Source organism: Aliiruegeria haliotis, from assembly GCF_003003255.1.
In the GTDB taxonomy this organism is placed as follows: domain Bacteria; phylum Pseudomonadota; class Alphaproteobacteria; order Rhodobacterales; family Rhodobacteraceae; genus Tropicimonas; species Tropicimonas haliotis.
This window is the reverse complement of sequence record NZ_PVTD01000006.1, coordinates 1-228,276: the sequence shown is the minus strand read 5'-3', so window position 1 is coordinate 228,276 and position 228,276 is coordinate 1. Positions and strand designations below refer to the sequence as shown.

Sequence of the window (228,276 nt, the reverse complement as noted above, 5' to 3'; positions counted from 1 at the left end):
TGGATGCGGCTCTTCCGGCGGCGTCCCCCGGATCGGGAATATCTGGGGCGCCTGTGACCCCGGGAACCCTCGCAACACCCGTCAACGGTGCTCGCTCCTGATCGAGCGTCTCGATGGCGAGGCGGCCACACGGGTCCTTGTCGACACCACGCCGGATCTGCGCCGGCAGCTCCTTTCCGCAGGTGTGGGGATGCTGGATGCCGTGGTCTATACCCACGGCCACGCCGACCATACCCACGGGATCGACGACCTGCGCATGGTCGTCTTCAACCGTCGCGCCCGCCTGCCGGTCTGGGCCGACGCGGAGACGCAGAACGGATTGATCGCCCGTTTCGGATATGCCTTCGTGCAGCCGGAAGGGTCGAACTACCCGCCGATCCTCGACATGCACATGATCCGGGGGGATGTGACCATTGACGGCGCGGCCGGCCCGATCACGCTGACCCCGATCGAGGTCCGGCACGGCAATATCCACGCCCTTGGCTTTCGCATCGGCGACCTGGCCTACATGCCGGACGTGAACGAAATCCCGAAACAGGCCTGGCAGTGTCTGGAAGGACTTGACTGCTGGATCGTGGATGCGCTTCGCTACACCCCACACCCGAGCCACGCACATGTCGCGCAAACCCTCGCCTGGATCGAGCGTGCGGCGCCCCAACGCGCCGTGCTTACCAACATGCATATCGACATCGACTACCAGACGCTGGCCGATGAAACGCCCGAACACATAGAGCCAGCCCATGACGGACTGACGATAACCTACAAGGTCTGAAGCCATGGGCGACCTCCTCGCTGTTATCCTGCCCGTCTTTGTGGTCATTGCTTTTGGCTATGTTGCCGTCTGGCAGAGGGTCTTCAGCGACGCCGGCGTGGATGGGCTGATGAAGTTCAGCCAGTCCTTCGCCATCCCGGCATTGTTGTTCCGCGCGATATCGACGCTCGACCTGAACCAGCACTTCAACGTCCCACTGCTTTTTTCCTTCTATGCCGGTGCCCTGAGCGGCTTCATCGTCGGGTTGCTCGGTGCGCGATACCTTTTCAACCGGCCCTGGCAGGACAGCGTCGCCATCGGGTTCTGCGGCCTGTTCTCGAACTCGCTGTTGCTTGGCCTGCCAATCACCGAACGGGCCTATGGGCCCGATGCGCTCGAGGCGAACTTCGCCATCATCGCAATGCACTCGCCGTTCTGCTACGGCATCGGCATCACGCTTATGGAGATCGTCCGGGCACGCACCAACGGGACGCCGGCACGGAACCTGCCCGGGACCGTGCTCCGCGCGATGTTCAGCAATGCCCTCATACTCGGGATTACGGCGGGGCTGATCGTCAACCTGACAGCGCTGCCGCTGCCCGGCTTCTTCACCGATGCGCTCGACCTCGTGGCACGCGCCGCCCTGCCCGCCGCACTCTTCGGCCTCGGCGGGGTGCTCTATCACTACCGGCCAGAGGGCGACTTGCGCACCATCGCCTTCATCGTCTCGGTCGGTCTGATCCTGCACCCGACCATCACGTGGATCCTCGGGAGCGCGTTCGACTTGCCGGTGCCTGCCTTCCGGTCGGCAATCATCACGGCGGCAATGGCCCCGGGCATCAACGCCTATATCTTTGCCAACATGTACGGGGTTGCGAAGCGGGTGGCGGCCTCCGCCGTGCTGCTTGGCACCGCGCTGTCGTTGTTCACAACCTGGGGCTGGCTCGCGATTCTGCCCTGATCGGCCTGCTCTCCCACCGCGTGGGATGCTCGGCCCCGCGGATCCCCGTTTCCGTGGCGCCCCCCCTCAGCAAGCCGACCGCCGGCTATCCCGGCGGCGAAATCCCACAGCCGCGTCCCAATACGCGAAAGGGCCCGCCCGTTTTGGAACAGCCCCTGAAGACACCGGCCTTTGCGAATGGTCGGGGCCCGGTGCAGCCCCGGCCGACGGGTCATCCCGGTGACATGCCCCGCAACCTTTCGGAGCGCCGCCGCAGCAGTTCCACCGTCGTCAGCAAAGCTATGGAGATGATCACGAGGATCGTTGCGACTGACAGGATTGCGGGCGAGATCTGCTCGCGGATACCGTTCCACATCTGGCGCGGAATGGTCTGCTGGTCATGGGCAGCCACGAACAGGACCACGACCACCTCGTCAAAGGAGGTCACAAAGGCGAACAGCGCGCCCGAGATCACGCCGGGCAGGATCAGCGGCATGGTGATCTTGAAGAAGGTCGTCGTCGGGTTCGCCCCAAGCGAGGCCGAGGCCTGTGTCAGCGTCTGGTCGAACCCCACGAGCGTAGCCGTGACCGTGATGATCACGAAAGGAATGCCCAGGGTGGCATGCGCCATGATCACGCCGACGTAGGAATTGGCGAGCCCGGTGGCGGAGTAGAAGAAGAACAACCCCGTCGCGGTAATGATGATCGGTACAATCATTGGCGAAATCAGGATCGCCATGATCGCGCGGCGGAACGGCATCTCCGGACGTGACAGGCCGAGCGCGGCCAAGGTGCCGAGGAACGTCGCCAGGATGGTGGAAAAGAAGCCGATGATCACCGAGTTCTTTGCCGCGTTCACCCAGGCGGCGTTCTCCCAGACATCCGCCCACCAGGACCCGTCGCGCGCGACATCAGGGTTCTCCATCCCGAAGGTGAGCAGCAGATCATACCAACGGGTCGAGTAGCCGGTCGGGTCGAGCGCCAGCATTTTCTCGGTGAAGGTGAAATAGGGCTCTGCGTTGAAGCTGAGCGGGATCACGATCAGGATCGGTGCGATCAGGAACAGGAAGATCAGGGCGCAGATCACGCGGTAGGTGTAATACCAGATCTTTTCCAGCGGGCTGGCGTATGTCGGAAGGGCCATGTCGCGTTATCCCAGCTTGAGGTTGTCGATGCCGATCAACCGGTCGTAGAGCCAATAGAGCAGCAGCACACCGAACAGCAGAAGCGATGCAAGCGCGGCCGCGAGGGACCAGTTGAGCGACTTCTGCATGTGGAAGGCGATCAGGTTCGAGATCAGCTGCCCGGTGGAGCCGCCGACAAGCGCCGGGGTGATGTAGTACCCCACGGCCAGAATGAACACGAGCAGCCCGCCCGCACCGATCCCCGGAACTGTCTGCGGCATGTAGACCCGGCGGAAAGCCGTCCAGGATGTTGCACCCAGAGACCGGGCGGCCCGGACATAGGACGGATCTATCGGACGCATCACCGAATAGAGCGGCAATACCATGAACGGCAGCAGGATATGCGTCATGGCAATGATCGTGCCGGTCTGGTTGTAGATCATCTGCAGCCGGTTCTCGTCGTCGAGGATGCCAAGCGAGACCCAGATGTCATTGACGACTCCCTGGCTTTGCAAGAGCACGATCCATGAGGTCGTTCGCACCAGCAGCGATGTCCAGAACGGCAGCAGGACGAAGATCATCAGCAGGTTCGACTTGGCCAGAGGCAGGGTCGCCAGCAGGTGGGCGATGGGAAAACCCAGCAGGAAGGTCATGAACGTGATCAGGGCCGACAGCAGCAGCGTGCGCTTGAACAGCAGGATGTAGACGGCGCGTTCCTCGTCGACCTTGACGATGTTCCCCTCCGCATCCCGTGTTCGGTCGAGCGCTGCGAGGTAGAAGTCGATGGTCACCGGCTTGGAGGCATTGCGCATCGCGCCCCAGAGTTTCGGATCGGCCCAGTCCTCGTCGATGTCGAGAAGCGCCTCCTTGTAGGGCGGTTCCAGCTTGGCGGCCCTGCGCGCCGACTTCGTGAACATGGAGCGGCTGCCGGACACCTCGTAGTTGATCCGGGTTCCGATCTGGCCGATGGACTTGGTTTCGCGGGCATGGGCAAGGCCGTCAACCAACGCGGCATAGGCGGCCTCGTCCGGCTCGGTGCCGGCGGCGGTCTCGTCGAACCAGCCACGTAGTTCCACCATCAGCGGCACCGTGCCACCGGTGTCGCGATCCTTCCAAGAATAGAAGCCGGAATTGTTGACCGACATCGTCAGCAACTGCCCGATGGGGATCAGGAAGGTGATGACCACGAACAGCAGCAGCGGCAGCACGAGGAAGAAGGCGCGGCGCTTGCGGTGTGCCTGGGCATGCGCCAGCGCGGCCTTCAGCGGCTTTCCGTCGGCGGTGGTCAGCTGACCCTGTGGAGTATCGGCAACGTCGGACATGTGGGGATCCCGGAGGGGGCGCCGGCCAGGATGGCCGGCGCGGGTTCCTGGTACCCGCCCCGGCCGAAACCGGGGCAGGCATGGCAGATCAGTTGGCGAGCCAGGCGTTGAAACGCTCGGACAGCTCGACGTCGCGGTCAGCCCAGAACTCGAAGTCGTTGACGATCGCGTTCGTCAGGTTGGCCTCTGCGGTCGGCATGTGCGGCGCCATTTCGGTTTCGCCATCCTGGTAGAGTCCGACGAGCGCGCCGGAGGACTTCCGGGCCGGACCGTAGGAGATCCACTTGGCCTGGTCGGCCAGACGCTGGGTGTCGGTGGAGAACTTGATGTACTCCATCGCGGTCTCCAGGTTCGGAGCGCCCTTGGGGATCACGAAGAGATCGAAGTCGAGGATCTGGCCGTCCCAGACGATCTCGAAGGGCTGGTCCTCGCCCACGGCGGCGTTGAAGATACGGCCGTTGTAGGCGGTGGACATCACGACCTCGCCGTCAGCCAGAAGCTGCGGCGGCTGGGCGCCGGCTTCCCACCAGACGATGCTGTCCTTGATCGTGTCCAGCTTGGCAAAAGCTCGGTCGACACCTTCTTCGGTTTCGAGCAGGTCATAGACCTCGCCGGCCGGAACGCCATCAGCCACAAGCGCCATTTCCAGGTTGGCCTTTGCAGCCTTGCGCAGGCCACGCTTGCCCGGGAACTTCTCAAGGTCGAAGAAATCGGCCATGGTCATCGGCTCGCCATCCACGCTTTCCGTGTTGTAGGCGTAGACGGTGGACCACACGATGTTCGCCACGGCGCAGTCTGTCAGGGCGCCCTCGATGAAGTCTTCGGCTGCCGGGGTTCCATCGGGTGCGTCGGGCAGCATGGACGTGTCGATTTCCTCAAGCAGGCCCTCGTCGCACAGGCGAACGGCGTCGGAATACTCGACGTCGGCGACGTCGATCGTCACGTTGCCGGCCTCGACCTGGGCCTTGATCGGCGTTGCCGGGTTGTCGGCATCCACCATGGTGACCTTGGCGCCGGTCTGCTCGGCGAACGGCTTGTTGTAGGCTTCGACCTGCGATTTGCCGTAAGCGCCGCCCCAGCTCATGATGGTCACTTCAGCCGCATTCGCGGTGAAGGCGAAGCCGGTGAGGGCGGTCGTCAGGATCAGTGTCTTCTTCATTTGCGTCTCCCTGTCAGGTTGATTGTGCCGCACGTTCATCGCGCGACGGTTGGCTATTCGTTTCTATTGGGCGCGGCCCGGTCTCCCGGATCGCGCCATGTCTTCGGGCTCGCCGCAGCACCCAGGCGGTGCATTGGTGCTCTTGTTCGCATCGCCGCCGATGCCGGCCCGGCTCCACGCGTCCCGTATCCGGCGACCGCACCGCAGGATCTGCTGGCGGGAACCACGATATGGATGAGGGAAGCTGTCATGGCTGGGGTCCTGTCCGACACTGACTGGGCGTATGCTGGGCAATCGTGGTCACTCAGATTGCACTGTCGTCTTCCAGCGCCCTGGCGTCCTGCATGTGCCAGCTGATCGGGATCTTCTCCCCCGGGGACAGGCGGCGTTGCCCCAGCATGTTGCGGCACTTCATGACAAAATCGTCCTGTCCAGCGACCCGCAGCCGGGTGCGGAAGGTGTCGCCCATGTAGATGAACTCCAGCACCTCCGCTTCGATCGTATGCGCACCCGGGTCGAACTGGTCGGGCTTGAACTCGACCCTTTCGGGACGGATCGACACCAGCGTGTCCTGGCCGGGCTTGCTGACATTCACCGGGGTGGCGTCAATCAGCTCTCCTGTCTTGAGCCGCACCAGGGCCTTGTTATCGTGGATCTCCTCGATCCGGCCCTCCAGCTTGTTGTTCTCGCCGATGAACCCGGCGACGAAGGCGTTCTGGGGCCGCTCGTAGAGCTCGTCGGGCGGCGCAAGCTGCTGGATCCTGCCGTCGTTGAACACCGCGACACGGTCGGACATGGTCAGGGCTTCCGACTGGTCGTGGGTCACGTAAACGACGGTGATGCCGAGGTTTTCGTGCAGGTGCTTGATCTCGAACTGCATGTGCTCGCGCAGTTGCTTGTCAAGCGCTCCAAGCGGCTCGTCCATGAGAACAAGTTCGGGTTCGAACACAAGCGCGCGGGCCAGTGCGATCCGTTGCTTCTGGCCACCTGAAAGCTGCGCCGGGCGGCGCGCGCCGAATGCGCCCATCTGCACCATGTCGAGGGCGCGCATGACCTTTGCTTCACGCTCCGACTTTCCCATGCCCCGCACTTCCAGAGGGAAGGCGAGGTTCTCGGCCACGGTCATGTGCGGGAACAGGGCATAGTTCTGGAACACCATGCCGATGCCCCGCTTGTGCGGCGGGATGTTGTTGATCGGGTGATGATCAAGCAGGATCTCGCCGTGGGTGGCGGTCTCGAAGCCGGCCAGCATCATCAGGCAGGTGGTCTTGCCGGAACCGGAGGGTCCGAGCATCGTCAGGAACTCGCCCTTCGGCATTTTCAGGTTGAGGTCCTTCACGACGAGCGTTTCGCCGTCATAGCTCTTCTGTACGCCACGAAACTCCACGAATGGGCTGGCGCTTCCATCTGCTGTCTCGGTCAAGGCAGCTCCTGTTGGTCTGGTGATGCGTTGTTTTCCGGCATCTTCACCGCGAACTAAAACAACAGGTCTGGCCGGTGGCAATGCCCTTGCCACAATCGGGTGCCGTCAAAAACGCCGAACGCCCGCAGTTTCAGCGCAAACCGCGGGTCATCTGCCAGAATTTTCAGCAGAAAAATCCGCTGGTTACCCTGAAATTCCGGTCCCCGGCGCAATAGTGAAAATAATTGTCACCTGGCCGGGATATCCCCTGGCCACTCCGCCCGGCACTCTGGCCCCGGCCCGTCAGCGGCAGGCCAGCAGCCCGCTTGCGATTCCACGCAGCAGGTCGGGATAAAGCGTCGGACCGTCCTCCAGCCCCAGGCCAGCCGGGTCAAGGACAGTCGTTGTGACGCCCGCGCCCTCGGCGACGGCGTTGATGAGGTCCGGGTTGAACTGGGGTTCGGCGGCAACACAGGTCACATCGAGCGACACGATCGCGTCGCGGACCTCGGTGAGCCGGGCGGCACTGGGATCAGAAGCATCCCCCAGCGTGATCGCCCCGGCCGCGTTGAGGCCGAACCGACGCTCGAAATACTGGAATGCATCGTGGAACACGACGAAGGACAGATTCCGGATCGGGGAAAGCTCCTCGGCAAGCTCGGCCTGCAGAGCGGTCAGCCCGTCAATTCCTGCCTGTGCGTTCGCCGCATAGGTGTCCGCATTCTCCGGATCGGCTTCGGACAACGTATCGGCAATGGCCGCGAGCCACCGCCGGCCGTTCTCCGGGTCGAGCCACGCATGGGGGTCATGTGCATGCCCATCATGGGCATGGTGGGCCTCGGCAGCGTGGTCGTCATCACCGGTGTGCCTGTCGTGATCGGCATGGTCGTCGTGGTCGGCACCCTCGTCGTGATCGGAATGATCGTCGTGGCCGCGGTCGTCGTGATCTGTTTCCGATCCCTCATGCTCATGGTCGTGGGCGTCGAACGTTGCGCCGGTCCGGAACTCTCGCAGAACCGTCCCCTCCACTTCGAGCAACTCGACCTTGTGCGCATCGGGCGCGAGGGTCTCAAGCGCGCGATCCATCCAGGGCGTCAGATCCTCGCCGACCCAGAACACGATATCGGCCCTCGACAAGACCCTTGCCTCAGAGGGACGCATCGCGTGGGAATGGGGCGAGGCGCCCGGCGGCAGGATCACGTTCGGGTCTGCCAGATCGCCCATGACTTGCGCGACGAGCGATTGAACCGGGGCGAAATCCGCCACCACGTTCGGAACCTCCGCCCAGGCGGGGGCGGAAATCGAAAGAGCCAGGGCGGATATTCCGCTGGAAAGTCGTATCATGGGACAGCCTCATGTTCTCGGTGGCGGCGTCCTAAATGATACGTTATAACAATTCAACAGGATTCGGAGGAAACATGCCAGACGCTCCCCTCGAACCGCTGGGGTTCGAGCGCCATGATCACAAGCATTGCGTATCCGACGCGATGGCGACGGCAGAGGCCCGGTGCGCCGATGCCGGACTTCGATTCACGCCGGTGCGACGGCGGGTGCTGGAAATCCTGCTGGAGGAGCATCAGGCGATGGGCGCCTACGACGTCCTCAGCCGCCTTCAGGCAGAAGGGCTCGGGGCGCAACCTCCCGCGGCCTACCGGGCGCTGGACTTTCTCGTGGCGAACGGGCTGGCACATCGGGTGGAACGCCTGAACGCCTTTGTCGCCTGCGCGCATCCGGGCGAAGACCACATTCCCGCCTTCCTGATCTGCCGCGATTGCAACCGGGTCGCCGAGACCGTGACCCTGCCCAGCCGCGATGTGCTGATCGAGGCAGCCCGGGCCTGCGATTTCGAGATCGACAAGGTGCTCGTGGAGGCCGAAGGCCGCTGCGGCCCCTGCCGCGACGCGCCCGCCGGTTCCGGGGCCTGATCCAGACATGACCGATCCATATCTCCTGTCCGCGCGGGGGCTGGCAGTCCACAGGGGCGCCACCTGTGTCCTCCACGGCGTGGACCTGCAAATCCAGAGGGGCGAGATCGTCACCATCGTCGGCCCGAACGGCTCCGGCAAATCGACGTTGCTGCGAGCGCTGATCGGCGCGGCCAGGGCAACCGAAGGTGAGGTTCACCGTGCCGAAGGGCTCCGCATCGGCTATGTCCCGCAGAAACTGCATATCGACCCGACGCTGCCGCTGACGGTCGCGCGTTTCATCAGCCTGCCGACGCGGCGTGGCGATGCGGAAATCGCGGACGCGCTTCACCATGCCGGGTTGCCCGACCTCGCCGGACGACCGATGTCCGGCCTGTCCGGAGGTCAGTTTCAGCGGGTCCTTCTCGCCCGTGCCCTGCTGGAGCGGCCCGACGTGCTGATGCTCGATGAACCGACACAGGGGCTGGACCAACAGGGGTCCGCGGCCTTCTATCAACGGATCGAGGCCGTCCGGCAGGAGTTGAACTGCGCCGTGGTCATGGTCAGCCACGAGTTGCACGTGGTGATGAGTGCCTCCGACCGTGTGATCTGCCTCAATGGCCATGTCTGTTGCGTGGGAACTCCCGAAGTTGTCGCCAGTGCCCCGGAATATCGTGCGCTCTTCGGGACCGGCACCAAGGGCGCGCTGGCGCTCTATCGCCACACCCATGACCATGGGCACGACCACGACCATCCGCATGCGGATGTCCACCACGAGGACCACGCCATCTGATGCTCGACGATTTCATGATACGCGCGGCCCTTGCCGGTGTGGGCACCGCGCTTGCCGCCGCGCCGCTGGGCTGTTTCGTCGTCTGGCGCCGGATGGCCTATTTCGGTGATGCCACCGCCCATGCCGCCATCCTTGGCGTGGCGCTCGCACTGGCCCTTGAGGTCCCGATCTACGGCACGGTCATTGCCGCGGCGCTCGTCATGGGGATAGCCGTGTCGACCCTGTCTGGGCGCGGCTTTGCAACCGACACACTCCTCGGGGTTCTGGCCCATTCAGCGCTGGCCTTCGGCCTCGTGGCCGTTTCCTTCCAGAGCGGTGTCCGGGTGGATCTCATGAGCTACCTTTTCGGGGACATCCTGGCTGTCTCAACCACGGATCTCGCGGTGATCTGGGGGGGGGCGGCATGCGTTGCCGGCCTGGTTGCCTGGCGTTGGTCGTCGCTTCTGCTGTCGACCGTGGGCGAGGATCTGGCAATCGCCAGCGGTGTAGATCCCCGACGGGAACAGATGATCCTCACGCTGGCGCTGGCCGTGACGGTGGCCGTGGCGCTGAAGGTCATCGGGGCGATCCTGATCTCCGCCCTGCTGGTCATTCCCGCCGCCGCCGCACGAAGCCTCGCACGCACGCCGGAGGCCATGGCGCTCTGGGCGGGCGCCCTGGGAATCCTCTCCGCCCTCGGCGGGCTCGGCGCCTCGTTCCGCTTTGACACGCCCACCGGTCCGACGATTGTCTGTGTCGCGGCAGTCATTTTCCTGCTGTCGATGCCGCTGGGACGCCGGAAGGGCTAACGCTGCCGACCACGACCGAATTCTGCCCGGCGCTGGAAACCTGCCCTGCCCCGGTGTCACCCGGTCTCCAGCACCATGAACAGCCGACGGAACGGAAAAATCACCGTTCCGTCCGGCCGAAGCGGATAGGACACAGCCAGAGCTTCATCATAGGCGGCAAGGAAACGGCCGGTCTCCTCCTCGTTCAGCCTTTCAAGGATCGGACGCGCCACCGTGGCGCGTGTGAAGGCCCGGACCGGGTGCCCATCGGCAGCCGGTTGCAGGTGTTGCTGGTAGATCGTTTCCCAGATCGTCACGGCACCGAACGGGCTCAGCAGATCGAAATAGGCCGCGGGTTCAAGCACCGCAGGTTTGGGCGCCGCGTCGGCGAACCGCTCGGGGAACAGGGCCGCCGCGACCTGCCGGAGCAGGACATGGGACGGTCCATCTGTTTGCCGTGGCATCTGCACCGCGAGCACACCGCCTGACGCAAGCTGTCCTACCAACCGGGGAAACAGTGTTTCGTGATCGCCCAGCCATTGCAGCGCCGCATTGGAGAAGAGGAGCGCGGGTGGCGCCTCGCTTTGCCATTCGGCGGCATCGACCTGCGCGAGATGGTCATAGATCCCCATGGCCTCCGCCTGCGCTAGCATCGCCGGAGACAGGTCCACGCCGATCACTTTCCGCCCCGCGAACCGCTCCCGCAGGACCGGACCGACCACCCCGGTGCCGCAGCCCAGGTCGACAACAGCGCCCCTGCCCGGCAAATGCCCGACGCGGCCGATCAGATCCAGCGCCGGCTGCAAACGCAAACCCCGAAACCTGAGGTAGGTTTCGGGGTTCCAGTCGTTAGACAGCGTTTCGCTCATGCGGTCGGATCGGGCTCCATGCCCGGGTCCGGATCCGCCTTGGGCGGCTTCGGCTTTGTCTTGGGGATCGCGGTCACCGACGGAGAGTTGCCGCTGTCCACACCCTCGTCATCGTCGTCGCCGCGATTGAGCGGCTCGCCGTTGATCACCTTCTGGATCTCCGGACCGGTCAGGGTCTCGTATTCCAGCAAGCCCTGCGCGAGGTTTTCCAGATCCTGCGCACGTTCGGTGAGGATCCGCTTGGCGGTCTCGTACCCTTCGTCCACGAGCCGGCGCACCTCTTCGTCGATCCGCTCCTGCGTCTCCGGAGAGGCATTGGCCGCCGCCTGGTAATTGCCCAGGTAGGACTGCTGCTCGTTGGCATAGTCGATGTTGCCAAGCTCGTCGGACATGCCAAACTGCGTCACCATCGCCCGCGCGATCTTCGTCACCTGCTGGATATCTGAAGCGGCACCGGAGGTGACGTTTTCCTTTCCGAAGATCAGTTCCTCGGCAACCTTGCCGCCCATCGCCATGGCGATCTTCGAGCGGTACTTGGTGTAGGTCACCGAAAGCTGATCCCGTTCCGGCAGTGAAAGAACCAGACCGAGTGCGCGTCCGCGCGGGATGATCGTCGCCTTGTGGATCGGGTCGTGCTGCGGAACATTCAGGCCGACAATGGCGTGACCGGCTTCGTGATAGGCGGTCAGCTTCTTCTCGTCCTCGGTCATGACCATGGAGCGGCGCTCCGCCCCCATCATGACCTTGTCCTTGGCGTTCTCGAAATCCTCCATCGTGACGAAGCGGCGACCGACACGGGCGGCCATCAGCGCGGATTCGTTCACGAGGTTCGCCAGATCGGCACCCGAGAAACCGGGCGTGCCGCGCGCAATGATGCGCAGATCCACATCCGGTCCCAGCGGGACTTTGCGGGCATGCACACCAAGGATCTTCTCACGACCCTTGATATCGGGGTTCGGCACCTGCACCTGCCGGTCGAAACGACCCGGGCGCAACAGGGCGGGGTCGAGCACGTCGGGGCGGTTGGTGGCCGCGACGATAATGATGCCTTCGTTGGCCTCGAAACCGTCCATCTCCACCAGAAGCTGGTTCAGCGTCTGCTCGCGCTCGTCGTTGCCGCCACCGTAGCCGACGCCACGGGACCGGCCCACGGCGTCAATCTCGTCGATGAAGACGATGCAGGGCGCGTTCTTCTTGGCCTGTTCGAACATGTCGCGGACACGGGATGCGCCGACGCCGACGAACATTTCAACGAAGTCGGAACCGGAGATGGTGAAGAAAGGCACGCCCGCCTCACCCGCAATGGCTCGTGCCAACAGCGTCTTACCGGTGCCCGGTGGGCCAACAAGCAGCGCACCCTTGGGGATCTTGCCGCCAAGGCGGGAGAACTTCTGCGGATTGCGCAGGAACTCGACGATCTCCTCCAGTTCTTCCTTGGCCTCGTCAATGCCGGCGACATCGTCAAAGGTCACGCGGCCGGATTTCTCGGTCAGCAGCTTGGCCTTGGATTTTCCGAAACCCATCGCACCGCCGCGTCCGCCGCCCTGCATCCGGTTCATCAGGAAGATCCAGATGCCGATCAGGATGATGAACGGCAGGAGCGTGCCGACATAGGCCAGAAGGCCGTTTTGCTGCTGGGGCTCTGCGGTGACCTCCACGCCATGATCGATCAGGCGTTCTGTCACGTCGACGCCTTCCGGCAGGACAGTCGAGTACATGTTGCCGTCCGTGCCGCGAATCCGGATCCGCTCTCCGTCAATCGTGACGGAGGATACGGCGCCGTCATCGACCTGCTGGACGAATTCGGAATAGCTGAGTGTGCGCGCTGCCATCGTGCTCTGGCCGCCGCTGAACAAATTGAACAGCGCCAGGATCAACAGGAACAACACAACCCAGAAGGCAATATTTCTGGCATTTCCCACGGGGGTAGAACTCCTCACTTGGCCGGCGCGGCGCGCCAGCCGGTCACCACTAAGATAGTCGATCGTGCGTGAGGTTCAACGCGATAAGGTATCGTGCGGGATTTCGGATCGATCCCGCTCATTCGCGTGGCCTTCAAACCCGGCGGCGCTTGCCGCGAAGGCCAGCCCCCGCAGTCCTCACCCAATCGTGACCGTGTCGAGGGGGCTCGCCTCGTGCCCGCAGTGCCAAGTAGACCGTTTGGCAGCCGGCACGATCGGGAGGGTGTCCGACATCGCGTCAACTGGCAGGCACATTGGGCGGTCCAACCGGTGCCGTTCCGCCATCGCGATCAGGCCCTTTCGAGCCAGGTGAGAAAGCCGCCGCCGGGTGGGCTCACCTCAGCGGCATATGGCGTTTCGTCCAGGCCGGGCGCGGCGACAAGACGCCCAGAGACATAGAGCGCAGGGCGGGCGCGAAGCGAGTGGAACGGCGCCCCGTCGCGTCCCTTGGCATCGTCGCCAAGTGCCTGAACGGTTGCAGCGGGCAACTCGGGCCCGGTGATCCGCCAGCGGCCGTCCCAACGCACATCACCGGTGAACGGGGTGCGAAGGCCAGCCACGGCCTTCCATTCCCGGCACAACCGCACGTCCCGCGGTCCAACGTTCAGGTGGCAGCCGTGGAGGGTCGACGACCGTCCCTCCCGCAGGTCGGCGATGGCCGATTCGAGCGCCGAGGCGCGCGGACGGTACTCGGCGCCGGAGATCCACCGAAGAGCACCAGCAAGTAGGCCCGACAGGGTCTCCCCCTCCAGCGACAGAAGGGCCTCGCGCCGTAGGATCACATCGCCTTGCTCGACCCGAAGGGTGTCGCTCGCCGCCGCCACCATCCGACGGGTCAGCGCCTCTCGCGCGCGGCGCATCCGGGTGGCGGTCGCTGCAAGCCCCTCTACCGTGAGCCCAAGCGCGTTGCCCTCCGCCAGTGCCTTGCGGACCCGTACCCGGTCAAACCGGTCGTCCTCGTTGGACGGGTCGTCGCTCCATGCGATATCCCGCGCCGTGAGCCAATCTCGCAACGTCTGGCGCCGGATCCCAAGCAAGGGCCGCACCAGATTTGGCCCGAGGACACTGCGTCCGTCTCCCGTGCGCTCCAGGCCAGAGACCTCTATTTGCAGGTCCGGCGGAGCAGGCAGCAGGCTGCACTCCGCGATCCCCGACAACCCAGCCACGCCCGATCCGCGTGAAAGGTGGCGCAGCACGGTCTCCGCCTGATCGTCCATGGTGTGGCCAAGGAGAACATTGTCGAGGCCGCGCGCCCATTGCCACAACAGCCGACGACGGGCCCGTCGGGCTGCGTCCTGAAGGTTGCCGGTTCCGTCCCACCCTTCCCAGCGCAGGATCGCGTGCTCAACCCCGAGACCACGGGCCTGTGCGCGGACAAGCTCGATTTCCTGTGCGGCTTCGGGGCGAAGGCCATGATCCACGGAAGCCGCTCGCAGGGCGATGCCGCGTTCGGCGGCCCAGTCGGCTGTCAGGTGGAGGAGCGCCGTCGAATCGCTGCCCCCGGACACGGCGATTCCGATCCTCTCGGGGCGATGCGTGGACAGCAATCGGTCAAGGGTGTCGGCAAAGCGGGCTGCGAGCCAGCCCTCCGCAGGCATATGGCCCGCGCCTCAGCTGCAACCGAGGCTGGTGCGGGATGCCTCCGCCTCGGATGCGGCCTCGCTGCCGGGGAACCGCACGCCGACTTCGCCAAGGGTCACGCAGGCCTCGTTCGCCTGACCGAGCCGTCCGAGGCTCTGGCCAAGGCGCAGCAGCGCAAGCGGCGCCTGCCCTCCTTCCGGGTCCACAGAAAAGGCGTTCAGGTAGGCCCGTGCCGCCGGTGCCGTCTCACCGAGTTCCTTCAGCGCGTCACCGGCGAAGAAATGCGCCGCGGCGGTCAACGGGCCGGCCGGATAGGTCTCGGTGAAGGACGCAAAGAGGTCCGCGGCGGACCGAAAGGAACCCTGGTCCAGCTCGCCCTTGGCGCGATCGAAATCTGCCTGCTCCCCCACGGCAAGTTCGGCACCGTTGTCGGGAGCGGGTTCCTGCGGGGCCGGTTTCGTGACGACGCCACCGCCGAGGGTGGGCGTATCGCCCAGGCTCGCGATGTCGCAGGCAGGTTCCAGTTCGCACAAGCGAAACTCCAGGTCGCCGACCCTGTTGGTGCCATCGGAAACAACCCGGTCGATCCGGAACTCCAGTTCCTCGGACTTCGCGGTCAGGCGCTGCAACTCGGATTCGATCACATTGACCCGGTCCAGAACCGATGCCGATGGCGCAAGTGTCGCCGCCCCGCCGGTCGTGGACAGTTCCCGCTTGAGTTGCTGCAACTCGACATAGAGGACCGACAGTTCCTGACGAATGTCGGCCAGGGTCTGGTCCTGGGATTGTGCCCACGCTGACTCTGGCGCCTGCCCCGCAAGGCCGACTGCCACCACGCTCGCCAAAAGTGTCAGGCGCATTTGAATTTCCTCAGTCTCAGCTTCCCAGCGCTGGCTGCAACACGGTAACGGCGCGCCGGTTCTTGGCATAGCAGGCCTCTTCGGAGCAGACCTCCAATGGCCGTTCCTTGCCGAAGGACACGGTGCTGACCCGGGCTCCGGCGATGCCGCGGGAGATCAGGTATTCCTGCACGGCGTTTGCGCGTCGGGCACCGAGCGCAAGGTTGTATTCCCGGGTGCCCTGCTCGTCGGCATGGCCTTCGATGCGGGCATTGTAGCCGCCGTTGTTGGCCAGCCAAGCGGCCTGTCCATCCAGGGTGGCGCGCGCCTCGACCGTCAGGCTCGACTGATCCACGGGGAAGAGAACCCGGTCACCAACGGCGGCCTGGAAATAGGCCGGGGAGGTCGGATCCTGTGCCGACCCCGGTGCCGCACCCCCAGCGCCGGCGCCATAGGCACCGCCATCAAGGGGCGACTGGTCGCCGCCGCGGCCGAAATGCCCGCCGTTGCTACAGGCAGAAAGCCCCATTGCCCCGACGAGAAGAATTGCAGTGAATGCGCGATGGGCCATTTTCTTGTGCTCCGTGGCTACCTGCCGCCTCGTTTCAACAACTCCTAGCACCGTGATCACAATATGCAAACGTTCCACCCGTTGCGCCGTCGCGATGGGCGGGGATTTCCGCCAAGTGTGGGACGGGTGCACTCCCCGGTCCCGGAACCGCGCCGGATCGCTGTGGCGGAGGCCGCCGCAATCAGGGCAGCAACGGGGACCAGGCCGGGTCGGACGCCGCCCCCGGGGTCGGGATACGCTTGAGGTTGCGCCCGGTGATATCCACCGAAAACAGCGCCGGTTGTCCGCCAGCTCCCGCGCTTTGCCGCGCGAACATGATCACCCGGCCGTTCGGCGCCCAAGTCGGCCCCTCGTCGAGAAACGACGCGGTCAGCAGGCGCTCCTCTGATCCGTCGGTGCGCATCACGCCGATGTGGAACCGGCCCTGGTTCTGCTTGGTGAAGGCGATCAGGTCCCCGCGCGGCGACCAGACCGGCGTGCCATAGCGCCCTTGCCCGAAGGATATCCGCCGCGCCTCGCCTCCGCGGGCCGACATGACATAGAGCTGCTGCGTGCCGGAGCGATCGCTTTCAAAGACGATCTGGGAGCCATCCGGCGAATAGCTCGGCGCGGTCTCGATCGACGGGGTATTGGTCAGTTGCGAAGGGGCGCCACCGATCCGTTTGGTGAAGATATCCGTGTTGCCGCCGCGGCTCTCCGAGTAGACGATCGTGTTGCCGTCCGGACCGAAGCGCGGGGCAAAGGTCATGACGGCCTGGCCATCGGTCAGCTTCTGTGGCCGGACATCGCCGACACGCATCATGTAGATTTCCGGCATGCCCGTCGCATAGGAGGTGTAGAGTACGCGGTCGCCGGTGGGCGAGAACCGCGGCGCCAGAACGATGGAGGAACTGTCGGTCAGGTACTGCACATTGGCACCGTCCTGATCCATGATCGCCAGCCGTTTCTGACGGTTGTTCTTGGGACCTTCCTCGGCCACGAAAACCACGCGACTGTCGAAATAGCCCCCCTCCCCGGTGATGCGGGAATAGACCTGGTCGGCCACCTTGTGCGCAAGCCGCCGCCAGCTGCCGGTGGACCCACCGAGCCGCAGCCCCTCGCCCAGTTCGCCGCCGGCATAGACGTCGTAGAGGCGGAACTTCACCGTCGCCCGGCCATCCGCCGAGACGGAAACCGCCCCCGTGATCAGTGCCTGAGCATTGATCGCCTTCCAGTCAGGATAGGCCACCGGCGCGTCGAAGCTGCTCACCCGGCTGATATGCGCCTCCGCCGGGATTTCGCGGAACAGGCCGGTGCCCTGAAGGTCGGCAGCGATCACACGGCTGATGTCGCGGGCAAAGTCGGCCGCCTGCGGGGTTTCCGCGACGAACTGGGGGATCGCGAAAGGCAAGGGTTCGATCACACCTTCGGTGATCTCGATCCTGAGCGGGCCCTGCGCCAATGCGGCGTGGAACGGCGCCAGGCAGGCCAGGGCAATGGCAATGGCAATGGCTCGCAGGAACATCATTTGATCCTCATTTTTTCGGGATTGAATACCATCTCGATCTCGCGCCAGTGAGAGTATTTTTCGGCCGGCAGGTCAAAGCCGCGCGATCCGCAGCGAATAACTGCCCGCCGTGCCGCCTCGTAGGCTTGCCGGGTGGCAATGTCGTCGCTGTTGTCGGTGTCGATCATGCGGATGGTACCGGTGTCGGGCGTGCCGTTCTCGTTCATCTGGACATAGACGGTGACCGTTGTGCGCAATGCCTCGGACGACAACGAGCCCACGTTCCAGCACTGCTGAACGCCGATCCGAAGCGCGTCCTTTTCTCCGGAAGTCAGCGGCGGGCCGGTCGGCGCCGTACCAGCACCACCGCTCGCGGACTGGGTTTCGGAGGCGACGGCCTCCGCCACGGCGGCGGCGATGGGATCGACCGGCGCGTCCGGCTCCGTCTGCCCGGGCGCTTCAGGCTCGGGGTCAGGTGCCGTCTCGGCAGGCTGCGCTGCGGGTTGGGGTTCGGGCCGTTCGGGGCGTCGGATCGGGCGGGGCGTGCCTGTCGGCGCCAACGCGACGGCCGTGCCGCCCGGAGGCTCGGTTGCCTCGGTCACGATCTCGGTCGTGGCTTCCTCGGGCGCGGTCGCCTGTTCGGGCTCCACCGGGGTCGCGTCGACGGCAGGCGCCTCGTCCGGACGGGTCGCCTCACGGACCTCTTCGGCGACGGCGGCATCGGGTTCGGGGCGTTCGGCTGGTTGCGGCGCGACGCGAGGTGCGGCCCGTGGCGCAGGGGCGTTTTCCGGGGCGAAGACCATGCTGGCGCCATCCGGGGTGTCAGGCTGGCTCGGGGCCTGCGGGGCGACCGGCTGCACTTCGGCCTGCGGTGTCTCGAAGGTTTCGTCCACCGAAGGCGCGGCCTCCGCGGTCACAGGCTCCGTCTCCTCGGGCTGCGGAACCTGCCCGGGCTGGGTGTCCGGTTCGGGCACTTCGGGGGCCTCGGCATCTTCTGGCGAAAGGGGGCTTGCGATGCTGTCGGTGACGGCGGGCGCCTCCCGTCCCGCGGCCATCATGGCCGCGAATTCCTCGCCGGATACGACGGTGACCTCGGAGAACTCCAACGGGTCGTCCCGGTCAAAGGAAAACAGGCCGCCGACAGTCATCCACAGCAGGAGCGCCGCATGCGCCGCGCCAGAGATCTTGACCCCGGTGTCCATATCCGAGCCTCAGCCGTCCTCGCCGTCGAGCGTCGGCCCGCCGGTGTCGGTCACAAGTCCGATATTGGAGAATCCACCGGAGTTGAGCGCGCCCATGACCTGCATCACGCGCTCGTAAGGGATCGCACCATCGGCACGCAGGAACACCTTGTCATCGGCACGTTCCGCCGCAACAGCACGCAGACGGCTGACCAGTTCGGCCTCCGGCGTCTCCGTCGTCATGATGACCACACGGCCATCCGCCGTCAGCGACACGACCAGCGGTTCTTCCTGTTCCGTCGGCAAAGCCTGCGCCGCGGTCTTGGGCAGTTCCACCGGCACACCAACTGTGAGCAGCGGCGCCGCGACCATGAAGATTATCAGCAGCACCAGCATGACGTCCACGAAAGGTGTGACGTTGATTTCCGACATTGCGGCCGGGTGGCGGCGCGACCGCCTGCGCCGTCGCGTTCCGCCCCCGCTTCCACCGTCCGACTTGATGACACCCGCGCCCATGGCTCAGGAATCCAGCTGGCGGGACAGGATCGTAGCGAACTCGTCGGCAAAGCTCTCGTAGCCACCGACGATACGGTCGCTGTCGGCGCTGAGCTTGTTGTAGAAGATCACCGCCGGAATGGCCGCCAGCAGGCCGAGCCCGGTGGCCACCAGTGCCTCCGAAATGCCCGGCGCGACCACAGCCAGGTTGGTGTTCTGGGCGATCGCGATCTCTTCGAAGGCGTTCTTGATGCCCCAGACCGTCCCGAACAGGCCGACGAACGGCGCCGTTGACCCGGTCGTGGCAAGGAACCCGAGGCCCCTGTTCAGACCCTCCGCCTCCTTGGCTATGGCCACATCCATCGACCGGTCGATCCGCGCCTGCGCCCCGGCGATCAGCCCGCCGTCGTCCCGGTGCGAGCGCCGCCACTCGATCATGCCGGCGGCGAAGATCCGCTCCGAGGCGCCCGATGGATCGGGTCCGATCTGGTCGAAAAGCTCATCCAGCGGCTCCCCGGACCAGAAGCGTTCGTCGAACGCTTCGCTCTCGCGTCGGACGAGTCGGTAGGTGATGTGTTTCTGGATGATGATCGCCCAGCCCCAGAAAGAGGCTGCAATCAGCATCAGCATAACGATTTTCACAGTGATAGTGGCGCGCGCGAAAAGCGCCCACAGGGAGAAATCCATCTCCTGCGCCATATGGAGGGTCGAGGGGTCCATGCTGCCTGCTCGTGTTGTTACCGCTCTGTCGGCGGCCTTCATTGCCTGAGAACTTACAGGCTTTGAAGGGAAAAGGCCAACACGAAGCTGCGAGCCGGGTGCCAGACCTGCCTGCGAAGGCAATCTGAGCGGATCTCCGCCACGCAACGCGGCTCCTGACGGCGTCGGGCCGCGGGGCTGCCACGCGTGCCGACGGGCATTGCCGGCGTCATGATCGGCAGGCCCTGCCGCCGGATGGACCGAAACTGCCACCCATCGGCGTCGGAGCATCCACTGGTGCGTCCACGGACCGCGGATGGAGTCCGGATCCGGCTTTTTCCAACGCGTCCCATCGCGCGATGCCTACTTCGCGAATGCATCGCAAACCAGGTCGGGAAGGCGCACCGGCCGGCCGGCGAGGGTCATGCAGACCGCCTGAACCTGTGCCTTGAACAACAACCGGTCGGCACGCAGCACGCGCTGTTCGACCGTGAAGCTCGACGCTTTCATCGCCACCAGCTCGGTCTCCACCGTCAAAACATCCTCGTAGCGGGCCGGCGCGAGGAAATCGATTTCCATGTGGCGGACGACAAACACCTTGCCTTCCTCCTCCCGCAACCTGTTCTGATCGATGCCGATTTCCCGAACCCACGTGGATCGGCCACGCTCGATGAACTTGAGATAGTTCGCGTGGTAGACGATTCCGGCCATGTCGGTGTCTTCGTAGTAGACCCTCAAGTCGAACGTATGTGCCATGAAACAAGGGCTCCGGGGTGGCACGGCTCCAGCTTGCGGCATGGAGCCATGGCAGGGATGGGCTGACCGCAACCACCCAGATACACAGGGAAGCACCGCAGCGCAAAGGCAAGTCACTTTGAGTTACAGGATACCCGAACTGAACCAATAGCAGGACGGCGAAGCCCACACGCAGGGCGCGGCAAGCTATCGCGCGTCGTTTCGGTTCCGGATGCGCCCTGAGAAATGGCAAGCCGGTGAGGTATCCAATCCCGGCCGAGCAGATCGACAAGATGAGCGACGAACCAATCGTCGTAGGTCGAGAAATCTACAGCACCAAAGTGGCGCGCGGACCCTACCCGTTCGGTAGGGCGGAAACACCTGTCGATTCTACGTGCCCCGCAACTACGAAAGCGACCATCCAAAAAAGCTTGAAGTACTTCCGCTTTGTCCGCACCCCAGTCATTCCGCATGCTGAATTCGCTGCGGTGGGAACGAACGGCCGATTTACTTTCTGCAGTGCTGTTGACGAAACCCGCCGATCGCATTTCTGCATCTACGAGCGCAAGTAGAACAACTCTTCCGGTTGCGGCTCACTGCCGTCATCTGCCGGATTTTTTTTGCCGGACAAACGGTGTTCCATGCTGAGCAGACAATGGTGTGGCCAGTTCCATTCATTGTGGCGTCCTGATTCAACGCCGACAGGACTGTACATGTCGCATCTCTATTGGCTGCACGCAGCACACTTGAAACGCTCACAACATCTGTTTCCTAACCCCTCCAGCAGCATCGATCGTTTCGCCGATGTGACGTTGACCTTGCCGTCCTTGGTTGCAGGCCAGAGTGACCTGAGAGCCTCGCCCCAGTAGGGCGACGAAAGCCTGATGGACGCGGCCTTTTTCCAAGGGCTCCGAGAACAAGCACGCCCTTGGGTGTCCGACCCTTTGCCCTGCAGGGCATGCTTGCATGTCCAAAAGGCGGATGTCTTTCACCACGCCGCCCCTGCGGCCACAAAAAACGAACAGATCACCGGAATGCGGATCTACCGCCAGCACCTTCTTGGCTTGAGCCGTCAGGTAGTTGAACCCCTTGCGCATGTCCGTGACCCCGGCGGCAATCCACACCTTGGTATTTGACGGGACCCGGATCATACGGCTTCGAGCGCCCTGACAAGATCGGCGATTGTAGACGGGACTTCGCTGTGGACACCACCAACCAATGCCCGCTCCGGGTGGTGATCTCGACCCTGGCGACGATGGGCCTGATGTGGTGCCGTCATCAACCCAGCCAACAACCTCGACCGGCAACAGAACCGCCGGATCGGGCGCAGGCCGGAAACGGTCGTCGTTGCACCATTGAACACGATGTTGGCTTTCAGGTCATGACGATGCGAAACACCGACAACCGTCCGGCTCGCGACCAGCGTCTCCACCACAACCCGCCGTTTTGAAATCGTGAGGGTAGTTTCCCCGGCCTCGCTGCCTACTCATCAAATAGCGTCCACCACTCTTTTGCGGACACCATCCGGCAAAGCTCAATACAGGCAGGTCGGGTCAACCGGACGCTTGCGATGGAGACAGCAACGTCAGGGAAGACTCTCGATATCCTCAAGCTTGTGTCGCAAGGCGCTCAACTTCAGTACCTCAAGCGGCCAGCGCGTCGCGCCGCTCGGCACGGGAGATCGCTCTCAGAGTGGCGGTACTTCGATCAACCCAAGCCCAACTGCTTAGATCTGCACCGCGCGAAGTCTGGAAGTGGCCCGAGTGGCCAGCATTGGCACAATGTCGTGCAACTTCTGCAAGAGGTCATCAAGCTCCCTTCGTTCCAGAGTTTCAACGCGGCGGTCCCAGACAGGCGTCCATACGGGCCTCAAGGTGGCGGCGTTCTGCGGTCGCTTGTGATTGGAGAGAATCTCCTCCTCCAACCAATGCTCCCAGACGTTCGGGACCAGGGTCGGCGTCTGGAAGGCGGCGCCTGCGGCAACACTGGCGTCGGCGAGGGAGACGTGTGGGAACCGGCTAAACTGGAAGGACTTGCTACCGGCGCGAGCAACCCACGACTTGAGACCCGATGGGACGAGGCGGACATTCAGGGCACCGCCCACGGCAACATGTCGTCCATTTGAGAGCTTGGATACGGAGGTCGGAAAGCGCGGCTCGGTCGGTTCCTTTCGGTTGCATGGCTCCAATTCGCCCGTGGAGCCATGCCGCGACACGGAGCCAAAGCGCGAGACGGTCAAGATAGCGATGGCCCAAAAGTCTCAAAAAGGCGCCCATAGTGGTTGCCAAGGGCAGTCTGGCACGATGTCGGTGTCTCCATCGTGGACCCGAAGCTCGAAAATGTGCGGTGACGGCATGGCTCTGGCTCTCCAGATGTTCGCCATAGCGCTACGCCCGATCACATGCCCCGGCAAGTGGGCGGGCCGCGGCGATCGCGCCCTGTTGTCAGGCCTGGCGCCCGATACTGGCGGCGATCCTCGCGAAAAGGCGCAACGCATGGCTTGGGTCCTCGGCCGCGCCCGGCATCACACGGTCATAGGCTGCGCTGATCACCTCCGAGATATCCGGCCGCAGGATCGTGTGCCCTTCGGGCGTCACCGCAAGCGGCGATCGGGTGGAAAATGCGCTGTCCGACCAGAGGAGAATGACCTGCGCCATTTCGGCAAGCGCCAGATCCTCCGCTGGGACATCTTTCAGCGGGCTCTCCATACACAGGAAAACGAACGCCGCGCGAATGGCCCCGTTTTTCTCGAAACGGAAGGCTCGGTACTGGCTGGCGCCCGCCTCCTGAAGCCGCGCGACAAGCTCCGACAGATTCGGAAACAGCCCGTCGAGATCGGGCACTTCGAGCAATTCGCTCCATTCCCGAAAGAAGAAGACCATGAGATTGGCCCCCAGTTCGGGATCGGTCTCGGCCATCTTGTGCCCGGCCAACGTGACGACCGCCTCGCAGGCGCCTTTCACGACGCCCAGCGTGCGTTCGTCGACGCCGAAGACAATCGGCACGATGGGCCGCTCCCACCGTGCGCATAGGTAGCTGCCGTCGCCGCGCGTGAACAAGGCCTCGATATCGTTCGCGTCCATGAAACCCTCCGGTGCGTTCGGCAGCCATGCGCAGCCGGGGACGGATTGTCAAATCCTCTTCCGCCAGGCTGTGCCGTGGCAGACCGGTGGATTGGCTCCCTGTCGATCTAGTCACTCGAACAGGGCGCTTTGCCCCGGCGGTTGGGGCACGGCGAGGCCGAGGTGATCCCACGCCTTCCGTGCCAGCATCCTTCCGCGCGGGGTCCGCTGGATCAGGCCCTGTTGCAACAGATAGGGCTCGATCACTTCTTCCAGCGCGTCACGGCTTTCCGACAAGGCGGCGGACATCGTTTCCACCCCGACGGGACCGCCACCGTAGTTCTCCGCGATCAGGGAAAGATACCTGCGGTCAGCGGAATCAAGACCGAGCCTGTCGACCCCGAGACGCGTCAGCGCCGAATCCGCCAACTCCCGGGTCAGACGCCCGTCGCCCTCCACCAGCGCGAAATCGACCACGCGGCGCAGCAGGCGCCCCGCGATGCGCGGCGTGCCACGGGCCCGGGCCGCGATCTCGCGCGCGCCGTCGGGTTCGGCAGGCACACCGAGAAGCCGCGCGTTGCGGGTGACGATCTCGTGCAACTCGTCGATCGTATAGAACTGCAAGCGGGTCGGAATGCCGAAACGGTCCCGGAGCGGGGTCGTCAGCAGCCCCAGCCGCGTGGTCGCGCCGACGAGGGTAAAGGGCTGAAGTTCGATGCGAACCGTTCGGGCCGCCGGTCCCTCCCCGATCACGAGGTCGAGCTCGAAATCCTCCAGCGCGGGATAGAGCACCTCCTCGACCACCGGGTTCAGGCGGTGAATCTCGTCGATGAAAAGGACGTCCCGCGACTCCAGGTTGGTCAGGATCGCAGCAAGGTCCCCGGCCTTGGCCAGCACCGGCCCGGAGGTCATGCGGAAGTTGACGCCAAGCTCGCGTGCCACGATCTGCGCCAACGTCGTCTTTCCCAGCCCGGGTGGTCCGTGGAACAGCGTGTGGTCCATTGCCTCGCCACGCCGCCGCGCACTCTCGACAAAGACAGCGAGGTTGGCGCGTGCCTCGGCCTGGCCGATGAACTCGGTCAGCGCCTGCGGACGGAGCGCCCTGTCCTCTCCGCTGTCTTCGGGTGTCGGTGTGGGGCGGAGGAGCGGATCAGGGTCCGTCATCAGGAATGGCCTTCGTCAATGGGAGAGCAGAACGTCATGGTGCGAACGGTTCCGTGCCCCGGTCGGTGCGCCCCTACCCGTGCGGCGATGTCGATGGTCTGACGGCATCCGGCCAGGATCATCGCTTATCCCTTCGGTGCGAGCAGTTTGAGTGCATTGCGGATCACGGTCGCGGTATCGGCATCCGGATCCTCGCCAAGCGCCTGGGCAACGGCGGCGGCCGCCTCGCCCTGCTGGTAACCAAGGTTTCCGAGCGCCGAAAGCGCGTCGGCCTGAGTGGTCGCGACGGCTGTCGATGCGGGCGCGCGCGCAGGCGCATTTGCAGACGTGGCGGTAGCCTCGGGGGCTTGCGTGGGTTCGACGACGCCGCCCATCGCGCCCGACATCGCCATTACCGCCGGCGCCTTGTCCTTCAGCTCATTGACAACGCGTTGCGCCAGCTTCGGGCCAACGCCGGGGGCCGCCTTCACGGCGGACCAGTCGCCCAACGCCAGCGCACGACTGACGCCATCGGGGCCGAGCACGCCAAGGATTGCCATGCTCGCCTTTGCACCTATCCCCTGAACGGACGTCAGCAACCGGTGCCACTCCTTCTCCTGCAACGACAGGAATCCATAGAGTTGCAGGAGGTCTTCGCGCACCACGAGATCGGTATACAAGACAGCGAACTCCCCTGCTGCGGGGAGGCTCATCAACGTCCGGTCGGACACGAAGATGATGTAGCCGACGCCGCCCACATCCAGCAACACGTGATCGGTCCCGCGATAGTCCACCCGCCCCGCAAGACGCCCGATCATGACGCCCTCGCGATGGCGGCCTGAAGGCGATCGCCGGATTGCAGGTGATGGGCGTGGGTCACGGCAATGGCCAGCGCATCGGCGGCATCCGCGCCAGCGAGTTTGACGCCCGGGAAATGGACGCCGATCATGTGGGCGATCTGGTGCTTCTCGGCGTGTCCGACGCCGACGATCGCCTTCTTGACGGCGTTCGGCGCATATTCGCCCACGCTCAGCCCCGCCTGCGCGGGCACCAGCATCGCGATTCCGCGCGCCTGCCCCAGCTTGAGCGTCCCGGCGCCGTCACGGTTGACGAAAGTCTGCTCCACGGCAGCCGCCGCCGGTTCGTAGGTTCGGAAGACCTCGGTCAGTTGCTCATGCAGCGACAACAGCCGCGCGCCGAGATCCTTCCCCGCCGAACAGCACAGGCCATTTTCGACATGAGTGAGTCGCGAGCCATGCATCTCGATCACCCCCCAACCGAGGGTCCGCAGCCCCGGATCGATCCCGATCACACGCATCTGTTGCCGTCCTGCCTCTGGAGTATCATTTCGGTTTTTTTGATGGACTAGCACGAAAAGCGAACATCGACCAGACGGAAGCGCTCGTCGCGCAGGCGGCCGGTGTCCGAAAACGACGGCACGGGAGGGGATATCGACGCTGGTACCCCGTTTTCGACATGCTGAAACGTCGCAATCGGACCGTGGTTGATCGTGGCCAGAGAGGGGGCTGGAAGCCATGCATCTGGCGAAGAAGTGCAATGCGCTTCCTGCCACTTGCCAGTCGATGGGGCCAAGTTTAGCTGGGGTTCGAGGACGTCGAGTAGCCGTCCCGTTTCCAGCAACGACCAACCGGAGTAGACCATGGCATTCCATGACACGACCCGTCCCGTCCCTGCCACCGGCCTGCGCCGTGCGGTCGGGACCGTGTTTTCCGAGTTTCTCGCCTGGCGCGATGCGCGCAACACGCGTGAGGCCCTGTCGAAACTGACTGACCGCGAGCTTTGCGACATCGGCCTGAAGCGCGAAGACATCGACCAGATGAGTGACGCCCAGCTACGCAACAGCTGAGGAGCGGGCGACCGCGTGCCCTCGGACGACAGCAAAAACCCGCGCCTTCAACAGCGCGGGATTTTCATATCGTTTGCAAGTTGGACCGGCTCAGCCGACGATTGGCTTGACCCAGGTCGCAACAGCGCGGGTCAGCGGGTCGATTGCCATCACGAAACTGCCGGCCTTCTGAACGGCGGTCCCTTCCTGCAGGGCCTCCAGCTTCGCGGTGTAGGCCGTCTCGCCGTTGGCTGCGAGCAGGAAGCCCTTGAAGGTCACCATGACCATCAGCACCACGATGGTGGACCGCAGGAGCGGGCGGCGTTGCGTGCGTTTGCGTGCACGGGTGTAGAAGGACTGACCGAGGGTCCCGACGGCTTCGAAGCCACCGCCACGGCGGTTGATCTTCTCGATGCGCTTGATGCGCCCCTCGAACTCCTTCATCTGGGTATCGCTCATGACAGACTCCAAATACCTATCTCGCCCCGCATCCCCTCAGACTAAGGCCGAAATGTGGCGCAAATTGGGACTCTTGGTCAGCTTTTCCGAAGACAAAGCGTTGTCCAGTCACCGATTTCCTCAGAGCCGTGGACAATGAGGCCCTGATCGGCATAGGCGGCGACAACATCCGCGGCCTGTTCGTTCAGCAGACCGGAAAGGATCGCGAATCCCCCGGGCTTCAGGGCCGCCGCCATGTCGGGCGCCAGTGCAACGAGCGGCGCCTTAAGGATATTGGCGAGGATCAGGCCGAAAGGCGCGGCCTCGGCCAGACGCGGATGATCGAAACCGGTAGCCTCGATGCAGTCGATACGATCGGACAGACCGTTTGCCGCTGCATTGGTCGCCGCGACCTCCACCGCTACCGGATCAATGTCGGAGGCGAGCACCTTGCCCGACCAGACACGCGCCGCAGCCATGCCAAGCACGGCCGTGCCACAGCCGATGTCAGCCACCGGCAGCGGCTTTTCGCCAGCCGCGACCAGCCGGTCCAGCGCCTTCAGACAGCCCAGCGTCGTTCCATGATGTCCGGTTCCGAAGGCCATGGCGGCCTCGATCAACAGCGGCTCGACGTCGTCGGGGACCGTATCGGCATCATGGCTGCCATAGAGGTAGAACCGTCCGGCGCGCACCGGCGCGAGTTCGCGTTTCACCTTGGCGACCCAATCGGTCTCCGGAAGCTCCGACACCGCGAAGTCCTTTGCACCGAATGCCGCGGCAAGCACCGCGAGGGCCGCCACGTCGGGCGCTTCGACGAAGTAGCCGCCGATTTCCCAAAGGCCGGAGCCGTCTTCCAGTTCGAAGACGCCAACCCCAATTGGCTCGGGAACCAGGTTCTCCAGGGCGGCGCCAAGGGCTTCGGCCTGCTCCCTGCCTGGAAGCGTGGTCAGGGCGGTGAAGGTCGGCATTGGCAGGTTCCTGATCTGGTCCGGTGCCCGCGGCGTCCGGATATGTCGGTTTCTCCCGGGCGACCGGGTGGGACTGCGCTAGGCGAGCCCGCTGATCTGGTCAAGGGTCGCGAGCACATCGTCGACAAGCCGAGCCACCGGCCCGGTCGAGTCGAGCGTCATCACAGGGCAGCCGAGCGTATCGGCCCAGGCGAGGTGGCGGGCGCGGTTTCGGCCCGGCAACAGGCCGTCCTCGTAGGCGGCGGCCCAATCGAGAAAGGCCTCCATTTCCGGCCGTTCGGCCGGATCCTGAAGGCGCCACCCCTCCCGAAGGCGCAGGCGTCGCAGGCGGGTCTCGGTGTCCAGAACAAGGAAGATCGCGAGGGTGAAGCGATGATCGATCCCCTCGCTCCAGCTGTCGATGGAGCCCGAAAGGACCCAGTCGCGGCGCGGCAGAAACAGGTCTTCCATCAGCCGCAGCCGCACCTCTGGGGAGCGTTTCTGGCGAAAGGGCGGGTCGGTCGGCACCCAATAGAAGTCATCGGTGTCGAAATGCTGCGTTTCCAGCGCAGTGGCAAGCGCCCGGCCGAGCGTTGTCGTCCCTGCTCCACTGGCCCCGAATACATGAATGCGATGTCCCGCCATCGCGCCCCTTGCGTCAACTCTGGGACGTGACACCCGTCCCCAGCGGGCAAGTGACCCCGGTTCCGCCGATTCCGCAATAGCCCGACGGGTTCTTTGCGAGATACTGTTGGTGGTAGTCCTCAGCGAAGTAGAACGCGTCAGCCGGGGCGATTTCCGTGGTAATCGCGCCGCGGCCCGCGGCTGAAAGGGCCGACTGGTAGCTGGCCTGTGTCTCCCGTGCCAGAGCAAGTTGCTCGGCCGTGGTGGTGTAGATCGCGGAGCGGTACTGTGTGCCAACGTCATTGCCCTGACGCATGCCCTGGGTCGGGTCGTGGTTCTCCCAGAACACCTTCAGAAGCGTCTCGAACGGCAGCTCTGCCGGGTCGAAGACAACGCCCACAACCTCCGCATGGCCGGTCTTGGCCGTGCATGTCTCCTCGTAGGTCGGATTGGGCGTGGTGCCGCCCGCATAGCCGACCATCGTGACGTGGACGCCCGGCAGCTGCCAGAATATGCGTTCCGCCCCCCAGAAACAGCCCATGCCGAACAGGACGGCCTCCATCCCGGCGGGGGGCTCGATCGTCAGCGGTCGACCAGTGACGAAATGGGTGCTGGCGGTGGCGATGGGCGTGTCGCGCCCGGGCAGTGCCTCGTCCGGGCTGACCATCTCCATCTTGGTGCGGTTGAACAGGAACATGTGGCGTCTCCTTTGAGCGTTGCCCCCAATATGGTGACACGACCCGAACAGGTCCACCGCCCCCCGCGAGAACGTGACCACGCCATTCGCAGAGGTCACTCCGCCGGGGCCGAGGTCGCCGGGTGGTACCTGGCAAAGATGGTCTCGTTCCCCGGGGCCGGATGGCGCGGGATCAGCAACGACAGGCCGAGCGACGCAACGGCCAGGAAGGCCGCCAGCAGAAAGACGGCACTTGGCGAGGCCAGCCAGAGATAGCCAAGGGACACCGGCAGGAACACGGCTGCGATGTGGTTGATGGTGAAGGCCACGGCGGCGGTGGGTGCCATGTCGGCAGGATCGCCGATCTTCTGGATATAGGTCTTCAGCGCCAGCGCCAGTCCGAAGAAGATGTGATCCATCACGTAGAGGGTCGCGGCCACCAGAACGCCCCAGCCGAACCAATAGATACCGCCATAGGCGAGGAAGATGATCGCGAGGCCCGCGTATTCGAAGATCAGCGCCCGACGCTCGCCGAAACGGCTCACAGCCCACCCGAAGAGCGGCGCCGCCGCCATGTTGGTCACGAGCGTGATCAGGAAGAGGCTGGTGATTTCATGCACCTCGAAGCCGAAGCGCTCCACCATCATGAAGCTGGCAAACACGACAAAGATCTGCCGCCGGGCGCCGGCCATGAACTGCAGCGCGTAGTAGAGCCAGTAGCGCTGACGCAGGACGAATTTCTTGACCTGAACGGTCGGCGAGTCGAACTGCGGATAGGCCAGCAGGCAGAAGACCGCGACAATGGCGGTGATGAGCCCGGCCGTCATGTAGACGGTATTGTAGTCCAGATCGAAGGCCCTCCACGTGCCGACGATCAGCCCGTAGGCGACAAGCGTCGATGCCGAGCCCGTGGCCAGCATCCATCCCAGTACCCGAGGGGCGCGTACCTTGTCGATCCACTGGAGTTGCAGCGACTGGTTCACGGTTTCGTAGTAGTGAAAGCCGATCGAACTGAGCATGGTGATCGTCAGGATGCCCCCCATCGTGGGGAACCAGGCTGTGACCGCAGTGGCCACACCGAGCAGCAGCAGGGAAATGACCCCCAGCACCTGCTCCCGCATCAGCCGGATCAGGGCGATCACGGCAATGGCAAGAAAGCCGGGGATCTCCCGCACGGTATGGAGAAAGCCGATGTCGGATCCGTCGAAGCGGGCGACTTCGATGACGAAATTGTTCAGCAACGCAGACCACGTGGCAAATGCGATCGGCATGGCGGCTGACATGACGAAAAGCAGCGTGACGGGCCGGCGCCAGAATGGCAGGGCCCGCGCTTCGGAGAGCGTGAGTTTGCGCATGGAAGCGCCTTAGCGCCGAAAGCGCCTCAAGGGAAGGCCCGGGAACCTGCGCCGGCGCAGGTCCGCCACGCGGACCGCCGGTGCGCGCCAAACTGGCAAACCTGCCCATCCTTGAAGCGTTTCGTACGCAGCTACCAGAAGCTCTGCGGATCGATATCGACCGACAGGCGCAGCCCGTTCGGCGGGCGGACCTGTGCCAGCCACCGCGCCAGTGCCGCCTGCAACGGCGCCCCCTTCGCGGCCTTGACCAACAGGCGAACACGGTGACGGCCGCGGACGCGGGCAATCGGGGCCGGCGCGGGACCATACACAATCGCACCAATCTCGCGCAGGGGACCGTCCTTTCGGGTCAGGTCATTTCCAAAATCGAACACTTGCTGCACATCCTCCGAGGACAGGATGATCCCGGCCATCCGTCCGTAGGGCGGCACGCCCGCGGCGCGGCGTTCGGCGGCTTCGGCGCTCCAGAACCCTTCCTCGTCGCCGGACAGGATCGCCCGGATCACGGGGTGTTCGGGCTGATAGCTTTGCAGAAGGGCCACACCCTTGCGCTCGGCCGTGCGCCCGGCGCGCCCGGCCACCTGCCGCACGAGTTGAAAGGTCCGCTCCGCTGCCCGCAGGTCTGAGCCTTGCAGGCCAAGGTCCGCATCAATCACGCCCACAAGCGTCAGGAGCGGAAAGTTGTGCCCTTTCGCAACGAGTTGCGTGCCGATGATGATGTCGGCGGCGCCTTCCGCGATCTCTGCGATCTTTGCTTTGAGCGCCCGGGCCGTTCCGAACAGATCGGAGGACAGAACCGCGACCCGTGCATCGGGGAACAGGTCCACGACCTCCTCCGCCAACCGTTCCACCCCGGGTCCGACGGGCGCCAGACGCCCCTCCACCTCGCAGGACGGGCAGGCCTCCGGCATGGGCCTGGTCTCGCCGCATTGGTGGCAGACGAGACGTTTCAGAAACCGGTGTTCGACCATCCGCGCATCGCACTGGGCGCAGGCGATCTGATGGCCACAGGCCCGGCAGATCGTGACCGGCGCATAGCCGCGCCGATTGAGAAAAAGCAGGGATTGCTCGCCTTCCTCGATCCGCGCCGCCACGGCTTGTTGCAATCGGGGCGAGATCCAGCGGGTCGCGGGCAGCTTGTCTTCGCGCATGTCGATGGCCCGCATCTCGGGCATCTCGGCAGCGCCGAAACGCGCGCCAAGCTCCACCCGGCCATATTTCCCCGCTTCGACATTGGCCCAGCTCTCCAGCGATGGGGTGGCAGAGGCCAGCACGACGTGACCGTCGCAAATGGAGGCCCGCAGGACCGCCATGTCACGTGCATTGTAGAAAACCCCGTCCTCCTGTTTGTAGGACGTGTCATGTTCCTCATCGACGACGATGAGGCCAAGGTCTCGGAACGGCAGGAACAATGCGGACCGTGCCCCGACGACCACGTCGACGCCCCCAGCCCCGACCATCTTCCACGCCCGGCGCCGCTCCGTCATCGTCACCCCGGAGTGCCATTCCGTCGGTCGCGCACCGAAACGTTCCTCGATCCGGGCCAGGAACTCGCCCGTCAGCGCGATCTCCGGCAGCAACACGAGCGCCTGCCGCCCCTGGGAAAGGCACTCCGCGACCGCCTCGAGGTAGACTTCGGTCTTTCCCGAGCCCGTGACCCCTTTCAGCAGGGTGGTGCCGTAGACACCGCGTTTCACGGAAGCGCGCAGCACCGCTGCTGCCGCTGCCTGAGCCTCGCTCAGCGGCACCCCCGCCCGACCCGCGTCGAGCTTTGGATAGGGCAGATCCCTCGGCGCCTCTTCCTCCCGCACCACGCCTTGCTTCACCAGCCCCTTGATGACGGAATTGGTCACCCCGGCATGGGCCGACAACTCGGACAGGGTGAAGGCCAGCCCACCGTACTCGTCGAGCGCCTCCAGCACCTTGCGGCGGGCATCGGTCATCCTGTCGGGCTCTCCTTCGCCGCGCCGGTAAACCTTCCGCATCGATGGTGGATCGCTCAGCCCCGGTGCCCGAGTCGCCAGCCGCAGCATCGACGGCATCGGCGTCAGCGTGTAGTCGGCCGCCTTTCCCAGAAATTCCCGCAATGTGCCGGTCATCGGCGCCACGTCCAGCACCCGGTTCACCGACCGCACGCGACTGCGGTCGAAATCTCCCGCGCCCGGACCCCAGACGACGCCCAGAACCTTGCGCGGCCCAAGCGGCACTTCCACGAACGCGCCGAGCGAACATCCCCCCTCCGGCGCCTTGTAGTCCAACAGCCGATCCAGCGGTTGCGTCGTCAGGACGGCCACCAGATCGCCCTTGGCAAACCAATCGTTATGCGTCATGCCCTGCCCCGACGGGACTTCCCCGTTCCCAAAGATGACGGGCCCCGCTCCCGCGTGCCGGCCCAAGCGCCCCACAGGAGGAAACCGATGAAATTCTTTGTTGATACCGCCGAAGTCGATGCAATCGCCGAGCTCAACGACCTCGGCATGGTCGACGGCGTTACCACCAACCCTTCGCTGATCATGAAATCCGGCCGTGACATCAAGGAAGTCACGAAGGAGATCTGCGACATGGTCGACGGCCCCGTGTCCGCCGAAACCGTGGCGCTCGATGCCGACGGCATGATCGCCGAGGGACGCGAACTGGCGAAGATCGCCGACAACATCGCCATCAAGGTGCCGCTGACCTGGGCCGGGCTCAAGGCCTGCAAGGTGCTCACCGACGAAGGCCGCATGGTCAATGTCACTCTCTGCTTCTCCGCCAACCAGGCCCTGCTCGCCGCAAAGGCCGGCGCCACCTTCATCTCGCCCTTCATCGGGCGGCTCGACGATCTCAACATCGACGGCATGGAACTGATCGCCGAAATCCGCGCCGTCTACGACAATTACGATTTCGGGACCGAGATCCTCGCCGCCTCGATCCGCTCCGTCAACCACATGAAGGAAGCCGCCCTGATCGGCGCCGATGTGGCAACTGCGCCACCCGCGGTCATCAAATCCATGGCAAATCACGTCATGACAGACAAGGGACTGGACGCCTTCATGAAGGATTGGGCAAAAACAGGTCAGAAAATTCTCTGACCTGGTGTAGGGTTGCCAGGCGACATTGAAGTGGGATGGGCATGAGCGACGTGGCGGTTGATCTGGAAGAGCTTCGGGAAAAGATTCTGACGGAACCGGATGTCATCCTCGACGACCGCGACATCATGCGCGTGCTCATCTCCGCCAACGAGAAATCTCTCGGTGGCAACATTGTCGATCTGCGCGGCATTGCGATGGAACGGTTGGAGAGCCGTCTCGACCGTCTCGAAGACACGCACCGTTCCGTCATCGCCGCCGCCTACGACAATCTTGCAGGCACCAATCAGATCCACCGCGCAGTGCTGACGATGATGGACCCGGTCGATTTTGAAGGGTTCCTGAAGGGCATCGGCACGGATGTTGCGGCCATCCTGCGGGTCGACAGCCTGCGGCTGGTGCTGGAATCGGAAGCCAACTCGGAAGGCGAAATTGCCGTCCGGCGCCTCGGTGAGGTTCTGACCGTGGTGAAGCCCGGCTTCATCGCCGACTACCTGACACAGGGGCGCGACGGCGTACCGCTCCGTCAGGTGACGCTGCGCCAGCTACGACCCGACGCCGAAGTTCTCTATGGCGATGCCACCCAGTGGATCAATTCCGAGGCGCTGCTGAAGCTCGACTTCGGCGAGGGCCGCCTGCCCGGCATGCTGGTGCTCGGTTCGGAGGATCCGCACCAGTTCCGGCCCAATCAGGCGACCGACCTGTTGGCCTTCCTTGCGGGGGTCTTTGAACGGCAGATGCGGCGGTGGCTGAGCTGACCTGCCTCTCCGACGGGATGCGCGATGCGCTGGCCCGTTGGCAGGACACGCTGCGCGCGGTGGACGGTCGGGCGGAAAACACGATCACCGCTTATCGGAGCGATGTTCAGGGGTTCCTGTCCTTTCTCGCGGTCCATTTCGGCGACAGCCTCGGCCCGGCCGCGCTCGGGCGGGTCAAGGTCGCGGACATGCGCGCCTGGATGGCGCAAGAACGCGCTGCCGGACTGTCCGCCCGCTCCCTCGCGCGCGCGCTGTCCGCCGTGAAGACATTTGCCGGCTGGCTGGCCGAACGGGAGGGCTACGACGTGACCGCGATTCTCGCCACCCGTTCTCCGAAGTTTCGCCGCAAGCTGCCGCGCCCCCTGGCTGAGGACGCGGCCCGTGCGATGCTGGACACGGTAGAGATCCAGTCCGGGGAGCCGTGGGTCGCGGCGCGGGACGTTGCGGTGGTCACCTTGCTCTATGGTTGTGGCCTCCGGATTTCGGAGGCGATCGGGCTGCGTGGCGCGGATTGGCCTTTTGGCGAGGCGCTGAGAATCCGGGGCAAGGGCAACAAGGAACGGATCGTACCGGTGCTCGCGGCCGCCTCCGATGCCGTTGCCGAGTACGTCGCGCTTTGTCCCCACGATCTCGCCCCCGAAGAAGCGCTGTTTCGCGGCAAAAAGGGCGGCGCGCTGAACCCGCGACTGATCGCAAAGGTGATGGAACGCAGCCGCCTGCAACTCGGGCTGCCGGCCTCCGCCACGCCGCACGCCATGCGCCACAGCTTCGCCACCCACCTGCTGAACGCCGGAGGCGACCTCAGGTCCATTCAGGAGCTCCTCGGACATGCGTCGCTCTCGACGACCCAGGCCTATACGGCTGTGGACACCGCCCGGCTGATGGAGGTCTATCGGTCAGCCCATCCCAAGGCCTAGCGGACAGCCCCCGAAACCGCCGCGCAATGGCGTTCATCGCGCCCTCACCGGCACGCCATGCCCATTTCCGGTGTTCGGGCAACGCAGCTATCGAAGCCAAGGACCGCAATTGCAGCCCCTACGTCGATTCGGCACGGAAGGCACCTTCCACCCCGCCGATCGGCAATGGCGACTTTTCAACAACGCTGGCCTCCAATCGTGCCTACCACCAGATCGGACGCCACAACGGTTTGCATCCCACGCCCGTTTTCTGCATCAACGTCGCATGAAGACGCCGCACCGCGCATACTCCGTCCACCTCCTCACCGCCACCGGGGCCGTTCTGGCCATGCTCGCCCTCCTTGAGGCGGTCGACTACGACTGGCCGATGATGTTCCTCTGGCTGGTCGTTGCCTTCATGGTCGACGGGATCGACGGCCCGCTGGCACGGAAATTCGATGTCTGGACCCATGCACCGCAGGTCGATGGTGCCTTGCTGGACCTGATCATAGACTACCTCACCTACGTGTTCATCCCGGCATTCGCCCTGTATGCCTCGGGGCTTCTGGGGGGCTGGATGGGGTGGTTCGGTCTCTTTGCGATAACCTTCGCCAGTGCGCTCTACTTCGCCGACACCAGGATGAAGACCGAGGACAAGAGCTTTTCCGGGTTTCCCGGCTGCTGGAACATGGTCGTCATCGTCCTGTTCGCCATTCGTCCGCCGGACTGGGTCTCGCTGCTAGTCATTCTTCTGCTGACGGTCGCGATGTTCTCCGACATTCGCTTCATCCACCCGGTCCGCACAGCCCGCTGGCGCGCCGTGTCGCTTCCGGTGGCAATCGCCTGGACCTTCTGTGCGGCCTGGGCTGCCTGGACCAGCTTCGATCCGCAGGGCTGGGCACAGGTCGGACTGCTGATCACCTCCGCCTATCTTCTGCTGGCGGGTCTTGCGCAGCAGATCCTCGCCAGACGGGCTCCGGAAGGCGCCTAACCTGCGGCGTGCAAGGCCAGATTTCCGCCGGACAAGACACGATCAATGGGCAGGTGCAAAGAACGGCCGATGCGCCGTGTGTTTCGCCTCGGCACCAGAGAAAGGGCGGCCCGAAGGCCGCCCAATAGCATTAGCCAAGCGCGTCGTTGCAACGCTTGCAGGTGCCCGGGTGGGCATGGTCGCCCACGTCCGGCAGGATCTTCCAGCACCGCTGGCACTTCTCACCCTCCGCGCGGGCGAAAACGACGCCGACACCCTCCACGTCATCGAGCCTGAAGGCCCCGTCCGGCGCCGCCGAGTTGGTGATCGTGATCTGCGAAGCAATGCAGATATCGGCGAAGTTTGCCGCCCGGAGCAAGGTGACAAGAGTTTCGTCCTCGACGTACACTTCCGGCGCCGCCTCCAGGCTGGACCCGATCACTTTCTCGCGGCGCTGCACTTCCAGCGCGGCGGTTACAACGCGGCGGACCTTGCGCACGCGCTCCACGAGGCTCGCGATTTCCAGGCTGCGCCACTCGGCCGGGGTTTGCGGAATGTCCTGAAGGTGAAGCGAGCTGTCGTCGCCCGGGTAGCGATCCAGCCAGACCTCTTCCATCGTGAACACCAGCACCGGCGCAAGCCAGGTGGTGAGCCGGTGGAACAGCAGGTCCAGCACCGTCAGCGCAGCGCGTCGGAACCGGCTGTCATCGGCATCGCAATACAGCGCGTCCTTGCGGATGTCGAAGTAGAAAGCCGACAGGTCCACGGTCGCGAAGTTGAAGACATTCTGGAACACGCCCTGGAAATCGTAGGCCGCGTAGCCCTTGCGTACCTCCTCGTCGAGTTCCGACAGTCGGTGCAGCACCCAGCGTTCCAACGGCGGCATGTCCGCCGGAGCCAAGGGCTCGATCTTCTCGAACTCACCGAGGCTCCCCAACAGGAAGCGCATCGTGTTGCGCAGCCTGCGATAGCTGTCGGCGACGTTCTTGAGGATCTCCGGGCCGATCCGCAGGTCAGCGGTGTAGTCGGACTGCGCCACCCAAAGGCGCAGGATATCCGCCCCGTATTGCTTGATGACCTGCTCTGGCGCGACCGTGTTGCCGAGCGACTTGGACATCTTGTTGCCCTTCTCGTCCAGCGTGAAACCGTGCGTCAGCACACCGCGATAAGGTGCGCGGCCATTGGTGCCACAGCTTTGCAGCATCGAGGAGTGGAACCAGCCGCGATGCTGGTCGGTGCCTTCAAGGTAGAGATCGGCAATGCCATCCTCGGAACCATCCGCGCGGTCGCGCAGGACGAACGCATGGGTCGAGCCGGAATCGAACCACACGTCCAGGATGTCGAACACCTGTTCATATGCATCGGCATCGTAGTCGTTGCCCAGGAACCGGGCCTTGGCGCCCTCCTTGTACCAGGCATCGGCGCCCTCGGCCTCAAACGCCGCGACAATACGCTGGTTCACGGCCTCGTCGCGCAGAAGGTAGTCGTCGTCATGCGGCGAGGCACCCTTCTTAACGAAGCAGGTCAGCGGCACGCCCCAGGCACGCTGGCGCGACAGCACCCAGTCCGGCCGCGCCTCGATCATCGAGTAGAGCCGGTTCCGTCCGGCCGGCGGCGTCCACGTGACCATTTCGTCGATACACTTGAGCGCCCGGCTGCGGATCGTCTTGCCATAATCGTCCTGACCGTCGCCGACCTCGCGGTCGATGGCGGCAAACCACTGCGAGGTGTTGCGGAAGATCAGCGGCGCCTTGGACCGCCAGGAATGCGGGTAGGAGTGCTTGATCCGGCCACGCGCGATCAGGGCATCGGCCCCGACCATGGCGTCGATCACCCGCTTGTTGGCATCCTTCTCCTTGCCCTTGTGGTCAAAGATCACGGCGCCCCCGAACAGCGGCAGGCTGGGCCGGAAAGACCCGTCTTCCATGACGTTGTGGGTCATCTTCAGACCGTGCTTGACGCCAATGATGAAGTCGTCGGCACCGTGGCTCGGCGCGGTATGCACGAACCCCGTTCCGGCCTCGTCGGTCACGTGGTCCCCCGGCAGGAGCGGCACTTCGTAGTCCCACTCGCCCTCGCCCCCTTCGATACCGGCAAAGGGGTGCGCGCAGACCATCAGGTCAAGCTGCTCGGCGGTCACGGCCTCCTTGCGCTCGTAGGCGTCGACGCGGGCAGCCTTCATGACCTCCGCTGCGAGGTTGTCGGCCAGCAGGTATTCGTCGCCCACCCTGGCCCAGTTGTCGTCGGGCGCCTCGGTGACCTTGTAGAGCCCGTAGGACAGCTCCGGGTTGAATGCCACGGCGCGGTTGGACGGGATCGTCCACGGCGTGGTCGTCCAGATGATCACATTGACCCCGCGCTGCGACTGTCGCGCGCCGTGTTTGTCCAGCGCGCGCACGACCGGGAACTTCACCCAGATCGTGTGCGACGTGTGATCGTGGTATTCGACCTCGGCCTCGGCCAGAGCCGTTTTCTCGACAACGGACCACATGACCGGCTTGGACCCCTGGTAGAGCGTGCCGTTCATCAGGAACTTCATGAACTCCTCGGCGATCACGGCCTCGGCGTGGTAGTTCATCGTCAGGTAGGGATCGTCCCAGTTACCCGTCACACCCAGACGCTTGAACTCCTCGCGCTGGATGTCGATCCAGGTGTCGGCGAAGGCGCGGCATTCCTGCCGAAGCTCCAGCACCGGAACCTCGTCCTTGTTCTTGCCCTTCTGGCGGTACTGCTCCTCGATCTTCCACTCGATGGGAAGGCCGTGGCAGTCCCAGCCCGGGATATAGCGGGCATCCTTGCCCATCATCTGCTGGGAGCGGACCACCATGTCCTTGAGGATCTTGTTCAGCGCGTGCCCGATATGCAGGTTGCCGTTGGCATAGGGAGGGCCATCGTGCAGCGTGAACGGCGGACGGGTCTGCGCCTCGGCCTTCTCGCGCAGCTTTTCATAGACCCCGATCTGCGCCCAGCGATCGAGCCAGCCGGGCTCGCGCTTGGGCAGGCCCGCACGCATCGGGAAATCGGTGCGGGGCAGGTTCAGGGTGGACTTGTAGTCGGGCGTCGTCGGGTCGGTGGTCTCGGCGCACATGGGGTTCGCGTCCTTCGGATCTCGAATGTCTGGGATGTGGGGCGGCGCGGTCTTCCAAACGCCTTGTCCCGGCGGCTCGTCTGATCAGAGCGCCGGGCTGCTAATTCGAATGATGATCGACCGTATCAGCATCTTGGGTGCCGCTATAGACTGCCCGCCCCGAAGGGTCCAGAGCGTCGGCATGTCGCTGCGGTGCACGGCGGCGCTCACGATGCGCGTTGCACCGCTACCCCGCAAAGGGGGTCTCATGTGTCTTGCATCGCCGCCGAGCTGGGGCCGTGTGCAACGGGCCTTTGCAATCCCGGTGTCCACAGGTCAGGCGGACAGGCCCTACGGATCGTCCGGCGCTCTCCACGCCTTCGGCGCTTCGCGCGTGTAGCCATCGAACAGGAATCCGCCATCCGGCGTCAGGACCTCTTCCGACACGTGGATGACCCCCGCGATGTCGCCGTCCGAGAACGCTGCTGCAAAGGCCTGCGTGAAACGTTCGCAGAATTCCGGATCGAGACGCCGGAGCCTCCGCGGAATGCTCTTGCCCTTTGCCGCCCACAAGCTCCGCGATCGGCAGTAGTGGTTGGCGATTGCCGGATACAGGCTTGCCAGGACCGGCAGCCGTTCCTCCGGGCTGTGCGCCCCGCGAATGTCCTGGACCATGTCGGTAATGGCATAGCGTGAGTTGTCCCGGTCGAGACGCCCCCAAGGGATCGGTCCGGCCTCCAGGACCTCGTTGGCCATGGCCTTGATCCGTTCGCCAGGTTCTGTCCTGCCGGCGATCTCGATGCCCTCGCTGACCATGTTGGGCAACGAGGGCACCCCGGAGGGGCGGTCCACTTCCCGGAAGAAATACGACAGCGTGCAGGGATCATGGAGGAAGGCCTCAACCGGCCAGCCGGAAAAGGTGAAGGATTGCCGCCGGGCCTGCGCGACACGGTCGAACACGACCACGAGGTCAAGATCCGACGTGGGAGTCGCTTCGCCGCGGACAACGGACCCGGCGAGCAGCACGACATTTGCGGATGGGAACATCTGGGCTCGGATCTCCCCGGCCGCTGCAATCGCCTCCGACAGATCCCGGATCAATGCGCATCCTCCCGTTTCAAAGCCGTGCCAACCGTCAGTCGGCGCCAAACAGCCCCGACAGCGCCCGCTTCACCAAGGAGGTGACCGACGGCCGTTTCAGACGCGCGAAGGGCAACGGCCGACAAACCTCGATCGCGGCCACGCCGACGCGCGCGGTCAACGCCCCGTTGACGATTCCCTCGCCGAACCGGCGTGAAACCTTGCTGAGCACGCCGCCGCCCGCGACCGAGCCGATCAGGTCGTCCCCGACCGCCACGGCCCCGGTCGCCACCAGATGGGTCAGAACGGAGCGCGTCAGGCGCAGGCTTCCCAGCGTGCCGGCCCGTGCGCCGTAGATCTCCCCGACTCGCCGGATCATCCGCACCGTGGAAACAAGCGCTGTCGCCACATCAGCAAGCGCAAGTGGGACGATGGCGGTCACGGTGGCCACCTGCCGCGCGGCTGCCTCCACCTCGCGGCGCGCCGCGGCATCGAGGGGCGCCATGAGCTCCGCCTCCGCAAGCCCGAGCAATGCCTCCGCGTCGAATTGCTCGTCCGCCCGCTCCTTCAGTCGTTCAAGGCTCCAGTCCAGATCCTTGCGCGGGGCGTAGAGCGTCTCCAGCCGAGCCACGACCTTCCGGGCCAGTTCCAGGTCCTCGCCCGCCATGGCCGCCTCGGCGTCGCGATGCACGCCATCGAGACGGGCCAGCCGGAAGAACCCGGCAAGTTCGCGCAGGGCGAGGCCAAGGCAGGCCACCAGGAACACAATTGCCAGCACAAGCGCGATGCCGCCAAGAAGCTGGTTGCGTGCCAGCAACCCGGTCACGAAATCCCAGGCCGCGACCGAGGCGCCGAAACCGACCAGCCCGACAAACCCGCCCCAGAACATCCGCCCGAGTGGGGATGGTTTGCGCGCGCCTATGACCGCGACCGTCTGCATGGCCCGCCCCGTGGGCAGGTCCGGCGTGACGTCCGGCACCGGCGGTGCCTCAGCGGGGCCTGGCTGCGGCTCCACGGCGTCCTCAAACTCGATGATGACCGGTCCCTTGGGAGAGTCACTCATGTCCGGCTCCATTCCAGCCGCACGTCCGGCAGCTTTTCCTCGTTGCCCGCGCCATCGGTCGCCTCGACCTCCAGAAACCCATGCCTGGCATAGAACCGGCGCGCGCGGCTGTTGGCCTGAAAGGTCCAGAGACACAGCCGGGTGCGCCTTGCCTGCGCTTCTACGATCAGCGCGGATCCCACACCGCGGCTCCGGGCGCTCTCCGCAACGTAGAGCGCCGGGATCTCGGCGCCTTCAAGGCACAGGAACCCATCGACCTCGCTCCCGCAGGCCACCTCGGCCTCCGTGGTCTCCAGGAGCCGTGCCACGAACCGCTTCGTTCCCTCCAGCCTGTGCAGGTCGGGCATCCAGGGGGTCTGGTCGAGCCAGGTCTGAAGGATTGCCGCCATCTCCGGCACGTCCCCGATGGTCGCGGTGCGCAGGCGGATCATCGCAGGCGATCCCCGACCAGAAACTCCGCAGCGCGGTCCAGACGGATATGCGGCGGCCCTTCGCCCGGCTTCAGCGTCCCCGAGGCGGGCGCGAAATGCATCACGGCGTAGTCGTCGTCGAGCCATTCCGACGCGCCATCGCGGGCCGGCACGAGGAGTTGCGAAGGGTCCTCCGGCAGGGTGCCGGGATAGAGCGCCGCCTCCCGGCCGGTCTCCAGTAATCGACCCCGTACCATCCCGAGGGTCTCTCCCTTGACCTCCCGGGTTTCCTCGACCGTTGCCCGCAAGGCCGCGATGGCCATGGCCCGGGTCTTCGCCCCGGCAAAGTCGGCTCGATCCCGTGCCTGGCGCAGCATGGCCTCCATGATCGCGGTCATACGATTGTGCTGGGTATGGTGGATGTGATCGGCCTTTGTCGCCGCAAAGAGAATGCGGTCGACCCGCTTCATCCCAAGCAACCGTGCCAGCCATGCAGTACGTCCGGGCCGGAAAGCGCCGAGAATACGGTTCATCGACCGCGACAGGTCGTCCATTGCGCGGGGTCCGGAGTGGATTGCCCCCAGCAGGTCCACAAGGACCACCTGCCGGTCGATCCGGGCGAAATGGTCGCGGAAGAAGGGGCGAACGACCTTTGATTTGTAGGCCTCGTAGCGCCGTTCCATCTCGCGGCGGAGCGATCCCTTCGGAGCCCGCCCCGCGCCCGGTGGCAGGGGGGCGAAGGTCAAGGCCGGCGACCCCTCCATGTCTCCCGGCATCAGGAAGCGCCCGGGGGTGCAATCGGAATAGCCCGCACGCCGCGCCGCTCGCAGGTAGGCGGTATAGGCACGCGCGATATCCCTCGCCGACCGCTCTTCTAACCCGGCATCGGCATCGAGCCCTTCGAGCGCCGCAAGAAACCCGCCGGCCTCCTCTCGTGCGCTGGCAATCTCCAGGATCTCGGTCGACCATTCGGCGTAGTCCATTTCCATCAGACCGAGGTCCAGAAGCCATTCGCCCGGGTAGTCGATGATGTCGAGATGCAATGTTCGCGGCCCGGAGAGCGCCCCTATCATGCCTTGAGGCTGCACCTTCAGTGAAAGGCGAAGCTCCGAAACCGAGCTTGTAGGCTCCGGCCATTGTGGCGAGGGGCCGGTCAGGTCATCCAGATGCGCCTCGAAATCGAAGCGCGGCACGGTGTCGTCGGGCTGCGGCTGCAACCATGCCGAGCGGATGGAACCATCGGCGACCGCCTGCAGCCCCGGCATGCGCCCCCGGTCCATGAGATTGGCCACCAGCGAAGTGATGAACACCGTCTTGCCCGCCCGTGCGAGCCCGGTCACCCCGATACGCAGGGTCGGCTCAAGGAAAGCCTCCGAAAAGGCCGCTCCCGCGCCTTCGACACCCTGAACGAGCCCGTCCGCGATCCGCCCGATTACCACTGATGCCTCCTGCAGCCACGGTGACCTACATATGGGCCCGTTGGCGGGCTGCCTAGGGGGAATGGCGTCCTGTGGTCCCGGGTTCGACGTGCCGATGCGCCTGAACCCTGCACCGCAGGCCGAGCGCCAGGCGTCACCGCGGGCCAGCCTCACCTGCCGCGATGCCGTGACAAGCGAGTGGGGCAGGTCCCCTCCGCCGTCGATGCCACTGGCATCTCGAGCCGTTTGGGGCCGGGCGCCCCTACGGGGCGGGGCGGCTGGACAGGCCGCCCTGTTTTGGCTAAGCGCCGCCCATGCCCCGCTATGCCCTGAAGATAGAATATGACGGCGCGCCGTTTTCCGGCTGGCAGCGCCAAAAGGACCACCCGAGCGTGCAAGGCGCGGTCGAAGCCGCGCTGCGGCGGCTGGAGGCCGATTGCCCGCCGATCGCTGCGGCCGGCCGGACAGATGCAGGCGTGCATGCGCTTGGACAGGTGGCCCATGCCGACATGGCCAAGCACTGGGATCCGTTCCGCCTGTCGGAGGCGCTGAACCACCACCTGAAGCCGCATCCGGTTGTGATCGTCGATGTTGCCGAAGTGGAGGACAGCTGGCACGCGCGCTTCTCCGCCCATGAACGGCGCTACCTGTTCCGGCTTCTGAACCGCAGGGCGCCGGCCGGGCTGCGTGCGGGCAAGGTCTGGCAGGTCGCCACGCCACTCGACGTGGGTCCGATGCGGCAGGCCGCGTACTCGCTTCTGGGCCGGCACGACTTTACGACATTCCGCGCCTCGGAATGCCAGGCCGACAGCCCGGTCCGGACCCTCGACCGGCTGGATATCGAACAGGTCTCCACGCCGCTGGGGCCGGAGATCCACTTCCATGTCGAAGCCCGATCTTTCCTCCACAACCAGGTCCGCAGCTTCGTGGGAACATTGGAGCGGGTCGGAGCCGGGGCCTGGGCGCCGGAGGACGTCAAGGCAGCGCTCGATGCGCGGGATCGGGCGGCCTGCGGGCCTGTGTGTCCGCCTCAGGGCCTCTACCTCGCCGGCGTCGGCTATCCGCAAGATCCCTTCGCGGCACTATAAGAACAGGCTCCTCAAAGCGGCCTGGCCAATCCCCCTCGCGTCGAGTTGGTCCATGGATGCGACGGGCGAATTCGACCAACTCGCCGTAGGAGCAACCGCAGCAAGGGGCGGCGGCTTCGAACGGTGCTATGGGCAGCCCCTTGGAGCGGCACTATCCGGATACAGTCCCACTTGCCCCAGACCTTCCGGGGTCACGCGCGTCCTGATGCCTCAGTGCGCTCCGACTTCCACCGCATTGAGATCCTTCAGGAGCCGCCCATGCTTGCGCACGGCCGCGACCACCTCCCCGAAGGTGCGGTAGCCCTGCCCTTCCAACATCGGGATCATCATCTCCAGTGCTGCCGCCGTCGCGATCGTGTCGCCCATGGCGGTGTGGCGCGCCTCCGGTGGGATCACGATCCCCAGCCGCTCGGTCAGGGCATCCAGGGTATGGGTCTCCGACTGCCCGAAGACCACGGCGGACAGCAGAACGGTGTCCAGCACCGGGTTTTCGAACCGTTTTCCGATCCCCGCCTCGTGGCGGCGCAGGAACTCCATGTCGAAAGGCGCGTTGTGGGCCACCAGCACAGCGCCTTGCGCGAAGCCGTGGAAGCGCCGTCCGACCACGTCGATTGTCGGCGCATTCGCCACCATCTCGTTGGTGACATGGTGAACCTCGGTTGCAGAGGCCGGAATCGGGCGCTGCGGGTTCACGAGGCTTTCGAAGGTCTCGCCGGGGATCCGCTTGCCGCCAAGCAGCCGCAACGCGGCGATCTGTACGATCTCGTCGCCCGAGGATGGCAGCAGGCCGGTCGTCTCCGTGTCGAACACCACACAGGTCAACTCCCGCAACGGGGTTTCGGCCAGTTCGCCTGTGGGATCCCGGTCCATCAGATCGAAATCGTAGACCGCGGAACGACGCGGCGCAGGCGCTGGCGCGCCCACTGGCCAGGCCTCGCGGAGCGGCAATCGCAACAGACGCCGCCCGGCCGCACCGGGCTCCGGCCAGCTCTCGGTGGCATGTGCGTCGAGGATTGTGCGCCCGGTCACATTCGCCAACCCGACCTCCAGGCGCACATCCAGCCAACCCTCCAGCAATCCGACCTGAAGGACATCGCCGGCCCATCCGATGGTGATCATCGCGCCGCCTTCCTCGTCATCGGCAATCCGCAGCGACAGCGCGCGCGCGCCAATGACAGTCACAAGGCGTTCGCACAGATGGGTCAGCAGGGCCACCATGTGGAAGGCGTCCACCCGCAGCATGACCCGTTCGGCCTCGGCGATCAGATTGACGCCCTCGTGCGCAACCCGTGCCACGACGGAATCCACCAGTTCCGATCCCCGGATCTCCTCCATCGGCCACCACCCGCCACGAGCGGAATCGTAGCGATGCGCCAGATCGGTGATTGCATGGGCCAGTGCCGAGACCTCGCCCATGAGCGCTTGCCGCCCGTCGCCGTTTTCCAGCACACCGGCATCGAGCACGGTTTGCAGGTTTGCCGCCGGGCGGCGCACCTGGTCGAACACATCCTCCAGGAGGCCTTCCCGCACGGAGTGCAACGCCATGTCCGCGGTGATGTCCCGAAGGGTCAGCACGTAGCCTGGCGATTCCGAGGTGCGCTGCGGGAGTTTCACCAGCCGCATGCGACCGGCAAGCACTTCCAGAGAGTGGGTTGCAGTGCACAGGACATCACAGGCGGCGTCGTCGTCCTCGGCCGACACCAGCCGTTGGTAGGCATTCCGGATTGGAGACGGGCTGAGGTAGTCCAGAACCGAGCGATCGAGGCCCGGCGCGACCTCCCCGGTCAGGATCTGCTGCGCCCGGCCATTGTAGAAGACGATCTGGTGATCGGACGAGCAGAGCAGCACCCCTTCCGGCACATCGCCAAGCAACGCCTGCAACCGCGCGTTTTCCACCGCCAGCCGGGTTGTTTCACGCTCCACGGCCTCGGCGAGTGCGTTCTTCGTCTCGCTCAGCGAGCCGGTGATTGCCTGCGCCGCGGGAGCAAGATCGCCGAGGTAGCGGGCCGGCTCATGGTCGAGATCGCCATCGATATCCGCGTGTGCCCGGGCGCGCAGCCCGCCGGCGAGTTTCTGGATCGCCTTGGCGACATTCTCGTCGAACAGGAACCAGACCCAGACCACGAGGCCCAGGATCCCGAACCCCGCAATCAACCCGGCAAAGGTGAACCCCGAGGCAACGCCATGTTCGTCCACCCGCCGATATCCGGACCAGAGCCCGAGCGCGACCGCCGCAAGCCCGCCAAGCGCCACGAGGGCAAAGAAGAGGAAGACACGAAGCCTGAGGCTGAGTTTCCGCGCTAGCCATTCATGCATCATTTGCCTCCGCCTGCCCGGACAGCAAGTCCCGGGCCTGCTCCAGAAGGTGAGACAAGTCGAAGGGTTTGGCAATGAACCCGTCGGCCCCGAGGGCAAGCCCCTTGCGGCGTTCCATTGCATTGCCTCGCGCGGTCATCATCAGGATGCGCACATCCGACAGGTCGTCTTCGAGCCGCACCGCCTGGCAGACCTCGTAGCCGGAGATCCCCGGCAGCATCACATCGAGAAGCACGAGGTCGGGGCGCTCCGCACGGATCGCGGGCAAGGCGGAATCGCCATCGGCGACACGGCTCACCGCCCAACCCTCCCGACCCAGGACATGGGTGAGTGCCAGCGCGATGTTGTCCTCGTCTTCCACGATCAGGATACGGGCGGGACGATCGGTTCCGGTCATGGTCGGATCTCCTTGCACACGGTGGTGAGGGTCGGGTCGTCGGCAGGCAGCATCGCCCAATCGGCCTCGGCCACGGCGCCGCTATCGTCAAAGGTGATAGTGTCGTTGAGAGGTGCGATGCGGTTGTCGGTGCAGTCAAACACCATCTGCACCTCACGCGGGGCCTTCCAGCGTGCGAAGAAGAACATTTTGGCCATCGCCTGATCCGGCACGGTATCGTTGGTCCGGACGGAAGCCAGATCGACCGCCGTGAACCCGTCGGTCATCGGCCAGACATAGGTCCACGGCCGCCAGAACGCAGAGCTTTCGCGCGTGCTGGTGATCTCGACGCCTTCGGGGAAATCCGCCGTATTGGTCTCGAACCAAGCGTATTCCATCCGGATCGCAAGGGCGATCATGCAGGCGCCGGCGGCCACCGGCATGCTCCACCGCGGTAGACGACCACCGCTCAACCAGTTTGCGGCCATTGCGGCACCCGCGCCGAAAAAACCGGCCGCAACAGCGGCTATCAGTTCCAGAAACATGGCCCCTCCCTGGTCCATGGCCGCCTAGGCGGCGCGCCCGAGCCGTGTCAGCTCAGCATTCCCTTGCCCTGCCCGATCGCCGATTGCATGGTCCGCACCACGACGAAGGCGTCGCGCAGATGGCTGCGCTCCAGATCGCTCAGATCCGACGGCGGCATGAAGTTGTCGGGCTTGCGTCCGGCCCGGATCTCGTCGGCCTGACGCTTCAGTCGGGTTTCGGCGATCAGGTCATAGGCATCAAGCAGATCATGCGCACCAGATTGCGAGATCGTACCATTGGCCTCGGCCGCTTCCAGGCGGGCCCGGGTGTTCACCTCGGTCAATGTGCCCTGCAACGCGTAGACCCGGCCAAGATCGACAACCGGCACCACGCCGTTCATCTTCATGTCGAGTTCGTTCTTGTGCTCACCCGAGCGCACCGTGGCAAACCCGCGGAACAACCCCAGCGGCGGCGTGTGCTTGAGCGAGTTGACGATCATGTGGCCAACGAAGATCGTGTTCTTGCGCGCGGCCTCCAGCGTTTCCATTTGCAGGTTCGCAAACAGCGACTGCGTGCCACCGATAGGGCGCAGGTCGAACATGACCGAGGCCAGCATCTGTGCCTCCGGGTCCGGTTTGTCGATCCATCCCTGGAAGTACCGTTTCCAGACCTTCACCGGCTGGCACCAACGCTCGTTGGTCGCCATCATGTCGCCGGGACAATAGAAATATCCGCAGGTGTTCAGCCCGTCGCACACGAACTTCGCCAGCTTTCGGTAGTAACCCATGTCGGCCTCGGTCACCGCGTCATCAATGATGATGCAATTGTCCTGATCGGACACACCGGTCTGCTCCTGACGCCCCTGGCTGCCGCAGGCGAGCCACAGGTAGGGCACGGGCGGTGGTCCGAACTCGCCCTCAGCAAGCGCCAGCAGGCGGCGTGTCACGGCATCGGCGATATCGGTGATCAGCCGGGTGACGACCTCGTGACGGTTGCCGGCGCCCACCAGTTGCATCAGCAGCTTGGGCAGGCGGGCAGTGACCTTGGCCATCGCTTCGGCGGAGTAGGCGTCGGCGATCTCCTGCACCATCGATGCGGAGCTGATCGCCTGGAAGCGGGTCAGGTCCGTCTGTGTCAGGATGCCGACGATCCGCTTGCCCTCGGTCACGGTGACGTGGCCGACCTTTCGCTCCAGCATCACATGGAGCAGGTCGGACCCGAGAGCGGAAGGCGGCAGGCTCGCGGGGTCTGCCGTCATGATCCGGCTGACCGGTGTGTCGCCCGACAGGCCGGACGCCACGGCCTTGGTCGCCATGTCCCTGAGCGTCACGATCCCGACAAGCTGGTTTTCGCCTTCCGTCACCGCAAGGCAGGAGACCCGGGTGTCGCGCATCATCGTGGCGGCCGTCTGGATCGGCGTTGTGGGCGCCACCGCAATCGGGTTGCGGGCCATCAGGTCGCCCACCCGCTGCGTCGTCAGATCACCGCCCCGTTCCTTCGCAGGGCTCCGCCCACGATCGAAGAAACGGGCGAAGCTTTTGGAACTTTCGAGCAATTCGTGGAACTGGTCTGCGGGCAGGAGGAGTAGCCGTGTGTCCTCCGTGGCCTTCGCGTTTGTGACCGCGACGCCATCGCGGGTCAGACCACGCTCTCCGAAGGAGTTGCGGCCATGAAGGATGGACACCGGCGCACCGTTGCGATCGGTGATCTCAACCGTGCCGTGTTCGATCAGGTATAGCCCTTCGAGCTGCGTGCCGGCGGCGTAGATCATGCTCCCGGCTTCCGCGCTGCGATCGAGAAAGGCCTTGGAAATGCGGATCAGCGTCTCGCGCTTCATGCTGTCGTAGGGGTGGACGTGTTCGAGAAAGCGCAGAATGCGGGTGTCTCGATCGAGGGCGGAATCTGGCATCATCTCACCGTGAACAGGGGTCCTGGAAGGCATGCGGCGCGCCCCTTCGGGCAAAGGGACGCGCCGGTTGTTGTCGCTGTCGGCCAGCCGGGTCATTGGGAAACCCGGCCGGCCTCTGGCGGGATCAGTGATCCGCCGCGGCGGCACCGGCGCCACGCGGCACGCGGACGCTTTCGACCAGCTCGACGATCTCTGCCGGCGGCTCCTCGGTCGCGTTGGAAACGACGTAGGCCGTGGCAAAGTTGAGCATCGCACCGACCGCACCGAAGGAGGTGGACTTGATGGTCAGCAGAAGCGGGTCAGCATCGGTGAAGCTGTTGGTGCCCGGGATGAAGAACCAGCCCTTGTGCAGGAAGATGTACACGAGGGTGACAACCAGACCCACCAGCATGCCGGCCACGGCACCCTTGTTGTTGATGCGCTTCGAGAAGATGCCCATCATCAGTGCAGGGAAGATCGAGGCGGCGGCCAGACCGAAGGCGAGAGCAACCGTCTGGGCGGCGAAGCCCGGCGGGTTGAGGCCCAGGTAGGTCGCGACGGCGATCGCACCGGCCATGGCAAGACGTGCCGACAGCAGTTCGTTGGCTTCCGACATGTTCGGGGTCAGCTGACCCTTCAGCAGGTCGTGAGACACCGCCGAGGAGATTGCCAGTAGCAGGCCGGCCGCGGTCGACAGCGCGGCGGCGAGACCACCGGCGGCGACGAGCGCGATGACCCAGCTCGGAAGGTTGGCGATTTCCGGGTTGGCCAGAACGAGGATGTCGCGGTTGAAGTTGGTCAACTCGTTCTCGGCGCCCCAACCAGCGGCTTCCATCTCGGCAACCTTGTCGGCGTCCTTGTCGTTGAAGTAGGCAATCTTGCCGTCGCCGTTCTTGTCTTCCCAGCCGAGAAGACCGGTCTTCTGCCAGGTCGCCATCCAGGCGTACTTCTCGTCGGCTTCCATCATCTCGGTGGAAACAGGCTCACCATCGGTGCCACCCGGCCACATCAGCTCGGAGATGTTCAGGCGGGCCATCGCACCAACGGCCGGGGCCGTGAGGTACAGAAGCGCGATGAACACCAGCGCCCATCCGGCGGACCAGCGCGCGGAGGCAACGGTCGGCACGGTGAAGAAGCGCATGATGACGTGCGGCAGACCAGCGGTACCGATCATCAGCGACAGGGTGAACAGAACCATGTTCAGCGTGTCGGCGTGATGGGTCGTGTACTCGTTGAAGCCCAGCTCGGCGACAACGGCGTCGAGTTTGGCCAGCAGCGGCTCACCGGAGGCAACGTGATCCCCGAAGAGGCCGAGTGCCGGGATCGGATTGCCGGTCAGCTGCATGGAGATGAAGATTGCCGGGATGGTGTAGGCGGTGATGAGCACCACGTACTGGGCAACCTGGGTGTAGGTCACGCCCTTCATGCCGCCGAACACTGCATAGGCGAAGACGACCGCAGCACCGATCAGCAGGCCGGTGGTGTTGTCCACCTCAAGGAAACGGCCGAAGGCCACGCCGACGCCGGTCATCTGGCCGATCACGTAGGTGATCGAGGCGACGATCAGGCAGATCACGGCCACAAGGCGCGCGGTCGGGCTGTAGAAACGGTCGCCGATGAACTCGGACACGGTGAACTTGCCGAACTTGCGCAAGTAGGGCGCGAGCATCAGCGCGAGCAGCACGTAGCCGCCGGTCCAGCCCATGAGGAAGGTCGAGTTGTCGTAGCCGGTAAAGGCGATCAGGCCGGCCATCGAGATGAAGGAGGCGGCCGACATCCAGTCAGCGCCGGTGGCCATGCCGTTGACGACGGGGTGAACCCCCCGGCCGGCGGCATAGAATTCAGACGTGGAGCCCGCGCGGGCCCAGACCGCAATACCGATGTAGAGCACGAAGCTCGCACCGATAAAGATCCAGTTGAGTACAAACTGATCCATGATTCCCTGTCCCTATTCTTACTGCTCGTCCACGCCGTGTTCGGCGTCGAGCTTGTTCATCCGCCAGGCGTAGAAGAAGATGATCCCGAGGAAGACGAGGATCGAACCTTGCTGGGCGAACCAGAAGCCCAGGTCCGAGCCGCCGACGGCGATCCCCGAGAGCAGCGGCCGCAGCAGAATGCCGAAGCCGAAGGACACGAGTGCCCAGATGACGAGGCACCAGGTGACGATCTTGATGTTCGTCGCCCAATACGCATTGTTTTCAGGTTTGTCCGACATTTCGGTCCTCCCGATTGGTTGGCTGTTCTCCCGCCCTGCACCTCCCGTGCAAGGCAGCGTTTTTCTCCCGGACAGTCGGGTCCGGTCGTCGGCGGGCATGAGGCTGCCCGCCCTGTCGGTCAGGCGCGGGCCTGCGCGACAATTTCGTTGAGCTTGCCGGCGATCTCCTCGATCGCGCCCATGGCGGCGACCTCCTTCAGAACGCCCCGGCCCTGGTAGAAGTCGATCAGGGGCGCGGTCTGCGCGTGATAGGCTTCCAGCCGCGAGCGCACGGTTTCGGCATTGTCGTCCGAGCGACGCTTGAACTCCGTACCGCCGCATTTGTCGCAAATGCCGTCCACGGCCGGCGTCTTGAAGCTGTCGTGATAGCCCTCGCCGCAATTGCCGCAGGTGTAGCGACCGGAAATCCGCTCCACCATCGCGTCGTCCTCGACTTCAAGGCTGATCGCGGCGTTGATCTTCTGACCGGAGGAGGCAAGCAGGCCGTCCAGCGCTTCGGCCTGGGCCGTGGTGCGCGGGAAACCGTCAAGGATGACACCCTTCGCGGTGTCGTCATCGCCGAGGCGATCCTTGAGCACGGCGATGACGATTTCGTCGCTCACCAGTTCACCGGCCTCCATGACGGCCTTCGCCGCGAGGCCAGCCTCGGTGCCCGAGGCCACGGCGCCGCGCAGCAGGTCCCCGGTGGAGAGCTGCACGAGGCCGAAGGCGTCCTCCAGCATCCGTGCCTGGGTGCCCTTGCCGGCCCCCGGAGGGCCCAGCAGGATCAGCACGGGTGGGGTGGGTGCTTCACTCATCGGATCACTTCCGGTTCTGACGGTTTTCGATCAGGTCATCGACCACCGACGGATCGGCGAGCGTCGAGGTGTCGCCAAGCGAACCGTAGTCGTTCTCGGCGATCTTGCGCAGGATGCGGCGCATGATCTTGCCGGAGCGGGTCTTCGGCAGGCCGGGCGCCCACTGGACAACATCGGGCGTCGCGATCGGGCCAATCTCGTGGCGAACCCAGGTGCGCAGTTCCTTCAGCAACTCGTCGGAAGGCTCGACATCGTTCATCAGCGTCACGTAGCAGTAGATGCCCTGGCCCTTGACGTCGTGCGGGTAGCCCACCACGGCGGCCTCGGCGACCTTGGCATGTGCAACCAGCGCGCTCTCGACTTCCGCGGTGCCCATCCGGTGGCCGGACACGTTGATGACGTCATCCACACGGCCGGTGATCCAGTAGTACCCGTCGGCGTCGCGACGACAGCCGTCACCCGCAAAGTAGTAGTTCTTGTAGTCCGCAAAATAGGTCTTCTCGAAGCGACCGTGGTCGTCCCAGACACCGCGCATCTGGCCGGGCCAGCTGTCCTTGAAGCAGATCACGCCCTCCGCCTCGGTTGCATGGATCTCCTCACCCGATTGCGGATCAAGGACAACCGGCTGCACGCCGAAGAACGGGAAGGAGGCCGCGCCCGGCTTGGTACCATGCGCCCCCGGCAGCGGCGTGATCAGGTGACCGCCGGTTTCCGTCTGCCAGTAGGTGTCGACGATGGGACATCTCCCCTTGCCGACCTTCTCGTTGTACCAGTTCCAGGCTTCCGGGTTGATCGGCTCACCGACCGACCCCAGAAGGCGCAGGCTCGACAGGTCATACTTTTCGACCCACTCGTCGCCCTTGCCCATCAGCGCGCGGATGGCCGTCGGCGCGGTGTAGAACTGGTTGACCTTGTGCTTGTCGCACACTTCCCAGAAACGCCCGGCATCCGGATAGGTCGGCACGCCTTCGAACATCACCGTGGTCGCGCCGTTGGCCAGCGGGCCATAGACGATATAGCTGTGGCCAGTGACCCAGCCAACGTCGGCGGTGCACCAGAACACGTCACCTTCATGGTAGTCGAAGGTGTATTCATGGGTCATCGCCGCATAGACGAGGTAGCCGCCAGAGGTGTGCACGACCCCCTTGGGGTGACCGGTCGAGCCGGATGTATACAGGATGAAGAGCGGGTCCTCTGCGCCAACCTCGGTCGGAGCATTGTAGTCGTTGGCCTCCAGCATCATCTCGCCGTAGTCGAAGTCACGGCCATCGACCCATGTGGTCTGCTCGCCGGTGCGGCGCACGACAAGGACGCTTGGGTCGTGGATGCAGTGCAGCAGGGCGGCGTCGGTGTTGGACTTCAGCGGCGTCTTGCGGCCACCGCGCGGCGCATAGTCGGCGGTGATCACCAGCTTCGCGTCGCACCCGTTGACGCGGGCGGCCAGCGCATCGGGGGAGAAGCCTGCGAAGACGATGGAATGGATGGCGCCGATGCGGGCACAGGCCAGCATCGCGTAGGCGGCCTCCGGGATCATTGGCAGGTAGATGACAACGCGATCGCCCTTGCGGATACCCAGCTCCTCCAGAACGTTGGAGAACTTGCAGACCTGCGTGTGAAGCTGCTTGTAAGTGATGTACTGCGCCGGCTCGTCGACATTGTCGGGCTCGAAGATGATCGCGGTCTGATGCGCGCGCTTTTCGAGATGGCGATCAACGCAGTTGGCGGCGACGTTCAGCGTACCGTCTTCGAACCACTTGATGTCGACATTGCCCGGCGCGAACGAGGTGTTCTTCACCTTCGTGTAGGGCTTGATCCAGTCGAGCCGCTTGCCGTGCTCTCCCCAAAACTTCTCCGGATCAGCCACGGAGGCCGCGTACATCTCCTCGTATTTCGCGGCTGTGATGTGGGCATTCTTGGCGAAGTCTTTTGGGATGGCTCCGGTGGCCTTGGCTTTTGCAGTCATGGGCTTTCCTCCCTAGCGTACGCGATGTGACAGCTCGAGGAGGTTCGACAACAGACACACGGTCTGAATCGACGCCCCTCCCCTTGCGCGATTTACGTAGACCATACGCGATCCGTCAAAAAACGGGTAACTCTTTTTTTCAAAACGATTTTTCTGTGAATTTCTTGACGACCGAAAGAACGATATTGTAAAAATCTTTTCCCACGTTTGCGCAAAACGTCCACAGAACAATACGTTAAATACCACCTGACGGCTGTCTACGTTTGACCAGCAACACGTGTTCCTCGGCACGAATCAACACGGCAGGCTGCTTGACGCTGCGACAAATGCGCCGAACGACGCGTTCGGCGCAACAATCTTGCCCCTCGCGGCGCGAATCTAGTGGAATGCGACTCGGTTACCGTGGAACCCGCGAAAACGTTTCAGCGCTGCCAGCGACCTTCGAAGTCCTCAGGAATCAGAAGAACGTCCCGATCCAGATCCCCGACATGCCGGCGGCCGCAGAGTGCCATCGACACGTCGAGCTCGCGGTGGATGACTTCAAGCGCCCTGGTCACGCCCGCCTCGCCCATCGCGCCCAGCCCATAGACGAAGGCGCGGCCGATCATGGTGCCCTTGGCCCCCATCGCCACGGCCTTCAGCACGTCTTGTCCCGAGCGGATCCCGCTGTCGAGATGCACTTCGATCCGATCGCCGACCGCGTCGATGATCGGACGCAGCATGCGGATGGAACTCATTGCCCCGTCGAGTTGCCGTCCCCCGTGATTCGATACGACAATCGCGTCCGCGCCAACCTCCGCGGCCCGAACCGCGTCCTCGACGTCGAGAATCCCCTTGAGGATCACCTTGCCGCCCCACATGTCCATCAGCTTGCGGACCTTGTCCCAATCGAGCGACGGGTCGAATTTCTCGGCCGTCCACGAGGAGAGTGACGACGGGTCGGAAACACCTTCGACATGGCCGACGATATTGCCGAACTCGCGCCGCTTCGTCTGCAGCATCCCAAGGCCCCAGGCCCATTTCGTCGAAAGATCGAGCCAGTTCGCCAACGTCGGCTTCGGCGGGGCGGACAGGCCGTTCTTGAGATCCTTGTGCCGTTGGCCAAGCACCTGCAGATCCACCGTGATCACAAGCGCTGAACAACCGGCCGCCTTGGCGCGGTTGATGATATTGCGGTTAAACTCGTCATCGTTGAGCGTGTAGATCTGGAACCAGAAGGGCGCAGACGTGTTCTCCGCGACGTCCTCTATCGAACAGATCGACATCGTGGAGAGCGTGAAGGGGACCCCGAATTTCTCCGCCGCCCGAGCGGCGAGGATCTCGCCGTCGGCATGCTGCATTCCGCACAGCCCGACAGGGGCCAACGCCACCGGCATGGCCACGTCTTGCCCGATCATCTGCGTCGCGGTCGAGCGGCCCGACATATCCACCGCAACCCGCTGGCGCAGGCGGATCTGTTCGAAATCGGACGTGTTTTCGCGGAAGGTTTGCTCGGTCCAGCTTCCGGACTCCGCATAATCATAGAACATCTTCGGCGCTCGACGACGGTAGATGCGCTTGAGATCCTCGATATTGGTGATGACGGGCATGTCCCCGAGCCTCCCCTCGATATTGGTTAGGATCCCTTACCAATTCAACCCATTCAGGGCAACAGGCACAGGTCAGTCGTCGAATTCATAGCCCAGGACGTCAATATCGCGGGCATAGTAGGCTTCCACTATTGCTCGTGTCCTCGGGGTGAAGAACTCGCGCCAGTCGGAGTGGTCTTCGAGAGCCGCCCCCGTCTCCGCGGTATGTTTGACCGCATTTTTGAACCGTGCGCCGACCTTCAACGCCTCACCGGAGGAATTGACGTGGCCAAGTTGTGACGACAGGTCAAACCGCGAGATCAGCCCTGCAGCGCCATCTTTCAGGTTTTCAAGCCGGATCACCTGGTCGCAGACACTCTCGCCATTGCGATAGTAGAAGTCCGTTTGCGGTCTCAAAAACCACGCGAACCGTCCTCCGTCACGAATCCGATCATCAACGAATTCCTCAAAGCGCGCATGGCTGGTAATGTAACGGAAAGCGGAGACGACACGGCTCCACGGGTTCCGCACCGTCGCGAAGCAGAAATACTCGCCGAGCATACGTTCAGGAATATACCGAAAGGCGATGATTTCATCGGCGGTCATGTGTGCCAGCCGGGGCGGGCCGACTTTCCGGTTCTCGTTGGCCCCCAGAAGCAACGGCGCCCGTTGCTCCCATGAAAGGCCAAGATCGTCCAGAAACAGGCGCTCTATGCTTTGGCCGCCGGTTTTGGGTACGTGAAAATAGATGCAACGGTGGTGATGAGAAATCACGGGTGCCTCCAGTACCTTCGCCCCAGCCAGACGTCGCGCTTCACGCGCGGTGCGCGCCATCCGCGAGCGTTTTCACGAAGGCCAGCACCTCGTCCGTCGCCTGTCCCTCGCCGATTCTCTTGACGATCGCGGAACCGACCACTGCGCCATTTGCCACGGAGGCGATCGCTTCCGATTTCTCGGGCGAGTTGATGCCGAAGCCGACGATCACCGGCAAGTCCGTCGCAGCCTTGATCCGCGCGACTTCCGGTCCGACGTCACCGGCCTCTGCTTCCGCCGAGCCGGTGATTCCGGTGATCGACACGTAGTAGACAAAGCCGGACGTGTTCTGGAGCACCTTGGGAAGACGCTTGTCATCAGTGGTCGGTGTGGCCAGACGGATGAAGTTCAGGCCCGCATCCTGTGCGGGAATGCAAAGCTCCGAGTCCTCCTCCGGTGGCAGGTCCACCACGATCAGCCCGTCGATTCCCGCCGCCCTGGCATCCCGCAGGAACGTCTCCACGCCGCGATTGTAGATCGGGTTGTAGTAGCCCATCAGCACGATGGGCGTGGTGTCATCCCCCTTGCGGAACTCTGTCGCCAGCTCCAACGTCCGCTGCAGGGTCATGCCCGCTTCCAGCGCGCGCTGACCGGCAAGCTGGATGGTCGGGCCGTCTGCCATCGGATCGGTGAATGGCAGGCCCAGTTCGATAATGTCGACACCGGCTCCCGGAAGGCCCTTCACCAGTTCCAGAGAAGTCGCATAGTCCGGATCCCCGGCCATCACATAGGCAACAAAGGCCTTTTTCCCTTCGGAACTCAGCCGGGCAAAAGTGTCGTCGATCCGGGTCATCTGCTGTCCTCAAACGTGGTCCGGACCCTCGTGCAGAATGCGGCGGGGAAAATCAAGGCCCCGTGCGACCGAACACTTACCCTCACGACCACGGCAAATTCCTTTTCGCGCCGCCGCGCGATCCCCACATTTGGTTTACCAGCCGCACCACGCTGGCTTGGAGGCGGACGCCGCCCGTGCTTCTCCGCCCCAGCGATCCTGTCACGCTGAACGGAAAGGAGAGCACCATGTTCAAGCGTATCGCCACCCTCGCCACGATCTTCGGCATGCTGGCCACCGCGCCGCCTGCCCCGGCCCAATCCCTGCGTTGCGCCCCGCGCGACCATGTCGTGGAGCGCCTGCAGACGACGTTCAAGGAAACGCAGCTTGGCCTCGGGCTGCAAACGAACACCCGGCTGGTCGAAATCTGGTCTTCCGACGCCACCGGCACCTGGACCATCCTCCTGACCGAGCCGAACGGCATGTCGTGCATCATGGCGTCAGGCGGCAACTGGCACGGCGGTATAGCGCGCCCCGACCTCGCCGATCTCGGGATCCCCAGTTGACGATCAGCTCGCCTCGACGGGCGCCGTGCAGGATATCATCCAGTTGATCCCGAACCGGTCCCTGACCGTGCCAAAACCCGGGCTGAAGAAGGTCTCCTGAAAGGGTGTGGAGATCGCGCCGCCTTCCGCGAGTGCCTCGAAGATCTCCCGCCCACGCGCGACCGTCTCCACCGCCATCATGATGGAACTGCCGGTCATCGGGTCGAACCCTCCCATCACGTCGTCGCAGCCCATCAGCAGACCCTGGTCGAACTCGACCGCCGCGTGCATGAGCCAGCCGTCCTTCTCAGGCGGCAGCTCCATCGGCCCTTCGGACGCCGGGATCATGGCCTCGATTTCGCCGCCGAACACATCGGCGTAAAAACCCATCGCCTCCCGGCACTGGCCGTTCTCGAACATGACATAGGGTGTCGGGTTCATCTCGCGTCCTCCTGGTCCTGTCCCGGTGTATGCGCAAGTCTAGCACGGCTTGCCCCACCCGCCGCTTGCAATTAGAAGGCGGCGAGTTTTTCCGAAGGATCATCCAATGGGCTTCAAGACCGGCATCGTGGGCCTGCCGAACGTCGGCAAATCCACGCTCTTCAACGCGCTGACCCGCACCGCCGCGGCCCAGGCCGCGAATTTCCCCTTCTGCACCATCGAGCCGAATGTCGGCGAAGTGGCTGTTCCCGATCCGCGCCTCGACAAGCTGGCCGCAATCGCGGGGTCCAAGCAGATCATCCCGTCGCGGATGACTTTCGTGGATATTGCCGGGCTGGTGAAGGGCGCGTCGAAGGGCGAAGGTCTGGGCAACCAGTTCCTGGCCAACATTCGTGAATGCGACGCCATCGCCCATGTCCTACGATGCTTCGAAGACGGGGACGTGACCCATGTCGATGGCCGCGTGAACCCCGTCGAGGATGCGGAGACCATCGAAACCGAGCTGATGCTCGCCGACATGGAGAGTATCGAGAAGCGCATGGCCAACCTCGTCCGCAAGATCAAGGGCGGCGACAAGGAGGCGCTGCAACAGGAACGCCTGCTCAAGGCGGCCATGGCCGCGCTGGAGGATGGCAAACCCGCCCGCAGTGTCGACGTGGACGAAGAGGATCGGAAGGCCTGGGACATGCTCCAGCTTCTGACGACGAAGAAGATCCTCTATGTCTGCAACGTCGCGGAAGACGAGGCCGCCGAGGGCAACGCGCATTCCGAAGCGGTTGCGAAGATGGCAGCGGAACAGGGGGCCGCGACGGTGGTGATTTCCGCCCGGATCGAGGAGGAGATCGCGCAGCTCGATCCCGAGGAGGCGGAAATGTTCCTCTCCGAACTCGGCCTTGAGGAAGCCGGTCTCGATCGGCTGATCCGCGTCGGGCACGACCTGCTTGGCCTTCAGACCTACTTCACGGTCGGCCCCAAGGAGGCGCGCGCCTGGACGATCCACAAGGGCGATCCCGCACCGAAGGCCGCGGGTGTCATCCATGGCGATTTCGAGCGCGGGTTCATTCGCGCCGAGACCATCGCCTATGACGACTTCATTGCCTGCAACGGCGAGCAAGGCGCCAAGGAAGCCGGCAAGATGCGCGTCGAGGGCAAGGCCTACGAGGTCAAGGACGGCGACGTCCTCCACTTCCTATTCAACGCCTGATCACTCGACCTGCAAGAATGGAATCACAGCCTCAGGACCCGCCGGCATGTGTGGCCAGTGGGCTCTGGCTGGCAACCTTGCGCCCGGAGCAGCAAAGACGTTGAGGGCTTGTCCCATCGACAGCCTTGATCGAGCCGTGCGCGGCATCCCCTACCCATAGCTCAAAGAGATAAGTTTTCTTCGATCCAGCACACGGATCTGCCCGCGACCTGTCTCGACCGCGCCCGCATCGCCAAGCCCCCGCAGGACGCGCTCAACCGTCGGCAGCGACACCGCCACCAGATTGGCCAGATCTTCCTGGGTCAAGCGTATCGGCGCACCACATTTCCCTGCAATTTCATCGTAATAGACGAGCCTTTGGGCAATGCGGCTGGTCGAGTTGGCAATTGTCAGATTGGCGAGCAGCTTCAGCGCAGTGGCGAGGTTACGATGCGACAAAGCATAGAAATCCTGGATTATGTCCGGATGACTTTCCAATAGTTCGATCACAGAGGCACGTGGCACGTGGAGCCCGACCGTGGGGCGCGTGGCCACGACAGAAACGAGGCGCGTGCTGTCGGAGAAGAACGCGGATTCTCCGACCCAGAAACCGGGCTCGGACAGATGGATCGGCACGATCTCCTGGTTGTCGCGCGGCAGCATGATCTGCAAGCCACCGTCCACGAAACCGTAGACACCATCGCTTCGGTCCCCCATCCGGTAGACAGGCTCGTCCTCGGCAAAGCGGACGAGACGCGCGCTTCCAAAAATCAGGTCGCGGGAAGACCTCGGACATTCCGCGAGCCATCCGACACGGCCAAGGAACGCGCAAACTTCATCGAAGTCGTTGTATTTTTTTACCTTTTGCATCTGGCGAACAGTTAAACCTTTTTTTTAGAGCGCCAACAGATTCTTTACGACGAAACCCATCACTTGATGGTGAATGCAGCGTTGTGCCCGGTATACTGGCAGCGGGCAAACGGTGTCGGTCGAAAGCGCGTAGGGACTCTTTTGTTGGTTCCAGACCTGCACCGTCGGTCTGCTTCTGGCTGTTTATCGCGTGTTTCCCGGTTTCGGGACACTGGAACAGCCGCAAAATTGGATTTCGACCCGGGAGTTCCCAGATGCACCAATCATCTCCAAACCCAACCGGATGGTATCGCCGCCTTGCGATTGCCACGACGGCCCTGACAATCGCAGGGTCAGCCTGGGCACAGGACGCTGAAAAGCCCAATATTCTTGTCATCTGGGGCGACGATGTCGGCCAGTCCAACATCTCGGCCTACACGATGGGCCTGATGGGGTACCGGACGCCCAATATCGACCGGATCGCCGAAGAGGGCATGATCTTCACGGATTATTATGGTGAGCAGTCCTGCACCGCCGGACGCTCGTCGTTTATCATGGGGCAGTCGGTGTTCCGCACCGGCCTGTCCAAGGTGGGCCTGCCGGGCGCCGAAGAGGGCATGCAGGTCGAGGATCCGACCATTGCCGGGCTGCTGAAGGCCCAGGGCTATGCCACCGGCCAGTTCGGCAAGAACCACCTCGGCGACCGGGACGAGCATCTGCCGACCAACCACGGCTTCGACGAGTTTTTCGGCAATCTCTATCACCTGAATGCCGAGGAAGAGCCGGAGAACGAGGATTACCCGGGCGACCTGGTGCTGCCCGGCGGAAATACATTCCGTGAGCAGTGGGGCCCACGCGGCGTGATCAAGTCGTCGGCCGACGGTGAAATCGAAGATACCGGCCCGCTGACCAAGAAGCGCATGGAAACTGTCGACGAAGAGACGGTTGCCGCAGCAATCGACTTCATCGAGCGTCAGGAAGAGGCCGGCACGCCGTGGTTTGTCTGGTGGTCGGGCACCCGGATGCACTTCCGCACCCATGTGAAACCCGAGATGCGCGATCAGGCCAACGAGATCGTCGGCAAGTCGGTGGATGAATACACCGCCGGCATGATCGAGCACGACCTGCATATCGGCATATTCCTCGACAAACTGGACGAGATGGGCATCGCCGACAACACCATCGTGTTCTACTCCACCGACAACGGCCCGCACATGAACACTTGGCCCGATGCCGCGATGACGCCGTTCTGGGGTGAGAAGAACACACAGTGGGAAGGCGGCTGGCGCGTGCCGGCGATGGTCCGCTGGCCCGGCAAGATTGCGGAAGGCGAAGTTGTCAACGAGATCGTGCATCACATGGACTGGTTGCCGACCTTCCTTGCCGCCGCGGGTAACGAAACGGTGAAAGAGGATCTGCTTGAAGGGATAACCGTGGCCGAGGTCGGTGGCGGTCGTGACTACAAGGTCCATCTCGACGGCTACAACATCATGCCACTGCTGACCGGCGAGACCGACGAAAGCCCGCGTGAAGAGATTTTCTATTTCACCGATGATGGCGACCTTGCCGCGCTGCGCTACCGTGACTGGAAGATCACTTTCCTGGAGCAGAAGGCCTGGGGTACACTGCGGGCCTGGATGGAGCCGCTGACGCCTCTGCGCATCCCATTGATCTTCAACCTGCGTCGTGACCCCTATGAACGCGCATACCGGACGTCGAACACCTACTACGACTGGATGCTCGACCGTGCCTACATGCTGGTGCCGGCGCAGGCCTACGTGGCTCAGTTCCTTGAGACCTTCCAGGAATTCCCGCCGCGGCAGGAAGCGGCTTCCTTCAGCCTCGACAAGGTCATGGAGAAGCTTTCGACCCCGGCCGGAAGCCCGTAAGCCTCCGGCCCGCACGGGACAGTCCGGAACGTGAAACATGGAAGCCGCCCCCTCCCGGGGCGGTTTCTTTCTTTTTTCAGGGCACCGCCTACACCAGATTGCAGCACTCCGGGGGGCCTCTCGACCTCGATTTCCCCGAGGCAGGAGCCACGCTGTCCCGCGGCGAAATCGCTTTGGCCGTTGGGGGGGGCCGGTCATCATCGCTCACTGACAGACCCTGAAATCCGGGGACGGCACAGGTTTTTCGACGCTTGAGAACCAAACCGAGCAAGGCGTTGCACATTGGCACGGCGCAGGTCCCACTCCGCGATTCCGGCTGCCGTTTCTACTTGCCGTTGGCGACCGGAACTCGGACATGTTCCCGCTGCCGTACCGCAACCGCCCGGTCGGTACGGGATTGGCCATCACTCCGGCGCTGGCGCCGCCGGATCAAGGGGGATCGCGCCAGCGGCGTCGGTCAGAAGGCGGCGTTCAATGCCTTCAGCACGCGCCCGTCGCGTTCGTAGGGATCCTCTCGGAAATGCACCACGTCATCCTCGACCCACGCGGTCCAGTAGGTCAGCAGGACCGGCATCGGTCGGGGAAGATCAACCCGCGTTGTCTTCCCGCTGGCCAGTATTTCGTCCATCCGCCCCTGCGTCCAGGAAGGATCTTCCTGCATCAGCAGGCCCGCAAAGACGAAAGGATTCTCGATGCGCACACATCCGGAGCTGAGGTTCCGCGTATCGCGGTCAAAGAGGCTCCGATCATTCGTGTCATGCAGGTACACCGCGTGCTTGTTGGGGAACATGAACTTCACCAGCCCCAGCGCGTTGTTCGGCCCCGGTTGCTGAACGAGCGCCACGCCCGGATTGGACGCGCCCCAGTTGACCGATGAGGCCGACACGATCTTTCCGGAGGCGCGGTCCCGCACGATGTAATTGTTGCGCTCCAGGTAACCGGAATCCTTGCGGATCCGTTCGAGCTTGTCCTTCACGAAGATCGAGTTCGGCACCGTCCAGGTCGGGTTGAACTCCATGTATGTGATGTCGTCGCGAAACACTGGCGTCTGGCGATAGGCCGAACCGGTGATCGACCGGGTTGTCCAGGCAAGCTGCCCGTCCAGCACCAAGAATGTCCGGGCCCCCGCGATGTTGACCAGCACGAAATCGTCCTCAAGCCCGCGCACGAACCACCGAAACCGCTCAAGGCTCAGGCGCAGCTTGTCGATCCGATCCGTCACCGGCGCATTGAGCGACGCCAGGGTCCGCGGCCCGACGACCCCGTCCGCCTCCAGCCCGTGCCGGCGCTGGTATCGTACCACGGCCAATTGAACGGCGGTGGAATAAGTGGTGTCTTCCGTCTCGATCCCCTCGAAATCGCCCTCGACCGCCAGCCGCTCCAACAGGGTTGGCACGCGCGGATCGTCCATCCCGACCTTCAGGGGAGCGCCTTCGGGCACCTGTGGCCAGCCCCCGGCGGCCTCGATCTCGCGATAGGTTCGCAGGGCTTCGACCAGCAGGAGATATTGCTCGTCCCGGATCGCCAACTCGCCCATCAATTCGGAGAAACCGCCCGCCTCAAGTGCTTTGTTCACCACGGCCACGGGATCCGCCTCGATCACCGGGCGCTCGAAGTTCCAGGCGGCATCCATCGCTGCCGGGTCGACCTTGCCGAAAACCATGAAATGAATCAGACGCGCCGCCGCGTCGGTTGCAACGATCTCGAAGGTCGCGACCTCCGCCGGGCCGCCGTTGATCGCAGCCTCGTGCAGGTCGAACAGCCGTGGCAGATGGAAGTCAGGCGGCAGGAACCCTTGGGTCAGGGCCTGTGTCATCTCCGTAAGCAGAGAATCCGCCGCTGGCGTGTCGAACCAGGCAACCCTGCCGTCGCGCAAAGCGTAGAAATCACGTATAAAATCGGTGGCTACGATCCGCACTCCGCCGACCTCTGCCACGCCGCTCGGCAATGCCTCCAAAGCCGCCGTGATCTGCGCCGCCTCGGTCTGTGCCGACGCCGGGGACAGTCCCCCGGCAGCCGCTGCAGTGACACTTGTTGCCAGGAGACACGCCCTGATCCACCGCATGGCCTACTCCATGATTGCCTGACAGTCGCGCACAGCATCGCCGGTGGCACGGCGGTGTCAATCACGGGCCGTTCACAAGGGTGACGTTTCTGAGGTCCCGTCGCAACGCGGTTGCGTCCTGCCCGAATGCCCTGCCCCGACTGTGCGCGACACGGGCACAGAATGCAGGAAACAGGCGCAGAGGACGTGCCGCGACCAAGCGGGAAGCGGTGCAGGGCCGGTCAGTCGATCTTCGCGGCGACCGCGCGGGCAATCACGCGTTCTTCATCGGTGGCGATCACCATGACCTTCACCGGTCCCGTGCTGATAACCTGTGCACTTGCGGAGTTGGCGGCTTCGTCAATGGCAATGCCCAGGAACCCGAGGTTGGCGCAAACGCCCCTGCGGACGATCTGCGAGTGTTCGCCGACCCCGCCGGTGAAGATCAGCGCATCGATCCCGGCATTTGCCGCAGCCAGTGCGCCCACTTCCCGGGTAACTCGCGCGATGTAGTATTCCAACGCGGCCTTCGCATCCGGCAGGTCGGAGTCCTGAATGGTGCGCATGTCGTGCGTCAGGCCGGAAAGGCCTTTCATTCCCGATTCCTTGTAGAGAAGGTCGGAGATTTCCTGTGCGCTCATGCCCTTGTCGAGCAGATAGAGGATGATACCCGGATCGAGTTGGCCGCACCGCGTCCCCATCGGCACGCCGTCCATTGCCGAGAAGCCCAGCGTCGACGACACCGCCTTGCGACCGCGAACAGCGGTCATGGAGGCGCCATTGCCCAGATGCGCGATGACGATCCTGGCGTCCGCAAGTTCCGGCATCGTTTCGGCGACATGGCCGGTGATATAGTCGTAGCTGAGGCCGTGGAACCCGTAGCGGCGAACGCCCTCTTCGTAGTATGCCTTCGGCAGCGCGTAGACGTCGTTCACCCAATCGTGGCTGCGGTGGAATGCGGTGTCGAAGCACCCAACCTGAACTGCACCGGGAAAGGCCACCATTGCGGCGCGGATCGCGGCGATGTTGTGCGGCTGGTGCAGCGGTGCCAGCTTGGCGAGCCCGGCAAGGTTTTCGAGGATCTCTTCATCGATTGCGACCGGTTCGGAGTAGTCGGGGCCACCATGAACGATCCGGTGGCCGACCCCCGCAACCTCGGTTTCGCCGAGGATCGGCTTCAGCGCTTCCAGCACCGCCTTGAGCCCGGTCGTATGGTCCGCCTGCCCGAGCGCGGTCTCCGTCGTCTCGCCCTTGTATTTCAGGATCAGTTTGGCGTCGGGACCTATTCCATCGATCTGGCCGGATGCAATCTCTTCTGGCTCGCCATTGCCCGTAAGGTAGACGGAGTACTTGATGGAACTGGACCCGGCATTCAGGGTCAGAATGGCGGACATGGGCCCACTCCTCTGTTCTTGCACAACAATGATCGTTCAGCACCGACAATGGCGCCGGTCCCCCGGCTCCGATGTAGGCAACACGTCAGGAACGAGCAACCGGATCGCCCGGGCCAACTCTGCGCCTCTTTGGCACATTTGCGCCTTTGCTCACGCAGCATTGCGCCCGCAGCATACATGTGCCCGGCCTGTACCGCGTGCCTATTCGGCCATCGGATGCCGCAAAAGGACGTTCAGGAACTTGCTCTCCCCGGTCAAAGGCCGCGACCAGAGACCGGCGAAGGTATCCCGCAAGTCGGCGCCTTCATGCAGGATATCATGCACGGCACGGCTGACCGGCATGTCGATACCGATCCGGTCCGCGAGGTCGATCACCGAGATCGCGTTCACCTCGCCCTCCACCACGACGCGGGTGCCGTCAAAGACATTCTCCCGCGAGATGCCGGAGCCCAGCTGGACACCGAAATGCATGTTCCGGGAGGTGGTAGAGGAGCAGGTCAGGGTCAGGTCGCCCACGCCAGAGAGCCCCGCCACCGTTTCCCGGCGACCTCCCAGCGCCTCCGCCAGCGCCTTCATCTCGTCGATGCCCCATGTGATCAGCGCGGCGCGTGTGTTCTCGGCATAGCCCGCGCCGGTCATCATCCCGCAGGCAATCGCCACCACGTTCTTCACCGCTCCGGCCACTTCAACGCCGACCAGATCGTCACTGATGTAGGGCCGGAAGCTATCCGAGCCCAGGGAAAGCGCCAGCCGGGATGCGGGGGCTGCCTGCGGGTCGCGGCGATGCGCCTGCGCGAATGGAAAGGCCAAGGTGACAGCCGTCGGATAGTTGAGCGCGGTTTCCCGCGCGAAGGTCGGCCCCGACAACGCCCCCATCGGGTGCCCGGGAAGCTCCTCGCTGGCAACCTCGCTCAGCAACTTGCCGGATCCGGTTTCGATCCCCTTGGCGCAGAGCACCACGGGCGCACCCGCCGCGATATGCGGGGCAACCTGCCGACAGATCTCGCGCAATGTCACCGAGGGCGTCACGAGCAGCACGCAATCGGCCCCCTCCACCGCTTCCGCCATGTCTGCGGTCGCATCCAGCCCTTCGGGCAGGTGAATGCCGGGCAGGTAGCGCATGTTCTCGCCGGTCTTGCGGATCGTCGCGAGGTCCTCGGGGTTGCGCCCCCAGAGCCGAACCCGCCGTCCCGCCTGTGCCGCCTTCAGCGCAAGTGCCGTCCCCCATGCGCCTGAGCCGATAACCGCGATAGACTGGTAGGGGCCGTGGTCGGGGTGGATGCCGGGTGCGGGGGTGGACATGAAACCTCTCCGAAGGTCGAATGCGGGCGAAATGCCTGTCGGGCGTGGAAAATGACCCATTCGGGCAGCAACTGCAACTGCCACCCGCCACGTCTGCGCTTCGCTCGCCGCAGCCCCTTTGCCCGACGGTGATGCCTGCTATGTTGACCGGAAAACCGAGACCCATTGACCGAGGCCCCGATGCGTCCAATGTTTCCCCGGCTCCGAAAAGCCCTTGCTTTCCTTGGTGCGCTCAGCACCGGGATCAGTCGTCGCCACCTGCCACTGATCGCCGCCGGCGTCGCCTTCTACGGGTTGCTGGCGATCTTCCCGGCCATCACATCCGTGGTCACGCTCTGGGGGTTCTTCGCCGATCCGGATATCGTTGAGCAGCAATTGTTGACCTACCAGTCGGTGATCCCGGAAGAAGCTTTCTCAATCATCGACGCGCAGGTCCGCGCTATTGCCAACGGCCCCAAGGAGGTCCTGGGTTGGGCTTCGGTCCTGTCGATCGGCACCGCGCTCTGGGCCTCCCGCGCCGGGGTGGCGGCCATGATAAACGGGCTGAATGCCGTCTATCGCACCCCGCCGCGCGGTGGGCTGAAAAGCATGTTCATGGCACTGTTCCTGACGCTGGTGCTTGTTGCCGTGGCGCTGGTGTCGATGGCGACGGTCGTCGTGACGCCGGTTGCCCTCGCCTTCCTGCCACTCGGCCCCTACACCGGGCTCGCGCTGCAAATCCTGCGCTGGCTGGTGGGCGTCGGGGTCGTGCTTCTGGGGATCGGGTTGCTCTATCGGCTCGGTCCCAACCGGGATGGCGCGCGCAGCCCGCTGCTCTCTCCCGGCTCGATCCTGGCCATGTTCCTCTGGGCACTCGTCTCCTGGGGGTTCTCCACCTACCTGGAGAATTTCGCCAATTACAACGAGGTCTACGGCTCCCTCGGCGCGGTGATCGCGATGTTGATGTGGTTTTATCTCTCGGCCTTCGTGGTTCTGCTGGGCGGGTTGGTGAATGCCGAACTTGAGCACATGGAGGACGCCACTCCCACAACCGAAAAGGCCGAACCGGAAGAGGACTCACTTGGGGGACCTACAGCGTCGGACGAACCGGATGCGTTCACCGCGCCCCAACCAGAGCAAAAGCCGGCTTGAGCGCTCCCTTATTCGGTCGGGACACGGAGACCCGTCCCGATCTGACACGGTGAATGGGCAGAGTGTCCTGACACGCGCGTTTCGTCTGTAGAACCGGGGTCACAGTCAGTCCCGTCCCGCCCTGCCTAAGACCCCCAAGCCCGGGCTTCCAGCCTGCCCCGAGGATGGTAGACCGCTCGGGGCAACATGACACCGGCCTGAGGCAGAACAGGCAGCGGGCGACAACCGCCTGCCAAGTGAACACGGCAGCCAAAAAGGCGTCGCCGCCGCCCTCCCTTGCTCCCCCCAACCGCAGCGCGTACTGCTTTCCTGCCCGTGCATGGGAGACCGCATGTTCCTGTATCGCCTGTTGCTGACCCTGCTTGCTCCGCTGATTGCCGGATGGTTCGCGCTGCGAATCCTGCAACGCAAGGAAACATGGGCCGACCTTCGCGAACGTCTGGGGCACGGCGCTGTGCCGACCGAAGCGGGCCGGACATTCTGGGTGCACGGTGCCTCCAATGGCGAACTGACCTCCGCCCGCAGGTTGATCGAAACGCTTCTGGAACGCGACGCCGATCTGCGGATCGTTGTGACGGCGAACTCCCTTACTGGGCGCGCGCTTGCGACGGGCTGGGGGCATCCCCGGCTCACCGCGCGGCTCGCGCCGCTCGATTTCCGTTTCTGCCTGATGCGGTTCCTGTCCCAATGCCGCCCGGAGTTGCTGATCTTGCTGGAGGGAGACCTCTGGCCCAACCGACTTGTGCTGACGGCAGCCCGAGGCGCCTCGGTGGCCATGATCTCTGCCCGCATTTCCGAGAAATCGGCACGACACTGGTCCCGCAGACCGCGCCTCTGCCGTGCGATTTTCGGCGCGGTTTCGCTGCTTTCGGCGCAGGACGCCGCTTCCGAGACCCGCTTCCTTTCTCTCGGATTGCAGCCAGAAGCTCTCGCGCCGCGCCTGACACTGAAGGCAACCGTCACTCTGCCCCAACCCGACCCTGCGTTGCGTGCCCGCTATGCCCGCCATTTCGACCGCGACGCCACCTGGCTCGCCGCCTCCACCCACGAGGGAGAAGAGCAACAGGTGATCGCGGCCCACCTTGCCGCCCGCGCTGCGCGACCCGGCCTGCGGTTGATCCTCGCCCCGCGTCATCCGCGCCGCGGCCCGGAGGTCGCGGCATTGCTCGACAGCGCAGGACTCGACTTCGCCACCCGCTCCAAGGGCGAAGACCCCGGTGATGCGGAGGTTTACCTGGCGGATACGCTGGGCGAGATGCCGCTTTGGTACGCGCTCTCGGGGGCGTGTTTCGTGGGCGCCTCGCTGGTGCCAAAGGGGGGGCACACGCCCTATGAACCTGCCCAGTTCGGCTGCGCGATCCTGCACGGAACCGACCTGACGAACTTCGCGGAGCAATACGCCCGCCTTGAAGAGACCCACGCCGCGATACAGGTCACCGACGGCGCAAGCCTCGGTGCGGCGCTTGGCGCACTCACTCCGGATCGGTGCCGGTCACTTGCCGCTGCGGCGCATGACGCATTGGGACTCGACGCAGGTCCGGAACTGCCGACCTTGTGTGACCGGTTGCTGTCACTTTCCTCGGCTCATGCAAGTGGTGTGGACGACAGTCGGACACAGCCTGTTCACTGAACCCGCACGCGTGAAACAACGGGAAGGCCGGATGGCGAATGTGTCGTCGCCGCACTCCGAGCGCGCGCAATATCAGGCAAAGCCAGATTGGTACGGGCGGCCGGACTTGAACCGGCACGGGCTCATCGCCCCAGGGAGTTTAAGTCCCATGCGTCTACCATTCCGCCACGCCCGCGACGGCTTCACGGGATAGGCCCAATGACCGGCCACCACAAGGGTCGCATTGGTGAAACCTGCATCCGAAGACGCGGCGGGAAGCTGCCCTCCCGCCGCGCAGGCCCGTGAGGTGCGATCAGCGCAGACGCATCTCCGTCTCGCCGTCGAAGAGGTAGACCTTGTCGATGGGATAGCTCACGCCGACCTTTGCGCCTTTCTCGGTCCGGTAGTCGCCGCGTTCCTCGACGATCAGCCGTTCGCCGGTCGGCGCCACGAGGTAGGCATAGGACACCCCCCCGAGCGCCTCGGTCAATTCCACCACGTGTGTGTCACCTGCGGCATCCAGTTCGATGTGCTCTGGGCGGACACCCACTTCGACCTTGCGACCGTCCTGGGGCAGGTTCACCGACAGGTCCAACTCCGCCGCCAACCCGGGGACCGTTACTTTCCCGCCGGTTGCCTCGCCCTTCACGAAGTTCATCGACGGCGATCCGATGAAGCCCGCAACGAACTTGTTGTCCGGGTCACGATAAAGATCCATCGGTTTGCCGACCTGCTCGATCCGACCGTCGCGCAGCACAACGATCTTGTCGGCCAGGGTCATCGCCTCGGTCTGATCGTGGGTGACATAGATCATGGTTGCGCCGATTTCCTCGTGAAGGCGCGCGATCTCAACCCGCATTTCGACACGAAGCTCCGCGTCGAGGTTCGACAATGGCTCGTCGAACAGGAACACATCGGGCCCCCGCACGATGGCACGACCGATGGCGACACGCTGGCGCTGCCCCCCCGAGAGTGCCTTGGGACGGCGGTCAAGATACGGGTCCAGTTTCAGGATCCGCGACGCCTCGCCGACCTTGGAATCGATCACTTCCTTCGGATGACCGGTCATTTTCAGACCAAATCCCATATTCTGGGCCACGGTCATGTGCGGATAGAGCGCGTAGGTCTGGAACACCATGGCGACCCCCCGTTCGGACGGATCCATGTCCGTCACATCCCGGTCGCCGATATGGATCTTGCCTTCCGTGGTCTCTTCAAGTCCCGCCACCATCCGAAGCAAGGTGGACTTGCCACAGCCGGAGGGGCCGACGAACACGCAGAACTCTCCATCCTCGATCTCCAGATCGACCCCGTGGATCACCTGAACGTCGCCGAAACGCTTTACTACATTGTTCAGAACGACGCCTGTCATCCCAATCTCCCTTCTGTCTTGCCCTCTCCCTCAACGGGGTAGGACCAATGAACCGCCTCACCGGCGATATCTTCTACACATTGATGGAGGCGCGGCAGTTGCCCCTCCAGTTGCCTGAAATCCACCTGCAACGTCGAACCGGTCAGGCCGACGGCCCCCAGAACGCGCGCGCCATCGATCAGGATTGGCGCGGCGACGCAGATCATGCCGGGCTCGTGTTCTTCCCGGTCCCGGGCGTAGCCGCGCGACCGCGCCCGTTCCAGGGCGGCGCGAAGAACGACCTCGTTGGTCAAGGTTGTCGGCGTAAATCTATGAAAACTTTGACGTTTTATGACTCCCGCCAGTTCACCTTCCGGCATGAACGCCATCATCGCCTTGCCAACGGCGGTGCAATAGGCGGGCGCCACTTTTCCGGTTTCCTGCGACATCCGAATGGCGCCGGTTGCGGTCCGCTTGTCGACATAGAGCACATGTCCGTGGTCCATCTGGGCGAGGTGCACGGTCAGCCCGGTGTCGTGGCACAGAATATCCACGTGCCTTCGCGCAATGGGCGCCAGCGATGCCTGACGCCAGGCCGCATGTGCCAAACGCACCAATCGCACGCCCAACGTATAGGTCCCGGCCGAGGGATCCTGCACCAGCATGCCCTGGTTCACCAGCGTCTGCGCCAGCCTGTAGAGCGTTGCCTTGGGCAGCGGCGACATCCGCTGAAGGTCCGCGAACCGAACCGGCTTTTCCTGGGCCGCGACCAGGTCCAGCACGTCCAGCGCCTTTCCGACGGTCCCGTCTCCCGTTGATGCCATTCGCCTCGCCCTCCCAGCCGGTGCGGCGTCCTGTTGCCCGGGACCGCCTTGTCGGCTGTTGACAACCATAGGCGATTCGCAGTTATGATTTCAATATTCAAAACGTCGTTCCACATAGTGAAACTTTCGCTGCGGAGCGGCGTCGAAGCAAAACGCACGAGGGAGGAAAACCATGCGTTCCATGCTCACCCTGTCGGCCTCGGTCATTGCCGTCGCCGCAGCGTCTGCCGTTTCCGCGGGTACCGTCAAATACTACGGTGACTTCGATCCGGCTCCGCTCGCCGCAATGCAGGAAGTCATCGCTGACTTCGAAGCCGCGAATCCCGACATCAAGGTCGAGTTCCAGAACTTCGACCACGAAGGGTACAAGACCTCAATCCGCAACTTCCTCTCTGCAGATGCACCGGACCTGGCCAACTGGTACGCCGGCAACCGCATGGCACCCTTTGTCAATTCGGGCCAGTTCATGGATGTCTCGGATGTCTGGGAAGAGCACGGGCTGAAGGACAGCCTCGCCTCCGCACTGCCCTCGATGACCATCGACGGCAAGCAGTGGGGTGTGCCCTACACCTACTACCAGTGGGGCATCTACTTCAACAAGACAGCCTACGAGCAGGTCGGCGCGGAAGTGCCTGAAACCTGGGAAGAGTTCATCGCCAACTGCGCCAAGTTCAAGGAAGCCGGCATCGACTGCGTGACCACCGGCACCAAGGCGCTGTGGCCGGGCGCCGGTATCTTCGACTATCTGAACATGCGCACCAACGGGTACGAATTCCACATGGACCTGGCCAACGGCAAGGTCGAGTGGACAGACGACCGTGTGAAGGCGACCTTCGACGAGTGGGCCAAGCTGGTGGAGCCGGGCTACATCACCCAGAACCACGCCGCGCTTGACTGGCAGGACGCCGCAGCGCTCCTGGTTCAGGGCAAGGCCGCCAACTACGTCATGGGCAACTTCGCCGTCGCCGTCTTCAAGGAAGGTGGCCTGACCGACGAGACCCTCGGCTTCATGCCGTTCCCGACGATCAACCCGGACGTGCCGCGCGCCGAGGAAGCACCGACCGACACCGTGCACATCCCGTCGGGCGCCTCCAACGTCGAAGACGCCAAGAAGTTCCTGGCCTATCTGGCCACACCCGAGGCCCAGACCAAGATCAACGCGGCCATGGGCCAGCTGCCGATCAACAAGGATGCCTCCGTCAACGAGGACGATCCGTTCATCAAGGCCGGCTTCGAGCTCCTCTCCACCACCCCGGGCGGCATCGCGCAGTTCTTCGACCGCGACGCACCGGCCGAGATGGCCAAGATGGGAATGGAAGGCTTCCAGGAGTTCATGGTCAAGCCAGAGCGCCGCGACCAGATCCTGGAGCGCCTCGAGAAGGCCCGCACACGGATCTACAAGTAACGCCAACCTTCGCGTGGCCGGTCCGTCCGGCCACGCGGTCCTGATGGCCCGGCGCCGATCCGGCCCGCGGCTCCAACCCCCAGCACAAATCAATCGGAAGGGATGCGCGCATGAGCCACGCAAGCACGGAATCCCACACCCGGTCCTGGTGGCGGGAAAACCAGCAGAAGCTGACCCCGTACATCTTTCTGGTTCCGGGCGTGATCTTCTTCCTCGTCTACGTCATCATTCCGATCTTCGAGAGCTTCTGGTTGTCGGCCTATTCCTGGGACGGGCTGGGCGAGAAAGAGTTCATCGGCATGGCCAACTACCATGAACTCTTCGACGACGAGGCCTTCTATACCTCGCTGAAGAACAACGTCATCTGGCTGGTCCTCTACCTGCTGGCCATTCCAGCGGGTCTCGGGATTGCGATCTTCCTCAACCAGAAGATCCGCGGGATGCGCGCCTACAAGTCGCTCTTCTTCTTTCCGTTCGTGATTTCCCAGGTCGTGGTCGGCCTGATCTTCGCCTGGTTCTACGCGCCGGGTTTCGGACTCTTCTCGCTGATCATCGAAAAGATCACAGGCTCCGAGATCGCCATCCTGGCAGATGAGCGTTTTGCGACCTACGGGATCATCTTTGCCGGCCTCTGGCCCCAGATCGCGTATTGCATGATCCTCTACCTGACCGGCCTGAACGCCGTGGACCCCGAGCAAATCGAGGCGGCCCGGCTGGACGCTGCCAAGGGGTTCAAGATGCTGTGGTACATCATCCTGCCGCAACTCAGGCCCGCCACCTTCCTGGCGATGGTCGTGACAATCATCGGCGCGCTCCGCTCCTTCGACCTCGTCTCGATCATGACGGACGGCGGCCCCTACGGATCCACTCGCGTGCTTTCGTTCTACATGTACGAACAGGCACTCTCCGAATACGGCTACCGCATGGGCTATGGCGCCTCTGTCGCCGTCATCCTGTTCCTCATCATGATGGTCTTCATCACCGGCTTCATCTGGAAGATGGTCGGCGACGAACGGAAAGGGCTCTGACATGTTCCCCCGTCCTATCGAACACCAATCCAGAGCCGTCCAGATCTCCTACCAGGTGCTGGTGCCCGTGGCTCTCATCATCTGGCTGCTGCCGTTGATCGGCGTGGCAATCACCTCGGTGAAACCGGCATCGGACCTTGCCGCGGGCAATTACTTCGGCTTGCCGTCCTCCTTTGCCATCAGCAACTACGCCGACGTGTTCACCAACTCCCCCATCGGCCAGTACATCTGGAACTCTTTCAAGGTCACGATCCCCACCGTGCTGGGCACACTGGTACTCAGTTGCCTGACCGGCTTCGCGCTCGGCATCTACAAGTTCAAAGGCAACATCTGGATCTTCTTCATGTTCGTCGCGGGGAACTTCGTGCCCTTCCAGATCCTCATGGTCCCGGTCCGCGACATGACCGTGAACCTTGGCCTCTACAACACCACCACCGGCCTTGTTCTGTTCCACGTGGCGTTCCAGACCGGTTTCTGCACGCTCTTCATGCGCAACTTCATCCGCGCGCTCCCGCGCGAGCTGATCGAGGCAGCGCGCGTCGAGGGCGTGAGCGAGTTCCGGATTTTCTGGTACGTGGTGCTGCCACTGATGAAGCCGGCCATCGCCGCGCTTGCGGTGCTGATCTTCACCTTCATCTGGAACGACTATTTCTGGGCAACCGTTCTGACGACCTCCAAGGAAACGCAGCCCGTGACCGCCGGTCTCTACTCGTTGAACGGCCAGTGGATCGCCCAGTGGCAACTCGTCTCCGCAGGCGCGATCATTGCCGCCCTGCCGCCGGTTGCGATGTTCTTCCTCATGCAGAAGCACTTCATTGCCGGCCTGACTCTGGGTGCCGTGAAATGATCCGGACCTGGCGGATCGACGGCCCCCGCCAGACCCTTGCCTTCGGTTCCCGCAAGGATCGCCTCGCCCGGGTGATCTACTGGGGGCCGAGGCTTCCGGATGGCGAGGATCTCGACGCGATCTACGGTGCACACAAGATCGACGTGACCGGCGGCATGCTCGACCACAACCCCGAACTTACAATCTGCCCCGAGAGCACCCGCACCTTCCCCGGTCAGCCAGGGCTGGTGCTGAACGACACCGACGGCACGCCGATGTACTCCCGCTTCCGCTACGAAAGCGAGGTCGCCGGCTACGATCACCTGACCCTGACCTACTCCGACGAAGGTCTGGGCATCACCTACACCGCGCATTTCCGTATCGACCCGCAGACCGACATCCTGGAAGCCCGCGCCGTGGTGGAGGCCGATCGTCCCGTCCGCCTGCACTGGCTCGCCGCGCCGGTCCTGCCGGCCCCGCATCATTCGGACGAGTTGATCGACTTCACCGGTCGCTGGTGTGGCGAGTTCCAGACCGCCACGACGCATTGGTCCGCTGGCGGGCGCTACCGTAACAACCGCACCGGCCGCACCGGGCACGAGGCCTTCCCGGGGCTGATCATTCCGTGCCGGGGGGCCACCAATACGCAAGGAGAAGCCTACGCCTTTCACTACGGCTGGTCCGGCGGCCATCGCATGGTCGCCGAGGAGCTTCCCGACGGCCGCCGCCAGGTCCAGTTCGGCAATGCCAACGGGACAGAGACCGACAAGGGCACACGGTTCGAAACCGCGACCCTTTATGCCGCCTGCTCCGGCGAGGGACTGAATGGCTGCGCCGTCGCATTCCAGCGTCACCTGCGGGACCGGATCGTCACTTGGCCCGCCCCCGAGCGCCCGCGTCCGGTCCACTACAATTGCTGGGAAGCGGTCTATTTCGACCACCACATTCCGACCCTGAAGGACATCGCCAGCCGGGCCGCAGCGCTTGGGGCGGAACGCTTCGTGCTGGATGACGGATGGTTCGGAACCCGGGACGACGACACCCGGGCGCTGGCCGACTGGCAGGTAGACCCGCGCAAGTACCCTGACGGCCTCGCCCCTCTGATCGAACACGTGAAGGCAGAGGGCATGTCCTTCGGCATCTGGCTGGAGCCGGAGATGATCAACCCGGATTCCGAGACCTACCGTGCCCATCCCGACTGGGCGCTTGGCTACCCCGACCAGATCCTCGGGCGCCAGCAGATGTGCCTCGACATGGCCAATCCTGAGGTGCGGGAATACCTCTACGCCCAGATCGCCGACCTGCTTTCCGCGAATGACATCGACTACATCAAGTGGGACCACAACCGTGTGCTGCCGATGCCGGATGCCGACCAGCCACGCGGCACCTACGCCCTGCTCGATCGCCTGCGCGCCGACTTCCCGAATGTGGAGATCGAAAGCTGCGCCTCGGGCGGCGGCCGGATCGACTTCGGCATCCTCGCCCGCACGCAGCGGGTCTGGCTCTCCGACAGCAACGATGCGTTGGAACGCCTGCGGATCCAGCACAACGCGGCGCTGTTCCTGCCGCTTGCGATCACCGGATCCCATGTCGGGCCGCGCGACTGCCACACCTCGGGGCGCACACTCGATATCCGCTTCCGCGCCTGGGTGGCCGCCCAACGCCACATGGGGTTCGAGATGGATCCCCGGGAGTTGAGCGACGACGAGGTCGCCACGCTGAAGCAGGTCACGGCATGGTGGAAAGCCAACCGTAGCTGGATGACGGCGGCAGATATCCTGCGGCTCGACAGCACAGACCCCGCCGTGATCGCGGAACAGCAGATGGCCCCGGATGGCAGCCGCTTCGTCGCCTTCATCGGCAAGGCCGACACGTCCAGCCAGGTCGCTCCGCGGCCGCTGCGACTGACACGCCTGGATCCCGAGGCGCGCTACAGGATCGAACTGGTCAACCGCCAGGACGTGCATGCGCTCTCCCGCGGGACGCCGACACTGAAAGACGCCCCGATGGAGGTCTCCGGTCGCTTCCTGATGAGCCAGGGTCTGTCGGTTCCGTGGAGCTTCCCCGAACGCATGTGGGTGATCGAAGGCACCCGCCTCAAGGACGGGCCGGGCCGCTCGGAGTGACCGCATGCGGCATCGCGCCCAGCCAGGGCCCGGTGCCCTTCGGCGACGGCTGGACCGACACCAGCCCGCCCATCCCATTCTTCCGGCCCGCCAAGGACTTGCGTTCAAGTGCAACATGGCAGAAAACGCACCCCGTGAGTTCATGCTGCTGACGCCCTGCGCCCGATCTGCACACAGACCGCATGTACATCGACAATCCCTGGGCGTAGGCGGTTGGTGCAAGGTTACGTGCATCCCCCGGAGGCCCAATTGACCGACCATCCAATCTATCCCGACCTCGCCGGCGCCTCGGTATTCATTACCGGTGGCGGCTCCGGCATCGGCGCCGCCCTGACCGAGGGCTTTCTGCAACAGGGCGCCCGTGCGGCCTTTGTGCAGCGCTCCGACGCAAGTGCCTTCTGCGACCAGATGAAAGAAAAGACGGGCACCGCACCGCTGTTCCTTCCCACCGATATCACCGACCTCGACGCCCTGCGTGCCGCCCTCGACGCCGCGGCCGAAGCGCATGGCCCGGTACGGGTGCTGGTCAACAACGCTGCCGACGATTCACGCCACGACACACTCGGCATCGACGAGGCCTTCTGGGACGCCTCAATGGCGATCAACCTCAAGCCCTATTTCTTCGCGGCACAGAAGGTAATCCCCGGCATGCAGGCCGCGGGCGGCGGCGCGATCGTCAACATGTCCTCGATCAGCTACATGATGGCGACCCACGGCTACGCGCCCTACATCACCGCCAACGCCGCCATCACCGGCCTCACCCGGACGCTGGCACGGGAGTTCGGCCCCGACGGCATCCGCGTCAACGCGCTCCTTCCCGGCATGGTCGTCACCCAGCGCCAGCTCGACAAGTGGCTGACGCCAGAGGGAATGGAGCAACATCTCGAACGGCAATGCCTGAAGCGGACCCTCGGGCCCGAAGACATGGTCGGCGGCACCCTCTTTCTCGCCTCGAACGCGTCTGCCGCCATGACGGCGCAGGCGCTGGTGCTCGATGGCGGGGTGGTAACAACAGGATGACTGGAATGGACTGGATCGCTGTAGACTGGGGCACATCGACCCTGCGGGCCTGGGGGATGAGTGCGGACGGCACCGTGCTCTGGTCCGAAGATTCCGACACCGGGATGGGCGGGCTTGCGCCGGAGCAGTTCGAACCGGCACTGCTCGACCTGATCGGGCCGCATACCAGTGCGGACACCGCGATCGACGTCATCGCCTGCGGCATGGTCGGAGCACGCCAGGGCTGGGTCGAGGCGGCCTATACACCCGTGCCCTGCGAACCGCTCGGCGCCGGGCTGACCCTTGCGCCGACCCGCGACCCGCGTCTGACCTTTCGCATCATCGGAGGTCTTAGCCAGGCCGAGCCGGCTGATGTCATGCGCGGAGAGGAGACCCAGATCGCCGGTTTCCAGGCGCTCAACCCACAGTTCGACGGCGTCGTCTGCCTTCCGGGCACGCATACCAAGTGGTGCCATGTGTCCGCCGGTGAAGTCGTCTCTTTCCAGACCTGCATGACCGGCGACATCTTTGCCGCGCTTTCGGCCAACACGATCCTGCGCCATTCCGTGACAGGCGAGGGCTGGGATGACGACGCCTTCGCCGCAGCCGTCGGCGACGCCGTGTCCCGCCCGGAAAAACTCGCGGCGCGGCTGTTTTCCCTGCGCGCGCAAGGGTTGCTCGACGGGTTGGAACCCGGCACGGCCCGCGCCAGCCTTTCTGGCCAGCTCATCGGGTCCGAACTTGCCGCAACCCGTCCCTACTGGCTCGGCCAGGCCATCGCCATCGTCGGCGCCGGCAAGCTCTGCCAACTCTATGCCACCGCGCTCGAAACCCTCGGCGCCTCCGCCACCATCGCCGATGGCGACGGCATGTCCCTCAAGGGGCTCGCCGCCGCCCGGACCAAACTTGCAAAGGCCACCTCATGAGCCGTCCCATCATCGCCATCCTCCGAGGCATTGCCCCGTCGCAGGCCGCCGCCGCCGCCACGGCACTCGTAGACGCCGGCATCGACCGGATCGAAGTGCCCCTGAACTCTCCCGATCCGCTGACCTCTATCGGCGAGATGGTCAAGGCCGTGGGCGAACGCGCCCTGATCGGCGCGGGCACCGTGCTTGGCGTCGAGGACGTTCGCGCGGTATACGATGCCGGCGGCAAGCTCATTGTCTCTCCAAATTGCGTTCCGGACGTCATCCGCGCCACCCGCGCGCTCGACATGCAGTCCTGGCCCGGCATCTTCACCCCGACCGAGGCTTTCGCCGCGCTCGACGCAGGCGCCACCGGGCTGAAGCTCTTTCCGGGTGACATGGCCGGCCCCGCGGGCCTCAAAGCGCTGCGCGCCGTGCTGCCGAAGGACACCGAGGTCTATGCCGTGGGCGGCGCCGGACCGGACAACTTCCGCGACTGGATTGCCGCCGGGGCCGACGGTTTCGGCATCGGCTCTGCCCTGTTCAAACCCGGCATGGACACAGATGCGATTTCCGAACGCGCCCGCGACCTCGTTTCCGCCTACGATACGGCCGTCCAATGACCACGATCTTTGACCCGACGATCTGCACGCTTGGCGAGGGGCCGCTTTGGCACCCCTCCCGCAACCAGCTGTTCTGGTTCGACATCATCCAGAAGAAATTGCTGACCCGCGAGGACGACAAGACCCGCGGCTGGGACTTCAAGGAGCACGTCTCGGCCGCCGGCTGGATCAGCGACACGCAGCTTCTTGTCGCCTCCGAATCTGCACTCTTTTCCTTCGACCTCGACAGCGGGGCGCAGGACCATGTCGCTCCCCTTGAGGCCGACAACCCTGTCACGCGATCCAACGATGGCCGCGCAGATCCATGGGGCGGGTTCTGGATCGGCACCATGGGCTTCAACGCCGAACCCGGCGCCGGCGCGATCTATCGCTACTACCGTGGCGAGGTCCGCAAGATCATCCCCGACATCTCCATCACCAACGCGATTTGCTTCGACCCCGAAGGCGGCTTTGCCTGCTATTGCGACACCGCCGAGCATGTGGTCCGCAAGATCCGCCTGTCCGAGGCGGACGGATGGCCCGTGGGCGAGTCCGAGATCTTTCTGGATTTCCGCTCGGAAAGCTGGGGTCCGGATGGCGCTGTGATGGGGGCCGATGGCACGTTCTGGAACGCCCAGTGGGGCGCGTCCCGCGTGGCGGCCTACGATCGCTCCGGCGCCCTGGTGCAGACCGTTGAGGTTCCGGCGCAACAGGCCTCCTGCCCCGCGTTTGGCGGGCCCGATCTAACCACGCTCTTCGTGACCTCTGCCATGATCGACCTTCCTGCCGAAACGCTCGCAGACCAACCAGAGAACGGCATGACCTTCGCGATCCCCGATGTCGCCAAGGGCCAGCGCGAACACAAGGTGATATTGTGAAACCGGCGCTCGGTGTCTGCTACTATCCGGAGCACTGGCCAGAAGAGGTCTGGGCCGAAGATGCCCGTCGCATGGCCGAAACCGGCCTGACCTGGGTGCGGATCGGCGAGTTTGCCTGGTCCAGGCTTGAGGCCGAGCCCGGAAAACTGACGTTCGACTGGCTCGACCGCGCCATCGACGTGCTTGGCAACGCCGGGCTCAAGGTTGTGCTGGGGACACCGACAGCCACGCCGCCGCGCTGGATGATCGACAAGCATCCCGACATGCTCGCCGTCGACGCCCAGGGCAATCCACGCCGGTTCGGCTCCCGTCGTCACTACGATTTCTCGCACGCGGGATACCGCGCGGAATGCGTCCGCATCGCGCGCCTTCTGGGAGAACGCTACGGTCGCAATCCGCATGTTCAGGCCTGGCAGATCGACAACGAATATGCCTGCCACGAGACCACCGTGTCCTTCTCCCGGACCGCGGTCGAAGGGTTCCGCAACTGGCTGGCGCAGAAATACCAGTCGCCGGAGGCGCTGAACCGCGCCTGGGGCAACATCTTCTGGTCGATGGACTACGCGGAATTCGCAGAGATCGACGCGCCGAACCTGACGGTGACCGAACCCAATCCCGCCCATGTGATGGACTGGCGACGCTACCATTCCGACATGGTCGTGGCCTTCAACAAGGCGCAGGCGGATGTGCTGCACCGGCTCACGGGTGCGCCACTGATCCACAACTACATGGGCCGCATTCTGGAGTTCGACCATTTCGACGTCGGCGCGGATCTGGAGATTGCCTCGTGGGACAGCTACCCGATTGGCTTCCTTTCGGACCGGGTTGACGAGACCTCCGAGCACAAGCACCGGTTCCTGCGCCAGGGCGATCCGGACATGCAGGCGCTGCACCACGACCTCTATCGCGCTGTCGGCCGTGGCCGCTGGTGGGTGATGGAGCAGCAGCCCGGTCCGGTGAACTGGGCGCCTTACAACCCTGCTCCCATGCCCGGCATGGCCCGCCTTTGGGCGTGGGAGGCCATCGCCCATGGGGCCGAGGCCGTCTGCTACTTCCGCTGGCGTCAGGCCCCGTTCGCGCAGGAACAGATGCACGCCGGGTTGCTGCGGCCCGACAGCGCCCCGGCCCCCGCGCTTGCCGAAGCGGCGAAGCTGGCTGAGGAGCTTGCCGCCATGGGCGATATCACGCCCGTTCAGGCACGGGTCGCGATCCTGTTCGATTACCCCTCCGCATGGGCCTGGGAGATCCAGCCGCAAGGCGCCGATTTCGACTATTTCGCGCTGGTGTTCGATTTCTATCGCGGACTACGGCGCCTTGGCCTTTCAGTCGACATTCTGCCGACGGATACTCCCGACCTGTCTGCCTACAAGCTGGTTCTGGCGCCGGGGCTCTTCACGATGCCCGCTCCGCTGCGCGAACGCCTCGCCGCGCTTGAGGGCATCGCCATTGTCGGCCCGCGCAGCAACACGCGCACCGAGGACTTCGCCATCCCGGTGCCGCTTCCGCCCGCCTTGCCGGATCTCGATGCCACGATTGCTCTGACCGAAAGCCTGCCCCCTTCGGTCGCGGAACCGCTGGCGCAGGGCGGGCACGTGATCCGCTGGCTGGAACGCCTCGAAGGGCACGCCGACGTGGTGGTGGAAACCACCTCCGGTCAGCCGGTCCTGGTGCGGCGCGGCCCGTTGCATTACCTCGCTGGCTGGCCGGACGCGGAAGCTCTCTCCCGCATTCTCCAGACTGCCTGTAAGGAACTGGGCATTGCGACCACCCTACTGCCCGACGGGCTGCGCGTGCGGGATACCGCGACACGGCGGTTCTACATCAACTATTCGCCCGAACCCGTCACCCATGACGGCATGACCATTGCCGCCGCCGATGTCACATGGAAGGATCTGCCATGACCCGCGAGCCCTTCGGCACCACCGCATTCGGAACGGAGGTCGAGCGGATCACGCTCGCCAACGCCGACCTGCAAGCCTCCATCCTGACCTATGGCGCCACACTGCAGGACGTTCGCCTGACCGGGCTCGACCGACCGTTGACGCTCGGCTCCGACCGGCTTGCGGAGTATGAGCCGGGCGGCGCGTTGCAGTTCTTCGGCCCCATTGCCGGCCCGGTCGCCAACCGCATCAGGAACGCCCGCGCCGAACTCGATGGCCGGGAACTGGCCTTCGACGCCAACGGCGCAGGTGGCCACTGCCTGCACGGGGGATCGGCCGCGTTGCACATCAAGGTATGGGATGTCGCAGAGGTCACCGAAACCCGTTTGCACCTCACCACCCATTCGCCCGACGGCGAGGGCGGCTTTCCCGGCAATCGCCGCTGGGACGCTCATTTCACGCTTGATGGCTCGACACTTACACTGACCTTCCGCGTGGAGACCGACGCGCCCAGCCTCGTGAACCTCGCCAATCATTCCTACTGGAATCTTGGCCCCGCCGCGACGTTCGACGGCCACATCCTGCAAATCGACGCCGACCACTACCTGCCTGCTGACGAGAACGACCTTGCCACTGGCGAGATGATCGCCGTGGACGGCACCCGCTACGACTTCCGTACGCCGCGCGCGCTCGGCCCTTCGGATGTGCTCGACAACAACTTCTGCCTTGCCGAGGCCCGCCGGGCCATCCGCCCTGTCGGACGCCTCACCGGCCCCGATGGTGTCGCCATGGGGATCGAAACGACCGAACCCGGCCTGCAGATCTATGACGCCAAGGGCATGTCCTCCCCCGGTGCCAGTGGCCACGATCATCGCCGCTACGGTCCGCGGTGTGGCCTCGCGGTGGAGGCACAGTTCTGGCCGGACGCCCCGAACAACCCGGCCTTCCCCTCGATCCGGGTCGCGCCGGGCGATGCCTGGGAGCAGGTCACCCGCTTCACATTCTCCAGAAGCTGACTTCACGGACAAACGCGCGGGCACGCCGCATCTGCCGTGCCGGTGGCCGCGCCGCAGGATCCGCGCCTAGACCTGCCCATCCGGCGCCGGCGGGCTGCTGCGCGCCTTCAGCCGTGCCTCCCGCCAGGCGATGAAGGACACCGCGCCAAGAATGAGCACGCCGCCAACAAGCACCCAGCCATCCACCGGTTCGGCAAACACCAGCGCCCCGAGCAGACTTGCCCAGAGCAATTGCAAGAACGTCACCGGCTGGGTGACCGCCATCGGACCGGCCTGGAACGCCAGCGTCATCGTGAAATGCCCGGCCGTCGCGAAGCCGGCCACGACGAACAGCCAGCCCAGGTCGGCAAGGCTGGGCGTGATCCAGACTGCCGCCGCGAATGGTGCAAGCCCGAGTGTGACGGTGATCGACAGCATCGCCACCACCACCGCCGGGGACACTTCTGCTGTCATGCGTTTTGCAATCAGGTAAGACGCGGCAAAGAACACGGCCGTGAACAGCATCGCGAAGTGGCCCGTATCGAGGTCCCGGAAGCCGGGCCTCAGGATGATCAGCGCGCCCACCATTGCCGCGCCCACCGCCAGCATGCGCGGCAGGGCCAGACGCTCCCCGAGGAGCACCGCCGCGCCAAGGGTCACGTAGACCGGCACCAGGTAGTTCATCGCCGTTACCTCCGCGATGGTAATCCGCGTCATGGCGTAGAACCACAGGATTACCCCGAGCGTGTGCACGCCACCGCGAAGCCAGAACAGACGCCGGGCGGGCCGCGTAAGCCGGGCACGGCGCAGCGAAGGCCACATCGGCACAAGGAAAACCAGCCCCAGCAGGTAGCGCAGGAATGCCGCCTCCGCTGCCGGCACCCGTCCGCCCAGATGCTTTACCGTTGCGGTCACCCCAACGAAACAGAGCCCCGTGATGACCATCCAGAAGACAGCAACCAGCGGGCGTTGCGCGGACACGGAAGGGGCGGTCTCAGCCATGCGCGGGACAAGACATCACCAGCCTCGGCGAGACAAGGCCGGAAACGCGAAGCCAGCGCGTATCGGGACTGCAGTCCGAAGCGACCATCAACGGCGCGCGCGTCCCCGATCACAGGACCTCATCCCAGAAGCAGCCCGAGCGCGATCGACCACATCACGAAGCCGATGATGACATCAAGAACGCGCCAGCTTGCCGGACGCGCGAAGAGCGGCTGGAGCATGCGCGCACCAAAGCCAAGCGAGAAGAAAAAGACGAAACTCGCGGTGATAGCTCCCACCGCAAAGGCCGGTCGCGCCTCCGGAAACCCTGCGGAAATCGATCCGATCAGCCCCACAGTGTCGAGGTAGACGTGCGGATTGAGCCAGGTCAGCGCCAGGCAGGTCGCCAGCACCGGGCCCAACCGTCGCACCTCCGCGCCGCTCGCGGCCAGTGCCTCGCCCCCGCGCCAGGCGTTGCGAAACGCCATGGCACCGTATACCGCGAGGAAAGCCGCGCCCCCCCAGCGCATCGCGGGCACCAGACCCGGCAAAAGCTCGGAGATCGCGGCAAAGGCAAAGACGCCGACCGATATCAGCACCGCGTCCGAAACCGCACAGGCCAGAACCACCGGTAGCACGTGTTCGCGCCGCAAACCCTGCCGCAACACGAAGGCATTCTGCGCGCCGATTGCCAGTATCAGGCTGAAACTCAGGAAAAACCCCTGTGTTGCGGCTTCGGTCATCATGCACTCCGTTGTCGTTCCCCTTGCAGGTACCGCCCCAAGGGGGATAAGACAAACTAATCTGTCTAATGTCAGATCAGTTTTACTAAACCTATTGGGGCATGATGCTCTCCATCGACACGGCCCAGCTTGCCGCCCTTGCCGAAGTCATCCGAACCGGCAGCTTCGACCGCGCGGCCGGGGCGCTGCATGTGACGCCTTCGGCCATCTCGCAACGGATCAAGTCCTTGGAGGAGCGGCTGGGCACCGTGCTGGTGCGGCGGGGACAACCTTGCATTGGCACCGAAGCGGGTCTCCGCCTCTATCGCCATGCGGAGGAGGTCGCCTTGCTTGAACAGGCGCTTTCCGTCGACATTGGCCCGATCGCGGGAACAGCCGGGCACCATGCCGTGCGTATCGCGTCCAACGCAGACAGCCTTGCCACCTGGCTGCCGCCCGCGCTGGCCGCCGCCGCAGGAGACGCGCCCGGCCTGCTTTTCGACCTCACGCTGGACGATCAGGACCATTCCGCCGACTGGCTGCGCCGGGGAGAGGTCGTGGCCGCCGTCACCGCGCACGCCGCCCCGGTTCAAGGCTGCGACAGCACCGCGCTCGGGGCGCTTCGCTATATCGCCACCGCAAGCCCCGCCTACATGCGGACCCATTTCCCCGACGGCGTCACCCCGGAGGCGCTGGCAGAGGCGCCGGTCATGACCTTCGACCGGAAGGATCAGCTCCAGGCACGCTGGTTGCAGATGAAGGGCGGGCGAAAGCTCTCCCCACCCAGTCACTTCCTTCCCTCCACGCAGGCGTTCGTCGACGCCGCGCTGGCCGGGCTCGGATGGGGGATGAATCCTGAACCGCTGGTCCAAGGCCATATCGCGGCGGGACGCCTTGTACCTCTCGACCCGACGCTACCGCTCGACACGCCACTCCATTGGCAGGTCAGCCGGATTGCGGCCCCGGCGCTCGCACCACTGACCGGGGCGATCCGTCAGGCCGCCCGCACCGTTCTCTGGCCCACCTGACATCCACGACATGCGGAGCGCGGTTCCCAGCGCTACGACATTGCGGCCGGCCTGCGGCAGGACCAACCGGGTAGCCATTGCGATACCGGGCCCACATAAATGCAAAACCCCCGAATCCGCGCGGGGTCCGGGGGCTGATACGTAGAGACTATAGAGCGGGCCGGGTCAGTCTAGGGGGCCGTCCAAAGATCGCGTCAGAGCTGTGCCGCGACCTCGTCGGAGATCTCCATGTTGGCCGTGACGCGCTGAACATCGTCATCGTCTTCCAGAACGTCGATCAGACGCATCAGCTTCTGCGCCCCTTCAAGGTCGAGATCGGTCGTCGTCGTCGGCTTCCAGATCAGCTTGGTGTGCTCCGCCTCGCCAAGCGCCTCTTCCAGCGCAGTGGAGACATCGTTCAGATCGGTGTCGGCGGTGTAGATGATGTGCAACTCATCATCGGATTCAACATCCTCGGCACCGGCCTCGATCGCGGCTTCCATGACGGAATCCTCGTCGCCGACGGAAGCGGGATAGGTGATCTCGCCCTTGCGTTCGAACATGAACCCGACCGAGCCGGTTTCTCCGAGGTTGCCGCCATGCTTGGAGAAGGTCGACCGAACAGTCGATGCTGTCCGGTTCCGGTTGTCCGTCATCGCCTCGACAATGACCGCAACCCCACCCGGGCCATACCCCTCGTAGCGGATTTCCTCGTAGTCGTCGCCTTCACCGGCGACGGATTTCTTGATCGCGCGGTCAATCACGTCCTTGGGAACGGAATTCGACTTGGCTTCCTTTACGGCGAGGCGAAGGCGCGGGTTCTTTTCCGGATCAGGGTCGCCCATCTTGGCAGCGACGGTGATTTCCTTGGATAGCTTCGAAAAAAGCTTCGATCGGGCTGCATCCTGGCGCCCCTTGCGGTGCTGGATATTCGCCCATTTTGAATGGCCGGCCATGGGTCTTCTCCGTTCGGATCGTGGCTGTCTTTCAGATTTGAGCCGTTCCTTATCGCAAAGCACGGGTGCGGGGCAATCCCGCAGCCGGATGATAGCTGAAGCGAAGGTGCACCGGCAGCGTCGATACACGCGCAGAAGGGCGCGCGGGCAGCCGCCGCCGGTTTTTCCCAACGGCAGCCATCGCCCGGTTCAGCCCCTGCTGGGCGACGGTGTCGGCACCTCGTCGCCTCTGATCTTCGGACGCGGCGATGTCAGGTTTTCACCCGCCATGATCACGAAATCCTTGCCAGAGCGCCTGTCCGGCGTGGACGGCAGATCGGACACGATGAGGGTCATCCCCGGATGCATGCGCGCCTGCATCTGCGCCGTGAAGGCCTTGGGCGCCCGAATGCGGTCAAGAAGCCGGGTTTCCTGCGCCAGCGGCGCTGCCGGGTCGGGGTGATGGGTCAGCCCGTGCCAGACCAACGCGTCATCCCCCGCGCCCGGGTGCTGCAGGAGGAAGACATGCTCGCCAAGGGTTGCAGGCCCCTCGATGGTCAGTTCCCCATCGGCGAGTTCCTCACCATTCTCGATCAGCACCACGCGGCGATCCGCAGATGTCACGAGAACCGTGGTGACGGGCTGGGCCTCAGCCTCTGTCCAGTCGGAGGGATGCTTCTTTGCTGCCAGCGCGTCCACGGCGACCGAAAGATCCGCCTCTGCCGATCCGTCAAGCAGCAAACCGGGATGCACCAGTTCCCAGGGATCGTTCCTGGCGCCCGCAATGATCACCGGTGTGCCGTAGTGGGTGACCGTCCAGAGCCGTTCGGAGAACGCAAAGGGAAGGCGCACACAGCCGTGGCTGGCCGGATAGCCCGGCAGGTGCCCCGCATGCAGCGCGATCCCGTCCCAGGTGAGACGGTTCATGTTGGGCATTGGCGCGCTGTTGTAGGTCGAGGAACGATGGTCCTTGTCCTTCTGCAGCACGGTGAAGACGCCGGTGGGTGTGCGGTGGCCCTTCTTTCCGGTCGAGCAGGTCGAGACAGCGATGCGCACACCATTGCGGTACACATGCACCAACTGTTCCGGCAAGGAGACGATCACCGCGACCGCACCCGTCGGTGACCGTTCCGGATGCCAGGTAAACTCCCCGGGAAGCAGATTGTCGGCGTTGAAGATGAGTTCTTCCTCGCCCTGGTTCGCACGCAGGGGAAGGGCTGTGGCGAGGCCCAGACCAAGCGCGCCGGTCAGGGCGCTGCGACGGCTCAGGCGGGACTTTGCGGTCATGTTGTCCTCATTGATCTGCTCGAACGTGACCGACAGGAAAACACTGTTGGGCCGGGCGACGCAACAGGCTCGATCAAGGGACATGCTCAGCAGTCGGCAATTGGTGGTTTTTCGCCGTGTATGTCCATCGGAACGGCGCCGCCGATCAGCCAGGCTGGAGCGGCCAGAAGAACGGGATCAGGATAGAGGAGAGCACCCCGATGGAGAGGTTCAGCGGAATGCCGACCTTCAGGAAGTCGGAGAACCTGTAGCCGCCGGGTCCGTAGACCATCATGTTCGTCTGGTAGCCAATGGGCGTGGCGAAGCTCGCAGAGGCCGCGATCATGACCGCGACCACCAGCGGCCGTGGATCGTAGCCAAGGGCGGCGGCCAGCCCGATGGCGATGGGGGTGACAACAACGGCGACCGCGTTGTTGGAGACCAGTTCCGTCAGGACAGACGTCAGCAGGTAGAGCGCCCAGATCACGAGGAAGGACGGCAGGACCGTCAGGCCCGGCGCCACGGCCTTCACGATGAGTTCGACCGCACCGGAGGCATCCAGCGCCGCACCAACGGCAAGCATGGAGAAGATCAGCGCCAGCAGGCGGGCCTCGACGAAGGAGAACGCCTCGTCCGCATCTATGCAGCGGGTGATGAGCACCACGGCAACGGCGAGGAACGACAGCAGAAGGATCGGGGCAACCCCGACGGCCGCGAGCCCGACGATAGCGAGCAGGGCGGCAATGGCGATCGGGGCCTTTTCCCGGCGGAAGGCACGGGCGGAGGGTTTGGCGATGTCGACCAGCCCCATGTCGAGGGCAAGGCGCTGGATATCCTCCGGCGCGCCTTCGAGCAGCAGCGTATCGCCGACGCGGACCACGAGATCGTCGAGCTGGCGCCCGATGTTCTGGTTCCGCCGGTGGACCGCCAACGGGTAGACACCGTAGCGACGGCGCAAGCGCAGCGCACCCAGCGTGCGGCCAACCATACGAGCGCCCGGAGAAATCAGCACTTCCACGGTCTCGGTTCGCACGGAGCTCAGCTTGTCGACAGCGCGCAGGTTCTTGTTTTCCTGCAACGACAGAAGCTCCTCCATCTTGGTGCGCAGGACCACGCGGTCGCCGGGTTCCAGCACCACGCCCTTCATGTCCCGCCGCAGCGAGGCATCGCCGCGCAGCACGTCGATGACCCGAATTCCGTCCCGCTTGAAGAGGTCGACGCCCAGAACCTCCTGGCCTATCAATCCACTGTCCTCGGGGATCGCGACCTCGGTGAAGAACTTCATCCGCCCCTTGCCCCCGAGCACGTTGGCCATGCTCTGCCGGTCCGGCAGAAGACGCGGCGCCACGAACCGCAGGTAGAGCATGCCCCAACCGACGATGAAGATTGCCAGCGGCGTCACTTCGAGGATGCCGAACGGCTTCAGGCCATTGGCGCGGGCCACACCATCCACCAGCAGGTTGGTCGAGGTGCCGATGAGCGTCAGCGTGCCGCCCATGATCGCCGCGTAGGACAGTGGGATCAGCATCTTGGAGGCCGGTTGATCGAGCGTGCGCGCGATTTGTACCACCACCGGGATCATCACCACCACGACCGGCGTGTTGGAGACGATGGCCGAGGCCAGCACGACAAATGCCATGAGTGTACCGACGGCGAGCCTGGGGTTCGTCTCGGCCTGCCTCTGGGCGATCTGGGTGAACCAGTCGAGCGCGCCGGTGCGCACCAGCGCCCCCATGACGATAAACATCATTGCGATGGTCCAGGGCGCCGGATTGGACAGCACCATTAACGCGGTGTCATAGGGCAGGATGCCGGTTGCGAGCATGATTGCCGCGCCGAGAATAGCAACGACCTCCGCCGGAAAAGCCTCCCGGGCAAACAGGCCGAACATGGCCACCACGACGACAAGCGCCAGGACGGGCTGCACCGTCGGACCGAGGCTGAGGAATTCCATTGACTGCCCTGCGCTAGTTCCGGAGGCCATCCTTAGCGTAGCCTCCCCAACGTGCAAGGGACTTTGGCGTCCCCCGCGTCGTGGTGGCCCCCAATCCGGGCAGTGCTGCGTGGCTTGTCGATCATAGAGGCCGGGCCGCGATCCCGACAATGCCCTGACACCGCCACACCGAGTCTGAAACCGCGCGAGGCCCGTTAGTTGCGATGCCGCCCGGATGGATTCGCTTTGTTGCATTCGATGGGGAGGCAACTCGCAGAAGCGGTTGCTCTCGCAGCCCTTCCGGCAACAACGATTACAGAATTTCAGCAGTATAGAGACGGCCACTGCTGCGCATTCAAGTAGTGAACGGGTTTCGCTTCGGCGACACCCAGAACCGCAAGACCGGACCTCCCCATCCCTGCCAGCAACCCGTGGGGACCGGCAGAACCCTGCATACCGACACCAGATCACGGCCAACCCGGCGACGTCTATACCATCGCGACATTGCAAGCAGAGGGCACACCTCGCGGGCCGAGGCCGATCGCGGGGAGAGCGATGTCGCGGGTGCGCCTCAACTGACCATCCGGGACACGCAGCGACGACGGACCGGCGCGGCAAACCGGGTCGCGCAAGCGCCTTGCCCTGTCCACCTGCGCGGAGGGTGAGCCGGCACCATTCGGGCGGCCGCCATTGGCCTGCCCGAAGCCATTTCTAGAGTGGCGCCGGTCCGGAAGGCGCCAGCCGACCGCCCTGACGGACCATCTCCACCCGTGTCGCGGCGCCGGTGCGCGGGTCGGTCTCCACGTATAGCCCGGAGACCGTCGCCTCGCCCAAAGCAGGCGTGAAGCGCCCCTTTGGCATTCCCGTCACAAACCGACGCATGGGCTCGGCCTTTTCCATACCGATGACGCTGTTGTAGTCGCCGCACATGCCGGCATCGGTCTGGAACGCCGTCCCACCGGGCAGGATCTGCGCATCGCCGGTGGGAATATGGGTATGTGTGCCGACCACGACGCTGGCACGCCCGTCGCAGAAATGGCCCATCCCCATCTTCTCGCTGGTGGCCTCGCAGTGCACGTCGATCAGGCTGGCCGCGACCATGCCACCGCGCGGATGGGCCCGCAGCACCTGGTCGATGGCCGAGAACGGATCGGAAAACGGCCGCTTCATGAAGACCTGTCCCAGCACCTGCGCCACCAGCACCTTCTTGCCATTGGCCGCTGTGAAGATCGCGGCGCCCCGACCCGGGGCGTCCTTGGCGAAGTTCAGCGGACGAAGGATACGCGGCTCCTTCTCCACGACCTGCAGCATGTCCTTCTGGTCAAAGGCGTGATCGCCCAGGGTGATGCAATCCGCCCCCGCCTCCAGCAGTGCCTTGGCATGGGCACCCGAGAGCCCCATGCCGGAGGTTGCGTTCTCGCCGTTCACCACCACGAAATCCAGCCGCCATTCCTGCCGCATCCGAGGCAGGCACTCTGCCACCGCCGCGCGCCCGGCGCGGCCCATAACATCACCGAGAAAGAGTATTTTCATGGCCCTGCCCTAGTCCTCCCGTGGCGTCGAGGCAAGTCCCCCGGCATCCGGCAGCACCGGCAAGGCGCATCCGGCAACTTGCGCTACCGCTGGCCGTCACTTCACGGCGATCGCCGCCGGCCACACACTGCCCGGCGGCGCCTGTATTCCCGGGCACATGCGGTCGTCGTCCAGTTGTTACTTCGCGAACTTCGGCATCTGCCCGATCAGCGTCTGGGTGTAGCTGTGCTGGGGATACTCGAAGAGAGCCTCGGTATCGGCCACCTCCACGAGATCGCCATGCCGCATGACCCCGACACGGTCACACATCTGTCGGATCACCGGCAGATCGTGGCTGATGAACAAGAGCGTCAACCTCAACTGCTCCTGCAAATCCTTCAGGAGGTTCAGGATCTGCGCCTGGATCGAGACATCGAGCGCGGACGTCGGTTCGTCGCAAATCAGGAAACGCGGCCGCGTTGCCAATGCCCGCGCGATGGAGATCCGCTGCCTTTGACCGCCGGAAAACTCATGCGGGTATTTCTTCGCCGCATCCTTGCCCAGCCCGACGAGCTCCAGAAGGTCGGTGACAATCTGGTGACGCTCCTCCGCCGTGTCGGTCAACTTGTTCACGATCATCGGTTCCGCGACGATGGAGGAGATCTTCATCCGTCCATTGAGCGAGGAATACGGGTCCTGGAAGATCATCTGGATGTTCTGACGTCCCGCCCGGGCATCGTCCTTTCCGGATGCTCCGGTCAGGTCGTGGCCGGCAAAGCGCATGGAGCCGCCGTCGTCGGGATAGATCCCAGTGATGACCCGTGCGACCGTGGACTTGCCCGAGCCGCTCTCGCCGACCAGTCCGAATGTCTCCCCCGACCTGACGTCGAAATCGATCCCCTTGATCGCGTCCATGTAGACGCGATTGCGGGGCAGGATCGAGGACTTGACGATGAAGCGCTTCTGAAGGTCGCGCACTTCCAGGAGGTTCTCGACAGTGGTGTCGAAGGCGTCGCCACGACCCAGCCAGTGCCCCTTTAGGTCGAAGTTCTGGAGCGCATTGCCGTCGCTCTCCTCGATCGCGACCTTGGGGAAGCGATTGATCTTCTTGTTGGAGGGAGGCACCGCAGCGATCAGCGACCGGGTGTAGGGTTGCTGCGGCGCGTTGATCACCTGATCGGTTTCGCCCATCTCGATCAGGCGCCCCCGGTACATCACCGCCACACGGTCCGTCGTCTCGGCAATCACGCCCATGTCGTGGGTGACGAGGATCACGCCCAGCTTGCGACTCTTGCAGAGGTCCTTGATCAATTCGAGGATCTGCGCCTGGATCGTCACGTCGAGCGCGGTCGTCGGTTCATCGGCGATGATCAGTTCCGGTTCGACACAGAGCGCAAGCGCAATCACCACTCGCTGCCGCATCCCGCCGGAAAACTGGTGCGGGTACTGCTTGATCCGGTTGGCAGGATCGGGAATGCCGACCTGGTCCAGCAGATCGACGGCGCGGCGCCGGGCCTCCGAGGTGCCGACGTCGAGGTGGGTCTGTATTGTCTCGACCAACTGGTATTCGATGGTCTCGATCGGGTTGAGCGACGTCATCGGGTCCTGGAAGATCATGCCAATCCGCTTGCCCCGGATAGAGCGCATGTCGGACGGCGAGAGCTGGTCGATCCGCTCGCCGTGCAACCAGATCTCGCCAGAGGGCATGTGACCCGGCGATTGCAGCAACCCCATGACGGCATTGCCAACAGTCGATTTCCCGGCCCCGGATTCTCCCACCAATCCGACGATCTCGCCTTCGGCGACGGTCAGGCTGACATCGTCGACAGCGGTGAAAACACCGTGGCGGCTCGGGAACTCGACCACCATGTTGTTGATTTCGAGCAATTCCATGTCAGTCACCGAGTTTCGGGTTGAGCGCGTCGCGCAGCCAGTCGCCGAGCAGGTTCACCGAAAGCGCCAGCAACAGCAGTGTGAGCGACGGGAACAGCAGGATCCACCACTCGCCGGAGAACAGATACCCCTGCCCGATCCGGATCAGTGTACCGAGCGACGGCCTGGTTGGCGGCGCTCCGACACCGAGGAAGCTGAGCGTGGCTTCGGCGATGATGGCCAATGCCAGCGAGATCGTAGCGATGACGAGCACAGGCGACAGCACATTGGGTAGGATATGCCGGAAGATGATGGCGATCGGACCACGGCCGATGAGAATGGCCGCTTCGACGTATTCCTTGCTCTTCTCCACCAGCGCCGCGCCGCGAACCACGCGGGCGAACTGCACCCAATCGGACAGACCGATGGAGATGATCAGCACCCAGATCGCCATCTGGTCACGCAGGTGAACCGGCGTGAAGCCCTTGGCGATGCCGAAGATCAGCATGGCGACGAGGATCGAGGGGAAGGTCAGCTGCACGTCGGCGATGCGCATGATGATCGCGTCCACCCGGCCACCGGCATAGGCGGCGACGAGGCCGGCCACCACGCCGATGATCATCGCGAAGACCACTGCGGCAAAGCCGACAAAGAGCGATATCCGCATGCCGTAGAGGATCGTGGAGAGCACATCGCGGCCCTGGTCGTCAGTGCCCAGCAGGAAACTGTCCCCGGTAAAGGCATTCGGCTCCATCGGCCTCGAAAAGCCGTTCATCAGGTTGAGCGATGCCGGGTCGAACGGGTTGTAGGGCGCGATCAGCGGCGCGCAGACGGCTGCGAGGATCAGCAGCAGCGCAACGGTCGCGGAGAGGATTGCGACCGGCGAGTGGCGGAAGGACCACGCCAGGTCGCTGTCGAACGCACGTTTCACGGAATCCATCAGTTGCCTCCCTTGCCGCCACGCAGGCGGGGGTCGATTGCCAGGTAGGCCATGTCGACGATGAAGTTGATGCCCACGAACATGACCGAGATCATCATCAGGTAGCTGGCCATGACGGGGATATCGACGAACTGGACGGAGTCGATGAACAGGAGCCCGACGCCGGGCCACTGGAACACCGTTTCGGTGATGATCGAGAAGGCGATGATCGAGCCGATTTGCAGGCCCGCCACCGTGATCACGGGGATCAGCGTGTTCTTCACCGCGTGACGGAAGTTGATCGCACGCTCTTTCAGGCCGCGGGCGCGGGCGAAACGGATGTAGTCCTGACGCAGGACCTCCGACATCTCCGATCGGACCAGGCGCATGATCAGCGTCATCTGGTAGAGCCCCAGCGTGATCGCGGGCAGGATGAGCGACTTCAATCCGGACGCCGTCAACAGACCCGTCGTCCACCAGTCACCGACAGGAACGACATCGCCCCGCCCGAAGCTCGGCAGCCACTTCAGTTCGACTGCAAACAAGTAGATCAGCAGGATGCCAATCAGGAAGGTCGGCAGTGAAACCCCGATAAGGGAGGTTGTCAGGATGAAATTGGTGATCGGACCCTTGCGGTTGATCGCCGTGTAGATGCCGAGGAAGATGCCGACGACCATCGCGAAGGTGGCCGAGACCATGGCCAGTTCCAGCGTCGCGGGCAGACGATCGAGAATGATATCGAGCGCAGGCCGACCTTGCCGGAAGCTGACGCCCATGTCGCCCTGCAACGCTCCCTTCAGGAAGTTCCAGTACTGGACAAGGAACGGGTCGTTCAGGCCGAGGATCTCGCGCAGGCGCTCGATATCGGCGTCCGTGCGCTCCTGGCCAAGCATGTTGTCGATCGGGTCGCCGATGAAGCGGAACATGCCGAAGGCGACGAAGCCCACCGCCAGCAGCACGAGCACCGACTGCAGGGCGCGTTTCACGATGTAGGAGATCATTTTCCGTCCTCGGAAGGGGGACGCCGCCTCCGCGAGGGGAGGCGGCGCACTTGGATCAGTTCAGAGTGAAATACTTGAACTTCGGCACATCTTCGGGGTCGACGACGGTCTCGACCTTGTTCGACATGCCCCAGTTGAGCACCTGGTGGTGGATCGGCAGGTACAGGATCTCGTCCTGCACGGCGGCCCAGATCTCGGCGATGGTGGCGTCACGCTTGGCAAGATCGGTTTCCGAGGCCAGCGACACGATCTTCGCGTCGATATCCGGGTTGGAGTAGCGAGTGCCATTCCAGGAACCGCGGTTCTCGGTCTTGGTGTGCACCAGGAAGTTGAAGATGTACTCCGAATCGTAGGTCGGGACACCCCAGCCGAGCATGTAGAAGTCGGTTTCCAGGTTGTTGATCTGCGGGAAGTGCTGCGCCTTGGGCTTGGCATCCAGGTTCACCGTGATGCCGATCTGCGCCATCATTCCGACGGCGGCCTGACAGATCGCCTCGTCGTTGATGTAGCGGTCGTTCGGGCAGTGCAGGGTCACGGTGAAGCCGTCACCGTAGCCGGCCTCGGCCACCAGTGCCTTCGCGGCCTCGATGTCGTTGGACGGGATGGTGTCCAGCGCCTCGGTCCAGCCGTTCACGAAAGGCGGCATGGCGACACCGGCCGGGATCGACTGGTCGCGCATGACGACCTTCATGATCGCTTCGCGGTTGATCGCCATGTTCATGGCCTGACGCACGCGTTTGTCGGCGAAGGGGTTGGCGCCCTCGACATCGTCGGTCGTCAGATCGTCGTCGCCCAGGTTGAGGCCGAAGAAGATCACCCGGTTCTGCGGCGCCTTGATCACCTTGAGGTTTTCATCGGCATCCACGCGTCCGAGGTCCTGCACCGGAACGTCCTGGATGAAGTCCACCTCGCCCGACAGGAGTGCGGCGACGCGGGTCGCGGCGTTCTTGATCGGGGTATACTTGATCTTGGTGATCTCGAGCGGGAACTCGCCCTTGCCCCAGTATCCGTCGAAAGCTTCCAGCTCCGTCAGGCTGTCGGGAGCACGGGACGTCAGCTTGTAGGGGCCTGTGCCGTTGGCATTGCGCGAGGCAAACGTCTCTTCACCGCCCTCGAAGTCCTGCACCTTGACCACGTCGTTGGCCTCTGCCCAGCCCTTGTCCATGATGAACAGGTTGGTCAGGTTGTTGGCCAGGATCGGGTTCGGACCATCGGTCTCGATCTCGATCGTGGAGGCATCGGGGGCGCGGACCTCCTTGATCGAGTTGAGCAACTCTTTCATGTCGCTGTCCTCGGACTGCGCGCGCTCCAGCGAGAACAGCACGTCCTCGGAGTCAAACGCAGCGCCGTCGTGATAGGTCACGCCTTCCCGCAGCTTGAACGTCCAGACATTCGGATCGTCGGCATTCGGGCCCCATTCGGTGGCCAGTGCCGGCACCATCTGGCCGGTCATGTCGCGGATCAGCAGCGGCTCGTAGATCTGGTGGGCCAGAGCGTGGGTCGGACCCTCGTTCTGGGCATGCGGATCGAGCGTCAGGCTGTCGCCGGCGCGTGCCCAGTTCAGCGTCTCCGCCGAAACGAGGCCCGTGGACGCCAGAAGCGCGGCCTGGGCAGCAATGGTTACTTTTCTGATCAAGGATCAATCTCCCGTGATGGTTCGCCTTTTTTAGGCGTGTTGCTTGGGTCGGCAGTGACAGGACCTGAAATCCGACAGGGACACCCCGCTCGTTTCACATCTCCGCCACGAATACCTCCCGAGTTGCGATGCCCACGATCCTCTTGGATGCTGACCCCTTGCGCGGTTCGCGGGCATGACCCTCACGTTATGCCGGGGCAATTCCGGCAGCCAGCGAAAAATGCGCCATGTGGCGGCGCCTTCGTTGCGTCATCGGAGCAAACACAGGGAACTTGCAATGGCCAGGCGCCCTCCCCCGCACTCCGTGACCGCTCCCGATTCGCCACCCTCCGGGAACGCCGACGGCCCACGGCGAGCTTTACCCCCGGGAGCACGGATGTGTGGCTGCGCCCCGGGGATCACAGGCCGGCCGGGTGACGTCACCCCAACCACTCCTGAACCGGGCGACTTCCCGATTGCGTCGCCAACGCCTGCTGTTAGTCTGCGTCGATCGCAGCATTTTTTCGGAAGGCCGGATGCGTTTACTCAAAGAGCCCCTGTTTCATTTCCTGCTCCTGGGCCTTGCTATCTTCGGATGGTACGCATGGCTGAATCCGCCCGATCCGGAAGCGGACACGGACGGCCAAATCGTGATCGATGCGCAGGATGTCGAACGGCTCGAAGCACAGTTCCAGGGGACCTGGCGACGGCCGCCGACCGAGGACGAACTGGCCGCGCTCGTGGAGTCCATGGTGCGCGAAGAAGTGCTCGTACGCGAGGCAAAGGCGCTTGGCCTCGATCAGGGCGACGGAGTCATCCGAAACCGTCTGTCGCAAAAGATGTCTTTCCTGACGACATCGGTCGCGCAATCCATGGTTCCGGGGGACGATGACCTAGCGGCGCATCTGGAGCGCCACCCCGACCGTTTCGTGCGCTCCGCGACGCTGGAGTTCGAACAGATGCAACTGCCGGAAGGGACCGATCCGACAGCTACCTTGGCAGCCTTGAAGGGCGGCGCGGACCCCGGGACGCTCTCTGGCCGGTCACTACTGCCTCCGGCGATGCAGGCGGCAGGCGAACGGACGGTGGATGCAACCTTCGGGCGGGGTTTCTTCGCGCAGTTGGTGCAGCAACCCGTCGGCGAATGGGCCGGCCCGGTCACTTCCGGCTACGGTCCGCATCTGGTGCGGGTTCTGGAGGCCAGGCCGGCCGAGGTACCCACGCTCGATCAAGTTCGCGACAGCGTCCTGCTGGACTGGCGCAGGGAGACCTCGGAGACATTGACCGAAGCCCAGATCGAAGGGCTGAAAGCGCAATACGAGATCGTTTTGCCCGAAAGCGTTGCGCAACCCGGCGAGGCCAACCGGTGAACCTGGGGCGGAAAATCGTTCTGGCGTGGCTCCTGGTGCTGGCCTCGGCGGCAGGCGCGATGTCGCACGCGCTTGAGCCGGGCTACCTCGACCTGCGCCAGCTCACACCGGAAACCTGGCAGGTGTTCTGGCGTCGTCCGGACGTGCAGGGTGCCCCCATGGACATCGATGCGGACCTGCCAGAGACCTGCACCCCGCGGCGGGGCGACGCCCCCAAGTCCGACGGCTATGCATGGATCACCGGCTGGGTGGCCAGCTGCCCCGACGGGATCGGCGGCGGCATCGTCTCGATCCCCGGGCTGGACGCCCAGCGAACAGATGTGCTGCTGCGGGTCCAGCCGCTTGACGAACCCGTTTCGACCATACGGCTGACACCCGGTGAACCGGCCTACCGGCTGCCCGAAACCCTGTCGACCGGCAGCGTTTTCCTCAGCTACATCGGTTTGGGCTTCGACCATATCCTCGAAGGCTGGGACCACCTGCTTTTCGTGTTCGCCCTTCTAGTGTTGATCCGGGACCCATGGCGGTTGGTCGGCGCGATCACGGCCTTCACATTGGCGCATTCGATCACGCTGGCCCTCGCCGCTCTCGGGCATGTCACCGTGCCGGGTCCACCAGTCGAGGCCTGCATCGCGCTCTCCATCGTGTTCCTCGCGGTGGAGATCCTGAAGCATGAGGACGGCGCCTATCGGCTTTCCGAACGCGCACCGTGGCTGGTCTCCTTCTCGTTCGGCCTGCTGCACGGGCTCGGATTTGCCGGTGCGCTGACCGAAATCGGCCTGCCGCAGGGCGATATTCCGGTTGCGTTGCTGGCCTTCAACGTCGGAGTCGAGCTGGGTCAACTGACCTTCGTCGCCGCCGTTCTCGTGGCAATAGGGATGATCCGGCGGATCGTTCCCGGGATGGTCCGCTCGATGAGAGAAGCCCATTCGCCGGGCACCGCGATGATGGGCTATGCCATCGGCAGTGTGGCCACCTTCTGGCTCGTCGACAGGGTCATGGGGTTCTGAAACGCGGGACTCACGGCGACCAACTCGCCGCGCGTCGGTGATCGCACTGCTTTTTTGGTAACAGGGATCGCCTGCCCTTTCGCCCGACATCGGCAATCCGATTGCGGCGCCATCCTCCGTCAGTTCCGGTGCGGCCGTATCTCCACAAACCACTACCGGAAACGCCCCGCCCGATCCGCTTGCCTCCTTCCGAACCATGCGACGGCAATGCCGCGCCGATTCGCATTTCTGAAAGAGCCAATCCCGCTTCAGAGCCACGTCACCCCGAAAACCTCCTTGATGCCGGACAGCAGCAATGTCGGCAGCGAGGCCAGGAAGAATGTGCCTACAAGGTGCGGAAGCGGAAGAGACGCGGTGCCAAGGACCACGTGCCCGGCACCGGTATAGGTCGCCAGCAGCGACAGCAGGATTGACGCCGCCACGGCGCCCAGCAGCGTCCGATTGCCCAGCGGCGACTTGCGAAAGAGCGTCGTGGTCGTCCTTGCATCAAAGACATGCCAGATCTGCGCGAAGATAAGCGTCATGAATGCCGCTGTGCGGGCATGGTCAAGCGTCGCGCCCTGTTCCAGAAACACCCGGAAGACATAGAAAGTCAGCAAACCCACGAGCGTCCCACGGATCAGGATCCGCTCCTTCATTCCGGCCGCGAAAAAGTCCTCGTTGCGGGGGCGGGGTGGACGGGACATCAGGTCGGGCTCTGCCGCCTCGAACCCCAGCGTAAGCGCCGGAAGGCCGTCCGAGACGAGATTGACCCAGAGGATCATCAGCGGCGTGACCGGCAGCAACGGATTCGCGCCCATCAACAGAAACGCAAAGAGGATCGTCGTCACCTCCGCCACGTTGGCTGTCAGTTCCTGCCGGATGAACTTGAGCAAGTTGTCGTAGATCCGCCGCCCCTCTCGCACGGCCGTGACGATTGTCGCGAAATTGTCGTCCAGCAGCACCAGCGCCGCGCTGTCCTTGCCCACCTGCGTACCAGAAAGGCCCATCGCAACGCCGATATCCGCGGCTCTGAGTGCCGGCGCGTCGTTGACGCCGTCGCCGGTCATCGCCGTGACCTCGCCGTTTCGCTGCAATGCGCGAACGATGCGAAGCTTGTGCTCGGGCGTGACCCGGGCGAAGACCGCAGCGTGGCGCACGACCGACGTCAGGTTCTCGTCACTCATCAGGTCCAGTTCCACGCCCTTGTGCACTGTCTGAGCCGTGCCGGTCCTGATACCGATTTGCCCGGCAATTGCCCTGGCCGTCACGGCGTGGTCACCGGTGATCATGACGGTGCGGATGCCAGCGCGACGGGCCTCGGCAACGGCACCGGGCACTTCGGCACGCGGCGGGTCCATGATCCCGTAGATCCCCAGCAAGACCAGCTTCTTCTCGGGGTTTCCCTGGTCCGGTTCCTTCGCCGAGAGATCCCGGATGGCGACCGCAAGTGTCCGCAGCCCCTCGCTCGCAAAGCTCGCGATCACGGCTTCGACAGCATCGCGATGGGCCGGCGCCATTTCCAGCGTCTCGCCGGCGATGCGCAGATGGCTTGACCGCGAAAGGAGGACGTCCGGTGCGCCCTTGATGCCAAGGACCGTTCGGCCGTCCGGAAACCGCATCACCACCGACATCATTTTCCGTGTCGCGTCGAACGGGAAGCGTCGCAGGATCTGCACCTTCGCTTCGAGCATCTTCTGCCGGGAAATGCCGACCTTTGCCGCCGCGACGACCAGCGCCCCTTCGGTCGGATTGCCCAGGATCGCCGGCCGCCCGTCTGCCTCGACCAGCTGCGCGTCATTGCAAAGTGCGGAGACGGACAGCATTTCTCGCAGGTCCGGTTCGGTGTCGATCTCGGCCGCGGTCCCGGCGGCGTCCACGAAGGCGCCCTCGGGATAGAACCCCTCGCCCGTGACGTCCCAGCGCTTGCCGGCCACCCAGCACCGCATCACCTGCATCTGGTTCTGGGTCAGCGTGCCGGTCTTGTCCGTGCAGATCACCGACGTGCTTCCCAGCGTCTCGACCGAGGACAGGCGCCGCGCCAGCGCATTGCTTGCTGCCATGTTCCGCGCGCCGAGCGTGAGCACGATGGTCACCACTGTCGGCAAGCCCTCCGGAATCGCGGCCACAGAAAGCGAGATCGCCGTGTTCAGCATCTCGGAGGTCCCCATGCCGTTGATCACACCAACGCCGATCACGATTGCCACGACGATCAGCGCGGCGACCACCAACACCCTCGAAAGGACGCCGATCTTGAGCTGCAAAGGGGTCTTGGGCTCTTTGGCCGCGGTCATCAGATCGGCGATGCGGCCGACCTCGGTGTCCATCCCCGTGCCGACCACGATCCCCTCGCCACTGCCGCCGGTGACCTGCGTGCTCATGAGGCCCATGTTCGACCGGTCCGCCAATGCAACGTCTTCGCCGGGGATCGGATCGGCCTGCTTGTCCACAGGCTCGGATTCTCCGGTCAGCGTGGATTCGTTTACCTGCACGCGACTGGCCACCAGGAAACGGATGTCCGCCGCGAGAATATCGCCGGCCTTCACGATCAGGATATCGCCCGGAACGATATCTGCGGCAGGAATCTCGACCGGTCGCCCGCCTCGGCGAACGCAGGCCCACGGGGCCGACATCCTGCGAAGGGCCGCAAGAGATTGCGCGGCCTTGTGTTCCTGCCAGTGGGTGACGAAAGCGTTGAAGATCGCGATGGCCAGGATCGCGACGGCATCGACCCGGTGCCCGGTCAAGGCCGAGACCATCGATCCGGCGATCAGGATGATCAGCAGCGGACTGGCAAACTGCCTCAGGAACATAACCCAGGACGGCAGGGGTTTTGCCTCCGCAAGGCGGTTGGGACCGGTCTCCGCGCGCCGCCGGGCAGCTTCGGAGGGGTCCAGCCCCGTCGATGGCGTGACCGAAAAGTCGGAAGCCACCTCCGCACCGTCCCGGGACCACGCCGGCAGCCGATCCGGTTGGGGCGATCCGAAGGTCCGTGCGACGCTCGACATGATCGACTCCATCGACTTCGCTGTCGTCCCGTCGCCACGTCTCGGCCCTCGGGGCGCACTCCCAGTCTACCGGCACGTTCGCGGCAGATCAAAGGTCGCGGCCGCGGGTTGGCGGCTGTGCAGTCGTGCCACTAGCTGGGGGCTGGATCGCGGCTTCAATGCAGACAGGGCGCAGCCCGGCGGCGGTATTCGTGTCTGGAATGGCCTTGCACATCAAAACGTCGCCAGTCCGTTCATCGACAATCCAGAGCGCCCCATCGGCGGTCGCGAATGCCTGAAAGGCCACAGCCTGCTGCGAGCGTCCCTTGCCCTGACCGCCCTGTTGGCCGTGGCCCTGGGCGCCACCCTGCCCACGCTCCATGCGCTGTCGTTGATCCGGGGCCATGCCTTGATGCCGGTTTCCGCCTTGCGTGCGCCCGTTCCCGGACGCTGCGTCCCGCCCTTTCTGAGCATATGGGGTGTCCGGCATCTGCGCATGGCGTCCCATCCCCTGACCTTGGCCTTGACCCTGACCTTTGCCTTTGCCTTTGCCTTTGCCTTGGCCTTGACCTTGACCGGCCCCACGCTCATGTCCCTGACCCCGTCCAGAGCCGACACCCTGACGGCCGCCGGCACCAAAGTCGTCCACGGTCAGAACGTCATCGCCATTCCGGTCCATGACACCGATCCAGACGGCGGATGCGGCCAGGAACTCCTCCAGCGACACGCTGCCATTCCCGTCGGTGTCCGACGCAGACAGACCGAGCACCTGCTCCGCCCGGCCCGGACCATTTCCACGGTCCTCGGGACGCTGCATGGAGTCCCGGCGTGTCCGGTCGTAGACCCCGAACTCCTCGGCGCTCAACGCGCCGTCCTCGTTTTCGTCAAAGGCGGAGAAGATATCGGCGCGGCGCGTGATCAGCTCGTCGAGGGCAATGGTTCCATCGCCGTCGGCGTCCCAGTTGGTCAGGAAATTCACCCCCGGCGCGGCGGATGCATCGTCCTGCGCAAGAACTGGGTTGGCAGCCAGCGCCGAAGCCGTGATCGCGGCGAGGAAAATCGGTTTCATGGGAGACGGCCCTTCTCATCTGATTGCTATATTCTGAATACGCAATAGAGAAAGGATTCCGTCGCGCGACGCGAGAAAACCTCGCCCGCAGGTCTGCTGCGCGCGCAAGCGTCGACAACTGAACGACGCGTGGGAGACGTGGAGATGTGCCTGCCAACGGTTCGGCCAGGGAGCGCCACTGGGCGGTTCCTCATCGTCGGGAAGGACGCCGGAGTATTCGCCGCAGGCCTTTCAGGGGCCGGAACCGACTGGGTGCCGACAGGCGAGAACCGCCTCTGATGTCCTACCTCTAAGCTGGCCGGGGCGCCGACTACGGCGCCGTCGCCTTGCGTGCCTGATAGATCTCGAAACTCGCAGCCACCCCGCAGCCACCGCAACTGCCGGTCCCGCACCCCGAACAGGACGGCGCGAAGTCCTGCCGCGTCACGGAGCCCTTGCGGATCCAGTGCTCCAGCATCCCGCGCATCGCGTCCGGCGCGACGCGGAAGTGGTTGGAGAGGTCGACGATGTTGGCCGATCCATGCCGCTCAAGATATGCCCTGATGTCCATCAGCATGTCACGACCCCGGGTCGGCAACCGGGGCGAGCGACACGCTGGCCCGGTCGCGCCGTCCGATTTCCCGCAGCGCGAGCACGAACAGGCCGAAGACCGCCAACACACCGCCGATCCACAGCGACGAGGTTGCCGGATGGGCACCGAATGTCGCCACCTGATAGAACAGGACGGCGGACCCATAGCCCAGTCCCATCGTCCAGCCGCTCGCGAACAGGGTCCAGCCTGCGGTCGTTTCCCGCCAGACGGCGCCGATGGTTGCCGCGCAAGGCATGTAGAGCAGCACCATCAACAGGTAGGCGAAGGCCCCGACCTTGCCGTCAAACAGCGCGGCCATAGTGCCGAAGGTTCCCACGGCGACGTCCTGTTCCTCGGCGGCAACGGATTGGTCATCCACGGTCCCCACGTCCAGACCCAGCGGGTCCGACGCCATTCCGAAGGCATCGCGCAGATTGGGGCCGATCGTGCCGAAGGCCTCTGCGACACCACCTGTGAAGGAGAAGGCCTCTTCTTCGCCTTGTCCATCCTCGGACAGCCCCTCGTAGAGCGTGTTGAGCGTTCCGACCACGGCTTCCTTGGCCAGGATGCCCGTGAAGACGCCAACGGTGGCCGGCCAGTTGTCCTCGGAGATCCCCATCGGGCTGAAGACGGGCGTCAGCGTCCGGCCAATTTCCGACAAGACCGAGGCGTCGGTATCCTCGTTGCCGAAACTGCCATCGGTGCCCCAGGAGTTGAGGAAGGCCAGCACCAGCACCATGGCGACGATGACTTGTCCGGCGTCGACGATGAACGTTCTGAGCCGATCCCAGGTCCGCAGCATGAGTCCCTTCAACGTCGGCAGGTGGTAGGGCGGCAGTTCCATCACGAACGGAGCGGCCTCCCCCTGAAGCAAGGTTTTCTTGAGCACCAGCCCCGTGCCGACGGCGGCGGCCAGACCGATCAGGTAGAGCGCGAACACCAGGTTCTGACCGCCGGTGGGAAAGAATGCCGCCGCAAACAGGGCATAGACCGGAAGCCGCGCCCCACAGGACATGAACGGCGCCATCATGATTGTCATCGTCCGGTCTCGCTGGTTCTCCAGCGTCCGTGTCGCCATGATGGCAGGGACGTTGCAGCCGAAGCCGACGATCAGTGGCACGAAGCTCTTGCCCGGAAGCCCGAGGAACCGCATGAACCGGTCCATCACGAAAGCCGCCCGCGCCATGTAGCCGGAATCCTCCAGCGCCGAGAGGAACAGAAACAGGAAGCCGACAATCGGAATGAACGTGGCCACTGTCTGGATACCGCCGCCGATCCCCGTGGTCAGAAGCGTGTTCAGCCAGTCCGGAACCCCGATAGCGGAGAACAGGGCCGCGGGCGCGTCCACGAAGAGCGTTCCGGCCAGAATATCAAAGAAATCAATGAAGGCACCGCCGATGTTGATGGTGAACATGAACATCAGGTACATGACGAGCAGGAAGAGCGGGATCCCCAGCGGCCGATAGAGCACGACCCGGTCCACCCGGTCGGAAATCGTCCGGTTCAACTCTGTCGTACGGCGCATGCTGTCGCGGGCAATGCGGGTGACAAAATCGTAGCGGCCACAGGCGATCGCGGTGTCCGCCTCCATTCCAAGCGTCGCCTCAAGCGCCTCGCGTTCCGCCTGCACAGCGCCGTGAAGTGCCGGGTCAGTCATGCCAGGGCAAAGCTCGTCGCCTTCCAGATGCTTGATCGCGAGCCAGCGCGGATCGGCATTTTCGATGGACGCGCCGATCTCTTTCGACAGCCGGTCGATACTCGCTTCGAGGATCTCGCCGAACGCCACGTCCCCTCGCACGTCGCGTCTCCCTCTGGCCGTGGCGAGCGCAGTGTCCTGCAATGCCTCGATGCCGATCCCGGTGGAGGCCACGACCGGGATCACGGGACATCCGAGATGCGCCGCCAGTTGATCGGCATCGACTTCGATGGACCGCCCGCGCGCCACGTCCATCATGTTGAGCGCCACGATCATGGGCGCGCCCATTTCGAGCAATTGCGCCGTCAGGTAAAGGTTGCGTTCAAGGTTCGACGCGTCGAGCACGTTGATCACGAGGTCCGGTTTCTCCGAAACCAGGTAGTCCCGCGCCAGCCGTTCATCGAGCGATGTCGCCCCGCCGGCCACGCTGAGCGAATAGACACCAGGCAAATCCACGAGGTCGATGGAGACACCCTTGTGAGAAAACGCGCCCACTTTCTTTTCGACCGTGACCCCCGGCCAGTTGCCGACATACTGGTTCGCGCCGGTCAGCGCGTTGAAAAGTGTCGTCTTGCCGCAATTCGGATTGCCGGCAATTGCCATGGTGAATTCGGTCATCAGGAGACCTTCCGAACGTCGAACGCGTCCGCCTCGCCCTTCCTCAGGCTCAGCGCGAACCCCCGCACCGTGATCTCGACCGGATCGCCAAGCGGCGCAACGCGAACGACGTCGAACTCCGCGCCCGGGATGAGCCCCATCGACTGTAGCTTCTGTCGATACGCCTTTCGTCCTTCAACGAAACCAGCCACGACGGCACGATCTCCGACGGCAAGGTCCTTTAGCTTCACATCCATTTCGCGCGTATCCTTGTTTCCTTGACGGCGTCACCAGAATTTTCTGGGCCATCCCCTGTCCCAGGGCGAACCTTGCATCGCCCACGGCAACAACCATCTGGCCGCCGCTGCCTTTCTGAACAACTTCCAGGGTCTGCCCGACGGCCACGCCGAGATCGCCAAGCCGCCTCTGCATCGCCCGTCCACCGGCGACCGCGGTCACTTCGAGCAGGTCGCCGAGGGAGGTCAGCGCAAGCGGCATTCCGTACAGGCTCATTCCCGGACTCCGAAAGTCGTTGTTTCACAGCGCATTCGCCGTCGGCACATTTGCTTCCCGACAAAAACACTGCGCTTCTGTATCTATCCGACAAAAACACTTCCTTGACCTCGGTCAAATTCGCATGTCGCACATGCAAATTGCGTCGCCTTGTCTGTCGGCGCGGCAATGGCTGTCCCTGCGAAAGGCCGCCAAACAGGTCTCCGGGGCGGTTGGGCGACCATGCCTCGGGTCGGCGGGACACATTGCGGGTGACTGCCGGCATCGGGACCAAGCAGTGTCGCCCCCCTGAAGACGACGATCAACCCGAGGCGGTTTTCTACGGTTGGCACAGGGTGGTGCCGACACCCCGAGGCCCGCGAAAAGCGCGGCGCGGATCATTTGTCCCGACCGGCCATCCGGTCAGCGGCGATCACCTCGCGCATGCACGCATCCCGTATGCCCGGCTGCATCGTCCTGTCTTGCGCGAACGGTCAGGCCAGCACCTTGATCCGGGTCATCATTCCGGAAGCTGCATGGCTCAGCATGTGGCAGTGGAACACCCAGTCACCGGGATTATGCGCAACAAAGGCGATCTCCCGGCGCTCGTCGGCAAACATCAACAGCGTGTCCCGCATCGGCCCCAGGCTGCCATCGGCGAGCACCTCGCGGAAGTGGTGCCCGTGCAGGTGCATCCCGTGCGGGAAGGCCGTGTCGTTTTGCATCGCGACCCGAACGGTTTGTCCACGGTCGGCCGTCAGCAAGGGCGCATCGGGCATGCCGACAACACCGTTCAGCGCCCAGAAGTTCATGGCCTGCGCGGCCTCGCGGAAGCCCACCTCCCGACCGTCCATGCGGGCCGATTGGAACCCTCGCATCGCCCCGCCTTCCATGCGGAGCGTGCTCTGGAGCGCATCGTGCAGTCCGGTGATGGCCATGTCGGGGTTGGGCGGCAAGGCGGCGGGCGCGGGTCGTGTGGCCGTTGATGCCCTGCCCTTCACGTCGAACAGGACCTGGCTGAAGGCCTCCTCCCGGTCGAAGCGGACAAGATGCGCCTCCCCCCCGTCTTCGGCGGTCACATCGACAATCAGATCGGCACGCTGGGCAGGTGCCAGAAGCAGCCTGTCCGGAACCGGCTGTGGCCTTTCCAGCGGCATCCCGTCCAGCGCGACAATCCAGCCGGTCAGCCCCTGCAACCGCAGATCGAAAATCCGCGCATTCGCCGAATTGATCAGGCGCAACCGCAGGCGTTCGTTCTGCTTCACGGCAAGCGTCTTGTTGAAGACTCCGTTGGTCACCGCGATATTGCCGATGCGACCGCCATGGCTGAAGTCATGCATGTTGGCGAAGCCTACGATTCCACCCGTCTCCGGGTCGAGCCGGAAGTCGTCGAGCACCAGAACCTCCTCACGGTCGACATCCGGCCCATCGGCCTCTTCGATGATCAGAGGGCCCTGAAGACCGCGCGCAACCTGTTCGTAGGACTGGTTGTGCGAATGGTACCAATAGGTGCCGGCGTCGGGCAGGTCGAAGTCGCAGAGGAACGTGCCACCCGGTGGCACGGCTTTCTGCGTCACGCCCGGCACGCCATCCATCGCATTGTCGATGCGGATACCATGCCAATGCACCGAGGTCGGTTCAGACAGTGAGTTGACCAGCCGACGACGCAGGCGATCCCCCTGCCGCGCCCGGATCTCTGCACCGGGCACCGTGCCGCCGTAGCTCCAGACCTCCGTTTGCGGATAGCCCTCCGGGGCGATCTGGACCCTGGCCGGGGCGGCTACGAGCGCCTCCACCGGCGCATCGCTCGACATGGCGCGGTGCGACACCAGCGGGGCGGTCAGGAGCGCCGCAGTGCCGCTCAGCATGGATCTGCGTGAAATCATTGTCCTGTGTCCTCCTTGCACTCCGCGGTCCGGCTTCGATCCGCAGGATGTATCAGTCCGCATCAAGAAGATAGGTCGCCATCGCGATCAGGTCTCGCTGTTCGAGAAACCCGGTCCCGCCCTGAATAACCTCGCCCATCGCGCCCCCGAAGGCATCGCAATCGGGCATCACGCCAGTGCGCAGCGCGAAGACGAGGTTCATGTCCCGTGTCCTGCTCCATGTCCTGTCTTCGCTGCTTCCCTTGGCCGGCCGTTGCACCCGGCCGCCCTCCAGAATGTTGCCCGAGGGGGGTTAGGCGGTTGAGCCACCCATCCGGCCCCATCCGCCCGGTGTCTTGGCGCTTGTGCTGCCTGTTCCGCATCCGCCGGTGAGGAGCTCCGAATTGACGAAGCGGATTGTGCGGCGCAATTGGTGCGCGCCTGTCCCGTAGCTGCCGAATGCGGGCACCGCAGCACCCACACTCGGCAAACCGGCGTTCACTCCGAGGCTCTGCCCGGCGCAACGCCATCGCCCGGGATTGCTGGCACCCAGGACGCGCAGTCGGGGCGGCGCCTACTCATTGGAGTAGACGGCGATTCCGTCCGGCCCGTAGGAAAAGACCTTGAGCGTTCCGTATTCCTCGCTCGCCATACCGGGTGAGTTCTCCGGCATACCCGGAAGGATCACGCCGGTTATGGCTGGCCGCTCCGCGAGCAGCCGGGCGATCACCTTCTCCGGAACGTGGCCATGAACCTCGTAGCCGCCGATCTCGGAATGGTGGCAGGAGAGGCCACGCTCAGGCACGCCGGCGGCCATCGCACGCTCCGCGACATTCGTGTCGTCAATGACCGTAACGTCATAGCCGTGGTCTTTCATGTAGTCCGCCCATTCGCCACAACAGCCGCAACTCGGATCGCGATAGATCGTGACCGGTTCGGCGGCGAATGCGGGCGTGGCGACCAGCGCGAGAACCGCAAGTGTTAGTTTTTGCATCAGGTGTTTCCTTCAGAAGATCGCGACAGCGGCACGGTGTGCGTGGTTGCAATGCAGCGGTGTCGTCGGAATCGGGCGGAAGTCAGGGTCGGACAACGCAGGCCAATACCCCGGCATTTCCGCAAGGGTCACCGGTACCGGCGGTTGACCGAGTGTCATGCGGTTGGGCGCTACAGCGGCGGCGATCAGGTCATCCACCCCCAAAGCGTCTCGCTCACCATCTCCACTGCACCTTGCTAGGCTGGCACCGTCTACGGTGGAGGCACGGCTGCCGGGTCTGGCGGACCACTTGTCCGACGATCCTGTGGCGGGCGGGCGCCCGGGTGTTGCATGGTAACAGCCGCCGGATGCACCACATGGGATGCTGGGCTGGTCGAGCCGTCGTTCTGTCATTTCTGTCATGTTCCATTGTCCAATGGGGGTGAGGTTCCGGCGCATCCCTTTTGGCCTCGCCTCGAACCTCGTCACGTGCGCCGCAGCCCGGCGCGGTGAATCACATCAGGACAGGGATCGAGGTGGCGTTTCGGCTGGGAGGTCGACCCGGGTTCGAAACCGCGCCTCCGGCAAGGCAACCTTGCCGGTTCTTCTGATCGAGGGGACGCACAGATCCACCGGCAGGGAGGCCATCTGCACGGAAACGCAGGCCCCACCACACTCCGAGGCCCCATCCCGGGTGTCGTGATCGCAATCGGCGCAGGACATGGTCTCCATCTGCGCATGTGCTGCGCCCGGCATATCCATGGTCACCATCATCCCGGCAGCCGCAACCTGGTACACCGTCCCCAGAAGGAAGGCGGCAAGCAGGCAAACGGAGAGGAATCTGGCCGGGAACGTCATCGGCGCTAGTATTGTCGCCCGCAGTGGAATTGTCGACACGCGATCACCCCGGGTTCGGACGGCCGCAATCCACGAACATCGGCGGCATGCCTCGCCGCCCTACGCTGTTACCGCCCCTCGACGCTCTAGCGGCAGAACCGGCGTGCAGACGGCACCCTGTCGGGTTTCCCGCATGAGCGGAAGCGGGCTGCGTACGAGAACGTGCTTGCCGGGCGACAACCGACAGCGCGGCGCCCGTGTCCGCGCCGGACAGCCCTGCCCCGCACGCCGCGACCCCGCCGCCCGTGCCAAGACAACGCCAGAAGGCCTCCGCCACATTTGGAGCGGTTCGGCGCACTCGATCAGTCCGAGCCGCGCTGCAGACACCCGCTGCCCCGGCCGCTGACGAGAACGCCCCGGTGTGATACCCTGTCACCCGCGCATTTGGTTCATCGCGGCACCGGTATTGGTGCCCACATTTCTGCTCCCGAACCGCTGGAGGTAACATGACGCATTTCGATCTGGGCACGTATTCCCGTGCAGTCACGACGTCCTCGCCCGACGCTCAGGCAGCTTTCAACCGCGGGCTGGTCTGGCTCTATGGCTACAATCACGAGGAAGCCGCAGCGTGTTTCGAAAGCGCGCTGGAGGCGGATCCCGGTTGCGGAATGGCCCATTGGGGCGTCGCCTATGCCATCGGCCCCAACTACAACAAGCCCTGGGAGTTCTTTGACGCCGCGGAGCGGGTCGCCACGCTGGAGCGTGCCCACAAGGCGATTGCTGATGCCAGATCCCTCCGCGACACGCTCTCGCCAGTTGAAATTGCACTGATCGACGCGCTCGCGGAGCGTTTCCCGACCGATCCGGAGATAGAGGACTACGGCCCGTGGAACGACGATTTCTCGGAAGCGATGGAGAGCGTGTACAGCGCCTTTCCCGACGATCTCGACGTCGTCACCATCTATGCCGAGGCCCACATGAACCGGACCCCGTGGCTGCTCTGGGATCTCGCGACCGGGACCCCCGCGGAAGGCGCGACGACGGTGCGCGCGCAGGCGGCACTGGAAAAGGCCTTCGGCGACACTGCCGCGGCGTGGGACCATCCTGGCCTGTTGCACATGTATATCCACCTGATGGAAATGTCCCCGACCCCGGAGGCTGCGTTGCGCCACGGCGACCGGCTCGTCGATCTTGTGCCGGACAGCGGCCATCTGGTTCACATGGCAACCCATATCGATGTGCTTTGCGGCGACTATCAGAACGTGGTCGACAGGAACCGCCGGGCCGCGAAAGTCGACCGCAGCTACCTGGCTCATGCCGGCGCGCAGAATTTCTATACCGTCTACCGGGTTCACAACGTTCATTTCGAAGCCTACGGCGCGATGTTCCTCGGACAGCCCGAGGTCGCACTCGCCGCGTCGGAAGAGCTGATGCGCATGCTGCCCGACGAGGTCGTCCGGTTCATGCCGGAACTATTCGAGAGTTTCTACGGCAAGAAAATCCACGTCATGATCCGCTTCGGCCAATGGCAGGCGATCCTCGATGAGCCTTTCCCGGAGGACAGGACGCTCTATTGCTACACCACCGCCGCCATGCACCAGGCGCGCGCGATCGCCTGTGCCAACCTGGGCCGGCATGATGATGCTGCCCGGGACCGTGAAGCCGCGGTCGCCGCCCGGAAGTCCGTGCCGGAAGACTGGTACGTGTTCAACAACACTGCCGACGATGTGTTGCTGATCGGCGAGGCGATGATGGATGGCGAGGTGGCCTACAAGGCCGGCCGGACCGACGAAGGGCTCGCGCATCTTCGCCGATCGGTGGAGTTGGACGACAGCCTGATCTACGACGAGCCGTGGGGCTGGATGCAACCAACCCGCCATGCGCTCGGCGCCTTGCTGATGGACGCCGGGCACCACGAGGAGGCCGAGGCCGTGTACCGAGCCGATCTCGGCCTCGACGCCACGTTGCCACGCGCCTGCCAGCATCCGCGCAATGTCTGGAGTCTCCATGGACTGCATGAGTGCCTCGTGCGCCGGGGCGAGCGGGTCGAGGCCGCCCATGTCCGACAGCAACTCGATCAGGCGGCCGCGCGCGCAACGGTTCCGATCCGCGCGTCCTGCTATTGCAGAAAGGCGGCTGCGGCCTGACGACCAGCGCCGGCGGCGGCTTCACCAAATGGATCTGCCGGATCCGTAGAATGCACACCGGCAGATCCTCCAAGCTTTCCGGACTCTGCCGAGCGGGGCGGCTTGGTGCATATCAGCAGAGCAACTGGATACGACGCCTGTCAGGATCACCGAACGCAGACCACCGTTGCCGGACCGGATCCAAACGCTGCCGCACCGGTGATCGGGGCAGGCAACTCGCACCCGGTAGTTCGGCGCCCGTCGATGGGATCATGTATGGGGCCAGAGCGACGCGGCAATGACAAGGCAGCCCCAGATAACGAGCACGGCACCAGCGTAGCGGGACAGGCGGGGCCCGACCGGGCTCAGCCTCTCCAGTGCCACGAAGGCTGCAAGGCCGACGATCCAGAACAGGTTCATGATGCCACCGACGAAAAGCAGCGCCATAAGACCCCAGCAACAGGTTACGCAAAAGCTGCCGTGTTCCACGCCCATCCGGAACGCACCGCCCGCGCCCGCACGCCCCCGCTCGGTCAGGAACCTGACAGGGGATCGGCAATGCTCAAGGCAGGTCTCCTTGAGCGATGTGAACTGGAAGATCCCCGCCGCGATCAGGACCACGCCCCCCGGGACGCTCTCGATCAGTGTCATCATGGATGGCGATACCATCCCGCCCCACTCCATCGCCCATTGTGCGATGGTCGCCGCCAGCGCGAAGCCGCCCCAGCCCGCGAGATACCCGCACAGGAACATCAAAGACGTTGCGGCCGTTGACTGCCCGCGACCGCAACGGCGCGCCAATGCGGAATGCAGAAGGACCATTGGCGCGATGCTTGGCAGCATCATCGCAATCATCATGACCCACCACATCAGGAAGACGAGCCCGGCATAGGCCAAGCTCCAATCGCCCGGAGTTCGCGGACCCGCCATGTCCCGCATACCGCGCATCGCCGTCATCTCCAGAGCCGACATGTTCATGCCGACTCCGACGATCGTGTATATCCCCGCAAGCACGAACAGGAGGCCGATCAGAAGACCAAGCAGCATCCTGTCGCGCTTCAGGAAGCGTTCGACCACGCTGACCTGTTGCATGTCCCGATCCCGCTGTGATCAGGCCGCTTCGAGAACACCTGCATTGGACAGGTGGATGTCAACGATGTGGACATGGCTGTCACGGACCTGCGAAAGGCTGATTGCGCCGCTGGTCCTGGTGGACCCCTTTGCGATTTCGGCCACGCGGTATTCGAAGCCGTGCGGAAGGTTGATGCGTGCCCGGTGCGGGTCGCCTGTCACCGGGTTACGGAGCGGTTCGGCCTCAGTTTCGAAAACACCAGGAACAACGCACTTTCCGGTGCGGCCTTCCATGTCGATCTGCAGGTCGATCGGCCGGTACAACGTCTTGAGCTTGTTCGGGGACATGGCCGCGAATACCCACCACATGGTCGCCATGTCGTTCGTGTCCTCGCCGGTCATGATCCTGTAGAGCGCGTCGCGCTGCGCCTCGCTCGCACTCTCGTCAATGATGATCTGCATGGTGCCGTCTCCTTCATGGATAGGGCCGGGCCAACTGAGCACCATCGCGGCCTTCGTGCCGCCCAGGTCGACATCTCCATGGCGCCCGGAGTCGAACCTGAAAGCTGCGGCCGCCTGGCAATTGCCCTGCGTCGGCAACGACATGAACTGGCAGGGGCACCCGCCATCACAATTGCAATTGGCCAACTCCTGTCCGTGGATTTCCCAAGGGGTCATGGATCTTCTCCCTATGTCAGCGAAGGGGCAAGTGTACCACGAAAGACCCCGGGCCTCACGCCGCACTGCCAAATGCCGCGCCGCAACACAGGCGCCGGGGCGGCACCGTAGCGCCGCGTCTCCTTCCCTTGAAGCCCATTATCCCGGCCTTGCTGCCATCAGTGGAGCGCTCGCAACTCCGACCGCCGTGGTTCGCAATACCTCCCTTTCCAAGCCCGGCCTTTTGCCCGTCGCCCGGGCTACTCGGGGCCGTTGCGGCACCGTCATGGGATCTGCGAAGGGCGCCCCTCCACCGCTTGGTATCGGCCACAAGGGAGCCGCAGCGTGAACCGCAGGTGTCGCGTAGCGGGCGCAAGGTGGCCATCAGCCAGACCAGACCCAATCAGGGCTGTCGGACCAGCCCGACAAGCATGTCGATACAGCGGTCGAGCTGCGCAATCTCCAGGAACTCATCGGGTTGGTGTGCCTGGGTGATCGATCCCGGGCCGCAGACGACAACCGACATGTCCAACGCCTGAAACAGCCCAGCCTCCGTGCCGAACGCAACGAGATCGGCCGCGTTCTCACCCGTCAGCCGCGCCACGAGGTCGCGCGCCGCGTTCTCCGCCATTGGCACGAGACCGGCAATCTCGCCGATGACCTCGGTCTCGATCCGGGCGTCCGGCGCGATCCGGCGCATTTCCGGCAGCAGGACGTTGGTGCAGAAATCCTCCATGGCCTCGCTGACAAACGCGGCATCCGCCGCCGCCACGGGCCGGGTCTCCCACTCGACTTCCGCCTCCCCGGCAAGAACGTTGCGCGCCGTACCACCATGGATCTGCCCCACATTCAACGTGCTCCAGGGCGGCTCGAACCGACTGTCCGCTGGAGCCCGTTCGCGCAAATCCTCCCGCGTGGTCAGCAGGTGCTGCACGAAGCGCGCCGCGAATTCCGCTGCGTTCACCCCGCTCTCCGGCGCCGAGCCATGCCCTTCCGTACCGATGAAACGGGTCGTGTATTCGTTGCAGCCCTTGTGCCCCTCGATGATGCGCATCTCGGTCGGCTCACCGATGATGGCCATGGCTGGCGCGATCTTCCGGTGCCGCAACTCATCCACAAGCTGCCGCGCCCCGAGGCAGCCGACCTCCTCATCGTAGGTGAAGGCGAAATGCAGCGGTCGGCGCAGGTCCGCCGCGGCGAAGTCCGGCAGGCAGGCCAGGGTGGCCGCGATGAACCCCTTCATGTCGCAACTGCCGCGACCATAGAGACGCCCATCCTGATTGCACATGCGGAACGGGTCTGCACTCCAGCCATGCCCTTCAGCGGGGACGACATCGGTATGACCCGACAGCACGATCCCGCCCGGCCCCTCCGGGCCAAGCGTGGCAAAGAGATTGGCCTTGAGGCCGGAGCGGTCGTGGAACAGGTCCACATGAGCGCCGGCTTCCGACAGAAGCGTGGCAAGGTGGACGATCATCTCGAGGTTCGTCTCCGAAGAGACGGTCGGGTAGGCGATCAGGTCGTCGAGAATCGCGATGGCGTGGGAAAGCCGGTCCATGCTCATGCCTTCACAAGGCCGCTTGCGGGCCTGCGCGCACAAGGCCCCGGGAGGGTCCCGATCCTCTCCAAACCCTCATGGGCCGACGCCGCCATCCATGGCCCCTGCCCGGCTTGGCATGCCCTGCACGGCGCACGGCCGATCAGGGGCCCGCCCCAGAGGAAATTCGTCTTTGCGGTCATGCGTGCTCCTCCATGCGATGCCGACTGGCGCGGGGGTCCGGCCCCGGAGCGGAGCCTTTTCAATCTGTTGCGGAGAACCGCCCCACCCGGTCGCGTTGACAGGCGAACGTGTGGCGTGATCTGGTGAACACCATAGCGGGAGGCGCGCTCCCGGTGTCAAGTCCAAGCCAGCCACGGGGGCGCCATGCGGCCGGAAATGTCGGATATCCTTGCCGCGCGTGCCGTTTTGCGCGGCAGGGCGGACGCGACCCCCATGGTGCCATCTCCCCTGCTCTCCGGTCTGTTGGGGACGGAAGCCTTTCTGAAGCTTGAGATCGCGCAGCCCATCGGCGCCTTCAAGCTGCGGGGTGCCATGAACGCGATCATGGCCCTGCCGGATGACGTCGCCGGGGTGACCTGCTGTTCCACCGGAAATCACGGGCGTGGCGTGGCCTATGCGGCTCGGGAACACGGGTTGAGGGCGGTCATCTGCATGTCCACGCTGGTGCCCGACGCAAAGGTCGCGGGCATTCGCGCGCTCGGGGCGGAGGTGCGGATCGAGGGGCAAAGCCAGGATGACGCGCAGCGGGCCTGCACGCGGCTCTGCCAGACCGAGGGGTTGGCCGAAATCCCGCCCTTCGACGACCCCAAGGTCATCGCCGGACAGGGCACGATCGGGCTGGAGATCCTGGAAGCACGGCCGGACCTCGAGATGCTGCTGGTGCCACTCTCGGGTGGCGGGCTGGCCGCCGGCGTGGCCCTCGCCGCCAAGACGCTGAGCCCGCGCCTTCGTGTCATCGGGATCACCATGGATCGTGGTGCGGCGATGCACCTGTCCCTTCAGGCCGGCCACCCGGTCGAGGTGGACGAGGTCCCGAGCCTCGCCGACAGCCTCGGCGGTGGGATCGGCGCGTCCAACCGGTTCACTCTCGGGATGTGTCGCGACCTGCTCGACGGATCCGTTCTGGTCACCGAAGAAGACATCTACCGCGCCATGCAGGCGCTCTATTTCGAAGATCGGATCGTGGCCGAGGGTGGCAGCGTCGTGGGAATCGCTGCGGCGATGGCGGGCAAACTGCCGGCACCCGCTGGCCCGGTCGCCACGATACTCACCGGACGCAACCTCGACATGGACCTGTTCACGAAGATCATCAACGGAGAGGCTGTCGTTCTTGGAGACCGGAGAATCGAAGGACACCGCCATGACCCGTGACGTGACCATCCTGACCGAAGCCGACCTTCGCAAGGCCGTACCACTTGACCTTGCAGCGGTGGATTGCATCGAACGCGCATTCCGCGAATTGGGCGGCGGTAAGGTCGTCATGCCGCCCGTGCTGTCCATGGAACTGCCCGCGGCAAACGGGGAGGTGGACGTCAAGACGGCCTATATCCCCGGTTTTGACAGCTTCGCCATCAAGGTCAGTCCCGGTTTCTTCGACAACCCTCTGATCGGCCTGCCCAGCCTCAACGGGCTGATGATCCTGTTCTCCGCCCGCACCGGGTTGGTCGAGGCACTGCTGTTGGACAATGGCTATCTGACCGACATCCGCACCGCCGCTGCTGGCGCCGTCGCCGCCCGCCACCTCGCGCCGAGCGAGGTAGAGACCGCCGGCGTACTTGGCACCGGCGTGCAGGCGCGGTTGCAGATGCAGGCGGCGCATTTGGTGCGCCCCTTTCGCCGGGCGTTGGTCTGGGGGCGCGACCGCAACAAGGCGGAGGCCTGCGCGCGGGACATCGCCTCGTTGCTGGGGATCGAGGCCGCAATTTCCGAAAGCCCGGCGGCGCTTGCCGCGCAGGCCCAGCTTGTGATCACGACCACACCGGCACGCGCGCCCTTGCTGCAAACCGGCGCCTTGCGCGCGGGTATGCACATCACCGCGATGGGGTCCGATCAGGCCGGCAAGAACGAGATCGCCCCCGCGATCCTCGCCGCCGCCGACCTCTATGTCTGCGATCGCATCAGCCAATGCGAAACCATGGGGGAATTGTCCTCCGCATGCGCTGCCAGCCTTCAGGCGCAGGTCTCACCGGTCGAACTGGGATCGCTTTTGTACGGGACAGCACACGGGCGACAGAGCGACTCCGACAGGACGATATGCGACCTGACCGGAACCGGCGTGCAGGATACGGCCATAGCGACGCTCGCGCGCGACGCCGCGATGCGGCTCGGCCTCGGAGCCACCATCGGCGTGTGACCCAATTGCCGACAGGCCACGCACCGATCCCACCCGACCCCGCCTCCGAAGCGACCGCGCCGACCATCAAGCGGCGGCGCAGGGAGATCATGTATACTCGCGATTGAGAGGCGCCGCCTTGCTCCCCGAGCGAAAACCGGGAACCGACGGCGGCGGCGCTTTGCAACGCGTCGCTTCCGGACGAATGGCACCACGCCAATGCCCCGACCCTGAAGCGAGACTGGACAGGAGGCACGGATGATTCTCTACCCGACGATCGAACTGCTCGATGGCCGCTGCGTGAGCCTTTTCAGAGGCAATATCGACGAGCCCCAGATCTGGCATGTCGACCCACTGGAACGTGCGATCAGCTTTGCACAGGCGGGCGCCGAATGGATTCACATCACCGATTTCGATGGTGTCGGCGGCAGCGACCGGAACACCGAATTGCTCCGCGAGATCATTGGTCAGTGCGGCACATCCGTCCAACTCGGCGGCGGCTTCCGCTCGCTTCAATCCATCGCGGACTGGATCGAGGCCGGCGCCGGGCGAATTGTCGTCGGCACGCTGGCCGTGCTCGCCCCCGATATCGTAAAAGAGGCCGCCAAGCTTTTTCCGGACCAGATCGTGCTGGCCATCGATGTCTACAAGGGCAAGGTCGTCAGCAACGGTTGGCGGGAGACCAGCAGCTTTGAGCCGGAAGACCTTCTGAGGGTGTACGAGAGTGATCCGCTCGCGGCGATCATCGTGACCGACATCGACGCCGATCTCGACGAAGCGGAGGACTCGCTGGCGTTGATCACACGCATGGCCGAGATCGCCCGGGCGCCGGTCATCGCAAGCGGGCTTTCCCGCTCCATCGACGACCTTGCACGGTTGAAATACGTGCCGCATATCTCGGGGGCAATCATCGGGCGTGCGCTGTTCAACCGGAGCGTCGCCTTGGAAGACGCGCTTGCCCTGGTCGCGGAACCCACCGGACCGACAGCGAAGTTTCAGTGACGGTCCAGCCGGTGCGATGCGCGCTGTCGGGTCGGCGTGACCTCGAACCGGGACCGGTAGACACGGGAGAAATGCCCCGTCGACCCGAATCCGCAGGCATGGGCGATCTCGGTGACTGACAATTCGGTTTGCAGGAGCAGGTTTCGGGCCCGGTCCAGTCGCAAGTCGGTGGCGAATTTCTTTGGACTGCATTTCATGTAGCGGCCGAACAGTCGCTCCAGTTGCCGTGCCGAGATCCCCAGCTCCGCCGCGATCTCGGAGGGCGACATCGGGTCCTCCATCCGGTCGGTCATCAGGCGAACCGCGTCGGCGATATGGGTGTTTCGCAACCCGTAGCGCGATTGCAGGGAGTACCGCTGAGCGGCATCGGCGTTGCGGGCGGCGTTGTAGAGCATCTGGTCGGCCACGGCGATGGCAAGCTCTTCGCCATGCGCGCGACCGATGAGGTGCAGCATCAGATCCGCCGTGGCCGTACCGCCGGACGCCGTCGGGTACTTGGCATCGGGCACATAGACGCTTCGGATCAGGCGGACTTCCGGGAACAGTTCCTCGAAGCTGTCATGAAACTGCCAGTGGATCGTGGCGCGGCGTCCATCCAGCAGCCCCGCCTTCGCCAGCACGTATGCCCCGGAGCAGAGCGCTCCGATTCTCGTGCCGCGCGCCCTCTCGCGTCGGATGTAGGCAAGCAGCTTCGGGGTGATCTGCCGCTCCACGTTGATCCCGGAGAGGATCAGCAGGATGTCCCCCGCCGGCACAGGCTCAAGACCGCAATCGACAATCGTCCGCGTTCCGTTCGAACAGGTGGCCTCGGTCCCGGTCTCCGACACCAGCCGCCAGCTATAGAGCGGGCTGCCATTGATCAGGTTTGCAATGCGAAGCGGCTCGATCGCACAGGAGAAGGCAAGATGTGTGAAATCCTCGACAAGAAGGATGGTAAAGCCCTGGATGTCGGTTTCTGCCGCTGACCCGTCCATTTGTGCCGTGTGCTGTTCGCGTTTCTTCTGTTCTACATTGGGTAAGTGCAAATACAAATTGTATACAGAATATATGCCGATCAGAACCGGAATTCATGACCGAACCTGCCCCCACACCGAAAGCCATCGCCTGCGCGGATCTGCGCCGCGCCATCCTCCTGCTGGAGATCGCGCCCGGTACACCGCTGGACGAAGCCGGGCTCTGTACGCGCTACGGTATGTCCCGGACGCCCCTGCGCGAGGTGATGCAGCAACTCGCGGGCGAGGGCTACATCGCCCAGCGCCAGAACCGCGGCGCGCAGGTGTCCGATATGTCCCACAAGACACTGCGCGATTTCTTCCTTGCCGCCCCGATGATCTACGGCGCGGTGCTGCAACTGGCCGCAACAAACGCGACCCCTCAACAGCTCCGCGATCTCAAGGCGGCGCAGCGGGACTTCCGTGCTGCGCTTGCCGCGGAGGATGTTGCAGATCGCACACTGGCCAATGACCGGTTTCACCGGGTGACGGGAGAGATGGCCGATAACCTTTACCTTCTGCCCAGTTTCCACCGCCTTTTGATCGATCACGCACGGATCGGCATGACTTTCTTCCGCGCCCATTCGGAGACACGCGCCGAGACATTGTCGGAAGCCGCACGCCAGCATGACGCGATGATCGCGGCAATCGAGACCCGCGACCCGACGGCGGCCGCCACGCTGGCGCAGGCGCATTGGGCGTTGTCGCGCGACGAGATCGAACGTTTCGTGATGCCACAAGGACTCGACGCGCCGCTCGGCACCGTGCCCCGAACCGCTGCCCAGTGAGCACGCGATGACACCCAGGATGACCTTTTCCGGGATCTACACTCCCATTGTGACGCCCTACGATGCCGATGGCACCGTTCGGCTCGACGCGCTGGAAACGGTGATCGAGCATCTCGTGGCTTCGGGCGTCCACGGGGTGATCTCCGGCGGCTCCACCGGGGAGAACTATGCCCAGACCGTCGACGAGCGTGTGAGTCTCGCACGTTTCACACGGGACCGGCTCGACGGAAGGTTACCACTGATTGTGGGAACAGGTGCCATGCGCACCGCTGACAGCATTGCGCTTGCCGAAGCGGCGCGGGAGATGGGGGCCGATGCGATCCTCGTCGCCTCGCCCCCCTATGCCGTCCCGACGGAGCAGGAAAACGCGCTCAACGTGCTGGCCATCGATCGCGCCGCGGATCTGCCGATCATGCTCTACAACTACCCCGGCCGCACCGGCACGTTCATGGGCGACGTTTTCCTCGACCGGGTGGGCCGCTCGCACAATATCTGCGCGATCAAGGAAAGCTCCGGAGATATCAATCGGGTGCACACGCTGGCGCGCGACTACCCGCATATCCAGATGCTCTGCGGCATGGACGACCAGGCGTTGGAGTTCTTTGCCTGGGGTGCGCCGGGTTGGGTCTGCGCCGGATCGAACTTCCTGCCAGGCGAACACATCGCGCTATGGCGAGCCTGCGCAGTGCAAGGCGACTTCGCCAAGGGCCGGAGGATCATGTCGGCGATGATGCCGCTGATGCGCGTTCTGGAACAGGGTGGCAAGTTCATTCAATGCGTGAAGCACGGGGTGGAGATGGCCGGGTTCATGGCCGGCCCGCCCCGCCCGCCGCTCAAGGCGCTCAACAAGGACGACAAGCGGCAACTGGAACAGGTTGTGCGGGTCCTCAAGCGGACCATCGCGGACATCGAGGCGGAGGGCTGACCATGGAGAACCTGCTGACCCACGAGGAATACAAGTCCATCGCGCGCGGGTTGCTCCTGCCGACCACGGCCTTTGTCGATGGCGTCTACCGTCCGGCCGCGTCCGGGGCGACCTTCGAGACGATCAACCCCGCCACCGGAGAGGTACTTGCCGAGATTGCCGCCTGCGGCGCCGAAGATGTTGACTTCGCCGTGGGAAAGGCGCGGGAGGCGTTCGAGGATGGTCGCTGGTCGAAACGCGCGCCACCCGAGCGCAAGGACGTGTTGATCCGGCTGGCGAAGCTGATCAACCGCAACGCGCGGGAACTGGCGGTGCTGGAGAGCCTGGAGTCCGGCAAGACGATCCTTGATTGCGAGACGGTCGACCTCCCCGAGACCATCCATTGCCTGAAATGGCACGCGGAGGCCATCGACAAGATCTACGACCAGGTCTCGCCCCCCTCCGACAACCATATTGCGATGATCGTGCGGGAGCCGGTGGGCGTGGTCGGGCTGGTGTTGCCGTGGAACTTCCCGCTGCTGATGCTCGCCTGGAAGATCGGCCCGGCGCTGGCAGCCGGCTGTTCCGTGGTTGTGAAGCCGGCGGAGGAAACCTCGATGACCGCGCTGCGCGTGGCCGAACTGGCCGTCGAGGCGGGCCTCCCGAAGGGCGTTTTCAACGTGGTGCCCGGGACCGGCCCAGAGGTCGGCGAGCCTCTGGGACGACACATGGACGTGGACATGGTGTCTTTCACCGGCTCCACCGAAACCGGGCGCCGGTTCCTGCGCTATGCCGCGGACAGCAACATCAAGGAAGTGGTTCTGGAGATGGGCGGCAAAAATCCCTGCATCGTGCTGGAGGATGCCGGAAACCTTGACCGCGTTGCGGCTCACGTGGTCAACGGCGCTTTCTGGAACATGGGTGAAAACTGTTCCGCCACCTCGCGGCTGATCGTGCATGCCGACGTGAAGGACGCACTGCTTGCCCGCATCCTTGCCCATGCCCGCGAATGGTCCGTGGGCGACCCGCTGGACCCGGGCACACGCGTAGGTGCGCTGGTGTCACGGGCGCATTTCGAAAAGGTCGCCGCCTATCTCGATGCCGGGACACGGACCCATCTTGGTGGCGCGACAGAAGGTGGCGCCTGGGTCCATCCGACGATCATGGACGTCGAACCCCTGTCGGCTGCCGCGCGGGAGGAGATTTTCGGCCCCGTGCTTGCGGTCCAGACAGTGCAGGGCCTGGACGAGGCCATCGCTCTGGCAAACGAGACGGAGTACGGCCTCGCGGCGTCCATCTTCACCACCGATATTAAGCGGGCCCTGCGCGGGGCGCGGGCATTGCGGGCGGGCACGGTCACTGTGAACAGCTTTGGCGAGGGGGATATTTCCACTCCCTTTGGCGGCTACAAGACCTCGGGTTTCGGCGGCCGCGACAATGGCCTGCACGCTCATGATCAGTACACCCAGTTCAAGACGATCTGGGTGGACCTGGCCGACGATGACGACGAGGCGGTGGGATGACACGCTACACCGCGCGCAGGCTGCCGAAACAGCCCGGGTCAGCGGGGTGGAACCGGTTGCTGCCACCGCCCCCGCCCGCGCGGATTCTGGACGGGGACGCAACTGCGGACATAGCAATCATCGGAGCGGGCTTTGCCGGCCTGTCCGCCGCCCGGCGCCTGATCCAGATCGATCCCGGGCTGAAGGTAGCGGTTCTCGAGGCAGGCCGGGTCGGGGACGGCCCGGCGGGACGCAACTCCGGCTTCATGATCGACCTGCCACACGATCTGGCCTCCGAGAGCTACGCCGGCACCGAAGACAGGGACGCCGAGCAGACCCGGCTCACCCGGGCCGCCATTGCCTTCGCGGCGGCGGCGGCGGACGACTATGGGCTGGGGCGCGATGCATTCGACCCCTGTGGCAAGATCAACGCCGCTGCCACGCCCGCCGGTGACGGGCACAACCGGGACTACGCTGCGCACCTTGCAAAGATGGGAGAGGATCACCGGCTGCTGGATGCCGCAGAAATGGCGGCCCTGACAGGCACCGAATACTACAGTTCCGGGCTCTTCACGCCCGGCACCGTGATGTTGCAACCGGCGGCCTATATCCGCGGTCTCGCTGCCGGGTTGACCCCGGCGATCGCGCTCCACGAGGACAGCCCGGTAACCGGGATCCTGCGAGACGGCGAGGGCTGGCGGCTGGAGACCTCGCGCGCCAGTCTACGCGCGCAAAAGGTCATCCTAGCCAACAACGGCCACGCTGAAAGCTTCGGCTTCTTTGCCCGGCGATTGCTGCATTTTTTTACGTATGCCTCGATGACCGAACCGCTCCCCGACGGCGCTTTGGGTGGCGCGCGACGCTGGGGCGCGACACCGGCTGATCCGATGGGAACCACCGTGCGGCGTATTGATGGCGAGGGAGGCGGACGCATTGTCATACGGAGCCGTTTCACCTGCGATCCCTCGATGGAGGTCTCCAACAGCGCCATCGCTGCGGCGGGACGCCTGCATGACCGCAAGTTCATCGAACGGTTTCCAATGCTTGCCGAAACGGGCATACAGTACCGCTGGGCCGGGCATCTCTGTCTGAGCTGGAACGGGGTGCCGGCACATGGCGAGGTGGCGACCGGCGTTTTTTCCGCCATCTGCCAGAACGGGCTCGGCACGTCGAAAGGGACGCTGGCGGGCATGTCCGCCGCTGAAATGGCCTTGGGAGAAGTGAGCGAGATCACCCGCGCATTCGCCGCGATGGAGGCGCCGAAGCGCCTGCCACCCGAACCCCTTGCCACCATTGGCGCCAACGCCACGCTTCGGTGGAAGGAATGGCGCGCCGGCCGCGAGTGACGGCGCGCCAGTTGAGCCGTCAGTCGGCCAGCGACCAACGCTCCATCCAGCGCTCGCCGTCCTGGTCGAAATTCGACGCCATGTCGCCGTGAACGACACGCTTGCCGGTGGCAAAGACGAAGTTGGCGAACATCGGCAACACCGTGCCGCCATCGGTCGAGACGAGTTGCTGCATTTCCGCGTACATCGCGCGCCGCTTGTCCTCGTCCAGCTCCGCCCGGGCCATGACCAGCAGTTCATCGAAACGACCATTGGCCCAGTAGCTGTCGTTCCATGCGGCCCCGCCGGCATAGGCGGTGGTGAAGATCTGGTCTTCGGTCGGACGACCGCCCCAATACACCGCGCAGAACGGTGCCTTCAGCCAGACATCGGACCAGTAGCCATCGTTCGGCACCCGCTTGACGTCGATTGTGATGCCCGCCGCGGCAGCCGAGTTCTGGTAGAGCACGGCGGCATCCACGGCGCCGGGGAAGGCCGCGTCGGCCGCCGAAAGCTGCACGTTCAGACCGTCGAGCCCGGCTTCCTTGAGGTAGAACTTCGCCTTGTCGGGATCGTAGGGCGTCTGGGCCAGATCGGGGTCGTGGAAGCGATAGCTGGGGCCGATCGGCTGGTCCTTTCCGACGGTTCCGTGCCCGAAGAGGATCTTGTCGACCAGTTCCTGCCTGTCAATCGCGTGCTTCAACGCAAGACGGACATTCGCATTGTCCAGCGGCGACGTGTCTGCCCGCGCGGCAAAGCTGTAGTATTGAGGCCCGGCAATGGAATGGATCGAGATCCCGGGGTTGCGTCCGAGCAGGGCCACTGTCTTCAGGTCCAGCTTGTCGATGGCATCGACATCACCGGAGACCAGCGCCGTGGTCCGCGCGTTCAGGTCCACGATGGACAGCATCTCAACCTTGTCGATGTAGCCGCGATCCTGGTTCCAGTCGTCTTCGAAACGCTCGAAACGGGCGACCACGCCGGGGTCGAACTCCACGAGCTTGTAGGGGCCGCAGCCGTCGCCGGAACGCCAGTCGATGCTGTCGCCATCGGCCGGACAGATCGCCATGTGATAGTCGGTGAAGACAAAGGGGAAGTCGGCGCTGCCGGTTTCCAGTTCGAAGACAACCGTGTCCTCGCCTTCCTTGGCAATGTTGACGATCGGCGCGACCAGCGGCTTGGCAACCGATGTCGAATCCTCGCCGCGGTGGTAGTTGACCGAAGCGATGACGTCGTCGAGCGTCACGGGCTTGCCGGAGTGGAAGGTCATGCCGGAGCGGATCTTGAACCGCCATGTCTTTGCATCCGGGGTCGCCTCCCAGCTTTCGGCGACGTCCGGCTCCAGAGACCCGTCAACGCCGACCTTGGTCAGGAAACCGTTCATCCCGTAGGTCAGGGCCACGGTGAAGCCGTTGGTCCAGGTTGCAGGATCGAGCGTGTCGCCGGTGTTGCCGTGGCCCTTGGCGACCCGGATCGTGCCACCGCGTTTGGGCTGCGCGAATGCCGCGCGAGTCCCCAGAAGCGTTCCCGCCGACGCGAGTCCGGCAGCAGCAGCCGTGGTGCCGAGAAAGGCCCGACGCGTCGGGCGCGCGAATGTCGAATTTTTCCTGTTGTGGCTCATGCTTCCCTGTCTTTCGTTTAGCCGGGGCGTGTGGTGCCCCGATCATTGTCAATTTCCGACATCAGATGTCGGTTTGGAGCATAGTCCCCTCGAGGTCGGAATGGAAAGCCTATCGCTCCCTCACATTGCGGCGATCAACTCAGCAAGGCCTCCTCGAAGGGAAATTGCGATAGCAACTCGGTGCCGGTCTCTGTGATCAGCACCTGCTGCTCCAGCTTCACCCCTTCGTCGCCCCTTTCTTCGCCAATGAAGCTTTCCACGCAGATCGTCATCCCCGGAAGGATTTCGCCATCGTAACCGGCATCCGGGAAATCGCCGTGATGATAGAGATACGGGTATTCGCCGCTCATCCCGCATCCATGGGCGGAGAGGTAGTAGCGGTTGGCATAGTACTTCTCCGGGATATCCCAGGCCGCGTTGGCATAGTCGCGGAAAGACATGCCTGGGCGCAGGATCGACATGTTGTGGCTCACCTGTTCGAACGCTGTCTGGTAGAGTTCCCTCTGGGTGACGGATGGTGCGCCGGGACCGGCATGGAAGGTGCGGGAGAAGTCCGAGTAGTAGCCGTGGCAGCCGACCACATCCGTGTCCAGCGCGATGAGTTCATTCTCTCCGATCACGTTCGGTCCGGTCTCCTGAAACCAGGGGTTTGTGCGCTGGCCTGCGTTGAGCAGGCGGGTCTCGATATAGTCGCCGTTCTGGGCGATGATCGAACGGTGCAGCACCGACCAGAGCTGCGCCTCGGTCAGGCCCGGCCGGATGGCGGCGCGCAAGGCGGCGACCCCACGCTCGGTCGCCCGTAGCGAGGCGCGCACGCATTTCATTTCCTCGTCGGATTTGACGGCGCGCGCCATCTCGACCGGTTCTTGCGCGTCGACGATCCTCAGCCCGCAATCGGCAAGCGCGAGCGCGACGCCTGCGTTCATCCGCTCCAGCCCGACCGTGGCCGCGCCCTGTCCCAGCAACTCCGCCAGCAGGTCCGCCATTTCCCGCGCCCAGCCACGCTCGCGTTCGGCGATTTGGGGACCGGCGGCGACAAAGCTCGCGGTCCGGGCGGCGCGCACCTCGTCCACTGTTTCGTAGCCTTCGGCAAGATGAAGGGCGCCGGTGAACTCGAAAAGGATGGAGCGGTTCGCGGTCAGCACCAGATAGCGCGATGGCGCGTTTCGCGCGGTGAAGACCTGCATGTTCCGCGTTCCGGTGGCATAGCGGATGTTGATTGCGTCGGAGAGGATGAGCGCGTCGATGCCGCGTGAGGTCATCTCTGCGCGCACACGCCCCTGCCGGTAGAGCCGCACCGCGGGAAGGTCGATTCCCTCGCTCTCTGGCGCCCGGTCGAGCAGTGCGAGATCGTGCAGGTCGGATCTATCCGCGTGCCAGTCCAGTGTCGTCATCGGTGCCTCCGGGCGTTGTCGCACATTCAATCTGCCGACTTACCCAGGCGAAGGATGGCCCGTTTGCGACGCCCTGTGGCGTCCACGCGGTTGTCAGAACTCCTGGTTGAGTGCCTCCACCGCTGGGATCTCGGCCTCGCGGCGCACGATGTAGTCCCGCAGTTCTTCGTCCTTCGCCTCGTCGAGGGCCGGCTCGATATAGACATCAAGCAACTTGCGCGCCTGACGCAGAGCGCGTCCCGTGATCTCGACCGCCCCTTCGGCCTGCCATTGCTCGATGGAGTTGTTGTCGAACAACTCCGGCAGAAAGAACGCCCGCTGGAAATTGTCCTGCGTATGCGGGTGGCCAAGGTAGTGCCCGCCTGGCCCGATGTCCCGCACAGCCTCCAGCCCGGCATCGAAATCGTCCCACCGGATTCCCTCGGCCATGCGATAGGCCATGGCGCATTGCTCCGCATCAACGATGAACTTGGCCACGGAGCAATGCATGCCCGCCTCGTTCCAGCCCGCCGAATGCCAGATGTAGTTGGCACCGGCATGGATGACCGCCGAGAGTGTCGTGGCGCTCTCATAACCTGCCTGCGCATCGAAGGTCTTGGCGCCACCCAGCGTGTTGGACGTCCGCCAGGGCACATCGTAGTGCCGTGCCATCTGGCCGATCATGAAGTTCATCAGGCTGATTTCCGGTGTGCCGGCCATCGGCGCGCCGGACTTCATGGAAACTGTCGAGAGATAGTGGCCATAGATTGCCGGGCATCCGCGCCGGATGACCTGAGTATAGGCCAGCGCCGAAAGCGCCTCGGCGTTGAGCTGCGCCACCGTCGGTGCGACTGAGGCGGGCGTGTTGGCGCCGCCCAGCACGAAGGGCGAGCAAAGCACCGGCTGGTTGCGGCGGCAGAAGGCGCGCATGGCTCCCAACATCGTCTCGTCCCAGACGAGGGGTGAGTTGCCGTTGCAGTTCCCGGTAGTGACCGGATGGCTCTCCATGAACTCGGCACCAAAGAGAATCGCACACATCTCCATGACGTCCTCGGCGTTCTTCGGGCTGGTCGTCATGCCCATGAAGGTCTTGTCCGAGTGTTTCATCGAGGAATAGGTAATATGCAGGTGCCTGTGGCTCACGGGCAGGTCGCAGGGTTCCACGATGTGATGCGCGCTCGAATGCAGCGCCGGCGACATCTGGGCCAGCTTGTGGAACATGGCGAGGTCATCAAGGGTCGGACTCCGCCGCCGGTCGTCGAGATCGCGCAGGAAGGGCGCGCCCGTCATCGGGACGAAGATCGAATCGCGCCCACCGAGCCGCAAGCTGTTCGCCGGGTTCCGGGCGGTGTAGGTGAAATCCGACGGTATTGTCGCGATCAAGTTCCGGACCAGCCCGCGATCCAGATGTACACGCTCGCCGCGCACATCCGCCCCGGCGTTCCGCCAATCCCCAAGCGCGATCTCGTCACGAAAGACGACACCGACGTCTTCGAGGATGTCCATGGATGCCGCGTCGATCCGGGCGACCTCGTCGGGGGTCATCGGCTCGCAGCGCGGAAGGCGGTTGTGCAAGCCCGGAAGCATCCGCAGGTCGGGTCTGGCGCGCCGGGCGCGCCGGGCTGCGGGGCCGCCGGCACGGCTCCCGGAGGGGATCGTTTCTGTGGTCATGTCGGGTCACTCGAAGCTGCTTTCGCACAGCATGCCGGAGGCGATGCAACCGGCACGTTGCAAAAAACGAACCGATCCAACCGATTCCGACTTCCTCTGCCCACGGGTTAAATCGAGTTTCTCGCCTGTCGGGGTAGAACTCGCGTCCTGTTCGTGTTTGGTTAAGAGCATGTCGTATTTGAGCAATCCCTCCCCGCCTGCGCAGGAAACGCTCGAATACCAACGGCGCAGCAACGACGCCGACTGACACGAAATCCAACGGGAGACCAGAATGTCGAAGAAAGACCAAGTCCTGATCAATCGAATTGCGGATGCGGCGCGTACCGGTCGCATTTCTCGTCGCGACTTCATCAACACGTCCATCGCCGCCGGCCTGACGGCGACCACGGCCACCGGGCTGTGGACGACGAAGGCCGCGGCGCAGCCCAAGTCCGGCGGCACGTTCCGCTGGGGTCTGCACGACGGCAACACCTCGGATACACACGATCCGGGCTCCTACGTGACCCGGCAGATGATCTATCTGGCCCATACCCATCGGTCCTACCTGACGATGATCAACGGCGACGGGTCGCTTGGCCCGGACCTTGCCGATAGTTGGGAAGCCTCCGCAGACGCCTCCGAGTGGACGTTCAAGATCAACGAGAACGCATCCTTCCACAGCGGCAAGAAATGCACCGCCGATGACGTGATTGCGTCGCTGAACCACCACCGCGGCGACGACACGACCTCTGCCGCCAAGGCACTCCTGAGCGACGTTGTCGAGATCACCAAGGATGGCGACTACACCGTCAAGATCACCCTGACCGGCGGCAATGCCGACCTGCCGTGGCTGATGACCGACTACCACTTCGCCATCTGCCCGGCCAATGACGACGGCACCATCGAGTGGAAATCCGGCGACGGCACGGGCCCCTACAAGATCGACGGCGGCGAGTTCGGTGTGAACTGGCAGCTGTCGCGCCATGACGGCTGGCACCGCGAAGGCGCGTATTTCGACAAGGTCGAGATCCTCGTTCTGAACGATCCCAACGCGCGCCAGACCGCGCTGGTCACCGGCGACGTGGATGCGGTCTCGCTGATCGAGCTGAAGACGATGGCGCTCTTGCAGCGGGATCCGAACATCACCATCCACAATATCCCCTCGGCCGGTGCGATCACCATGCCGATGCATTGCAACAAGGCGCCCTTCGACAATCCGGATGTGCGCAACGCGATGAAGCTGGCGATGAACCGCGACGAGATCATCGAGAAGATCGCCTTCGGCGCCGCCACCAAGGGCAACGACTTCCACCACTCGCCGGCCCAACCGTACTGGCCCGAGGACATCCCGCAGCGCGAGTATGATCCCGATCAGGCGAAGTCACTGCTGAAGAAAGCCGGTGCCGAAGGGCTCACGGTGAGCCTCAGCACGGCCGACAGTGTCTATGCCGGCGCGGTCGACATGGCGGTTCTCTATGCCGAGCAGGCCAAGGCCGCCGGGATCAACGTCAACGTCGTGCGTGAACCCAATGACGGGTATTACTCCGACGTATGGCTGGTGAAGCCCTTCACCCTCGTGTCCTGGGGTGCGCGCCCGACACCGGACGTCATGTACACGCTGGCCTACAAGGCCGACGCGGCCTGGAACGAGAGCTACTGGGTCAATGACCGGTTCAACGAACTGCTGTTGATGGGCAAGGCCGAACTCGACGATGCTAAGCGCGGCGAGATCTACCGCGAGATGGCGATGCTGGCCCGCGACGACGGCGGCACCATCATCCCGTTCTTCAACAACTTCGTCTATGCCAACCGCTCGAATGTCGGCACCCCAGACGCGTTGGCGGCGAGTTGGGAATGCGACGGCGCCCGTGCGGCGAGCCGTTGGTGGTTCACAGGCTGATCCGATCACTCACTGCCCCGGCGCTGTCTAGCGCCGGGGCTTTCTGCTCCGATGGCACTGTGCGACCGAGCTGACGGCCAGGCCACGGAAGGCGCTCCCCACACGCGACGCAGGGGCGGCGCCGTTTTCACAACAAGAAACACGCCTCGGGCGGCTGGTCGCCGGGCGGAGCTTCGGAGGGACAAATGGGCGACCTCACCAGGCTGGTCTTCAAACGACTGGGTCTCGGTCTCGGCACCATTCTCGTGGTATCGGTACTGATCTTCTTCGCGGTGGAGCTCCTGCCGGGCGATATCGCGGAAGCGGTGCTCGGACAGGGCGCAACCGAGGAAACCGTGACGGCAATGCGGGAGCAACTGGGCCTCGACCGGCCTGCGTTCGTTCGCTACTTCGAGTGGCTCGGCGGCGCGGTGACGGGCGATTTCGGTGTGTCGCTGGTGTCCGGCGAACGGGTGAGCGACGCTATCTCGGATCGTTTCGTCAACACGCTGTTCCTCGCCTCCTACGCCGCGGTGATTGCCGTGCCGATTTCCATCCTGCTGGGTGTCTTCACCGCGCTCTACCGCAACACGATCTTCGATCGGGTCGCCAACGTCATGACGCTGACGACGATCTCCTCACCGGAGTTCTTCCTCGGCTACGTCCTCATCCTCTTCCTCGCTGTCCGGGCAACAATGTTCCCGGCCATTTCAAGCCTCAGCGGTGACATGGGCCTGTTGGAGCTCCTCCACAGGGCCTTCCTGCCAATGCTGACGCTGGTGCTCGTGGTGACCGCGCACATGATGCGGATGACGCGCGCCGCGATCATCAACCTCCTGGCCTCTCCCTATATCGAAATGGCACGGCTCAAGGGCACCCCGCCCTGGAAGGTGATCGTGAAGCACGCCCTGCCCAATGCATGGGCGCCGATCATCAACGTGGTGGCGCTGAACCTCGCCTATCTCATCACCGGCGTGGTGCTCGTCGAGGTCGTTTTCGTCTATCCGGGCATCGGCCAGTTGCTGGTCGACGCGGTCGCCAAGCGCGACTTCCCGGTGGTGCAGGCCTGCTGCCTGATCTTCGCAGCGACCTTCATCCTTCTCAATCTCGCGGCCGACGTCGGGGCAATCCTGACCAACCCGCGCCTGCGGCATCCGAAGTGAGGGCGGAATCATGAGCAGTTTCGTCATCATCTATTACACGGCCCTGATCGCAGCCTCCTGCCTTGCGGCCTATTACAAGCAGCGCAATGTCTTCATGCTGCTGTTTTCACTGACGCTGGTCTCCTTCGTGCTGGGGATCATCGGCGGGGCCGGCGCCCTGCGCTTCGTCGCCACCGCGTCCTTCATTCTCGCGCTGGCGGCAGGCACATCCTATGCCTTCCGGGAGTTCCTGATCCTGATCTCGAAGCCCGGGCTCGCAAAAGAGCTGCGCACGGCGCCGCTCACGGCCGCCTTCGGCATGTTCGTGATCTTCACCTATGCCATCGCCGGTATCTTCGCGCCCTGGATCGCACCACACGGCGAGGCCGAGATCATCGGCCAGGCATTCGCTCCACCGGACGAGAACATGTTGCTGGGGGCCGACCAGCTTGGCCGTGACATGTTCAGCCGGATCATCTACGGCGCGCGCAACTCGGTCGGACTGGCGCTTGTCGCAACGCTCCTCGCCTTCTTCATGGGCGCCCTCGCGGGGCTTCTGGCCGCTGTGAAAGGGGGGTGGTTCGACCAGCTCATGGGACGCGTGGCGGACGTGATCATGTCCATTCCCTCGCTGATCTTCGCGCTGCTGATGCTGTCGATCTTTGGAACCGGCCTGCATGTGATCGTGGTCGTTGTGGCCATCATCTACTCGCCACGGGTATTCCGTCTGACCCGCGCGGTGGCTGGAAATATCGTCGTCATGGACTACATCGAAGCGGCGAAACTGCGCGGGGAGAAGGACTGGTACCTGATCCGTCGGGAGATCCTGCCCAATGCCACGGCACCGCTGATCGCCGAGTTTGGCCTGGAGTTCTGCTTCGTGTTCCTGCTGATCGCGGGGCTCAGCTTCCTTGGCCTTGGCATCCAGCCGCCCACGGCCGACTGGGGATCGATGGTGCGTGAAAACGCGACACTCATCTCTTTCGGAGACATCACCCCGCTGATCCCGGCAGCGGCCATCGCGCTGCTGACCGTGGCGGTCAATTTCGTCGTCGACTGGATGCTGTTCCGGACTTCCGGCCTGAAGGAGCAATAACATGCACGACAAGTTCAAGGATGCGGACGTCCTGCTCGAGATCAAGGATCTCAAGATCGAGGGCTATTCCGACGAGACCTGGGTGCCGATCATCAAGGGCGTGGATCTCACCCTGCACCGCGGCGAGGTCATGGGCCTCATCGGCGAAAGTGGTGCGGGCAAGTCCACCATCGGTGCCGCCGCAATGGGCTATGCCCGCGACGGCACGCGTATCTCCGATGGCTCGATCGAGTTCGACGGGATGGAACTGACGACAGCCTCGGAAGCCGAGCGGCGTGCCCTGCGCGGCTCGCGCATCGCCTATGTCGCGCAATCGGCGGCGGCCTCGTTCAACCCGTCCCACAAGATCATCGACCAGCACACGGAGGCGCCGGTTCACTACCGGATCAAGAAACGGCTGGAAGCACAGGAAGATGCGATGGAGCTTTATGAGCGCCTGCGCCTTCCCAACCCCGGAGAGATCGGTTTCCGCTACCCCCACCAGGTGTCTGGCGGGCAGTTGCAGCGGGCAATGACGGCCATGGCCATGTCGTGCCGGCCGGATCTGATCATCTTCGACGAGCCGACCACGGCGCTCGACGTGACCACCCAGATCGAGGTTCTCGCCGCGATCCGCGACATCGTGGACCAGTTCGACACGGCCGCGATCTACATCACCCACGACCTGGCCGTGGTGGCGCAGATGGCCGACACGATCAAGGTTCTGCTCAAGGGCGAGGAGGTCGAACAGGCCCCCACGCAGGTGATGCTCGACAGTCCGCAGGAGGATTATACCAAGAGCCTCTGGGCGGTCCGAAGCTTCAACTCGCCGCAACGCCACCGCCCGACAGACGGCTCGCAGCCCCTGATCTCGGTCCAGAACGTGGATGCGGCCTACACAGGTGGCGTCAAGGTTCTGGATGACGTCTCCTTCGACATCTACCCGGGCATGACAGTGGCCGTCGTGGGCGAATCCGGTTCCGGCAAGTCAACGACGGCGCGCTGCATCACCGGTCTGCTGCCGCCGATGAGCGGCCAGATCATGTGCAAGGGCGAGCCGCTGCCACCGCGCTACAAGGACCGCACCCGCGACCAGTTGCGACAGGCGCAGATGATCTACCAGATGGCGGACACGGCGCTGAACCCGAAGGTCCGGATCAGCGACATCATCGGCCGGCCGGCGCAGTTTTACGGCGGGCTGCATGGCTCGGCGCTGAAGCAGCGTGTCGACGAGCTTCTGGACCTGATCGAACTCGACCCGGCCAAGTTCTACAGCCGCTATCCGCCAGAGCTTTCAGGTGGACAGAAGCAACGGATCGGGATCGCACGCGCCTTGGCCGCCGAGCCGGAGTTCATCATCTGCGACGAAGTCACCAGCGCGCTCGACCAGCTCGTGGCGGAGGGTATCCTGAAGCTGCTGGACAGGCTTCAGGACGAGCTTGGCCTTGCTTACATGTTCATCACCCACGATCTGGCGACGGTGCGTTCCATTGCCGACGAGGTGGTCGTGATGCAACACGGCAAGGTGGTCGAACAGGGCCCCAAGGACGAGATGTTCACCCCGCCGCACCATCCCTACACCGATCTGCTGCTGTCCTCCGTGCCGGAAATGGACCCGGAGTGGCTTTCCACGGTGCTCGAAGAACGCGGTGTCGACAATATCGGCGAGGCTGCAGACCCGTGATTGTCACCCCGACCCGAACGGCTCGTCGCTGCCGGCACATCCTGCCGCCCAGCGGCGAAGCGCCCGGTGTCTGGTGAAGATGATGAAACGCCAAAACACGGGCGCACCCTCGGGGTGCGTCCGGCAAAGCCACGGCTCTGATTGAGTGTTCTGCGCCTGTCGCCTGCCTACAGAATGGCGTTTGCCGACAGCGCCAGCGTGCTGACAAGAACACCATAGACCAGCAGCAGCGCGGGAAATGTCCCGGCGCGCGAACGGTATTCGCGGATCATGTCGTCGCGTGTCAGCATCGCAACCTCCAACAATAGGGAAGAACCCCGCCTCTCACCGGGCTCAATTCCCACGTAGGCTTTCAGATTGAGCCTATCAAGGAAAATTCCATGAAATCGTGAACGCGACGGACAACCCGATTCAGTGGCGTCGCAAAGAGGATAACTCCTGTCGTTTTCGTGTTTCCGACGCGTCCTGCTATTGCACGAAAGTCACATCCCCAGCTGCGCCACAGCCCCCTCCCGCGCCAAAGGCGAATCACCGCGCAACCGTCCGCGCCGGATCAAGGACCGGTCTTGCCCACCCTCGCGGAGACCAGCGGCGGGCGATGGGACCAAACGGCTTCGACTCAAAATGAACGGGATCCGTTAACACAGGCGCCCGTAGCTTCGTGGTACGATTGTCCACAACGTTTTTTGGATGGAGATTTCAGCATGCGTTTCACCACAGGGGTCGCGATTGCCGCGGCCAGTTTCCTCGTGTTGCCCCAGACGGCACCGGCAAGCCCGACCACGCAGGAACAGATGATGTATTTTCGAGCCTACGTGCAGGATGACCCGGCCTGTCTGCCGACCGCAGCCGCAGGCGTGGTGGACTGGAACGGGATCGCCACACCGGCAGCGACCTGCCCGGACGCATTCGCCTGGGTGAGCCTTCTGACGTCGATCCGGAACGAGTTCTGGAACGACGCACGCGACGAAACGGTTTGGCCGGCCTCTCCGCTGCCGCTCTGTGCAACGCCCGGCGATTCCGATTGCTGCGATCCGAGTGTTCTCGATCAGTCCACGCCGATAGCCGGAGCCCCACCTGCCGGATGCCCCTATGCGCCCGGCGACTGGACGGATCCCCCGACGCTGAAGATCACCCCCACCAACCGGCATGCGCCCGCCTTCGTCGACGAGCTCGACCCGGGCCGCGCGCTTCGCGACGAGGAAGGAGAGCAGGTCTATCGCAATGCGCCGATGCTCCGCTACATCTTCGAGCACAACCTTTATACGAAGGAAGGTCTGGGGGCTCGTTTCGTCGCGATGAATGAGGCACTTAGCAAGGATGTGCCTTTCCACCGGACCGATCTCAGCGTCCGGTTCCCCGAAGACGCGGTCATGGTCAAGGTCGACTGGGTGCACCAGCGCTTCATGATCGATGCCAAGCTCATCGATCCGGATCTCGACCCGCCCCAGAACCCGGACACGCCCTACATCACGGTGGAAATGGAAGGGGCAGACCCGGTCGACAGCGGCTTGTATTACCTCGTCGCAATGACCAACGCGTCCAAGGTTCTGCCGGGGTGGCACTGGTACGCGATCGAACACGTTGCCAACGCAGGCCGATGCGATTTCATCGGCTGCAATGACAGCTTCGGCTATGCGGCAAGGGGGATCGAGGTCGATGGCGCGCTCCATGGGACGAACTACGTGCCGCCGTTTCCGCTGTCAGAACCGGAGAACGGCGCCGCCACGGATATCCCGTCGGGCTACGGCAAGGTATATTCGGCGGATCTCACGGGGGAAACGCTGACGGATGCCCTGGCGGGGCTCTACGATGGCCTTGGCATCGGAACGGCTGCGACGGATGCCGACCCTGCGGTGCTGGATCCGGCAGACCCCGCGTGGCGCAACTATCGGCTGAAGGGGACGCAAACGAGTTTCACCACCAACGACGGCGTAACGACACTCATGGGAGCGTCGGTGACGGAGGGTGGTTTCGTGAACTCCGCCTCCTGCATGACGTGCCACTCACAGGCCAGTGTCAACGCGGCCGGCAACCCGGGCGTCGCCGGTGTCGGTTCGATCTCGCGGCTGAACATATTCGGGTACCAACAAAGCGCGTCAGGCGCTCCGGACGAGGCGTGGTTCTACTCGCACGGCGGCGCGGTCTATGACGCCTTTCCCGTCGATTTTGTCTGGGGGATTCTCAATGCCAAGTGCAGCGCCCCCGCCGATGACACCGGCGAGTTGTGCAAGAGCTACGACGGGATCGTGTTGACCTTCGGCGCAGACTGATACCGAGCCGGTGCGGGTGGCCGCAAGCCGATGGGCTTGCGGCCACCCGCAGAGAGCCACACACCGAAGGCACATTGCGGTGTTGCCCGATCAGATCTCACCAATGCGGCGAGTTGGGTACGTACGCCGACCTTGAAGTACAATGACCGGCCTATGGGCCAGAAAGGCAGCACCGAGCTTCGAGGCAGTGAACCTCGGATCAAGCGAAGGCGTCGCTGCCGCCACCGTCACATCCATGGCCGCGACAGTGGCGCACCCTGCGTGGCGCAGTTCCCTGCAACCCAACGCGGGTTCCGGTCGATGCCACCGGGTCAAACGAAATCAACGGCAACGCCCGCTAGCCTCCGTAGCCCCCACGCACCCCGCCGGTCTTGCCGAAGCCGCCGCGCGATGCGGCCGTAGCCTTTGTCATGGGGGGCTTGCCAACCGTCGCGGCCGGCTTGGTGAATTGATTGGAGCCCAGCTTCGCTTTGCCGGAATTGCCGGAATAGACACTGGAACCGGATGCATTCGTGAACTTTCCGTCGGCCGTGCGATATAGCGGTTGAGACCTTGCATAGCCACCGCGCCCACTGAGCATGTTGCCGATCAGGTACCCGGTGAGCAGCGGCATGAAGATACTGCCGGACCCACCGCTTGCGGCCTGCGCCTCTGACCCGCAGGCCCCTTGGCCGTGCTGCTCCTCGCAAACGGCCAGGCTGTCGTACCTCGGGGCGGATTCGACATGCAGTTGCTGCGCCTCGGAGATCGCGGCTTCGCAATCGTCCGCCGTCAGGATCCCATTCCCGGCAGCCGCCGCTTCCTTGCAGCTTTGAAGATCGGGATAGGCCTGGGCATCGACCTGTTCCTCCCGACAGCCCGACAGCGCAAAGGCCGTCGCGCCAACAATGCTGAGGGCCACGGTTCTCGAACGCTTTCTCATGGCGTGCCTTCTCCTGCTCAGTTCTCGATGAAATGCGGCTTGAACCGCGACAGGTCCTGGGTGATCCGCGAACGATCCTCGCGCAGTCCCATTCCCACACATTCCTGCCCGACGATCCAGGCACCAATCACCGGCCGGAACCCGCCAAAGACCGGAAGCGGGACGTAGGCCTGCACGATCCGGGGATGCGCAGCATATTCGGTGTTCGTCGAGGCTTCAGTTTCGCGCCCCGCCTCCACGATTGCAAGCGATGCGCCTTCGCGGGAAAACAGGGGCTTGATCACATGGCCCGCGCCGAGCGATTCCGCCGCGCGGTCGAAGGCGGCGGCATTCTCCCCTGTGGCGCCCCCCCGCCCGGCCAGCGCATCGGAGATATCTGCCTCGAAAAAGGCAGGCAACAGGTTCGGGTGCCCCTCGAACATCGACCATAGTACCGGCAGCAGACCCTTGTTCGACAGCAGCGCTTTCCACGCCGGTTCCAGCATTTGGCAACCTGCGTCGCGCAGGTGGTCGGCATAGGCATCCCGCAGCAGATCCTCCCAAGGGTAGAGCTTGAAAAGCGTGCCGATCACACGATCCTCGTCGTCGATGAATTGCCCGTCGGTGCTGATCCCGATCTTGTCCAGGTCGCAGTAATGCGCCCCAAGACCCGCTTCCCGGGCGGCCCAGCCAATACATTCAACGGTGGCATAGTCCTCGGGCGCATTCGCGACCGCGGTGAAATGCAGATCCGTCCCTTCCTCGAACAACGATCGGAACCGTTCCACAAGGGCTTCGTGGATTCCATTGAACTGATCGCTGTCGGGGGGAAGCACCTGTTCGGCGATCTGGCCCTCAAGCCAAGACCACTGAAACGACGCGGATTCGTAGAGCGACGTGGGCGTATCTGCGTTATATTCCAAGAGCTTGGCCGGACCTGCCCCGTCATAGGCCAAGTCGAACCGCCCGTAGATCTCCGGATCGCCGCGCCGCCAGCTTTCGGCGACCAGATCGCGGTGCGGTTCGGGAATGCCGAGTTTCTCCATCAGCTCTTCGCTGGCGACAATCGCCGCAGCCGCTTCGCGGCACAACGCGTGTAACTCGGTCGACGGATCCTCGATGTCATCCTCGATCTGACGCAGGGAAAACTGGTAGGCGCTGGTTTCGTCCCAATAGGGCTCGCCGTGCATGTCCGCGAATGTAAAGCCGAGTTCCTTCGCCTGATCGCGCCAGCCGGGTCGCTCGGGGAGGTCGATTTTCTGCATGTCCGAACGCCTTGCGCCCCCTTCCATCGAGATGTCCCGTCATAAGCACCTTGCCGGGTGCCGACGCAAGCCGGCGTTGTGCCACGACCGGAAAAAACCGGTTCGGTGGGTGCAGCGCGCGGTTGGCAGCGCAGACGCAACGGGCCTTACGTGTGATCCAGCGGCCGGTCCCCTGCGTATAATTCCAAAAGCAGGGAGAGAGAGAATGCTTCGTATCTTGACGCTGACGTTCCTGATTGTGCTCGGACACCAGGTGAACGCCGAAACCGTGTCGGGCGAGTTCACCTCGATCGACGGGGGTGTCATTTCGCTGGAAGACTGGCGTGGTGGCCCGGTTCTGGTGGTCAACACAGCGTCCCGGTGCGGGTTCACCAGACAGTACGACGACCTGCAGGCGCTCCATGATCGATACCAGGCGCGCGGGCTGCGCGTACTCGCGGTGCCGTCCAACGACTTCCGCCAGGAGCTCGCGACCGCCGAGCAGGTCAAGGATTTTTGCGCTGTCAACTTCGACCTCGATCTGCCGATGACGGATATCACCCATGTCCGGGGCAAGCGGGCACATACTTTCTACAAAGATGTTCGCGCGGCGACCGGGTTTGCGCCGCGCTGGAACTTCAACAAGGTTCTTGTCGGCCCGGATGGCACGGTGGTGAAAACCTGGCCAGCGCGGACCAACCCGCAATCCCGCGAAATCACGCAGGAAATCGAAGCTCTCCTGAACTGATGATGATGCAAGGACGAAACCGGGTTCCGCGTTGCTTGTAGACGCAATGGAATGGGCATCGCTCCGCCCGTTCATCCCACACGGAATGCGAGCGCATCCGGAAGATAGTCCAACCCCCGCATGACCCACGAGAACGGCGCCGGAAAGTCGGTGCGAAACCGCGATGACCTCATCGCGCGTGCCACTTTGTCGGCAGCCTGTTCCGGGGTCTGCATCATCGGCATCTTGAAGTCGTTCTTGTCCGTCAGCCGGGTCTTGATGAAGCCGGGGTTGACCAGCCGGACCGTGACGCCGCTGCCCTTCAGGTCATAGCGCATCGTCTCCGCGAGGCTGACAAGAGCCGCCTTGCTTGCAGCATAGCCCACCGCCGCCGGAAGACCGCGATAGCCTGCGAGCGACCCGACCAGCGTGATATCCCCGGACTTGCGGTCGAGGAAGCCGGGCAGCACCTCGCCCAGGACACGCAGCGCCCCGAGGTAGTTCACCTCCGTCATCGCCAGTGCGGCCTCGGTGTTCCACTCGGTTGCGCGCATCGGCTCATAGGCTCCTGCGTTGTAGATCACGCCATCGATTGGCCCGATCGTTGCGGCCGCTTCGGAAACGGAGCGCGCATCTGTCACGTCGAGCGCCACCGCGCGGGCGCCGGAAATCTCCGCCGCGAGTTCCTCCAGTCGCGCTTCATTGCGGGCAGAGAGGACGAGGGACGCGCCCTGTCCTGCCAACTCTGTCGCCAGCGCCCGACCGAGCCCCTCGCTCGCGCCGACCAGCCAGTATGTCTTGCCCTGCGGGTTCATGACCGAACCTCTGCGGTGGGGTGACCGTCCGACACCAGGGCTTCCGGCGGAGCCTGCCGTTTCAGGAAGGGCGCACGCTTGAGGTAGAGGACAAGCGCTTGCCAATGGATCAACGCCAGCACGCGGGCGGCACCAAGCGGGCGCCGGATAGCGGCACGTGCAAGGGTTGCGTTGGTGGCCGGGCGGCGTTCACCGCTCAGAGTAGCAATCACGCCTTCGCCTCCGTTCTCGTAGGCGATGCGGATATCCACCTTCGTCTCGGTGAGTCCGAAGTTGAAATGATATGATCCGGCCACTTCCTGAAACGGTGAGACATGCATCAGCTTGCGGGCGGTGAGCCTGTCCGTGCGCTCGATAGGGCGGAAGTCGTCATGGGCGCACACATAGCAATGCCGCTGCCCGAAGGTGCTGTTGACCTCGGCCACGAAGGCGCACGGCGCCCCGTCGCGCAGAGCGATCCAGAAGCTGACCGGGTTGAAATCAAACCACAGGAAGCTCGGCTGGGTGAGCAACACCAGCCGTGCGTCGTCCAGCGGGAACCCACGGGCGGCAAGGATCTCACGGAACCAGGCAACGCCACGTCCATCTCCGCGGGGCCCACCATGATGGCGGTCCGACAGATGCCAGAGGTTGAAGCGGTTGCCCGACAGCAGGCGTGGAGCGTTCTCAAGCGGCAAATCCACGAGCACGAAATCCACGCCGTAGCGAAACGCGTGTTTCAGATGTCCACGTCGAGCGTGGAATGTATGTCCGGCGATGTGATCGATCATAGCCTTTCTACGTAACACCCCGACGACCGGATCGATCCTGACACCGAAAAAGCCACGAATCTCGCAAGCGTCGGAAAATGCCGCATCGTCAACTGCGTGCGGCAGTACTTTATCTGATCCGCCACGTCCGGCCCGCCGTATTGTTTGCAATCATTCCACTGAGGTTCACATGTTCTATAGCCAAACGGCCCCACGCAAAAGGATCGCGATTGTCGGCGCCGGGATCTCCGGTCTTTCGGCGGCGTATTACCTCGCACCGACCCATGACGTGACCCTGTTCGAGGCCGGCGGGCGCCTGGGTGGACATGCGCGCACTGTCATGGCCGGCCTGCGCGGAGACCAGCCCGTCGATACGGGGTTCATCGTCTTCAACTACGCGACCTATCCCAACCTGACGCGGCTGTTCTCCGATCTCGATGTTCCCGTGACCCGAAGCGATATGAGCTTCGGCGCCAGCATTGATGGCGGTCGCATCGAATACAGCCTGGGCAACCTGAGCGGGTTGCTGGCGCAGAAACGAAACCTGGTGCGCCCGCAATTCTACGGCATGGTCGCGGACATCCTGCGGTTTGGAAAACACGCCGAAGCTGCGGCCCAGGACGATTCGAAGACGATTGGCGAGTTGGTGCAGGAACTGGAACTCGGTGGTTGGTTCCGGAACAACTACCTGATGCCGATGTGTGGAGCGATCTGGTCCACACCGGTCGACGACGTGGACCGTTTCCCCGCGCGATCCCTGGTTCGCTTTTTCCGCAACCATGCCCTTCTTGCAGGATCGGGAAAGCACCAGTGGTGGACAGTGAAGGGGGGCAGCGTCGAGTATATCAATCGCCTTCAGGCCTCATTGCTCGCACGGGGGGTCACCATTCGCCTCAATGCCCCCGCCGTGAGCCTCGCGCGCGACGAGAAGGGCGCGAAGTTGCAGGTTCGTGGCGGCCATGAGGAGACCTTTGACGAGGTCGTACTTGCCTGCCATTCCGATCAGGCTCTCGCGATCCTTGGCGGCTCTGCCACGCCGCAGGAACGTGCCAGCCTTGGCGCGATCCGCTACCAGCCCAACACCGCGGTTCTTCACCGCGACCCCGGCCAGATGCCGCTTCGGCGGGCTTGCTGGTCAAGCTGGGCGTATCGCTCCCAGGATGGCGCGATCGGCCTGACCTACTGGATGAACCGCCTGCAGGCGATCCCGGAGAACGACCCGCTCTTCGTGACGCTCAACCCGTCTGCGGAAATTCCCGACGATCTGGTCTATGATCGAAAGGAATTCGCCCACCCGATTTTCGATGGCGCGGCGCTACAGGCGCAACGTAGCCTTCAAGCCATCCAGGGTGAAAACCGGACATGGTTTGCCGGCGCCTACAACCGCCACGGCTTCCACGAAGACGGCATCGCCAGCTCTTTGCGCATCGTGCGCCAACTCAACCAGACGCAGATGGAGGGACCCCGCAATGAACATGACATCGAAAGCCCTGAAAACAGAATTCCTGTCCAGCTGTGAGCGACTGCGGGACGGTCAACTGACCCTCCGCACACCTGATGGCGAGACCTACCGCTTCGGCAGCCACGGCGCCGAGGCCGAGATGGAAATCCGCGACTGGTCGGCCGTGTCGGCAATTGCCGCGCATGGGCAGGTCGGCCTTGGCGAGACCTACGTCCAGGGTCTGTGGGATACGCCGTCGGTGGAGAGTCTGGTGACGCTGGCCATGCGCAACCGCGAGGAACTTGGCGCCTACGATCACGCCGGCGCCCTGAACAGGTTCAAGTTCCGCATGGTCGATCGCATCCTGCGGGCGAATTCCCGACGTGGCGCACGCCGCAACATTCGCGCGCACTACGACGTCGGCAACGAGTTCTACCAACTCTGGCTCGACGAGGGCATGACCTATTCCTCGGCCCTGTTCGACACCGGCGCGAGCAGCCTTGCCGATGGGCAGGTCCGCAAGAACGAACGCGCCCTGTCGCGTCTGACGGACGGCGAGCGTGTGCTTGAGATCGGTTGTGGCTGGGGTGGGTTTGCCGAGCAGGCGGCCGAGTCCGGACGCGATGTCTCAGCCATCACGATTTCCCGCAACCAGCAGTGCTATGCCGAGGCCCGCCTGGACGGTCGCGCGGACATCCAGCTTCGCGACTACCGCGACATCAAGGGCCGCTACGACAACATCGTCTCGATCGAGATGATCGAGGCCGTCGGAGAGCGTTACTGGCCGAGTTATTTCGGGACCATCCAGCGGAGCCTCTCCGAGGGCGGGCGGGCATTGGTCCAAGCCATCACCGTGCCGGACAGTTTCTTCGAGACCTATCGCAACTCGTCCGATTTCATCCGGCAATACGTCTTTCCGGGAGGCATGTTGTTGTCCGACCGGATCATTGCCGATCAGGCGCGCTCGGCTGGGCTCGCCGTTCGGAACAGCTTTGCTTTCGGGCAGGACTATGCCCGAACCTGCCGGATCTGGGCAGAACGGCTGGCCCGGCAGAAACGTCGGATCGAATCCCTCGGTCATGGCGAGCCATTTTTCCGCAACTGGCAGTACTACCTCGAAATCTGCGCCGCCTCCTTTGCGGTCGGTCACACCAACGTCGTCCAGGTCGAGTTGTCCCATGCATAGGCGCATTCTTCCCGCACTGCTGCTCGCAGCGTCGCTTCTTGCGACGCCATCCCCGTCATTGGCTGCCATCTCCGGTGCCAGCGAACGCGGTTCGGCCGTCTACCGCCATTTCGGGCTGCCGATCTACGAGGCGCGGCTCTACACGAAGGGCGGCGCACCGCTCGACTGGAACGAGGACTTTGCGTTGGAACTTCGCTATCTGCGCAACTTCACCGCCTTCGACCTCGTTGAAAGCACGATGCGCGAACTCGATCGCACCGGTGGCGCGCTGCCCGTGCGCGGCCAGCTTGAGACATGCTTCACCGACGTGCGCAAAGGCGACCGGTTCCTTGCGGTGACGAACGGGCCGGATCGCATCTCCTTCCGGCTCAATGGCAGGCAGACCTGTACGCTTTCGCATTCCGGGATCACCTACCGGTTCATGTCGATCTTCCTCGGTGACAACAGCCGCTCGCAGCGGTTCACACGAAAGCTGCGCGGGCAATGACCGTCGCGGCCGAGGCAGAGACAGCGCAAGCCGGACACCGCTATCCGCGTGTGAGCCTCTATGCGCTTATGCTCGCCTCAGCGGGCATACCTCTGTACATCCACCTGCCGCGGTTCGCGTCCGTGCACCTGGAAGTCGGGTTGGCCACCATAGGCACGTTGCTTCTGGCCATTCGGTTGGTGGACCTGGTGCAGGATCCTGCCCTGGGCTGGGCCATCGACCGATGGCCGCAGGCGCAACCCCTGTTTGCCATGATCGCGGCGGCCGGCCTCGCGGCGGGGTTCCCGCTGCTCTTCCTGCTTGAGCCCGGCGGGGCGGTCTTGTGGCAATTGCTCGCCGTTCTGGTGCTGCTTTTCTCTGCCTACAGCCTCGGAATGATTCTGCTTTACGGGCGCAGCGCCACTCTGGCGCGCAGTTCCGACCCGCGCGACCTCGTCACGCTCGCCGCATGGCGCGAGGCCGGGATGCTGGGCGGCGTGGTTCTGGCTGCGATGGCCCCTGCCCTTCTCGCGAGCGAGGGCGACGGGACCTCCGGCTATGGCGCCTACGGTGTTCTACTGGGGAGCGTGGCTTGCCTTGTCGCCATCCTGACACTGCCGATGTGGCGCCGTCCGGTTCTGCCTGGAGCGGCGCTCTCGCTGGCGGGTCTCCGGAAAGCTGGCGCCATGCGGCTGCTTGCCCTGGCGCTGGTCAACAGCCTGCCGGTCGCGATCACCTCGACCCTGTTCCTGTTCTTCGTGGAAGACCGCCTGATGCTGCCCGGCCTGGCCGGCCCCTTCCTCGTGCTCTTCTTCGTCTGCGCCGGACTGAGCGTGCCGGCATGGGCCTGGCTGGTCAACCGAATCGGCGCCCGCACCGTTCTGCTTGTCGCTATGCCACTGGCGATACTCGGATTTGTCGGCGCGGGTTTTCTCGGCCCCGGCAACAGCGTCGCCTTCGCCGTCATCTGCGTGATTTCCGGGGCCGCGCTCGGTGCCGACATGGTTGTTCTGCCAGCCATGTTCTCGATCGCGCTGACCCGTGCGGGACTGAACGCCTCGGCCGCGTTCGGCATCTGGTCTTTCGCCGGAAAGCTCGGACTTGCCCTTGCAGCCTTTCTTGTGCTGCCCGCTCTTCAAGCGAGCGGCTTCGCGCCCGGAGAAGACAACACACCTGACGCCATCGGGGCCCTGACGATCGCCTACGCCTTCGTCCCCTGCATCCTGAAACTCCTCGCCATGGGCTTCGTCCTGGCGCTTCCAACCGAGGATACGACCCAATGAAGATGACCGCCCTGCTGATCATTCTTCTTCTCGCAATCACCGTCCTGACGGCACGGTCGCTGCTGCTCAGCTTCCGCGCCCAGCGGCCTGCGGACTATGCAGCCACCTCGCCGGAGTTCGACATCCGGCAGGTCTTGTCCGGCCCGATCATCTCGGAAGGCCTGATCTACGGCCCGTCCGGCCGGATGACCAACAGCTTCGTCGCCCGCATGCATGGCGAGTGGCGCGGCGACAGTGGCACGCTGTCCGAGGATTTTACCTATTCCAACGGCAACAGCATGCAGCGGAAGTGGTTCCTTACCATGGGGCCGGACAACACGTTCACTGCCACCGCCGACGACATCGAAGGCGAAGGTTACGGAGTAATCTCTGGCGCAACGGTGATGATGCGGTACCGCATCCGGCTGCCGGAGGCCGCCGGCGGCCATGTTCTGAACGTGACCGACTGGCTCTACCTGATGGAAGACGGCACGATCATGAACCGCTCCGAGATGCGCAAGTTCGGCATCAAGGTCGCGGAACTGATCGCAACGATGCGCCCCGAGCCGGCAGAAGCCCAGCAATCGATCGCTGCACAATAGGCTGAATGGAAGGAGCAAACAGAGATGCGTATTCTTCTCGCGCTACTACTGGTTCTGGGTGTTGCGGCATGCTCCGGCAAGCCCGGGCCGGATGATGAGGTGCTTTCGGACCGGATCCTCAACATGGAGGAGTTCTTCGAGGGCCGGACGATTGCCCATGGCCAGTTTCAGGACCGCTTCGGCACCGTGCAACGCAGGTTCACGGTGGAGATCGACGGGACCTGGGATGGCCGCAACCTGCGGCTGGTCGAAGATTTCACTTATGATGATGGCGCGACAGAGCAGCGTATCTGGACCCTGACCAAGACCGGCGAGGACAGCTGGGTCGGGTCGGCGCCTGGCGTGATCGGACAGGCTTCCGGTGTAGAACGTGGCGACAGCTTCAACTGGGTATACCGGATCGATCTTCCTGTCCGCAAAGGCACCATGCGCGTCGATTTCGACGACTGGATGTGGTTGATGGCGGATGGCCGCGTGTTGAACCGCGCCTATGTCTCGCGCTTCGGGGTCGAGCTTGGCGAGGCGATCATCATGTTCGAAAAACCCTGATTGCCGACCGCGATGTTTGCTTCGATACCTCTCCAGGCGGGCGTCCCCTTTCCGGGGTCGAACCAACGCCCGCTATTGCCGCACACGGCCCTGTCACCCGTTCGGATTTTTTTTCGCGGTATCTTTGATCCGGTCGGCATGATGCACCGTAATGCAGTCATGTTCACGCAGACGCTTGATTTCGCAAACGCAACCGCTCTTAACTCCGAAGGGAGTAATGGGAGCGTTGAACGGGTGACCCAACCGGCCGTGGATATATCCGCCGAGACTGCATGGATGATTGCCGTGCGGGACGATCGTTGCCGAGAGTCCTTTGGTGCGTTGTTCGACCACTTCGCACCGCGCCTCAAGGGCTTCGTCATGCGATCCGGCACCTCGGCCGAGCACGCCGAAGAAATCGTGCAGGATGTGATGCTGACGGTCTGGCGCAAAGCGTCGTATTTCGACCCGCACCGCGCACAGGTTTCGGCCTGGATCTACCAGATCGCCCGAAACCGTCACATCGACATCCTGCGGAAGGAGAAGCGCCCGATCCCGGAGGCGCTCAAGGAAGAGCCGGACGCGGAGCCGGACGCGGGCCAGATACTGGCCCTGGAACAGGAAACACAGGAATTGAAACTGGCTATCTCGCGCCTCAACGACGACCAGCGGACGCTGATCGAAAAGGCGTATCTCGGGGAGCTGTCCCACCAGGAAATCCAGAAGCAGACCGGTCTGCCGCTGGGAACCGTGAAATCCCGGATCCGTCTCGGTCTGGAGCGGCTGCGGCATGAACTGCGGGAGCTTCGCTGAGATGTCACAGATCCAGCATCATATCCCCGAACACGTGCTTGCGGCCTATGCCTCTGGCAATCTTCCTTTCGAGTTTTCGCTCGTCGTGGCGGCGCATGTTTCCATGTGCCTGGAATGCCGCGCGTCGCTGGAAGCCCATCAGGCAATCGGCGGGCAGCTTCTGGAAAGCATCCCGGACATGGGTATCTCCGACGGGCTGAAATCCGATGTCATGGCGCTTCTGGATGCGCCGGAGAAGGCTGCGCCTGTCTACAGCCGGTCCGGCATTTACCCTGGCCCCATCATGGAAGCTCTCAAAGGAGCGCAACCTAAATGGAAGGCGCTCGGTGGCGGCGTTCGGCAGAGCATCCTGTCGCACGAGCCAACAGGGTCGGTGCGGTTGCTGCACATCCCGCCCGGCATGGCAGTGCCGGACCATGGCCACAACGGGTTGGAACTGACACTCGTGCTGCAGGGCAGCTTCAGCGACGAGGCTGGGAGCTTCGGGCCTGGGGATGTCGAGGTCGCCGATGACGATGTCGAACACACGCCCATCGCCGGGGACGGTCTACCCTGCATTTGCCTTGCGGCGACCGATGCACCGCTGCGGTTCCGTTCATTCCTGCCACGGATGCTGCAACCACTCTTCCGCATTTGACGAGGTGCACATGGCGTGACCTGCTCAGGGTCGCGCCATGGTTTGCGAGCGTTGTCACATTGAAGGCAGACCCGTGGCTTGGAGTGGACTTCGCCGATGGGCTACCACGCATGGGCTGGGCCCGGCATGCCATGTGCGACCAGATGGTCCGCGACAGAGCCGGGTGTGGACCTACTCGAACGTTCGAAACAGGCGCGTTGCCGAGAACATTGAATCCAACTCCTCGATCCGCTTGCGGCTCTCGTCCCATCCCGAGCGCTGGACTTCCGCAATCAGCGCCTCCAGCACCAGCATGATCGCAATCGTGGAATCCCAACTCGACGGGACCTCCACAAGGGCGTGGAACACGTAATGCGCCACCTTGGTGACCGGCGAACCCCATTGATCGGTGAAAAGGACGATCCTGCACCCCCGCTCCCGGGCCAATGTGGCAAGGCGGAGGATGCTGCTCTCGTAGCGTCGGATATCGAACAGGATAAGGATCGAACGCTCGTCCATGTCCAGCAGGTACTGCGGCCAGACATTCACGAAACTGCCAAGCTGGGTGACGTTCGGGCGAATGATCTGCAGGTGATTGAACAGGTAATCCGCGTTCGACCGGGTGATCCGCCCACCGGCCACGTAGATCCGGCGCTCCGGATCCGCCAGCAGCCCGGCAACGGCGTCGAACTGGTCCCTGTCCAGACGCTCCAACGTGTAGTGAATGTTCTCCGCCACGGTAGCGGCAAAGCGGTTCAGCGGATGGCTGTCCGCAGTCTGGGTCTGCCAATCCTCATGCTTTGAAATCGGCTTCTTGATCTGCGCCGCAACTTCGTCCCGCAGGGCGTCCTGCAGGTGCGGAAACCCGTCGAAACCCAGCTTGCGCGCCATCCGGATCACCGTCGGTGTCGAGACCCCGGCTGCAGAGGCGAACTTTGTCACCGATTTCAGGCCGGCCATCGGGTAGTCCTGCAGCAGGACATTCGCCAATTGCTGTTCGGAGCGTGTCAAATCCCCCAGGTTATCCTGGATGATCTGTTTGACGGTCTTTTTTCCGGCGATCGGGGGCATACTTGCCAACTTTTCTAACGGTTTGTACAGAATATTTCCTAACTGTAGTGATGTCTACAGAATTTCTGTTGACAGACCCGCCCTCCGTTGAGCCAAATACCCCCATGAGCGATACCGACGCACCCTCAGTGCTGACCGCGGCCGAAGGGCCGGCTGTCCAAGTTGAAAACCCCGACGGGCGGGGGCAATACGTCGTGGTCTGCGAACACGCCTCGCGGTTCATCCCCGCCGCGCTCAACGGGCTCGGCCTGGACGACGAGGCGGCGCAATCTCATGCGGCCTGGGATATCGGCGCATTGGACGTGGCCCGGCAGGTCGCGATGTCGCTGGACGCACCGCTGGTCGCGTCGCGCGTTTCCCGGCTTGTGTACGATTGCAACCGCCCTCCCGAGGCAGGTGACGCCATCACCGAGAAAAGCGAGCGTTTCGAAGTCCCCGGGAACCATGGCCTGACCGATGCGGACCGCGATGCCCGTGTCCGCGAGATCTACCTTCCGTTTCGCGACGCTCTGGCGCGGACGCTCGATGCGCGAAGCGGCCCGGTGACGCTCATCACCATCCACAGCTTCACGCCCGTCTACATGGGCAAGCCGCGCGACGTCGAACTGGGCCTGCTGCACGATGCAGACAGCCGTGTCGCCGAGGCGATGATGCGGATCGCGCGGGAGCACACGTCGATGCGAACCGAGCTGAATGCACCCTACGCGGCGGCCGATGGCGTGACCCATACGTTGCGCGCACACGCGGTTCCGGCCGGCCTTCCCAACGTGATGATCGAGATCCGGAGCGACCTCATCGACTCGCCCGAGGGCGCGAAACAGGTGGCAACCGAATTGGTCGCGATGTTGAACGCGGCAATGGACGGGCTTTCCGGCGTTGGCGGACAGCCAACCCGAGGCGATCAGAACAGGGCGGAGTAACGGACCGGGAATGGAATTCGCAAGGCGCTACATACGTATCGTGGACAGCATGAACCGCGTCATCGGCAGAATTGTCATGTATGGCATCTTCGTGATGATGGGCATCCTGCTCTGGTCCTCGATCTCCAAGACATTCTTCCTGCCGTCGCTCTGGACGTTGGAAATGGCCCAGTTCGCGATGGTGGCCTACTACATGCTCGGCGGACCCTATTCGATCCAGATGGGTTCCAACGTGAGGATGGACCTGCTCTATGGCGAATGGTCCGACCGCCGGAAGAGCCAGATCGACGCGATCACGGTCCTCTTCCTAATCACCTACCTTGGCTTCCTGCTCTGGGGCGGGATCGACAGCACGCTCTACTCGTTCAAGTACGGAGGCGAGCGCAGCCCGACGGCCTGGCGCCCCTACCTCTGGCCGATCAAGGTGATCATGGTCACAGGAATTTTCCTGATGCTGCTTCAGGCGATTTCGGAAATGTTCAAGGACATCCTGCGCCTCAAGGGCGAACGCTACCCCCGCGAGGAACTCAACTGATGTCCTACGACACGATCGCCATCCTCATGTTCTCCTCGATGATGCTGATGCTTCTGACAGGGCAGCGGGTCTTCGGCGCCATCGGCTTTGTTGCCGTCGTCTCGGCCTACTTCCTCTGGGGAGACCGCGGCGGCTACGACCTGGGCTTCTCCGCAGCGATGAAGCTGATGAAATGGTATCCGCTTCTGACCCTGCCGATGTTCATCTTCATGGGCTACATCCTGTCCAATAGCCGGATCGCGGACGACCTCTACAAGATGTTCCACGTCTGGATGGGCGGGCTGCGCGGCGGGCTGGCCATCGGCACGATCGGCCTGATGGTGCTGATCTCCGCGATGAACGGCCTCAGCGTTGCCGGCATGGCCATCGGCGCCACGATCGCGCTGCCGGAGTTGCTCAAGCGGGGCTACGACAAGCAGATGGTCACGGGCGTGATCCAGGCCGGATCATCACTGGGCATCCTCGTCCCCCCCTCGGTGGTTCTGGTGCTTTACGCGATGATTGCACGGCAACCGGTCGGGCAACTCTGGCTCGCCGGGGTCATCCCCGGACTGATGATGGCCGCCATGTTCGTGATCTACATCGCGGTGCGATGCCGGTTTCAACCGTCTCTGGGCCCGGTCCTCCCGAAGGAAGATCGCGACATCCCGATGTCCGAAAAACTGGCGCTGCTGCGTGCGGGCCTGCTTCCGCTCTTCATCTTTGCCGCGATGATGGTCCCCTTCGTCAACGGCTGGACGTCGCTGGTGGAAAGCTCGGCCATCGGCGCCATAGCCGCCTTCCTCGCCGCCGTCCTCAAGGGCCGGATGACACGGGATGTGTTCTACCATTCGGTCCGCTCGACGCTCGGCATCTCCTGCATGTTCATGTGGATCATCCTCGCAGCGCTGGCCTTCGGCGCGGTCTTCGACGGTCTGGGCGCGGTGAAGGCCATCGAGGATGTCTTCACCGAGAAACTCGGGCTCTCCCCCTGGATGATCCTGATCCTGATGCAGCTGAGCTTCATCCTGATGGGCACCTTCCTCGATGACACCGCCATGCTGGTCATCGTCGCGCCGCTCTACGTGCCGCTGGTCAAGGCGCTCGGCTTCGACCTGATCTGGTATGGCGTGCTCTACACGATCACCACCCAGATCGCCTACATGACCCCGCCCTTCGGCTACAATCTCTTCCTCATGCGGGCGATGGCTCCACCTGAGATCGGCCTCAAGGATATCTATGTTTCGATCATCCCGTTCGTTTTCGTCATGGTTCTCGCGCTGAGCCTTGTGATGGTCTTCCCTGACATCGCGCTCTGGCTGCCGGAAACCGTGTACAACAAATAACCACCAGACCCTGCGAACAGGGCATCACACAAAGGAAACCACAGGAGGTTTGACATGACGACACGACGCACATTTCTGAAGGGCTCCGCCGCCCTTGCCCCCGCTGCGGCGCTGGCCACACCGGCGATCGCACAATCCACCATCAAATGGCGGATGCAGACCTATGCCGGACCGGCACTGGCGGAACACGTGATCGATCCCGCTGTCGAGATGTTCAACAAGATCGCTGGCGACAAGATGCAGATCGAGTTGTTCTATGCCGACCAGCTTGTGCCCACGGGCGAGCTGTTTCAAGCGCTTCAGCGCGGCACGATCGACGCCGTGCAGTCGGATGACGATTCCATGGCCTCGCCGACGGAAGTCACTGTCTTCGGCGGCTACTTCCCCTTCGGCTCGCGCTATTCGCTCGACGTGCCGGTGCTCTTCAACCAGTACGGCCTCAACGAGATCTGGGATGCCGAGTATTCCAAGGTCGGCGTCAAGCACGTCTCCGCCGGTGCCTGGGATCCCTGCCACTTCGCGACGAAGGACCCGATCCGCAGCCTTGCGGACCTCAAGGGCAAGCGCGTCTTCACCTTCCCGACCGCCGGCCGCTTCCTCGCGCAGTTCGGTGTCGTGCCGGTCACCCTGCCGTGGGAAGACATCGAGGTCGCGGTTCAGACCGGCGAGCTCGACGGCATCGCATGGTCCGGTATCACCGAGGACTACACCGTCGGCTGGGCCGATGTGACCAACTACTTCCTCACCAACAACATCTCCGGCGCCTGGGCAGGGTCCTTCTTTGCCAACATGGAGCGCTGGAACGAGTTGCCCGAGGATCTGCAAACCCTGTTCCGCGTCTGCTGCGACCAGTCGCATTACTACCGCCAGTGGTGGTACTGGGGCGGCGAAGCAAACCTGCGCGTCAACGGCACCAAGATGGAGCTTACCTCCATCCCCGACGAGGAATGGGCCACCGTCGAAGAGGCCGCGGTCAAGTTCTGGGACGAGATCGCCGCGGAGTCGGAGACCAAGGCGAAGGTCGTGGAGATCTTCAAGAAGTACAACGCCGACATGCAAAAGGCCGGTCGCCCGTACCGCTACGGCTGATCGGATGCTTCGGTTTCTAACTGCACCCGGTGCGTGATCGGACCGAGGTATCGACAGACGACACCCGGAGGGAGCGGCCCGCGAGGGCCGGCCCGACACAAAGGAATTGACCGGCCCCTCAGGGCCGGTCGCCGCCTGACAAGAGGATCGACATGCCCGCCCCCCTCACCTTCGACGCTCTGAAAGCCGCCGCGAGCGACGGCTCCATCGACACGGTTCTCGTCTGTCTCGTTGACATGCAGGGCCGCCTCATGGGCAAGCGCTTCCACGTCCAAAACTTCATCGACCACGGCTGGGAAGAGACGCATTGCTGCAATTACCTCCTTGCGACCGACCTGGAGATGGCAACGCCGGACGGATACCGCTCGACGTCCTGGGCTTCGGGCTACGGTGACTACGTGATGAAGCCGGATCTCGACACCCTGCGCCCCGTGCCATGGCTCGAAGGTACGGCCATGGTGCTCTGCGATATCCTCGACCACCACAGCCACGAACCGGTCCCCCATTCGCCGCGACAGGTGCTCAGGGCGCAGATCGCGCGGCTGGAAGCGTTGGGCTTCACGCCAATGATGGCTACGGAACTGGAGTTCTTCCTGTTCGAGAAAAGCTTCGACGAGATCCGCAAGGGGGGCTTCCGCGACCTGACCCCGATCTCGGGCTACAACGAGGATTACCACATCCTCCAGACCACCAAGGAAGAGGCGGTGATGCGCCCGCTGCGCAACCATCTCTTTGCTGCCGGAATCCCGGTGGAGAATACCAAGGGCGAGGCAGAGACCGGCCAGGAAGAGCTGAACATCCGCTATGCGGACGCGCTTTCCTGTGCGGACAACCACACCATTGCCAAACACGCCACCAAGGAGATCGCATGGGCCCATGGCCACGCCGCAAGCTTCCTGCCCAAGTGGCACCACGACAAGGTGGGCAGCGCCAGCCACGTGCACATGTCGCTCTGGCAAGGCAGCACGCCGGCCTTTTTCGACGGTGATGCACCGCATGGCATGTCGGAGCTGATGCGCCATTTCTGCGCCGGAATGATCGCCTATGCGCCTGACTACACGGTCTTCCTCGCGCCCTATGTCAACAGCTACAAGCGGTTCCTGAAGGGCACGTTCGCGCCGACAAAGGCCGTCTGGTCCGTGGACAACCGCACCGCCGGTTTCCGGCTCTGCGGCGAGGGCACCAAGGGCGTGCGTATGGAATGCCGGATCGGCGGCTCCGACATCAACCCCTATCTCGCGCAGGCCGCCTTCCTTGCGGCGGGCATCAAGGGGATCGAGGAGCAGCTCGAACTGGCGCCGGCCACCAGCGGCGATGTCTACGAGGACGAGGCCGCCCGCGAGATCCCCGCAACCCTCCGCGACGCCACCGAGACGTTCCGCAACTCCGCCATGCTGCGGGCCGCGATGGGCGACGACGTGATCGACCACTACACCCGGTGCGCTGAGGTGGAGCAGGAAGAATTCGACCGCATCGTGACCGACTGGGAAGTGGCGCGCGGGTTCGAACGGGCCTGACCGCCCAGCGGTGCCATCTCGTCTGGTGCCGGCGGGCAAATGGAAACTGAGGGGTCGCGGTATGATCGAAGGAATTGATCATGTTGTGCTGGCAGTGCGGGATCTGGACCGGGCAACGGCAATCTACGCCCGTGTTCTGAATATGCAGGTCGAGACATTCGCCAAGACGCGCAAGGCCCTGATGGCCGGAGACCAGAAGATCAACCTGCAGGTCATCGGGCAGGAAAACCGCAACCATGCCTGCATCGGCTCGGGCGACATCTGTCTGCTGACCCGACATTCCCCGGCGGAGGTTCGTGATCGGCTGGAGGCAGAAGGCGTTGCAATCCTCGAAGGCCCGTTTGAAAAGACCGGCGCGCTCGGGCCCATAACATCGGTTTACTTCAATGACCCCGACGGCAACCTCGTCGAGGTCAGCAGCTACGCAAAGACGATATCATGACACAAACAGTGAAGTGCATCTCGCCGATCGACGGATCGGTCTATGCGGAACGTCCGCTCCTCGAAGAGCAGGCGGCCTTTGACGCCGCGGCCCGCGCGCGCGCCGCGCAGCCTGGCTGGGCAGCCCGCCCGTTGGAAGAACGGGTTGCGCTGGTTCGTGCTGCGGTGGCCGAGGTCGGCAAGACAACGGATCGCATGGCCGTTGAACTTGCCCACCAGATGGGCCGCCCAGTCCGCTATGGCGGCGAGTTCGGCGGTTTCGAGGAACGTGCGAGCTACATGGCCGACATCGCGGCTGACGCGCTCGCGCCGATCGTGATCGAAGACAGCGATGCCTTCCTGCGCAAGATCGAACGCGAGCCGCATGGTGTCGTCTTCGTCGTCGCCCCCTGGAACTATCCCTACATGACCGCGATCAACACGATTGCCCCTGCGCTGATCGCCGGCAACACGGTCGTTCTCAAACATGCCGCGCAAACGATCCTCGTGGGCGAGCGCATGGCCGAAGCCTTCCACGCCGCCGGTATTCCCGCGGACGTGTTTCAGAACGTCTTTCTCAGCCACGACACGACCTCGGCGCTTATCGCGGGCCGCGCCTTCGATTTCGTGAACTTCACCGGCTCCGTCGGCGGCGGACAGGCCATGGAACGGGCCGCAGCCGGAACCTTCACGGCGGTCTCCACCGAGCTTGGCGGCAAGGACCCGGGCTATGTCCGCGCCGATGCCGACCTTCAGGCCGCAGCCGATACCCTGATTGACGGAGCAATGTTCAACTCCGGCCAGTGCTGCTGCGGGATCGAGCGGATTTATGTTCACGAAAGCGTCTATGACGACTTCCTTGTCAGATGCGTGGACATCGTGAAGGGCTACAAGCTCGGCAATCCACTTGAGACGGAGACAACGATCGGCCCCATGGCGAACATTCGTTTTGCGAAAGAGGTCCGCGCCCAGATCGCCGAAGCACTGGACGGTGGCGCGGTCGGCCATATCGAGACCTTTGCCGAGGACGACGGCGGCACCTACCTTTCGCCGCAGATCCTGACTGACGTCACCCACGACATGCGGGTCATGCACGACGAGAGCTTCGGCCCGGTCGTCGGCATCATGAAGGTGACGGGCGACGAGGACGCCATCGCCCTGATGAACGACAGCGCCTTCGGCCTGACCTGCTCGATCTGGACGCGTGACCCCGATGCGGCCGACGCCATCGGCAAGCGCTTGCAGACCGGCACCGTGTTCATGAACCGCTGCGACTACCTCGACCCCGCGCTCTGCTGGACCGGATGCAAGGACACCGGCCGTGGCGCAGGCCTCTCGGTGCTCGGCTTCCACGCGCTGACCCGCCCGAAATCCTACCATCTGAAGAAAGCCTGACGATCATGAACCTCGTTGGAAACTGGAACTACCCCACGCCGGTGCGGTTCGGCGCCGGTCGCATCGCCGAGATTGCCGACGCCTGTGCCACCGCCGGGATCTCGAAACCGCTGCTGGTCACGGACCGGGGCCTTGCGACGATGGAGATCACCACGCGGACGCTCGACCTTCTGGAGGCCGCGGGCCTTGGCAGGGCAATGTTCGCGGATGTTGACCCGAATCCCTCCGACAAGAATGTCGAAGAGGGCCTGAAGGTCTATCGCGCGGGCGGCTACGACGGGGTCGTGGCCTTTGGCGGCGGCTCGGGCCTCGACCTGGCCAAGACGCTGGCCTTCATGGCCGGTCAGACGCGCCCGCTGTGGGATTTCGAGGATATCGGCGATTGGTGGACCCGCGCAGACCCCGCCGGCATCCATCCCATCGTGGCGGTTCCGACCACGGCCGGTACCGGATCCGAAGTTGGCCGGGCGGGGATCATCACCAATTCGGAAACCCAGGAAAAGAAGATCATCTTCCATCCGAAGATGCTCCCCGAGGTCGTCATCTGCGACCCGGAACTGACCGTCGGGATGCCGAAGTTCATCACTGCGGGCACCGGGCTGGATGCCTTTGCGCATTGCGTGGAGGCCTTCTGCTCTCCGCATTACCACCCGATGAGCCAGGGGATTGCGCTGGAAGGGATGCGCCTGGTCAAGGACTACCTGCCGCGCGCCTATGCCGACGGGACTGACCTCGAAGCGCGGGCACACATGATGTCGGCCGCCGCGATGGGGGCCACCGCCTTCCAGAAGGGACTGGGTGCCATTCACGCGCTCAGCCATCCGATCGGTGCGGTGCATCACACCCACCACGGGACCACCAACGCGGTTTGCATGCCCGCTGTCCTGCAATTCAACAAGGCGCCGTGCGAGGGCATTCTGGGGCAGGCTGCGGCCTATCTGGGCATCGACGGCGGCTTCGACGGGTTCTGCGCATTCGTGGACAATCTGAATGCCTCCATGGGGATTCCAAAAACACTGACCGACCTCGGGGTCACCGATCCGGATCTGGACGCGTTGACGAAATCGGCGCTGAACGACCCGAGCACCGGCGGTAACCCGGTGGAGATGACCTATGACAACACTCGGGCCCTTTTCGAAGAGCTTTTGTAGGCTCCACCTTTCGACAGGCCGGTTGCCCGGACACCATCATCGGCACCGTCCCGGGCTTCCCGGGGCGGCGTCGGCCGCAGGAATTTCCGGGACAGGTGTCACGAGCCAGGGGCGTTGCCCTTCCCGATCCGTTGCGGGCCGATTCAGGCGCGACCACACGGAATGACCTTCGGGGGCCGGAACGGCGACGACATCGCGCGGATAGCCTGCCATGGCATCGCCCGAGCCTGCCCCGTTCCTCCGGGCACATCCGCGATCCGATGTCGGCAAGACCTGCGCCAGATAACGTCGCCACCGCCATGCAGACCAGAGACCGGTTGTGGGGCAGTTGCCCGTCGCGGCCTCGAAAAAAAGCCTGGTTCGTTAGTCCGGCCCGGGTCTTGAAATCGAACTAAGCCCTCCCAACCTTTCTAGTGGAATGCCCATTTGGGGTTCTACTGCATACGACGGCTCCGACCTGTAGGTGGACTGTCGCGGGCTTGCCGAAACCGGGAGCCCTGACCAGTTATTGTCGACGATCCCGGCGGGTCGTCGCCTCGTGTCGGACATCGAATTGCAACCTCCGCGTGGGCCTTCCACGGAGCGTGTTTTGGGAACACGCACCGTCATCTGGTCAATGAATGGAGGGCAACATGCTGACACCCGCATCATCGTATTTCCGGCATGATCCGTTTGCGGAATGGGGTCGCTTGGCGCGCGGTATGAGCCGCGCAATCCCGCAAGCCGCCACGGGCACCCGGACATTTCCCGCTGTGAATGTCTGGCGCGACGGGGACATGACTGTCCTGACGACAGAACTTCCCGGCGTTGAACCCGACGATATCGAAATCACCGTCAAGGACACGCTTTTCACGCTTTCAGGCGAACGAAAGACGCCACAAGCACCGGAAGGTGCACATTGGCACTTGCGCGAACGCAGCTACGGCAAGTTCAGCCGCGCCTTGCAGCTCCCTTACCCGGTTGACCCCGACAAGGTCGAAGCACGGTTCAGCGACGGTATCCTGCAGGTCGCCCTGCACCGTCCGGAGGAAGACAAGCCGCGGCGGATCGAAATCAAGGCCGCGTGACAGGAGGAAAACCAATGAGCAACCAGGTTACCAGCACCGGAAACAGCAAGCGCGACGCCGGCGCCGAACGGACGGGCATGACGCGAACCTATCGCCCGCTCACCGACATCATCGAGACAGAACAGGGCGTGTCCCTGATGCTCGAAATGCCCGGGGCCTCCCCGGAGGCGATCGACATATCGCTGGAACGGCGGATTCTGTCGATCCGCGCCAACGTGCCCACGACCCGGCATGATGGCGCCGAGCTTGCGCATGCGGAATACGGAGAAGGCGACTTCGAGCGCGCCTTCACCTTGTCGGAGGACTTCGACCCCGAGCGGATCGAGGCCGAGATGCGCAATGGGGTCCTGACGATCACCCTGCCCCGCGCGGAGGAAACCCAGCCGAGGAAAATCGCCGTCAAGGCAGCGTGAAACCTGTTTGGAAAGGAGAGTGACGATGCAAATCAAGGATCTGATCCCCTGGGCCAACAAGGACAGGGAGACGGAGGCCACCGCCGGCACCGACAACCCGGTTGCCTCCCTGCAACGGGAAATGAACCGCGTGTTCGAAGACTTCTGGGGGCAGTTCGACCGCCCCAACGGCCCGCTCGACCTGGCCGGGACAGGCGCCCGGTGCGACGTGGTCGAAACCGACGATGCCGTTGAATTGTCGGTCGAGCTTCCCGGCATGGACATGAAGGACATCGACCTGACCGTCAGTGACGACCTTCTGACCCTGAAGGGCGAGAAAAAGGTCGAGCGCAAGGAGAAGAAGAAGGGATATTACCTCTCCGAGCGCAGCTATGGCTCGATCTACCGCACGGTCCCGCTACCGCCGGGGGTCGACAGTGACAAGGCGAATGCCTCGTTCCGGAATGGCGTGCTGACAGTCACGGTTCCCAAGACCGAAGAAGCGCAGGCCCGGCTGAAACGTATCGAGGTGAAGTCGGCCTGACACCGGCCGGGAAGGTGCCCGCCTTCCCGGCCCATCACCCACAGCAACCGCAACACATCGACGGAGACAGGGAGATGCTGAAACGTCTCTTTGTGGCAATCCTCGTGTTGATTGCCATTGCGCCGGTCCCATCCCGGGCCCAGGCGCCCGATTTCGACCCGGAACGGGGTCTTCCCACCATTGCACCGCTCATTGCCAAAGTGTCGGAGGCGGTCGTCAACATTTCGGTCGTCTCCGAAACCCCGACCCAACTGACACCGCTGTTCCGGGATCCGTTCTTCGCCCCGTTCCAGTTTCCGCAGGATCCGCGGCCCAATCAACGGCAAGTGAGTGCCGGCTCGGGCGTGATCGTGGAGGCCGACCGCGGCTATGTCCTGACCAACAACCACGTGATCGAGAATGCCACCGAAATCCGCGTGACGCTCACCGACCAGCGGTCCTTCGAGGCAGAAGTCGTCGGCTCCGATCCCGCAACCGACATCGCCTTGCTGAAAATCGATGCGGACGATCTGACGGCGGTGCCCTTTGGCGACCCCGACACGCTGATGGTCGGCGACTACGTGGTCGCAATCGGAAACCCCTTCGGGCTCGGCCAGACGGTGACCTCCGGCATCATCAGCGCATTGGGCCGGTCCGGCATCAACCCCGAAGGATACGAGGACTTCATCCAGACAGATGCTTCGATCAACCCGGGAAATTCCGGCGGCGCCCTCATCACGTTCGACGGCAGGCTGGTCGGGATCAACACGGCCATCATCTCTCCCGGTGGTGGCAATGTCGGAATCGGCTTTGCCGTGCCGGTCGACATGGCCCGCGCGGTCATGGACCAACTGATCCGGTTCGGCGAGGTCCGGCGCGGACGGCTTGGCGTGACGATACAGGACCTGACACCCGATCTGGCCGAGGCGCTCGGTGTCGATGCGCGCTCCGGTGCAATCGTTGCCTCCGTCGAGGACAAGTCGGCGGCGGATCGCGCCGGTCTCGAACCCGGAGATGTCATCACTGCCGTAAATGGCGATCCTGTGACCGGCTCTTCCGAGTTGCGGCAAGCCATCGGCATGCTCCGGCCGGACACGGAGGTTGAGATAGAAGCCCTGCGACAGGGACAACGGCTGGCCCTGACAACGAAGCTCGGCGATGGCAGCCCTGCCCGCACCGCACGGGCCGGAACGCCGGACTTGCTCGCCGGAGTTCAGTTGGCACCGCTTGGGGCCGCTCAGCGCCGGGAGGGAATCGACACCGGTGTCGTCGTGACCGATATCCAGCCGGGAACCCGTGCAGCGCGGGCCGGGCTTCGTCCGGGCGACGTCATTCTGTCGATCAACAACACTCCCGTGGACAACACAGGTGACGTCGACCGGGTGCTCGGAGCGACCCCCAGCGCCCTTGCTCTTTCGGTGTGGCGGGAGGGCGAACGCCTCTTGATCCTCCTGCGATCCTGACACGCGCAACAGGGCACAGCACCCATGCTCCGTCGATGGACCCGTCGGCGGAGCATTCGGCGCTGCCGTCCGGTATCCACCTGCTTTCGTTGAATATAATCTCACGTTTAGCAATCACGAACTTGTTACCCAAGGGTCTTGAAATCCGCTGCGGCTTTTCCAAATTAGTTCGCCGTTGGCACTCTGTCAGCGAGAGTGCCAAGTGCATGAAACGCAAATGGAGGAACGTTCGATATGGCATTCACCCCTCTTCACGACAGGGTTCTCGTGCGCCGTATTGAAAGCGACGAGAAAACCGCGGGCGGATTGATCATTCCCGATACTGCCAAGGAAAAACCCGCCGAGGGACTGGTTGTTGCCGTGGGCGCCGGTGCCCGTGACGACGATGGCAAGCGGATCCCGATGGACATCAGGGAAGGTGACCGGATCCTGTTCGGCAAATGGCCCGGCACCGAGATCAAGATTGATGGCGAGGAACTGCTGATCATGAAGGAAAGCGACATCCTCGGCATTCTCGGCGAGGCAAAGGTCGCCAAGGCCGCCTGATCCGGAAACGACATTACAGGAGGAACGAGCCAAATGGCTGCAAAGGACGTGAAGTTTGAATCCGACGCCCGCCACAAGATGCTGCACGGCGTCAACATCCTCGCCGATGCGGTGAAGGTGACCCTCGGCCCGAAAGGCCGTAACGTCGTCATCGAAAAATCCTTCGGTGCCCCGCGCATCACCAAGGACGGTGTCTCGGTCGCCAAGGAGATCGAGCTGGAGGACAAGTTCGAGAACATGGGCGCCCAAATGGTGCGCGAGGTTGCATCCCGCACCAACGAAGAGGCGGGCGACGGCACCACTACTGCCACCGTGCTTGCCCAGGCGATCGTGCGGGAAGGGTTGAAATCCGTGTCCGCCGGAATGAACCCGATGGACATCAAGCGCGGGATCGATCTGGCCGTGTCAACGGTGATCGAGGACATCAAGAAAGCGGCGCGGGATGTGAAGGGCAGCGACGAGATTGCCCAGGTCGGCACCGTTTCGGCCAATGGCGAGGCCGAGATCGGCCAGCAGATCGCCGATGCGATGCAGAAGGTCGGCAACGAGGGTGTCATCACCGTCGAGGAGAACAAGGGCCTGGAGACCGAGACCGAGGTCGTCGAAGGCATGCAGTTCGATCGCGGTTACCTGAGCCCATATTTCGTCACCAACCCGGACAAGATGACCACCGAGTTGGAGGAAGCGTATGTCCTTCTGCACGAGAAGAAACTCTCTTCGCTGCAATCCATGGTGCCGCTGCTCGAAACCGTCATCCAGTCCGGCAAGCCGTTGCTGATCGTTGCCGAGGACGTCGAAGGCGAGGCCTTGGCCACGCTCGTCGTCAACAAGCTGCGCGGCGGTCTGAAGATCGCTGCCGTCAAGGCTCCGGGCTTCGGCGATCGCCGCAAGGCCATGCTGCAGGACATCGCGATCCTGACCGGCGGCCAGGTGATCTCCGAGGATCTCGGCATGAAGCTGGAGAATGTCACGCTGGACATGCTGGGCACGGCAAAGCGGATCGCCATCACCAAGGACGAGACAACCATTGTCGAAGGCCATGGAGCGAAGGCGGAGATCGAGGCCCGCTGCAAGCAGATCAAGCAGCAGATCGAAGAGACCGCTTCGGACTACGACCGCGAGAAGTTGCAGGAACGTCTGGCGAAGCTGGCTGGCGGCGTTGCCGTCATCCGCGTCGGTGGCATGACCGAGGTCGAGGTGAAGGAGCGCAAGGATCGTGTGGACGACGCGCTGAACGCCACCCGGGCCGCGGTTCAGGAAGGTATCGTCGTCGGCGGCGGCGTGGCGCTTGTTCAGGCATCCAAGGCGCTGAACGAGCTCACCGGCGCCAACCCGGACCAGAACGCCGGTATCGCCATCGTCCGCAAGGCTCTCGAAGCCCCGCTGCGCCAGATCGCGGAGAACGCCGGTGTCGACGGTTCGGTTGTGGCCGGCAAGATCCGGGAAAGCGACGACGCGAGTTTCGGCTTCAACGCGCAGACCGAAGAATATGGCGACCTGTTCAAGTTCGGCGTCATCGACCCCGCCAAGGTTGTCCGGACGGCGCTGGAGGATGCCGCCTCCATTGCCGGGCTTCTGATCACCACCGAAGCCATGGTCGCCGAGAAGCCGGAGCCCAAGTCCGCAGCCGGCGCGGGTGCCCGGATGCCGGACATGGGCGGCATGATGTAGGGCACACGCCCGGTGGAAAGGGGGCACCGCTCCCTTTCCGCATTCGCGTTCCGGGCGATCCAGCGGTACGCAGCCGAATTCCATTCCGCTTCGGCAACGCCTGCTTCTGGCCTTCGCCCGGAACCCGATCCCCCGCCAACCGTTCGCGGTCGGTGGCTGCGGTGCCTGCCACAGCACCGCCCCGGACGGTTCCCAGAACAGATCGCCGGCGTGCCCCCGCTGGACGGCATGTCGGCCCGAATGGAGGTAAAGACACGACCATGTCGCTTGTCTCAGCTCAGAAGCTTTCGAAGCGCTTCGGCGAGATGATCGCAGTCGACAACGTTTCGCTCGATGTTGCACGGGGCGAAGTTGTCGGGTTCCTCGGACCGAATGGCGCTGGAAAATCCACAACGATGAAGATGATCTCCGGGTTTCTCGAACCCGATCGCGGTGCGGCGGAGATCTGTGGTGTCGACGTCTGGTCGCACCCCGAAGAGGCCAAGTCCCGGCTTGGATACCTGCCTGAGGGCGCGCCGGCCTACGGCGACATGCCGGTGGCCGATTTCCTGCGGTTTTGCGGAAGGATGCGGGGGCTGAAGGGCGCCGGCCTGCGGAACCGGCTGGCCGAGATGGCCGATAGGGTTCGGCTGACCGAGGTCTGGTCGCGGCCCATCGAGACACTGTCGAAAGGGTACCGCCGCAGGGTCGGAATCGCACAGGCCCTGATCCACGATCCCGACGTGCTCATCCTGGACGAGCCGACAGACGGGCTCGACCCGAACCAGAAACACGAGATGCGCACCCTGATCCGGACCATCGCGCCGGAGAAATCCATCATCGTTTCGACCCATATTCTTGAGGAGGTCGAGGCGATCTGCTCCCGCGCGGTCATCATTGCCCGGGGGCAGGTCGTTGCAGATTCCACGCCGCAAGACCTGCTGGAACGCGCCGCCAACGGCCGCGCCATCCGGGTCACAATAGGCTCGCCGGAGGAAAAGGCTGTCGTGGAGAAGGTCAAACCCTGCAGCGACGGCGCCGATCTGGAGGTGATGGAACGCCGCAACGGCTCCACCAGGCTGCTCCTGCGCTACGGCGACACGCCGGCGGATGCGACGGAGTTGGCGAAACGGCTCCGGGACGCGGAACTTCCCGTAGAGGAGGTCGGTCTTTGGCGGCCACGCCTTGAGGACGTGTTCCGCGACGTGACGACCCCCTATCACTGAAACACTGAGGGAGACTTCCGATGAATTCTTCGCTTTCCTCCGTGGGCGTCGTGTTCGGCCGCGAGTTCCGTGCCTATTTCGCGACCCCACTTGCCGCGATCTTCCTGGTCGTGTTCCTTGCCCTGGCCGGGACGATGACCTTCTTCGTGTCCGGCTTCTTCGATCGCAACAGCGCCGATCTGACCGCACTTTTTGCCTGGTTGCCATGGCTCTTTCTGGTACTCCTTCCCGCCATCGGCATGCGCCTGTGGGCGGAGGAGCGCCGCTCCGGCACGATCGAGTTGCTGATGACGATGCCGGTCAAACCCTGGGCGATCGTTGCCGGCAAGTTCCTTGCGGGGTGGGCCTTCACCGCGCTGGCTCTCGCCATGACCTTTCCGCTCTGGATCACCGTCAACTGGCTCGGCACGCCCGACAACGGCGTCATCCTTGCAGGGTATCTCGGCGCCTTGCTGATGGCGGGCGCCTTTCTGGCCATCTCCGCCTGCATCTCCGCGCTGACCCGCAACCAGGTGATCGCATTCATCTGCTCGGTGATCGTCACCTTCCTGCTGGTCACGGCGGGCATTGACGTTGTTCTCGGCGGTTTGCGGGGATGGGCGCCGTACTGGCTGACCGAAGGCGTCGCGGCGCTCTCGGTGCTCAACCACTTCGAGCGCATCACCTTTGGGCTGATCGAGATGCCGACGCTCGTCTTCTTCGGCTCGCTGATCGGGATCGCGCTGATCGTCAATACACTCGTTGTCGAACTCAAGAAGGCTCAATGATCATGGAACGGTTTCACGCACTGACCGAATGGGTCGGCCGCCAGCCGCGCCGCCGGCTCTATGGACTGTCCATCGCACTGGCTGCGGTGCTTTTTGTCTCGCTCAACGTTTTTGCCTCGCGGGCGCTCGACGGGCTGCGCGCGGATGTAACGGAGGCACGGGTCTGGACGGTATCTGATGGCACCCGGGCATTGTTGACCGGGTTGTAAGAACCGCTGCACCTGCGGTTGTATCAATCGGCGGGCCTGACGGAAGCCGCCCCGCAACTGGCAGGCCATGCCGACCGTGTGCGCGGTTTGCTGCAAACCTACGCCGATCTGGCGGACGGAAGGATCACGCTGGAGGTGATCGACCCGCAACCCTACTCGGACGAAGAGGACCGCGCCGTCGGTTTCGGCATCAACCGCATCGCCCTGACCGGCGCCACTGAGCCGACGTTCTTCGGGCTTGCTGCCACCAACTCGACCGATGGGCGCAAGACCATCCCGGTGTTCTCCCCTGATCGGGAGGCCTGGCTGGAATACGACCTGACGCGGCTGGTCGCCGAGCTTGGTCAGCCGGTGAAGCCGAAAATCGCGGTTCTGGACGGGATTGGCCTTTCCGGGGACCCGGTGACCGGCCAGCCCGAACAGCAGAGCCTCGCGATGCTGCGCGAACTCTACGATGTCGATGTGCTGACAGGCGACGTAAACAGCTTTCCCGAAGGCACGCAGGTCGTGACCGCGATTCACCCGCAGGGGCTGTCGGAGGCGACGCTTTATGCGCTCGATCAATGGGTCATGGGCGGCGGCGCCTTCATGGCCTTCGTCGACCCGCATGCGGAAACGCAGATCGGCCCACGGGGCATGCCCGCGCCAGACGCGGCTTCCGACCTTGCGACGCTCTTCGAGGCATGGGGCGTGGCCTATGATCCCACACAGGCCGTCGCGGACCCGGCCTATGCGCTGACCACGATACGCCGCATCAACGGACGCGATGTGGATGTCGGCAACCCGGCCTGGCTGCGCCTTGATCCCGGCGCGATAGACACCGGCCGGCCGACGCTCGCGCGGCTTTCTGCCCTTGTCATGACAAGCGCGGGCAGCTTTGCCCCCGCCGGGGGATCAGCCGGGTTCACGCCGCTGGTCACGGCCTCCGACACCGCCGTTCTCGCCGACGCCACCCAGGCCGCCGACCGTTTCGGCGACCCAAGAGACCTTGTGGCCGACGGGACCACGCCGGAGGCCGCCCCGGTGCTGGTGGCCCATCTGTCCGGCACATTGACCACGGCATTCCCTGAGGGCAAGCCCGAGGGATCGGAGTGGACCGCTGCGCATATCGCAACCACAGAGGCGGCAAATGTCATGATATCCGCCGATGCCGACATGCTGATGGACCGCAACTGGATCCAGCAGCGCAGCATTCTTGGCACCACCATCCCGCAGGCATTTGCCAACAATGGGGACTTCTTCCTGAACACGGTCGAGCACATGGCCGGCGGAGCGGCCCTCGCCGACCTGCGTGGCCGCGCCATCGACTGGCGGCCGCTTGAGCGCATCGAGGCCATGCAACGCAGTGCCGAGGCCACCTATCGCGCCACCGAACAGGCGCTTCTGGACCGCATCGCCGAGGCCGAGGCGCAACTGCACGACCTTGCAGCCAGCGAAGGCGGCGACGGCGCGCTCTTCAATGCCGAGGTGGTTGCCCAGGCCGAAGATCTGCGGGCCGACCTGCTGGCCGCGCGGGCAGAGCTGCGGCAGGTGCAATACGACCTGCGCAGCGACGTGGAGCGCCTGCAATCCTGGGTCACGGTGATCAATGTCGGCATCGTTCCCGTGTTGGCCGCGCTGCTGGCGCTGACCTTCGCCCTGCGCAGGCCGAAACGGCCCCTCCCCACCCGCGCAGAAGCGTAACCGAACAAGGAGTGCGAAAATGGCAAGGACATCATTTTTCATTCTCGCCGGGGCAACGGCCCTGACCCTTTTTGCGGCGGCCGGCACGGCGGTGTTCGACAGATCCGCGCCAGCCCTCGCCGCAGCCGGCGAGAAGTTGTTCCCCGATCTCGACGCCCGAAGCGCGACGATTGCGAGCGTCACCGTGCGCGATGGCGACTTCGAGGCCGTGATCCAGCGTCGCGACGGCATCTTCGTCGATGCCGCATCGGGCTACCCGGTGGCGCAGGACGCGTTGCAGGAGCTGGTCGGCTCCATTGGTCTGGCGGAGATCGCGGAGGCGAAAACCACCGATCCCACCCGCCATGCCGACCTCGGGCTTGCGGACCCGACCGCCGGGGACGGTGCCGGGACGGAGGTTATCCTCGAAAATGCGGAGGGTGGCAGAATCGCCCATGTCATCGCCGGTGACCGCGACATCACCCTCGGTGGCACGACAGGCGGCCAGTTCCTGCGCCGCGGCGACGAAAACGAAACATGGCTGGCCCGCGCCAGAATCGAGCCGCCCACCCGCCGCGCGGGTTGGTTCGAGACCCGTCTGTTCGAAACCGACGCGGACCGGATCACGTCCGCCACGCTCCAACCCGCAACAGGCGCGGCCATCGCGTTTGAACGCAGCGGGGACGATTTCATCATCGGCGCCAACCTGCTGGACGGCAAGGAACAGGACGACGGCCATGTCGCCCGGATTCCGCGACTATTCGAAACGCTGGACTTCGCCGACGTCCGCCCGGATGGCGGCGAGGCAGACACCGGTGTCCACCTCTCGGCCAGCATGGAGGCGGGAACCCACATCACGCTCCACACGCTGCCGGGGTCAGAAGGCGATGATCGTCGCTGGGTCAGGATCGAGGTACAGGGCGAAACCAAGGCCGCCGACGCCCTCCGCTCACGTGTCGATGGGTTCGCCTTCGCTCTGTCGGCGAACGACGCAAAGATCCTCGGATGGACGCTCGCGGATCTGAGCGAAGACACGGCCAGTTGATCTGCGCCTGAGGACGTGGACGGGCCGCCAGCGCGCGGCCCGTTTTTTGCGCGCATCTACGCTTGAACGCGCCGCGACACTGCGGCGGCAGGCGCGACACCGGCCCGGTCGCAGGTGACACCGCGCAGAATCGGCGTTCAGCTCCGGCGCTGGAACGCGATCATGACCAGGGCAAGCAGCGACGACCCGATCATCAGCAGCAGCGAAACCGCGTTCAACAACGGCGTCGAGCCCTCCTTGAGCCGGTCGAACATGGCGATAGTCAGCGGCGCGTCGGAGCCGACCAGCATCAGCGTCGTGTTGAAATTCTCGAAACTCATCAGGAAGGCCACCACAAAGGCGCCGATCATCGCCGGGGCGAGATAGGGGATGGTGATCGTCCGCACCGCCGTCAGCCGGTTCGCGCCGAGGTTCATCGCGGCTTCCTCCAGAGAGCGGTCGAATTTCTGCAGGCGAGCGCCGATGACCAGCGTCGCAATCGTCGCGATGAAGGAGAACTGCCCGAGGATGACCAGCAGAAGACCGGGGCGAAGTGCCTCCCAGTCCCATTGCGCCATGTCCCAGAGACCGTTGGCCACCCGACTGGAAAACACCAGGATCGAGATCCCGAGGACAATCCCGGGGATCACCAGCGGCAACAGCATGAAGACATAGAGCAGCCCCTGCCCCCGGAACCTGTAACGGTTGAACAGGAAGGCGTTCGATGTCCCGACCGCCACGGAGAGCAGCGAAACGAGGATTGCCACGAAACAGGAGGTCCCGATGGCCCGCAATATCGGCCGCTCGTGGAACACCCCGATCATCGGACGTTCGGACCCGAAAAACCAGTTCCAGGTGAACCCCTCCCACGGAAGCGAGGGGAACTGGCTGTCATTGAACGCAAACACGGCCACGACAACGAGCGGCAACGCCAGGAAGACGAAAAAGGCGATGATATAAGCCGTGTAGGCGAGGCTCAGCGCGCGGGGCTGGGGAATGGTCGGGATCATGTCAGCGCCTCATCCCATGGTCTTTTCGAGCGATTGCCCGGTGAGCTTGAGCATCCCCCAGACAATGAAGGACGACAGCCCGAGCAGGAGGAACCCGAAGGCCGCGCCAAGCTCCCAGTTGAAGCGCACGATGAACTGCGAATAGATCAGTTCGGTGAACCACAGGCTGTCCTTGCCGCCGAGCATGATCGGCGTCAGGTAGTTTCCAAGGCTGAGCATGAAGACGACGATACAGCCCGAAACGATGCCGGGCGTGGCGTGCGGGATGATGATCTCGCGCAGGACGGAGATCCCGTTGCCGCCAAGGTCATAGCCTGCCTCGATCACCTCGTCGGGCAGACTTTCCAGCGTGGTCACAAGAGGCACCACCATGAACAGCATCGAGGTATAGACCAGCCCGACCATGATCGCTGCATCGTTGTAGAGCAGCTCCACCGGCCCATCGACGAGACCAAGTGCCTGCAACAGGTTCGAGATGATGCCGGTTTCGCGCAGCAGGATCATCCAGCCGAACGTCCGCACCAGTTCGGAGACCCAAAACGGAACAAGGCAGAGCAGGAACAGCGCCGACTGAACCCGTCCCCGGGCGATCTTGGCGATGTAATACGATACCGGAAAGGCAATCAGCAGCGTGATGGTCGTCGCGAGGATCGACATCATGGCCGTCCGGATGAAGGTCCGCAGGTACAGCGGCTCGTTGATGAATGTAAGGTAGTTGGCGAGGCTTATCCGATATTCGCCGACACCCACCCGTTCCCGCAGGGAGACCAGCAACATGTCGATATGCGGGATGAGGATGAGCAGCGACAGCCACACCACCAGCGGGGACAACAGCAGGATGAAGCCTAGTTTCGCCTCTGCCCGCATCAGGACACCGCCGCCGCGAAGCAATTGCCCTGCGCGCCGGACCAGCCGATCTGCACTTCCGAACCGCGGGTCAGGGTGGAGAACTCGCCGGATTGCGGCAGGTTCACCTCGATTTCACCGTTTCCAGAACTGTCCTGAACGATGATCCGGCTGGCGGCGCCATTGAACAGGATGGAGCCAACGCGCCCAGTCATCTGGTTGTCGAAATGCGATAGCTCCTCGGCGGAATGGGCGATCCGGATCGCCTCCGGCCGAACGAAGATCTCCGCCCGGTCGCCGGCGGAGAGCACACGCCCATGCGCCGCGCCACGCATCAGCATGCCGCTGTCGGTGCGCAACTCGATCCCATCGCCCTCCGTCCGTTCGATGCGGCCAGCCCAGCGGTTCGTATCGCCCACGAAACCGGCAACGAAGGCGGTATCCGGGCGATAGTAGAGGTCCTGTCCACTCCCGACCTGTTCAAACCGTCCCTCGTTCATCACGGCGATGTCGTCCGACATTACCAGCGCTTCGGACTGATCGTGGGTGATGTAGACAAAGGTGGTGTCGAATGCGGCCTGAAGCGCCTTCAGTTCGACCTTCATGCGTTCGCGCAGCTTGAGGTCCAGCGCGCCAAGTGGCTCATCGAGCAACAGGACGTCGGGTTCAAGCACCATGCAGCGGGCAATGGCCACGCGCTGCTTCTGCCCGCCCGACAGTTCATTGATCTTTCGTTCACCGATCCCGGGCAGGCCGATCCGCTCCAGCGCCTGCTCGACCTTGGTCGCGATCTCTGCCCGGGGCATACCGGCCCGGCGCAGCCCGTAGCCGATATTGTCCGCGATGTTCATCATCGGGAACAGCGCCAGATGCTGGAACACCATGTTCACGGGCCGCTTGTTCGGCGGCGTGTCGATCACTGATCCGCCGCGGATCAGGATATCCCCGGCGCTGGGTTCCAGGAATCCGGCGATCATGCGCATGATCGTCGTCTTGCCACAGCCCGAGGGGCCGAGGATTGAAAAGAAGGAACCGCGCGGGACTTCGAAGGACACGTTGTCGACGGCGACCGTGTCACCGAACCGACGGGTCAGGTTCACGCATTCAAGATCGGGCTGCATCGGGGATCCAAATTGGGGGGCAGTGCCCGCGCGATGGCGGGCACTGCTGAATTGTCGTCAGTTGGCGGCCTTGACGCGGTCTAGCACGCCACCTTCGATGGCTTCGAGACCGGCAGGAACCGGCGGATACCACTTGATGTTGTCGATGGCTTCTTGCGGGAAGCTGGCTTGAAACTGGGCCTTCTGGGCCTCGTTCACGAACTCGTCCGCACCTTGGGAAGCGGTGAAATAGCTCGAAGCCTCGGTGATCATCGCCGCGATATCAGGCCGCATGACGAAGTTGATCCAATCATAGGCGGCATCGTCTGCCCTGCCCTTGGCCGGCAATGCAAAGGTATCGATCCAACCCAACGCACCCGACGCCGGCGCGACAAAATTGATATCCGGGTTGTCTGCATTCAGTTGCCAGCCGCCGGCATCCCAAGCCATCGAGGCCACAACTTCGCCCGAGCGCACCAGTCCGATCAGTTCGTCACCGCCGCCCCAATACGTTTTCACGTTCGGCTTGCAATCGGTGAGCTTGGCTTCAACTTGCGCCATGACTTCGCTGTAGGCGGCTTCGTCGCCATAGGCCGCGAACGGATCAAGCCCCATGGCAAAGGCAAAGCCGATCAGCGTTGGGCGCTTCAGGCGGTAGGAGACCTTGCCGGCAACGTCATCCGAGCAGAGGTCGGTGTAGTCCTTCACCGAAGCCGCCATTTTGGTGTCCAGCACAAGCCCGCTGGTGCCCCACACATGCGGCACGCCGTAAACCGCGCCGTCCACCGTGGTGTTGCCTTGCGTGGCTTCCAGCATCGAGGGGATGAACAACGACGTGTCAATCTTGGACATGTCGATCGGCTTGTAGATGCCGAACTCTGCTTGCGGGCCGGCGATGCGGTCCTGGCTGGGCTGGGCGAGATCGAAGCCGCCGCCGCCGGTGGCGCGCAGTTTGGCGATCATTTGCTCGTTGTTGGATGTCGTTACCTCTACGGTGTGGCCTGTTTCGGCCTCGAATTTGGCAATGACTTCTTCGGGCGCATATCCGCCCCAGGTCAGAAGGCGGAGCGTGTCTGCAGAGGCCGGGATGGCCAGCACGATGGCAGAGGACGCGACTGTCGAAAGGCAAATGGCTTTCAGCTTTGACATGGCTTTATTCCCTGTTGAGTCTCTTTGTGCGCGAACAGTGCGTTCCAAGCCCGATTTCCGTCAACACCCAATCGAAGGAAACCGTTGGCATTTCTCGGGAAAGTCCGCCCCCGATTTCCACTTCGCCAGACCGGGGTGACCGAGCACCCTGCGCGGACCAGCCGGCAGGGATCCGCCCTTGACTGTCCCCCGCCCGCGGGCACCGGCGGCGGGCACCCGACCCCCGTGGGGAATCCTGGCCTGCGCCTTTGCGCCGGAGGTTTTGAACCGCCCCGTATATCAACACTCGACGCGGGTGTTGACCGACGGGACGAACAGGTTTTCCGGCAGCAAAACGGAACGATGTCGCTGTCATCCAAACCGGCGTCGGAAACAGGACGTCCCCGCCCCGCCTGGCTCTGCTGTAAATCGACCAAGGGCGAGGGCGGGTTGCCGTCCCCTCGCATAGACCCAACCGCCGTTGCCAATCCGCCCGACACCTCAGGGGTCTGGCCACATGTCGCGGTGAAGACACCGGGATGCGCGCGCCGGGCCCTTCGTCAAGGCGGGCAGCGGTCGCATCCCCATGAACCGGAGATCGACCGTGACACACGAACGTCCCCAATCCTACCGCTACCACAATGGTCAGAAGGCCGCCCTGCCCTTCGCGACCGAGGAATACCAGGCGCGGCTGGCCGGCCTGCGCAGTCGCATGGCGGAACTAGGAGTCCACGCGGCAGTCTTTACCTCGATGCACAATATCGCCTACTACTCGGGTTTTCTCTACTGTGCCTTCGGCCGCCCCTACGGCCTCGTCGTGACGGACCGCGACTGCGTCACCGTCTCTGCCGGGATCGACGCGGGTCAGCCCTGGCGGCGGTCGGTCGGGGACAATATCACCTACACCGACTGGACCCGCGACAATTACTGGCGTGTCATCGCCGGTGTGACCGGCACCGATCAGAGCATCGGCATCGAGGCCGATCACCTCACGCGGGAGGCGGAAGGCCGGCTCACTGCATTCCTGAATCCGTGTGAACTGGTCAATATCGCCCCCACCTGCATGCAGCAACGCATGAAGAAGAGCCCTGCCGAGATCGACCTGATCCGGCAAGGGGCCGCCGTGGCCGATGTCGGCGGCTACGCCATCCGCGAGGCCATCCGTGAAGGCACGCGGGAGATCGACGTGGCCATGGCCGGGCGCGACGCGATGGAACTGGAGATCGCCCGCCGGTTCCCCGATGCCGAGTACCGAGACACATGGGTCTGGTTCCAGTCCGGCCTCAACACCGACGGCGCCCACAACCCGGTCACCGGTCGGGTCCTGCAACGCGGCGATATCCTGTCGCTCAATACCTTCCCGATGATCTCCGGGTACTACACGGCGCTTGAACGAACGCTGTTCGTGGGAGAGGTCGACGCGGCTTCGCTGCGGATCTGGGAAGCCAATGTCGCCGCGCATGAGTTCGGCATCGCACAGCTCCGGCCGGGGGCGTCCTGCGCCGACATCACGTCTCGCATCAACGGCTTTTTCGAGGAACGCGACCTGCTGCAATACCGGACTTTCGGCTACGGCCACTCCTTCGGTGTGCTGTCGCACTACTACGGGCGCGAGGCCGGGCTGGAGTTGCGCGAGGATATCGACACGGTGCTGGAACCCGGCATGGTGATCTCCATGGAGCCGATGCTGACCATCGCACAGGGACAGCCCGGCGCGGGCGGGTACCGGGAACACGACATCCTCGTGATCACCGAAGACGGCAACGAAAACATCACCGGCTACCCCTACGGACCAGAGTTCAACGTCGTCGGCTGAGTCATGCAATCAAATCGCTTCTGATATGCAATCGCAGTACTGACAATCGCCACTCCGCGTCTCGACATATTCAACACCGGGGCAGGTTCGCTCCGAAGGAGATCAAGATGACAAGAGTTTGGACAAGTGTTGCAATTGCCCTTCTGGCCGCCATGCCGGCCTTTGCCGGCGACCTGAGAACTGAAACCGTGCACTTTCCCGCCAGGCAGTCCGGAACAACGATTAGCGATAGCATCAAGGGCTACCAGTCCGTGGCCTACGAACTCGGAGCGGCACAGGGTCAGACCATGGTGGTTGATTTTGCCACCTCCAACCCGTCCGCCTACTTCAATGTCTATGCGCCCGGGAAAGGGCCTGGCGACGCCGCCATGTACGTTGGCGCGGCCAGCGGCAATCGGTTCGAGGGCACCCTGCCCGCCGCCGGAGACTACACCGTTTCGGTCTACCTCTATCGGAGCGCAGCCCGCCGCGACGAGGTCGCTGACTACACGCTCGACATCGGTATCGACCGATAAAGGAGACGATCATGCTGGATTTTCTAAACCCGCTCGGTTTGCCGATCAAATATGCCATTATCGGTGCGATCGCCTGCCCTTTCGGCGTCTTCCTTGCCGGCCTGCTTGGGTTCGGGGCGACCGGTTACATCCCGACCATGGTCGGAGGCGCCATCGGCGGTGCCGTGGGCGGCTACATCCGCAAGCGGCGCGGCAAGGCCCGGTAGGTCACTCCTCGCGGCGCAGTACGCTGCCAAAGGCCGTGATCAAGAGAGCCAACGCCGCCAGGAGCCCGAAGGCCACTCGCAGCGAGGTTGCCTCGGCAACGAAACCGATCATCGGCGGCCCGAGCAGCAGGCCACCGTATCCCAGTGTCGCCACTGAGGCGATGGCCTGCCCCGGCGGAATGTCGGGATCGATGGCCGCCCGGGAGAACGCCAGCGGCACCGCGGCGGCGTAGCCCACGCCCACCAATGCAAAGCCGAGCAGGGTCATAGGCAGGGTCGCGAACCCCAGTGCCAACAGCATCCCGGCCGCCGCAATCACACCGCTGGCGCGCGCCACGGCCACCGGTCCGGCGAGCGTGATGATCCGGTCGGCAGACAGCCGCATCGCCACCATCGCTATGGAGAACACGGTATAGCCGAGCGTCGCCTGCGCCTCTCTCGCACCGGCTTCCTGCACCAGGAAGACCGCGCCCCAGTCGGCAATGGCGCCTTCGCCGACGGCTGCGGCCAGCGCAATGATCCCGACCAGTACCAGCGCTCCGCGCGGCAGTGCGAACACCGCCGCATTCGGGTCGTGCGGCCGGGTTTCGGACTGCCATGGCGTAAGCACGAACGGCAGCAGCAGCGCGCCAAAGAGCAGTGCGGCGAGTGTGAAATGGCTTGAAACGCCGAGCCCGGCGGAGGTCGCGAAATACCCGATCCCCGCGCCGGCCCCCGCACCGAAGCTCCACATCGCATGGAAAGAGGCCATGACCGAGCGGCCCATGTGTTTCTCGACCTCCGTGGCCCATGTGTTCATCACAACGTCCATCGAACCATGGTGCATCCCGAAGAGGAACACCGCCCCCGCCAACCAGACCGGACCGGGCGCGACCCCGATAAGGATCAGCGTGAAGATGTAGCCCACCGCGACCCACCGCGTGATCCGCGCCGCGCCGAGGCTGTCAGCCAGCCGCCCGGCGAGCGGGAAGGAGATCAATGCCCCGGCCCCCATGAAAAGCAGGATCAGCCCCAGCCGCGAAGGGCTGAGTCCGTGGATCTCGGTAATGGCGGGAATGCGCGACGCCCAGACGCCGAGCAGGACGCCATTGAGCGCGAAGGCTGCGGCGACCGCCCGCCAGGGCGTGCGCAAGGTCTGCAGAGAGGCAGTGATGTCAGACATGGCGAAGCTCCACACCGACGTCCTGAATGGCCCGGGTCCGTCCCGGGTCGGCGTCGGTGATGACAAGGTCGATTTCGGTGACGGGCAGCACTTGATGACGGGCCCTTCGGCCAAGTTTCCGGGCGCCGGCAAGCGCAATCGTCCGAACACTGGCCGCGCTCATGGCACGTTTGAGCGTCGCCTCTGCCAGATCATCCGCGCTCAGTCCGAACCCGGCATCCAGTCCGCACACCCCGAGAACGCAGAGATCCGCGGAGAATTTTTCCAGCGCTGCCTCAGCCGGCTGGCCCGTCGCCACACCACCGAAAGCGGAGAGTTTGCCACCGACGAGGACAGTCTCGATCCCACGCGACAGGGTCTCCAACGCAACGGCCGGCGCCGGTGTCACCACGAGGGCGCACGGCATCGGCGGCAGGGTGCGGGCAAGCTGTAGCACGCTGGTCCCCCCGTCCAGGACGAGCACCATCCCGTCGGCAAGCTCGGGGACGACCGCTGCGGCCAGTTTCTCCGCCTCGGGGCGCGGGGTGGTGACGCGATCGAGCATGGGCACATCGGGCGGGAGCACCGGCAGCGCACCGCCGCGAATGCGCCGCACCGCACCTTCCGCTTCCAGCGCCAACAGGTCGCGCCGGATGGTGTCGGGCGAAACTCCGAATTCCTCTGCCAGTTGTGCAAGGGCAAGGGGTCTGCCGTCCGCAGCGCGGGCTTTCAGACGCGCCTGCCGGGCATCGGGGGACTTGGGAAAGGGATCGGGCACGGGCGAATCCGGCGGCTTTGGGTTGCTGCCTTTTGCAGCACTCTGCAAGATTTTGCAATATGTCGAAACAGGCCTTGCACGAGTTCGAAACAGCATCGGACAGAAGGCCCTCTAGCTTGTGGTCAAACCTTGCAGCACTCGGGTCGCAAATTGCGCAACGCATGCCCCACGTCACACCCCTGCCAGACGGCCGACGTCGGCCAACTCCGTTTCTTCCGGTCTGCACAGGGACCAGCGGACACCCCGAAGCCCACACAAGATCGACACGGCGTTGAACGACCGCGCGCCGCCATGCCCTGTCCTTCGAACGACACGCGTCCAATCCGCACTTGCAGACCGCCGCTGACAACAGGCCAGAGGCACGACGCCTCGCCCCGGTCCGCCATTCGGCGCGCTACGGACCGTTGGGACCGCGGCCCGGAAGCGCTGAGGAGGGGCGAGGCGCAAGCCGCAGAATACCGGAAACCACTTCAGGAAGTACGGCGGGCGCGCGGATGCTTCCGGTGCGCACCGAGCGGGCGAATAACTCAAGCCACTTGACCAAATGAAACGGCCTCCGGGAAATGACTCCCCGAAGGCCTGGATTCTCGAACTGCGTTTCGCCCCGGGCGCCGGATCAGTCCGTCCAGCGGACCCCGGTCAGGTCATTGGCCTGTGTCGGCGCATTCTCCCACAGCCCCTCGATCTTGCTGTTGGCCACGCCGGTCTTGGCGAGCTGGAACAGGAAGCCATTGACGTAGTCGTCGGCGATGATCTGCTGTGCGGTATGCAGCAGCGCTGTGCGCTGCTCCGGGTTGGAGGTGACGCCAAGCTCCTCCATCAGCGCCTGGAACTTCGGGTTGTCATACTGGAAATAATAGTCCGGCCGGGCGTAGATGTTGATGTCCGCAGGCTCGGTATGACTGACGATCGTCAGGTCGAAATCCTTGCCCTTGAAGACCTGCTCCAGCCACTGGGCCCACTCCAGGTTGGATATCTCGGTCTCGATCCCGACCTTGCGGAGCTGGGCGGCAACGATCTCGCCACCGCGGCGGGCATATGCGGGGGGCGGAAGAGCCAGACGCAGTTTCAGATCGGTCTGACCGGCCTCCGCCAGCAAGGCCATGGCCATGTCAGGATCATGCGCGGACTGCCCGGTCAGGTCGAGGTAGTCGGGGTTGTGCGGCGCGAAATGGGTGCCAATCGGCGTGCCGTAGCCGTGCATCGCCCCGTCGATGATCTCCTGCCGGTTGATCGCGTGGGCAATGGCCTTGCGTACCTTCACATCCGCCAACGGGCCGGACTTGTTGTTGATCGACAGGATCGTTTCGCCCTCGGTCGATCCGACGATGACGGTGAACATCGGGTTGGCGTCGAATTGCATCAGCGTTTCGGGGGCCGGGAAATTGGGGAAGGCATCGACATCGCCCGCCATCATGGCCGCAAAGGCCGCGTTGGGGTCGGAGATGAACTTGAACGTCGCCCGGGCAAGCGCCGGAGCCTCACCCCAATAGGCATCATTGCGCGCGATCTCGACCGAGTCGCCCTGTAGCCATTTCGTGAAGGTGAACGGGCCGGTGCCGACGGGCGCGGTGGCCGCTGACTCGATGCTCTCCGGCGCGACGATCACCGCGTCGCCCCAGGCCATCTTGAAGGGGAAGGCCCCATCCGGCGCAGACAACGTGACCTTGACGGTGAGCGGGTCGACGACCTCGACCCCGGCAATCCCGGCAAACAGCGCCTTCTGGGCGTTGGTGCTGTCCTCGGCACGGGCACGATCGAGAGAGAATTTCACATCCTCCGCATCCATCGCGGTGCCGTCGTGGAAGGTCACACCCTCCCGCAAGGCAAAGGTGTAGACAGTGCCGTCCTCGGAGATGTCCCAGCTGCTGGCCAGCCCGGGAACGATGGAGCCATCGGGGGCAAAACGGGTCAGGCCCTCGTAGATATTGGCATAGACGACTTCGTCGATGGCCGCGGCAGCGCCTCCGGTCGGATCGAGGTTTGGCGGCTCGAGAGCCATGCCGATGGTGATTTCGTCGGACGCGGCGAGGGCACCGCTGGCGGCCAGGGCAAGCGCGGCCACGCCGAGGGTGAGACGGTTGAACATGGGGGAACTCCCTGTTGTCATTTGCCTCCAAGGCTATGCGCAAGCCGCTGCGATCCGAAGTAAAAAATGTGGGCCGCCGGGAGAAAGGAGCGCATTGCCGCGGCATCGAGCCCCGGCAATGCACGCCGGACGGGGTCCGGCTGGCGCGACGGCTGGCGCGACGGAAGGCTGTGCGCCCCGATCCAGGGCGTGGTATCAGGCGGCAGGCGATGACAGGGGAGCAGCGGATGCGGGCGATTGCGGACACAAGCCGGCTTGTGGCGGATGGCGTGATCACCCCGGAACAGGCATCCGAGATCGAAACACGGGCGCGGCAGGGCATGGTGACCCTGGCGATCAATTCGGTCCTCTGCGCCGGGATCCTCGCGGCGACCGGCGGCCTGATCTTCTGGCTGTCGGATGCCCTCGCCGTCGCGTTCTCCGGCGGACTGGCGCTTGCGCTGGGGCTGGCGATCCTTCTGCGTGGCTCTGCTCTCTATGGCATGTTCGGCAATGCCGCTACCCTGATCGGTGCGGGCATGTTGATCGGCGGCGGTTGCGTCGAACTGCTGAACAAGGCGCCTGATATCGCCTCCGAGGGGATGGCCGTTGCAGGAATGCTGCTCTGCCTCGCCCTGGCCCTGCCCTTGCTGCGGGGGATCGCGCGTGGCCGCTACGTCGTCGGGGCGGTGTTCGTGATGGGCGCGGCACTCCACCTTGCGGGGATGGCGATGCTGCTACAGGACGCCGGCGTCACCGGCCTGCCCCGGGCGCTGTTCTTTCTCTATGCCAGCGCCACAATTGCCCTGACGGGCTGGCTCGTCGATATCGGCTTGATCACCGCATTCGCCATCGTGCCCTTTGCACAGGTTCTGGACACCGGGACCATGTATTTCCATGCCATCTATGTCTTCCACTCGCCGGAGCCCACGCTGTCGATCCTGCAGATGGCCGGGACAATTGCGCTGCTACTGTGGGCCTCGGCCCGCCTGCCGGAGCGCGGCGCCGGCCATGTGATGATCCTCGTCATGCTCGCCTTCGTCGTTGCCAACCTCTGCGCGTTGGTGGGTTCCCTCTGGGGGGACACCGTTGGCGAGACCTATTTCCGGCCGCACCCGGATTGGTACAGCAGTTCGGAACACTACGAGGCGGAACTGCAAACCTACCTTGCCCAAGCCTGGACGATCCCGGCGGAAGCCTATGCCGTGCTCTGGGCGCTGGCGCTTGCGGCCCTGGTGTTCTGGGCCGGTTTCGACAACCGACGCGGGCTCTTCAATGCCGCACTGACATTTGCCGCGATCCACCTCTACACCCAGCTATACGAGAGTTTCGGCAACGAGCCTCTGGCCTATGTGATAGGTGGCCTTCTTGCCATTCCGCTGGCCTGGGGCATGTGGCGTCTCGACGGGTGGATCTCTGCCCGGAAAGCAGCGGTTGACGCCGACACGAGCCCGGCCGGGTAAGGCGTTGGCGCTTGCGCAGTGCCCGCCGCCGTGACCAGAGATTGGACCCGCCCGCCCCCGCCCAGTGGCTATTTCAGGCTGGCAAGGAATGCCACGATGTTGCGTGCGTCCTGCTTCGCCTTCACCCTCCAGGCCATCCTGGACCGGGCCTTCGGGTTGCCCGTGATTTCGCGCAGCGTCTCGTCCGGGTCGAGCAGGTAGCGCACCAGGGCTTCCTCCTCCCAGACCAGCCCGGAGCCGGCCGCGTCCAACAGGCTGGAGCCATAGCGAAAGCCGGCATCCGCAGCGGCCACTGCACCGGGAATACCGTAGAGATTGGGCCCGATACGCCCCGCGCGCCCGGCCAACAGCGTGCCATCCTCGGCCACCACCCTATGGCAGGTAGCGCATTGCCTTGCAAAAGCCGTCGCGCCCGCTTCCGCGTCCTGGGCGGCAGCGGCTCCCCCGCAGAGGGTGGCGGCCGCAAGCATGACGAACAGGTGGCGTGGCATGGTTTCCTCCCGGACAGAATCGGCGACCTCTCCCTGCAGTCCACGTGATCCCCAGAGGAGGCAGGCCGCCGCATGACGGCTGGAAATAGGCGCGGGGCCCGGCAAGGTCAAATGGCCGCAGCCACACGCTCAACCAAGGCCAGAATGGCTCGCAACGCAGCCATCCTTGGCTCGCCGCGCTGCAAACCCACGATTTCGCGTCGATAGCGACGACGGCGCGCAGGCTGTGTCACCATGTCGGCGTGAAGTATTTTTCGATCGGGGCTTAGATCATGCAGGGTCTGCCCGCCGGAGGGCGGGCCGTCACTTGAAACGATTGCAGCCACCCCCGGGCCATTGATGCCCGGCCCAGACGAAATCGACGATGACCGAGGATCTGATCCCAGCATGGGTCGACGGGACCCTGAAGCCGGTCGGCAAACTGGAGGTTCACCGCGAGGGCCTCCGGCACAAGGCCGTGTCGGTTTTCGTGACCGACGGGGAGAACGTGCTGCTGCAACGCCGGGCATTGAGCAAGTACCACACGCCGGGCCTGTGGGCGAACACCTGCTGCACCCATCCGCTGTGGAATGAAACGGCTGCGGATTGCGCGGTGCGGCGGCTTCGGGAGGAACTGGGGATCACCGGTCTCTATCCCGCCCATCGTGACCGGGTCGAGTACCGCGCCGATGTTGGGGGCGGCATGGTGGAGCACGAGGTTGTCGACATCTTCGTCGCCATGGCCGAGCGCAAGATGAAGGTGGAGCCGAACCCCGACGAGGTGGCCCAGGTGGAGTGGGTCGGTTTCTACGACCTGACCGCCGAAGTCGCCCGCCGACCGGAACGCTTCACTCCATGGCTCCGGATCTACCTCTGTGAACACCGAGAGCGGATCTTCGGCGCCTATATCCGCCCCTGAGCGATTGAAACGAAAACGGCATTGCCCGCTGGATCAAAAGCCAGGTGCGGAAAGCTCCGTCTGGCACGCCCCTCGCGCCGAAGGCGCGCCCGGCCCAACCGGGCTGTGATGCCGAATGGCATCGCAAACGGGCGGGAGCCCTTGCCTGCATGCCCACTGGCCGTGCCTTGCCCGCGCAGTCCCCTTCTGGGCGCGCGGCCGGTTTTCGGGCACAGTGACTGAACGGGCATTCCGGGATCAGGACAGGGGCCATGGCCAAGACATGCATATTTCTCGCGGAAACGGAGGAAGATTTCGCATCCGCACGCGCGCTCGGCTTCGAATGGGCCCGCACGCACCTGGAGGAGTTTCCGGAGCACGCAGACATCATCGTGAAGGTTTTCGATCCTGAAGCCTACCGAAAGACCATGGAGGAGTTGCACATCCTCCATGCCCGCCCGAAAGGCGCAGTTCTCCTTGCGAAGCTTGACGGGCGGCCCGCGGGCTGCGTCATGTACCAGCCGATGGCGCCGGGCGTCGCAGAGATCAAGCGCCTGTTCGTCGATCCGGCCGCACGCGGACATGGCTTGGGTCTTGCCCTGCTGACGGAGATGCTTCGACGAATGAAAGACGACGGCTATACGACCGCGCGCTTCAGTTCAGCGGTGTTCCTCTTGCACGCTCGTGCGCTGTACGAGTCGGTCGGCTTCGTGGACATCCCCCAGCCGCCCGACCTGCCCGGATATCTGCGAGATCACGTGTATTTCATGGAACGACCGCTCTGACCGCACCGCCATGTGGCACAGCGCAACCCGGCGCCAAGGGATGATCTAGTCGCCGCTCGGCAACAACTCCGACAGTGTCAAAGCCATGACCTTGGCGCTGTCGACCATGTCCTGGATGCCAACCCATTCATCCGGCTGGTGGGCGAGATTCAGGATGCCCGGCCCATAGGCGATGCAGTTCTTCAGCTTGCCGATGCGATCGATGTGCTTCTGATCATAGGTGCCCGGGCTCACCACGTAGTCCGGCGCCCGGTCGAGCACCTTCTGGATCGCATGGGCCACGGTGCGCACGATGGGGGCACCCTCGGGCGTCATGGTCGGCTGCACCTCGAAAAGATCCCGCACCTCGTATTCGAAGTCGGGCCGCTGCGCCTTCACCTTCTCCAGCATCGCGGTCACCTCGGCCTTCACCTCGGTGATGTCTTCCTCGATCAGGAACCGCCGGTCGATCGTGATGCGGCAACGGTCGGGGACGCAGGGCGCGGGCAGGCCGGTGTAGCCCTCCTCCTGCACTGGCTCGCCACCGTGGATCGCGTTGATGTTCAGAGTGGATTGCTTCGCCCCGTCGGGCACGACGGGCATCTCCGTGCGCTTGCTGGCCAGCAGCGGGAAGAGGCTTTCTTCCATCTCCGCCAGCACTGCCCCCATGTGACGCACGGCGCAATCTCCGAGGAACGGCATGGAGCCATGCGCGATCCTCCCCCTGGTCTCGATCTCCGCCCACCAGACGCCGCGATGGCCAAGGCAGATACGGTCCTTGTCCAGAGGTTCGGGGATGATGACGTGCTGTACACGCACCGGATCGAACCAGCCTTGCTCCGCCAGGTAGGCAACGCCACCGAAGCCGCCGGATTCCTCATCTGCCGTGGCGGAGATCTCGACCGCGCCCCCGAAATCCGGACATGTCGAGATGAAGGCCTCCGCCGCGATGATGGACGCCGCGAGCCCGCCCTTCATGTCGCAGGCGCCGCGGCCATAGACCCGCCCGTCCCTCACCTCTCCGCCGAAGGGGTCCACGGTCCAGCCATTGCCAACCTCGACAACGTCATGGTGAGAATTGAAATGCACCGTGTCGCCGCCGCCGCGCCCGGCGCGGCGGGCGATGATGTTCCATCGCGGGAAACGGTCACTGTCCGCCGGCGCGCCCTCGGCCCGGATCAGGTCGACCATGAAGCCCGCCGCCGACAGGCGCCCATCGAGGTAGTCGCAGATCTCCCGGTAGTTCCGGCCCGGCGGATTTAGGGTGGGAATACGGATAAGGTCCTGCGTCAGCGCCACGAGCGCCTCGCGCCGGCTCTCGACGGCGGCGGCAAGGCGTGTATCTAGTTCGTGTGTCATGGTCGAACGCTAGCGCCGGAGCCCTGTCGCCACAATGGAGTTGCCGCCGCCACAGGCAGCGGCAGATTGCCCACGTGCCCTGCCTGCAGGTGGCAACGACGGCGCCAGAGAGGGATGCGCTCAGGCCGCGCGTCCCATGTCCCGGTCGACCAGTTTGCCCGCAATGTCGGCGACGACGCCGTCCAGGTACATCCAAGCCCAGCGCTTCCAGCGGTTCCAGGCCGGTGGCGCCAGTGACATCAGCGGAATCACACGGCAGCCGTTGAAGTCCTTTTCCGCCAGCCCGGCACCGGGCAGCGGAGGCGCGGGCAACTCGGCGGAGATGTTCCTTGCAACACCGCGCACCGCCTTTTCGCCGAAGATCACCATCGCCTGCGGCGGCTTGAGACGCAGGAACTGGCGGAGGGCTTCCGTGGCCCCCGGGTGGTTCTGTGTCTCCATGCAAAGTTCCGCCGCATCGAACAGCACAACCGAGATACCGCGGCCCTTCAGAAGCTCCAGGAAACGGGTCACGTTTTCCTCGGCCGGCTCGGGTTCGAGGGCGGCAACCACGAGCACATCGGCTTGCGAAGGATCGTCGAGGTCGGTCTTCCAGACCCCGGGCACCGCGAGACGCTCGCGAAAGGCCGCTGGGGTGATCTTCTGCCCGGAAATCATGGGGTTGTCCTTTCAAGTGCTTGTGAAATGCTGTCACGGCACAGATATGGGGATGGGCGGCACCACAGATCAGTCGCGCAGATACGGGACATCGGATTACGGATGACCCCCGCTGGAATGGCCGCTATGGTCGTGGCAAGTTTGTTGATGCATTGCGAGGAGGCGAAATGGCCGACTTTGAAACCCAAATTCGGGACAGCCAGGCCCAGGTGGCCGCTGCGCGTGAGAAAATGGCCGTGGTAACCAGCCGGATCGAGGCCGCACGGGCGAAGATGGACAGCGGCGAGGATATCTCCATCGATATCGAGAACGCGACCCTGGAAGACGTGCATGCCCATACCGAGGCGATGAACGCCAATATCGCCGAGCTGATCATGGGGCTGGACGATGTCACGGCGGCCTTTTCCAAGGATTTCGACGAAATGCGCAACAAGACAGGCTGGGAAAGCCTGGTCGGGATCTTCGCACGCGGAAAGTCGGAATCGATGCGCCAGGAACGGCTGCGCACGGCGAATATCGACGACAAGTTACAGGATCTGATCGGCAAGTCGGACGTGATCGTGTCGTTGTTGCAGGAACAACTCGGGATTCTGGAAGGCGAACGCACCAAGGTCGAAGCCAACCTCGGCGAGACACTGGAGGAACGTGAAGCCACGGTTGCGGAGCTGGAACAGGTGCGCGGCGACATCCAGGGGATGGACCCCGACATCATCCAGCTTGAGAACAAGATCTCGGTTGAGCAGGACGCCGCGGCGCGCACGCAGTTGGAAACCGAGTTGGCAGAGCTCAACACGAAGTACAACGAACTGGTTCAGCAGGAGCAGGTGAAGCTGGCCAAGAGCCAGACGCTGGAGCGCTATATCGAGAAGGGCAAGACCTGGGTCGACAGCCTGCAGAACCAGGCGGCGACGCAGATGGTCCTGATCAACAAGCTTCAGACAGACACCAAGCAACGCGTGGTGCTTTATGATGCCCTGTCGAAGTCGCTGAAAACCGCGCAACAACAGGACGTTGCCCACCGGATCAACGAGATCGGCGTGAAGACTGATCAGGAGGCGCAGGCCGCAATGGCCGCGATCGGCACCGCGACCAACGACCGGATGGCCGACATGATGGAGGCCCACGAGGATCACATGGTCTTTGCCCGCAAGGTCCTTGAGCAGAAGCAGAAGGCGGACGAGCGATTTGCCCGCCGCTTCCAGACCATCGTCGAGAAGCACGACAGGAACCTCTACGGCGGATGACCGGAAAACAGAAAGCCCTGACCGGCCTGATGGCGGGTGCCTTCGGGTTGCGGTGGCTGGCGGGCCAGGACCTGCCGGCGGCCGAACCGCTGGTGCGTTCAGCGTTGCTGACGTTTGACACGATGCTGGGTTGGGGGCTGGCCGTCGGGCTGGTCCTTCTGCTTGGTGCTGGGCTTGGCCGGGCGCGGACCCGGCTCAGCAGCGACAGGTGCGGGAATGAGTGACGTATCGGACCTGACGCGCGATCATGTCGGACTGGCCGACACCTGGGCCGCGCGCCGCTATTTCGAGAAGTTCGAGCGGATCAACGGCTATCTCGCGCGGGTTGCGGCGGCGATGGCGACCGACCGGGTCCTGTCAAAGACCGATGTCAAGGTGCTTGGGCGGTATCTCGAGGCGCTGAACGGCACCTTTCAGGCGCTGTCGCACAAGTACCTTCTCACCGGGCGCGACACTGGAACGTTCTTTGGGTCGCTGACCGTCGATGTGCACGAAAGCGGCTTTCCGGTGTTCGAGGAACTGATGACCATGGCAAGCGACGCCCCGCAGGCCGCGCGTCATCTTGCCGGGATGCCGGGTATCGAGGAGCTGAAGAACGAGATGGTGCGGAGCATCGTCGGGGACCTTGAGATCCCGACGAAGCTGCAATTCGCGCTGTCGCAGCGGCTGTACTACGAAGCGCTGACCAACAGCGGGCTGTTCTGGGTCCGCAACGATCCGGTGGCGATCTGGCTGGGCAACGCCGGCGACAGCGCCGCGCGCAACCGCTACATGGTGCATTGGGCCGTCTACGACAGCCAGGTGAACCTTCCGGTGATCTACCTGCTGGAACTGGAGGACAGCGGCAACCACGCATTGCCGAAAGACCAGTGGCGCTGGCCGCGGGTGCAACAGCACCTGATGGCGCAGTCGATCGCGGGATTGAAGCTGGTGACGATTGCGCAGGGGTTCGACAGCGATTTCGACGACCTGCATCCGAAGCGCTTGCGGCGGCTGCGGCTGGGGCCGATGTATTCCAGCGCCTTCACGCAGCAATCCGGGCCGATCTCGCAGGTTCTGGAGGAAGCACGGGCGCCCAAGGGGCAGGACTGGGCCCTGGCCTGGACCACCGAGGAACTGGTCTCTGAACGGGTCGAATGGGAGAAAACCGGCTGGTTCGGAAAGGCGGAACGGGAGATCTTTGCGCTTGATCCGTTCTCGGCGCGCGGCGCGGAGACTGGCGCGACTGCAACCGAGCGGTCGATCATTCTTCCCGAGCGCCAGTACCAGGTTCTGGCCGAGAAGAACCCGCCGGGATTCGGGTCGGTGCGGAAATACGTTGTGAGCGGCGGTGGACGGGTCTTTGCCTACCGGTAGCGTTGCGCCTGTGCTGCGTGCGGGAGCCTCCGGCGGGGATATTTCAGGAAAGATGATGTTGGGAGTTGAGCGTTGAGTTTGCCGGCCGATCAGATGGAACTGAAGGAAGAGGCGATCCGGGCGCATTACGCGGCCGCCGCAGAGATGCTGGAAGGGATCGACCACACGCCCCGGATCGCGAAGCCGAAGGCGGAGCCTTCTGCCACCCCGGAACGTTCCCCGGGCATCGGCGGACGACGGCGGTTTCGATCCACGACACCGGGGCTGGTCACCCGCACGACGGCCCGGCCCGACGGCGTGCGGCTGGTGGACCGGATCGAGGCAGCTGACAATGGTGACCCGCTGGTGTCTCCGGTCCAGGCGAGCGTCTTGCAGGCCCTTCGGCGCGCGCTGGCAATCTCGCTGGCCATTGGCGAGGCCTTTTCCGAAGCGACGGGCCTTTCGGAGATGAAGCGGGAAAACCTGGAAGGCAGGCTGGCCGGGACGGCCGGGCATGCCTTCGCCGAACTGCTGGAGGCCGAGGCGCTGGCGGTGCTGCACAGCTTCGCCAATGCCACCGCCTTCCTGCTGGCGCCATCTCTCGGCGAAGCGACGGTGGAGATCGGCGCCGTCGAGGAGGTGTTGACGGAAAATGCCCAACTGGCGTTGCACGGCAGCCTTTGGGAGCTGGATCAGGAGATAGCGACCTTCGCCAGCGACGAGAGCAGACTGGTGCCCACCGTTGTCGCCTATGCCGAGCAATTGATGGAGAAGGCCACGTTGCGGGCACAGAATGCACCGCGGACCGCCAGCTTTGCCGATGCCGATTACCGGGTGGAAGAAGACGACCTGTCGATACGTGGCTTCACGCCCGCACGACGGGGCAAGGGTTCGGCCCTGACCATGACGTTCAAGGCGCCGGAGGAGGTCATCGGCAACCACATCGCCAAATACCAGGCGATGCGGCTTGCCAAGATGCTGATGGCCTATGATTTCGAGCGCAAGCTGAACCCGTTCGCGGAGCTTGGCGGCTTCATCTTCACCTTCATGGGCGACGGCATGCCCGGCACCGGCAAGACGACTCTGATCCAGATGATGGCGGGGCTGATCAACGGGTATTGCCAGGTGGCTGGCTACCCGTTCCGCTACCAGAACCTCTCCACCGAGAACATCGACAGCTACCAGGGCAAGTCCGGCCAGAACGCCAAGGCCTTCATCAATTCGATCATCGACCCGAACGTGATAGGCTTTGGCACCATCGACGATATCGACCAACTGGCCGGCAAGCGCGGCGACCGGCAGTCCAGTGCAGGGCAGTTGGAAATCACCGCGGTTCTGATGGAGAGCTTTGCCGGGGCCAACACCGTTGTGCGCGGCAACTGCACCTTCGGCATGTTCTCGAATTATCCGGAGAACGTGGACGATGCCCTCCGGCAACGGGCCGGGGCGCGGTTCCTGGTCGACGGGCCGAAGAGCCGGGAGGACTACATCGACATCCTTCACTTGCTCATGGGGAAGAACCACGACATCCCGCTCGGCGCGCATGACCTCTATGCCAATCAGGAGATCAAGCGCGCCGTTGCGAAGAGCTTCGAGAGCCACAGCCGGCCGCATGAAGCTGGCCTCGTGCGGGTCTACGAACAGGTTGAGCGGGAGATCGGCCGGCTCGACACGATTGCGAAACTGGGGACATACCTGAAGGGCATCCAGGAGGCCGACCCGCGCTTCACCGGGCGGGCGATCAAGAACATCACCGATGCGGTAAAGGTCCGGGCAATGGATTTCGAATTGCCCGATGAATGGATGGAGGACCCGGAGTTGTTCCTGTTCCGGGACTACGAGACCAAGAAGGCCATGATCGAGAAACTGCGCCGCCCGATCACCGTCGACATGGTGATTCAGGAGATCAACCGCTACGCCGACAGCGAGTTCCGCTATGCCGACAAGTCGGACGAGGCGGCCATTGAGACCGCGGTTCGGGACATGGGCCGGATGGAAGAGGCTCGGCGGCGCTACGCGGAGGGAACATCGCGATGACGCGCATCCGATCCAGACACAGGCGCACTACCGGCCTGCACGCGCCGTGGACGCAAGGCAGAGGTACGAACGGGAATTGCGCGGCATCGACCAAGGTTGGAGGGCCCCGGCCATGATGCGCCTCATCGAAAAGGGGCTGATGTTCGGGAACCTGATCCCAGTTGCCTCGCCCGCGCTGATCGAACGCTACAACCGTGCGCTGGAGAAGCTCTCCGGCAAGCGCACCGCGCTGCCTGACTTTCACGTGGACCTTTCCGGTTTCTCCCCCGAGATCGCCGACGAGCTGAACGATTGGCAATATCTCAACCCGAATGGCTGCAACCGGCAGTTCATCCTGCTCACGACGGAGCAGAAGGCCGCGCCGTTGCTCGAAGCGAAGTTCTCCATGTCGCGCTCCATTCTGCGCAATTTCATCGAGGCAAACGAAACCCAGCTTTTTGCGCTGACAGCAAGGGACGCGGTGCTGGGGGAGTTGGAGAACTCTGTCTTCGAAGTGTCCTCGCCTCAGAGGCTCTTCGATATCCGCCGGATCACGCTGACCGCCGACACCACCCGGGGTCATGTCGCCCATGCCGAGGACCTGCAAAAGAAAATCGAGCAATTCCGTACCGAGCCGGACGCCTGGTGGGATGACGTTTTGATCGGAGAGATGATCGGGCTGGCCAAGCGGACCGGCGACATCACCCGCAATCCGATCCACCTCGACCACCCGACTTTCACCCAAGCGAATTACTGGACGGCGCATTTCGGTGGCCTGTACCTGTTTCGGGATGTGGCGACCTCCGGCGTGGTCTCCGTCGGCCCGAAGGAGGCGCTTGGCAAGTTGCCCGTTGATGTCACGCTGGACCTGGCCGACCGGAACGGGATTGCGCGGTTCCTGGCAGACAACGAGCTTGTGGAGCCTATCGTGACAGCGAAAGGGGCCGATGCCGCCGCGATCCTGCGGCAGAAGATGGATTTCATCCTCGTGGACGCGGCTGCAACGCTCGGGCAGGACATCGCCGGTGGGGACCGCCGCGAGCTTCGCAGGCTGGCGCGGATGCTCGGCGCGGCGCTTCCGGACGAATTCCATGAGCTTTCCGACCTCGTTCGCTGGGCCGAAGGCGGCGGCGCCTGGCCGCGGATCAGCTCCGACCACCCGGCTTATTTCTATACAGTGCGGGCGGCGCCCCACCCGGATCGGGACATCGTCAACCAGCTTCTTGCGGAGCTGTCGCCGAAGGATGTCCGCCAGCTTTTCATCTGTCACAAGCCGCTGTTCTACCAGCTTTACCGGGGCTGGCCGGAGGAGAAGAAATCCTTTGTCGCGGATTTCCTCGAAGCGGAGTATCAGATGGACAAGGCCGGTGCCCGCGCCGCGCTCTTCGGTCCCGAAGAGCCGGAGATGGAGGAACCGGAACCACCCGCCCGCGAGGAGCTGATCACGCTTGTCGGCCCCTGGGGCGCGGTGAGACGATAGGAAGGAGCCGCGGATGGCCGCACTTGCAAGACTGATCCTGATCCTCTTCGTCGTGCTGACGGTGATCTATGTCAGCCTGTCGCTCTACTCGCGTTCCAAGCGTCGCGCCAGACTGGAGCGGACCTGGGACAACGGTGTTGCCACCGGGGACAACGACGCGATCGCCGCCGAGGGGCTTGAGGATTTCGTGACGGAGTATTTCGCCGACCCGTCCCGCGGAGCCAATGCCATCGACCGGGAGGGCTTCATCAAGGCCGGTCTCGCAGATTACGACGACTCGCTCCGCCGTAAACTGATCCTCGGCGTCTACGTCGTGCCGATCCTGCTCATCGGTACAATCATCTACTTCACCAACTTCAACTAGGGATCACTCCCATGTGGGACATCATCAAATGGACCTTCTGGATCACGATCTGGGTGCTTGTCGCGGCGTTCCTGCACTACACCCTGCCCCAGAATGACATCGTCCGTATTACCGACACCTACGAGAAACGCGTCGACTTCGGTGAGAACTCGCTCTTCTGGGCCCATCCGCAAACCGGCGAGACCCAGAACACCGTCAACAGGGACGTCTTCTTCATCCAGGCCATCAAGCCCAACGGGCGGCCGATGGTCTATCGCAACGAAGATACCGGTTGGGGTTGGCCGCCCTATTTCAAGTTCGACACGACGAACCTGCAGACCCAGGCCGCCGACCTGAAGTCCACCAAGGCCAACCCGCAATGGGTTGCGATGAAGCACTACGGATGGCGCAACGAATTTTTCACCATCTTCCCCAATGCCGTGCACGCGAGACCGGTGGCCGGACCCGACGTTCGGATCATCCCCTGGACGGCGATCAGTGTTCTTCTCGTGCTCGGCTGTGTCGTCCTCGCGATCTGGTCCCGCTGGCGCAAGTTCCGCGCGAAGCGGGTCGATCCGATGCTCGACGACATGGAGCAGGGCTGGGACGAAACCAGTGCCAAGGCTTCCCGTTGGTGGAACAGCTGGAAGGGACCGCGGGGCTAGGCGCGGCGCCCTCGTCCTGCGCGTCCCAGGAAATCCCCTCTATCGACCGCTCCTGCCCGTCGTCCACGGGCAGGGGTTTTGGGTTCCGAAGGGGCAGGAATCCCATCGCATCCGCCGCGCCGGTGTGCCGGCGAGGTCGCGTAGTGTGGCCAGCCCAGCCGGGACGGTCGCGCGTGCCGTCCGACCGCTCCGCCCACCGCGCGGCAGCACCGACCGGCGACGACGCAGGAAATATGTGCCCGAGTTGTTGCGCCGATGTGGGATTCCGATGGCATTGCTGCCCCGGGTGTGATCTTGGGAGCGTGGCTTGCCCAGATTCTCCGGGCCGGTTTCAACCCGGGAGGTCAGGAATGGCAAATCGTGCTCCGATCAGCGTCGTAAAAACGGCGCAGACCGCAAACACGCTGAAACTCGTTCGCGACGGGAAAGTCGTCGCTTCGGTGGTGATTTCCGATGACGCGACCGCCGAGCTTCTGGATCATCGCGACCACCGGATCGGACGCTTCCATGACGCACCGGCCGCGATTGCCGAATTCGAGAAGATCACCAGCTTCGAAGAGATCGAGCTCGATTTCTGATCATCCCCAAATCCGCCCTTGTGTTTTGCACGTGCACTCCCCATGTAGTGTGGGCGACGTTATCTCTCTGACCACTGTCTCCCTTATCCGGCTTCAGTATCGACATTGATCTGACTGAGCCGGGTTGCCGCATTTCCGCGGGCAGCATTCAAACAAGGAGACGACACGATGGCTAATGGCACCGTGAAATGGTTCAACTCGACCAAGGGTTTTGGCTTCATCGAGCCCGAAGGCGGCAAGCGCGACGTTTTTGTCCACATCAGTGCACTTGAGCGGTCCGGCATTTCGGCCCTCGACGATGGTCAGAAAGTGACCTTCGAGATCGAAGCTGGCCGTGACGGTCGCGAATCCGCGACCAACCTGGCACTCGCCTGATTTCTCGGGGCGCTCTCCGGGCGCCCCGATCCTCATGCGGCCCGGAAGGAACACCTCTCCGGGCGCATGATCCAGTCGTACACTGCCCCGCGGATCCGGCAGCACCGGACCTGTCCCTGCGTCGCAGGATCCCGGAGAGACACTGGATTTCGGCCGCCATTGACGACGCATCCGCGGCCACGGCTCGCGTGGCGCGCACACCGGGGTCATGCCCGGGCCGCCGCGAACGCCTCTTCACCCTTTCTTCATCACGATTATCTACGACCGGCGCGACATGGCTTGCGCCCTGTCCCCATATGAACGGAGCAAAATTGAGCAACTACAATATGATCAAGAGCATTCAGAACGAGCTTTCCAACCTTGCCGCCCGACTTGGCCCGGCGCCGCTGCGACCGCGACCGGCGGACGAAGCCCAGGACATCTATGCCGAGATCCGCTTTGCCAGGAACCGGCGCGCGCTCGCCCTGGCAGCGGTGTGTTACTGGTGCGGGTTTCACCCGACCGATGCCCTGGAACACGAAGCCAGTTGGTCGTGATCCACTTAAGCCTGCGCCCTGCCTCATGGTTTGGCGCGAGGCGGGTTTGATCGGCCCGTGGTGACCGGACTCGCGGGACGTCGGGTCCACCGGTGATCTGAACCCTCACATCGCGCCAGCGCGCAATCCCTTCCGATTTTTCGAGAGCTTTAGGCGCTTGCCACGCCGTGCCCGCATTCTCGCCCGGTTTTGGCCGAAGGGACTGGGCTACCTGACCGCATCCAAATCGATCGGAGGTGCGTTCAGTTGGGCAATATGGTGAAATCAATCCTTCTGGGGAGCGTGGTTTTCTCGACCGGGTCAGCCCTTGCCGGGGATATGGAGACACATTTCAACAACCTGACCCATCGCCAACGTGAATACGTTCAGATCCGGCTTCGGGCGCCCGGCTTCCTGCAAAGCGATGTGGACGGCAGGTTCGGGCACCAGACTGCCAACGCGATCGAAACCGCCTCGACCACACCGGGCTACCAATTGTATAGGATCGACGCCCGCCATCGCGGGTTGAAGGACGAAGAGAAGATCGCCCTCTACTACATCATGTCGGACATGTACCTGCACACGGTCGTCCGGCAATAGCCGCCTTGCAAACGCTGCCGGCGAGTCTCTCTCTGGCAGTTTGCAACGAACTCCTCCCACGCTTCCTGACGCCGGCCACGTGTCGGCGCATTTGCGTTTGGCGCCTATCAAAATTTGTAAAAAGTTGCTTGTGTATACCTTTTATTTGTCACTAATTGAAAACCAACCTTGATGTCGCACAACAACTGGGAGGTGATTGTGACACACGCAACTCGGACGGGAGTTGGACTCTTTCTCGGGGCAGTCCTTGGCACGCAAACCTGGGCCAACAGTGCCTGCGATGCCAATGATGCCCTGATCATCGTTTCCGCGACCGACGACGGTCTCTACGAAGAAACTCATGGCCCTGAGAACGCGATCGACGGCGATTTCGATGCCGACTCGCGCTGGTCGAACCAGGGACAGGGCGCGGCGAAGAGCCTGCTTCTGGATCTCGGCGCCACGCAGACACTGAAATCGCTGTCCATTGCCTGGCACAAGGGCGACAGCCGCAAGTCGGAATTCTATGTGGAGGTCTCAGCCGATGGCACGACCTTCGAAACGCGTATCCCGACGCGACAGTCCGGCGGCACCACCCTTGACCTCGAACCCTACGATTTCGACGATACAGCGGCGCGGTTTGTTCGCATCGTCGCCAATGGCAACGAGAGCAACGACTGGAACAGCATCGTCGAAGTTGCCGCCTTCGGCTGTGGCGTCGCTGTCGAGAAACCTGAGCAGCCAGTGCTGACCGAACGGAAGGGCAGCGGGCTCTTTGGCCTTGATCCCGACAAGACGCCGGGCGAGAACTTCGACCTGACCGGCTGGTACGTCACCACCCCGGCCGACGATGATGGCGACGGCAAGTCCGACAGCGTCTACGAAAACGAGCTGGCCGCGGGCTGGACTGACCCGAGGTATTTCTACACCGACCCGGCAACCGGCGGGATGGTGTTTCGCGTGACGCCCGCCGGCGCGAAGACCTCCGCGAACACCAGCTACACCCGGACAGAGTTGCGCGGCATGCTGCGCAAGGGCGACTACGCGATCGCCACACGCGTGGACGGCGGTTTTCCCAACAAGAACAACTGGGTGTTCTCGTCCGCGCCACTCTCGGCGCAGGCGGCAGCGGCAGGTGTCGATGGGAAGCTGACCGCGACACTGGCCGTGAACCAGGTAACCCGGCAGGGGAAGGCCTATCAGGTCGGCCGCGTCGTCATTGGCCAGATCCACGCCAAGAACGACGAACCGATCCGGCTCTACTACCGAAAGCTGCCGCAGAACAAGTACGGCTCGATCTACTTCGCGCATGATCCGGAGACCGGAAAGGAAGTCTGGGTCGATGTCATCGGCAGCCGCGGCGACCGGATCGACAATCCCGATGACGGGATCGCGCTGGACGAGGTCTTCACCTACGAAATCGAGGTCAAGGGCAAGCCGGAGGGCGATAGCATCATTCCGATGCTGCACCTGAAAATCATCCGCGACGATGGCAGCGAGGTTGCCGCTGAGCCGTTCGACATGCGCGACAGCGGTTTCAGCGTCGAGGACGAGTTCATGTTCTTCAAGGCCGGCGCCTACACCGGCAACAACACCAGCCCGGAACCGGAGACCGATTTCGACCGGGTCATCTTCTACAAACTCGACTACTCCCACGATCCGGCGCCCAAGGGGGATGGCAGCGGCTTCTCGAACCCCACGAAGGCGGCTGCCCCTGCCGAACCGGGGATCGTCTTCGAGGACAGTTTCGCCGATGGTGGCCGCGACGACGGCCCGGACGCGGCAGATACCAACTGGTGGACAACCAGTTCCAGCAGCGCCATCGAGGTGACCGAGGGCGCGCTCGGTCTGGTTTCCGGTGGGTCCGGTCGTGGCATCCGCACAACCTTCGCGCCGCAGGTCCTGTCAGAGGGGCAGACCCTGCGGGCCACATTCGAGTTCACGACGCCCGAAACCATAGGCACTGACCGGGAGTCCGCCTTCCGCGTCGGGCTCTACGACAAATTGGGTCGGCCCGAACTGGAAGGCGACCTGTCCGCCTCCTCGAAGCAGCCCAACAGGATCTACGATGGCCTGCCCGGCTACATGATCGATTTCGATATCGGCGTGTCAGACCCTGCGGCGGCGAACATCGATGTGCGCAAGCATAAGGACGATAGCCAAGGTCGGCTGCTGGGCACAACGAAGGGCTATGAGCGCCTTGGATCCGGAGGCACGCCGTATCAGTTCGAGGCCGGGACGGCCTATACCGGCGTGATGGCGGTCAGGAAGCTGGGCAACGGCATCGAGATCTCCGGTTCGCTGAGCAAGGACGGTGAGACCCTCTCGGAGTTCCGTCAGACCGACGAGGGCAGCGCACTGGATACCTTCGGCATGCTTGCCTTTCACGTGAACAGCAAGACGTTCGGCAGTTCCAAGGCAAAGGACACGCCAGACAACGGTCTCGATTTCACAAAGGTCCGGGTTGAAGTGCTGCCATGACGCCAATGACAGTCAGGGGCGAGCGTCGCTGACAGGTAGGGTTTCGGAACCGGGAGCGTGGTTCCGAAGCCCGACCGGCCCGGTGTCCCGGGCGCCCGCTATTGCGATACTCAACATAGGGATGGTTCACCGGCGCATTCGTGACCTGTGCGTCGGATCTGCCGTTGCCCTGCGGCCAGTCCGTGCCGCCACTGTTGCGCTGGCACACCGGCAAGTGTCGACTGCCGGCCCGAACCAACGAAGGCGGCGGTCGTCACTTTAGGTGCAGTGTATGGCACGGAGGACCGGACCGCCGTCCAATCGCAACCCCGCCCATTCCAAACGTGTCACTGGCGCAGATCCGATGAAACACGCGGGGTTCCGGGCGCCCGTCGGGACGGTCGTGCGGGCAGGAGCCGCGTGTTTCAAACAAGGGATGTCGGGTGAGCGCGGACAGGCGGCGCCATTGCACGCAGTCTCCTGCTGCCCTCGTCATGCCCTCGTCGGCAGTATTCTGCACTCAAACCCCGGGTTTTCGCGCCGACGACGCGACATCCCGCAGAAAGCCTGCGAGCAGGACACCCACGGCGCTTTCTGCCACTGCCCGCGCGTTACCAAACCGGGCGCCAGAATTGATGCGGGGTTCGGTTGGCACTGGGGAACTGCGACGTTTCGCGACCGAACGCAGTCGCCCTGAGAGTTCTGCTAAACGCAGCCCGCGTCAGGCCGGGACGACGCCCTTCGTGAGAATGATGTTCCCGTAGAAGCGGCGTTCACCGGTCTGCACAACCGCGTATGCCGACTTTGCGGCCTCGTAGAATGCAAAGCGCTCGACGGGGGTGATCGAGGCTGCCGTGCCAGCGGTTTCGTCAATGATGCGTTGGAAATCTGCGACGGCCTCCGGAACTTCACTCGGGTCACCTACGACCTGCATCGAGATTGCCGGGTCCTCCGCATACGTGTCCAGCGGCATGACAGACAACACGGCTTTCAGGGCACGGGAGGCATCCACCCCGTCGAGCCGGACCAGTTTGCTCGCACAGCTGTCTCCTGGAAAGTTGGCGTCGGCGATAACGATGCGGTCGCCATGGCCCATGGCGCGAAGGATGTAGAGCAACTGCGGCGACAGGATGGGGTCTAGGCCGATCAGCATGGCGGCACCTTTCTTCGGGTTTCAGGTCGTTTCAAGGTCATAGAAGGCGGTCGCGGTTTCGCCGAGGATGGCTGCCCGGCCCCTCGCGTCACACCCCGATATCATCTGGTTCACGCTGTCGAACCATTGGATGTAGGAGCCGACATGCTCCAACACCGGCCAGTCGCTGCCCCACATCAGGCGGTGCGGGCCAAAGGTCTCCAGAAGGTGATCCGCAACCGGTTGCAGACCCGCGGTCGTCCAGCCCCGCCCCTGCTCGAATGCGATGCCCGAGATCTTGCAATGGATACTGTCGATTCCGGCCAGCCGAGCCATCCCGTGTTTCCAATGCGCGTCGGGGCGGGCGCGGTTCGCGATGATGGGTTTGGCAGCGTGATCCACGACGATCGAAAGATCGGGCAGGCGATCCGCCAATTCGGCGATTGCCGTAAGATGACGCGGCACGATCAGCGCATCGAAGCGCAAACCGAGCCCCGGCAAGTGGCGCAGCGCCTCTAGGACCTCCCGCCGGAGAACCCAATTGGTGTCCTCGATACCTTGCAGGACGGGGCGAACCCCCTTGACCAACGGTATCTCGGAGAGCCGTTCCAACTCTGAAACCGCGTTCGGTGCCGCAAGGTCAAGCCATGCCACGATGCCGCGCACGCACCCGGATGCCTCGGCCGTGTTCAGAAGGAACTCGTTCTCCGTGACGGTTTCAGACGCCTGAACGAGAATGGTTCCGTCGATCCCAAGCGGCTTCAGGTAGGGCTCCAGGTGGTGTGGAAGGAAGTCGCGACGAAGGCCAGCGATGGAATCGTCGATCCAGTCATAGACGCCGCGGTCCAACTGCCAGAAATGCTGATGCGCATCGATGATCACGGCTCTTCCCCCCAGCGCACCGATTGCAGAAGTGTCCGGCGGGCTTGATCCAGGTGGCTGTGAAATGCCCGGCGGGCAGCCGCGGTATCCCCCTCCGCCAGCGCCTCGATGACTGCGAGGTGAACTTCGATGGCGGCGAGGTTGCGTTCCTTCTCGTCGGATTTGTTCCAGCGGTAGTGGTAATGGAAGATCATCAAAACGACCGGGAAGAAGTCATAGACAAAACGATTGTTCAGGTATTCGAAGTTAAGCCGGTGAAAGGCCTCGTCCTGTCCCGGAAACTCAAGGTACCGCCTGTCGATGTCGGTGCGGATCGCCTCGAGTTCCGGCCGCATGGCCAGCAATGCCTTTTGCATTTCGGGGTCTGGACCGGCAGCCAGGAAGCGATCAAAGGCGAGCTTCTCCCAGGTTTCCCGCACCTCGAACACTTCCATTGCGAAGCTCCGGGTGAATCCCCGCAGGACCCAATGGCGATTGGGCTCTTTCTCGATCAGGCCGATACGGGAAAACCGGATCAGGAATTCCCGGACAGCCGACAGGCTGAGGCCGAAATCGCGTGCAAGCTCGCTTTCACGCAAAATGGTGCCCGGCGCCAAGTCGCCGCCGAGAACGTGCTCCATGAAGACGGTTTCGACCTGCTCGGAACGGCTGACAGTCTCATCGGCCGGGTAGTAGTCCTGCGGAGCCGAAAGGCGCAGGATCGCCTTGCGTCGCCCTTCCCATTGCAGGATTCCGACTTCCTGCAAGTGCTCCAGCACGGCCCGGACAGTGGTCCGGGTAATGCCGAGCAGGCTGGCAATCCGAGCTTCGGACGGCTGGCACTCACCAGCGCCAAACTCGGCAATCCGGTCGAGGCTTCGGTTATATGCCTCCTTGTAGATGACGTTGTCTCGGGACAAGTCCGTTTCCCTGTGTTCACCGCGTGGCGTGCTGGCTACATGACGCCGAATGTTTCGAAGGCGTGTTGTGCCGACATGCCACCGCGAATGGCCTTTGCAACCGCGCTTTCCGTTTCGGCCTTATCCAGAGCCCGTTCGATTGCCTCTTGCTCGCAGATCTGCGGAATGACCAGCACACCTTCTTCATCGCAGAACAGAAGATCACCGGGGTGAATGTCAACGTGACCGATGCGGACCGGCACACGACAGTCAAGGACCTTGCCCCTCACGCCCTGATCCTGCGCATAGGCACCGCGCGAGAAAACGGGGAAGCCAAGGCGCCGGATCTCCGCAGTGTCCCGGATGAAGCCATCGAGCACGGCTCCTGCCGCCTTGAGGTGCCGCGCGCGCGTGGACATGAGCCCTCCCCAAAGCGCGTAGTCGAGCGAAGCGCCGGTTGCGACATAGATCTCGCCCGGCTGAAGGTCGTCCAGGGCCGCGAACATCATGCCGAAGGGTTTGTCGGAGAGCGGTCCGGCGTCAACCCCGTCCGGATAGTCGGCCTCCAGAACCGGCATCGCCCGGCCGACGAGTTTCGTGCCGGGATCCAGTGGCAGGATTCCCTGCGGAAGGAACTGGTGTCGGTGCCCAAGCACGTCCAGCACATCGCCGACGACGGCAGTGAAAAGGCGTGTTCGGATCGTTTCGAAAAGCTGTGTGTCGTCCATATCTGGTCCTTCAGAATCCAGTCGCGCCACCACCGTCCACGAAGACGATCTGGCCGGTGATATACGAGGCGCCGGGCGAGGCAAGGAACGCAACCGTGTTGCCGACCTCTTCGGCTAACCCGAGCCGGGCCATCGGGATCCGGCTGAGGGTCTCCTGTTGCCGGGGAACGTCGCCCGCCGTGGCCTTGCGGTACAGGGCGGTATCGATCCAGCCCGGCGCGACACCGTTGACGCGGATATTGCGACCGGCAAGCTCTGCCGAAAACCCGCGTACAAGACCGGAAATCACGGCCTTCGCCGTCGTATAGCCGAGCACGAGCGGCTGCCCGATATCGGCCGTCATCGAGGATGAAAAAACGACGCTGGCCGGTGTCGAGCCAAACGCCTGCCGCACGAAGTGCCGGGTGAGTTCCACCGCCCCCCGGACATAGACGTCCATCACCGCGTCAAAATCCTCCATCTCGCTGTCCTCAAAGGGCTTCTTGATCGTGTTGCCCGCGTTGTTGACAAGGATGTCGATCGTCCCGACCCGTGCAGTCAGTTCCGCGAAACGCGCCGGCAGGCTTGCGAGGTCTGCGAGGTCGAGCGCATGGGCCTGTGCCGCCCCATTGATATGCGGCAGCGCCGCGTCCAGCACATCGGCGCGCCGTCCCGCAATGATCACCCGCGCGCCCGCATTGGCAAGAGCCTGCGCAATGGCCAGACCGATCCCGGTGCCGCCACCGGTCACGAGCGCGGTTCGACCCGACAGGCCGTATGTTCGGTCGAGAAATGCGGTTCTGATCTCGGCCATTCCGGAAACTCCACGACGGCCTTGAACGTCTTGTTTCGATTGGATTCCCACCATGCAAAGGACTCGCGTGTGTCGTTCCCGAAAAAGACCCGTAAGATCAGCCGGTCGCTCGGCTCCGGGTTGGCGGCGACAAAGGCGATCACGGCTTCAAAATCCTCGCGGGTGGCATTGCGGGAACCGTACATGTCCAGTTCCTTGAGGTTGAATGGCGCGGTATCGTAGGCGACCTTTTCCCTGACATGGCCCACGTAGGCGCCCCGTCCCGCGAAACTGGCCAAGTCGACAGCGGCAAGGAAGGTTTCGGGCAGGCCCACGGCCTTCACGGTCACATCCGCACCATTTCCACCGGTCAGGTCGCGAATGGCCGCCAGCGCATCCTGTTCCCCCGGGTCGATCACGGCCCTCCCTCCAAGAGACAGAAGCGCCTCGCTCTTGGCCTCCGAAATATCGTCGGCGATGACCTCAGCTCCGCGTTCCAATGCACCAAGCATTGCGCCGACACCGATAATGCCGCCGCCCAGCACAACGACCGTTTCACGCTGGTAGACCCGGTCGCGCGCAATGGCATGAAAGCCAACCGAAAGCGGCTCGATCAGCGCGAGGTGGCGGGCCAGGAGCACGTCGTTCAGGATCAGTTTTTCCCAGGGCACACATAGGAAATCGGACATGCCGCCATCCCGCTGCACGCCGAGCGTCGCATTGAACTGGCAGGCATTGACGCGGCCTTTCCGGCAGGCAGTGCAAGTTCCGCAGTTTGTATTGGGGAATATGATAGCATTGGCGCCGGGGGCGACTTCTGCGGGGACGGCAGCGCCGGTCTCGACAATCCGGCCCCCGATCTCGTGACCGGGGACACGCGGCAGGTCTGCCAGCGGGTTCCGTCCGCGAAAGGTATTCAGGTCGCTGCCACAGAGCCCGACGTGCCGCACCTTAAGCAGCACCTCTCCGGCCCCGGGGACGGGGGTGCGACCTCGCGGAACTCGGTCGTTTCGATGTCGCTGATCTGAGGCGCTCTCATGGCGGGCTCTCGGTGCGGAATTCAAGGGGGAGCCGGCCCCACGCGCGGCGGGGTCGGTCGGTTTTCTTACATGAAGTTGGCGACATTCTCTGCGGTGATCAGGATGCCGCCGATGGGTGTGAAGGCCTCGACCTCTTCGCCCTTGATTACACCCACGATGGCCTTGACCGATTCCTGGCCCAACTTGGTGTTGTCCTGCTTGATGTCAGCAGTTTGCACACCGGCGGCGATCGACTTCAGGTTGCCGGGGTTGCGATCGAAGCCGACGATCACCAGGTCTTCCAGCTTGCCAAGTTCCTTGGCGGCCGACACAGCAGCAAGCGCCATCGGGTCGGACTGCAGGAAGTTGATCGTCTTCCGGTAGCCGCACGCCTCCTGTCAGTCGCAGATCTGGAAGATCACGTTCAGGCAAGCCGCTTCGGCGGTGCTCTTCACACCGTCGCGGCGGGCGTTGCCGGTCTGGTGGCCCGCGGAGCCTCCAAGGATCAGCACCGCCCCCCCGGACACGTTGTCGGCGTTGAACTTTTCGGCGGTTCCGGCGGTGGCGAGGTTGTCGGTCTGCACAAGGCTGGAGATGTCATCGTCCTCGATGCCAATGTCCACGGCCACCAAAGGTTTGCTCTTGGCCATCTTGAGCGACTCGCCGAAGGAGCGGTTGTTAACCGAACCGATGGTGATGCCGTCGATGCCCATGTTAATGGCTCGGTCCACCGCGTCCTTCTGTGCTGCGGCGTCGGCCTGCGTGGCGGTGAGGTCGAGCAACTCGACGCCCATCTCCTTGGCCTGTGTCATGGTGGCTTCGCCCACGCCCCCCCAGAAGGGCTGGTCGGTGGAATAGCCGGTTTGGGCGATCCTGAGGTCTTCGGCCCATGCGGCACCGGTGATCATGACGGCGGTCATTGCCGTGGCGATTACCTTGATTTTGTAGCCCATTCTGGTTTCCTCCCTTGATTGGCTTGTCTTCGATTGCGTCGCCCATCCTTGAACTCCCCGGGGCGGCGCCGGACTTATCGTGTTCCGCGCTGCCAGACGTCCCACCAGACGGCGAGGATGATGATCAGCCCGATGGCGAAAAGCTCATAGGATTGCCCGCGCGAGCTTTGTGCGAAGTTGAGCTTGGAGACCTCCAGGATCGCTGCGATGCCCGCCATCAATCCGCCGATCATGTAGTACTTGATCCGCGAGCGGGCGACGTCGACGCCAGAGAGCCGGGCAACTTCTTCATTTCCGCCAATGGCATAAGCGTGGTTTCCGAACTGTGTGCGGGTCAGGAACAGCCCAATCAGCAGCGCCGCGCCGAACATGATCGAGATCGGCATCACGTAGCCCGATCCGAGCATCTGGTAGCTTTCGGGGAACCGCGTCAGGTCCTGGTAGACGGTCTCGATCCCGATATCCTTGGCATCCGAGGGCGAGGCGATCTGCACCTCGCTGCCGTCGAAGTAGACGGCGCCGGCATCGCGGCTCATGGCGCCGGTGATCGCCTAGACCAGGGTCGATTTGCCCGCACCGTTGTCGCCAACGATCGCCAAGAATTCACCCTGCCGCAATTCAAGGTCCACATAGTCCAGCGCCGTCACGCCGCCGAAACGCTTGGTAATCCCCCATGCCCCAAGCACGGGAACACCCTGGGTCAACTCGCCCATGGATCCTCCCTGCACGTTTCCTTCAAGTTGTTTTTATATGATCAAAAAATCATATGACTTGCCGTCAATGTTCCTTTCACGAAAGAATCGAACCGGGGAGGATCGGTGTTGATGGCCATGGATAAACCGGCGAGGCAGGACCCTCTCGTGACGAATGACGCCGACAACATCGGCGTGTCGAAACGGTCTGCCGCTGCGGGCAGCATTCAACAGGTCGGAACGCGGCAGGTGACGCTCGAAACAACGGTTGGCATGGGCCACAAGGTCGCCTTGGCACCGATCCGCGAGGGGCAGGACGTGATGAAGTACGGCTTTCCCATCGGGGTCGCGACTTGCGACATCGCGCCGGGCGCGCATGTGCATCTTCACAACTCCGCAAGCCGCTATACGGTCATCCGCGACCGGGAGTCAGAGAAATGACGGGGCAAGCGATGCAAGGCTGGCTGCGCGCCGACGGGCACAAGGGCATCTGCAACACGGTCGTCGTCGCCTATCTCGTGGAATGCGCCCACCATGTCGCGTGCGAGATCACCTGCCCCTTCGAAGGGCAGGATGTTCACGTGATCGGCTTTCCGGGCTGTTTCCCGAATGACTATGCGCAAGGGATGATGGAGGCGCTATGCACCCATCAGACCGTCGGGGCCGTGCTTTTGGTATCGCTCGGCTGCGAAAACTTCCAGAAACGGCGACTGCTGGAGGCCATCGAAACGTCCGGTCGCCCCGCACACCTGATCTCGATTCAGGACGCCGGCGGTACGCGGGCCTCGGTCACCGCGGGGAGGAACTGGGTCACGGATCCGATCAGGCAGATCGCCAACGTTCCGAAGGCGGAGATGACGCCTGCGGATCCGGTCATTGGAACGATCTGCGGCGGGTCCGAAGCGACCTCCGGGATCGCCGGGAACCCCGCCGCCGGCCGCGCATTCGACCGGCTGGTGGCCGAAGGGGCGACCTGCATCTTCGAAGAAACCGGAGAACTCATCGGCTTTGAACACGTCAAGGCAGAAGGCGCCGTGTCGCCGGAGCTTGGCGACGCCTTGGTGGAGACCGTTCAGAAGGCCGTCCGCTACTACGACACGATGGGCGACGGCTCCTTCTCTCAGGGGAATGCCGAAGGCGGCCTGTCCACGATCGAGGAGAAATCCCTCGGGGCCTATGCGAAATCCGGCGCCTCGCCGATCAGCGGCATTGTGAAGCCGGGCGAGCGGCCGCCAACGGCGGGCCTGTATCTCATGGACGTCGTGCCCGATGGCACGCCTCGCTTCGGCTTCCCGAACATCAACGACACGGCGGAGATCGTCGAACTGATCGCCTGGGGGGCGCATGCGGTCATCTTTGCCACCGGGCGCGGCTCCGCCGTTGGCTCGGCTATTTCCCCGGTGCTCAAGGTCTGCGCCAACCCGGAGACTTTCGCACGCATGGGCGAGGACATGGACGTCAATGCCGGGCGGGTCGTGCGCGATGCCGCCGGGCTCGACGAGGTCGACGCAGAAATCCGCGACAAGCTCGTGGCCCTCGCCCATGGCAGTCGCACCGCGTCGGAAGACCTTGGCCACCACGAATTTGCACTGACCTCCAAGGTCTTCGAACCTCTCGGCCCGGCCTGCCTTCAGGTGGCAGGATAGATCGCAACAGCCCAAAGCGCCCCCACCGAATCGGAGCAGTCCCATGATCGAGACCCGTCAGATCGCGAACACCGACGTCCGAGTGAGCAACGTTTCCCTCGGCTGCGCCAGCCTTGGAAACCTCTATGTCGAGGTCAGCGAAGAAGATGCAATGGCCGTGCTCGGGGCCGCCTGGAACCGGGGCATCCGCTATTTCGACACGGCGCCCCACTATGGTCGCGGACTGTCCGAGGTCCGGCTCGGGAAGTTCCTTGCAAGCAAGCCACGAGAGGACTTCACGGTTTCGACAAAGGTCGGCCGCGTCCTGACACCTGGAAAACCCCGGGATACGTCAGATGGCTTCATCAACCCACTCCCCTACGATGTCCACTACGACTACTCCGCCGAAGGTATCGAACGGAGCCTGTCGGGCAGCCTCGAACGTCTCGGTCTGGACCGGGTCGGGATCGTATACGTCCACGACATCGGCACCTACACGCATGGCGACGAAAACGCCCGGCACCTTGAGGCGCTGTTGACCTCCGGATTGCCACATCTGGAAGGACTCAAGAAGGCGGGCAAGATCGGCGCCTATGGGCTAGGCGTGAACGAGAACGAGATCTGTGTGGACATCATGCGCCGCCACCCGATCGACGTAATCCTTCTCGCCGGGCGCTGGACGCTGCTGGACCGGAGCGCGGAGGCAGAATTGGCACCGCTCTGCGACACCACGGGGACGAGCCTTGTTCAGGGCGGCGTCTTCAATTCCGGCATCCTCGCAACCGGTCCGCGACCGTCCGCGACCTTCAACTACGAGCCGGCCTCCGAAGAAATTCTCGACAAGGTGAGACGTTTGCAGGCCAAGTGCGAAGCTCTCGGCGTGGAGATGCCCACGGCAGCACTCCACTTCTGCAAGACCCGCCTAAACGTGGCCAGCGTGTTGCTTGGCACGGGCAAGGTGACGTCGCTGTCCCGAAATCTCAACGCCTTGAACGCGCGCCTTCCCAAAGCCATCGACCAGGAGTTGTTCGACCTGGGGAGGCTGACAAGGTGATGCCGGTGGCGGGTGGCTTTTGCCGATATCCGGGATGCCTTCGGCAGGAGGTCACAGAGGCGCTGAAGCCCCGGGTCAATTGAGTTGCCAACGCCGCCGACCTTGTTGGCACGCATACGGGTTTGCTCGGGCTGCGCGGCCCACCAGCGAGGCCAAAGGGTTTGTGACCAATTGATCGAAAGCCAGCGGTGGGGTTCACCCGGCCAAACAGGCGACAACGCTGACCCTGTCCGACCAACGGACGCGCCGATGGCATCGGGCTGGATCGCCGCGCGATCCACTGTCGGGCAATGGAGGCGCGGCAAGTGAGATCGGTAGGAAGAGGGTGTTTGGAGACTTGCGATGTGTGTATCATTGGCCCGTCAAACCACTCCCTCCTCAGCCTGCGACGCTGTCGCCCCCTCTCAGAAGTCGAACAGATCGCGGGTGACATCGTCGACGTCGAATTTGTCGAGGAAGAACCTGCCATTGCCGTCCAGCGTGATCCGAACATCGCGTCCGCCATCAGATTCGAAGATGCCGAGATCCCGAAACTTGATGCTGTAGGCAGACAGATCGATCGTGTCGCGTTTCTCCATGTCACGAATTCTGTCGCCATCGACACTTGCATCCCGGAAGCGGAATGTATCGGGACCGCGGCCCCCAATCATAATATCGCGCCCGGCCCCGCCGTCGATCAGGTCGCGGCCACGGCCGCCCACAAGGGTGTCCCTGTCGCTACCGCCCAGAAGCGTGTCGTTGCCCGCATCACCAAGCAGGCGGTCTGTCCCTCCACCGCCGATCAGCGTGTCGTTGCCCTTGCCGCCGTGCCCCTGGTCGGCACCCCCGCCACCCTGAAGCGTGTCGCTGAGCGCGTTGCCGAACAGGCGGTCCTTTCCGGCGCCGCCACGCACCACGTCAGCGCCACCGCCGCCGTGGAGCATATCGCGCCCGCTACCACCAAGAAGAGTGTCGCCGCCGGTGTCGCCGAACAGGCGGTCATTCCCGGCGTTGCCAAGCAACCGATCGTTGCCGCCGCCGCCACGTACCATGTCTGCGCCGCCGCCGCCCTTCAGCGTATCGCGCCCGCCGCCACCATCCAGAACGTCGTTGCGGCCACCGCCGGTGATCCGGTCGTCGCTGAGCGCTCCTTCGAACTCTTCGATGCCCTGGAACGTGCCGGAGGCGTCTACCCGGCGCGTCACGACCTCGATCTGAGCGGCCGCGTATCCATCCTTCCCCTCCTCAGGAAGGGTTCGGTTCAGATCGCCCGCGTCATTGGCGCGGAGCGGGTCGGCCTCGAACACGTCCCGTGGTGTCATCATGACTCCACCGATGTCGCGCGCCTCGAAGCCGTCACCCTTGCCGCTCCCCTGCGCCCAGCGAGGCACTTCCTGCTCGATCCGCGCGGAATAGGTGCCGGCCGGAATGTTGATGGTGACGACCCCTTCAAGCAGACCGAAATCGAGAACATCCTTGCCCCCGCCGCCATCCACGACCTTCTTGCCGAGGCCGACAAGAATGCGGTCGTTGCCATTGCCGCCGGAGGCCCGGTCGTTCCCCGCGCCCGTGACGATCAGGTCGTTGCCCCCGCCACCCGTCAATGCATCATTTCCTGCGCCACCGGACAGGAAGTTCGCCGCCTGGTCGCCGGTCAAGGTATCGTCACCGCCGCTGCCAGTGATGTTCTCGATGTTCTTCAGCGTATCTGACCCGAAGGCCCCGGTTGCGGTTCCCGCGGCGAGGTTGACCGTCACACCACCGAACCCCGTGGCCGTTGTCACCCCGAGCACTCCACCGGGTTGTGTCCAGGCGTAGGAGGCGGTGTCGCGCCCGACGCCGCCGTCGAGCATGTCGTTTCCGCTGCCGCCATGCAGCGTGTCATCGCCCGTTCCGCCACGGAGGGCGTCGTTGCCGGAGCCACCGAAAAGCTCGTCATTGCCGCGGCCACCGTCCAGGGTGTCCGCGCCGCCTCGTCCGACGATCCGTTCGCCGGCCGCAGAGCCGAGGACCTTGTCGTCGAAAGTGGTCGCCACGATCTGCTCGAAGCCTTCGAGGGTCATGTCGACCTGTTCGGCATTGTTGGCCGCCACGCCCTTGAACGAGCGTACCGTCCCTGCCCCAAGGTCGGCCTCGATCCGCGAGTTCAAAGCGATCTCGAAGCCGATCGTGTCAAACCCGGCGCCGCCGTCGGCGTGCCCCTTGAAGCGGCGAATCTCGACCGAGTCGGTGCCCTGCCCCATCAGCGCGGCATTCTCGACGCTCGTATCGCTCCAGATCGAGAGGTCATCGCCTGCGCCACCCCGGAAGATGCCACCGCCGCCGCGGAAAAAGTTGCCCACATCGTCGCCGGGACCGGCCAGAACCTCGGGCAAGCCGTTCTCGCCGTCGAACCGGTCGTTACCGCCGCCAAGCTCAAAGGTGATCGTCTGCCTGCCGCCGGGTTTGTAGATCGCATGGTCGGCATGGTCGCCCAGCAGGATCTCCTCGATGTCGCGAGGCTTCAGCGAGAACGTGACATCCCGAGCGTTGCGCAGATCGTCGCCCGTGGTCGCAATGTCATGGGCACGGAGTTGCAAGGCGATGGCGCTCTCCACCTTGTAGAACCAGCGTGCCTCGCCCACCCCGTCGAGCTCCAACCGGTCCCTGCCCTGTCCGCCCTCGACCTGAAGCTGGGTCGCGCCGCCATCGACACGTTCGGCCCGGATCAGATCGTCACCCGCACCACCGTGGACCGAGCCTGTCCCGTTCGTGCGGATGATATCGTCGCCGCCAGCGCCGTGCAGAAACGTTGCAACCGGGCCGCCAACCAGCAGATCGGCGACATCGGAGCCGACAAACCCTTCGACGCTTTCCGTCCGGTCCGTCGCCACCTTGTTGCCACGGTCATTGAAGCGTGCGACCCTGCCCGTGGTGCCGTCGATCTCCACGCGGCCGCTGTCCATGCCCTCCGACATGTAGGTCTTCAGCTGCTGGAGAATCGATGGGTCGTCGCTCTGGTCATTGATGTCGAACTTGATCAGGTTCGAAGAGGAGGTATAGGCAACGACGTCGTAGTCCACGCCACCGATGTAGGTGTCACTGACGCCCTTGACCGCGGCACTGCCCGAGATCATCACATTGCGCCCGCTTCCCGCATCGATCCGGTCCGCACCCGCGCCGCCGACGATGTAGTCGTCGTCGCCACCGGCGCTGATCCAGTCCTTGCCGCCACGGCCGGAGATCACATCGACCCCGCTTGCGGTGAAGATCGTGTTGGCGCCATTGGTGCCGCGAACGAAGTGCTTCTGGCCGGGCATGGCGACGACGTTCTCGATGTCGATCACGCGGTCAGATCCCTGTCCGAAGGCCGTGCCCTGTTCAAGGTCGATCCGCAGCGACCGCCGCGCGCCTTCAAGAACCTGGAACGTGTCGATCCCGGGGCCGCCGATGGCCTCGTCGTCCCCTTCCCCCGGGAGCAGAACGTCGTCGCCTGTCCCGCCGTTCAGGCGGTCATCGCCGGTTGAACCGAAGATGCGGTCGTCGCCGCCATAGCCCTCGGCCACGTAGAATCCGTCGATCTTCTGCCCCGTGGATCTGAGGAACATCAGGTCGGCCTGCGGCGTGCCCTTCAGGACCGAACCGCCGATGATCGCATCCTTCAGTTCACGCCCCGAGAACATGATGTCGGAGAAGCCGACCACGTCCAGATCGTCGAGTGACTTCAATACGTCAACGCCGCTGTTGAACGCACCACGGGGTTTGACGTGGCTGACGATGATGTCGCCGGCCTCATCGCGGGCCAGCTCATATTCGGTGAAACTCGCGGCGAAATGGATGAAGTCCTTGCCGCCCTCGCCATAGATCTCGTCCGAACCTTCGCCCGCCACGATGATGTCGTCCCCGCCACCGGCAAAGATCTTGTCGTCGCCTCCGAGGGCGTCGAGGACGTCGCCACCATCGTCTCCGCGCAGCACGGAATCGCCATCGTCGGCCCAGCCGGTGACGCCCTTGAGCGCATCGCCCATGCCGCCACCAAAGGCCGCCAGTTCGACGTCGGCCAACATGGCAACGGCACCGAGCGCCTCGTCGATCATCTCCTGCAAGAGGTCGTCGAGGGGGCGGACCAATTCCAGGAACTTGTCGAGCAGCTTGGCGGAGGGCAGCAGATCGGCGATTGCCTGTTCCGCGGCATCTATCAGCCCGCCCAGACCCAGGGTCTCGACCACAAAATCGACGACGGAATCGACAAGCTTCGACAGAAGCCCGATCGCGTCGAGCAACGGCTTGACGGGTTCAAGCGCCGAGACTGCGATGTCGAGCGGTACCTTCAGCGCTTCCAGCAGTTCGCCGATGCGATCCAAGCCGGCCATCTGCGTCGTGATCCCGGGGAAATCGATGGCGTCGAGGATGGACGTGAAATCATCGACCTTGACACGCACGGCCGCGACATTCGGCCTGATGCTCTCCATGGCGTCGGCACGGGGAGCCGATTGCTTGTCGAGCGCGCGCTTGAGGATGGCATAGTCCGAGGCACCGTCGAGGCCGTCCCCCGGGCCTTCGGTACCGATCCGCAAGGCCGCGCGAACTGCCGCGCCCTGGTTCTCGCCCGCCTGGTTGGCATTCTCCAGCAGGAAAATCGTCGATGTCAGGCCATCGCGGACAACCGAATGCGCGAGTGCGGCGTCGTCCAACCGCTCCTTCGCCTCATCGATACCGTCCCAGATCGCCTTTTTCTTTGGCGTCGTCTTGAAGGCAATCCCATCGAGCCGGTCAAACTTGTCGTCGATCCGCCGGATCGGATCGTTCCCGGCCTTGAGCACTCTTTGTATCGCGGTGATCGGCGACTTGAGCGGCAGGAAGAAATTGAGCCCGCTCAGCGCGTAGTCGGTGGCGTCCATCATCTTGGTCGACTTGTCGATGTAGTCGTTGTACTTGGCGTAGACGGTCACCACCCCCTTGGCGCCGGTGAGCCCGTATCCGATGAAAGCCCACCAATCGCGGACGAGGACCAGACTCTGGGTCAGGTATTCTTGCTCCTGGCGATATTCCTCATGCGACATGGCGCACCTCCTGTATGGGAATGCAAGCGCCGCAACGGCACCAGAATACTGTTCGCGCCAAGTCTCGCTGCCCCCGGTACCTGATTGCGCTGCCATAGAATTACGCAGCGTCATCGTGGAGCGTAGCGCGCCCGGGGGGCGATACGCAACGTTTTGTGGAAAGCCAGCGAGCAGGACGCCAAGGACGGCCCGAGTGGACGTTATCTTCGGCACCCGATCGCAAATTGGCGCGCCGCCTTTCTCACGCGCCGCGGGGGGCTGCTAGGACCATCGCAAGCCAATCGCCTTGCCTCAAGAGGTCTCGAGAAATGCCACCGCGAGGAGGCACGCCACGATTGCCTCGCAACTCCGGGCGGCAATCTGCGGCACCATTGCCGCGCCCGATTGCGCAGGTTCGATGGTGTTGCTCGGCATTCTTCCCCAAAGTCGATCAATTGCTCGGCCGCACATGCAACGCGATCCGGCGCGGGCAAGGGTTCAACCGGACCTGAAACGCCGTCTGTTTGACTGGATGGAGGCGGAAGGCGACTGGCTGGCGGGACCGGGCCACCATCCGCCCGTCGGCAGCTATGTCGACGAGCGCGACCGCGGCGAGCAGCATGTGCACCGGCGGATTTGATTGTCAGCCCGGCGGTCGGTCGTAGACCACGCGAAAACCGGTGTGTTCGCTGGTGCTGTCGGGCGTGTTTCCGATGCGCGCGGCGATCCGATAGCGGTGGCAATAGCTGCTGTGGCAAAGGAACGAGCCGCCCTTCAGGAGCCGATTGCCTTTTGAGGCCTGCATGATCCGTTTCGCGTTTTGCGTGTTTGACCTGAGGCGAAACGGTTCGGCGGTCCATTCCCACACATTGCCGACCATCTGGTACAGCCCATAGCCATTCGGGTCGTATGCAAGCACCGGCGCAGGACCATGGTGCCCATCCGCCCCGGTGTTCCGCGTCGGAAACGTTCCCTGCCAGATGTTGCAGGGAAAGAAATCCGTGTCATTCGGCTCCGCGTCCCCCCAAGGATACCGGACATCGCCCAGACCGCCTCGCGCGGCATGCTCCCATTCCACCTCGCGAGGCAACCGTCCGCCCGCCCAGGCCGCATAGGCGCGGGCATCCTCCCAGGCGATATGGGTCGCGGGCATGTCATCCCGAGCAGCCCTTCCATCCGGCCCAGTCGGAAACTCCCAGGAAGCGCCGTGAACTTTCCGCCACCATTCCAGCCCCTGTACACCCTGGGTATCCTCAACCGCCCCGGGCAAATGGCTGAAAAAGACAAAGGACCAGCCGGACCGTTCCGCGACCGAGGCATGGCCCGTCGCTTCGACAAAGTGCCGGTACTGGCCCACCGAGACCGCACCACGTTCCCACCAGAGGTCCCGCACGCGCTTTCTGACCGGCGGTCCTTCGGCATCGTCCACGATCAGCGGCCGTGCGGTTCCAAGACAGGCCGTCCCACCCGGCACCGGGACGCAGTTTCGCCTGGGCCGAATGTCAGCGCGCCGGATCTCCGGTTTTGCCGCCAATCGATGCTCACCCGGTCTGGACGGCAGGCAGCAGGCCTTTTTCGGTGCTGGAATATCGATGGGAATGCCTCCATGTGATTGGCGCAAACACTACAGCCGACACCCCATGCTACGCCACCTCGTACCTCGCAATGAAGTCCCGGTCGGGTTCCACACCAAGTCCCGGCCCGGTCGGGATGTCGACCCGGCCCTTGCGCGCCATCTGGCCCTGGATGTCGAGCGGGTCAGCCAGCAGCCCGTCACGGAAGCGGTTCTCGGTGGTGTCGAACTCCGGCAGCGGCGGTACCGTCGCCAGAAGTTGCAGGTTCGTCGCCACCGCCACCGCGGAGCCCCAGTCATGGTTGATCACCGGCGTGAAATGGAAGTGGAACAGCGCCAGCATTGGCCAACAGGTGATGTCCGAGCTCGCCTTCGCATCAGTCGCGTAGTCAGGATCACAGGTCCCTGCATTCACGCATTTGGATCATGGCTCGGGATCGCAACAACCGATGCCGTCAGTGCCAGCAGTAGGATCGCGACGTAGGCCGCCGCAAGCGCCCATCCCGGTGTTGATGGCTGCGACTCCGTGGTGATGCCCCGCATGAACGGGTCGCGCATGTTGATCGCCCCGTAAATGCCGACGATCTTCCGCACTAGCCCCTGAAAGCCGAGAGTGCTCGCGAGCGTGACAACAAAGAACGAGATGCCCACATAGCCGATCAGAAAACCCTGCGTCGTTTCCATGTTGATACCGAGCACTTTCGCGATCAGGTAGACCGCCGGCCCCCAGATGCCCACGGCAATCGTGCCAACCATGGCCGCAAGCAGCACCTAAAAAAGAAGCTGCGCGGGAAAAGCACACGGGCTCGGTGACCCTCCTCGTACGCATGTGATCCACGCGAGTAGTCGAAACATGTGCGTATGATCCGTCAGGTCTCGTTCGAGACGGATGGACCGGTGGTTTCGCGTTTCCTGCCAGTGGATCTCAGGCCTTGCCATAGGGAACGGCAAGGTAGCAGGCAACCAAGGTTGCCGCGCTGTTCCGCTGCCGGGGCAGTGCCACCAAAGGAAACGGGCCTGTATCTGCTCCCTGTCAGATATCCAGGAATTGCGGCATGAACGTCGTGAGTGCCGGGAACAGGATTATAATGAGCAGGATCAACGCCGTGACGCCAAACATCTTCATCGTGTCGGCAATTGCCTCGTGCATCTCGATCTTGCCGAGGGCGCAGGCGATCAAGAGGCACAGCCCATAGGGCGGTGTAATCAGGCCCATGGCCAGCGAGATCCCTGCGACGATGCCGAAGTGTACCGGATCCACGGAGGCTGCGACCATCGCCGGAAGGAACAGCGGGCCGATGATGATGGCAATCACCAACGCATCAAGGAACGTGCCGAGCACGATGCACAACAGCGCAAATATCGGCAACAGCGCCCAGTTGGGCAGGCCTTCGGTTTGCGCCAGCAGCAGGTCGGGCATCTGGTAGAAGGACAGCAGCCAGCCAAACAATCCCGCCGAGCCGTAGCAGAACAGCGAGAGGCTGATCAGGCGGGCACTATCGGAGAGGATGTCGATGCTTCGGGAGATCGTCAGGTTTCGATATACGAAGAACCCGAGCCCAAAGGCGTAGAGCACAGCGAGGATCGACGCCTCGGTCGGCGTGGCAAACCCGAACATGATCCCGCCCACAATGATGATGGGCGCTCCCAGTCCAAGAATTGCACCGCGGAAGGACGCCACGAACTCCTTCGTGTCGGCGCGCGGCTCCACCGGCCAGTCTTCCAGCCGTGCACGGTGCGCCACATAGGCCATCTGTGCGAGGGCGATCATGATACCGGGAATAATCCCGGCGGCAAAAAGCTGAGCAACCGAGGTTCCCGTTATCGCGCCCCAGATGACAAAGAAGATGCTCGGCGGAATGATCGCGCCCAGAACCGAGGAAGCGGCGGTGATCGCCACTGCGACGGACTTGGAATAGCCTTTCCCGTCCATCGCCGGGATCAGCACGGCCCCAACACCGGCGGTGTCAGCCGTCGAAGACCCCGAGATGCCCGCGAACAGCATGCTGACCACGATGTTGATATGCGCCAGGCCACCCCGAAAATGGCCGACAATCGCATAAGCAAATCGGATCAACCGTTCGGTGATCCCGGTTTCATTCATCAGCGACCCGGCAAGCAGGAACAGCGGCACCGCGAGGAGCACGAAGGAATCGAGACTGGAATAGAAGCGGCGCGCCAGCATGAAGAAGCTCAGATGCGGTTCGATCACCAGCACCGTGGCGGAGGCTGCCATGAGAGACACACCGATCGGCACACCGATGGCGATACAGACGCCAATGATCACCATCATCAGAATGACAAGTTCCATGTCAGCCCTCCTGCTCGTCGGATGCGCCGGAGCGGAAGACCACACCGAAGAGAGACACCGCAATGGCACAGACGCTGATCAAGCCGCCAAACAGAAGCGCGCCGTAGCTGGTCGCCATTGGCAAACCGGTGACAAGCGACGTCCGCCCGAACCCCTTCATGAAGAAGATCCAGCTTGACCACGCGAAGAAGCTCATGACTGCCAGCGAAGCCAGCAGGATGACGATGGACAGGTAGCGCCCCAACCTCGGCGGCATCGCAGACTTCAGAAACGTGAAGGAGAAGTGCGTCTGCTGGATGAAACCGTATCCGGCGCCGATCATCACCATCCACATGAAGACCAGGCGCGCAAATTCTTCGGTCCACAGGAACGGTGGGATGAACTCAACGTATCGCGCGACGACCTGATAGGCGACCAGCACGCAAAGCACAGCCAGGTGCGCGGCCAGAACGTATCGAAAGGCAGATCTTATCATCCCAATACCCACTCCCGTTCGGTCGGAGACTCGTCAATTTGCTTAATCGTTTGATCTTCCTTTGTCTACCCATCGCAGGTGTCAAAGTTTGCTACTTTGGCAGTCGATGCACGCGGGTCCCTGGTGTTGTGTCAGTCAGGTCGCACCCAGCAGATTTCCACCCTCGACGGAGATACGCGCTCCAGGGGCGGTATGGTCGACCCAGACCTTTCCATCCTGCCAGAGTATCGTCGCACCTCTTGTCTGCCGAAGCTCGACGCTGCCGCCGGGCGTCTGCAATCGGATCGGCCCCGCAAGGTCACCGGGATGAACGCTGGCGGCCCAGAGCCCGCTGTCCGGCAGCGCAACCAACCATGCGGGCTGTGCGTTGAAGATCAAAGTGGCGCCCCCGAGGTCGATCCGCCCGCCACAGGATTGCTTTGCCAGAGAGGACTCCAGCATGGGCAGTCCAATCGGACCGACCCCTGTCCAGTCGGCCAGCCTGCGCCAGTTGTGGAGATCGATCTTCATGCCGAGGCTGTACTCTCCCCGCGCGTAAGCCAGCGTCCAGTTGCGCACCCCCTGATCGGGACGGATCGGCGGATCAGACTCATCGGTCAACAGCCCGGAATCGACAAGCGTTGCCAGCGTGGAGGGATCGATACCCGCCGATGACGGGAACACTTCGGCATAGAACCCGGCGCGGATGTGCCCCTGAAAGAACGCGCCCGGCTTGGCCTGATTCCAGAATGTTCGGGCCGGGCCAAGGTAGTCGGGTATCTCGAAAACCAGCATGCCGTCGCGCTCGACCAGACGGTTGGGAAGCTCCGGCTGAAGCTCCTTTGATGACAAGGGTTTCAAGACGACGTGAACGTTGCCAAGATCAAGGGTGACGGCGGCTGTCGGATCAATTTCCGCCGGAAGGTGCGGCAGCTTCTGCCCCTTGACCCAAACCGCCCCGACCTGTCGCGCATCAGCCACCACCAGGCACGTCTTGGCGCTGGCGGTACGGTTCCAGGCATCCAGGCGGCGGGGCCGGTACGCGCCGATCATGCGGGGCCCATCCTGAACACCGAGGAATGCCCCGTGGTCGAAGAACACCTGCCTGCTGGGGCGCGACGGCGCGGTCGCGTAGTCGCCCAGCCATTCGTCATTCCAGACATACTTGCAGAACAGGGTACCGGGCGCCTTGTCCTTGCCCATGAACTGCACCGCAATTGCGGTGGTTTGTGCCGCGATATACCGATTGTTCTGCGTGTCGAGTTCGCGCGATGCCGTGCCAACCGAATATCCGGCACCGTGGAAACTCGTCAAATGGACGCCACGGGCACGGTCGGATGTCTCGCGGACTATCCCCTTGTCCGCACGGCAAAGCTCCAGCATCCAGTCCGGCGCCCAGCCACGCGCCACCCAATCCTTGAGCACGTCGATATCAGGCGGCGTTTCCGCCACCAGGAACGGGAAATAAGCCCGGCAGTGCGGGGCGGACATGCGCCCGGTGGCGCTGTTGATGTGGAGAGCGACACTCAGGATCTGGCGCAACCGGACCTGCGCGGCCACAGCGCGAAGCCCGGAATCTGCAGAGAGGTCTTCGATAGCCCGGAGCGCCGAAACGGTCATCTGTGTGTAGACGGGCGAGTTGAACTCATGGGCCAACCCGCTTTCATCGACCAGAGACACCCATTCGCGAAAGCGACAACTCCCAAGCGCGATGATGTCCGGGTCATCAAGCAACTGCCCTCCGACGATCAACGCGGCGACGGACTGGCTGATGATGTTGGTGTATTCCGGCCCGACGTTGATGCTCTCGATCGCACCGAGAGCACGGCGGACAGTGGGCAGCAGCACGTCAAGCAGGTCCGCCGACAAGCGGGCCCGGTGGCGATGGAGCAGAGGCACGATCCGGATCGCGAAGAACACCACCGCATTCAGATCCTCCACGCCGGGGTCTTCGTGCTCCCACCGGAAGTTCCCGATTGATGGCGAGGCCGGGTCGGCATCCTGAAACCCGGCCAATGCCCGCAGGACACATTCTGCACGGGTCAGGCATTCCGGCGTCGCCGCCTCAACAAGGGCGCAGGCATAGTCGGCGGCGATCCACATGGTGTGAAAGGGGTGCCCGTCGATCATGGTGCACGGCAGGCAAAAGGCACTGTCCCATTCGGCCCCGTCCGGAAGCAACCGGTCACACAGATCCGTCATTCTATTCCCCGCACACTCAAGCGTCGGCGATCAATGGACCATTGACCGCCGGCGCATTCGCTTTTCGCCGCTACTTGTAGTTCCGGATACTCTCGACCGCTTCGACGAGGCCAAGTTCTTCGACCACCGGCTCAAGCGCTTGGGCAACGGCAGACTGGATCTTCGCCTTGTCGATCTCGACGATGTTCACGCCGTGCTCGTCCCGCAGCGCAGCCTTGGATTCGGAATCGAACTTGTGCTCCAGTTCACGTTGATAGGCTGTGGCCTGGCGTCCGGCCTCCAGAACGGCCTCCTGCTGCTCGGGGGTGAGACTGTCATAGATTGATTTGGAGAACAGTACCGGGCGGGTCACGTATTCATGCTCGGTTTGCACGTAATACTTCGCCTGCTCATAGAACTTCATGCGCAGAACCCATTCCGCTTCGTTCTCAAGACCATCGACAACGCCCAGTTGAAGGCCGGAGTAGATCTCGCCATAGGCCATGACCGTCGGCACGACGCCGAGCGCCTCCCAGGCTTTGACCTGGACCGCGGCCGGGTGCAGACGCACGCGCAGGCCGGCAACATCCTCGGCGGTTTCGACCGGCTTGGAGCTGACGAGGTTGCGGATGGAGCCGCCGAAATACCCGATCACCATCGCGTCAGTTGCCTCGGCGACGTCATTGGCGAACTCGACGCCGATCTCGCCGCTGACGACACTTTGCCAATGATCGAAGTCACGGAACACGAACGGCACGACAAGCGACTGCACGGTCGGCGCAAACTCCGCCAGGTAGCCGGGGGCAATGGCGTAGAGTGCGATCTGCCCGTCCTCAAGAAGCTCGAAAGCCTCGCCGCCGGATCCCAGCTGGGCATCGGGGAACACCTTGACCGTGACTTCTCCATTGGTCAGATCGGACAGAACCTCCCCGAATTTCAGGAAGCCCTGCCCCTGCCCCGTGGTCACCGGTCCGTCGATCGTGGCCGCCAGTTCGACGGCGTCGGCCTGGAACGGCATCATTCCGAGCCCGGCAACCGCCGCAAACACCATGTTGCGCACCATTGTCATGTTTTCCTCCCATTTTGAGTAAACGTTTAACCTGATTATTGGTGTACTCTGCTCGCACCGTCAACCCAAAAGGTCGCGTCCGGTGCGGCACAGTCAATTTCGTCATCACGGGGCGTAGTGCTCCGCAGCGTCGTGGCCCGCCAAAGCGGCCCCGAGCATGGCGTCACCGCCAGAAAACGCGCCTTTCCGTGTTCTGTTTGGGCCTGTCGGACAGGTCCGCATCGACCACCCCGACAGTGCGCAGGCGTTCTGTTGCGGATTGTCCCGTTGGCCCGAACGCGCCGCGCGCTTCACTCCGCCGGCTGCGCCACGGACAGACCAATCTCCGAGAGGACCTCCTCGGTGTGTTGTCCCTGCGCCGGCGGCGGACCGCTGGGCGCCTTCGGCGCGGTGCTGCGAACGGCGGAACCGATCAGTCTGAGGCGACCGGCCACGGGATCATCGACCTCCACGATCATGCCATTCGCTCTGGCTTGCGGCGTTTCAAGCGCCTCTTGCGGGGTGAAGATCCGGGCGCACAGGATGCCATGTGCTTCCAGCACTTCCAGCCACTCCGCTGTTGTCCGCTCCTTGAGCCGAGCCCCCAGCAGCGCGACCAGTTCGGACTGGTTCTCCAGTTGCAAGACAGGCGTGGCGAACCTTGGGTCGGCGCTCAGGTCAGCGATGCCCAATCCGCCGCAGATCAACTGCAAGGGATTGTCCGTAAAGACCGGTGAAATCTCGATATAGCCGTCCGATGTCTCCCAGCTGTGCCGGATCGCTTTCTCGGTGACAGTCAGATTGACTTCGGCATCGTCGAGCGACCCGCTGTTCAAGTGCTCGCCCCCGGCCCAGACATGCGCAGTCAGGGCCGCGCTGTGCAGATCGGTGAAGACCTGAACCCCCTTGCCGGTCCGCTCCCGGGAGAGGAGCCCGCCAAGGATCGCGTTCGACAGGACCATTCCGGCAAGGTGATCCACGGAAACAGTCGGAGGCTCCGGCAGGCGCCCGCCATCGGCTGGCGAGAAAAGCCCGCCTTCCGCAGCGGCCATCTGGGCGTGCCCGGCCCGGCCGCGCTCGGCGTCCGCCCCCTTTTCTCCCCAACCGGAGGCGGACGCATGAACGAGACGTGGAAACCGTTTGTGAAGAGTCTCGAAATCGATACCCATTTTCTTGTCGACGCCGGGTCGGAAGTTGTGAACGATCACGTCCGCCGTCTCAAGCAGACGGTCGAGTGCCGCCTGCCCCACATCGCTCTTGAGGTCGATCACGATGGACCGCTTTCCCCTGTTCAACGCGGCGAAGGGCAGACTTACGCCGTTGACGAAGGGCCCCCAGGCGCGGGACCAATCCCCCCGACCGGGACGCTCAACCTTGATGACATCGGCTCCGAGGTCCGCAAGCATCAGCGTCGCCACCGGCCCCTGCCAGACGTGGCTGAAATCTACGACGCGTATGCCCTTGAGCAGTTCAAGCATTGGGTTCTTTTCCCTGAGTTATTCTTGGCAAGTTGCCGCCCCGTCGAAACGCGGAACGAACTCGCGATAGTCCTTTCAGCCTGCGGTGTTGCGGGCCGGGTGGAGATGCACCAGCTTGCCTGCCTCTTCGGGCGCGGCCGCATGGTAGATGGCTTTCTCGGAGTCCGGATCGAACAGCACGACCGCGCTTATGTCGATGTTCAGCTGCACCATCGCGCCCGGGCGCGCGGAGGTTCTGGCCGCGAACCGGGCCACCATCTCTTCCTCGCCGCCCTCCAGGTTGGACTGGAGCACCGCAATCGTGTCGGCACCGGTCGGTTCCAGGATCTCCAACGGCCAGTCGATCTGCTGGTAGGTGCCGTCCTTGGTTTCGGATTCCTCGTCCACCATCGCTTCGGGACGTACGCCGATGATCACCTTGCGACCGTCGAACTCCTGAGCCAGCGCCTCCCCGACGGGAAGGACCAGCGCAACGACGCCGCCGTCTGGCCGCACGATGTCCATGCGCGCCTCCTGCCCGGCTTGACGCAGAGTTCCTTCCAGGAAGTTCATCGACGGCGATCCCATGAAGCCCGCCACGAACATGTTGGCCGGTGTGTTGTAGACCTCGTCGGGCGAGCCGACCTGCTGCACCTCACCGCCTTTCAGAACGACGATCTTGGTGGCGAGGGTCATGGCTTCGATCTGATCGTGCGTGACGTAGACCATGGTCGTGCCGAGCGTCCGGTGCATCTTCTTGATCTCGGTGCGCATCACTACACGCAGCTTCGCGTCGAGATTGGACAGCGGCTCATCGAACAGAAACACCTGCGGATCGCGCACCAGCGCCCGCCCCATGGCCACGCGCTGCCGCTGGCCGCCCGACAATTGCCGCGGCTTGCGGTCGAGATAATCTGTCAGGTGCAACAATTCCGCGACGCGCTCGGCCTCCTTGCGGCGCTCCTTCTTGGCGACCTTCCGGGACTCCAGCGGAAAGGCGATGTTCTCCCAGACGCTCAGGTTCGGGTAGAGCGCGTAGGTCTGGAAGACCATTGCGATGTCCCGGTCCTTCGGGTGCAGATTGCTGACATCCTCTCCATCTATCCGGATCTCGCCGGAATCATTGGACTGCAGTCCGGCGATCGAGTTGAGAAGCGTGGACTTGCCGCAACCGGATGGCCCGACAAGAACGAGGAACTCGCCATCCTCGGCCTTGATGTCGACACCTTTCAGCACCTCCACCGCTCCGAAGCTCTTGCGAACGTTGACGATTTCTAGAGTAGCCATTGTTCAGCCCTTGACTGCGCCTGCCATCAGACCGCGCAGGAAATACCGCCCCGCGACCAGATAGACGACAAGTGTTGGAAGACCGGCGATGATGGCAGCCGCCATATCGACGTTGTAGCGTTTGACCCCGTTCGCGACCTCGACAAAGTTGTTGAGGGCCACCATGACCGTGGCGCTTTCCAGCTTGGTCATGGTGCTTGCGAACAGGAAATCGTTCCAGGTGTTGGTGAATTGCCAGATCACGCTGACGATCATGATCGGGACGGAGCTTGGCAGGGCGACCCGCCAGAAAAACCGGAAGTACCCGATCCCGTCAATCTTCGCCGCGTTCACCAGATCGATCGGGAAGCTGACGAAGAAGTTGCGGAAATAGAGCGTGGTGAACGGAAGACCGTAGACGATGTAGGTGAATGTCAGCCCCGTCAGCGAGGAAGACCAGCCGATCCAGCCGAGGAAGGAGGCCATCGGCAAAAGCACGATCTGGAACGGGATGAAGGCCCCGAACAGAAGCATGCCAAAGAACAGCTCCGATCCCTTGAACCGCCAGAGCGACAGCGCGTAGCCGTTGAGCGCACCGATGGCTGTGGGGATGATCGTCGCCAGCGTCGAGGCAATCAGCGAGTTGATCATGAAGGGGGCCATGCCACGGCATTCGGTGCCCACGCAGGCATTGTTCCACGCCTCGTCCCAGCCATAGAAATCCAACTTCTTCGGCAGGTTCAACAGCCCGCCGGCGAGGATCTCTTCCAGGCTCTTTACGGACGTGACGACCATCACGTAGAGCGGCGCGAGATAGAACAGCACGAAGCCGATCAGGATGGCATAGACCAGCGCCCGCAGGATGCGATCCGTTGTGCTGCGTTCACCAAGGACGATGTCATGCATGGCCACGGCTCCGGTTGTGCGAGCGCAACTCGCTGTAGAGATAGGGCACGATGATCGCCGCGATGGTGAACAGCATCATCGTGGCGCTGGCAGCACCAATCGCGATCCGGCTGCGGTCGAAGGCGTAGTCGTACATGAAGGTTGAGGGCAGATCTGTGGCCGTGCCCGGGCCGCCATTGGTCAGCGCAATGACAAGGTCATAGCTCTTGATCGCCATGTGCAGCAGGATAACGACGGCGGTGAAGAAGGCCGGCCGAAGCTGCGGAATGATGATGCGGCGATAAATGCGCCAGCTGCTCGCGCCGTCCATCATCGCCGATTGCATGATTGACGGGTCGATCCCGCGCAGGGAGGCGAGGAAGATCGCCATGATGAAGCCGGAGCTTTGCCAGACGGCGGCAAGCACGACGGTATAAATCGCCCGGTCACGCCGTACCAGCCAGTCGAACTGCGCCTCGACGAACCCCCAGTCGTGCAGAAGGGACTCGATGCCCAGCCCGGGGTTCAGGATCCACTTCCATGCCGTGCCGGTAACGATGAAGGACAGCGCCATCGGGTAGAGGATGATCGTGCGGATCGCGCCCTCGTGGCGGATGCGCTGGTCCAGCAGGATTGCAAGAACCAGCCCGATGGTTGTCGCGAACAGAATAAACAGCCCCGAGAACACAAAGAGGTTGTTCACCGCGATGCCCCACCGGCGCATGCCCCACAGTTTTGCCCATTGCTCGAAGCCGACGAACGTATAGTCGGGCACCAGCTTGGACGCGCTCATCGAGATATAGATGGTGAGCACGATGAAACCGTAGATGAAGATTGCGCCGAGGATCCCCGTCGGCAGCAGCGTCAGCCACGGCAGGTTCCGCCCGACCCAGGTTGTCCCCTTGCGCAGCTTTCTCGGCTGCGAGGTAGGCACATGAATGCTGTTGTCTGTGATGGCCATGATCGCGATCTGTATCCGGAATTCGGAAAGCCGTGGCGGCGCGCTTTTCGGGCAACCGCCGCCCCGACGATGTCAGCGGCGCCCAGATCGGCGCCGCCAGGGAGGAACTCAGAGGCTGTCGAGACCGTCGATCAGGATCTCGATCCCTTCGTCCACGCTCATGTCGGGCGTGTTGACGAATTCCGACAACGTGTCGCGGAACACACCCTGCACATCGCTGCGTGCGGAGTGGGCGAAGCCGAGCGAGGCAACGAGGCCGCCGCGTTCATTGGCCCGTTCGGCACGGGCAATGGAGTCCCGTGTGCAATCGTCCCATTCGGCATTGTCGACGTCGGTGCGCACCGGCAGGCCGTTCTTGATCAGGCTGAAGTCATGCTGGAACTGCTTCTCCATCACGGCAGAGGCAAATGCCTGCTGTGCGGCGTTGTCCGCCTCACCCTCGATCCTGGGGAAGAAGAAGAAGTCGGCCAGCCAGACGAACATGTCGTTCGAGCCCGGCGTCGGGAAGCAGATGAAATCCTCGCCCGCCTTCTGACCCTGCGCCACGCGCCAGCCCTTGGCCCAGTCACCCATCCAGGACATCGCCGCTTCGCCGTTCAGCACCATGGCCTGCGCCTGTGTCCACTCGCGGCCGGGCGATGCTTCGTCCAACTGCTGGGAGTACCAGCGCAGACGCTCCATCGCCTCACGGAACATCGGACCTTCAAGGGTTTCGCGATCCTGCTCGAAGGCCACTTTCTTGTAGAACTCCGGATCGTCGAAGCTCACCAGAATGCCGTCGAAGATCGCCGTATCCTGCCAGGGTTGACCGCCATGGGCGATCGGAGTGATGCCGGCGTCTTTGAACACCTTGGCCGCGGCGACCAGTTCGTCCCATGTCTGCGGCGGCGCTACGCCATGCTCCTCGAAGATGGCCTTGTTGCCCCAAACCCAGTTGATCTGCGACCAGACGGCCGGCACGGCAACGGTGCTGCCGTCAACGTTCATGAAGGGATGCAGCGGTTCGGGCACCAGATCGTACCAGCCCTCTTCGTCGGCAAGCGCCGTAAGGTCACCCAGAATACCGGTCTCGGCCCATTCGTTCACTTCGGTGCCGAGCGCCTGCATGACGGCGGGCGGATCGCCGGCCTGCACACGGGTCCGGAACAGCGTGCGCGCATTGGTGCCCGCGCCACCAGCCGAGGCCGCGTCGATCCATTCAATTCCCTGGGCCTCGATATTCTCGCGAAGCACCTCGATACCGGCCAGCTCGCCGCCCGATGTCCACCAGTGAATAATGTCGAGCTTTCCTTGGGCCAACACCGGTGTTGCCGACGACAGCGCGACCGCGCTGACCGCAAGAAACGCGGCGCATTTCCGCTTCAGTTTCATTTTGTCCTCCCGTTGATCTGATGGGCGCTCGGCCCGATAGATAAAACGATTAATTACACCACCCCTCAATCTGTCAAGAGTTTTTTGCTGCAGCCGAACGTGGGGAAATCTTCTCATTGGGCCACATTTCACGCCATATTGTCCCGTTTCTGGCCGCTTTCTGCGCCTTACCCCAGAATCGGCGCGTAGATGATGAACACGGAGCGCGCGGCCCCGGGCAAAGCCCGGCAAGGCACAGCGACCACAGATCAACACATTGATTCAAACGTTTTATCTATCAACTGCCGAAATGCGCCTGACCCTAAACGCAATACACCCCGCAACAATCGCGCAGGGTGGGCAAGATCATCACCGCGCAGTGACGGTTGCGCGGCACACTGGGTGAGGGTGTCAGCTTCTCCCGGGCGGGCGCGTTGATTTTCTGACGATCAACCGGGGAGACAGGAGAATGCGCTCAGCAGCGAGGCTTTCCTCGCCGATACGCGCCAGCAGCGCCTTGGCCGCGCGCGCACCCAGCGCCCTTGGAAAAAGCTCGACGGTCGTGAGCGGAGGAGACCAGGCGCCTGACTCGGGAACATTGTCGAATCCCACGACAGAGACATCGTGTCCGACCTGCATGCCACCTTCCACGAGCGCAGCGTAGGCGCCGATGGCAACGTAGTCGTTGAAGCAGACGACTGCCGTGAAGGGGCGCCCGCGCTCCAGCAACTCCCCCACGGCCTTCGTGCCGAACTCACGCGTTGCGGGCCCCGGCAAAACGCAGGCATCGTCGATCTTTGTTCCCTGCCGAGACAGTTCTTCGCGAACGCCCTCCAAACGATTGCGCCTGTTGATGTTGGCCTGCTCGCCGCCAACAAATACCACGGATTCATGGCCCAGTTCGCGAAGGTGCGCTCCGGCCATACCGCCGGCCATGAAGTTGTCGAACCCGACAAAATCGGCATCGTGATCGAGCACATCCCGAACGCACAGGACGTAGGGAATGCCATAGTCCCGGATGATCTGGAACGTGGACGCATCGGACCCGGTGGCCGCCGAAATGATGAAGCCGGCGACCCCTTGCCCGATCATCGTCTCGATCACCTTTCTCTGCCTGTCAATATCGTCGCCAGTATTGGCCATGACCGACAGGTAACCTTCGCGTGCCGCCTCGCTCTCCACGTCGGCCGAAAGCTCCGCGAAAAACGGATTCGAGATATCGTTGACGATCAATCCGATCAGGAGAGACCGCCCCGACCTCAACCGCGACGCGCTCTTGTTGGGAATGAAGCCGAGCTTTTTTACCGACTTGTGAACCTCTTTCTTCGTCGCCTCGGAGATGCGCCCCTTGCCATTCAGGACAAGGGAGACCGTTGCGACCGAAACACCGGCATGCGCTGCAACTTGCTTGATACTGACCCGCTTCTTCATGATCCCTTGCCCCATCGCTCGCGCGGCACGCCCTCAAGCCCGCCACTCTCCTCGAGGGGGGGCTCCACTCCACCCTCAAACCGGCCATCACGGCCAATCGACACGGAATAGTGGAATTTGGTAAAACATTTTACTATTCTAGTGTCGAACAATCACAATACGCAAGTGAACCGAAACGCCAACCCTGTCGTTTGGCGCCCCACCCCCTGATCAGCCACATACCAACGCCCAGCATGACGCGTTCGGATATATCTCTCAACCAAATCCGGCCTTGGCAAAGGTAGAACCGGCCGGCAGCACCCCCACCGCAATGCTCGGTGGTATTTGCGGTAGACAAATTGATAAAACGTTTTATTATCCAGCGTCGTATGAGAAACCGCCGCAGCTCAGGGTGCGACCTTTGCCTGGGCCGAACTGAGATGGGAGATGGAGCACGATGGGACGGCTCGAAGGAAAACGCGTTATTTTTACCGGGGCCGCCCAGAATATCGGCAAGGAAGCCGCCCGCATGTTTGTCGCCGAGGGGGCGCGGGTGGTGATTGGCGATGTGAACGCGCGGGACGGCGCGGCAACGGCGGAAGAGCTCGGCCCCAATGTCCAGTTCATCCAGGTCGACGTCACCGAGGAGGCGCAGATTTCCAACATGGTCGCCGAAGGGGTTGAATGGCTTGGAGGCCTCGACGCTCTCTGTCAGAACGCCGGCTTGCAAAAGGCGGGCCCGACCGAGGATTTCGAGGCATCCGACTGGGACCGGGTGTTTTCGATCAACATCCGCGCGCAGTTTCTGGGCGCGAAACATGCGATTCCCCATATTCGCGCCTCTGGGACAGGTGGCGCCATCGTCAACATGTCCTCGAATGCCGGACGGCGGGGCGGGGCCGGACTGGCGGCCTATTGCGCCTCCAAAGGGGCCGTGGTGTCATTCACCAACGCGCTTGCCCTTGAGCTTGCGCCGGACAACATCCGTGTGAATGCGCTTTGCCCCGGTTGGGTAGACACGGCCTTCAATGCCGCTGCAATCGCCAACCTGGGAGGAACCGCCGCCCAGCAGGACGCCATTGCCGCCAGTGTCCCGTTGGGGCGGCAGGCCGCGCCCGCCGAGATCGCCCCGCTCTTTGTCTACCTCGCTTCGGACGAATCGTCGTTCATGACCGGTCAATCAATCCTGATCGACGGCGGAGCCCACAACTGATCAACCACTCTCGCCCCGGCAGGCCCCCTGTCCTGCCGACCCCAATGGAGACACGCTGATGAAGGTCCTTGTACCGGTCAAGCGCGTGATCGACTACAATGTGAAGGTCCGCGTGAAGGCGGACGGTAGCGGTGTCGATCTTGCCAATGTGAAGATGTCGATGAACCCCTTTGACGAGATCGCTGTCGAAGAGGCCATTCGCCTGAAGGAAGCCGGGAAGGCCGACGA

General features: G+C 63.7%; 208 protein-coding genes, 1 tRNA gene and 2 pseudogenes (1 of these 211 only partly in view). 95 read left to right on the top strand and 116 right to left on the bottom strand.

Annotated features, from left to right (window positions below; all coding sequences use genetic code 11):
- Positions 1-772, top strand: the 3' portion of a protein-coding gene (locus tag CLV78_RS15550; protein ID WP_106205741.1) for an MBL fold metallo-hydrolase. The gene continues 26 nt to the left of window position 1, outside the view; 772 of the gene's 798 nt are visible here — the last part of the coding sequence; its start codon lies beyond the left edge, outside the window; it ends in the stop codon at positions 770-772.
- A gap of 4 nt (positions 773-776) precedes the next feature.
- Positions 777-1,712: an AEC family transporter gene (locus CLV78_RS15545; RefSeq protein WP_106205740.1), complete on the top strand. Its 936-nt coding sequence runs from the start codon at positions 777-779 to the stop codon at positions 1,710-1,712.
- Between the two features lie 211 nt (positions 1,713-1,923).
- Here the strand turns inward: CLV78_RS15545 and CLV78_RS15540 are convergent, their stop codons facing one another.
- The 5 genes from CLV78_RS15540 to CLV78_RS15520 form a co-directional block, all read right to left on the bottom strand.
- The gene (locus tag CLV78_RS15540) at positions 1,924-2,835 is read right to left on the bottom strand and encodes an ABC transporter permease (protein WP_106205739.1); all 912 of its coding nucleotides are present in this window, start codon (positions 2,833-2,835) and stop codon (positions 1,924-1,926) included.
- A 6-nt stretch (positions 2,836-2,841) separates the two neighbouring features.
- Positions 2,842-4,137 carry an ABC transporter permease gene (locus tag CLV78_RS15535; RefSeq protein WP_106205738.1) on the bottom strand — a complete coding sequence of 432 codons (1,296 nt, stop codon included), beginning with the start codon at positions 4,135-4,137 and terminating at the stop codon, positions 2,842-2,844.
- A gap of 88 nt (positions 4,138-4,225) precedes the next feature.
- On the bottom strand, positions 4,226-5,296 hold the full coding sequence (locus tag CLV78_RS15530; RefSeq protein ID WP_106205737.1) for an ABC transporter substrate-binding protein: 1,071 nt from the start codon (positions 5,294-5,296) through the stop codon (positions 4,226-4,228).
- Between the two features lie 304 nt (positions 5,297-5,600).
- Positions 5,601-6,719 (bottom strand): ABC transporter ATP-binding protein, encoded by a 1,119-nt coding sequence (locus CLV78_RS15525; protein ID WP_106205736.1) that lies wholly within the window; start codon positions 6,717-6,719, stop codon positions 5,601-5,603.
- A 282-nt stretch (positions 6,720-7,001) separates the two neighbouring features.
- Complete coding sequence (locus CLV78_RS15520; RefSeq protein WP_106205735.1) at positions 7,002-8,042, bottom strand: zinc ABC transporter substrate-binding protein; 1,041 nt, start codon at positions 8,040-8,042, stop codon at positions 7,002-7,004.
- 74 nt (positions 8,043-8,116) lie between these two features.
- Between CLV78_RS15520 and CLV78_RS15515 the strand changes: the two genes are divergently transcribed.
- Genes CLV78_RS15515 through CLV78_RS15505 form a run of 3 tightly spaced genes read left to right on the top strand, consistent with a single transcriptional unit; the run spans position 8,117 to position 10,183 of the window.
- Positions 8,117-8,623 carry a Fur family transcriptional regulator gene (locus CLV78_RS15515; RefSeq protein WP_106205734.1) on the top strand — a complete coding sequence of 169 codons (507 nt, stop codon included), beginning with the start codon at positions 8,117-8,119 and terminating at the stop codon, positions 8,621-8,623.
- A 7-nt stretch (positions 8,624-8,630) separates the two neighbouring features.
- Complete coding sequence (locus CLV78_RS15510; RefSeq protein ID WP_106205733.1) at positions 8,631-9,395, top strand: ATP-binding cassette domain-containing protein; 765 nt, start codon at positions 8,631-8,633, stop codon at positions 9,393-9,395.
- Positions 9,395-10,183, top strand: a complete 789-nt coding sequence (locus CLV78_RS15505; protein WP_106205732.1) for a metal ABC transporter permease — start codon at positions 9,395-9,397, stop codon at positions 10,181-10,183. The genes CLV78_RS15510 and CLV78_RS15505 overlap by 1 nt, the downstream gene beginning before the upstream one ends.
- A gap of 56 nt (positions 10,184-10,239) precedes the next feature.
- Here CLV78_RS15505 and CLV78_RS15500 read toward each other — a convergent pair whose 3' ends face one another.
- The 11 genes from CLV78_RS15500 to tnpB all read right to left on the bottom strand — a co-directional run bounded on the left by CLV78_RS15500 (position 10,240) and on the right by tnpB (position 21,730).
- Complete coding sequence (locus CLV78_RS15500; RefSeq protein ID WP_106205731.1) at positions 10,240-11,031, bottom strand: methyltransferase domain-containing protein; 792 nt, start codon at positions 11,029-11,031, stop codon at positions 10,240-10,242.
- The gene (gene ftsH, locus CLV78_RS15495) at positions 11,028-12,953 is read right to left on the bottom strand and encodes an ATP-dependent zinc metalloprotease FtsH (RefSeq protein ID WP_106205730.1); all 1,926 of its coding nucleotides are present in this window, start codon (positions 12,951-12,953) and stop codon (positions 11,028-11,030) included. The genes CLV78_RS15500 and ftsH overlap by 4 nt, the downstream gene beginning before the upstream one ends.
- Before the next feature lie 329 nt (positions 12,954-13,282).
- Complete coding sequence (tilS, locus tag CLV78_RS15490; RefSeq protein WP_106205729.1) at positions 13,283-14,590, bottom strand: tRNA lysidine(34) synthetase TilS; 1,308 nt, start codon at positions 14,588-14,590, stop codon at positions 13,283-13,285.
- A gap of 12 nt (positions 14,591-14,602) precedes the next feature.
- Complete coding sequence (ybgF, locus tag CLV78_RS15485; RefSeq protein ID WP_106205728.1) at positions 14,603-15,433, bottom strand: tol-pal system protein YbgF; 831 nt, start codon at positions 15,431-15,433, stop codon at positions 14,603-14,605.
- A gap of 16 nt (positions 15,434-15,449) precedes the next feature.
- Complete coding sequence (pal, locus tag CLV78_RS15480) at positions 15,450-15,983, bottom strand: peptidoglycan-associated lipoprotein Pal (protein WP_106205727.1); 534 nt, start codon at positions 15,981-15,983, stop codon at positions 15,450-15,452.
- 181 nt (positions 15,984-16,164) lie between these two features.
- Entirely contained in the window at positions 16,165-17,490 is a 1,326-nt protein-coding gene (gene tolB, locus CLV78_RS15475; protein WP_106205726.1) for a Tol-Pal system beta propeller repeat protein TolB, read from the bottom strand.
- Positions 17,487-18,671, bottom strand: a complete 1,185-nt coding sequence (locus CLV78_RS15470; RefSeq protein WP_106205725.1) for an energy transducer TonB — start codon at positions 18,669-18,671, stop codon at positions 17,487-17,489. Before CLV78_RS15470 ends, tolB begins: the two co-directional genes overlap by 4 nt.
- A 9-nt stretch (positions 18,672-18,680) precedes the next feature.
- The gene (gene tolR, locus CLV78_RS15465) at positions 18,681-19,166 is read right to left on the bottom strand and encodes a protein TolR (RefSeq protein WP_106205724.1); all 486 of its coding nucleotides are present in this window, start codon (positions 19,164-19,166) and stop codon (positions 18,681-18,683) included.
- 3 nt (positions 19,167-19,169) lie between these two features.
- Positions 19,170-19,865 (bottom strand): protein TolQ, encoded by a 696-nt coding sequence (tolQ, locus tag CLV78_RS15460; protein WP_106205723.1) that lies wholly within the window; start codon positions 19,863-19,865, stop codon positions 19,170-19,172.
- Between the two features lie 342 nt (positions 19,866-20,207).
- The gene (gene ybgC, locus CLV78_RS15455; protein WP_106205722.1) at positions 20,208-20,600 is read right to left on the bottom strand and encodes a tol-pal system-associated acyl-CoA thioesterase; all 393 of its coding nucleotides are present in this window, start codon (positions 20,598-20,600) and stop codon (positions 20,208-20,210) included.
- A 734-nt stretch (positions 20,601-21,334) separates the two neighbouring features.
- The gene (gene tnpB / locus CLV78_RS15450) at positions 21,335-21,730 is read right to left on the bottom strand and encodes an IS66 family insertion sequence element accessory protein TnpB (RefSeq protein WP_106205721.1); all 396 of its coding nucleotides are present in this window, start codon (positions 21,728-21,730) and stop codon (positions 21,335-21,337) included.
- 50 nt (positions 21,731-21,780) lie between these two features.
- Between tnpB and CLV78_RS23670 the strand changes: the two genes are divergently transcribed.
- Positions 21,781-22,029: a hypothetical protein gene (locus CLV78_RS23670; protein WP_146136705.1), complete on the top strand. Its 249-nt coding sequence runs from the start codon at positions 21,781-21,783 to the stop codon at positions 22,027-22,029.
- 994 nt (positions 22,030-23,023) lie between these two features.
- Here CLV78_RS23670 and CLV78_RS15435 read toward each other — a convergent pair.
- The 4 genes from CLV78_RS15435 to ruvC all read right to left on the bottom strand — a co-directional run bounded on the left by CLV78_RS15435 (position 23,024) and on the right by ruvC (position 26,102).
- The gene (locus tag CLV78_RS15435; RefSeq protein WP_106205718.1) at positions 23,024-23,662 is read right to left on the bottom strand and encodes a hypothetical protein; all 639 of its coding nucleotides are present in this window, start codon (positions 23,660-23,662) and stop codon (positions 23,024-23,026) included.
- A 111-nt stretch (positions 23,663-23,773) separates the two neighbouring features.
- Positions 23,774-24,805, bottom strand: coding sequence for a Holliday junction branch migration DNA helicase RuvB (gene ruvB / locus CLV78_RS15430; protein WP_106205717.1), 1,032 nt, complete (start codon positions 24,803-24,805; stop codon positions 23,774-23,776).
- Between the two features lie 125 nt (positions 24,806-24,930).
- Positions 24,931-25,602: a Holliday junction branch migration protein RuvA gene (ruvA, locus tag CLV78_RS15425; RefSeq protein WP_106205716.1), complete on the bottom strand. Its 672-nt coding sequence runs from the start codon at positions 25,600-25,602 to the stop codon at positions 24,931-24,933.
- Entirely contained in the window at positions 25,599-26,102 is a 504-nt protein-coding gene (gene ruvC / locus CLV78_RS15420; RefSeq protein ID WP_106205715.1) for a crossover junction endodeoxyribonuclease RuvC, read from the bottom strand. Before ruvC ends, ruvA begins: the two co-directional genes overlap by 4 nt.
- Positions 26,103-26,444: 342 nt before the next feature.
- Between ruvC and CLV78_RS15415 the strand changes: the two genes are divergently transcribed.
- Complete coding sequence (locus tag CLV78_RS15415; RefSeq protein ID WP_106205714.1) at positions 26,445-26,651, top strand: DUF1127 domain-containing protein; 207 nt, start codon at positions 26,445-26,447, stop codon at positions 26,649-26,651.
- Positions 26,652-26,741: 90 nt separating this feature from the next.
- Here CLV78_RS15415 and CLV78_RS15410 read toward each other — a convergent pair whose 3' ends face one another.
- From CLV78_RS15410 to CLV78_RS15385, 6 genes are all read right to left on the bottom strand, one after another.
- Positions 26,742-27,089, bottom strand: coding sequence for a hypothetical protein (locus tag CLV78_RS15410; protein ID WP_106205713.1), 348 nt, complete (start codon positions 27,087-27,089; stop codon positions 26,742-26,744).
- A 77-nt stretch (positions 27,090-27,166) separates the two neighbouring features.
- Positions 27,167-28,036, bottom strand: coding sequence for a 50S ribosomal protein L11 methyltransferase (locus CLV78_RS15405; RefSeq protein WP_106205712.1), 870 nt, complete (start codon positions 28,034-28,036; stop codon positions 27,167-27,169).
- A gap of 78 nt (positions 28,037-28,114) precedes the next feature.
- Positions 28,115-28,660 (bottom strand): P-loop NTPase family protein, encoded by a 546-nt coding sequence (locus tag CLV78_RS15400; protein ID WP_211301002.1) that lies wholly within the window; start codon positions 28,658-28,660, stop codon positions 28,115-28,117.
- 13 nt (positions 28,661-28,673) lie between these two features.
- Complete coding sequence (gene msrA / locus CLV78_RS15395; protein ID WP_106205711.1) at positions 28,674-29,336, bottom strand: peptide-methionine (S)-S-oxide reductase MsrA; 663 nt, start codon at positions 29,334-29,336, stop codon at positions 28,674-28,676.
- Between the two features lie 95 nt (positions 29,337-29,431).
- Complete coding sequence (locus tag CLV78_RS15390; protein WP_106205710.1) at positions 29,432-30,670, bottom strand: MFS transporter; 1,239 nt, start codon at positions 30,668-30,670, stop codon at positions 29,432-29,434.
- Between the two features lie 131 nt (positions 30,671-30,801).
- Positions 30,802-33,000: a primosomal protein N' gene (locus CLV78_RS15385; protein WP_106205709.1), complete on the bottom strand. Its 2,199-nt coding sequence runs from the start codon at positions 32,998-33,000 to the stop codon at positions 30,802-30,804.
- A gap of 87 nt (positions 33,001-33,087) precedes the next feature.
- Between CLV78_RS15385 and fsa the strand changes: the two genes are divergently transcribed.
- The 4 genes from fsa (at position 33,088) to CLV78_RS15360 (ending at position 36,383) form a co-directional block, all read left to right on the top strand.
- Positions 33,088-33,741 (top strand): fructose-6-phosphate aldolase, encoded by a 654-nt coding sequence (fsa, locus tag CLV78_RS15380; RefSeq protein WP_106205708.1) that lies wholly within the window; start codon positions 33,088-33,090, stop codon positions 33,739-33,741.
- Positions 33,742-33,782: 41 nt separating this feature from the next.
- Positions 33,783-34,496 (top strand): DUF484 family protein, encoded by a 714-nt coding sequence (locus CLV78_RS15375; protein ID WP_106205801.1) that lies wholly within the window; start codon positions 33,783-33,785, stop codon positions 34,494-34,496.
- Between the two features lie 17 nt (positions 34,497-34,513).
- Positions 34,514-35,413, top strand: a complete 900-nt coding sequence (locus CLV78_RS15370) for a tyrosine recombinase XerC (RefSeq protein WP_211301004.1) — start codon at positions 34,514-34,516, stop codon at positions 35,411-35,413.
- A 265-nt stretch (positions 35,414-35,678) separates the two neighbouring features.
- The gene (locus CLV78_RS15360; protein WP_106205706.1) at positions 35,679-36,383 is read left to right on the top strand and encodes a CDP-alcohol phosphatidyltransferase family protein; all 705 of its coding nucleotides are present in this window, start codon (positions 35,679-35,681) and stop codon (positions 36,381-36,383) included.
- A 130-nt stretch (positions 36,384-36,513) separates the two neighbouring features.
- Here CLV78_RS15360 and ileS read toward each other — a convergent pair whose 3' ends face one another.
- The 5 genes from ileS to CLV78_RS15335 form a co-directional block, all read right to left on the bottom strand.
- Entirely contained in the window at positions 36,514-39,450 is a 2,937-nt protein-coding gene (gene ileS / locus CLV78_RS15355) for an isoleucine--tRNA ligase (RefSeq protein ID WP_106205705.1), read from the bottom strand.
- 330 nt (positions 39,451-39,780) lie between these two features.
- Positions 39,781-40,530 (bottom strand): nucleotidyltransferase domain-containing protein, encoded by a 750-nt coding sequence (locus tag CLV78_RS15350; RefSeq protein WP_106205704.1) that lies wholly within the window; start codon positions 40,528-40,530, stop codon positions 39,781-39,783.
- A gap of 34 nt (positions 40,531-40,564) precedes the next feature.
- Complete coding sequence (locus tag CLV78_RS15345; RefSeq protein ID WP_106205799.1) at positions 40,565-41,572, bottom strand: YcjF family protein; 1,008 nt, start codon at positions 41,570-41,572, stop codon at positions 40,565-40,567.
- Positions 41,569-42,003, bottom strand: a complete 435-nt coding sequence (locus tag CLV78_RS15340; RefSeq protein ID WP_106205703.1) for a GNAT family N-acetyltransferase — start codon at positions 42,001-42,003, stop codon at positions 41,569-41,571. Before CLV78_RS15340 ends, CLV78_RS15345 begins: the two co-directional genes overlap by 4 nt.
- Positions 42,000-43,421 (bottom strand): YcjX family GTP-binding protein, encoded by a 1,422-nt coding sequence (locus CLV78_RS15335; protein WP_106205702.1) that lies wholly within the window; start codon positions 43,419-43,421, stop codon positions 42,000-42,002. The genes CLV78_RS15340 and CLV78_RS15335 overlap by 4 nt, the downstream gene beginning before the upstream one ends.
- Before the next feature lie 293 nt (positions 43,422-43,714).
- Between CLV78_RS15335 and truA the strand changes: the two genes are divergently transcribed.
- Positions 43,715-44,488 carry a tRNA pseudouridine(38-40) synthase TruA gene (truA, locus tag CLV78_RS15330; protein WP_106205701.1) on the top strand — a complete coding sequence of 258 codons (774 nt, stop codon included), beginning with the start codon at positions 43,715-43,717 and terminating at the stop codon, positions 44,486-44,488.
- A 210-nt stretch (positions 44,489-44,698) separates the two neighbouring features.
- Here the strand turns inward: truA and CLV78_RS15325 are convergent, their stop codons facing one another.
- The 11 genes from CLV78_RS15325 to trpA all read right to left on the bottom strand — a co-directional run bounded on the left by CLV78_RS15325 (position 44,699) and on the right by trpA (position 57,742).
- Positions 44,699-46,804, bottom strand: a complete 2,106-nt coding sequence (locus CLV78_RS15325; RefSeq protein ID WP_106205700.1) for a 3'-5' exonuclease — start codon at positions 46,802-46,804, stop codon at positions 44,699-44,701.
- Positions 46,797-47,201, bottom strand: coding sequence for a response regulator transcription factor (locus CLV78_RS15320; RefSeq protein ID WP_106205699.1), 405 nt, complete (start codon positions 47,199-47,201; stop codon positions 46,797-46,799). Before CLV78_RS15320 ends, CLV78_RS15325 begins: the two co-directional genes overlap by 8 nt.
- On the bottom strand, positions 47,198-47,725 hold the full coding sequence (locus CLV78_RS15315) for a hypothetical protein (RefSeq protein ID WP_106205698.1): 528 nt from the start codon (positions 47,723-47,725) through the stop codon (positions 47,198-47,200). Before CLV78_RS15315 ends, CLV78_RS15320 begins: the two co-directional genes overlap by 4 nt.
- Positions 47,726-47,772: 47 nt before the next feature.
- The gene (locus CLV78_RS15310; RefSeq protein ID WP_106205798.1) at positions 47,773-49,614 is read right to left on the bottom strand and encodes a DUF294 nucleotidyltransferase-like domain-containing protein; all 1,842 of its coding nucleotides are present in this window, start codon (positions 49,612-49,614) and stop codon (positions 47,773-47,775) included.
- Positions 49,615-49,738: 124 nt separating this feature from the next.
- Complete coding sequence (locus CLV78_RS15305) at positions 49,739-51,529, bottom strand: sodium:solute symporter family protein (protein ID WP_106205697.1); 1,791 nt, start codon at positions 51,527-51,529, stop codon at positions 49,739-49,741.
- Between the two features lie 18 nt (positions 51,530-51,547).
- Positions 51,548-51,808, bottom strand: coding sequence for a DUF4212 domain-containing protein (locus tag CLV78_RS15300; RefSeq protein ID WP_106205696.1), 261 nt, complete (start codon positions 51,806-51,808; stop codon positions 51,548-51,550).
- Between the two features lie 119 nt (positions 51,809-51,927).
- Positions 51,928-52,605 carry an adenylate kinase gene (locus tag CLV78_RS15295; RefSeq protein WP_106205695.1) on the bottom strand — a complete coding sequence of 226 codons (678 nt, stop codon included), beginning with the start codon at positions 52,603-52,605 and terminating at the stop codon, positions 51,928-51,930.
- Positions 52,606-52,609: 4 nt separating this feature from the next.
- Positions 52,610-54,568 (bottom strand): acetate--CoA ligase, encoded by a 1,959-nt coding sequence (gene acs / locus CLV78_RS15290; RefSeq protein ID WP_106205694.1) that lies wholly within the window; start codon positions 54,566-54,568, stop codon positions 52,610-52,612.
- A gap of 422 nt (positions 54,569-54,990) precedes the next feature.
- Complete coding sequence (locus tag CLV78_RS15285; RefSeq protein ID WP_106205693.1) at positions 54,991-56,157, bottom strand: alpha-hydroxy acid oxidase; 1,167 nt, start codon at positions 56,155-56,157, stop codon at positions 54,991-54,993.
- Positions 56,158-56,229: 72 nt separating this feature from the next.
- The gene (locus CLV78_RS15280) at positions 56,230-56,970 is read right to left on the bottom strand and encodes a sulfotransferase family 2 domain-containing protein (protein WP_106205692.1); all 741 of its coding nucleotides are present in this window, start codon (positions 56,968-56,970) and stop codon (positions 56,230-56,232) included.
- Entirely contained in the window at positions 56,951-57,742 is a 792-nt protein-coding gene (gene trpA / locus CLV78_RS15275; protein ID WP_106205691.1) for a tryptophan synthase subunit alpha, read from the bottom strand. The genes CLV78_RS15280 and trpA overlap by 20 nt, the downstream gene beginning before the upstream one ends.
- 227 nt (positions 57,743-57,969) lie before the next feature.
- On the opposite strand from trpA, the gene CLV78_RS15270 reads away from it, so the two are divergent.
- Positions 57,970-58,287 (top strand): hypothetical protein, encoded by a 318-nt coding sequence (locus tag CLV78_RS15270; protein WP_106205690.1) that lies wholly within the window; start codon positions 57,970-57,972, stop codon positions 58,285-58,287.
- 3 nt (positions 58,288-58,290) lie between these two features.
- On the opposite strand, the gene CLV78_RS15265 is transcribed toward CLV78_RS15270, so the two are convergent.
- Positions 58,291-58,707 carry a VOC family protein gene (locus CLV78_RS15265; protein ID WP_106205689.1) on the bottom strand — a complete coding sequence of 139 codons (417 nt, stop codon included), beginning with the start codon at positions 58,705-58,707 and terminating at the stop codon, positions 58,291-58,293.
- A gap of 106 nt (positions 58,708-58,813) precedes the next feature.
- Between CLV78_RS15265 and ychF the strand changes: the two genes are divergently transcribed.
- Entirely contained in the window at positions 58,814-59,911 is a 1,098-nt protein-coding gene (gene ychF / locus CLV78_RS15260; protein ID WP_106205688.1) for a redox-regulated ATPase YchF, read from the top strand.
- A gap of 150 nt (positions 59,912-60,061) precedes the next feature.
- Here ychF and CLV78_RS15255 read toward each other — a convergent pair whose 3' ends face one another.
- Positions 60,062-60,760, bottom strand: a complete 699-nt coding sequence (locus tag CLV78_RS15255) for a Crp/Fnr family transcriptional regulator (RefSeq protein WP_106205687.1) — start codon at positions 60,758-60,760, stop codon at positions 60,062-60,064.
- A 254-nt stretch (positions 60,761-61,014) separates the two neighbouring features.
- On the opposite strand from CLV78_RS15255, the gene CLV78_RS15250 reads away from it, so the two are divergent.
- The gene (locus CLV78_RS15250) at positions 61,015-62,628 is read left to right on the top strand and encodes an arylsulfatase (protein ID WP_106205686.1); all 1,614 of its coding nucleotides are present in this window, start codon (positions 61,015-61,017) and stop codon (positions 62,626-62,628) included.
- A 457-nt stretch (positions 62,629-63,085) separates the two neighbouring features.
- On the opposite strand, the gene CLV78_RS15245 is transcribed toward CLV78_RS15250, so the two are convergent.
- From CLV78_RS15245 to CLV78_RS15235, 3 genes are all read right to left on the bottom strand, one after another.
- Positions 63,086-64,693 carry a L,D-transpeptidase family protein gene (locus CLV78_RS15245; protein WP_245925101.1) on the bottom strand — a complete coding sequence of 536 codons (1,608 nt, stop codon included), beginning with the start codon at positions 64,691-64,693 and terminating at the stop codon, positions 63,086-63,088.
- Positions 64,694-64,914: 221 nt separating this feature from the next.
- On the bottom strand, positions 64,915-66,066 hold the full coding sequence (locus tag CLV78_RS15240) for an acetate/propionate family kinase (RefSeq protein WP_106205685.1): 1,152 nt from the start codon (positions 66,064-66,066) through the stop codon (positions 64,915-64,917).
- 201 nt (positions 66,067-66,267) lie between these two features.
- Positions 66,268-67,368 (bottom strand): NAD(P)H-dependent glycerol-3-phosphate dehydrogenase, encoded by a 1,101-nt coding sequence (locus tag CLV78_RS15235; RefSeq protein ID WP_106205684.1) that lies wholly within the window; start codon positions 67,366-67,368, stop codon positions 66,268-66,270.
- Between the two features lie 189 nt (positions 67,369-67,557).
- On the opposite strand from CLV78_RS15235, the gene CLV78_RS15230 reads away from it, so the two are divergent.
- Positions 67,558-68,499 (top strand): YihY/virulence factor BrkB family protein, encoded by a 942-nt coding sequence (locus tag CLV78_RS15230; protein ID WP_158263550.1) that lies wholly within the window; start codon positions 67,558-67,560, stop codon positions 68,497-68,499.
- Positions 68,500-68,830: 331 nt separating this feature from the next.
- On the top strand, positions 68,831-70,129 hold the full coding sequence (locus CLV78_RS15225; RefSeq protein WP_158263549.1) for a 3-deoxy-D-manno-octulosonic acid transferase: 1,299 nt from the start codon (positions 68,831-68,833) through the stop codon (positions 70,127-70,129).
- An 88-nt stretch (positions 70,130-70,217) separates the two neighbouring features.
- Here CLV78_RS15225 and CLV78_RS15220 read toward each other — a convergent pair.
- From CLV78_RS15220 to CLV78_RS15210, 3 genes are all read right to left on the bottom strand, one after another.
- A tRNA-Leu gene (locus tag CLV78_RS15220) sits at positions 70,218-70,304 on the bottom strand.
- A gap of 117 nt (positions 70,305-70,421) precedes the next feature.
- Positions 70,422-71,480, bottom strand: coding sequence for an ABC transporter ATP-binding protein (locus CLV78_RS15215; protein ID WP_106205681.1), 1,059 nt, complete (start codon positions 71,478-71,480; stop codon positions 70,422-70,424).
- Entirely contained in the window at positions 71,477-72,283 is an 807-nt protein-coding gene (locus CLV78_RS15210) for an IclR family transcriptional regulator (protein WP_106205680.1), read from the bottom strand. Before CLV78_RS15210 ends, CLV78_RS15215 begins: the two co-directional genes overlap by 4 nt.
- A 172-nt stretch (positions 72,284-72,455) precedes the next feature.
- On the opposite strand from CLV78_RS15210, the gene CLV78_RS15205 reads away from it, so the two are divergent.
- The 10 genes from CLV78_RS15205 (at position 72,456) to CLV78_RS15160 (ending at position 83,948) form a co-directional block, all read left to right on the top strand.
- Entirely contained in the window at positions 72,456-73,688 is a 1,233-nt protein-coding gene (locus tag CLV78_RS15205) for an ABC transporter substrate-binding protein (protein WP_106205679.1), read from the top strand.
- A 110-nt stretch (positions 73,689-73,798) separates the two neighbouring features.
- Positions 73,799-74,716, top strand: coding sequence for a carbohydrate ABC transporter permease (locus CLV78_RS15200; RefSeq protein ID WP_106205678.1), 918 nt, complete (start codon positions 73,799-73,801; stop codon positions 74,714-74,716).
- Between the two features lies 1 nt (position 74,717).
- Positions 74,718-75,563, top strand: a complete 846-nt coding sequence (locus CLV78_RS15195) for a carbohydrate ABC transporter permease (RefSeq protein ID WP_106205677.1) — start codon at positions 74,718-74,720, stop codon at positions 75,561-75,563.
- A complete protein-coding gene (locus tag CLV78_RS15190; RefSeq protein WP_106205676.1) occupies positions 75,560-77,668 on the top strand; it encodes an alpha-galactosidase in 2,109 nt (702 codons plus the stop codon). Before CLV78_RS15195 ends, CLV78_RS15190 begins: the two co-directional genes overlap by 4 nt.
- Positions 77,669-77,917: 249 nt before the next feature.
- Positions 77,918-78,688 (top strand): SDR family NAD(P)-dependent oxidoreductase, encoded by a 771-nt coding sequence (locus CLV78_RS15185; protein WP_106205675.1) that lies wholly within the window; start codon positions 77,918-77,920, stop codon positions 78,686-78,688.
- Positions 78,685-79,593, top strand: a complete 909-nt coding sequence (locus CLV78_RS15180) for a 2-dehydro-3-deoxygalactonokinase (protein WP_106205674.1) — start codon at positions 78,685-78,687, stop codon at positions 79,591-79,593. The genes CLV78_RS15185 and CLV78_RS15180 overlap by 4 nt, the downstream gene beginning before the upstream one ends.
- Positions 79,590-80,195 (top strand): 2-dehydro-3-deoxy-6-phosphogalactonate aldolase, encoded by a 606-nt coding sequence (locus CLV78_RS15175; RefSeq protein WP_106205673.1) that lies wholly within the window; start codon positions 79,590-79,592, stop codon positions 80,193-80,195. Before CLV78_RS15180 ends, CLV78_RS15175 begins: the two co-directional genes overlap by 4 nt.
- Positions 80,192-81,052, top strand: coding sequence for an SMP-30/gluconolactonase/LRE family protein (locus CLV78_RS15170; protein ID WP_106205672.1), 861 nt, complete (start codon positions 80,192-80,194; stop codon positions 81,050-81,052). Before CLV78_RS15175 ends, CLV78_RS15170 begins: the two co-directional genes overlap by 4 nt.
- Positions 81,049-82,953, top strand: coding sequence for a beta-galactosidase (locus tag CLV78_RS15165; protein ID WP_106205671.1), 1,905 nt, complete (start codon positions 81,049-81,051; stop codon positions 82,951-82,953). Before CLV78_RS15170 ends, CLV78_RS15165 begins: the two co-directional genes overlap by 4 nt.
- Positions 82,950-83,948 carry an aldose epimerase family protein gene (locus CLV78_RS15160; RefSeq protein ID WP_106205670.1) on the top strand — a complete coding sequence of 333 codons (999 nt, stop codon included), beginning with the start codon at positions 82,950-82,952 and terminating at the stop codon, positions 83,946-83,948. The genes CLV78_RS15165 and CLV78_RS15160 overlap by 4 nt, the downstream gene beginning before the upstream one ends.
- A 66-nt stretch (positions 83,949-84,014) precedes the next feature.
- Here CLV78_RS15160 and CLV78_RS15155 read toward each other — a convergent pair whose 3' ends face one another.
- Positions 84,015-84,929, bottom strand: a complete 915-nt coding sequence (locus CLV78_RS15155; RefSeq protein ID WP_245925098.1) for a DMT family transporter — start codon at positions 84,927-84,929, stop codon at positions 84,015-84,017.
- A 119-nt stretch (positions 84,930-85,048) separates the two neighbouring features.
- On the bottom strand, positions 85,049-85,651 hold the full coding sequence (locus CLV78_RS15150) for a LysE/ArgO family amino acid transporter (protein ID WP_106205669.1): 603 nt from the start codon (positions 85,649-85,651) through the stop codon (positions 85,049-85,051).
- A gap of 104 nt (positions 85,652-85,755) precedes the next feature.
- Here CLV78_RS15150 and CLV78_RS15145 point away from each other — a divergent pair, with 104 nt between their 5' ends.
- A complete protein-coding gene (locus CLV78_RS15145) occupies positions 85,756-86,658 on the top strand; it encodes a LysR family transcriptional regulator ArgP (RefSeq protein WP_106205795.1) in 903 nt (300 codons plus the stop codon).
- Positions 86,659-86,852: 194 nt separating this feature from the next.
- Here the strand turns inward: CLV78_RS15145 and CLV78_RS15140 are convergent, their stop codons facing one another.
- The 8 genes from CLV78_RS15140 to CLV78_RS15105 form a co-directional block, all read right to left on the bottom strand.
- Positions 86,853-87,593 carry a YebC/PmpR family DNA-binding transcriptional regulator gene (locus CLV78_RS15140; protein WP_106205668.1) on the bottom strand — a complete coding sequence of 247 codons (741 nt, stop codon included), beginning with the start codon at positions 87,591-87,593 and terminating at the stop codon, positions 86,853-86,855.
- 189 nt (positions 87,594-87,782) lie between these two features.
- Complete coding sequence (locus CLV78_RS15135) at positions 87,783-88,859, bottom strand: L,D-transpeptidase (protein ID WP_106205794.1); 1,077 nt, start codon at positions 88,857-88,859, stop codon at positions 87,783-87,785.
- Positions 88,860-89,004: 145 nt separating this feature from the next.
- Positions 89,005-90,792 carry an SLC13 family permease gene (locus CLV78_RS15130; protein WP_106205667.1) on the bottom strand — a complete coding sequence of 596 codons (1,788 nt, stop codon included), beginning with the start codon at positions 90,790-90,792 and terminating at the stop codon, positions 89,005-89,007.
- 690 nt (positions 90,793-91,482) lie between these two features.
- The gene (locus CLV78_RS15125) at positions 91,483-92,304 is read right to left on the bottom strand and encodes a TIGR00282 family metallophosphoesterase (protein WP_106205666.1); all 822 of its coding nucleotides are present in this window, start codon (positions 92,302-92,304) and stop codon (positions 91,483-91,485) included.
- A gap of 177 nt (positions 92,305-92,481) precedes the next feature.
- On the bottom strand, positions 92,482-94,176 hold the full coding sequence (locus CLV78_RS15120; RefSeq protein ID WP_106205665.1) for an ABC transporter ATP-binding protein: 1,695 nt from the start codon (positions 94,174-94,176) through the stop codon (positions 92,482-92,484).
- A gap of 1 nt (position 94,177) precedes the next feature.
- A complete protein-coding gene (locus tag CLV78_RS15115; protein ID WP_106205664.1) occupies positions 94,178-95,095 on the bottom strand; it encodes an ABC transporter permease in 918 nt (305 codons plus the stop codon).
- Complete coding sequence (locus tag CLV78_RS15110; protein ID WP_106205663.1) at positions 95,095-96,075, bottom strand: ABC transporter permease; 981 nt, start codon at positions 96,073-96,075, stop codon at positions 95,095-95,097. Before CLV78_RS15110 ends, CLV78_RS15115 begins: the two co-directional genes overlap by 1 nt.
- A gap of 55 nt (positions 96,076-96,130) precedes the next feature.
- Positions 96,131-97,708, bottom strand: coding sequence for an ABC transporter substrate-binding protein (locus CLV78_RS15105; RefSeq protein ID WP_106205793.1), 1,578 nt, complete (start codon positions 97,706-97,708; stop codon positions 96,131-96,133).
- A 518-nt stretch (positions 97,709-98,226) separates the two neighbouring features.
- Between CLV78_RS15105 and CLV78_RS15100 the strand changes: the two genes are divergently transcribed.
- The gene (locus CLV78_RS15100; RefSeq protein WP_106205662.1) at positions 98,227-99,060 is read left to right on the top strand and encodes a peptidyl-prolyl cis-trans isomerase; all 834 of its coding nucleotides are present in this window, start codon (positions 98,227-98,229) and stop codon (positions 99,058-99,060) included.
- Positions 99,057-100,070, top strand: a complete 1,014-nt coding sequence (locus tag CLV78_RS15095; RefSeq protein WP_245925094.1) for a HupE/UreJ family protein — start codon at positions 99,057-99,059, stop codon at positions 100,068-100,070. The genes CLV78_RS15100 and CLV78_RS15095 overlap by 4 nt, the downstream gene beginning before the upstream one ends.
- Positions 100,071-100,318: 248 nt before the next feature.
- Here CLV78_RS15095 and CLV78_RS15090 read toward each other — a convergent pair whose 3' ends face one another.
- The 10 genes from CLV78_RS15090 to CLV78_RS15045 all read right to left on the bottom strand — a co-directional run bounded on the left by CLV78_RS15090 (position 100,319) and on the right by CLV78_RS15045 (position 111,196).
- The gene (locus tag CLV78_RS15090; RefSeq protein WP_106205791.1) at positions 100,319-103,057 is read right to left on the bottom strand and encodes a cation-translocating P-type ATPase; all 2,739 of its coding nucleotides are present in this window, start codon (positions 103,055-103,057) and stop codon (positions 100,319-100,321) included.
- 88 nt (positions 103,058-103,145) lie between these two features.
- On the bottom strand, positions 103,146-104,105 hold the full coding sequence (locus tag CLV78_RS15085; RefSeq protein ID WP_106205661.1) for an EF-hand domain-containing protein: 960 nt from the start codon (positions 104,103-104,105) through the stop codon (positions 103,146-103,148).
- A gap of 310 nt (positions 104,106-104,415) precedes the next feature.
- Positions 104,416-104,655: a FeoC-like transcriptional regulator gene (locus tag CLV78_RS15080; protein WP_245925089.1), complete on the bottom strand. Its 240-nt coding sequence runs from the start codon at positions 104,653-104,655 to the stop codon at positions 104,416-104,418.
- A gap of 7 nt (positions 104,656-104,662) precedes the next feature.
- Positions 104,663-106,990, bottom strand: coding sequence for a Fe(2+) transporter permease subunit FeoB (gene feoB / locus CLV78_RS15075; RefSeq protein WP_106205659.1), 2,328 nt, complete (start codon positions 106,988-106,990; stop codon positions 104,663-104,665).
- Positions 106,990-107,181, bottom strand: a complete 192-nt coding sequence (locus CLV78_RS15070; RefSeq protein WP_281261151.1) for a FeoA family protein — start codon at positions 107,179-107,181, stop codon at positions 106,990-106,992. Before CLV78_RS15070 ends, feoB begins: the two co-directional genes overlap by 1 nt.
- The gene (locus tag CLV78_RS15065) at positions 107,165-107,482 is read right to left on the bottom strand and encodes a FeoA family protein (RefSeq protein ID WP_106205657.1); all 318 of its coding nucleotides are present in this window, start codon (positions 107,480-107,482) and stop codon (positions 107,165-107,167) included. Before CLV78_RS15065 ends, CLV78_RS15070 begins: the two co-directional genes overlap by 17 nt.
- 473 nt (positions 107,483-107,955) lie before the next feature.
- Positions 107,956-109,347, bottom strand: coding sequence for a multicopper oxidase family protein (locus CLV78_RS15060; protein WP_211301000.1), 1,392 nt, complete (start codon positions 109,345-109,347; stop codon positions 107,956-107,958).
- Between the two features lie 52 nt (positions 109,348-109,399).
- Entirely contained in the window at positions 109,400-109,549 is a 150-nt protein-coding gene (locus CLV78_RS23915) for a hypothetical protein (RefSeq protein ID WP_158263548.1), read from the bottom strand.
- Positions 109,550-109,900: 351 nt separating this feature from the next.
- Positions 109,901-110,320 carry a DUF411 domain-containing protein gene (locus CLV78_RS15055; protein WP_211300999.1) on the bottom strand — a complete coding sequence of 140 codons (420 nt, stop codon included), beginning with the start codon at positions 110,318-110,320 and terminating at the stop codon, positions 109,901-109,903.
- A gap of 498 nt (positions 110,321-110,818) precedes the next feature.
- Positions 110,819-111,196: a hypothetical protein gene (locus tag CLV78_RS15045; protein WP_146136704.1), complete on the bottom strand. Its 378-nt coding sequence runs from the start codon at positions 111,194-111,196 to the stop codon at positions 110,819-110,821.
- Between the two features lie 446 nt (positions 111,197-111,642).
- Between CLV78_RS15045 and CLV78_RS15040 the strand changes: the two genes are divergently transcribed.
- The gene (locus CLV78_RS15040; protein WP_106205652.1) at positions 111,643-113,283 is read left to right on the top strand and encodes a hypothetical protein; all 1,641 of its coding nucleotides are present in this window, start codon (positions 111,643-111,645) and stop codon (positions 113,281-113,283) included.
- 249 nt (positions 113,284-113,532) lie between these two features.
- Here the strand turns inward: CLV78_RS15040 and CLV78_RS15035 are convergent, their stop codons facing one another.
- The 3 genes from CLV78_RS15035 to argE form a co-directional block, all read right to left on the bottom strand.
- Positions 113,533-114,354, bottom strand: coding sequence for a DUF2182 domain-containing protein (locus CLV78_RS15035; RefSeq protein WP_106205651.1), 822 nt, complete (start codon positions 114,352-114,354; stop codon positions 113,533-113,535).
- Positions 114,355-114,372: 18 nt separating this feature from the next.
- Positions 114,373-115,011 (bottom strand): DUF1326 domain-containing protein, encoded by a 639-nt coding sequence (locus tag CLV78_RS15030; protein ID WP_106205650.1) that lies wholly within the window; start codon positions 115,009-115,011, stop codon positions 114,373-114,375.
- Positions 115,012-115,393: 382 nt separating this feature from the next.
- Complete coding sequence (gene argE, locus CLV78_RS15025; protein ID WP_106205649.1) at positions 115,394-116,548, bottom strand: acetylornithine deacetylase; 1,155 nt, start codon at positions 116,546-116,548, stop codon at positions 115,394-115,396.
- A 366-nt stretch (positions 116,549-116,914) separates the two neighbouring features.
- Between argE and eutB the strand changes: the two genes are divergently transcribed.
- The 3 genes from eutB to CLV78_RS15005 all read left to right on the top strand — a co-directional run bounded on the left by eutB (position 116,915) and on the right by CLV78_RS15005 (position 119,885).
- Positions 116,915-117,922 (top strand): hydroxyectoine utilization dehydratase EutB, encoded by a 1,008-nt coding sequence (gene eutB / locus CLV78_RS15015; protein WP_106205647.1) that lies wholly within the window; start codon positions 116,915-116,917, stop codon positions 117,920-117,922.
- The gene (locus CLV78_RS15010) at positions 117,912-118,904 is read left to right on the top strand and encodes a cyclodeaminase (RefSeq protein ID WP_106205646.1); all 993 of its coding nucleotides are present in this window, start codon (positions 117,912-117,914) and stop codon (positions 118,902-118,904) included. The genes eutB and CLV78_RS15010 overlap by 11 nt, the downstream gene beginning before the upstream one ends.
- Before the next feature lie 237 nt (positions 118,905-119,141).
- Entirely contained in the window at positions 119,142-119,885 is a 744-nt protein-coding gene (locus CLV78_RS15005; RefSeq protein ID WP_106205645.1) for a 1-(5-phosphoribosyl)-5-[(5-phosphoribosylamino)methylideneamino]imidazole-4-carboxamide isomerase, read from the top strand.
- On the opposite strand, the gene CLV78_RS15000 is transcribed toward CLV78_RS15005, so the two are convergent.
- The gene (locus tag CLV78_RS15000; protein WP_106205644.1) at positions 119,879-120,859 is read right to left on the bottom strand and encodes a GlxA family transcriptional regulator; all 981 of its coding nucleotides are present in this window, start codon (positions 120,857-120,859) and stop codon (positions 119,879-119,881) included. The two genes, CLV78_RS15005 and CLV78_RS15000, sit on opposite strands and share 7 nt — an antisense overlap.
- 95 nt (positions 120,860-120,954) lie before the next feature.
- On the opposite strand from CLV78_RS15000, the gene CLV78_RS14995 reads away from it, so the two are divergent.
- The 4 genes from CLV78_RS14995 to CLV78_RS14980 are packed head-to-tail and all read left to right on the top strand — an operon-like array spanning position 120,955 to position 125,417.
- On the top strand, positions 120,955-121,665 hold the full coding sequence (locus CLV78_RS14995) for a GntR family transcriptional regulator (protein WP_106205643.1): 711 nt from the start codon (positions 120,955-120,957) through the stop codon (positions 121,663-121,665).
- A gap of 7 nt (positions 121,666-121,672) precedes the next feature.
- Positions 121,673-122,590, top strand: coding sequence for a dihydrodipicolinate synthase family protein (locus CLV78_RS14990; RefSeq protein ID WP_245925088.1), 918 nt, complete (start codon positions 121,673-121,675; stop codon positions 122,588-122,590).
- Positions 122,591-122,592: 2 nt separating this feature from the next.
- Positions 122,593-124,092, top strand: coding sequence for an aldehyde dehydrogenase (locus CLV78_RS14985; RefSeq protein ID WP_106205641.1), 1,500 nt, complete (start codon positions 122,593-122,595; stop codon positions 124,090-124,092).
- Entirely contained in the window at positions 124,089-125,417 is a 1,329-nt protein-coding gene (locus CLV78_RS14980; protein WP_106205640.1) for an NAD(P)/FAD-dependent oxidoreductase, read from the top strand. Before CLV78_RS14985 ends, CLV78_RS14980 begins: the two co-directional genes overlap by 4 nt.
- A 19-nt stretch (positions 125,418-125,436) precedes the next feature.
- Here CLV78_RS14980 and CLV78_RS14975 read toward each other — a convergent pair whose 3' ends face one another.
- The 3 genes from CLV78_RS14975 to CLV78_RS14965 form a co-directional block, all read right to left on the bottom strand.
- Positions 125,437-127,017 (bottom strand): ABC transporter substrate-binding protein, encoded by a 1,581-nt coding sequence (locus CLV78_RS14975; RefSeq protein WP_106205639.1) that lies wholly within the window; start codon positions 127,015-127,017, stop codon positions 125,437-125,439.
- A 134-nt stretch (positions 127,018-127,151) separates the two neighbouring features.
- Positions 127,152-128,411 carry a M24 family metallopeptidase gene (locus tag CLV78_RS14970; protein ID WP_106205638.1) on the bottom strand — a complete coding sequence of 420 codons (1,260 nt, stop codon included), beginning with the start codon at positions 128,409-128,411 and terminating at the stop codon, positions 127,152-127,154.
- Between the two features lie 93 nt (positions 128,412-128,504).
- Positions 128,505-130,061, bottom strand: coding sequence for a trimethylamine methyltransferase family protein (locus tag CLV78_RS14965; RefSeq protein ID WP_106205637.1), 1,557 nt, complete (start codon positions 130,059-130,061; stop codon positions 128,505-128,507).
- 271 nt (positions 130,062-130,332) lie between these two features.
- Here CLV78_RS14965 and CLV78_RS14960 point away from each other — a divergent pair, with 271 nt between their 5' ends.
- The 4 genes from CLV78_RS14960 (at position 130,333) to CLV78_RS14945 (ending at position 135,820) form a co-directional block, all read left to right on the top strand.
- On the top strand, positions 130,333-131,940 hold the full coding sequence (locus CLV78_RS14960) for an ABC transporter substrate-binding protein (RefSeq protein ID WP_106205636.1): 1,608 nt from the start codon (positions 130,333-130,335) through the stop codon (positions 131,938-131,940).
- A gap of 185 nt (positions 131,941-132,125) precedes the next feature.
- Positions 132,126-133,082 carry an ABC transporter permease gene (locus CLV78_RS14955; RefSeq protein WP_106205635.1) on the top strand — a complete coding sequence of 319 codons (957 nt, stop codon included), beginning with the start codon at positions 132,126-132,128 and terminating at the stop codon, positions 133,080-133,082.
- A 10-nt stretch (positions 133,083-133,092) separates the two neighbouring features.
- Positions 133,093-134,157: an ABC transporter permease gene (locus tag CLV78_RS14950; RefSeq protein ID WP_106205634.1), complete on the top strand. Its 1,065-nt coding sequence runs from the start codon at positions 133,093-133,095 to the stop codon at positions 134,155-134,157.
- Position 134,158: 1 nt separating this feature from the next.
- Complete coding sequence (locus tag CLV78_RS14945) at positions 134,159-135,820, top strand: ABC transporter ATP-binding protein (RefSeq protein ID WP_106205633.1); 1,662 nt, start codon at positions 134,159-134,161, stop codon at positions 135,818-135,820.
- Between the two features lie 167 nt (positions 135,821-135,987).
- Here the strand turns inward: CLV78_RS14945 and CLV78_RS24805 are convergent, their stop codons facing one another.
- Positions 135,988-136,110, bottom strand: coding sequence for a hypothetical protein (locus CLV78_RS24805; RefSeq protein WP_281261150.1), 123 nt, complete (start codon positions 136,108-136,110; stop codon positions 135,988-135,990).
- Positions 136,111-136,524: 414 nt separating this feature from the next.
- Between CLV78_RS24805 and CLV78_RS14940 the strand changes: the two genes are divergently transcribed.
- Positions 136,525-138,093, top strand: coding sequence for a hypothetical protein (locus tag CLV78_RS14940; protein WP_106205632.1), 1,569 nt, complete (start codon positions 136,525-136,527; stop codon positions 138,091-138,093).
- 337 nt (positions 138,094-138,430) lie between these two features.
- On the opposite strand, the gene CLV78_RS14935 is transcribed toward CLV78_RS14940, so the two are convergent.
- On the bottom strand, positions 138,431-139,015 hold the full coding sequence (locus CLV78_RS14935) for a DUF1190 domain-containing protein (protein ID WP_106205631.1): 585 nt from the start codon (positions 139,013-139,015) through the stop codon (positions 138,431-138,433).
- Between the two features lie 17 nt (positions 139,016-139,032).
- Entirely contained in the window at positions 139,033-140,259 is a 1,227-nt protein-coding gene (locus CLV78_RS14930; protein ID WP_106205790.1) for a glutathionylspermidine synthase family protein, read from the bottom strand.
- Between the two features lie 205 nt (positions 140,260-140,464).
- On the opposite strand from CLV78_RS14930, the gene CLV78_RS14925 reads away from it, so the two are divergent.
- Positions 140,465-140,986 carry a glutathione peroxidase gene (locus CLV78_RS14925; protein ID WP_106205630.1) on the top strand — a complete coding sequence of 174 codons (522 nt, stop codon included), beginning with the start codon at positions 140,465-140,467 and terminating at the stop codon, positions 140,984-140,986.
- A gap of 71 nt (positions 140,987-141,057) precedes the next feature.
- Here CLV78_RS14925 and CLV78_RS14920 read toward each other — a convergent pair whose 3' ends face one another.
- A complete protein-coding gene (locus CLV78_RS14920; protein WP_106205629.1) occupies positions 141,058-141,780 on the bottom strand; it encodes an SDR family NAD(P)-dependent oxidoreductase in 723 nt (240 codons plus the stop codon).
- Positions 141,777-142,550, bottom strand: coding sequence for a DUF1365 domain-containing protein (locus CLV78_RS14915; protein ID WP_106205628.1), 774 nt, complete (start codon positions 142,548-142,550; stop codon positions 141,777-141,779). The genes CLV78_RS14920 and CLV78_RS14915 overlap by 4 nt, the downstream gene beginning before the upstream one ends.
- A gap of 169 nt (positions 142,551-142,719) precedes the next feature.
- Here CLV78_RS14915 and CLV78_RS14910 point away from each other — a divergent pair, with 169 nt between their 5' ends.
- The 8 genes from CLV78_RS14910 to CLV78_RS14875 all read left to right on the top strand — a co-directional run bounded on the left by CLV78_RS14910 (position 142,720) and on the right by CLV78_RS14875 (position 149,464).
- Positions 142,720-144,048: an NAD(P)/FAD-dependent oxidoreductase gene (locus tag CLV78_RS14910; protein ID WP_106205627.1), complete on the top strand. Its 1,329-nt coding sequence runs from the start codon at positions 142,720-142,722 to the stop codon at positions 144,046-144,048.
- Entirely contained in the window at positions 143,999-145,156 is a 1,158-nt protein-coding gene (locus tag CLV78_RS14905) for an SAM-dependent methyltransferase (RefSeq protein WP_106205626.1), read from the top strand. The genes CLV78_RS14910 and CLV78_RS14905 overlap by 50 nt, the downstream gene beginning before the upstream one ends.
- Positions 145,149-145,643: a hypothetical protein gene (locus tag CLV78_RS14900; RefSeq protein WP_106205625.1), complete on the top strand. Its 495-nt coding sequence runs from the start codon at positions 145,149-145,151 to the stop codon at positions 145,641-145,643. Before CLV78_RS14905 ends, CLV78_RS14900 begins: the two co-directional genes overlap by 8 nt.
- Entirely contained in the window at positions 145,640-146,905 is a 1,266-nt protein-coding gene (locus tag CLV78_RS14895) for an MFS transporter (RefSeq protein WP_106205624.1), read from the top strand. The genes CLV78_RS14900 and CLV78_RS14895 overlap by 4 nt, the downstream gene beginning before the upstream one ends.
- Positions 146,906-146,907: 2 nt before the next feature.
- Entirely contained in the window at positions 146,908-147,486 is a 579-nt protein-coding gene (locus CLV78_RS14890; protein ID WP_106205789.1) for a DUF3833 domain-containing protein, read from the top strand.
- Positions 147,487-147,510: 24 nt separating this feature from the next.
- Positions 147,511-148,035, top strand: a complete 525-nt coding sequence (locus CLV78_RS14885) for a DUF3833 domain-containing protein (protein ID WP_106205623.1) — start codon at positions 147,511-147,513, stop codon at positions 148,033-148,035.
- 276 nt (positions 148,036-148,311) lie between these two features.
- Positions 148,312-148,827 (top strand): sigma-70 family RNA polymerase sigma factor, encoded by a 516-nt coding sequence (locus CLV78_RS14880; protein ID WP_106205622.1) that lies wholly within the window; start codon positions 148,312-148,314, stop codon positions 148,825-148,827.
- Between the two features lies 1 nt (position 148,828).
- On the top strand, positions 148,829-149,464 hold the full coding sequence (locus CLV78_RS14875) for a ChrR family anti-sigma-E factor (protein ID WP_106205621.1): 636 nt from the start codon (positions 148,829-148,831) through the stop codon (positions 149,462-149,464).
- Between the two features lie 171 nt (positions 149,465-149,635).
- Here CLV78_RS14875 and CLV78_RS14870 read toward each other — a convergent pair whose 3' ends face one another.
- Complete coding sequence (locus tag CLV78_RS14870; RefSeq protein ID WP_106205620.1) at positions 149,636-150,514, bottom strand: MurR/RpiR family transcriptional regulator; 879 nt, start codon at positions 150,512-150,514, stop codon at positions 149,636-149,638.
- Positions 150,515-150,618: 104 nt separating this feature from the next.
- Here CLV78_RS14870 and CLV78_RS14865 point away from each other — a divergent pair, with 104 nt between their 5' ends.
- The 19 genes from CLV78_RS14865 (at position 150,619) to CLV78_RS14770 (ending at position 169,416) form a co-directional block, all read left to right on the top strand.
- Positions 150,619-151,434: an N-formylglutamate amidohydrolase gene (locus CLV78_RS14865; RefSeq protein ID WP_106205619.1), complete on the top strand. Its 816-nt coding sequence runs from the start codon at positions 150,619-150,621 to the stop codon at positions 151,432-151,434.
- 10 nt (positions 151,435-151,444) lie between these two features.
- Positions 151,445-151,969 (top strand): TRAP transporter small permease subunit, encoded by a 525-nt coding sequence (locus CLV78_RS14860; RefSeq protein WP_106205618.1) that lies wholly within the window; start codon positions 151,445-151,447, stop codon positions 151,967-151,969.
- Positions 151,969-153,294, top strand: a complete 1,326-nt coding sequence (locus tag CLV78_RS14855; RefSeq protein ID WP_106205617.1) for a TRAP transporter large permease — start codon at positions 151,969-151,971, stop codon at positions 153,292-153,294. Before CLV78_RS14860 ends, CLV78_RS14855 begins: the two co-directional genes overlap by 1 nt.
- 54 nt (positions 153,295-153,348) lie before the next feature.
- Positions 153,349-154,383 carry a TRAP transporter substrate-binding protein gene (locus tag CLV78_RS14850; RefSeq protein ID WP_106205616.1) on the top strand — a complete coding sequence of 345 codons (1,035 nt, stop codon included), beginning with the start codon at positions 153,349-153,351 and terminating at the stop codon, positions 154,381-154,383.
- Between the two features lie 152 nt (positions 154,384-154,535).
- Positions 154,536-155,900: a glutamine synthetase family protein gene (locus CLV78_RS14845; protein WP_106205615.1), complete on the top strand. Its 1,365-nt coding sequence runs from the start codon at positions 154,536-154,538 to the stop codon at positions 155,898-155,900.
- Positions 155,901-155,961: 61 nt separating this feature from the next.
- Positions 155,962-156,342: a VOC family protein gene (locus CLV78_RS14840; RefSeq protein WP_106205614.1), complete on the top strand. Its 381-nt coding sequence runs from the start codon at positions 155,962-155,964 to the stop codon at positions 156,340-156,342.
- Entirely contained in the window at positions 156,339-157,715 is a 1,377-nt protein-coding gene (locus tag CLV78_RS14835) for an aldehyde dehydrogenase family protein (RefSeq protein ID WP_106205613.1), read from the top strand. The genes CLV78_RS14840 and CLV78_RS14835 overlap by 4 nt, the downstream gene beginning before the upstream one ends.
- A 5-nt stretch (positions 157,716-157,720) precedes the next feature.
- Complete coding sequence (locus CLV78_RS14830) at positions 157,721-158,866, top strand: iron-containing alcohol dehydrogenase (RefSeq protein WP_106205612.1); 1,146 nt, start codon at positions 157,721-157,723, stop codon at positions 158,864-158,866.
- 632 nt (positions 158,867-159,498) lie between these two features.
- Positions 159,499-159,933, top strand: a complete 435-nt coding sequence (locus tag CLV78_RS14820) for an Hsp20/alpha crystallin family protein (protein ID WP_106205788.1) — start codon at positions 159,499-159,501, stop codon at positions 159,931-159,933.
- A 14-nt stretch (positions 159,934-159,947) separates the two neighbouring features.
- A complete protein-coding gene (locus CLV78_RS14815) occupies positions 159,948-160,346 on the top strand; it encodes an Hsp20/alpha crystallin family protein (protein WP_106205610.1) in 399 nt (132 codons plus the stop codon).
- Between the two features lie 25 nt (positions 160,347-160,371).
- Entirely contained in the window at positions 160,372-160,869 is a 498-nt protein-coding gene (locus CLV78_RS14810) for an Hsp20/alpha crystallin family protein (protein WP_106205609.1), read from the top strand.
- Between the two features lie 74 nt (positions 160,870-160,943).
- Entirely contained in the window at positions 160,944-162,311 is a 1,368-nt protein-coding gene (locus CLV78_RS14805) for a DegQ family serine endoprotease (RefSeq protein WP_106205608.1), read from the top strand.
- 234 nt (positions 162,312-162,545) lie between these two features.
- On the top strand, positions 162,546-162,857 hold the full coding sequence (locus CLV78_RS14800; RefSeq protein ID WP_106205607.1) for a co-chaperone GroES: 312 nt from the start codon (positions 162,546-162,548) through the stop codon (positions 162,855-162,857).
- 33 nt (positions 162,858-162,890) lie between these two features.
- On the top strand, positions 162,891-164,528 hold the full coding sequence (gene groL / locus CLV78_RS14795; protein ID WP_106205606.1) for a chaperonin GroEL: 1,638 nt from the start codon (positions 162,891-162,893) through the stop codon (positions 164,526-164,528).
- 260 nt (positions 164,529-164,788) lie between these two features.
- Positions 164,789-165,733 carry an ABC transporter ATP-binding protein gene (locus CLV78_RS14790; protein ID WP_106205605.1) on the top strand — a complete coding sequence of 315 codons (945 nt, stop codon included), beginning with the start codon at positions 164,789-164,791 and terminating at the stop codon, positions 165,731-165,733.
- A 20-nt stretch (positions 165,734-165,753) separates the two neighbouring features.
- Positions 165,754-166,500 (top strand): ABC transporter permease subunit, encoded by a 747-nt coding sequence (locus CLV78_RS14785; RefSeq protein ID WP_106205604.1) that lies wholly within the window; start codon positions 165,754-165,756, stop codon positions 166,498-166,500.
- The gene (locus tag CLV78_RS14780; protein WP_106205603.1) at positions 166,497-166,709 is read left to right on the top strand and encodes a hypothetical protein; all 213 of its coding nucleotides are present in this window, start codon (positions 166,497-166,499) and stop codon (positions 166,707-166,709) included. The genes CLV78_RS14785 and CLV78_RS14780 overlap by 4 nt, the downstream gene beginning before the upstream one ends.
- 6 nt (positions 166,710-166,715) lie before the next feature.
- Entirely contained in the window at positions 166,716-168,392 is a 1,677-nt protein-coding gene (locus tag CLV78_RS14775) for a Gldg family protein (protein WP_106205602.1), read from the top strand.
- A gap of 19 nt (positions 168,393-168,411) precedes the next feature.
- Positions 168,412-169,416 (top strand): DUF4340 domain-containing protein, encoded by a 1,005-nt coding sequence (locus CLV78_RS14770; protein ID WP_106205601.1) that lies wholly within the window; start codon positions 168,412-168,414, stop codon positions 169,414-169,416.
- Positions 169,417-169,553: 137 nt separating this feature from the next.
- Here CLV78_RS14770 and CLV78_RS14765 read toward each other — a convergent pair whose 3' ends face one another.
- Genes CLV78_RS14765 through CLV78_RS14750 form a run of 4 tightly spaced genes read right to left on the bottom strand, consistent with a single transcriptional unit; the run spans position 169,554 to position 173,500 of the window.
- Positions 169,554-170,405 (bottom strand): ABC transporter permease, encoded by an 852-nt coding sequence (locus CLV78_RS14765; RefSeq protein WP_106205600.1) that lies wholly within the window; start codon positions 170,403-170,405, stop codon positions 169,554-169,556.
- Between the two features lie 9 nt (positions 170,406-170,414).
- On the bottom strand, positions 170,415-171,272 hold the full coding sequence (locus CLV78_RS14760; protein WP_106205787.1) for an ABC transporter permease: 858 nt from the start codon (positions 171,270-171,272) through the stop codon (positions 170,415-170,417).
- The gene (locus CLV78_RS14755; RefSeq protein WP_106205599.1) at positions 171,272-172,372 is read right to left on the bottom strand and encodes an ABC transporter ATP-binding protein; all 1,101 of its coding nucleotides are present in this window, start codon (positions 172,370-172,372) and stop codon (positions 171,272-171,274) included. Before CLV78_RS14755 ends, CLV78_RS14760 begins: the two co-directional genes overlap by 1 nt.
- A 57-nt stretch (positions 172,373-172,429) precedes the next feature.
- Complete coding sequence (locus CLV78_RS14750) at positions 172,430-173,500, bottom strand: extracellular solute-binding protein (protein ID WP_106205598.1); 1,071 nt, start codon at positions 173,498-173,500, stop codon at positions 172,430-172,432.
- Between the two features lie 583 nt (positions 173,501-174,083).
- Between CLV78_RS14750 and CLV78_RS14745 the strand changes: the two genes are divergently transcribed.
- The 3 genes from CLV78_RS14745 to CLV78_RS14735 all read left to right on the top strand — a co-directional run bounded on the left by CLV78_RS14745 (position 174,084) and on the right by CLV78_RS14735 (position 176,016).
- Positions 174,084-175,295, top strand: coding sequence for a M24 family metallopeptidase (locus CLV78_RS14745; protein WP_245925084.1), 1,212 nt, complete (start codon positions 174,084-174,086; stop codon positions 175,293-175,295).
- Positions 175,296-175,402: 107 nt separating this feature from the next.
- Positions 175,403-175,810, top strand: coding sequence for a DNA breaking-rejoining protein (locus CLV78_RS14740; RefSeq protein WP_106205596.1), 408 nt, complete (start codon positions 175,403-175,405; stop codon positions 175,808-175,810).
- A gap of 11 nt (positions 175,811-175,821) precedes the next feature.
- Positions 175,822-176,016, top strand: coding sequence for a hypothetical protein (locus CLV78_RS14735; protein WP_106205595.1), 195 nt, complete (start codon positions 175,822-175,824; stop codon positions 176,014-176,016).
- Between the two features lies 1 nt (position 176,017).
- Here CLV78_RS14735 and CLV78_RS14730 read toward each other — a convergent pair whose 3' ends face one another.
- The 3 genes from CLV78_RS14730 to CLV78_RS14720 form a co-directional block, all read right to left on the bottom strand.
- Positions 176,018-177,193: an MFS transporter gene (locus CLV78_RS14730; RefSeq protein WP_342751836.1), complete on the bottom strand. Its 1,176-nt coding sequence runs from the start codon at positions 177,191-177,193 to the stop codon at positions 176,018-176,020.
- On the bottom strand, positions 177,171-177,935 hold the full coding sequence (locus tag CLV78_RS14725; RefSeq protein WP_158263545.1) for a DeoR/GlpR family DNA-binding transcription regulator: 765 nt from the start codon (positions 177,933-177,935) through the stop codon (positions 177,171-177,173). The genes CLV78_RS14730 and CLV78_RS14725 overlap by 23 nt, the downstream gene beginning before the upstream one ends.
- A gap of 616 nt (positions 177,936-178,551) precedes the next feature.
- Positions 178,552-180,024, bottom strand: a complete 1,473-nt coding sequence (locus CLV78_RS14720) for an ABC transporter substrate-binding protein (RefSeq protein WP_245925080.1) — start codon at positions 180,022-180,024, stop codon at positions 178,552-178,554.
- A 209-nt stretch (positions 180,025-180,233) separates the two neighbouring features.
- Here CLV78_RS14720 and CLV78_RS14715 point away from each other — a divergent pair, with 209 nt between their 5' ends.
- Complete coding sequence (locus tag CLV78_RS14715) at positions 180,234-181,466, top strand: hypothetical protein (protein WP_245925078.1); 1,233 nt, start codon at positions 180,234-180,236, stop codon at positions 181,464-181,466.
- Positions 181,467-181,534: 68 nt separating this feature from the next.
- Here the strand turns inward: CLV78_RS14715 and CLV78_RS14710 are convergent, their stop codons facing one another.
- Positions 181,535-181,957: a c-type cytochrome gene (locus tag CLV78_RS14710; RefSeq protein WP_106205590.1), complete on the bottom strand. Its 423-nt coding sequence runs from the start codon at positions 181,955-181,957 to the stop codon at positions 181,535-181,537.
- Positions 181,958-182,321: 364 nt separating this feature from the next.
- Here CLV78_RS14710 and idi point away from each other — a divergent pair, with 364 nt between their 5' ends.
- Positions 182,322-182,855 (top strand): isopentenyl-diphosphate Delta-isomerase, encoded by a 534-nt coding sequence (gene idi / locus CLV78_RS14705; RefSeq protein ID WP_106205589.1) that lies wholly within the window; start codon positions 182,322-182,324, stop codon positions 182,853-182,855.
- Between the two features lie 251 nt (positions 182,856-183,106).
- Positions 183,107-183,619, top strand: a complete 513-nt coding sequence (locus CLV78_RS14700) for a GNAT family N-acetyltransferase (RefSeq protein ID WP_106205588.1) — start codon at positions 183,107-183,109, stop codon at positions 183,617-183,619.
- A 45-nt stretch (positions 183,620-183,664) separates the two neighbouring features.
- Here the strand turns inward: CLV78_RS14700 and CLV78_RS14695 are convergent, their stop codons facing one another.
- Together CLV78_RS14695 and CLV78_RS14690 are read right to left on the bottom strand one after the other, a co-directional pair.
- Entirely contained in the window at positions 183,665-184,957 is a 1,293-nt protein-coding gene (locus tag CLV78_RS14695; RefSeq protein WP_106205587.1) for an acetylornithine deacetylase/succinyl-diaminopimelate desuccinylase family protein, read from the bottom strand.
- 120 nt (positions 184,958-185,077) lie between these two features.
- The gene (locus tag CLV78_RS14690; RefSeq protein ID WP_106205586.1) at positions 185,078-185,614 is read right to left on the bottom strand and encodes a hypothetical protein; all 537 of its coding nucleotides are present in this window, start codon (positions 185,612-185,614) and stop codon (positions 185,078-185,080) included.
- 167 nt (positions 185,615-185,781) lie between these two features.
- On the opposite strand from CLV78_RS14690, the gene CLV78_RS14685 reads away from it, so the two are divergent.
- The 12 genes from CLV78_RS14685 to CLV78_RS14630 all read left to right on the top strand — a co-directional run bounded on the left by CLV78_RS14685 (position 185,782) and on the right by CLV78_RS14630 (position 197,225).
- Positions 185,782-186,858 (top strand): coiled-coil domain-containing protein, encoded by a 1,077-nt coding sequence (locus CLV78_RS14685; protein WP_106205585.1) that lies wholly within the window; start codon positions 185,782-185,784, stop codon positions 186,856-186,858.
- Positions 186,855-187,082, top strand: coding sequence for a hypothetical protein (locus CLV78_RS14680; protein ID WP_106205584.1), 228 nt, complete (start codon positions 186,855-186,857; stop codon positions 187,080-187,082). The genes CLV78_RS14685 and CLV78_RS14680 overlap by 4 nt, the downstream gene beginning before the upstream one ends.
- The gene (locus CLV78_RS14675) at positions 187,075-188,214 is read left to right on the top strand and encodes a hypothetical protein (protein WP_106205583.1); all 1,140 of its coding nucleotides are present in this window, start codon (positions 187,075-187,077) and stop codon (positions 188,212-188,214) included. The genes CLV78_RS14680 and CLV78_RS14675 overlap by 8 nt, the downstream gene beginning before the upstream one ends.
- 72 nt (positions 188,215-188,286) lie before the next feature.
- Positions 188,287-190,230: an AAA family ATPase gene (locus tag CLV78_RS14670; RefSeq protein ID WP_106205582.1), complete on the top strand. Its 1,944-nt coding sequence runs from the start codon at positions 188,287-188,289 to the stop codon at positions 190,228-190,230.
- A gap of 112 nt (positions 190,231-190,342) precedes the next feature.
- Complete coding sequence (locus CLV78_RS14665) at positions 190,343-191,689, top strand: DUF6638 family protein (RefSeq protein WP_106205581.1); 1,347 nt, start codon at positions 190,343-190,345, stop codon at positions 191,687-191,689.
- 13 nt (positions 191,690-191,702) lie between these two features.
- A complete protein-coding gene (locus CLV78_RS14660) occupies positions 191,703-192,053 on the top strand; it encodes a hypothetical protein (protein WP_106205580.1) in 351 nt (116 codons plus the stop codon).
- Positions 192,054-192,064: 11 nt separating this feature from the next.
- Positions 192,065-192,697: a DUF1523 family protein gene (locus CLV78_RS14655; protein WP_106205579.1), complete on the top strand. Its 633-nt coding sequence runs from the start codon at positions 192,065-192,067 to the stop codon at positions 192,695-192,697.
- Between the two features lie 350 nt (positions 192,698-193,047).
- Positions 193,048-193,275 (top strand): hypothetical protein, encoded by a 228-nt coding sequence (locus CLV78_RS14650; protein WP_106205578.1) that lies wholly within the window; start codon positions 193,048-193,050, stop codon positions 193,273-193,275.
- A gap of 168 nt (positions 193,276-193,443) precedes the next feature.
- Positions 193,444-193,650 carry a cold-shock protein gene (locus tag CLV78_RS14645; RefSeq protein WP_106205577.1) on the top strand — a complete coding sequence of 69 codons (207 nt, stop codon included), beginning with the start codon at positions 193,444-193,446 and terminating at the stop codon, positions 193,648-193,650.
- A 311-nt stretch (positions 193,651-193,961) separates the two neighbouring features.
- Positions 193,962-194,186 (top strand): hypothetical protein, encoded by a 225-nt coding sequence (locus CLV78_RS14640; protein WP_106205576.1) that lies wholly within the window; start codon positions 193,962-193,964, stop codon positions 194,184-194,186.
- A 258-nt stretch (positions 194,187-194,444) separates the two neighbouring features.
- Positions 194,445-194,765, top strand: coding sequence for a peptidoglycan-binding domain-containing protein (locus tag CLV78_RS14635; RefSeq protein ID WP_146136703.1), 321 nt, complete (start codon positions 194,445-194,447; stop codon positions 194,763-194,765).
- A 198-nt stretch (positions 194,766-194,963) separates the two neighbouring features.
- Positions 194,964-197,225 (top strand): polysaccharide lyase family 7 protein, encoded by a 2,262-nt coding sequence (locus tag CLV78_RS14630; protein WP_211300998.1) that lies wholly within the window; start codon positions 194,964-194,966, stop codon positions 197,223-197,225.
- 700 nt (positions 197,226-197,925) lie between these two features.
- Here CLV78_RS14630 and CLV78_RS14625 read toward each other — a convergent pair.
- The 9 genes and pseudogenes from CLV78_RS14625 to CLV78_RS24295 all read right to left on the bottom strand — a co-directional run bounded on the left by CLV78_RS14625 (position 197,926) and on the right by CLV78_RS24295 (position 204,281).
- Positions 197,926-198,357 (bottom strand): RbsD/FucU family protein, encoded by a 432-nt coding sequence (locus CLV78_RS14625; protein WP_106205573.1) that lies wholly within the window; start codon positions 198,355-198,357, stop codon positions 197,926-197,928.
- A gap of 21 nt (positions 198,358-198,378) precedes the next feature.
- Positions 198,379-199,218 (bottom strand): amidohydrolase family protein, encoded by an 840-nt coding sequence (locus CLV78_RS14620; RefSeq protein ID WP_158263543.1) that lies wholly within the window; start codon positions 199,216-199,218, stop codon positions 198,379-198,381.
- A complete protein-coding gene (locus CLV78_RS14615) occupies positions 199,215-200,117 on the bottom strand; it encodes a GntR family transcriptional regulator (protein ID WP_106205571.1) in 903 nt (300 codons plus the stop codon). Before CLV78_RS14615 ends, CLV78_RS14620 begins: the two co-directional genes overlap by 4 nt.
- Before the next feature lie 35 nt (positions 200,118-200,152).
- A complete protein-coding gene (locus CLV78_RS14610; RefSeq protein ID WP_106205570.1) occupies positions 200,153-200,824 on the bottom strand; it encodes an RraA family protein in 672 nt (223 codons plus the stop codon).
- A gap of 10 nt (positions 200,825-200,834) precedes the next feature.
- Positions 200,835-201,617: an SDR family NAD(P)-dependent oxidoreductase gene (locus CLV78_RS14605; protein ID WP_245925076.1), complete on the bottom strand. Its 783-nt coding sequence runs from the start codon at positions 201,615-201,617 to the stop codon at positions 200,835-200,837.
- Positions 201,551-202,558, bottom strand: a complete 1,008-nt coding sequence (locus CLV78_RS14600) for a zinc-binding dehydrogenase (protein ID WP_211300997.1) — start codon at positions 202,556-202,558, stop codon at positions 201,551-201,553. The genes CLV78_RS14605 and CLV78_RS14600 overlap by 67 nt, the downstream gene beginning before the upstream one ends.
- A 143-nt stretch (positions 202,559-202,701) precedes the next feature.
- A pseudogene (locus tag CLV78_RS24530) lies at positions 202,702-203,523 on the bottom strand (sugar ABC transporter substrate-binding protein).
- A 119-nt stretch (positions 203,524-203,642) separates the two neighbouring features.
- Complete coding sequence (locus CLV78_RS14585) at positions 203,643-204,104, bottom strand: ABC transporter permease (RefSeq protein ID WP_106205567.1); 462 nt, start codon at positions 204,102-204,104, stop codon at positions 203,643-203,645.
- A gap of 15 nt (positions 204,105-204,119) precedes the next feature.
- Positions 204,120-204,281, bottom strand: coding sequence for an ATP-binding cassette domain-containing protein (locus CLV78_RS24295; RefSeq protein WP_146136701.1), 162 nt, complete (start codon positions 204,279-204,281; stop codon positions 204,120-204,122).
- 147 nt (positions 204,282-204,428) lie between these two features.
- On the opposite strand from CLV78_RS24295, the gene CLV78_RS24525 reads away from it, so the two are divergent.
- The 3 genes from CLV78_RS24525 to CLV78_RS14570 are packed head-to-tail and all read left to right on the top strand — an operon-like array spanning position 204,429 to position 206,939.
- On the top strand, positions 204,429-204,701 hold the full coding sequence (locus tag CLV78_RS24525) for a UxaA family hydrolase (RefSeq protein ID WP_158263542.1): 273 nt from the start codon (positions 204,429-204,431) through the stop codon (positions 204,699-204,701).
- The gene (locus CLV78_RS14575) at positions 204,698-205,906 is read left to right on the top strand and encodes a UxaA family hydrolase (RefSeq protein WP_106205565.1); all 1,209 of its coding nucleotides are present in this window, start codon (positions 204,698-204,700) and stop codon (positions 205,904-205,906) included. Before CLV78_RS24525 ends, CLV78_RS14575 begins: the two co-directional genes overlap by 4 nt.
- A gap of 43 nt (positions 205,907-205,949) precedes the next feature.
- The gene (locus tag CLV78_RS14570; RefSeq protein WP_245925070.1) at positions 205,950-206,939 is read left to right on the top strand and encodes an aldo/keto reductase; all 990 of its coding nucleotides are present in this window, start codon (positions 205,950-205,952) and stop codon (positions 206,937-206,939) included.
- 404 nt (positions 206,940-207,343) lie between these two features.
- Here CLV78_RS14570 and CLV78_RS24800 read toward each other — a convergent pair whose 3' ends face one another.
- Positions 207,344-211,960 (bottom strand): calcium-binding protein, encoded by a 4,617-nt coding sequence (locus CLV78_RS24800; protein ID WP_106205564.1) that lies wholly within the window; start codon positions 211,958-211,960, stop codon positions 207,344-207,346.
- A 397-nt stretch (positions 211,961-212,357) separates the two neighbouring features.
- Here CLV78_RS24800 and CLV78_RS23660 point away from each other — a divergent pair, with 397 nt between their 5' ends.
- A complete protein-coding gene (locus CLV78_RS23660; protein WP_146136699.1) occupies positions 212,358-212,579 on the top strand; it encodes a hypothetical protein in 222 nt (73 codons plus the stop codon).
- Between the two features lie 3 nt (positions 212,580-212,582).
- Here CLV78_RS23660 and CLV78_RS14560 read toward each other — a convergent pair whose 3' ends face one another.
- From CLV78_RS14560 to CLV78_RS14500, 13 genes are all read right to left on the bottom strand, one after another.
- The gene (locus CLV78_RS14560) at positions 212,583-213,473 is read right to left on the bottom strand and encodes a formylglycine-generating enzyme family protein (protein WP_425427954.1); all 891 of its coding nucleotides are present in this window, start codon (positions 213,471-213,473) and stop codon (positions 212,583-212,585) included.
- A gap of 109 nt (positions 213,474-213,582) precedes the next feature.
- Positions 213,583-213,855, bottom strand: a complete 273-nt coding sequence (locus tag CLV78_RS14555; RefSeq protein WP_106205562.1) for an enolase C-terminal domain-like protein — start codon at positions 213,853-213,855, stop codon at positions 213,583-213,585.
- 68 nt (positions 213,856-213,923) lie between these two features.
- Positions 213,924-214,268: a hypothetical protein gene (locus CLV78_RS14550; protein WP_146136698.1), complete on the bottom strand. Its 345-nt coding sequence runs from the start codon at positions 214,266-214,268 to the stop codon at positions 213,924-213,926.
- A 277-nt stretch (positions 214,269-214,545) separates the two neighbouring features.
- A complete protein-coding gene (locus tag CLV78_RS14545) occupies positions 214,546-215,823 on the bottom strand; it encodes a TRAP transporter large permease (RefSeq protein ID WP_106205560.1) in 1,278 nt (425 codons plus the stop codon).
- A 1-nt stretch (position 215,824) separates the two neighbouring features.
- Positions 215,825-216,298: a TRAP transporter small permease gene (locus tag CLV78_RS14540; protein ID WP_106205559.1), complete on the bottom strand. Its 474-nt coding sequence runs from the start codon at positions 216,296-216,298 to the stop codon at positions 215,825-215,827.
- 135 nt (positions 216,299-216,433) lie between these two features.
- Positions 216,434-218,479, bottom strand: a complete 2,046-nt coding sequence (locus CLV78_RS14535; RefSeq protein WP_106205558.1) for a hypothetical protein — start codon at positions 218,477-218,479, stop codon at positions 216,434-216,436.
- A gap of 70 nt (positions 218,480-218,549) precedes the next feature.
- Positions 218,550-219,527, bottom strand: coding sequence for a TRAP transporter substrate-binding protein (locus tag CLV78_RS14530; protein ID WP_106205557.1), 978 nt, complete (start codon positions 219,525-219,527; stop codon positions 218,550-218,552).
- A 290-nt stretch (positions 219,528-219,817) separates the two neighbouring features.
- The gene (locus CLV78_RS14525) at positions 219,818-220,984 is read right to left on the bottom strand and encodes a CaiB/BaiF CoA transferase family protein (RefSeq protein WP_106205556.1); all 1,167 of its coding nucleotides are present in this window, start codon (positions 220,982-220,984) and stop codon (positions 219,818-219,820) included.
- A 75-nt stretch (positions 220,985-221,059) separates the two neighbouring features.
- On the bottom strand, positions 221,060-222,250 hold the full coding sequence (locus CLV78_RS14520; protein ID WP_106205555.1) for an ABC transporter ATP-binding protein: 1,191 nt from the start codon (positions 222,248-222,250) through the stop codon (positions 221,060-221,062).
- Positions 222,251-222,253: 3 nt separating this feature from the next.
- Positions 222,254-223,135 (bottom strand): carbohydrate ABC transporter permease, encoded by an 882-nt coding sequence (locus CLV78_RS14515; RefSeq protein ID WP_106205554.1) that lies wholly within the window; start codon positions 223,133-223,135, stop codon positions 222,254-222,256.
- Complete coding sequence (locus CLV78_RS14510; RefSeq protein ID WP_106205553.1) at positions 223,128-224,075, bottom strand: carbohydrate ABC transporter permease; 948 nt, start codon at positions 224,073-224,075, stop codon at positions 223,128-223,130. Before CLV78_RS14510 ends, CLV78_RS14515 begins: the two co-directional genes overlap by 8 nt.
- A gap of 108 nt (positions 224,076-224,183) precedes the next feature.
- Entirely contained in the window at positions 224,184-225,446 is a 1,263-nt protein-coding gene (locus CLV78_RS14505) for an ABC transporter substrate-binding protein (RefSeq protein WP_158263540.1), read from the bottom strand.
- Positions 225,447-225,836: 390 nt separating this feature from the next.
- Positions 225,837-226,856 (bottom strand): LacI family DNA-binding transcriptional regulator, encoded by a 1,020-nt coding sequence (locus CLV78_RS14500; protein WP_158263539.1) that lies wholly within the window; start codon positions 226,854-226,856, stop codon positions 225,837-225,839.
- A gap of 436 nt (positions 226,857-227,292) precedes the next feature.
- Between CLV78_RS14500 and CLV78_RS14495 the strand changes: the two genes are divergently transcribed.
- The gene (locus tag CLV78_RS14495; protein WP_106205550.1) at positions 227,293-228,048 is read left to right on the top strand and encodes an SDR family NAD(P)-dependent oxidoreductase; all 756 of its coding nucleotides are present in this window, start codon (positions 227,293-227,295) and stop codon (positions 228,046-228,048) included.
- A gap of 58 nt (positions 228,049-228,106) precedes the next feature.
- Positions 228,107-228,276 (top strand): annotated as a pseudogene (locus CLV78_RS14490) (electron transfer flavoprotein subunit beta/FixA family protein); the annotation flags it as partial.

What these genes read in the sequence shown, in the direction of transcription:
- CLV78_RS15190 (WP_106205676.1), top strand. Translation starts at nt 75,560, where the DNA reads ATGATCCGGACCTGGCGGATCGACGGCCCCCGCCAGACCCTTGCCTTC.
- CLV78_RS14695 (WP_106205587.1), bottom strand. Translation starts at nt 184,957, where the DNA reads ATGACACACGAACTAGATACACGCCTTGCCGCCGCCGTCGAGAGCCGG.
- CLV78_RS14905 (WP_106205626.1), top strand. Translation starts at nt 143,999, where the DNA reads ATGAACATGACATCGAAAGCCCTGAAAACAGAATTCCTGTCCAGCTGT.
- CLV78_RS15110 (WP_106205663.1), bottom strand. Translation starts at nt 96,075, where the DNA reads ATGATCTCCTACATCGTGAAACGCGCCCTGCAGTCGGTGCTCGTGCTG.
- CLV78_RS15370 (WP_211301004.1), top strand. Translation starts at nt 34,514, where the DNA reads ATGCGCGATGCGCTGGCCCGTTGGCAGGACACGCTGCGCGCGGTGGAC.
- CLV78_RS14870 (WP_106205620.1), bottom strand. Translation starts at nt 150,514, where the DNA reads ATGCCCCCGATCGCCGGAAAAAAGACCGTCAAACAGATCATCCAGGAT.
- CLV78_RS14835 (WP_106205613.1), top strand. Translation starts at nt 156,339, where the DNA reads ATGACACAAACAGTGAAGTGCATCTCGCCGATCGACGGATCGGTCTAT.
- CLV78_RS24805 (WP_281261150.1), bottom strand. Translation starts at nt 136,110, where the DNA reads ATGCTGACACGCGACGACATGATCCGCGAATACCGTTCGCGCGCCGGG.
- CLV78_RS14935 (WP_106205631.1), bottom strand. Translation starts at nt 139,015, where the DNA reads ATGAGAAAGCGTTCGAGAACCGTGGCCCTCAGCATTGTTGGCGCGACG.
- CLV78_RS15310 (WP_106205798.1), bottom strand. Translation starts at nt 49,614, where the DNA reads ATGCCAGATTCCGCCCTCGATCGAGACACCCGCATTCTGCGCTTTCTC.
- CLV78_RS15245 (WP_245925101.1), bottom strand. Translation starts at nt 64,693, where the DNA reads ATGCGGTGGATCAGGGCGTGTCTCCTGGCAACAAGTGTCACTGCAGCG.
- CLV78_RS15360 (WP_106205706.1), top strand. Translation starts at nt 35,679, where the DNA reads ATGAAGACGCCGCACCGCGCATACTCCGTCCACCTCCTCACCGCCACC.
- CLV78_RS15320 (WP_106205699.1), bottom strand. Translation starts at nt 47,201, where the DNA reads ATGACCGGAACCGATCGTCCCGCCCGTATCCTGATCGTGGAAGACGAG.
- CLV78_RS14945 (WP_106205633.1), top strand. Translation starts at nt 134,159, where the DNA reads ATGCACGACAAGTTCAAGGATGCGGACGTCCTGCTCGAGATCAAGGAT.
- CLV78_RS14550 (WP_146136698.1), bottom strand. Translation starts at nt 214,268, where the DNA reads ATGGTTGGCACGATTGCCGTGGGCATCTGGGGGCCGGCGGTCTACCTG.
- CLV78_RS14765 (WP_106205600.1), bottom strand. Translation starts at nt 170,405, where the DNA reads ATGATCCCGACCATTCCCCAGCCCCGCGCGCTGAGCCTCGCCTACACG.
- fsa (WP_106205708.1), top strand. Translation starts at nt 33,088, where the DNA reads ATGAAATTCTTTGTTGATACCGCCGAAGTCGATGCAATCGCCGAGCTC.
- CLV78_RS15130 (WP_106205667.1), bottom strand. Translation starts at nt 90,792, where the DNA reads ATGGAATTCCTCAGCCTCGGTCCGACGGTGCAGCCCGTCCTGGCGCTT.
- CLV78_RS15065 (WP_106205657.1), bottom strand. Translation starts at nt 107,482, where the DNA reads ATGAGCCTGTACGGAATGCCGCTTGCGCTGACCTCCCTCGGCGACCTG.
- CLV78_RS14545 (WP_106205560.1), bottom strand. Translation starts at nt 215,823, where the DNA reads ATGGAACTTGTCATTCTGATGATGGTGATCATTGGCGTCTGTATCGCC.
- CLV78_RS14955 (WP_106205635.1), top strand. Translation starts at nt 132,126, where the DNA reads ATGGGCGACCTCACCAGGCTGGTCTTCAAACGACTGGGTCTCGGTCTC.
- CLV78_RS14840 (WP_106205614.1), top strand. Translation starts at nt 155,962, where the DNA reads ATGATCGAAGGAATTGATCATGTTGTGCTGGCAGTGCGGGATCTGGAC.
- CLV78_RS14880 (WP_106205622.1), top strand. Translation starts at nt 148,312, where the DNA reads ATGATTGCCGTGCGGGACGATCGTTGCCGAGAGTCCTTTGGTGCGTTG.
- CLV78_RS14735 (WP_106205595.1), top strand. Translation starts at nt 175,822, where the DNA reads ATGCTGGATTTTCTAAACCCGCTCGGTTTGCCGATCAAATATGCCATT.
- CLV78_RS14875 (WP_106205621.1), top strand. Translation starts at nt 148,829, where the DNA reads ATGTCACAGATCCAGCATCATATCCCCGAACACGTGCTTGCGGCCTAT.
- CLV78_RS15145 (WP_106205795.1), top strand. Translation starts at nt 85,756, where the DNA reads ATGCTCTCCATCGACACGGCCCAGCTTGCCGCCCTTGCCGAAGTCATC.
- CLV78_RS14535 (WP_106205558.1), bottom strand. Translation starts at nt 218,479, where the DNA reads ATGACGGATCTGTGTGACCGGTTGCTTCCGGACGGGGCCGAATGGGAC.
- CLV78_RS14645 (WP_106205577.1), top strand. Translation starts at nt 193,444, where the DNA reads ATGGCTAATGGCACCGTGAAATGGTTCAACTCGACCAAGGGTTTTGGC.
- CLV78_RS14845 (WP_106205615.1), top strand. Translation starts at nt 154,536, where the DNA reads ATGCCCGCCCCCCTCACCTTCGACGCTCTGAAAGCCGCCGCGAGCGAC.
- CLV78_RS15180 (WP_106205674.1), top strand. Translation starts at nt 78,685, where the DNA reads ATGACTGGAATGGACTGGATCGCTGTAGACTGGGGCACATCGACCCTG.
- CLV78_RS14920 (WP_106205629.1), bottom strand. Translation starts at nt 141,780, where the DNA reads ATGAACCCGCAGGGCAAGACATACTGGCTGGTCGGCGCGAGCGAGGGG.
- CLV78_RS14890 (WP_106205789.1), top strand. Translation starts at nt 146,908, where the DNA reads ATGACCGCCCTGCTGATCATTCTTCTTCTCGCAATCACCGTCCTGACG.
- CLV78_RS15510 (WP_106205733.1), top strand. Translation starts at nt 8,631, where the DNA reads ATGACCGATCCATATCTCCTGTCCGCGCGGGGGCTGGCAGTCCACAGG.
- CLV78_RS14820 (WP_106205788.1), top strand. Translation starts at nt 159,499, where the DNA reads ATGCTGACACCCGCATCATCGTATTTCCGGCATGATCCGTTTGCGGAA.
- CLV78_RS15340 (WP_106205703.1), bottom strand. Translation starts at nt 42,003, where the DNA reads ATGATCCGCCTGCGCACCGCGACCATCGGGGACGTGCCGGAGATGGCG.
- CLV78_RS15505 (WP_106205732.1), top strand. Translation starts at nt 9,395, where the DNA reads ATGCTCGACGATTTCATGATACGCGCGGCCCTTGCCGGTGTGGGCACC.
- CLV78_RS15030 (WP_106205650.1), bottom strand. Translation starts at nt 115,011, where the DNA reads ATGACCCCTTGGGAAATCCACGGACAGGAGTTGGCCAATTGCAATTGT.
- CLV78_RS14520 (WP_106205555.1), bottom strand. Translation starts at nt 222,250, where the DNA reads ATGGCTACTCTAGAAATCGTCAACGTTCGCAAGAGCTTCGGAGCGGTG.
- CLV78_RS14510 (WP_106205553.1), bottom strand. Translation starts at nt 224,075, where the DNA reads ATGGCCATCACAGACAACAGCATTCATGTGCCTACCTCGCAGCCGAGA.
- CLV78_RS14780 (WP_106205603.1), top strand. Translation starts at nt 166,497, where the DNA reads ATGATCATGGAACGGTTTCACGCACTGACCGAATGGGTCGGCCGCCAG.
- CLV78_RS15200 (WP_106205678.1), top strand. Translation starts at nt 73,799, where the DNA reads ATGAGCCACGCAAGCACGGAATCCCACACCCGGTCCTGGTGGCGGGAA.
- eutB (WP_106205647.1), top strand. Translation starts at nt 116,915, where the DNA reads ATGCGGCCGGAAATGTCGGATATCCTTGCCGCGCGTGCCGTTTTGCGC.
- CLV78_RS15270 (WP_106205690.1), top strand. Translation starts at nt 57,970, where the DNA reads ATGTTCAAGCGTATCGCCACCCTCGCCACGATCTTCGGCATGCTGGCC.
- CLV78_RS15085 (WP_106205661.1), bottom strand. Translation starts at nt 104,105, where the DNA reads ATGAAACCGATTTTCCTCGCCGCGATCACGGCTTCGGCGCTGGCTGCC.
- msrA (WP_106205711.1), bottom strand. Translation starts at nt 29,336, where the DNA reads ATGTTCCTGTTCAACCGCACCAAGATGGAGATGGTCAGCCCGGACGAG.
- trpA (WP_106205691.1), bottom strand. Translation starts at nt 57,742, where the DNA reads ATGACCCGGATCGACGACACTTTTGCCCGGCTGAGTTCCGAAGGGAAA.
- CLV78_RS14895 (WP_106205624.1), top strand. Translation starts at nt 145,640, where the DNA reads ATGACCGTCGCGGCCGAGGCAGAGACAGCGCAAGCCGGACACCGCTAT.
- CLV78_RS14675 (WP_106205583.1), top strand. Translation starts at nt 187,075, where the DNA reads ATGAGTGACGTATCGGACCTGACGCGCGATCATGTCGGACTGGCCGAC.
- CLV78_RS14655 (WP_106205579.1), top strand. Translation starts at nt 192,065, where the DNA reads ATGTGGGACATCATCAAATGGACCTTCTGGATCACGATCTGGGTGCTT.
- CLV78_RS14995 (WP_106205643.1), top strand. Translation starts at nt 120,955, where the DNA reads ATGACCGAACCTGCCCCCACACCGAAAGCCATCGCCTGCGCGGATCTG.
- idi (WP_106205589.1), top strand. Translation starts at nt 182,322, where the DNA reads ATGACCGAGGATCTGATCCCAGCATGGGTCGACGGGACCCTGAAGCCG.
- ruvB (WP_106205717.1), bottom strand. Translation starts at nt 24,805, where the DNA reads ATGACGGACCCTGATCCGCTCCTCCGCCCCACACCGACACCCGAAGAC.
- CLV78_RS15325 (WP_106205700.1), bottom strand. Translation starts at nt 46,804, where the DNA reads ATGCATGAATGGCTAGCGCGGAAACTCAGCCTCAGGCTTCGTGTCTTC.
- CLV78_RS14525 (WP_106205556.1), bottom strand. Translation starts at nt 220,984, where the DNA reads ATGCTTGAACTGCTCAAGGGCATACGCGTCGTAGATTTCAGCCACGTC.
- CLV78_RS15385 (WP_106205709.1), bottom strand. Translation starts at nt 33,000, where the DNA reads ATGACGCATAACGATTGGTTTGCCAAGGGCGATCTGGTGGCCGTCCTG.
- CLV78_RS15235 (WP_106205684.1), bottom strand. Translation starts at nt 67,368, where the DNA reads ATGTCCACCCCCGCACCCGGCATCCACCCCGACCACGGCCCCTACCAG.
- CLV78_RS14680 (WP_106205584.1), top strand. Translation starts at nt 186,855, where the DNA reads ATGACCGGAAAACAGAAAGCCCTGACCGGCCTGATGGCGGGTGCCTTC.
- CLV78_RS15375 (WP_106205801.1), top strand. Translation starts at nt 33,783, where the DNA reads ATGAGCGACGTGGCGGTTGATCTGGAAGAGCTTCGGGAAAAGATTCTG.
- CLV78_RS15265 (WP_106205689.1), bottom strand. Translation starts at nt 58,707, where the DNA reads ATGAACCCGACACCCTATGTCATGTTCGAGAACGGCCAGTGCCGGGAG.
- ybgF (WP_106205728.1), bottom strand. Translation starts at nt 15,433, where the DNA reads ATGCGCCTGACACTTTTGGCGAGCGTGGTGGCAGTCGGCCTTGCGGGG.
- pal (WP_106205727.1), bottom strand. Translation starts at nt 15,983, where the DNA reads ATGGCCCATCGCGCATTCACTGCAATTCTTCTCGTCGGGGCAATGGGG.
- CLV78_RS15100 (WP_106205662.1), top strand. Translation starts at nt 98,227, where the DNA reads ATGCGTTTACTCAAAGAGCCCCTGTTTCATTTCCTGCTCCTGGGCCTT.
- argE (WP_106205649.1), bottom strand. Translation starts at nt 116,548, where the DNA reads ATGGACCGGCTTTCCCACGCCATCGCGATTCTCGACGACCTGATCGCC.
- CLV78_RS15405 (WP_106205712.1), bottom strand. Translation starts at nt 28,036, where the DNA reads ATGCCGACCTTCACCGCCCTGACCACGCTTCCAGGCAGGGAGCAGGCC.
- CLV78_RS14625 (WP_106205573.1), bottom strand. Translation starts at nt 198,357, where the DNA reads ATGCTGATCGGCCTAGACCCCATCCTGTCGCCGCAGTTGCTCTACATC.
- CLV78_RS14815 (WP_106205610.1), top strand. Translation starts at nt 159,948, where the DNA reads ATGAGCAACCAGGTTACCAGCACCGGAAACAGCAAGCGCGACGCCGGC.
- CLV78_RS15210 (WP_106205680.1), bottom strand. Translation starts at nt 72,283, where the DNA reads ATGGCATCAACGGGAGACGGGACCGTCGGAAAGGCGCTGGACGTGCTG.
- CLV78_RS14900 (WP_106205625.1), top strand. Translation starts at nt 145,149, where the DNA reads ATGCATAGGCGCATTCTTCCCGCACTGCTGCTCGCAGCGTCGCTTCTT.
- CLV78_RS14515 (WP_106205554.1), bottom strand. Translation starts at nt 223,135, where the DNA reads ATGCATGACATCGTCCTTGGTGAACGCAGCACAACGGATCGCATCCTG.
- CLV78_RS15135 (WP_106205794.1), bottom strand. Translation starts at nt 88,859, where the DNA reads ATGACCGCAAAGTCCCGCCTGAGCCGTCGCAGCGCCCTGACCGGCGCG.
- tilS (WP_106205729.1), bottom strand. Translation starts at nt 14,590, where the DNA reads ATGCCTGCGGAGGGCTGGCTCGCAGCCCGCTTTGCCGACACCCTTGAC.
- CLV78_RS15280 (WP_106205692.1), bottom strand. Translation starts at nt 56,970, where the DNA reads ATGGCGCGCACCGCGCGTGAAGCGCGACGTCTGGCTGGGGCGAAGGTA.
- CLV78_RS14665 (WP_106205581.1), top strand. Translation starts at nt 190,343, where the DNA reads ATGATGCGCCTCATCGAAAAGGGGCTGATGTTCGGGAACCTGATCCCA.
- CLV78_RS15285 (WP_106205693.1), bottom strand. Translation starts at nt 56,157, where the DNA reads ATGCCCGTCATCACCAATATCGAGGATCTCAAGCGCATCTACCGTCGT.
- CLV78_RS24800 (WP_106205564.1), bottom strand. Translation starts at nt 211,960, where the DNA reads ATGTCGCATGAGGAATATCGCCAGGAGCAAGAATACCTGACCCAGAGT.
- CLV78_RS15250 (WP_106205686.1), top strand. Translation starts at nt 61,015, where the DNA reads ATGCACCAATCATCTCCAAACCCAACCGGATGGTATCGCCGCCTTGCG.
- tolB (WP_106205726.1), bottom strand. Translation starts at nt 17,490, where the DNA reads ATGATGTTCCTGCGAGCCATTGCCATTGCCATTGCCCTGGCCTGCCTG.
- CLV78_RS15205 (WP_106205679.1), top strand. Translation starts at nt 72,456, where the DNA reads ATGCGTTCCATGCTCACCCTGTCGGCCTCGGTCATTGCCGTCGCCGCA.
- CLV78_RS15315 (WP_106205698.1), bottom strand. Translation starts at nt 47,725, where the DNA reads ATGTTTCTGGAACTGATAGCCGCTGTTGCGGCCGGTTTTTTCGGCGCG.
- CLV78_RS14685 (WP_106205585.1), top strand. Translation starts at nt 185,782, where the DNA reads ATGGCCGACTTTGAAACCCAAATTCGGGACAGCCAGGCCCAGGTGGCC.
- CLV78_RS14930 (WP_106205790.1), bottom strand. Translation starts at nt 140,259, where the DNA reads ATGCAGAAAATCGACCTCCCCGAGCGACCCGGCTGGCGCGATCAGGCG.
- CLV78_RS15040 (WP_106205652.1), top strand. Translation starts at nt 111,643, where the DNA reads ATGACGCATTTCGATCTGGGCACGTATTCCCGTGCAGTCACGACGTCC.
- CLV78_RS14505 (WP_158263540.1), bottom strand. Translation starts at nt 225,446, where the DNA reads ATGAAACTGAAGCGGAAATGCGCCGCGTTTCTTGCGGTCAGCGCGGTC.
- CLV78_RS14925 (WP_106205630.1), top strand. Translation starts at nt 140,465, where the DNA reads ATGCTTCGTATCTTGACGCTGACGTTCCTGATTGTGCTCGGACACCAG.
- CLV78_RS15545 (WP_106205740.1), top strand. Translation starts at nt 777, where the DNA reads ATGGGCGACCTCCTCGCTGTTATCCTGCCCGTCTTTGTGGTCATTGCT.
- CLV78_RS15120 (WP_106205665.1), bottom strand. Translation starts at nt 94,176, where the DNA reads ATGGAATTGCTCGAAATCAACAACATGGTGGTCGAGTTCCCGAGCCGC.
- CLV78_RS14940 (WP_106205632.1), top strand. Translation starts at nt 136,525, where the DNA reads ATGCGTTTCACCACAGGGGTCGCGATTGCCGCGGCCAGTTTCCTCGTG.
- CLV78_RS14530 (WP_106205557.1), bottom strand. Translation starts at nt 219,527, where the DNA reads ATGACAATGGTGCGCAACATGGTGTTTGCGGCGGTTGCCGGGCTCGGA.
- CLV78_RS15240 (WP_106205685.1), bottom strand. Translation starts at nt 66,066, where the DNA reads ATGTCCGCCATTCTGACCCTGAATGCCGGGTCCAGTTCCATCAAGTAC.
- CLV78_RS15215 (WP_106205681.1), bottom strand. Translation starts at nt 71,480, where the DNA reads ATGACAGGCGTCGTTCTGAACAATGTAGTAAAGCGTTTCGGCGACGTT.
- CLV78_RS15520 (WP_106205735.1), bottom strand. Translation starts at nt 8,042, where the DNA reads ATGATACGACTTTCCAGCGGAATATCCGCCCTGGCTCTTTCGATTTCC.
- CLV78_RS14915 (WP_106205628.1), bottom strand. Translation starts at nt 142,550, where the DNA reads ATGATCGATCACATCGCCGGACATACATTCCACGCTCGACGTGGACAT.
- CLV78_RS14650 (WP_106205578.1), top strand. Translation starts at nt 193,048, where the DNA reads ATGGCAAATCGTGCTCCGATCAGCGTCGTAAAAACGGCGCAGACCGCA.
- CLV78_RS15125 (WP_106205666.1), bottom strand. Translation starts at nt 92,304, where the DNA reads ATGAAAATACTCTTTCTCGGTGATGTTATGGGCCGCGCCGGGCGCGCG.
- CLV78_RS14950 (WP_106205634.1), top strand. Translation starts at nt 133,093, where the DNA reads ATGAGCAGTTTCGTCATCATCTATTACACGGCCCTGATCGCAGCCTCC.
- CLV78_RS14710 (WP_106205590.1), bottom strand. Translation starts at nt 181,957, where the DNA reads ATGCCACGCCACCTGTTCGTCATGCTTGCGGCCGCCACCCTCTGCGGG.
- CLV78_RS14855 (WP_106205617.1), top strand. Translation starts at nt 151,969, where the DNA reads ATGTCCTACGACACGATCGCCATCCTCATGTTCTCCTCGATGATGCTG.
- CLV78_RS14985 (WP_106205641.1), top strand. Translation starts at nt 122,593, where the DNA reads ATGGAGAACCTGCTGACCCACGAGGAATACAAGTCCATCGCGCGCGGG.
- truA (WP_106205701.1), top strand. Translation starts at nt 43,715, where the DNA reads ATGCCCCGCTATGCCCTGAAGATAGAATATGACGGCGCGCCGTTTTCC.
- CLV78_RS14495 (WP_106205550.1), top strand. Translation starts at nt 227,293, where the DNA reads ATGGGACGGCTCGAAGGAAAACGCGTTATTTTTACCGGGGCCGCCCAG.
- CLV78_RS14885 (WP_106205623.1), top strand. Translation starts at nt 147,511, where the DNA reads ATGCGTATTCTTCTCGCGCTACTACTGGTTCTGGGTGTTGCGGCATGC.
- ruvA (WP_106205716.1), bottom strand. Translation starts at nt 25,602, where the DNA reads ATGATCGGGCGTCTTGCGGGGCGGGTGGACTATCGCGGGACCGATCAC.
- CLV78_RS15435 (WP_106205718.1), bottom strand. Translation starts at nt 23,662, where the DNA reads ATGGACGCGAACGATATCGAGGCCTTGTTCACGCGCGGCGACGGCAGC.
- CLV78_RS15140 (WP_106205668.1), bottom strand. Translation starts at nt 87,593, where the DNA reads ATGGCCGGCCATTCAAAATGGGCGAATATCCAGCACCGCAAGGGGCGC.
- CLV78_RS14540 (WP_106205559.1), bottom strand. Translation starts at nt 216,298, where the DNA reads ATGATAAGATCTGCCTTTCGATACGTTCTGGCCGCGCACCTGGCTGTG.
- CLV78_RS14740 (WP_106205596.1), top strand. Translation starts at nt 175,403, where the DNA reads ATGACAAGAGTTTGGACAAGTGTTGCAATTGCCCTTCTGGCCGCCATG.
- groL (WP_106205606.1), top strand. Translation starts at nt 162,891, where the DNA reads ATGGCTGCAAAGGACGTGAAGTTTGAATCCGACGCCCGCCACAAGATG.
- CLV78_RS14555 (WP_106205562.1), bottom strand. Translation starts at nt 213,855, where the DNA reads ATGCTGGCGCTGTTCCACTTCCATTTCACGCCGGTGATCAACCATGAC.
- CLV78_RS15345 (WP_106205799.1), bottom strand. Translation starts at nt 41,572, where the DNA reads ATGAGTGACTCTCCCAAGGGACCGGTCATCATCGAGTTTGAGGACGCC.
- CLV78_RS14750 (WP_106205598.1), bottom strand. Translation starts at nt 173,500, where the DNA reads ATGTCAAAGCTGAAAGCCATTTGCCTTTCGACAGTCGCGTCCTCTGCC.
- CLV78_RS15410 (WP_106205713.1), bottom strand. Translation starts at nt 27,089, where the DNA reads ATGAGCGATACCCAGATGAAGGAGTTCGAGGGGCGCATCAAGCGCATC.
- CLV78_RS15055 (WP_211300999.1), bottom strand. Translation starts at nt 110,320, where the DNA reads ATGCAAAAACTAACACTTGCGGTTCTCGCGCTGGTCGCCACGCCCGCA.
- feoB (WP_106205659.1), bottom strand. Translation starts at nt 106,990, where the DNA reads ATGACCGAATTCACCATGGCAATTGCCGGCAATCCGAATTGCGGCAAG.
- CLV78_RS14910 (WP_106205627.1), top strand. Translation starts at nt 142,720, where the DNA reads ATGTTCTATAGCCAAACGGCCCCACGCAAAAGGATCGCGATTGTCGGC.
- CLV78_RS14700 (WP_106205588.1), top strand. Translation starts at nt 183,107, where the DNA reads ATGGCCAAGACATGCATATTTCTCGCGGAAACGGAGGAAGATTTCGCA.
- CLV78_RS15010 (WP_106205646.1), top strand. Translation starts at nt 117,912, where the DNA reads ATGACCCGTGACGTGACCATCCTGACCGAAGCCGACCTTCGCAAGGCC.
- CLV78_RS14720 (WP_245925080.1), bottom strand. Translation starts at nt 180,024, where the DNA reads ATGTTCAACCGTCTCACCCTCGGCGTGGCCGCGCTTGCCCTGGCCGCC.
- CLV78_RS14755 (WP_106205599.1), bottom strand. Translation starts at nt 172,372, where the DNA reads ATGCAGCCCGATCTTGAATGCGTGAACCTGACCCGTCGGTTCGGTGAC.
- CLV78_RS14980 (WP_106205640.1), top strand. Translation starts at nt 124,089, where the DNA reads ATGACACGCTACACCGCGCGCAGGCTGCCGAAACAGCCCGGGTCAGCG.
- CLV78_RS15470 (WP_106205725.1), bottom strand. Translation starts at nt 18,671, where the DNA reads ATGGACACCGGGGTCAAGATCTCTGGCGCGGCGCATGCGGCGCTCCTG.
- acs (WP_106205694.1), bottom strand. Translation starts at nt 54,568, where the DNA reads ATGACTGCAAAAGCCAAGGCCACCGGAGCCATCCCAAAAGACTTCGCC.
- CLV78_RS15500 (WP_106205731.1), bottom strand. Translation starts at nt 11,031, where the DNA reads ATGAGCGAAACGCTGTCTAACGACTGGAACCCCGAAACCTACCTCAGG.
- CLV78_RS14570 (WP_245925070.1), top strand. Translation starts at nt 205,950, where the DNA reads ATGATCGAGACCCGTCAGATCGCGAACACCGACGTCCGAGTGAGCAAC.
- CLV78_RS24295 (WP_146136701.1), bottom strand. Translation starts at nt 204,281, where the DNA reads ATGGGCGAGTTGACCCAGGGTGTTCCCGTGCTTGGGGCATGGGGGATT.
- CLV78_RS15160 (WP_106205670.1), top strand. Translation starts at nt 82,950, where the DNA reads ATGACCCGCGAGCCCTTCGGCACCACCGCATTCGGAACGGAGGTCGAG.
- CLV78_RS14585 (WP_106205567.1), bottom strand. Translation starts at nt 204,104, where the DNA reads ATGAGCCGCGATGCCGGCGCCGTCTACTTCGACGGCAGCGAGGTGCAG.
- ruvC (WP_106205715.1), bottom strand. Translation starts at nt 26,102, where the DNA reads ATGCGTGTGATCGGGATCGATCCGGGGCTGCGGACCCTCGGTTGGGGG.
- CLV78_RS14860 (WP_106205618.1), top strand. Translation starts at nt 151,445, where the DNA reads ATGGAATTCGCAAGGCGCTACATACGTATCGTGGACAGCATGAACCGC.
- CLV78_RS15195 (WP_106205677.1), top strand. Translation starts at nt 74,718, where the DNA reads ATGTTCCCCCGTCCTATCGAACACCAATCCAGAGCCGTCCAGATCTCC.
- CLV78_RS15155 (WP_245925098.1), bottom strand. Translation starts at nt 84,929, where the DNA reads ATGGCTGAGACCGCCCCTTCCGTGTCCGCGCAACGCCCGCTGGTTGCT.
- CLV78_RS14990 (WP_245925088.1), top strand. Translation starts at nt 121,673, where the DNA reads ATGACACCCAGGATGACCTTTTCCGGGATCTACACTCCCATTGTGACG.
- CLV78_RS14850 (WP_106205616.1), top strand. Translation starts at nt 153,349, where the DNA reads ATGACGACACGACGCACATTTCTGAAGGGCTCCGCCGCCCTTGCCCCC.
- CLV78_RS14690 (WP_106205586.1), bottom strand. Translation starts at nt 185,614, where the DNA reads ATGATTTCCGGGCAGAAGATCACCCCAGCGGCCTTTCGCGAGCGTCTC.
- CLV78_RS14810 (WP_106205609.1), top strand. Translation starts at nt 160,372, where the DNA reads ATGCAAATCAAGGATCTGATCCCCTGGGCCAACAAGGACAGGGAGACG.
- CLV78_RS14605 (WP_245925076.1), bottom strand. Translation starts at nt 201,617, where the DNA reads ATGGCCGAGATCAGAACCGCATTTCTCGACCGAACATACGGCCTGTCG.
- CLV78_RS15225 (WP_158263549.1), top strand. Translation starts at nt 68,831, where the DNA reads ATGTTCCTGTATCGCCTGTTGCTGACCCTGCTTGCTCCGCTGATTGCC.
- ychF (WP_106205688.1), top strand. Translation starts at nt 58,814, where the DNA reads ATGGGCTTCAAGACCGGCATCGTGGGCCTGCCGAACGTCGGCAAATCC.
- CLV78_RS15535 (WP_106205738.1), bottom strand. Translation starts at nt 4,137, where the DNA reads ATGTCCGACGTTGCCGATACTCCACAGGGTCAGCTGACCACCGCCGAC.
- CLV78_RS15300 (WP_106205696.1), bottom strand. Translation starts at nt 51,808, where the DNA reads ATGTCGGACAAACCTGAAAACAATGCGTATTGGGCGACGAACATCAAG.
- CLV78_RS14970 (WP_106205638.1), bottom strand. Translation starts at nt 128,411, where the DNA reads ATGACGACACTGGACTGGCACGCGGATAGATCCGACCTGCACGATCTC.
- CLV78_RS14785 (WP_106205604.1), top strand. Translation starts at nt 165,754, where the DNA reads ATGAATTCTTCGCTTTCCTCCGTGGGCGTCGTGTTCGGCCGCGAGTTC.
- CLV78_RS15170 (WP_106205672.1), top strand. Translation starts at nt 80,192, where the DNA reads ATGACCACGATCTTTGACCCGACGATCTGCACGCTTGGCGAGGGGCCG.
- CLV78_RS14960 (WP_106205636.1), top strand. Translation starts at nt 130,333, where the DNA reads ATGTCGAAGAAAGACCAAGTCCTGATCAATCGAATTGCGGATGCGGCG.
- CLV78_RS15400 (WP_211301002.1), bottom strand. Translation starts at nt 28,660, where the DNA reads ATGGCGGGACATCGCATTCATGTATTCGGGGCCAGTGGAGCAGGGACG.
- CLV78_RS14865 (WP_106205619.1), top strand. Translation starts at nt 150,619, where the DNA reads ATGAGCGATACCGACGCACCCTCAGTGCTGACCGCGGCCGAAGGGCCG.
- CLV78_RS15515 (WP_106205734.1), top strand. Translation starts at nt 8,117, where the DNA reads ATGCCAGACGCTCCCCTCGAACCGCTGGGGTTCGAGCGCCATGATCAC.
- CLV78_RS14975 (WP_106205639.1), bottom strand. Translation starts at nt 127,017, where the DNA reads ATGAGCCACAACAGGAAAAATTCGACATTCGCGCGCCCGACGCGTCGG.
- ybgC (WP_106205722.1), bottom strand. Translation starts at nt 20,600, where the DNA reads ATGGCACATACGTTCGACTTGAGGGTCTACTACGAAGACACCGACATG.
- CLV78_RS14660 (WP_106205580.1), top strand. Translation starts at nt 191,703, where the DNA reads ATGGCCGCACTTGCAAGACTGATCCTGATCCTCTTCGTCGTGCTGACG.
- CLV78_RS14830 (WP_106205612.1), top strand. Translation starts at nt 157,721, where the DNA reads ATGAACCTCGTTGGAAACTGGAACTACCCCACGCCGGTGCGGTTCGGC.
- CLV78_RS14790 (WP_106205605.1), top strand. Translation starts at nt 164,789, where the DNA reads ATGTCGCTTGTCTCAGCTCAGAAGCTTTCGAAGCGCTTCGGCGAGATG.
- ileS (WP_106205705.1), bottom strand. Translation starts at nt 39,450, where the DNA reads ATGTGCGCCGAGACCACCGACCCGACGACGCCCGACTACAAGTCCACC.
- CLV78_RS14800 (WP_106205607.1), top strand. Translation starts at nt 162,546, where the DNA reads ATGGCATTCACCCCTCTTCACGACAGGGTTCTCGTGCGCCGTATTGAA.
- CLV78_RS15305 (WP_106205697.1), bottom strand. Translation starts at nt 51,529, where the DNA reads ATGGATCAGTTTGTACTCAACTGGATCTTTATCGGTGCGAGCTTCGTG.
- tolR (WP_106205724.1), bottom strand. Translation starts at nt 19,166, where the DNA reads ATGGGCGCGGGTGTCATCAAGTCGGACGGTGGAAGCGGGGGCGGAACG.
- CLV78_RS15255 (WP_106205687.1), bottom strand. Translation starts at nt 60,760, where the DNA reads ATGCAAAAGGTAAAAAAATACAACGACTTCGATGAAGTTTGCGCGTTC.
- CLV78_RS14610 (WP_106205570.1), bottom strand. Translation starts at nt 200,824, where the DNA reads ATGGACGACACACAGCTTTTCGAAACGATCCGAACACGCCTTTTCACT.
- CLV78_RS15295 (WP_106205695.1), bottom strand. Translation starts at nt 52,605, where the DNA reads ATGAGTGAAGCACCCACCCCACCCGTGCTGATCCTGCTGGGCCCTCCG.
- CLV78_RS14805 (WP_106205608.1), top strand. Translation starts at nt 160,944, where the DNA reads ATGCTGAAACGTCTCTTTGTGGCAATCCTCGTGTTGATTGCCATTGCG.
- CLV78_RS15090 (WP_106205791.1), bottom strand. Translation starts at nt 103,057, where the DNA reads ATGTCGAGCGTCGCACGGACCTTCGGATCGCCCCAACCGGATCGGCTG.
- CLV78_RS14760 (WP_106205787.1), bottom strand. Translation starts at nt 171,272, where the DNA reads ATGCGGGCAGAGGCGAAACTAGGCTTCATCCTGCTGTTGTCCCCGCTG.
- CLV78_RS14715 (WP_245925078.1), top strand. Translation starts at nt 180,234, where the DNA reads ATGACAGGGGAGCAGCGGATGCGGGCGATTGCGGACACAAGCCGGCTT.
- CLV78_RS14770 (WP_106205601.1), top strand. Translation starts at nt 168,412, where the DNA reads ATGGCAAGGACATCATTTTTCATTCTCGCCGGGGCAACGGCCCTGACC.
- CLV78_RS14965 (WP_106205637.1), bottom strand. Translation starts at nt 130,061, where the DNA reads ATGACCACAGAAACGATCCCCTCCGGGAGCCGTGCCGGCGGCCCCGCA.
- tolQ (WP_106205723.1), bottom strand. Translation starts at nt 19,865, where the DNA reads ATGGACCCCTCGACCCTCCATATGGCGCAGGAGATGGATTTCTCCCTG.
- CLV78_RS14575 (WP_106205565.1), top strand. Translation starts at nt 204,698, where the DNA reads ATGACGGGGCAAGCGATGCAAGGCTGGCTGCGCGCCGACGGGCACAAG.
- CLV78_RS15415 (WP_106205714.1), top strand. Translation starts at nt 26,445, where the DNA reads ATGGCATTCCATGACACGACCCGTCCCGTCCCTGCCACCGGCCTGCGC.
- CLV78_RS15115 (WP_106205664.1), bottom strand. Translation starts at nt 95,095, where the DNA reads ATGGATTCCGTGAAACGTGCGTTCGACAGCGACCTGGCGTGGTCCTTC.
- CLV78_RS15175 (WP_106205673.1), top strand. Translation starts at nt 79,590, where the DNA reads ATGAGCCGTCCCATCATCGCCATCCTCCGAGGCATTGCCCCGTCGCAG.
- CLV78_RS15540 (WP_106205739.1), bottom strand. Translation starts at nt 2,835, where the DNA reads ATGGCCCTTCCGACATACGCCAGCCCGCTGGAAAAGATCTGGTATTAC.
- tnpB (WP_106205721.1), bottom strand. Translation starts at nt 21,730, where the DNA reads ATGATCCGGGTCCCGTCAAATACCAAGGTGTGGATTGCCGCCGGGGTC.
- CLV78_RS15000 (WP_106205644.1), bottom strand. Translation starts at nt 120,859, where the DNA reads ATGGACGGGTCAGCGGCAGAAACCGACATCCAGGGCTTTACCATCCTT.
- CLV78_RS15530 (WP_106205737.1), bottom strand. Translation starts at nt 5,296, where the DNA reads ATGAAGAAGACACTGATCCTGACGACCGCCCTCACCGGCTTCGCCTTC.
- CLV78_RS15080 (WP_245925089.1), bottom strand. Translation starts at nt 104,655, where the DNA reads ATGGACATCAGGGCATATCTTGAGCGGCATGGATCGGCCAACATCGTC.
- CLV78_RS15150 (WP_106205669.1), bottom strand. Translation starts at nt 85,651, where the DNA reads ATGACCGAAGCCGCAACACAGGGGTTTTTCCTGAGTTTCAGCCTGATA.
- CLV78_RS15035 (WP_106205651.1), bottom strand. Translation starts at nt 114,354, where the DNA reads ATGCAACAGGTCAGCGTGGTCGAACGCTTCCTGAAGCGCGACAGGATG.
- CLV78_RS15005 (WP_106205645.1), top strand. Translation starts at nt 119,142, where the DNA reads ATGATTCTCTACCCGACGATCGAACTGCTCGATGGCCGCTGCGTGAGC.
- CLV78_RS15060 (WP_211301000.1), bottom strand. Translation starts at nt 109,347, where the DNA reads ATGATTTCACGCAGATCCATGCTGAGCGGCACTGCGGCGCTCCTGACC.
- CLV78_RS23660 (WP_146136699.1), top strand. Translation starts at nt 212,358, where the DNA reads ATGGTGTTGCTCGGCATTCTTCCCCAAAGTCGATCAATTGCTCGGCCG.
- CLV78_RS14500 (WP_158263539.1), bottom strand. Translation starts at nt 226,856, where the DNA reads ATGAAGAAGCGGGTCAGTATCAAGCAAGTTGCAGCGCATGCCGGTGTT.
- CLV78_RS15230 (WP_158263550.1), top strand. Translation starts at nt 67,558, where the DNA reads ATGTTTCCCCGGCTCCGAAAAGCCCTTGCTTTCCTTGGTGCGCTCAGC.
- CLV78_RS15390 (WP_106205710.1), bottom strand. Translation starts at nt 30,670, where the DNA reads ATGCGCAAACTCACGCTCTCCGAAGCGCGGGCCCTGCCATTCTGGCGC.
- CLV78_RS23915 (WP_158263548.1), bottom strand. Translation starts at nt 109,549, where the DNA reads ATGAACCTCGTCTTCGCGCTGCGCACTGGCGTGATGCCCGATTGCGAT.